This is a genomic window from Duganella dendranthematis, assembly GCF_012849375.1.
Lineage (GTDB): Bacteria > Pseudomonadota > Gammaproteobacteria > Burkholderiales > Burkholderiaceae_D > Rugamonas > Rugamonas dendranthematis.
The window spans coordinates 1,421,673-1,651,468 of record NZ_CP051684.1 but is presented as its reverse complement, the minus strand read 5'-3'; the positions used below and the strand labels follow the sequence as shown (position 1 = coordinate 1,651,468).

Here is a 229,796-nt window from a genome sequence, read left to right as displayed (position 1 = left end):
CATGATCGTGGTGATCATGGTCGTGGTCATGGTGGTCGTGGTCGTGGTGCTTGCTCATGCTTCGGTTCCGGTGGCAGGTTCGGCGATATGTTCCAGCATATCGTTGAGTACGCCGCTGATATGGGCATCGGCGGCGGAGTAGAAAACTTGCTTGCCCTGACGCTCGGACTTGACGATGCGGGCGGCGCGCAGCAAGCGCAGATGGTGGCTCACGAGCGAGCTGCTCAATTCCAGTGTAGACGCGATCTCGGAGACCGCAATCGGCGCCGGCATGCAGGCCAGCACGATGCGCAGCCGGGTCGGATCGCCCAGCAAATGGAACAGATCGGCCAGTTGCGCGATCTGCGGATCGCAGGTGGAATAGTCGTGTTGACAGCTCATGATTGCTAACATGTGAATAGGTGTTCACATGTTAGCACAAAACTTGCTGATCGATTGATGTGGATCGGATGAGATAGTTAGAAAGCGGATCAAAATCCAGCTTTCTGCCGGGGCTGACATGAACAACGACGCCAACACCAAAAAGCCATATGCCGCGCTGTCGCCTGGCAACAGGGAAGTGTTGACCGATTTGTTTGCCAGCGGCAGCCTGATAAACGAACCGCAGCTGTATGCATTCAAAGTGTATGTCCGCCTGAATGCCATGAAGCAGACCCGTTTTCAGAACGTCTCGTTCCGGCATAGTATTTTTGAATCGGCCTATTTCAACCGCTGCTTTTTCAACTCCTGCGACTTTACCGGTTGCCGCTTTGTCAGCTGTAATTTCCATCAGTCGGCATTCTCGGGATGCGTCTTCGACTATGCGACCTTTGAGCGTTGCCAGATTGACGATGACATTCTGGATAGCGAGGCGCCCAGCCAGGACAACTTGAAAATGCGGTTTGCCCGCACGCTCCGAATGAATTTCCAGCAGATTGGCGATGCCAAGGCCGTCAACAAAGCCATTTTGCTGGAACTAGATGCGACCGCAAACTATCTAAGAAAGTCGTGGCTATCAAGTGAGAGCTACTATCGTGAAAAATATGCGGGCTGGAAGAAGCTCCGGCAATTCATTCGGTGGGCAGAATTCAGGATGCTCGATGCTATCTGGGGCAATGGCGAAAGTACTCTCAAGTTGCTGCGCACGCTGATGGTGGTGCATGTGCTGATTGCCATCTATGACACAGCGCAATTTCGCGATCCCTGGAGCTTGAGAGATTACCTGGATAGTTTGGTCAGCTCGCCGGGCATATTTTTTGGCATCACCACGCCGGAATATTTCCCGGTGTGGGTATGTTCGGCCATCGCTGCGCTGAGGTTGATCGGCTTTGCGTTTCTGACCGCGATTCTGGTAAAACGATTTGGACGGCGTTAAGCATGATGCACATCTACGCGTTTGGTTCCGTCTGCAGGGGCGAAGTGGACAATGGCTCGGATGTCGATTTGCTGGCTTGTGTCGACGAGGCGGCGCCTGAGCTGGATCACCGCAAGTATTCCATTTACCGCTATCCACGATTGCGCGCGCTGTGGGCAGAAGGCAATCCGTTTGCGTGGCACCTTCATCTGGAGGCACGTTTGATTTTCAGCGGAGATGGCAGTGACTTCCTGCGCGAAATAGGGGCGCCCCAGCCATATGTTGCGGTGGAAAGTGACTACGCCAAGTTTCAAGACCTGTTTATGCAGTCGTGGGACGAGCTGGAGCGGGGAGCGAATAGCGCAACGTTTCATTTGTCCTGCATGTTTCTAGCGTTGAGAAACTTTGCGACCTGTCATTCGCTGGCGCAAGGTCAGCCGATTTTCTCGCGCCGTTCGCCATTGCTGGTGGTGCCGCGGTTGCCGATGAGCGCGGAAGTTTTTTCAACGCTGACGCGCGCCAGATTGCTATCCACGCGTGGGCATGGCGATCGGCTGACGGTTGAGGATATTCGCGCCGTGCTGAAGGCGGCTGCAGTGGTGCCACCATGGATGAACACTTTACGGAGCCTGCATGAACGAATTTAACAATAGAATCGACGCCCAGCGCCGCATACTCAGCCTAGTCAACAGCCGGCCATGGCGTGAGGAACTGTACGGTTTGTCGGTCGCGGCCATTGAGCGCTGGATACACGCCAATGGTCTCGACCCACGCAGCGCGCTGACCGCAACCATTTATGCCTCGGCCGATAAGCTTTTCTTTCTGGCAAACAAAAGTCAGGAGCAGATAACCGAGGAATACCGCCTGCTGGCCAGTGAAGTACGGCGACTCGGCGACTCTCTCGCGGCGCTGTTGCAGTCTAGCTATCCAGTCTGACGCTGGTTCAGCGGACGAATCAAGCGTGGCCCGCCGCACGCAATTTACTTCTGTAGATCGGCAGGGAGTTGCGCGCGCAGTTTGGGATCGAGGTTTTGCAGGGCTTTTTCCAGTTTGTCGGCGCGCTGCAGGGCTTGCTCCTGTTCGGCGCTGAGTGCTGGCGCTGGCTTACGGAAAGCGGCCTGGCCGCCCAATACTACCAGTGCGCTGATCAGGGCGATGCCGGCTGCGGCCGCCAGCAGCCGCAGTTCACGCGGCGTAATGGCCGGCGAATGGGTGGCGATCGGCCGCACCGGACCGGCGGACGGCGTCGGCACATAGCCGGGCGGATGGCCGGCGCCGTGCGATCCATGGGCCGGCGCGTCGTGCGTGGCCTCGTGCGAAGCGCGGTGGCTGCCGTGCGCGACGGCGTTGGCGCCACCCGCCAGCCGCGCCTGCTGCGCCAGTTCTTGCGAGGCGGCGTCGATGCGTGCCACGTGGCGCTCCACGGTCTCTTCCAGCACCGCTTCGTTCAGCGCCACCAGCGCGAACACCGGGTCGTCAAGGTCTATCTTGACGCCGGTCTTTTCAAATACCAGACTGCGCAGCTTTTGCTGGTCCATGCTTACCACTGCACTTTGTCGAGTTGCTCGAACAGGTCGCGGAACACCACCTTGATGCGCTGCTTTTCCATGACGTTGAATTTGTCGCTCTCACGCACTTCGGCCATGGTCATGCGCGCCGTATTCATTTTCTTCAGATCGGCGCCGAAGGTGTCGGCGTTGCGCGCCGTCAGCACCACGCGGCCGACTACGCGCGACGAGTTGTCGGCGTAAGTCTGCGATTCGACGAACTGTTTGCCGGACGCCGATTGCAGCAGGCCGAAGTGTTCATTTTCCCACAGCACCAGGGGCACGTTGGTGGCCTTGGCAGTGGAGACGAAACCGGTGGCAGTGTCATGCAGCGTGTCGCCGCCGCCGACGATGGTGTGGATGTAGACCTTGCGGCCTGATTCCTGCAGCAGCGAGAAGCAGTCGTTCTCGATCAGATAGCCCATCAGCGGCGAGAAAGTGTTGGCGCCGTTGTCGATGACGCAGTTGCCGTCCTGTTCCAGCAGGTCGATCATCAGCGCGTCGAAGCGCTTGGGGTCGATGGTGCGGCTGTCGGTCATCACCGGCACATGCTTGACGTTCATTGCCTTGTAGCGCGAGAAGGTCGGATTCTCCTGGTCGGTGTCGTAGCAGCGCAGCGGCTGCTGGCCTTCGGCCACGTCCTTGCTGGCGACCCATTGGGCGAGAATGGTCGACACCAGCGTCTTGCCGATGCCGCCTTTACCCTGGAGAATGAAATGTACCGTGTTTTGCATTACTACTCCCGAAACGCTTTTTGAATGCGTCGAGAGTAATTGTTTTGTGGTCTAAAGGCAACCTAGTTGATGAAGCGGAGCAGCCCTTGTAACGCGTGAATCACGGTCTGCTCGCGCACCGCGCGGCGGTCGCCGGCAAATACCAGCCGTTCTGTGTGAACCGTGTCGGCGTTGGCCCAGCCGAAGCACACGGTACCGACCGGCTTGCCCGGCACGGCGCCGGTCGGGCCGGCGATGCCGGTGGTCGAGACCGCGATATGCGCATTGCTGGAGCCGAGCGCGCCGCTGGCCATGGCGGCCGCGACTTCTTCCGACACGCTGCCCATCTGCGCGATCAGCGCCGCCGAGACGTCCAGCATTTCGGTCTTGGAGGCGTTGGAATAGGTGATGAAGCCGCAGTCGAACCAGCCGGTGGAGCCGGCGATTTCGGTGACGGCCTGGGCGACGCCGCCGCCGGTGCACGACTCGGCGGTGGCCAGGATCAGCCCTTTGTCTTGGAGTGCTTTGCCGACTTGGGCGGCAAGATCGAGGATGGTATCGCTATTGCTCATGGCTTGTCCTTCTCGGATACGGGGCTACGGGGGCTTGCTGTCACTGTACCATGCAGCTTGCCATCGTCGCAATCCTGCAAAAATTCATGCAGTTGTGCGCCACTCTCTGCTGAGACTGGTAAGCTTATTGAAGAGTAAGTATCGAGCGGAGGCTCAATGATCAGCCAGACCGACATCCATCACGCCCGTATCCTGATTGTGGACGATCAGCCGGTCAACATTGAACTGCTGGAATACCTGCTCACTTCCACCGGCTACAAGGACGTCCGCGCCACTACCGACCCGCGCGTGGTGGCCGCCTGGCACGCCGAACACCATTTCGACCTGATCATCCTCGACCTGCAAATGCCCGGCATGAGCGGCTTCGACGTGATGGACGCGCTCAAGCCGCTGGAACCGGACGGCTGGCTGCCGGTGCTGGTGGTCACCGCCCAGCCCGACCACAAGCTGCGGGCCTTCGAGACCGGCGCGCGCGATTTCATCAGCAAGCCTTTCGATCCGATAGAAACCTTGACGCGCATCCGCAACATGCTGGAGATGCGCCTGCTGCACAACCGCGAACGCAACTACGCGGCCCGGCTGGAACAGACGGTGCGCGAGCGGACCGCCGAATTGCAGCGCTTCCGCAGCGCCATGGACGCCACCGCCGACGCCATCTTCCTGCTGGACGCCGCCAACGCCGACCTGCTGGACGTCAACGAAGGCGCCTGCCGCATGCTCGGCTATCCGCGCGGCGAGATGCTGGGGCCGACCGCCAGCCGGCTCGGCCTCGGTTCGCCGGCCGCCCTGCGCGCGCAGGCCGAACGGCTGGCCGACTACGCCGCCGCCATCGGCCCGGCCCGCTCGCCGGAACTGAACGAACTGGAACTGATGCGGCGCGACCTGATCGCCGTGCCGGTCGAACTGTACTGGCAGCTGCTGCAGCGCCCCGGCCAGCCGGCCGTGATGCTGGGCGTGGCGCGCGATATCAGCGAACGCCGCCAGGCGGAAGAACTGCTGCAGCACATGGCCCACTACGACAGCCTGACGGGCCTGCCCAACCGCACGCTGTTCTTCAAGATCGTGGCCGACGCCATCAGCGTGGCGCAGGACAAGTCGCGCCGCATCATCGTGCTGATGATCGGACTGGACCGCTTCAAGAACATCAACGATTCGCTCGGCACGGCCGGCGGCGACGACCTGCTGCGCCAGTTCAGCAACCGGCTGGTGCAGACTGCGCGCATCCGCGACACCGTCGGCCGTGTCGGCGGCGACGAGTTCGCGCTGATCCTGACCATGACCCGCGACCAGCAGGACGCGGTGCACGCCGCCAACGAAGTGCGCGAAGCGCTGCGCCAGCCGTTTGAGCTGGACGGCCACCAGGCGATTTTGAGCGCCAGCATCGGCATCTCGGTCTATCCGGAGGACGCCACCGATCCGGAAACCCTGGTCAAGTACGCCGACACGGCGATGGAACGCGCCAAGCAGGCCGGCCGCGACGGCTACCGCTTCTTCACCGCCGGCATGAACGTGCAAGTGCTGGCGCGGCTGGACATGGAACTGGCGCTGCGCCGCGCGCTCGACAACCACGAGCTGCGGCTGCATTTCCAGCCCAAGGTCAACCTGCACACCGGCGGCTTTGCCGGCGTCGAATCGCTGCTGCGCTGGCAGCGGCCCGGCTTCGGCCTGGTCTATCCGGCCGAGTTCGTGCCGGTGCTGGAAGACACCGGCCTGGTGGTGCGGGTCGGCGCCTGGATCATCGACGCCGCCTGCCGCCAGATCGCCGCCTGGCTGGCCGATGGCACCGGGCCGGTGCGGGTGGCGGTCAACGTCGCCAGCCGCCAGTTTGTCGAAGGCGACCTGGCGCAGCTGGTGCGCGACGCGCTGCTGCGCCACGGCACACCGCCGGAACTGCTGGAACTGGAGCTGACCGAAACCTCGCTGATGTCCAACGCCGAGCGCACCATCACCGTACTGAAGAGCCTGAAGGCGCTGGGCATCAAGGTGGCCATCGACGACTTCGGCACCGGCTATTCGTCGCTGGCGTATTTGCAGCGCTTCCCGATCGACAAGCTGAAAATCGACATCGCCTTCGTGCGCGACATCACCACCAATCCCAACGATGCGGCGATCGCGCTGGCCATCATCAGCATGGCGCACAGCCTCAAGCTGCAAGTGGTGGCGGAGGGCGTGGAGACCCGGGCCCAGCTGGAATATCTGCGGCGCGGCCGCTGCGATGAAATCCAGGGCTATTTCTACAGCAAGCCGCTGCCGCCGGACGAGCTGAGCCTGCTGGTGCAGTCAGGCCACAGCTTGCCGCCGCCGGCCGGCGACGCCAGCCAGCCGGCGCAGACCTTGCTGATCGTTGACGATGATGTGAATGTATTGGCGTCGCTGCACCGGCTGTTCCGCCGCGACGGCTACCAGATCCTGACGGCGGCCTCGCCGACCGAGGCGTTTGAATTGCTGGCGCTGCATGCGGTGCAGGTGATTGTCTGCGACCAGCGCATGCCGGCCATGAGCGGCACCGAGTTTCTCAGCAAGGTCAAGGAAATGTATCCGGAAACCATACGCATCATCCTGTCCGGCTACACCGGGCTGGAGGCGGTGCTGGATGCGATCAACCGCGGCGCCATCTACCGCTTCTACACCAAGCCGTGGGACGACACCCAGCTGCGCGACAACATCCGCCTGGCGTTCCATCATTACTGGCTGATGCATGGCAGCGGCAAGCTGGCCGGTCAGCCGGGCGAGGATGCCACCTCGCTGCAGGCGCTTCAGGACGTAAAGTGATCGAAGCTGCTGAGCTGTAAATCCAGCGGCGCGCCGTTGGCGTCCACCAGCCGCAAGCCGCTGTGCGCATCGATGCTGCCGACGCGCGTGACCGCCGTCGCCACGCTGCCGGCTGCCGCGATAATGGCGGCGCGGGCGGCCACCGGCGCGGTAAAGCACAACTCGTAATCGTCGCCGCCGGCGGCCGTGTAAGCGCGGCGCAGCGCGACGTCCTGCGTCGACAGGATATCGCCGGCCGGCAGTGCATCCACATTCAGCGTGGCGCCCACTTGCGACAGCTTGAGGATGTGGCCGAGGTCGCCAATCAGGCCGTCTGAAATATCGATGGCGGCATGGGCCAGGCCTTGCTCGGCCAGCAGCACGCCCAGTTCCACGCGCGGCACCGGCGTATGCATGCGCACGGCGGCGGCGCGCTGGCTGGCGGCGTCCAGCGGCTGTTTCAGTTCCAGCCGGTAGCCGGCCAGCGCCAGGCGGGCGTCGCCCAGCGTGCCGGAAATCCAGATGTCGTCGCCCGGCTGGGCCGCGCTACGGCGCAATGCCTGGCCCGGCGCCAGTTCGCCCAACACGGTGATGCAGATATTCAGCGGCCCCTTGGTGGTGTCGCCGCCGATCAGTTCGATATTGAAAGCGTCGGCCAGCGCAAACAGGCCTTGCGAAAAGCCTTGCAGCCAGGCGCGCTCAGCCGACGGCAGCGCCAGCGCCAGCGTAAAGCCGACCGGCCGCGCGCCCATCGCCGCCAGGTCGGACAGGTTGACCGCCAGCGCCTTGTGACCCAGCCGCAGCGGATCTTCGCCGGCGAAGAAGTGGCGGCCCTCGACCAGCATGTCGGACGAAATGGCGGTCTGCATGCCGGGCGTGGGCGCGAGCAGCGCGCAATCGTCGCCGATGCCCAGCACGGCGCGTGCGGCATGGTGGGGGCGCTGGAAGTATTCTTTAATGAGGTCGAATTCGGAGAGCATGCGACATTGTATCGCTTGCCGTCAGGTTTCCAGCCGGCGGATCAGGGTTTCCATGCCCAGCGTCGGCAGCGATTCGTCAGACAGGAACAGCCAGTCATGGTTGGCCAGCCGCACCGCCACGCCGTTGACGTGGAAGCGGCTCAGCAGGTTGGGCGTGAAGAATAGCTGCGGCCCGGCCTCGTACGAGGCGCCGGCCAGCACGATGTACAGCTTGCTGGCGCCGGCCTCGATGGTGGTGGCGTCCAGGCTCAACTGGTCCAGCTTGCCTTGTCCGGTATGCACCAGGCCGCCCTGCGAACGGCTGTAGACGAAGGCCAGTTGCTGGCTGCTTTCTTGCCAGTGCAACAGCTGTTGCCAGGCTGCGCCTTGCGGCGAAGCGCCGGCCGGCTCGGGAAGATGCTTGGACACAATCAAGGCGGACATGGAATTCTCCTGATGGACGGCTGATGCCTCCAGCTTAGCCGAAACGGCCCGGCTTGCGCAGCGCGCCGCTTCGCATGGTGAAATATTGATAATTTCAATCATATTTCTTTATTTGATAGTCACGGCCAATTAGTTCGGAAAATTGATTATGTTGCGCTCATTCAGGGGGAATATGCTCAAAAATTCGGCTAACCCCCGCCGGGTCATAAAAAATGCTGATAACGTTTATTGCTGTTGGTGAAAATACCTAGTTAAACGCCAGAGGCGCTCTGCTAAAATCATAGGCCTTCGATCGCACAATATGGGAAGGCAGTAAAGCACATGGATTCGTCACCTGAGAAAAAAGAAGCAATTCGTCAACAGCTGCGCGTTGCCGCGCTGGAATACCACGAATTTCCCACCGCAGGCAAAATCAGCGTTACGCCAACCAAACAATTGACCAATCAGCGCGACCTGGCACTGGCCTACTCGCCAGGGGTGGCGGCGCCGTGCGAAGAGATCGTCATCGATCCGGCCAATGCCTATAAATATACGGCGCGCGGCAACCTGGTCGCGGTCATCACCAACGGCACCGCCGTGCTGGGCCTGGGTAACATCGGCCCGCTGGCCGCCAAGCCGGTGATGGAAGGCAAGGGCGTACTGTTCAAGAAATTCGCCGGCATCGACGTCTTCGACATCGAAATCAACGAGCAAGACCCGGACAAGCTGGTCGACATCATCGCCTCGCTGGAACCGACCTTCGGCGGCGTCAATCTGGAAGACATCAAGGCCCCGGAGTGCTTCACCATCGAGCGCAAGCTGCGCGAGCGCATGCAGATCCCGGTGTTCCACGACGACCAGCACGGCACCGCCATCATCGTTGGCGCCGCCATCCTGAACGGCATCTCGCTGGTCGGCAAAGACATCAAAAAATGTAAGCTGGTGGTGTCCGGCGCCGGCGCGGCCGCGCTGGCCTGCCTGGACCTGATCGTCGACCTCGGCTTCCCGCTGGAAAACATCTACGTGACCGACCTTGCCGGCGTGGTCTACAAGGGCCGTGCCGAACTGATGGACCCGGACAAGGAACGCTTCGCCCGCGAAACCGACGCCCGCACCCTGGCCGATGTGATTCCGGATGCCGACATCTTCCTCGGCGTCTCCGCCGGCGGCGTACTGAAGCAGGACATGGTCAAGGCCATGGCGCCGAACCCGCTGATCCTGGCGCTGGCCAACCCGAATCCGGAAATCCTGCCGGAAGACGTCAAGGCCGTGCGCGGCGACGCCATCATCGCCACCGGCCGTTCGGACTACCCGAACCAGGTCAACAACGTGCTGTGCTTCCCGTACATCTTCCGTGGCGCGCTCGATTGCGGCGCCACCACCATCACCCGCGAAATGGAAATCGCCGTGGTGCACGCGATCGCCGAGCTGGCCCACGCCGAGCAGTCGGACATCGTCGCCACCACCTACGGCTTCACCAACCTGTCGTTCGGCCCGGAATACCTGATCCCGATGCCGTTCGATCCGCGCCTGCTGACCAAGATCGCCCCGGCCGTGGCCAAGGCTGCTGAGGATTCCGGCGTTGCCACCCGTCCGATCAAGGACCTGCAAGCCTACGAAGAAAGCCTGCAACAATTTGTCTACCGCTCGGGCACCTTCATGAAACCGCTGTTCCAGGTCGCCAAGAAGGCTGACATGGACATCAAGCGCATCGTCTACGCCGAAGGCGAAGAAGAGCGCGTGCTACGCGCGGTGCAAGTGGTGGTCGATGAAAAGCTGGCGCGTCCTATCCTGGTCGGCCGTCCGGCCGTGCTGGATGCGCGCATCGCCAAGTTCGGCCTGCGCCTGAAGCAGGGCGTCGACTTCGACGTCATCAACCCGGACCACGACGAGCGTTATCGCGATTACTGGCAGGCTTACTACGAGCTGACCGCCCGCAAAGGCGTGACGCAAGAGTACGCCAAGCTGGAAATGCGCCGCCGCCACAGCCTGATTGGCGCCATGATGATCAAGAAGGGCGACGCCGACGGCATGATCTGCGGCACCTTCGGCACCACCCAGCTGCACCTGCACTACATCGACCAGGTGCTGGGCCGCCGCGAAGGCGCCTGCGTGTACGCCGCCATGAACGTGCTGGTGCTGCCGCAGCGCCAGCTGGTGATGGTCGACACCCACGTCAACGAGAATCCGGACGCCAACGAACTGGCGGCGATCACGGTGCTGGCGGCGGAAGAGATGCGCCGCTTCGGCCTGTCGCCGCGCGCCGCGCTGCTGTCGCATTCCAACTTTGGTTCGTCGGACAGTCCGTCGGCGGTCAAGATGCGCGCCGCGCTGGAATTGATCAAGCAGCGCGATCCGTCGCTGGAAGTGGACGGCGAAATGCACGGCGACACCGCGCTGGACTCGAAACTGCGCAACGCCATCATGCCGGGTTCGACCCTGACCGGCGACGCCAACCTGCTGGTGATGCCGAATATCGAATCGGCCAACATCGCCTACAACCTGGTGAAAACCTCGTCCGGCAACGGCATCGCGGTCGGTCCGATCCTGCTCGGTTGCGCCAAGCCGGTGCACATCCTGACGCCGTCGGCCACCGTGCGCCGCATCGTCAACATGACCGCGCTGTGCGTGGTCGATGCGGTGGCGCAACGCAAAGCGTAAGCCGCCGAAGCGCCTGACCGGTCGTCCGCCACAGTGGGGGGCGACCGTTTTTTTTTGTCTTCGTAACCAGATGTAAGTGATGTAAAACGGGCATCGTCGTTCTAAAGTGCGCAGGTACGCTCTGTTACAATATTGGGGTACTTATATTACTCACGATGGATTGGCATTTATCATGCAGAACACTAAAAAAGCCCTGATCACCGGCATTACCGGCCAGGACGGCGCTTACTTGGCCGAACTGCTGCTGGAAAAGGGCTATGAGGTTACTGGCACTTATCGCCGCACCAGCTCGGTCAACTTTTGGCGCATCGACGAATTGGGCATCCAATCGCATCCCAACTTGACGCTGGTGGAATTCGATCTGACCGACCTCAGCGCCAGTATTCGCCTGATGCAAACCGTGCAGCCGGACGAGGTCTACAATCTGGCGGCGCAAAGCTTTGTCGGCGTGTCGTTCGACCAGCCGCTGACCACTGCCGAGATCACCGGCGTCGGCCCGGTCAACTTGCTGGAAGCCATTCGTATCGTCAATCCGAAGATCCGCTTTTATCAGGCGTCGACCTCGGAAATGTTCGGCAAGGTGCAAGCCGTGCCGCAGAAGGAAGATACCCCGTTCTACCCACGCAGCCCGTACGGCGTGGCCAAGCTGTATGCGCACTGGATGACGGTCAACTACCGCGAGTCGTATGGCATCTTCGGTGCGTCGGGCATCCTGTTCAACCACGAATCGCCGCTGCGCGGCCGTGAGTTCGTCACCCGCAAGATCACCGATTCGGTCGCCAAGATCCATCTGGGCCTGCTGGACGTGCTGGAACTGGGCAATATGGACGCCAAGCGCGACTGGGGCTTCGCCAAGGAATACGTGGAAGGCATGTGGCGCATCCTGCAAGCCGACCAGCCGGACACCTATGTGCTGGCGACTAACCGTACCGAAACCGTGCGCGACTTCGTCACCATGGCGTTCAAGGCGGTCGACGTGGCGCTGGAGTGGAGTGGTTCGGCGGATAACGAAATCGCCACCTGCAAGAAATCCGGTAAGGTGCTGGTGCGCGTCAATCCGAAGTTCTACCGTCCTGCGGAAGTGGAACTGCTGATCGGCGATCCCGCCAAGGCCACCAAGGAGCTGGGCTGGAAACCGTCGACCACGCTGGAGCAGCTGTGCCAGATGATGGTGGAAGCTGACCTGCGCCGCAACAAAGCGGGCTTCTCGTTCTAAGTATCACATTAAGGAGTTCCCATGGCGGTTGAAGACGCGGGCAAGCGTGCCCTGATCACCGGCTTGTCCGGCTTCACCGGCCAGTATGTCGCGCAAGAGTTGCGCGCGGCCGGTTACCAGGTGTTTGGCACCGTCTCGCCCGGCCAGACGGCAGGCGAGCGGGAATTCGCGGTCGACCTGCTGGACCGCACCGGCCTGGCCGCCGTCATCCGCGAAGTACAGCCGGATGTGGTGGCGCACCTGGCCGCCATCGCCTTTGTCGGCCATGGTGACGTCGACCAGATCTACCGCGTCAACGTGGTCGGCACCCGTAACCTGCTGGATGCGCTGGCGGCGGCGGAGAAAAAACCGTCGGCCGTGCTGCTGGCGTCCAGCGCCAATATCTACGGCAATACCGACGTCGGCGTGATCGGCGAAGACGTACCGGCGGCGCCGGCCAACGACTACGCCGTCAGCAAGCTGTCGATGGAGTATGTGGTACGCCTGTGGCAGGACAAGCTGCCGCTGATCGTGGTGCGTCCGTTTAACTACACCGGCGTCGGCCAGCATGAGAACTTTCTGCTGCCGAAAATCGTCTCGCACTTCCGCCGCAAGGCGAGCGACATTGAGCTGGGTAACCTGCACGTGTGGCGCGATTTTTCCGACGTGCGGATGGTCGCCGCCAGCTATCGCAAGCTGCTGGCCGCACCGGCTGCGATCGGCCAGACTTTCAACATCTGTTCCGGTCACGGCTACTCGCTGGGCGAAGCGCTGGACATGATGGGCGAGATCGCCGGCTACAAAATCAATGTGCATGTCAATCCGGCCTTCGTGCGCGCCAATGAAGTGGTGCGCCTGGTCGGCGACAACCGCCGCCTGACCGCCGCCATCGGTCCGCTGGACATCGTGCCGCTGGGCGAGACGCTGCGCTGGATGTATTCTGCATGACAGTTGTTTCAAGCTTGCGTGTCGGACTATCTGCAACTACCACCGAGCCAGTGCTGACCGGCGGCCGCATGGACGGCATCGGCGTCTACACCAAGGCGCTGATGGAGCATCTGCCGCAAGCCGGCGTCGATGTGCAGCCGCTGTCCTTTGCACCGCCCGGCGATGCCGGCCGCCTGGCCCATAGCCGCGCCTTGCCGCTGTCGTTTCCGCTGGCGGTGCTGGGTGATTTCATCCTGCCGTCGTCGGTGCATCTGAGTACCCACACCGCGTTGGGTAAAAGCGCTGCGCCGCTAGACCTGTTCCATGCCACCGACTACCGCATCGTGCGCATGGACTGCCCGGTGGTGGCGACGCTGCATGACGCGGTACCGGTCTCGCATCCGGAGTGGGTGCGTCCCAGGCTGCGCAAGCTGAAGAACTGGCTGCAGATCAAGGCCGCGCAAAAAGCGCAGCATGTGATCGCGGTTTCGCATTTTTCGGTGCGCGAGCTGGTGGAATACTTCGGCGTCAATGAAAACAATATCAGCGTGGTGCACCACGGCGTGCGCGCCGAGTGGCACGAGCGCCCCAGCGCCGAAGACCGCGACGCCACGCTGGCGCAGTACCAGCTGCGCGCCGGCTACTTCCTGTTCGTCGGCACGCTACAGCCGCGCAAGAACGTCGAGCGCCTGCTGGCCGCCTATCTGACGCTGCCGCCGGTGCTGCGTTCCGCGCGCCAACTGGTGATCGTCGGCAGCCAGGGCTGGCGCAGCGAAGAACTGGTCAGGCAGATCAAGGCCGCGCAGCAGAATGGCGAGAACGTGGTCTGGCTCGACAAGCTGACCGACAACCGCCAGCTGCACCACCTGTATGGCGGCGCCGGCGCCTTCATCTTCCCGTCGCTGCACGAGGGCTTTGGCCTGCCGTTGCTGGAGGCGTTTGCCAGCGGCGTGGCGGTGGCCTGCGCCAACGCCACCTCGTTGCCGGAAGTGGCGGCAGGCGCCGCACTAGAATTCGATCCTTTGTCGGTGGGCGAGATTGCCGCCGCCATGACTACCCTGGCGCGCGACGACGCTGTCCGCGCCCGCTGTATCGCCGCCGGCGAACGCCGCGCTTTGGAGCTCACCTGGGAAGAAGCGGCACGCCGCACCGCCGCCGTTTATCATCAAGTCTTATCCCGCTGAATACCATGCGCGTCCTCCATTTCTACAAGACCTATTATCCCGACAGCTGGGGTGGCGTTGAGCAAGTGATACGCCAGCTATGCGTCGGCACCGGCCACCTCGGCCTCACCAACGAAGTGTTGACGCTGAGCCGAGGCGGTCCCGCCGAAATCGAATTCGAAGGCCACACCGTGCACCGCGTGCCGCTGGACTTCGAGATCGCCTCGACCGGCTTTTCGTTTGCCGCCATCCGCAAGCTGGCGCGCCTGGCGCGCAAGGCGGACGTGATCCACTATCATTTCCCGTGGCCGTTCATGGACCTGGCGCACTTCCTGGCCCGCATCGACAAGCCGAGCGTGGTGACCTACCATTCGGACATCGTGCGCCAGAAGCACCTGCTGCGCGTGTATGGCCCACTCAAGCGGCGCTTCCTGCATAACGTCAGCGCGGTGGTGGCGACCTCGCCCAACTACCTGGCCTCGTCGCCGGTGCTGAAGCGGTTCGCCCACAAGACCACCACCATTCCGTTCGGCCTGGATAAATCGACCTATCCGCCGGCGTCGGAAGAACGCAAGGCTCGCTGGCGCGCGCAGTGCGGCGAGCGCTTCTTCCTGTTCGTCGGCGTGCTGCGCTATTACAAAGGCCTGCACATCCTGCTCGATGCGCTGGTCAATGTCGATTACCCGGTGGTGATCGTTGGCGCCGGCCCGATCGAGCAGGAACTAAAGGCCCACGCGCTGCGCCTCGGCCTGACCCACGTGCAGTTTATCGGCGCGGTGGATGAGGAGGACAAGGTGGCGCTGCTGGAATTGAGCTACGCCATGGTGTTCCCGTCGCACCTGCGTTCGGAAGCGTTCGGCATCTCGCTGCTGGAAGGGGCGATGTTCGGCAAGCCGATGATCTCCAGCGAAATCGGCACCGGCACCACCTACATCAATATCGACAACGACACCGGCCTGGTGGTGCCGCCGGACGATCCTGCCGCGCTGGGCGTGGCCATGCGTACGCTGTGGGATAACCCGGAACGCGCCGCCGAGATGGGCCGCCGCGCCGAAGCCCGCTACTGGGAACTGTTCACCGCCGAGAAGATGGCGCAGAGCTACCATGCGCTTTACCGTGAGCTGGTGGCGCGGCCAAGGTAAAATACGCGTCTACCCATGATTTTCGGAGACTCGCGTGCGCTGCCTGGTAATTGAAGACGAAGCCGAAACCTCCAACTATATCTGCAAGGGCCTGCGCGAGGCCGGCTATGTGGTGACCGCCGCCGGCAATGGCCCGGATGGACTGGACTATGCCACCAGCGAGGAATGGGACATCATCATCCTCGACCGCATGCTGCCCGGCCGTATCGACGGCCTGTCCATTGTCGACAAGCTGCGCGCGCTGGGCAAGCAGACCCCGGTCATCATCGTCAGCGCGCTGACCACCATCGACGCGCGCGTGACCGGCTTGCGCGGCGGCGCCGATGACTACCTGTCCAAACCGTTTGCCTTCTCCGAACTGCTGGCGCGCGTGGAAGCGCTGCTGCGCCGCAGCGCCCCCGGCGCCGACAGCACGCAGCTGCAGGTGGCCGATCTGCGGCTGGACCTGCGCACGCTGCGCGTCACGCGCGGCGCCAAGGTCATTACCCTGCAGCCGCGCGAATACCGCCTGCTGGAATACCTGATGCGTAACGAGAACCAGGTGGTGACCCGCACCATGCTGCTGGAATCGGTGTGGGACTATCACTTCGACCCGCAGACCAATGTGATCGACGTGCAGATATCGCGCCTGCGCGCCAAGGTGGACAAGGACTTCCCGGTGATGCTGATCCACACCTTGCGCGGCGTTGGTTATCGCATGGGCGTGATGCCGCCGGAAGAGCCGGAGCCGCCGGTTGTCTAGGTTTTCCAATCCGCTGCGCACCTCGATCGTCGCCAAGCTGGTGCTGGGCTACGGCCTGCTGGGCATCGCCTCGATCGTCGCCGTGTCGGCGGTATTTTACAGCGGCACCATCGGCGTCATCGACCAGAACATCGACGGCAAGATCAGGGCGCAGACCGAGCGCCTGTTGGACAAGCTGGGGGACGGCAGCCGCGCGGCGCTGAAGGCGGAAGTACATCGCCTGCTGACCGACGGCGTCGATAACGACCGCGAGATTTTCGAACTGCTGGACGAAGACGGCATGGCGATTGCCGGCAACCTGGGCTCCTGGCCCAGCGTGGCCGACGCCCCGGACCTGGTCACCGCCACCGTGCTGCGCTACGGCCGCAGCGCGCCGGCGCGCCTGTACCTGCGGCCTTTGGTGCAGGGCGGGGTGCTGATCGTCGGCCGGGATTTGAGCGAAGAAGAAGCGGTGCGCGAAGTGATCTGGCGCGCGCTGCTGGCCGGCGCCTGCGTCTCGCTGATGCTGACCATCGCCGGCGCCATGCTGTTCCGCCGCACTATCGAGGCGCGTCTGGGCGAGATCCGCCGCACCGCCGCGCAGATCGAGGCGGGCGATCTGAGTCAGCGCATTCCGGTTACCGGCAACGACGAATTCGCGCTGCTCAACCGCGACATCAACCGCATGCTGGACCGCATCGAGCTGCTGATGGAAGGCATCCGCAACGTCTCCAACGCCATCGCCCACGACCTGCGCACGCCGCTGAGCCGCATCAGGGGACGGCTGGACGACGCCTTGCGCCACGAGCCGACGGTGCCGCGCCTGTCCAGCGCCGCGCATGATGCCATTGACGACATCGACGACCTGATACGACTATTCGAGCGCCTGCTGCAGATCGCCGAAGCGGAATCCGGCATGCGCGCGCGCCTGTTCGAGCGGCTGGACCTGGGCCGGGTGGTGGCCGACATCGGCGAGATGTACGAAGCCACCGCCGAAGACAGCGGCATCACGCTGACCGTCGATGCGCCGGCCTCGCTGTACGTCGACGGCGACCGCAACCTGCTGGCCAGTGCCGTCGCCAGCCTGCTGGACAACGCCATCAAGTACGCCGGCCGTGGCGCGGTGATTCACGTGCGCGCCGGCCTGTATCAGGGTGAAGCGTCGATGTCGGTGCACGACAATGGCCCCGGCATTCCGGACGCGGAGCGCGGCAAGGTCACGCAGCGCTTTTACCGCGTCGACAAGAGCCGCCACCTGCCGGGCAATGGCCTGGGCCTGTCGATCGTCAGCGCCACCGCCAAGGCGCACGCCGGTACGCTGGTGCTGGAAGACGGCGGGCCCGGACTGGTGGCGCGCATCGTGCTGCCGCTAGCGGTAAATTAACTAACTATCCGATTCGTAATGTGACGGATGTGTAATGCCCCCGCAAGCTTGTGGAAAGCTGCACGGCTCTATGATGAGCTGTTCTTTTTCGGTCTTCCACATCATGCACGACTTAAGCGATATCGCCGCCTGGCTCCAGAACCATCCCATCTACCACGACTCGTCGGTGCATAGCACGCTGCCCGATCCCACCTTCGTCACCGAAGGCGAAACCGTGGTGTCCTTCAGCACCAACAACTACCTGGCGCTGGCCAACCACCCGCGGCTGGTGCAGGCGGCCAGAGATGGGCTGGACCGCTATGGCGTCGGCAATTGCGAGTCGCGCCTGCTGGGCGGCGACCTGGAAGTCTACCGTGAGCTGGAACGCCGCCTCGGCGCCTTGAAGCACAAGAGCGATGCGGTGCTGTTCGTCACCGGCTACATGACCAATATCGGCGTGCTGTCATCGATCGTCAAGGCGGCCACGCTGGCGCGCCTGCATGGCTTCCGCGCCAGGAAGCGCCACAAGTACGCCTACTATTCGGACGAGTTCAATCACATCTCGATCCGCGAAGGTATCCAGATGTCCGGCGCGCTGCGCTACAACTACCGCCATTGCGACATGAACCACCTGGAGTCGCTGCTGCAAGCCGGCGCCGCCGAAGGCACCACGCCGATCATCGTCAGCGACGGCGTGTTCAGCATGGAAGGCACGATCGCGCCGCTGCCGGATCTGGTGGCGCTGGCCGAACGTTTTGGCGCGCTGCTGTATGTCGATGACGCGCACGCCACCGGCATCCTCGGCGCCAATGGCGGCGGCACCTCGGAGCACTTCAACTGCTACAGCACCAACATCATGCAGATGGGAACACTGAGCAAGGCGCTCGGCTCGATCGGCGGTTTCGTTGCGGTGGAAAAGGAAGTGGGCGATGTGATCCGCCTGACCAGCTCCGCCTACGGCTTCACCTGCCCGCCGCCGCCGGACCAGGCAGCGGCGCTGCTGGCGGCACTGGATATTCTGGAAGAGGAACCGCAACGCCGCCAGCGCCTGTGGGACAACCAGCGCTACTTCATCGAGCAGATGGCGCCGTTGGGCTACACGATTATCTCGACCGCCACGCCGATCCTGCCGGTGCTGATCGGCGATGCAGAAACCTGCCAGCGCTATGCGATGGAACTGCGCGCCGAAGGCGTGCATGTGGATTCGATCCAGTTCCCGGCGGCGCCGGTCGGCCAGGCACGCCTGCGCTTCATGATGAACGCCGGCCACACCCGCGCGCAGATCGATCACGCGGTCAGCGTGATGGCGCGCCTGGCGGGACGCAGCGAACGCCTGGTGGCCTAGTTAATGCTCTGCCCAGCGCTCTTTGACTTCAAGGAGCGCGGGCATCTGTTTAATGAAGATGTCCACCAGACGTCCTTCAAAATGCTTGTCGCGCTGCGCCAGCATATGTTCGACGGCCTTATCCACCGGCCACGCTTCCTTATAGGGGCGAGCTGACGTCAGCGCGTCGAACACGTCGGCCACTGCCACAATGCGGCCGACCAGCGGAATTTCTTCACCTTTCAAGCCATTCGGATAACCGCTGCCGTCCCACTTTTCATGGTGGGTGACGGCGACGTCGTAGGCCATGGCCAGCATGCCGTGCGGATGGCGGCCGATGATGTCGCCGCCGATGCTGGCATGCGACTGCATCACTTTCCATTCTTCCGCATCGAGCGCGCCGGGCTTGCGCAGGATGTTGTCCGGGATACCGATCTTGCCGACATCGTGCATCGGCGCCGCGTGCAGCAGGTCTTCCGCTTCCGCTTCGGTCATGCCGATCGCCAGGCCGAGGATCCTGGAGTAGTGGCTCATGCGGATCACGTGCAGGCCGGTTTCGTTGTCCTTGAACTCCGCCGCCAGGCCAAGGCGCTGGACAATTTCCAGGCGGGTCTTCTTCAATTCATCCACACCCACCAGCGACAGGTGGTTGCGCACGCGCGCCCGCACAATCGGTGGGCTGACCGGCTTGGTGATGTAGTCGACAGCGCCGGCTTCGAAGCCGATTACTTCATCGTCGGTGTCGCTCAGCGCGGTGACGAAGATCACCGGGATGTTGGCGGTGACCGGATTGGCTTTCAGATGGCGGCAGGTTTCATAGCCTGTCATCCCCGGCATCATCACGTCCAGCAGAATGAGTTGCGGTTGTTCGGAGCGCGCCAGTTCCAGCGCGCGCGGGCCGTCCTTGGCGAACAGCAGGCGATAGTGGTCTTGCAGGATGTGGCGCAGCAGTTGCAGGTTGCTGGCCTCATCGTCGACCACAAGGATTTGCGGCTGGTTGGCTTGGTGGGTGGTGATCATGGGGTCTCCTTGGACAGGCTGGCCTGTAATGCTTGCAGTGCGGCGTAGGCCTGCGGGAAGTCGAAATCGTTCAATGCGTCCAGCACCGCGTTCAGTTGCTGGACCAGGTGCTGCGGCGAGCCGGTGAGGGCGGCTTGCAATGCGCTCAGGGCGGCGTCGTTCAGCGCGCCGCGTTGCAGCGATGGCAGCAGGGCGGCGGATTTCTGGCGCGCGATGGACAGGTCGAAGATGGCAGCCGGCGGCGGCGCTTCCAGGCGCGCGCCGCGCGGCGGCGCCAGCGCGTGGATGGAGCTCAGGGCGGCGTCCAGCTGGCCGGCCAGCGTGCGCTGCGCCTGCGCCAGTTCGGTCTTCAGCGCGAGCGAGATGCCGCGTACCGCCTGGTCCTGAACGTCGCTGGCGCGCCTGCGTGGCGTTGCCTCAGCGCCGGAATTGGCAGTAACGCCATCACCCCCGCCATCGCCACTACCGTCGCGCAGCGGCGATCCGCACAGCTTCTCGATTTGCGCCAGCGTGGCGGCTAATTGTTCCAGTCCGATGTTGGCGGCCACGCCGCGCACCTTGTGGCTCCAGGCCTGTGCTTCGGCCAGGCGCGCCTCGCTGCCGTCGGCCAGCAGCTTGGCCAGCGTGGCGGCGGCGGTGCTGTAATCGGCCACAAAGCGGTGCAACGCCTGATGGTAGGCCGCTTCCTCGTCGCCCCAGCGTTGCAGGCCGGCTTTCTGATTCAGCACGCGCTGGCGCGGCGCTTCGGCCGGCGGCGGCGCCGATGCCAGCGCCGGCAGGTCAAGCACCCTCGCGATCTCGTGCGACAGTGCGTGCCAGTCCACCGGCTTGGAGGCAAAACCATCCATGCCCGACGTGGCCGCAGCCTCGCGGTGCGCAGCCAGCACGCTGGCCGTCATCGCCACAATCGGCAGACGCGGGTCGCCGGTTCGCTGTTCGCGCGCGCGGATGGTGCGGGTGGCCGCCAGGCCGTCCATCAGCGGCATTTGCATATCCATTAGCACCACATCGTAATGATATTCGGCCGACATCCGCACGGCCTGCGTGCCGTCCTGCGCGCGCTCCAGCGTGTGACCGCGCTTGGCCAGCAGCAGCGACAGCAGCTCCAGGTTCTGCGGCACGTCGTCCGCCGCCAGGATGTGCAGCGGTGGCAGCGGATAGTCGAACCGTTCGCTGCTCTGCGTCTGGCCGTTGCGCGCCGGCTCCAGCGGCAGCAGCACATGGAAGGTCGTGCCGACGCCCGGCGTGCTCTCGGCCCAGATCTTGCCGCCCATGAGTCCCACCAGCTGACGGCTGATGGTGGTGCCAAGACCGGTGCCGCCGAAGCGCCGCGTCATCGAGGCATCCGCCTGCGTGAAAGGATCGAAGATGGCGTTGATGCGTTCCGGCGCGATGCCGATGCCGGTATCTTCCACAGCGATATGCAACTGGCCTTGCTGCACGGTGGCGCGCAGGCATACCTTGCCGACCGACGTGAACTTGATGGCGTTGTCCAGCAGGTTGCCGAGGATCTGGCGCATGCGCAGTTCGTCGCCGTGCAGCCATGCCGGCAGCGCCGCGTCGTAGGCGATGTCGATCACCAGCCCTTTGCTGCGAGCGTTGCTGCCGAAGGTGGAAGCCAGTTCGTCGATCAGGCCAAGCAGGCTGTAATCGTCCGGTTCCAGTTCCACCGCGCCTTTATCCAGCTTGGCGGTATCCAGAATCTCGTTCAGCAGGCGTAGCAGCGAACGGCCTTCCTTGCGCACCGTGTCCAGGTGGCGGCGCTGATCGGTGTCCAGCTCCGTATCCAGCAGTACGTCGGTGAAGCCGAGGATGGCGTTCATCGGCGTACGGATCTCGTGGCTCATGTTGGCGACAAAGCTGGCGCGCGCGGCGGCGGCTTTTTCCGCCGTCTCCTTGGCCTGGCGCAGCTCCTGTTCCATCTCACGCCGTTCGCTGATGTCGAGGATCACACCGTCGATCCAGCGCAGTTCCGGATTGCTTTCATCCGCCGTGACCGCGCCGTGCTCCCACATGAAGCGCCGGCTGCCGTCGGCGTGGATCAGACACCACTCGACCTGGTAGGCCGCCAGCTGGGCGACGCTGCGCGAAATCTCGGCTGCCACGCGTTCGCGATCTTCCTCGCAAATCAGCGAGCCGAGGGTGCGGATGCGCTGCGCGCCGACGAAATCGCTGGCGGGGTAGCCAGCCAGCCGCTCGATGCCGTCGCTGACGAAGATCGGCGGCGCGTCGAACGCCATGCTGCTGCGGAACGAGATGCCGGGGATATTGCCGATCAGCGAGCGGAATTGCTGTTCGCTGTCGCGCAGCGCCTGCATGATGGCGCGCCGTTCGCTGATGTCGGTAATGAACAGCACAAACAGGTCGCGCTTGGCCAGTTGGGCGTGGCCAAGCGCGCGCCGGATTGGCAAGCTGCTGCCGTCCTTGCGCAATGCGATCACCTCGCTGCCCTTGCCTGGAACGGTGGCGTCCTCGGTGCGCAGGTAGTTGAGCAGGCCGTCGCGTTCCGACCGTTCTACGTCGGCCATCAGCAGGCGGATATTGCGGCCGATGATTTCGTCACGGCTCCAGCCGAAGATGCGTTCGGCCGAGGCGTTGAATTCCTGTATCACGCCGGCGCGGTCGACGGTGATCACGCCGTCCACGGTGGTCGTCAGCAGTGCGCGCATCCAGGCTTCGCTCTCGGCCTGCTGGCGGTACATCTCGCGGTAGCGCAACATGCCGTTGGCGGCCAGCGCGAAGACGGTGACGGCCACTGTGATCAGCGCCAGCGCCAGCGCCACGAAAGTGGAGTTCTGCTGCGGCGTGGCGTCAATCGGCAACTGGCCGACGAAGCGCGCCGCCGCCATGCCGGTGTAGTGCATGCCGGCGATGGCGCAGCCCATCACCGCCGCGCTGATGGCGCCGAGCACCGCGCGCGGCAGGCGGCGCAGCGTGCGCAGGCCAAAGCGTATCCACAGCGCCAGCGTGGCCAGCACCACCGCCACCACGATCGACAGACCGAACATGAACGGATCGTAGCGCAGCTGCAGCGCCATTTGCATCGCCGCCATGCCGGTGTAGTGCATGGCGCCGATGCCGGCGCCGACCAGCACTCCGCCGGTGACGAGGGAGACGGCAGTCAGGCGCCGCATGCTGATAATGGACAGCGCCACCCACGACGCCGCAAGGCTGGGCAGCACCGACAGCAAGGTCAGCGTGTGGTTGTAATCGACGTCGGTGCACAGGTTAAAGGCCAGCATGCCGATGAAGTGCATCGACCAGACGCCGCAGCCCAGCGCCAGGCTGCCGGTGCCCAGCATGGCGGCGCGCAGGCCGCGGGTGCTGGCCAGGCGCGCTTGCGCGGCGACTTGCAATCCCATCCAGGATGAGAAGATGGCAACCACGATTGAGAGAATTACCAGCAGCGGCGAATAGGTGCCGTAGTGGAGCAGGGACGGATTGTCCGGCGGTGTAAAGAATTCCAGCATGATGAGGCAAACCATATCACAGAAAAAACCGCCCATATGCAGTTGTTGCTTTAAAGATAAATATGTTTAATACTTGTCGAGCTGATCCGCATATCGTCGGATCCCAACCTGGGACACACTGAAGACAATGGCTTTCCTGACCAAGAAGAAGATCGTGCTGGCCGTGGGCCTGCTGGTAATCGGCGGCGGCGCGGCCGCATATTTTTCCAAAAACAAGGCGCCTGTGGTGGAGCCGCCACGCTTCCGCACGGCGGCGGCCGACACCGGCAACATCACGCAGACGGTGACCGCCACCGGCACCATCAACCCGGTGGCGCTGATCAATATCGGTTCGCAGGTCTCCGGCACGGTGAGCGAGTTGAAGGCCGACTTTAACGACCACGTGACCAAGGGCCAGGTGCTGCTCAAGCTCGACCCGACCATCTTCAACGCGCAGATCCGCCAGGCCGATGCGCAACTGGCGTCGGCGCGCGCCTCGCTCAAGCTGGCGCAGGCCACGCACCAGCGCAACCAGTCCTTGCTGGCGCAGAATTACATCTCGCCGCTGGCGCTGGACCAGTCCAAGCGCGAAGTCGATGTGGCGCAGGCGAATATCCAGCTGGCGCAGGCGCAGCTGGCGCGGGTGCAGGCGGACCTGGACAACTCGGTGATCCGTTCACCGATCGATGGCGTGATCATCAAGCGCACCATCGACCTGGGGCAGACCGTGGCGGCGTCGTTCACCACGCCGCAGCTGTTCCAGATCGCCCGCGATCTGACCAAGATGCAGATCGATACCAGCGTCTCGGAAGCGGACGTCGGCTCGCTGAAGGAAGGGCAGGAAGCGCGCTTCGTGGTGGACGCTTATCCGGACAAGGAATTCAACGCCCGCATGCGCCAGTTCCGCCTGGCCGCCAATGTGCTCAACAACGTGGTGACGTATAACGTGGTGCTGGATGTCGACAACAAGGACGAGCTGCTCAAGCCGGGCATGACGGCGCAGGTGCGTCTGCTGGTGGGAAACCGCCAGAACGTGCTGCGCGTGCCGACCGCCGCGCTGCGCTTCCGTCTCAGCGACGAGGAAATCGAGAAGCAGAAAAAACTGGCGGAAGCAGCCGCCGGCAAGTCCGCCTCGGCCTCCGCTTCCGCCAACGCGGTTGCCGCTACCGAAGCGCCGCAGGAAGACGACGCCTCGTTCCGCACCAAGGCCGACCTGGCGCGCACCTTCCGCATCTATACGCTGGACGCCAGGAACCAGCCGAAGGCACAGGACGTGAATATCGGCCTGTCCAACTTCCGCTACACCGAAGTGGTGAGCGGCGATTTGAAGAAGGGCGACAAGGTCATCACCCGCGCCATCGGCAACGACAAGGAAGGTGGCATGTGAGTGGGCCGGCCAATGAACTCCTGATCGACATCCGCCAGGTCACCAAGAGCTACTTCTCCGGCAGCGTGGAAACCCAGGTCTTGCACGGCATCGACCTGGCTGTGCCGCGCGGCGACTTCCTCGCGGTGATGGGGCAGTCCGGCTCCGGCAAGTCGACGCTGATGAATATCTTCGGCTGCCTGGACCAGGCCACCGGCGGCAGCTACTTCCTCGACGGCGTCGACACGCTGACGCTGTCGCGCAACCAGCTGGCCACCATCCGCAACCGCACCATCGGCTTCGTGTTCCAGAGCTTTAACCTGATCAAGCGCATGAGCGTGGCGGAGAACGTGGCGCTGCCGCTGATCTACGCCGGCGTGTCGCGCTCGAAGGCGCACGCCAAGGCCTTGCTGGAGCTGGATCGCGTGGGACTGGCCGGCATGGCCAAGCGCACGCCGAACCAGTTGTCCGGCGGCCAGCAGCAGCGGGTGGCGATTGCGCGCGCGCTGGTGGGCGATCCGCCGCTGATCCTGGCCGACGAACCGACCGGCAACCTGGATACGCAAACCAGCGTGGAGATCATGCGCTCGTTCCAGCAGCTGAACGATGAACGCGGCATCACCATCCTGCTGGTGACGCACGAACCGGACATCGCCGCCTACAGCAAGCGCCTGATGCGCCTCAAGGACGGCCGCGTGCTGTACGACGGCCCGTCCGCCGAGGGCCTGCGCCAGATGCTGCAGAGTCACGAAAACTTAACCGTATAAACAATATGAACCTTTTACAGATCGTGGTAGAGGCGTTTCGCTCGATGCTGGCGAACCGTCTGCGCACGCTGTTGACCATGCTGGGCATCATCATCGGCATCACCTCGGTGGTGCTGCTGCTGGCAGTGGGTGACAGCATGAAGCGCTTCATCGCCAAGGAGCTGGAACAGCTGGGCACCAATATGCTGTTCATCTCTCCCGGCGGCGACCGCGCGCAGCAGCAGCGCATGCGCAGTGGCGCGCAGCCGGCGATGACCATTGCAGACGCCGCCGCGTTGAATGAGCTGCCATCCTTGGCTGGCGCCGCGCCGGTGCTGCAAGGCGGCTTTAATCTCTCGGTGGGCAACGAGAACGCGTCGAAGACGGTGCACGGCGTGACGCCGGCCATGTTCAAGATCCGTGGCTGGAAGGTCGACAAGGGCAGCGCCTTCAGCGACGCCGACGTGCGCGCCGCCTCGCGCATGGTGGTCATCGGCCGCAAGATCGCCGACCAGTTCTTTTACAAGCAGGACCCGCTGGGCAAATACATCCGCATCGAAAATGTCTCGTTCCAGGTGGTGGGGGTGCTGTACGGCGAGGGCAAGCAGGTGGACGGCGGCGACTTGAGCGAATACGTGATCGTGCCGATTACCGCGGCTTCGGCCAACCTGATCAAGACCGCCTTCCCCGGCAATGTGCACTACGTGGTGGCGCAGGGCAAATCCGGCGGCAACCTGCAGGATGCGATCATGGACATCGGCGAAACGCTGCGCGACCGCCACCACATCAAGATCGACCAGCCGGATGACTTCCGCATCGATAACCTGGCGTCGTTCGCCGAGACGGCGCAGAAGATCAGCGCCGGCCTGGCGGCCTTGCTTGGGCTGATCGGCGCCATCTCGCTGATCGTCGGCGGCATCGGCATCATGAACATCATGCTGGTGTCGGTGACCGAGCGCACCCGCGAGATCGGCATCCGCATGGCGATCGGCGCCAAGCCGCGCGACGTGCTGCTGCAATTCCTGACTGAGGCGGTGGTGATCTGCTTGGTGGGCGGCATCTTCGGCATCATGCTGGCCACGCTGGCGGCGACCGGCATCACCGCCACCGGCAAATTTGATGTGTTCATCACCTTGCAGGCGGTGGTGGTGGCGTGCGGCTTTTCCAGTCTGGTTGGCGTGTTCTTCGGCTTCTACCCGGCGCGCCGGGCGTCCAAGCTGCTGCCGGTGGACTGCCTGCGCTACGAGTAATCAGTAGTCGAACTTCTTGCTGGCGGTGTTGGTGTTTTTGCCGGTGGCTTTGAAGTAGATGGTGTGCTCTGCGCGTTCCTTGCGGACGGCCTCGTGGCGTTCGCGGTTGGCGCGGCGGCGTTCTTCGATGCGGGCGTTGTGCTCGTCGATGCGGCGCTGGGTTTTCTGGCCTTGCTTGCTATTGTGGAGCAGGCCGAATTTCTGCCGCATGGCCGCAGCCCACAGCAGGAACACCAGCACCAGCGACAGCAGGTAGGCCGATTGCCACAGGCCGTAGTTCTGGCTGATGAAGGGGAAGATCGGCGCGGCTTGTTCCAGCCAGCCCTGGCCGAGAATGCCCAGCCCGGCCGCCAGTACGCCCAGACAGAACGTCTTGACGATCATCCAGCGGCTGGCTTTGATCCGTGACTCCCAGAAGGATTGCGGATCGTCGGTCAGTTGGTCGAGGTAGGGAGTGTGGTCGTGTTGCGTAGTCATAGCGACAATTGTTTAGGGCGCCAGTATTTGCGGTGGCGATTATCTCATATTTTCCACGTGGAAACTGTAATGGTATTGATTCAAGTCTAGTTCTGGCCTCGCGGCATGCCCAAAGAGAGTGTTGGCGATGCGCATTGCACCGCATACTCCCTCCCACACTGATGGAGGCCGAGCCATGCGCTGTAACCTTGCCGGAATATGCTTGATCATGATCGTTGCCGGTTCCGCTGCGGGGCAGGATAGTCCGCCGCCCGTGACCAGCAACCTGATCTACGACGCTAATGGCGTGTCCAACCTGAGTGGCGGGGTGCGCCGGGGCAGCGCGTATCAGGGCATGCTGCGCTGGCAGACCAGCGTCGATGGCGAACACGTGCTGGGCTGGCCGGACAGCAGCGCCTTTTTCAATGTGATGGCAACGCACCAGGCCGGACCGTCCATCCTGACCGGGGACACGCAAGGCGTCAGCAATATGGCGGCGCCGCCGGGCGTGCGGCTGGAAGAAGCCTGGATCCAGAAAAACTTCCTCGGTGACCGGCTGTCGGTACTGGCCGGACGCTATGATTTGAACAGCGAGTTTTACCACCTCAATACCGCATCGCTGTTCTTCAACAGTTCGTTTGGCATCGGCGCCGAGTTTGCCCAGAGCGGGCAGGGCGGGCCGTCGATTTTTCCTGCCACCGCCGTCGGCACGCGCATCGCGGTCAAGCCGGCGCCCGACGTTGTCCTGCGCGCCGCCATCCTGGACGGCGTGCCGGTGGATCGCAGCGGCGGCGGCAGTGCGGCCTTCCGTGGCGGCGATGGCTTGTTGCTGGTCTACGAAATGGCTTGGCTGAGCCGCCCGGAACCCGCCGCATCGGCACAAGATCACCACCTGCGCATTGGCCGCAATGCCGGTCTGGCGCCGGATCAGGGCAAGCTGGCTGTCGGCGGCTGGTATTACACCGCGCAGTTTGCCGAGCTGAATGCGTTCGATGCATCTGGCCAGCCGCGCCGGCAACGCGGTTCCAGCGGCGCCTATCTGGTGGCGGAACGCAGCCTGTATCAATCCAGCGCGCAGTCGCAGAAGGTGGTGTCCGGCTTCGTGCAGCTGGGGGCGGCGGATAGCCGCGTCAATCGCTTCGACGGTTACTTCGGCGCAGGTCTCACCGTGACCGGCCTGGTGCCTGGCCGCGCCAGCGATGAACTGGGGCTGGCCGTGGCGATTGCGCGCAATGGTAGCGCTTATCTGCGCAGCCAGCAGAGCGCCGGCGTGGTCAGCCAGCGCGCCGAGTCGACGGTCGAGCTGACATACCTGAGCCAGGTCAGTTCGCGCTTGTCTTTGCAGCCCAGCTTGCAGTACGTGATGCATCCCTACACGGTGACCGGCGTCGGCAACGCGCTGACCCTGCAACTGCGCGCCGAGGTGGCGTTCTAGGTGGACGTGGCGCTTGTGTTTGCGTAGCATGGACGCATGATGAAACGTTTAATCTCCACGGTTTTGCTGGCGCTGTCCATCGGCGCCGCTGTTGCTGCTCCTGCCGCGCCGGTGCTATCGTTTGTTGGCGATGGTTGGGCTAACAATTCGGTCAACGCGGTGGTGTTTCGCAAGAATTCGTTGGTGACGCAGGGTGATACGCAGTACGTCGCCTACTATGATGCGCAGCGCTATCTGGTGCTGGGCAAGCGCGCGCTGGGCGCCACGCAGTGGACCGTGCGGCGCAGCGCCTGGCAAGGCAATGCGGCCGATGCGCATAACGCCATCAGCATCATGGTGGATGGCGCCGGCTATCTGCATGTGTCGTGGGACCATCACAATAATGCGCTGCGCTATGCGCGCGGCGTGGCGCCGGGATCGCTGGAGCTGGGACCGAAGCAGAGCATGGTGGGCGTCGATGAAGCGGAGGTGTCGTATCCCGAGTTCTATCGTCTGCCCAATGGCAACCTGCTGTTCTTCTACCGGCTGGGCGGTTCGGGGCGCGGCGATTTGATCATCAATCGCTACGACGTCGCCACGCAGCGCTGGACTCGCTTGCACACCAACCTGATTACCGGCGAGGGCAAGCGCAACGCGTATTGGCAGGCCTTCCTCGATCATCTTGGCACGCTGCATGTGTCGTGGGTATGGCGCGAGTCGCCGGATGTGGCCAGCAACCACGACATGGCGTATGCGCGTTCGCGCGATGGCGGCGTGACGTGGGAGCGCTCCGACGGCACGCCGTACGCGCTGCCGATCAGCGCCGCCAGCGCCGAATACGCCCTGCGTATTCCGCAGAACAGCGAGTTGATTAACCAGACTTCGATGGCGGCCGATCAGGATGGCCAACCCTACATCGCCAGCTACTGGCGCGATGCCGGTTCCAGCGTGCCGCAGTATCACGTGATCTTCAATACCGGCACGGCGTGGCAGGCGCGGTCGCTGGATTTCCGCAAGACGCCGTTTTCGCTGGGCGGGCAGGGCACCAAGCGGATTCCGATCGCGCGGCCTCAGATCATGGTCGGCAAGGCCGGTGCGCTGCTGGTGTTTCGCGATGAGGAGCGGGGCAGCAAGGTTTCCGTGGCCAGCACCGCCGACGTGTTGCGCGGGGCGTGGCAGGTGCAGGATCTGACCATGTTTTCAGTCGGCGCCTGGGAGCCGAGCTACGACACCGAACTGTGGCGCCGCAACGGCACCCTCAGCCTGTTCGTGCAAAACGTCCAGCAGGTCGATGGCGAAGGCCAGGCCAGCGTGCCGCCGCAGCCGGTGCAAGTTTTGGACTGGCAGCAGTAGCACTCCGGCTCGGCGTGTCTATCTCGCCACACTGTCATTTTAATCCGGTTTTACCGTCCGCCCCTCTGTACGCGCCGTGCCGGCGATGACTTCTTGGTACGAAATGGTAGCGTATAACATTTCAAATGTTATTTTTGTTGACAGCGACTTTTCTTAGCTTTTACACTCAAATGATCGCGCAACCATTTTGATGTAGTGTTGTGAGGTTTATAACAATAACCACGGTAAGTTACCGAAGGAGACTGTAAAATGTTAGTGAAACACCAAAAAGTCCGGCATTCCGGCCGGCAGATGGCGTTCGGCCTGACCGTTATGGCAGGTTTGATTGCGCAATCATATGCCCAGGAAGTCACCCCGGCCGCCGCGCCGGCCGCCAAGGACGACGCGCCAATGACCGTGGTGCAGGTCAACGGCTACCGCAACTCGCTGCTGTCGTCGGCGAAAGACAAGAAGGAAGCGGTCGGCTTCCAGGACTCGATCAATGCCGAGGACTTCGGTAAATTCCCGGACAAAAACATCGCCGAATCGCTGAGCCGCATTCCCGGCGTCGGCGTTTCGCGCGACATCACCGGCGAAGGCTCGACCATCCAGATTCGCGGCCTCGGCTCCAGCTTCACCAAAATCCTGCTGAACGGCGCGCCGATCGCCGTGGCCTCGTCCGGCCCGATCGACGGCGCCAACACCAACCGCGAGGTCGACCTCGACCTGCTGCCGACCGACCTGTTCACCAAGCTGACCGTCAGCAAGAGCCCGACCGCCGAGATGATCGAAGGCGGCGCCGCCGGCGTGGTCAACCTGCGCAGCGCGCGGCCGTTCGACAAGGAAGGCCGCACCATTTCCGCCAGCATCACCGCCACCAAGCAGCAAATCGCCGACAAGACCGGCGGCCGCGGTGCCTTCCTGGCCAGCCAGACCTTCGGCGACTGGGGCATCCTGGGCGGCGTGACGCTGTCGCGTCAGCAGATCCACACCACCGGCTGGGAAACCGTCGGCTACACCAACGCCAACCTGTCGGCCGCGCAGAATCCGGCCGCCAACCGCAACAACACCGGCGGCGGCAACTTCACCATTCCCGCCACGGTGCCGGTCGGCGCCGGCAACGGCCTGGTGACCGGCCAGGTGATCGACCAGGCCTGGTTGCTGGCGCACAATCCGGGCCTGTCCATCCAGCAGATCGACAACGCCATCCTGCCGCGCCTGGGCCGCACCATGGATTACTTCGGCACCAAGGACAAAGGCTCGGCGATCTTCGCCGCCGAATACCGTCCGACCGAGAACCTGCACTTCTACCTGGACACCATGTACAGCAAGCGCGACGACAAGATGACGCGCATGGACTACGACTGGTCGGTCCGTAACGGCGGCATGATCCCGCTGAACATGACGGTCGACAAGAGCGATTGCAGCGACGGCTGTACCGTCACCGGCGGCACCTTCGCCAACACCCAGAACTTCTTCGAGCACGGCTACCGCCGCGACCAGGTCAGCCTGCTGGGCCTGAATCCGGGCATGGAATGGAAACTCACGCCGAGCCTGAAACTGGACGCGCAGGTCAATTACACCCGCAGTAACTTCAGCCACGAAGCGCCGACGGTCTACCTGATCACCGCGCCGAACAGCGGCAACACGGTGACCTACAACAATAACAATGGCGGCATCCCGTCGGTGGTCGCCAGCACCGACCTGAACAATCCGAACAGCTATGTGTGGAACACCGGCCGCGTCAACATTCAGAACGAGTTCCGCAAGACCGAAACCAAGGGCTTCCATAGCGACCTGACCTGGGGCGACGACAAGTTCAACATTAAAGGCGGCATCGCCTACGACGATATCACCCGCCGCATCAGCGCCACCGACAACTCGGCGGCCTGGCAGGCGGCAGTGTGCGGCAACAATCCTAACGTGTTCCTGCAAGGCCCGAACGGCGCGCCAACCTGCGACGGCGCCTCGACGCCGGGCGCCAGCGCCGCCGGCTTGTATCCAGGCTACGGCACCGGCTACACCGCAGGCGCCACCACGCCGCTGACCTACGGCGGTTCGCTGATTCCACAAAGCGCGCTGGCCAGCTACATCATCCCTGGTCCGTACGGCCGTCCAATCATCGACTGGGGCCGCTTCGCGCAAGCGTCGAACTACCAGCAGTACTACAACACCGCACCGGCCAGCGGCGCGTCGTCAACCGGCGCCAGCTCGGGGTTCATCGGCGAGAAAACCACGGGCCTGTACTTTGAAGCCAACGGCAAGTTCGACCTCGCCGGTTTCCCGGCCCGCTACAACGGCGGCCTGCGTTATGTGCGCACCAAGCAGTCGGTCGGTTCGCTGAACTCGATCACCGATCCGCGCAACGCCAGCCTGACGCTCAACGGCAGCAAGTATCCCAACATCGACCAGTGGGTCTACCAGGATACGACCTACAACAACACGCTGCCATCGGGCACGCTGGCGGTCAACCTGCGCAGCGACGTGATCGCCCGCGCCGCGCTGTCGCGCAGCATGACCCGCGCCGATCCGAACGCACTGCGTCCGGGCGTGAACTTCTCGTCGGTGTCGGCGGACGTCGGCACCATCGGCAATCCAGCGCTGAAGCCTTACCTGTCGGATAACATCGACCTGGGCATCGACTGGTACACCGGCCGCGAAGGTTACGTCAGCCTGACCGTGTTCCAGAAGAAGGTGGACGGCTTCACCATCAACCAGAACATCACGCTGCCATTCAGCGCGCTGGCCGCCTACGGCATCAACTACAACACGCTGATTCCGAACCAGCAGCAGGCGATCGATTCGCGCGGCGGTCCAAATGTGGCCACGGTGGTGATGACGCAGGCCCGCAACGCGTCGGGTGAACTGAAGATCCGTGGCCTGGAGCTGGGCTGGGTGCAACCGCTCGACAAGATCCTGCCGATTCGCGGCTTCGGCATCAACGAGACGGCCACCTTCATCACCCAGCGCGGTGATGGCGAAGGTGGCGCCGGCTTCGTGGCGCTGGGCGTACCTAACCGTACCAACAACTTCTCGGTGTACTACGACAATCACGGCTACACGGCGCGCCTGTCGCACACCTTCTCGAAGGGCAGCCAGACCGCCAGCGCGAACCAGAACGGCATCACCAATGCCGCGCTGTTCTCCGACAACTACAAGCAGCTGGACTTCTCGTCGAGCGTCGACCTGGGTGAGGTGTTCGACAAAGAAAACTGGCCGACGCTGAGCTTCGACATCGTCAACCTGAACAACGACTCGCGTCGCGGCTACTTCCAGTTCAGTAACGCCAACTTTACGCAGTACTCGCCAGGCCGTACTTACTCGCTGGGCCTGCGCGCCAAGTTTTAATCGTCTGGGCCCTTGGTTCTCCAGCGGGGCCCTTTTTGCCCGCCCCTTCGGGGGCGGTTTTTTTTAAGGAATGTCATGGCTGTCTCGACACGCCGATTGCGTGCTACCTGTCTGGTGCTGGCCGCGCTGCTGGGCAATGCCCTGGCTTCGGCGAATGCCGCCACGCCGCCGCATCTGCGCAAGCAGGGCAGCGCCACGCAGCTGATCGTCGACGATCAACCGTTTTTGCTGCTGGGCGGCGAACTGCATAATTCGTCCGCCTCCAGCCTGGAATACCTGAATACCTTGTGGCCGACGCTGAAGGCGGCCGAACTGAATACGGTGCTGGCCCCGGTCGAGTGGGATCAGATCGAGCCGGTCGAAGGGCGCTTTGATTTCACGGTGCTGGACGGCGTGCTGAAACAGGCGCGCGCGCACAACACGCGACTGGTGCTGCTGTGGTTTGGCGCGTGGAAGAATTCCATGTCGACCTATGCGCCGGCGTGGGTGAAGACCGATACGCAGCGCTTCCCGCGTGCGCGCACCCGCGCCGGCGTGGCGCAGGAGATCCTGACGCCGTTTGCACCGGCCACGCTGGCCGCCGATACGGCCGCCTTCCGCGCGCTGCTGGCGCATCTGAAGCAGACCGACACCCAGCACACCGTGCTGATGATCCAGGTCGAGAATGAAATCGGCATGCTGCCGGAAGTGCGCGACTACAGCGCTGCCGCCAATGCCGCATGGCGCGCGCCGGTGCCGGCCGCGCTCACCGCCTATCTGGCCGCGCACATGGACAGCTTGCAGCCGGCGCTGAAGGCCGCGTGGGAAACGCGCGGCGCGCGCGCCAGCGGCGCCTGGGCCGAGGTCTTCGGCGACACCATCGAAACAGAAGAGATCTTCCAGGCCTGGCACTACGCGCAGTTTGTCGAGGCGCTGACGGCGGCCGGCAAGGCGGTCTATCCGCTGCCGATGTATGTGAACGTGGCGCTGAACCGGCCGGGCAAGCGTCCAGGCGAATATCCAAGCGCCGGCCCGCTGCCGCATCTGTTTGACGTGTGGAAGCCGGGGGCGCCATCGGTGGACGTCATCGCCATCGACACCTACTTCCCCAACTTTATCCACTGGGCCAGGCAGTTCAAGCGCCCGGACAATCCGCTGTTTATCCCGGAAGCCAATCACGCCGAGCGGCCCGATGCCGGCGCCGACGCCTTTTACGCTATCGGCGAGCATGACGCCTTTGGCTTCTCGCCGTTCGCCATCGACGATATCAAGGACGGCAAGTCCTCGCTGCCGCAAGCTTATCGCGTGCTGAAGCAGCTGGCGCCGACCATCAATCGCTATCAGGGCAGCGGCAAGGTGCGCGGCTTCAAGGCGCCTGTATCGTTTGACGGTGACGTGGACGTCGCCCCGCAGCAGGTGCACATGGGCGGCTACACCTTGCAGGTCAGCTTTAACGCGCCGTGGGAAAAGCTGACGCCGGCCGAAGTGCAGACGCGCGGCGGCCTGGTGATCCAGACCGGCGATGATGAATTTATCGTGGCAGGCAAAGGCCTGACCATCGTTTTCGGCAGCGCGGACGGCGCGCAGGTCGGCATTGAACAAGCCATCGAAGGCCTCGATTCTCAAGGCCGCTGGATGAACGGCGACGAGACGCACCAAGGCCGCCACATCGGCTTATCGGGCGATGCGTTTACCATACAGCGCGTAAAGCTGTACCGCTATCGCTGAACTGAACCTATTTGGAGTAGAAATCATGAGCAATTCCACCAGCCCAGTCATCACCGCGATGCAGGTCATCCCCGTGGCGGGCTACGACAGCATGCTGCTCAACCTGTGCGGCGCGCACGCACCTTACTTCACGCGCAACCTGGTGCTGCTGACCGATAGCGCCGGCCATACCGGCATTGGCGAAGTGCCCGGCGGCGCCGGCATCCTGGCGGCCCTGGAACGTTCGGTACCGCTGGTGGTGGGTACGCAGATCGGCCGCTACAACCGCACGCTGAACGCGATCCGCGCCGCTATCGGCGGCCATCATCAGGTAACGTCGGACGCCGAAGCCGAGGTGCTGAAGCAGCCGCACGAAATCAATCTGCGCCTGGACAATGTGGTGACGGCGGTGGAAGCGGCGCTGCTCGATTTGCTCGGGCAGCACTTGGGCGTGCCGGTGTGCGAGTTGCTCGGCTCCGGCCAGCAGCGCGACAGCGTGCCAATGCTGGCCTACCTGTTCTACATCGGCGACCGTGGCCGCACCGACCTGCCTTACCTGAGCGGCGAGGGCGCCAGTGGCTGGTACGCGCGTCGCCATCAGGAGGCGATGACGCCGGCGCAGATCGTCGAACTGGCCGAGGCCACGGTGGACAAATACGGCTTCAAGGATTTCAAGCTGAAGGGCGGTGTGATGCGCGGCGCCGAAGAAATGGAAGCCGTCACCGCGATCAAAAAGCGCTTTCCCGATGCGCGCGTGACGCTGGACCCTAACGGCGCCTGGTCGCTGAAGGAAGCGATTGATCTGTGCAAGGGGCAGGGCCACATCCTGGCCTATGCGGAAGATCCGTGCGGACCGGAGAACGGTTATTCGGGCCGCGAGATCATGGCTGAATTCCGCCGCGCCACCGGCATCCCGACCGCTACCAATATGGTGGCTACCGACTGGCGCCAGATGGCGCACTCGCATCTGCTGGGTGCCGTCGATATTCCGCTGGCCGATCCGCACTTCTGGACCATGCAGGGATCGGTGCGTCTGGCGCAACTGTGCGAACAGTGGGGACTGACGTGGGGCTCGCACTCCAACAACCACTTCGACGTGTCGCTGGCGATGTTCACCCACGCTGCTGCTGCGGCGCCGGGCAACATCACGGCGATTGACACGCACTGGATCTGGCAGGAAGGTCAGGAGCGGCTGACGCGTGAGCCGCTGCAAATCGTCGGCGGCGCAGTGCAGGTGCCGCAAAAGCCGGGCCTGGGCATCGAGCCGGACCTGGACCGCATCCAGGCCGCGCATGAGTTGTACAAAAAGGTCGCCACCACTGCCCGCGACGACGCCATGGCGATGCGCTACCTGGTGCCTGGCTTTACCTACTCGCCCAATCGTCCGAGCATGGGCTGAGGCCTTTGCATCACAGGCGGTCGGGCAGCGTCTCGACCAGCCAGTCGATGAACACGCGCAGGCGGTGCGGCACATGGCGGTTCTGCGGATAGACCACGTGGAACGGGTAGGGCGCTGGCCGCCACGGCTTGAGGATCTCCACCAGCGTGCCATCCGCCAGCGCCGGCCGCGCTGCATAGGCGAAGGTCTGGATAATGCCCAGTCCCGCCATCCCTGCCGCCATGTGGCCATTGCTCTCGTTGACGCCGACCCGGTGCTCGACCTTGATCTCGCTCTTTTCGCCTTCGCGCAGAAAACGGAACGGCATCGCCCGGCCGCTCTGCGCCAGCACATAGGCCACCAGCCGGTGGCCGTTCTTCAGCTCATCGGGATAGGCCGGCACGCCGTATTGCTTGAGGTATTCCGGCGTGGCGCAGGTGACCATCGCCGCCTGTCCTACAGGCCGCGCCACCAGCGATGAATTATCGAGCGCGCCGCCGCGGATCACGCAGTCGACGTTATCGCTGACCATGTCCACCGAGCGGTCCGACACGCCCAGGTCGACGCGGATGTCCGGATAGCGCGCCATGAAATCCGGAAGCGCCGGTATCAGCACGTCGGACGCGGTCGAACCGCCCACGTCCACCCGCAAATGCCCGCGCGGCTTGCTGCGGGCGACGTTGAACGAGGTGTCGACATCTTCCAGATTGCGCAGGATGAGATTCGTCTTTTCATAGTACAGCTGACCCTCCGGCGTGACTGTCACGCGGCGCGTGGTCCGCTGCAGCAGCCGCACGGCCAGATGCGCTTCCAGCTCCTGTACCAGCTTGCTCAGGGTAGCGTTGGGCATGTCCAGCGAATCCGCCGCCTTGGTAAAACTGCCTGCCTCCACCACGCGCGCAAACGCGCGTATCGCCAATAGCTGGTTCATTGATTATTCCCGTCCATGGATAGTCATTTTAATTTTACACGGTTTATCTATGAATGGGACAGCGTTAAAGTTCATCCATCGCAACTTACTTAACGGAGCAAATCATGAACAAGCAACTCAACGGCAAAATCGCACTGGTCACCGGCGGCACCACCGGCATCGGCTTGGCCACCGCGCAGGAACTGGCGGCACAAGGCGCGCGCGTCTTCATCACCGGCCGTCGCCAGGCTGAACTGGATGCCGCCGTCGCCGCCATCGGCACCGCCGCGACCGGCATCCGCGCCGATGCCTCGTCGCTGACCGACCTGGATGGCGTGTACGCCCAGATCGCCAAGAGCGCCGGCAAACTGGACATTCTGTTCGCCAACGCCGGCGGCGGCGACATGATGCCGCTGGGCGCCATCACCGAAGAACACTTCGACCGCATCTTCGGCACCAATGTGCGCGGCGTGCTGTTCACCGTGCAGAAAGCGCTGCCGCTGCTGGTGGACGGGGGTTCGGTGATCCTGACCGGCTCGACCACGTCGATCCAGGGCACGGCCGCCTTCAGCGTCTACAGCGCCAGCAAGGCCGCAGTGCGCAACCTGGCCCGCTCGTGGGTGATGGACTTGAAGGAACGCCGCATCCGCGTCAACGTCGTCAGCCCTGGTCCGATCCGCACCCCTGGCTTGGGTGGCCTGGTGCCGGATGAAGCGCGTCAAGGCCTGTTCGACTTCCTGGCGTCGCAAGTGCCGCTGGCACGTCTGGGCGAGCCGGAAGAAATCGGCAAGGCGGTGGCTTTCCTGGCCTCCGATGCGGCCAGCTTCGTCAACGGCATCGAGCTGTTTGTCGACGGCGGCATGGCGCAGGTGTAAGCATGAAAAAGCTCATCGCTATCGGGGCCATGCTGATCGCATCGCTGGCCCAGGCACAGGATCAGGCCACGGACGAGGTGGCGGTTGCACAGCAGGCCATCAACCGCCACTTCGACATCTGGAACGATCGCAACGCCGCACATTGGGACGCCAAGCTGCCGCAGGTTTATACCGCGGACGTGCTGGTGGCGGACTACGGCGGCCTGGCCACCGGCTACGCGGACATTCGCCGCCTGCTGCAACGGGTGCAGGCCGACCATCCCGGCTTCGTCTTCACGCCGGCGCCGGTGGCCTGGAACCATGGCTTAGGACGGGTTACCTGGGGCTACGGGCCGAAGGATAATCCCAACCAGGTCCACGGTGAAGACATCTTCACCATCAAGGACGGCAAGCTTGCGAGCCTGCGCGTTTTCATCGACAAACAATAAAGGAAGCGCATCATGAAAATCTTAGCTGCGGTATTTGCCGCCATCGTATTGAACCTGGGCGGCGCCGCGCAGGCGGCCGGCATCAAATCGGCGGGTATCGACCATGTCGGCATCAACGTGCCGGATCTGAAACAGGCCGAGGCATTTTTGGCCACTACCTTTGGCTGCGAGGCGGTGACGCATATCGGACCGTTCCCGATGACGCCGCGCGCCGAGAGCCTGACGCTGGCGATGGTCCGCTGCGGCACCGGCGCCAACATCGAGCTGTTTGAGTACAAGAACCCGGCCGGCGCCAGCGTCATGCCGAAGAGCGAAGACATCGGCGCCTCGCACATCGCCTTTTACACCGATGACGTGAAAGCGGGCGTGGCGTATTTGAAGGCGCAAGGCATTACCGTGCTCGGCGAACCGATGACCATGACCAGTGGCGACACGGAAGGCGAAACCTGGGTGCACTTCCTGTCGCCATGGGGCTCGGAGATGGAACTAGTAGGCTACCCGAACGGCAAAGGCTACGAGAAGAAATCCAGGATCAAGCTGTGGAATCCTAAGCATCCAGCCAACTAATGCGATGGCCCGGTTCTCACCGGGCCATTTTTTTATTGTTGCTGATTACGTTTGGCGATTTCATTACCGGCGTAACCGCCGCCGATCGCGCCGGCGATGGTCGCCAGCTTGCGGCCATTGCCGCTGCCTACTTGATTACCCAGCAGGCCACCAACCACCGCACCGATACCCATGCCAACCACGCTGTTCTGCGCTACCGGGGCAGGCGCTGGCGCTTGTGCCACCTGCTGCGGTGCATAGGTATGATGAACAATGGTTTTGTGTTCCACCACGCGACGTGGCTCAGGTGCGGGAGCGATGGCTTGCACTGGCGCCGCAACTGGAGCAGGAGCGACTGCGGCGATGGGAACCGGCGCATCGTTCGGCGCATTCGTCGCATGCGAGTTTGGCAACAGGCCGGCGATAGACGCGGCGCCGACCAGGCTAACCAGGGCTACCGAGCCGGCAGCGAAAGCCATCATCGGATGAATGCGGGTGCGTGCGGTATGTTCCATTTTTTCTCTCCTGAGGATCGCCATTCGTGGCGCTTGTCCGTATAACGAAGCGCGGGCGATCGCGGCTGACCTCAAAAGTGTTTCCAGCGTAAGCAGATGTTACTACCGACGCCTACATGGTCAGCACGATCTTGCCGACATTGAGCCCATCCTCCATGCGCTGCTGCGCCACCCCGGCTTGCGCCAGCGGATAGACGCTATCGATCACCGGCGTCAAACCATCCTTTACGAAGTTCGCCAGCCAGCGCTCCTTGAAGCGGCGCGACATGCCATGTTTGACCTCTTGCGTGCGCGACTTCATCACCGTGCCGATGATTTGCAGATGGCGATACAGCAGGCGGTCCAGCGGAATCCTGGCGTTCTCGATGCCGCCCATGATGCCGATCTGGACCAGCCGCCCGCCAAACGCCAGCGAATTGACGTTACGCTCAAAATAAGGCGCACCGATAAAGTCAAGGATCAGGTCAACGCCACGCTGCTCGGTCAGCCGCTCCACCACCTCGGCGAAGTCTTCGTTCACATAATCGATAGCATGATCGGCGCCGAGGCGGCGCACCAGTTCATGCGCGCTGGCCTGCGCGGTGGCGAACACCGTCGCGCCGGTGGCATGCGCCAGCTGCACCGCCGCGCCGCCCACGCCGCCAGAGCCGGCATGAATCAGCACCTTCTCGCCAGGTTGCAGCTTGCCGAGATGGATCAGCGCCTCATGCGCGGTGACGAATACCTCGGTAATAGCAGCAGCGTGCACATAGTCCAGGCCATCGGGGATCGGCATCGCCATGCGGTAGTCGATGCGCGCCACTTCGGCATAGGCGCCGCCGCCGACAATGCCCATCACGCGGTCGCCTACCGCATAGCCTTCCACATGCTCGCCCACGGCGATGACGTCGCCGGCGATTTCCAGGCCCATGATGGTGGAGTCGCCAAAGTCCGGCCAGCCGTAGCCGCCGCGCCGGTGCGTCAGGTCGGCGCGATTGACGCCAGCGGCGCGGGTGCGCACCAGCAGGTCGTTGGGACGCAGCACCGGCTCGGATGCTTCGCCGATGTGCAGGACGTCGGCGGCGCCGAATTTGTCAAAGATAATGGCTTGCATGGTTGCCCCTGTGCTTCCCGAGTAATCAATGGGAGCAGGGTAAGTCAAACCTCGGCTGCTGATAAGGCGTCCAACCTCGTCAACGGCTGTGCAGGAATTGCATAGGTGGATGGTGCGACTGCTTGTTGCGCTTCAATATGTGGCCAAAGAGCCTTGGTTAGAGTGAAAGATCTTTCACTACCTTAGCAAGGAGGCTCAAAGTGCCGTATATCTATACGAAAGCCGATGAACTGGAGGGGACCGAGCTTGTTGGAACGCATCAATGCGTGGCGCTTATCCAGCACTAGGCGAAAACGCCTGTATCGTCCGCCTGGCGACAAGGAGAACATGCCGTTGACGCTACCGCGCTCTTGACCGAGGTGTCATCCCGGTTCATTCCGTGCCGAGGTAAAACGAAAAACGGAGCTTACATGCGAGCAAGCGATAACGCCGATGCGTTTTACGTTATCGAGTGATGGGAGTTCCTATGCTCACCAAAACATGGGCGTATCCAGCATCGTTTGTCTTACTCGCCGTATCAATCATGCTCAAAGCTGCGCCACTGCAATCGCTGGAGTGTCCCGAACTGATTCCGAGCGCGTCTGTGGAGGTGATCGATGTGCCGGGCGACTGGCTGCCATATGTTGCATCACCGTTGTATCTGCATGCGGCTGCACCGATGTATGGACCGCCTGAACTGAAGGGGGATCTAACGGACTTCAAGGAGGCGCGCACGGCGAACGAGTGGTCATACACCTATGCGCTGGATGGCGCATTCCCGGAAGGGAAGTGGTTGCAATGCGCATATGGAGAGCGCAATCAGGTAACCTTGTCTCGTCGCCTGCCAGATGAAACTCAAGAGTGCAAGTTTACTTACCGAAAAGGCGCCAAAGCTGGCCAGCATGGGATAAAGATTCAGTGCAAATAATGCTAGATCCCAAAAACGCCGCACCGTTCGAAAGACATGCAGCTTTTGATTTTGTGGTGGCCGATTCCATCCTGGGAAGGTGAAGACATGCTGCTACTGGTTGGCTCCACTTGGCGGGCGTGCCGCATTGTTTGACGCAGGTGTCGGTCAGAGTCATCGCTGCCTGCGTTTGTGACGGGATACGGATGTAGCCGAGCAAAGCTACCGCAAAAAATACCGTCAAAATCAAAGTGTGTGCGATTTGGTGGGGAGACGAACTGGAGTAATAAAAAACCCGCCGTCATAGGAGAAGGGCGGGTTTTGATCTTAAATGCTGCGCTTGCTTACCAACTGTTGGTGCCCGGGCCGGAATGTAATATAGACCTGAAACTCGCATTAAATCTCGTTTTTTCTTGCTTCTCTCGTGAAAGTACCAACAAAAATACCAACAATTGAATTTGTTGCTTATAGTTGACGTTTTCCTAATCCAGCTTTAGCCTAGTACCCTTCGTTAAACTGCACAAGGATGGCTATGTACGGAGCATTGCTTGGAGATCTTATCGGATCGCCGTGGGAATTCAACCGGATCAAGCATGAACGCTTCGACATATTCTCTCCGCTGTGCGCCTACACGGATGATTCGATCATGACCGTGGCAGTGGCTGATGCTCTGTTGCACAACACTGCCCCCGCCTCGTCCATGCGAGCGTGGGCGCAGCGATTCAAGCCTCAGCGCGGCGGCTACGGCGCCATATTCTGGGTCTGGTTAAACAATCCCGATGATGAGCCATACGGCAGCGCCGGCAATGGCGGCGCGATGCGCGTTTCAGCTGCGGCTATGTTGGGTAAGACTTTGGACGATGCGCTGGAAAAGGCTACCTTGGCCACCTCCTGTACTCACGATCACCATCTCGGATTGAATGCGGCCCTGGCAACCACGCAGGCAATCTGGATGGCAAAGAATAAGGCGTCGCAGGGTCAGATAAAAACGGCACTGGAAGAGACCTATCGTTACGACTTATCCCGGCCCTATGAGATAGTCCAGCGCGCCTGTTTTCACTCTGAGCTGGCTATTCCATCGGTGCCGGAGGCAATTACGTGCGCGTTGCAGTCAACTTCGTTCGAGGACTGCATGCGTAAAGTCGTTGCGCTGGGCGGCGACTCGGATACGCAAGCTGCTATCGCTGGCCCTATCGCTGAAATGCTTTGGGGTATTCCTGACGTATTCATGCAAGAACTGCGCACTCGCATTCCAACAGAAATGCTCGCCGTCATTGATGGTCTTTATATCCGAGAGTGAAGGCATTCTAGCCTTCCCTCATTTCTTTAATCTCCAATCATACACCCAATGCGCCCAATCGCTCCAAACGAAGAATGCATTTCAGCCGCTGAGATAGTCGCGAGATTCGCAGCTCAAACTGGTATCGAGTTGCATGCGACAAATGCGGGGAACGCTGCGAAGTCGCTTGGTCTGGACTATATCGAGGTTGAGGTAGATCGACCTGCCGGCGCGACTTGGTTTAAGAACGAACGTCGTTATTCCGTCATCGATTTACACCTCATTTTTGACAAACTGCAACAGCTCGCAAACGACCGCGCACGATATCGCAGCTAGCACCAACTAGCTTTAATCATGAGTAGCCCTGATGCCCTGTAATTGCTTCGTAGATTCGATTAACCGTGCGCTGTTCTTTGGTGAGCTAAATAGGTAGATGGTCTCAAGCATTCCGTGATAATCAGCAGCCCTAATCAGAACAACGTCTTCCCCGTTTGGGGCGGTGATCGTAATTGGGGCGTGACTTTGGCAGAGTTCGTCCAGCAGTGCATCCAGCTCAGCGCTCGCTTGCGCATAAGGCACTTTACGCATCTTCATTTTTTGACCTCCAAACATGGCTACTGACGATAGATTCAAGCAGGCTGTTGTCGCAACCTTAGCTAAGCGTGCGGCCAACAGGTGTTCCAACCCCAGCTGCAACGCTATCACAAGCGGGCCCGCTGATGACCCTAAAAGCTCTGTAAACGTCGGCGAGGCAGCACATATTTACGGTGCGAATCCAGGCTCCGCTCGCTTCTCCAAAGATATGTCCGCGACGGAGCGCAGTGCTATTACAAACGCCATATGGCTGTGCGCCACATGCCATAAACTTGTGGACGACGACCCTTTGAAATATCCTGCCGGCCTTCTTTTCGAATGGCAGAGCGAACACGAACGGGTTATCTCGGGGCAAGTCGGGAAGGCTGGAGCGGAGTCGCGGAGACGGTATGAGAAGCGCCATCTGGAAGAGCTTGGTCATCTGAGCTATCTAGCAGAACGGATAATCATCGAAAAGGGGCCATTTTGGGAGTACAGTCTGACCGCCGAGGTGCTACGCGTCGAATTAAGCCCAATTCTCCGGCGCTGGAATGCCCTCAAAAAAGGTCTTTATCTTAAACCTGCTAGCAGGATGAATAGAGCTGACTTCATGCTCTGGATGGTTAGTAAAACAGATGAAGCGCGTATGATTTGTAAGGCATTTGCAGAACTAGCGACCACCGAGTTTTCTCGCAGCTGGGGCGAGCCCGGAGTCGCCGGCAGTGAAGTAGAAATCATAGCGGCTTGCCGGCTTTTCAGCGAGATGTGCCAAAGCGCTCTCATGTGGGAGGAGTCCGTGAGATTTATTGTTGTGGAAGAAGTTCTTCGGGAAATCCCGCCCTTAATGGTCGGAGCTACCGGGGCTATGATTGAGGAAGCAGCAAAGATTCCACTTTTCCTCTCTGAAACTGTGGCTGGCAATCCCACTTCAGGCAACTACTTGCTCTCAATCAAGCTCACGCTTCCGGATGGTTGGTCCGACACCATCGTAGAAGCATTGGAGCGCGCGAGAATAGCAATTGAAAACGGAAATTGAATAATTTAGGCTGGCTTTACGATTGCTAAGATGCTTGCCCGCGACACTTCATACATTCGGGCTAGCGCGCTGACGCTCTCGCCGGCGAAGTATTTTGCTGTAATGTTGGCACGTTGTTCGGCGGTGGTCTTAGCAGGGCGGCCAAGAGTCTTACCCTCGTTCTTTGCGCGAGTCAGGCCGGCTTGCGTGCGCTCCACCAGTAAATCCCGCTCCATCTCGGCTACAGCAGCCAGCATCATTAGCATCATCTTACCGGCGGGTGAGGTGAGGTCAAGGGTACCTAGCTGGAGCACGATGACGGCAATCTTGCGGCTCGCTAGCAGCTTGACTGTGGCGCCGACGTCCTGCGCATCACGCCCCAGGCGGTCGAGTTTTGCCACCACCAGCGTTTCCCCATTCCGAATCTGACCGAGCAGCGCAGCGAACTGTGGGCGTTGCGTGGCGCTAGTCTTGCCGCTGATGGTGTCCGCAAACCAAAAATCGACTGAATGACCGGCCGCCTCGATTTCGATGCGCTGATTATCGGCGCTTTGCTCGGTAGTGCTGACGCGGCCATATGCAAAGGTTGCCATGTGATTCCCCAGTTTGAGTGTTAGAAAACACTGTTAGAATATTCCTGTGCGTTATAAATTGCAAGGGGTATTTTTCTAACAGTGATACTCTTTGCTTTTCACAGGTGTTGGAAATCGGTCGTTTAACTACGTCTGCTCACTAGCTTGATCCACAACCAAGGCCATGCCGCGCGAACTACGGGCGTATTGTTTGTCCAAGGAAAAAATGCTATCTTGGCATCATCATCCCTTCATCAACAGGTCCGTTGTGCACATTATATTAAAGAATCACGTCGCTTCTATGGCAGCGGAGTATGAATACAGCGGCATAGCCGAGTCCAAGCTTTTCGAATTTTTCTGTAATTATTGCGTTTTTTCTCGCCATTTCTTAGGGCGCTTTGATCCGCAGAGCGTTACTACTCTTGAGGACGATGCGTCCATTGACGGCATCGCAATTATTGTTGATGGCGACCTTATAGCAACCGTCGAGGAGGCAGACGCAGTCTTCGCCACACACAAGACTAATCTACTTGTAGATATTGTGATAACACAAGTGAAGAGTGGTGAACAGTTTAAAAAAGAGGAGATAGCGAACTTCAAACTTGGGTTGGATGAGTTTTTTTCTCTTGATCCTTCGCTTCCAATGGGCGACTTTAATAAAAGTCAGATTGCAATAATGCAAATTATATTCTCCAACTTGAAAAAGGTGAGGAATAGGCAGCCGAACGCATACATTTACTATTGCACCTCTGGAACATACAAGGCTGAAAAAGAAATCCGTGGCGTATTTGAGGCAATAAAAAAATCAGTGCATGCGACGGATTATTTTCACTCCACTACAGTGACGCCCGTAGGAAGAACAGAATTACTAAAATATTTTGCAGAACTTTCCGAAAAGAACGAAGCAAAGCTGCAACTTATAGATTACTTTGGCATGCCAAAGATGCCAGGGATACCGCAATCGTACGTAGGCATAGTCAATGCAAAAGAATTTGTTTCTCAACTAATCTCTGACGAGGACGGAAATTTAAAACAATCTGTCTTTGAAGAAAACGTTCGTTCCTTTTTGGGCCTAGATAATGAAGTAAATTCTGAGATACAGCGCACCTTGGAGAGTGCAGAAAAACGTAAGTTATTCTCAGTTCTGAATAATGGGATAACAATTGTTGCACCTTCGTTGACGCTTGCCGCAAATACCAAGGTAATAGATTTAACCAACTATCAGATAATTAATGGTTGTCAAACCAGCAGCACTCTTCATGCAAACATAGTAAATTTGACGGAAGATGTCAATGTGGTAATAAAATTTATTGAATCAACCACTGATGATTCAGCTGTAGACATTATATCCGCCACTAATAGCCAGTCGGATATCTCCAAAGAAGCCTTTTTTGGCCTAAAAAACAAGGCAAAGCATGTGCGTAGGTTCTTTGACGCCCAGAATGGTATGGTATCGCCGGAGAACTTTATTCATTTCGAGCGACGTCTCAGCGAGTTCAGAGGTGCGCAAATTCAAGCGACTCGTATCTTCGACGTGCGTGAGGTGGCAAGGTGCTACGCTGCGATGTTTCTGAATCAACCTCATAATTCTGCGCGTTATGTTCATACGATTTTTGCAGCAAGTGGTGATAGCCTATTTAAAGAGGACGACCATGAAGGGTACTATTACGCGGCGTGCTTAGCATTGTATAAATATCAAACGCTGATTAATGGGCGGAAAAACAATGCCCACAATTATTTAAAGATGCGCTGGCATATCATTCAGTTATTTAAGTGGTTCGTACACGAAAAGATGGACGTCCCTCTTGCTGGCGCAAACAAAGCTACGGCTTACGCCACGCGGCTCGTTGAAGTCCTTAACTCAGAAGACAAGTTGTATGTGGCAGTGTTTGCTAAATGTCAGGAAGCGATTGATAAAATTGGCATGCCAACGGATGACGCACTAAAGCGGGCAAAATTTACCGCTGACCTCACTGCTGCGGCTGCACAGCTTGTATAGGCTAAGACTATTAATAAGATAGCCGTATGAGGGCTTCTTTCTCAAAAAATTGCCTAATGGAAACGATCCAACCAAGATCGGATTGAGGAATATTTGGTTGCACTTTGCGAGGTCGATCTCGCGCCACTCAGCACTCCGCAGCTCGCCCGGCCGCACAAAGAAGAGCGGGGACAGTTTTAATGCGGCGGTAGCGTATGGATGGCCGGCGTAGCCGTGGATTGCGCGCAGGAGCTTCGCCACCTCATGTGGCTCGATGATCGCTGCGAAGTGATTTTGCGGGATTGCTGCCAGCGCGCCCCGCAGGTCGGCCGTGACGTCGCGCTCTGCCATTCCTGCTGCGACTGCATAACGGAAGACTTGGCCGCACAGTTGCTTTACCCGGTGCGCAGACTCGATTGCGCCCCTAGCCTCCAGCCTTTGCACAGCGAGCAGAACGTCGCGTGGCTTGATCTGGGCAATGGGCATGCTGCCGATATATGGCATTACGTTCCTGTTGAGCCAGCCCCGTACTTTTTCCTGCGTGGTTTCAGCGCGTTGTGCCTTGGTCTTCTCCAGCCATTCGTTGGCGATGGCGGTGAAAGTTTGGCGCTCCAGAAGAAGGCTTTCTTGCCGTTTCTCTCGTTTGGCGGCAGAAGGATCAATGCCGTCCGCCAGCAATGCCCGTGCCTCTTGCCTGCGTTGCCGCGCCTTGGCCAAGCTCACCTCTGGGTAGGTGCCGAATGCGGTGGTTTTGCGGGTGCCGTTGAAGCGGTAGTCGAAGCGCCAGTATTTACCTGCTGGTTTGACCAGCAGGTACATACCTTCACCGTCCCTGTATTTTTGAATACCGGAGCCGGTGGCTTTTACTTGACGAACGAATGTATCGGTCAATGCCATAAATCTCATCCTTATCTGTTGTTGTTCTCCAGAGCGAGATGCGGTACCAACCGAAGTGGCGGTACTTTTACTGAAGCCACGCGCGGTACCGCCGTAGGTACCGCCAACGTGAGGCGATGGGATGAGATTTGATGAGACGCCAAAACATAACAAAAAACCCGCTCTGCCTTGAAGACATGCGGGTTTTGAGATGTTTTGCGACGAGTTGATTCATGTTCTTGGTGCCCCGGGCCGGAATCGAACCGGCACGCCTTGCGGCGGCGGATTTTGAGTCCGCTGCGTCTACCAATTCCACCACCGAGGCAGGTGTGTAGCAATGCGACCCGCATTATCACCGATTTGCATCCCTGCCGCAAGCCTGCACCATAATTTTTATATTTCAATAAGTTTTCCGTCATCCGAAGCGGGTATCATCGCGCCTACCGCCAGACTTTGCCGGTCCCGCCGGCGCCGAGACGCATGAAAAATAATAAGATTCGCGAAATAATCCTGGGCAAGCCGCTCGATCCGCTGAAGAGCGAGACCCGCCACTCCATGGCGCTGGTGGCTTTCTTGGCCTGGGTCGGCCTCGGCGCGGATGGCTTGTCGTCCTCGGCCTACGGTCCCGAGGAAACCTTCCGCGCGCTGGGCGGGCATACGCATCTCGGCCTGTACATGGCGATTGCCACGGCGGTGACGGTATTCGTCATCGCGCTGGCCTACAACCAGGTGATCGAGCTGTTCCCGACCGGTGGCGGCGGCTACCGTGTCGCCACCAAGCTGGTGGGGCCGTACATGGGCCTGATCTCCGGCTGCGCGCTGATCCTCGATTATGTGCTGACGATTGCGATCTCCATCGCGTCCGGCGTGGATGCGCTGGCGTCGTTCCTGCCGCTGGGCTTCCAGCCGTACAAGCTGTGGGCCGAGGTGTTTTTCATCGGGCTGCTGATTGTGATGAATCTGCGCGGCCTGAAAGAGGCGATCCAGATTCTGCTGCCGATCTTCCTCGGCTTTGTGGTCACCCACCTGGTGCTGATCGTGTACGGGATTTTTGCGCACGCCTCGCATTTGCCGGAGCTGATCCCGAGCACGATGGCGGAGACCACCGATCTGGCCAGTCATATCGGCTGGGCCGGCGTGGCGGGCATGCTGTTGCTGGCGTATTCGCAGGGCGGCGGCACCTACACCGGGCTGGAGGCGGTGTCCAACAACGTCAATCTGCTGGCCGAGCCGCGCGTGCGCACCGGCAAGGTGACGATGATTTACATGGCCCTGTCGCTGGCGTTCACGGCGGGTGGGATCATCCTGCTGTATCTGCTGTGGGGCGCGCAGCCGGTGCCGGGCGAGACGCTGAATGCGTCGACCTTCAAGACCATTATTGCCAGCATGGGCTTGGGCGGCGAGGTGGTCAATCAGATGCTGCTGGTGATTGTGCTGGCGTTCGAGGCCGGCCTGTTGTTTGTGGCGGCCAATACTGGTTTTCTCGGCGGACCGTCGGTGCTGTCGAATATGGCGGCCGATTCGTGGGTGCCGCACAAGTTTCGCTATCTGTCGACGCGGCTGGTGACGCAGAACGGCATCCTGGTGATGGGTGTGGCGGCGCTGGCGATTTTGTGGGGCACCGGCGGCAGCGTGACCTTGCTGGTGGTGCTGTATTCGATTTCGGTGTTCCTGACGTTTGCGATTTCGCTGTTCGGGCTGGTGCTGTACTGGTCGCGCAATCGCAACAAGGGCACGCACTGGAAGCGGCGCTGGCTGCTGTCGGCGCTGGGCTTTGTGATTTGCGCGGGGATTCTGGCGATATTGCTGGTGGAGCGCTTTGCCGAGGGCGGCTGGGCCACGGCGCTGATCATCGCGGCAATTGCGGCGTTGTGCATTTATATCCGCAACCATTATCGTCAGACCAAGCAGGCGATTCATTCGGTGGATGAGGTGTTTGCGTCGCAGCCGTTCGGGCCGAATACCGGGCCAGTCGAGCCAAATCCGGATGAGCAGACGGCCGTGTTCATCGTGGGGAATTCACGCGGCGGCGGTTTGCATGCGTTGCTGTGGGTGCTGCGGATGTTCCCGAATCACTTCAAGAATTTTTTGTTCGTCAATGCGCGCACGGTGGATTACCAGGCGTATGGTGGCGAGGGCGCGCTGGAGCAGATGCGCGCCGAGGCCGAGCAGACGCTGGAGTTCTTTGTCGACTTTTGCCATAGCCATGGCATGGCGGCGTCGTCGTACCTGGGCTTTGGCACGGATGCTGTGGATGAGGTGACGCGCATGTGCGAGGAGATCAGCCAGGAGTTTCCGCATTCGATCTTCTTTACCAGCAAGCTGATCTTCGCTTCCGATAATTGGTTCACGCGATTGTTGCATAACCAGGCGGCGCTGGCGGCCCAGCGCCGGTTGCATCTGGAGGGTTTGCAGATGGTGATTTTGCCGATGAAGGTATGAGGTAGATCAATCGGGACCTGGCTGGCAGGGGCGGATAATGGACGCCTTATGCACGGAGGCTGCCATGGAACTGGTCGCACGGGTGGAGGCGCTGGAGGAAGAAGTTGATGAGCTGAAAAGGCTCGTCAAGGATAAGCATGACGGCTTGATCGATAGTCATAGTGAGCAGCTGCGGGATCTGCGCAAGGACGTGGCGATACTGATCGTCAAGGTCGCCGTCCTGGAAGAGCGCGTGAATGCCCTCACAGCCAGGGTGGAAGCCCTGGAGAAGCGGGTAGAGGCGCTGGAGCGAGGTGTCGAAGCCCTTGAGCGGCGCATTGAAGCGCTGGAGAAAAAAGTCGAGAAAATGGATGTGCGGGTACGGCGCGTCGAGGTTTTGCAGTGGGTTATCCTTGCTCTGCTCGCGCCGCAAGCGCTATCGTTTAACTTGCGCCTGTTCACTCCGTGACGTCGGCCCCTGGCGCCGATTCAGTTTCAGCTGCAAATACGTTTGCAGGCGGCGCGCTCCTTGTTGCAGGGTTCGCTGCAGAATGTGGTGGCCGTTCAGCATACAAGTTCCTCCTGAGCCGTTGCACGTTGCTGCTGTTGTTCCAGCAGCGCGAAGATGGCGTCTTTCGACAGCACGTATTGGTCCATCAGGATGCCTTTCAGTTCGGTGATCTGGTCGCGGTAGTCGGCGATGGCGGTCAGGGTGTAGCTGTAGAGTTCGTCGGCTTTGGCTTCCACCTGGCCGAGGTCGGCCTCGTGGTCTTTGAACTGGCTGTGGTCGATCTTCGAGCGCGAGTACATCGACAGTTTGTTGACCATCAGGTCCAGCATCGAGGTAGCTTTTTCGATGTCGTTCTGGCTGCCGACGGAGATGCCGCGCGCGCCGTAGAACAGTTCTTCCGCCGCCACGCCACCGTACAGCTGGATCACGTCGCGTTCCAGTTCTTCCAGCGTGCGCAGCGCCACGTCATCCGACGCCGACAGCACGTAACCCAGCGCCCCCAGCTTGGACACCGACTCGGTGGAAATCTTCAGCAGCGGCGAGCGTTCCTTCACTTCGGCCAGCGTCAGCCCCTGGCGCAGCCACGGGTCGATCTGCATGAAGAAGTGGCCCAGCTCGTGCAGCGCGACGCGCTCGCGCTGGCGGGTTTTCTCGGCGGTGGTGGCGCGGTCGGTCAGGCCGATGGTGGCGCGTTCAAACGCCCGAAACATCAGGTCGGTGTTGATGATGCACTTCTCCTGGATCGCCAGCATGCTGGCGCGTTCGACCACGGTTTGCAGCACCGCCGGACTGAGGTTGGCGGTGATCTCGGCAACGTGGTCCAGGTTCAAGTCTTCCCAGTCGACGCAGCCGTTGGCCTTGCGCGCCAGGAAGGAGCGCAGCAGTTCGCGCCGCTCGGTTTTGTTCGGCAGGCGGAAGTTGATTTTGACCGAGAAGCGGCGCAGCATCGCTTCGTCCATGCTGGTCGAGGCGTCGTCGAAGTTGGAGGCCACCACCCAGATCACGCCTTCGCCCTTGTCGCTGCGGACGCCGTCGAGCAGGCCCAGCAGGGTGTTGGCGGTGTCGTCTTCCCATTTCTTTTCGCCGCGGCCGCGCGGCATGAACAAGCCCTGGGCTTCGTCGAGGAAGATGATGCACTTGCCGCGCGCGCAGGCTTTGCGGTGCAGCGCGTGCAGCGCCTTGGAGCCGCCGCCGATGTAGCCCGATTCCAGCGCCGAGGCCGAGGCCTGGATCAGCGGAATGTCGAGCTTCTTGGCCAGGTAGCCGGCCAGCTTGGTCTTGCCGGTGCCCGCCGGCCCGGTCAGCATGACGTTGAACGGCTTGTCGATGTCGTGCTCTTTGTACTGGGCGCGGTTGCGGATCATGTCTTCCAGGTGCAGCACTTCCTGTTTGATGTCTTCCATGCCGATCAGGTCGTCCATGCTGCCGCCCAGCTGGTCCGGCGTCAGCACGGTGGCGCTGACGCCCATGCCCGGCAGGCCATTTTTCAGCAGGAACAGCGCCAGCACCACCAGCACGATGTCCAGCAGGTGGCGCATGACGAAGGCGCCGGCGCGCGCCAACAGGCTGACGTCGTCGTCCTGCATCACCGCCTTGTGCGAGGCCAGGTAGTCGTCACGGGCGATGGCGTAGGGCAGGTTGTTGCGCAGCAGGACTTCGCGCTCCAGGCTCAGGTGGGTGGTGCCCGGCACCTTGACCACATACAGCTTGTTGTCGTTTTTCAGCTTGAACACATAGCGCGGCGCGTCCGACTGCGGCGCGGCGATCAGCAGATATTCCAGCTGCGCGCGCTTGGCCGGCAACGCCGTGATCTGGGCGATATCCTGCGTGCGCAGGATCGGGCTGGGATCCTGCGGCACTTCGGCGCGCAGGCCGATCAGCAGGGCCAGCGACAGGGTCAGCACCAGCAAGGCGGCACGGACAGTGGTTTTACGGAGCGCGGTTTGAAGTTTGTAAAGAGTGAACATAATGCACCATCGGGAGCATGATGCCGGGGCTGAGCGCGAGGGTGGGGCGCAGCAGCCAGGGCCGCCGTGACCGGTGCGCGGACTGGAGGCGCAACCGGAAGGTATCGAAATTTTCGCTGCCGTGCGGCAACTCATTCAATGCGCCACTATAGCCCGGCTGGCGCGGTTTGTATCACATCCCCGCAGAAAAAAGCCGCAACACACAACAGTAGCGGCCTGGGCGCCGTTTATCCCCGGCTTTTGGCATCTGGGGCCCGCGCTTTTACCGCTCGTCGCATTCGGCGGATATTTGCTTACGGCTTTGATAATCTGCTCCTGTCCGCCGCTGAATAACAAACCCCAGCGGTGACTCCCGCAGTTCATTTCACTTACCGGAGCTCACCATGAAAACCATCCTGCTTGGCGTTGTTGCCGCACTTGCCCTGTCCTCCCTGCCTGCCGCTTACGCCGACGACACCACCGTCAGTGTGTCCGCCGCGCGTGCTCAGCAATACCAGATGCAGCCTGACGAATTCAGCGCATTCCGCAACACCTATGTGCTGCAAAACGGTCAACGTATTGCCTTCGACAACCGCCTGACCAAGTTGTACGTCTCGCTGGACAAAGGCCGTCCGTTGCGCATTTACGCCACCTCGCCCACCAGCTTTGTGACCGAGAACGGCGCCCGTTTCGACTTCCATGAGGAAGGTGAGGAACTGGCGATCAGCGACTTCCAGAAGTTGCCGCTGGCGCGCAACGCCCCGGCCAACGGCCTGATGATGGCACGCCGCTAAGCTACTGTTGCCAGTGCTCGTACTTGCGGTCGATGCGCGCCAGCGTGCCATCGCGGCGCAGTTCCGCCAGCGCGGCATTCAGTTGCTCGACCTGCTGGTCCGGCACCGAAAGATTGCACGCCAGGTAGACCTGCACGCGATGGAACACCATCAGCGGCACCACCTTGCCGGACCAGTCGTACGGGCCGGGCATGGAGGCGCCGTTGCGAATCGCCACCGCCCATAAGTCAATGCGGTTGAGCAGCAGCTTCTGCGGGTTGACCAGGTCACTGCTGACGGCGTCGACGTTGAAGCCGCGGCTGCGCAGATACTCGTCGCGCGCATCGCCGATCGCGGTGCCGATGCGCAGCTTGCGCGCGTCGTCGATGGTGTTGAGCGTAAAGGGATGGTCGGCGCGGCCCCAGAGTTGCCATTCGGCCTCGTCGGTAGGACCTATCCATTTGAACAGCGCTTCGCGCTCCGGCGTGCGCGAGGTCGAATAGACGCAGGTCTGCTGCTGCGTCTGCGCCATCATGAAGGCGCGCTTCCACGGCAGTTGCTCGATGCGGTATTCGGTGCCGGTGCGCGCCATCAGCGCGCGGATCTTGTCGGTGGCGCGACCGACAATGGCACCGCTCGCATCGCGCATGCTGGAGGGCGGTGAATGTTCCGTGGTGATGTGCAGCGGGGCCGCAGCCCCGGGCAGTGAAGTCGCCAGCAGAAATAATGTCAGGAAAATAAATCGCATGGGCTGGCCGCTTTCTACCAAAAAGCATAGCAGCAATGCTATCCCAGCGACAACACGCGTTTGTATCAGTCGGCGCGACGGTACAGGCGGAAACGTTCCTCGCGGTCGGCCGGACGGCGGCCTTCCCATAGCAGCACCCAGTGCTTGCCGCGGAACTGCGCCTGGATTTCACGGTCGTCGCGGATCTTGATGCTATCTTGCAACAGCAGCAGGTTGCAGCGGCCGCCTTCGACACCGGCAAACGGCAGCTCGGCGTAATACGCGAACGACGCGCGCTGAGCTGCGCCGACGTTGGTGTCGATGCAGCGCGTGTCCGCCGGCAGCTTGTTGGCGATCTGGCGGGCGACGCCGGCGTAGCTCTTGCCGTAATTGAAATCCGGTAGGAACAGCGTCATCATCAGAATCCAGATCAGGATCAGGCCGCCGGACGACAGCACCACGGCGCGCCACAGCACCGCCGGCTGGCGCGAGATGCGCCAGTACACCAGCACAAACCAGCCCAGCGTGGCGGCCAGCGCGACGAAGAAGGCGATCCAGCCCAGTTCGGGCGTAAAGCCCGGCACCAGCTTGAGCACGTTGCGGGCGGCTTTTTCCGGCCAGCCGGTCAGCTTGGCGAACCAGAAGATCCAGATCACCGCCGCGCACAGCGTCAGCGCCATCACCGAGAACCAGTCGATGGCGTTGATGGCGCCGCGCTTGACCGTCAGCAGGCCGAACGCGGCCATGATGGCCAGCGGCGGCAGCAGCACCAGCAGCTGGCCTTGCTCAGGTTGCGGGTGGCATAGGGTCAGCAGCACGCCCATGACCACGAAGGCCAGCGGCACCACGATGTGCAGCACGCCGCGCTGGCGCCGCCAGGCCCACACCGCCCAGGCGGCGAACGGCCAGGCCGGCCAGAAGAACCAGACGCCGACGCGGAAGAAGAATTTGACCGAGGCCCAGCTTGGCCAGTCCAGTTGCAGCCAGTTCCACGCCATCCAGGCGTTCAGCGGCTGCTGGTGATATGGCGCCAGCAGTTGCGCCGGCAGCAGCCATACGGCGGCCACCGCGCCGCCGACAGCGATCATGGCGCCGAGGTCGCGCATGGCGCGCATGGCCGGCTGGGCCAGGAACCGGGTGCAAGCGAACAGGGCCAGCATCAGGCACACCGGCGTCAGCCAGCCGCGCGCCAAGGTCAGCAGGCCGATCGCCAGGCCGCTGAGGGCGGCGTTGCGCAGCGACGGCTTTTCCACGTAACGCACGGTGCGGTACAGCAGCAGCGCGGTCAGCGACACTTGCAGCGCTTCCGGCGTGGTTTCGTGGCTGTGCAGCAGCAGGCCGAGGCAGCCGAGGTAGATCAGTACGGCGGCGTCGGCCAGCGTGCGGCCAAAGTCGTCCGGTTCGGGCTGGCCGCCGAAGGCCAGCCGCAGCGGCTGCGCATCCTGGCGCCGGCCGAGGTGGAAGGTGGCGTACCACAGCGACAGCACGCCGACCAGGAAGGCGCCGATGGTGCCCACGCGGGCCGCCAGCACATCGCCCAGCAGCCAGCCGAACAGCTTCATGCCCAGCGCGCCCAGCCAGAATGCCAGCGGCCCTTCATCCGGCCACGACAGGCCGGCGATATTCGGCCACAGCCAGTCCTGCCAGGTGCCGTGCAACATGGTCCACATGATGCCGAAACTGGCGGCGTCGTCGTTCTTCCACGGGTCGCGGCCGATCAGGCCAGGCAGGATGTACAACAGGCCCAGGGCGAACAGCGCCCAGCGCGGCAAGGCCAAAGTAGCGGCAGCGGGAAGACGGACTGGCTTCATCGATCAGTGAGTTTTTAAGAGTAGAACCGGAGTATGAGGGCAATAAACAAAAAAAGCAGCCAGAGGCTGCTTTTTTTCTCGGAGCGGCAAGAATGCCGGCTGCGATTAACCAGCTGCGACAGCGGTTTTCGAACCGACGGTACCGAACTTCTGGCGGAATTTCTCAACGCGGCCAGCGGTGTCGACGATTTTGTGCTTGCCGGTGTAGAACGGGTGCGATTCAGCCGAAACCTCGATCTTCACCAGTGGGTATTCTTTACCGTTGAATTCGATTTTCTCGCGGGTGCCGATAGTCGAACGGGTAACGAATTTGAAGTCGCACGACAGATCGTGGAAAACGACTTCGCGGTATTCTGGGTGACCTTCTGCTTTCATTTGGAGCCTCAATAGTTAGGTAGCCAAACAGCACTTCGTCGGTCGATACCACTTCGTGACCCGATTGCCGCTCACTTGCCAGGTTAAAAAATAATGCGATCGGCGATTATACGCCCGCAAACGCAAACAGGCAACCGAGGTTGCCTGTTTGTTAATGCGCGCCCGCCGCGACGGCGGAGCAGGGGTTTCGTGCGGCACCGCCGCGCGCCTGCGGAGCGGCTTGGCCCTGCAGGGCCAAGCTCCCCAGAGGCATGCGGCTTTAGCCGCCCCGCCTCATCATGTCGAAGAACTCGGTGTTGTTCTTCGTGGCGCGCATCTTGTCGAGGATGAACTCCATCGCTTCGATCTCGTCCATCGAGTACAGCAGCTTGCGCAGAATCCAGATCTTCTGCAGCTGGTCCGGCTTGATCAGCAACTCTTCGCGGCGGGTGCCCGATTTGTTCAGGTTGATCGACGGGTAGACGCGTTTCTCGGCCAGGCGGCGCTCCAGGTGCACCTCCATATTGCCGGTACCCTTGAATTCCTCGTAGATCACGTCATCCATGCGCGAACCGGTTTCGATCAGCGCGGTGGCGATGATGGTCAGCGAACCGCCTTCTTCGATGTTACGGGCGGCGCCGAAGAAGCGTTTCGGACGTTGCAGCGCGTTGGCGTCGACACCACCGGTCAGCACCTTGCCGGAAGCCGGGATCACGGTGTTGTAGGCGCGTGCCAGGCGGGTGATCGAGTCCAGCAGGATGACCACGTCTTTTTTCATTTCGACCAGGCGCTTGGCTTTTTCCAGCACCATCTCGGCGACCTGCACGTGGCGGGTGGCCGGTTCGTCGAAGGTCGAGGCGACCACTTCGCCGCGCACCGAACGCTGCATCTCGGTCACTTCCTCTGGACGTTCGTCGATCAGCAGCACGATCAAGGTGACGTCCGGGTGGTTCGAGGTGATCGCGTGGGCGATGTGTTGCAGCATGACCGATTTACCGGACTTCGGCGACGCCACCAGCAGGCCGCGCTGGCCTTTGCCGATCGGCGCGATCAGGTCGATGATGCGGCCGGTGATGTTTTCCGTGCCGTTGATGTCGCGTTCCAGACGCAGCGGCTCGTTCGGGTGCAGCGGCGTCAGATTCTCAAACAATATGCGGTGTTTCGACGCTTCCGGCGATTCGCCGTTGACCTTGTCGACCTTGACCAGCGCGAAATAACGCTCGCCGTCTTTCGGGGTGCGCACTTCGCCTTCGATCGAGTCGCCGGTGTGCAGGTTGAAGCGGCGGATCTGCGATGGCGAGATGTAGATGTCGTCGGTGGAGGCCATGTAGCTGGCGTCCGGCGAACGCAGGAAGCCGAAGCCGTCCGGCAGCACTTCCAGGGCGCCGTCGCCGAAGATCTGCTCGCCCGATTTGGCGCGTTTTTTCAGGATGGCGAACATCAACTCTTGCTTGCGCAGACGCGCCGCATTGTCGATATCCAGTCCGATGGCCATTTCCAACAACGCCGAAACGTGTAAGGCCTTTAGTTCAGATAGATGCATATTGTTGAGTATCCCGTGACGGGAAAGTAAAGGTAGGGGAGGGGACTACGTGGGTGTCTCGTATTATTCAGCGGCCGCCGCGGGCGCGGCGCCGCTGGTACAACGTCACGATATCTTACTTAGATATTGCTGTCGATGAAAGAGGTCAGTTGACCTTTTGCCATTGCGCCAACTTTTTGCGCAGCGGCGACGCCGTTCTTGAACAGGATCAGGGTCGGGATGCCGCGCACGCCGAACTTGGTCGGGATCTGCTGGTTCGAGTCGACGTCCATCTTGGTGATCTGGATCTTGCCTTCGTATTCCTTGGCAACTTCTTCCAGGATCGGGGCGATGCTCTTGCATGGACCGCACCATTCAGCCCAGAAGTCGACCAGCACAGGACGGTCGGACTTCAGCACGTCGGCTTCAAAGGAGGCATCGGTAATGTGTTTGATATTTTCGCTCATAGTTTCCTCAATCGAGGTAGATGTAAGTAATAACGCCTGGGGACGGGCCTCAAACGCTGCCATAGGCAGCACATGGGTGCCATTCGCGCGATTTCAATGTCTCGGAGGGGATAGCAACAAGGTCGGCAGGCAGGGATGGCGTAAATAATAACCCATTTTTCAGAAATGTGCGGTGGTTTGTCAAAACCCGCCAAATTCTGCTCAATTATCGTCGGCGAAGGTGGTGTTGGTCATGATCTGTTCGGTGATCTGTTCCAGCAGCGGCCACAGTTTTTGCAGCAGCGCCTGGGCCTGCTGCTGGTTGTCGGCGTCGCTGCCGTCGGCCGGCAACTGCTCCAGCTCCAGCAGCAGCTCGCCCATGCCGAGCGCGCCGACGGTGCGCGCCGGCGATTTCAGCTTGTGGCCGAGGTCGCGCAGCGCGCCCAGGTCGCCGCGCCGCAGCGCCGCCTCCATCTGGTTCAGGCCATCCTGGGTGTTTTGCAGGAACTTGAAGGCGAACTTGCGCACCTTGTGCGGATGGTAACCCAGCAGCTTGGCCAGGATCGACAGATCGATCACCGCCGGGTCGCCGCCCAGCGTGGGGGTGAAGGCCGGCCGCTGCGGCCGCGCCGGCGCCGGCGCGGTCTCGCGCACGCGGTCGTCGCCGCGCTCCGGCAGCCAGTTGGCGATGGTCTGGTACATCAGCGCCGGCTGGATCGGCTTGGAGATGAAATCATCCATGCCGGCTTCGATGCAGCGCACCCGGTCTTCGCTGGTGGCGGTGGCGGTCATGGCCAGCACCCGCATGTCGGCCAGGCGCGGGTCGGCGCGGATGCGGCGGGTCGCTTCCAGGCCGTCCATCAGCGGCATCTGCACGTCCATCAGCACGCAGTCGAAGGCGGTCTGGCGCAGCAGCTCCAGCGCCTCCATGCCGTTGGCGGCCAGGCATACCGAGGAGCCGACTTCCTCCAGCATCTCCAGCGCGATCTGCTGGTTGAAGGTGTTGTCCTCGACCAGCAGGATGCGGGCGTTCTTCAGCGCCGACATCACCGCCGCGCTGCGCGACGACGCCAGCAGCTCGGCGGCGGCGTCTTTGACGCGGTCGATCAGCTCCGGCACCGAGGCGCTGGAAATGCCGAGGCGCGCGGTGAACCAGAAGGTACTGCCCTGTCCGGGACGGCTGTGCACGCCGACCTCGCCGCCCATCAGCTGCGCCAGCTGTTTGCAGATCGACAGACCAAGGCCGGTGCCGCCGTATTCGCGGGTGGTGGAGGTGTCGGCCTGCTGGAACGACTGGAACAGTTTGTCGATTTCCGCTTCCGACAGGCCGATGCCGCAGTCGCTCACTTCAAAGCGCAGCAGGCAGCCGTGGACGTCGCCGACCACCTGCCGCACGCGCACTTCGATGCGGCCTTTTTCGCTGAACTTGATGGCGTTGTTGGCGTAGTTGATCAGCACCTGGCCCAGCCGCAGCGGGTCGCCGCGCAGCACCTTGGGCAGGGTCGGATCGAGGTCGTACACCAATTCCAGTTCGCGGCTGGCGGCCTTCGGCGCCACCACCGTGTTGAGCGTCTGGATCACGTGGTCGAGCGCAAAGTCGACCTGCTCGATTTCCAGCTTGCCGGCTTCTATCTTGGAGATGTCGAGGATGTCGTCGATGATGCCCAGCAGGTGTTCGCCGGCGAAGCGGATCTTTTCCAGGTAGTCGCGCTGGCGCGGATCGAGTTCCGTCTTCAGCGCCAGGTAGGCCATGCCGATCACGCCATTCATCGGGGTGCGGATCTCGTGGCTCATATTGGCCAGGAACTGACCCTTGGTCTGGCTGGCCTCCTCGGCCACCATGCGCGCCTGATCCAGTTCGCGGGTGCGCATCGCCACCCGCTCTTCCAGGTGTTCGTTCAGTTCGCGCAGCGCGTCCTCGCCGCGCTTGCGGTCGGTGATCTCGGTCAGGCTGGCCACCACCAGCTGCACCGCACCGCTGTCGTCCGGGATCGGCTCGACGTTGACCGATAGCCAGCAACGGCTGCCGTCCGGCTGCGCCAGTCCCATCACCACGTCGCGCACCGGCATGCCGAGCGTCAGCGCCAGCTGCACCGGATGGCTGCTGGCGTCGAACGGCGTGCCGTCCTCGCGCACGCCGGCCCACAGGCCGCCGGGACTGAGTTCCGCAGTGTGCGCCAGCAGCCGCGCGGCGGCGGCGTTGCGCTCGATGATGGCGCCGCTGCCATCGATCATCGCCAGGCCATTGGTGACGGCGTTGAAGATCGACGCCAGCCGCTGGCTGGAATCGTGCAGCGCGTCTTCCGCCTGGCGGCGCGCGGTGATATCGGTCAGCATCGCTAGCGTGCCGGCGTAGTGGCCGGCGCCGGGGCCCGATTCGGCGTTCATCACGGTGGTCGACAGCAGGCACCAGACGATGCTGCCGTCGCGTCGCTGGAAGCAGACGTCGCCCTGGCTGGCCTGGCCGGACAGGCGGCGCTGCAAGTGCTGCTTGAGCAGGGCGCGGCCGCTGTCGTCCATGAAGTCGGTCATGGCGCGGCCCATCATCTGCTCGATGTCATAGTCCAGCATCTGCGCCAGCGTCGGATTGACGAAGGTGGTGCGGTCGTCGGCATTGGTCATCCAGATGCCTTCGGCGGCGGTCTGCACGATCTGGCGATAGCGTTCGGAGCTGGCCTGCAAGGCTTCTTCGGCGCGCTGGCGCTGGGTCATGTCGCGCAGCGCCACGATCACCAGCGGCCGGCCGGCCAGCGTCACCGGCGTCAGATGCACCATGGCCGGGAAGCTGCTGCCATCGGCGCGCATGGCGCACAGCACGCGGCCGGGCAGGTTGGCGCGCACGAACAGTTCGCGCACGCGGCCATTGGTGCGCATGGCTTCCGGCGCCAATTGCTCGATCGAGCGGCCGGCCATGTTGCCCTCGTAGCCGAAGCTTTGTGCGCAGGCCGGATTGGCGTGATGGACCGTGCCGCTGTGGTCGGCCACCAGCAGCGCGCCCGGCGTGGCGTCGACCACCGCCCACATGCGTTTTTCCTCAGCCTGCGCGCGTTCGCCAATATCGGCCATGGTGCCGGCCGCGCGCAGCGGCAGGCCGTTGGCGTCGCGCTGCAAAATCATGCCGCGCGCCAGCACCCATTTCCAGTCGCCGTTTTTGGTGCGCAGCCGGTGCTCGCTGCGAATCTGGCCGGTGGCCTCGTTGGTGCTGGCCAGGTGCAGCTGGATGCCGTATTCGATGCGCGGCCGGTCGTCCGGGTGCACATAGTCCAGCCATTCCTCTACCGTTGGATGGAATTCCTCCGGGCTGTAGCCCAGCATTTGGCAGTAGCGCGGCGACAGCGCCAGCGTGCCGCTGTCGAGCCGCCACTCCCAGCTGCCTTCGCCCGAACCTTCCAGCGCCAGGCTGGCCAGGCGTTCGGCGCTGCCCAGCTGCGCGCGCGCGGTGCGTAGTGCGCGGCCTTGCACGCGCAGGCGCCAGGCAAACGCGAAGGAGGTGAGCAGCAGCACCGCGCCGATCAAGGCGCCGCCGTAGCGCAGCAGCGGATTGGCGTCCGGCGGCTGGTACAGGAAACCGTCCAGATTGAAATTGGCCGGCAACATGCCTTGCGCGATATAGGCCTGGGCCAGGCTGCGCCAGCGTTCCGGGTTGCTGTAACCGAGTTCGATCAGCGGTTGCTCCAGCAGCCGGGCGATGCCCTGCGCTTCAAACATCAGGTGTTCGCGGCTGTGGCGCTGCGGGTAGCGGGCCCGTATCAGGTCGGCGATTTCGCCCGGATGGCGCATCGCGTAGACCCAGCCGCGCAGCGTCGCTTCGCGCAGCGCCTGCGCGCGCGCCGGGTGTTCGCGCAATTCGCTCTCGGTGGTGTACAGCACGTCGCCGTAGAAATCCAGCCCGACGCTGCGCGGCGACAGCAGTTCGTAGCGCAGATTGAGGCGGTTCAGCACATACGGGGCCTCGGTCTGGTACACCGACATGGCGTCCACCCGGCCCTCGGCCAGATCATCGAAGTTGTAGCTGTGCGGGATCTGGAACAGCGATTCCATGCGCACGCCGGATTTTTTCAGCAAAACGGTCAGCTCTTCATTGTTCGGCGCGAGCATCAGGCGGGTGCCGGGCCAGACGCGCGGCTTGCCGTCGGCCTCCAGGCGCCGCAGCAGGGCGGCGCCGGAATGCTGGAACACCGACGCCAGCACCACCACCGGCTGGCCGATGCCGCGCGCCAGCAGCAGCGTGGTGTTGCCGACGCCGTACTGGGCGTGGCCTTGCATCACTGTTTGTAAAGGATCGGCGCCGGGACGTGCTTCCAGCAGCGTGACATCGAGACCGGCGTCGCGGTAATAGCCCTGGTCCTGGGCCGCGTAATAGCCGGCGAACTGGAACTGGTGCAGCCATTTGAGCTGGATCGTGACTTTTTCGGCCGCCGCCGCCGGCAACAGCACAAGGGCGAACGCGCATGCCGCCACGCAGTGCGACAGACGTTGCCGGCGGGACTGGCGCAAGCGCGGACGGCTGTGAAACAAGTGATCCCCTTCGATGGACTGGAGCGTGCTGAACCCAGGAAACTATAGCATCGAAGGCTTTGTCGTAGACATCGGCGTGGCAAGAACGCGAATGCGTCGCCGGCGCACCGGAAAAGCCGCTTAATTTAACATTTTCGGCTCATTTTCGTGACAATCGGTGAGAAAGCGCGCCACCCAGCGCATTGCGGCTTGCTAGCCACGGCTTCTACTGGTTGAAGGCGCCGGCGAACTGGTAGCGGTGGCCGGGGTGCCACATGGTCACCAGCGAGGCGGTCAGGCCGCCGGAGCGGGTCTGGCGGCGCAGCACCAGGCACGGCTGGCGAGTGTCGATGGCCAGCATGTCGGCGATGTCGCGCGGCGCCGCCAGCGCCTCGATGCTGTAGGTGGCCCCTTGCAGCGGCGCCGCCTGCATCAGGTATTCGTTGGGCGTGATGTGGGCGAAGTCCTGTTCCATGTAATACGGTGCGCACTGCGGATTGACCCAGCGGTCCTCGACCTGGATCGGCACGCCGTTTTCAAAGTGGACGATCACCGAATGGAACAGCGGATGGCCGGGCGCCAGCTCGAACTGCTTGGCCATCAGGTCGCTGGCGCGCACGCGCTCCAGCTGTTGCAGGCTGCTGCGATGGGCGTGGCCGCGCGCGCGCACTTCGTCGGCGATGGATTTGATTTCCAGCAGCGTGGCCTGGTATTTTTGCTGGGCGACGTAGGTGCCGGAGCCCTGGCGGCGCGTCAGCACCTGCTCGGCGGTCAGTTCGCGCACGGCGCGGTTGACGGTCATGCGCGACACCCCGAACTGCTTGACCAGCGCCTGCTCGGACGGAATCACATCGCCTTCCTTCCACGTGCCGGCGGCGATTTCGGCCAGCAGGTAGTCCTTGATGCGCTGGAAAATGGGCGTGCTGTCTTGCGTAACTTGGTCGTCCAAACGGCTGTCTCCTCGTGAGTAGTCATTCTAGCATCGCCTGCTTGTACAATTCAAAAGCAAGAGGCGGAGTGCACGGCGATGCGGCGCTGGCTAGCATGGCATCATTCCACCTGTGACGGAGTCTAAGATGAGCAAGTATGAGAGTGATACGCGGCGCTGGAGCGCGGTACAGCAGCGCGACGCCGATGCCGACGGCGTGTTCTGGTATTCGGTGCGCAGCACCGGGGTGTACTGCCGGCCATCGTGCGGCGCGCGGCCGGCCTTGCGCAAGAACGTAGCCTTCCACGACAGCCGCGAGGCGGCCGAGCAGGCCGGCTTTCGTCCATGCCTGCGCTGCAAGCCGGACCAGCCGCCGCTGGCCGAACGGCAGGCGGCGCTGGTGGCGCAGGCCTGCCGCCTGATCGACGAGGCGGAGGAGGCGCCGGATCTGGACAGTCTGGCAGTGGCGGTGGGCGTCAGCCGCTTTTACTTCCACCGCATGTTCAAGGCGGTGACCGGGATTACGCCCAAGGCATATGCCAACGCGGCACGGGCGCGGCGGATGCAGGCAGGGCTGGCCGGGCAGGCATCGGTGACCGAAGCGATGTATGCGGCCGGCTTTAATTCCAGCGGCCGGTTTTATGCGCAGTCGCCGGCGGTGCTGGGCATGACGCCGAGCGCCTTTCGCGCCGGCGGCGTGGGCGAGCAGATTCGCTTTGCCATCGCCGAGTGTTCGCTGGGGCCGATCCTGGTGGCCAGTACAGTGCAGGGGATTTGCGCGATCCTGATCGATGACGATCCGGATTTCCTGGTGCGGGATTTGCAGGACCGCTTTCCCAAGGCGGAGCTGATCGGCGCCGAGCCTGAGTATGAGCAGGTGGTGTCGCGCGTGGTGGGCATGGTCGAGCAGCCGTCGGTGGGGCTGGACTTGCCGCTGGATGTGCGGGGCACGGCGTTCCAGCAGCGCGTGTGGCAGGTGCTGCGGGCGATACCGTCCGGACGGCGGGTGACGTATGCAGAGTTGGCGCAGCTGGCCGGGGTGCCGCGTGGTGCGCGGGCGGTGGCGTCGGCCTGCGCGGCGAATGCGATTGCAGTGGCGATACCGTGCCATCGCGTGGTGCGCAATGATGGCTCGATCTCCGGCTACCGCTGGGGCGTGGACCGCAAGGCGGCGTTGTTGAACCGGGAGGCTGGCAGTGAGTAACAGCGAACTAGATTTCGGCGATCCGGCCGCAGAGCGCAAGCCCCGCACCGTGCCACCGCTGGCGCCAGCGCCACGCGCCGCGCACACGCCCGCAGAGCAGACGGCGGGGCAGCCGGCAGGTCGGCAAGTCGACGGCCAGTCGGCAGCGGATGCCGAACAGGCCGCGCAAACTACGCAAACGGCGCGGCGGGCGGTGGGGGCGGCGGCGGGGATTGCGGTGCATATCGCAGGCCTCGACTGGCAAGCGATTGCCGACGAGCTGAATGCGCACGGCTACGCCATCCTTCCCGGGCTGCTGACCGCCGATGAATGCGCGGCGGTGGCAGCGCAGTACGCGCAACCGCAGTTGTTCCGCAGCCGCGTGGTGATGTCGCAGCACGGTTTCGGCAGCGGCGAGTACCAGTACTTCCGCTATCCACTGCCGTCGCTGATCGCCGCGCTGCGCAATGCCCTGTATGGCCCGCTGGCGCAGATCGCCAACCGCTGGCACGAGCTGATGGCGCTGCCCGACCGCTTCCCGGCCGAGCACACCGAGTTCCTGGCGCGCTGCCACGCCGCCGGCCAGCAGCGGCCGACGCCACTGCTGTTGCAGTACACGGCCGGCGATTACAACTGCCTGCACCAGGACCTGTATGGCGACCACGTCTTCCCGTTGCAAGCCGCTGTGCTGCTGAGCGAGCCGGGAACCGATTTCGACGGCGGCGAATTCGTGCTGACCGAACAACGTCCGCGCATGCAGTCGCGGGTGGAAGTAGTACCGCTGAAGCGCGGCGACATGGTAATCTTCGCCGTCAACCACCGTCCCGTGCAGGGCACGCGTGGCATCTACCGCGTCAACCTGCGGCATGGCGTCAGCCGGCTGCGGGCCGGAGCCCGCCACACGCTGGGCATCATCTTCCACGACGCGCATTAACCAAGGAATATCAGTGGCAAGGCAAAAAGAGTTCGACCGCGTCGACACATTGAACAAGGCACTGGAAGTGTTCTGGCAAAAAGGCTATGCCGCCACCTCCACCAGCGACCTGCTGGAGGCCATGCAGATCGGCCGCCAAAGCCTGTACGACACCTTCGGCGACAAACGCACGCTGTACCTGGAAGCGCTAGCGCGCTACAACGAAGACAGCGTCACCGAGCTGCTGCGCCACCTGAAAGGCGACACGCCGCTGGCCGCCATCGACAATATGCTGCAAGCCTTCGCTTCGCGTCCCAAGCGCGACAACGCCAAGGGCTGTATGGGCGTCAACGCCATTTCCGAATTCGGCACCAGCGACGAGGAAGTCAACGCCTTGCGTGACGCCAGCGGCAAGCGCCTGCACCGCGCCGTCGAAGCCCAGCTGCGCGAAGCCGCAAGCAGCGGCGAGATCCCGGCCGATACCGACACCACCCAGGCTACCGCCTTCGTCGCCGCCACGCTGTCCGGCATGAAGATCAGCGCCAAGGCCGGCGCCAGCATCGCCACCCTGCGCGCCATCGCCAGCTTTGCCGTGCAGGGACTGCGCAGCTAGTTATACCGGCTGCACGCTCTTCTGCGTTTGATATAAACGGGAGTAGATGCCGTTCTGCGCCAACAGCGCATCGTGCGTGCCCGATTCGGCGATGCGGCCGCGATCCAGCACCACGATGCGGTCGGCGTTTTCAATCGTCGACAGGCGGTGGGCGATGACCACCGTGGTGCGGCCCTTCATCAACACTTCCAATGCCTGTTGCACCAGACGTTCGGATTCCGTGTCCAGCGCGCTGGTGGCTTCGTCCAGAATCAGAATCGGCGCATTCTTGTACAGCGCGCGGGCGATCGCGAGACGCTGGCGCTGGCCGCCGGACAGGCGCAAGCCATTCTCGCCCACTGGCGTTTGGTAACCTCCTGGCTGGCGGACGATGAATTCATGCGCATGCGCGGCGCGCGCCGCCGCTTCGACCCGTTCCATTGACGGCTCCGGGTCGCCATACGCGATGTTGGCCGCCAGCGTGTCGTTGAACAGCACCACGTCCTGCGACACCAGCGCGATCTGCTGGCGCAGCGAGGCGATGGTGTAGTCGCGCAGGTCCAATCCGTCCAGCTGGATGCTGCCGCCGCTGACATCGTAAAAGCGCGGCAGCAGGGCGGCCAGCGTGGTCTTGCCGCTGCCCGAGCTGCCGACCAGCGCTACGGTTTCGCCGGCGGCGATCTCCAGCGACACATGGTCCAGTGCCGGACGCGCATCCGGATCGAGCGGCAGGCCATCCGCGCCGCGATAGTGGAAGCTGACCTCCCGCAGCGACAGCCGCCCTTCGGCGCGGGCGAGGGTTTGCTTGCCGGTGTCGGCCTCCGACTCCAGGTCGATCAGGCCGAACACCGAGTCCGCCGCGGCCAGGCCGCGCTGCATCGGCTCATTAATCTTGGTCAGGTTCTTGATCGGCGACTGCATCGCCATCAACGCGGTCAGGAAGGCGACGAAGCCGCCGGCCGACAGCGCGCCGGCCTGGGCGCGGATCAGCGCGAAATAAATCACCGACGACAGGGTAATGCCGATCAGCAGCATGATCAGGCCGGAGTTAAAGGCCGAGGTGGCGGCGTGCTTGACCGCCAGCTGGCGGTTCAGTTTGACCACCCTGGCAAAGCGGTCTTGCTCATACTGCTGGCCGCCGAAAATCTTCACCACGCGCTGGCCGCTGATGCTCTCGTCGAGCACATTGGTCAGCTCGCCCATCGCGGACTGGGCGCTGTTGCTGAGCGCGCGCATGCGGCGGCCGGCGAAAATCACCACCGTCGCCACCAGCGGCAGCAGGCCGAGGCAAAACAGCGCCAGCTGCCAGTCCACCACGAACAGGGTGATCAGGTAGCCGGTGGTGGCCACCGAATCGCGCACCGCGACGTTGACCACGGTCAGGCCGGCCTGCGCCACCTGGGCGGCGTCGAAGGCCACCCGCGACAGCGTGGTGCCGGTCGACGACTGGTCGAAATAGCCGTTCGGCAGCCGCATGATGCGGGCGAACATGGTCTCGCGCAGATTGGCCTGGACCCGGCTGTTGAGCCAGGCCGCGCCGTATTCGCCGGCAAAGCTGGACACCATGCGCAGCAGGGCCAGCGCGAAGATCACGGCCGGAATGGTCCACAGCGCGGCCCGGGACGGATCGCGCGGCAGCAAATCGCCCAGCGCGTGCTTCATGGCCGCCATCATGCCGGTGGACGGGGTCTTGATCATGCCCAGCGAATTGGCCGGGGTCAGCGCGTCGACCACATTTTGCAGCTGGCCCAGCAGCAGTACGTCGGTGGCCGCCGCCACCGCGACCGCCAGCAGCGTAACGAGCATGATTCCGCCATAGGGCAGGAATTCCTTGATGAGACGGAGATAGAGTTGGCGGCTGGACACTGGCTAGTCACGCTAATAAACACGGGAAGCCCGCATTGTACCCGTCCGGCCACTCGGCCAGCCCAGTTCTGCACGCTTCGGTTGACCAAAACGCAAACTTCGCTACACTCTGAATCTTGCTGCTGAATGGAGAACCCGATGCGCCCCACCTTTTTAACCGCCGCCTTGCTGGCTGCATTTGCCATGCCGGCCCACGCCGACACCATCATCGACCGCGCCAACGGCTACACGCTGAACGCGGCCGGCCAGTTGCAGCGGTTTACCTCGCTGGCGTTCGATGACCTGGGCCGCATCATCGCGGTGGGCAGCGAGCAGGAGACGGCGGCGGCGCTGCCGCGCGCGGAGCACATCGACGTCCAGGGCAAGACCCTGCTGCCAGGGCTGATCGACGCCCATGGCCACGTGTTCGAGCTGGGCGAGATCGCTTCCGGCGTCGAGCTGTATAGCCCGGCCTCGCTCAACGGCGCGGTCAAGGCGGTGGCCGATTTCGCCCGTGCGCACCCGAAAAACGCCTGGATCATCGGTTTCGGCTGGAACCAGGAGATCTGGAAGCTGGGCCGTTTCCCCACCGCCGCCGAGCTGGATGTGGTGGTCAGGGACCGTCCGGTGCTGCTGCACCGGGTCGACGGCCACGCCATCTGGGTCAATACCAAGGCGCTGGAAATGGCCGGCGTGACGCGCGAGACGCCCGATCCGGCCGGCGGCAAGATCGAGCGCGACGTCAGCGGCAAGCCGACCGGCGTGCTGGTCGATGCGGCCATGGAGCTGGTCAACAAGGTGGTGCCGCTGCCAACCCCGGCCGAAGCGCGCGCCACGCTGGATGTGGCGCTGGCGTCGCTGGCCAAGGTCGGCCTGACCAGCGTGCACGACGCCGGCATCAAGGTGGTGCAGGACGATATCTACCGCGACTACGCCGACCACGGCAAACTGACCACCCGCGTCTACGCCATGATCGGCGACACCACCGGCGATTTCGACGAGCTGTCCAAGGATGGCCCGCTGACGTCCTACGCCAACGACGTGTATGCGCTGGCGGCGGTCAAGCTGTATTCGGACGGCGCGCTGGGCAGCCGTGGCGCGGCGCTGCTGGCGCCATACTCGGATATGCCATCCACCAAGGGCTTGCTGTTCTACCCGGATGCCGAAATGCGCGCCAAGATGAACAAGGCGATGAAGGCCGGCTACCAGGTCAACATCCACGCCATCGGTGACGCCGGCAACCACCAGATCCTGGACGCGTACGCGCAGCTGATCCCGCAGTACAAGAACGTCGAGCTGCGCCACCGCATCGAGCACGCGCAGGTGGTGACGCCGGAGGATATCCCGCGCTTTAAGCAGCTGGGCATTATTCCGTCGATGCAGCCGACCCACGCCACCTCGGACCAGAACATGGCCGAACAGCGCGTCGGCCACGAGCGCATCAAGGGCGCCTATGCGTGGCGCACCTTCCTCGACCAGGGCTCGAAGATCGCCTGCGGTTCGGACTTCCCGATCGAGTCGCCGAATCCGTTCGAGGGCTTGCACGCGGCGGTAACGCGGCAGAACAACGCCAACGTGCCGGTGGGCGGCTGGTACAAGAACCAGGCGATGACGCTGACCGAAGCGTTCCGCTGCTTCACGCTGGATGCCGCCTGGGCCGCGCATCAGGAAAACGTCATCGGTTCGCTGGAGAAGGGCAAGTGGGCCGACTTTATCCTGATCGACCGCGACATCTTCAAGGCGCCGCCGGAGCAGCTGGGCAAAACCCAGGTGCTGCAAACCTGGATGGGCGGCAAAAAGATCTACAGCCGCAAATAAGCAAAAAAGGGAATCCGGTTGGATTCCCTTTTTTTGTTGGCGCGGTTGTCTGCATTATGATTTGCGCCGCCGTGCCAGCATGGCGAGTATGCCCATACCGCCGACCAGCATGGCGTAGGTTTCCGGTTCCGGCACTGGCGCCATCTGCACGGCGAAGTTGCCGCCGTAGCTGCCGCCGGTGCTGGTGCCGTTGACGGTCAGCGATAGCGGGCCGGAGACCATGGTGGACGTCAGCAAGGCCAGGCTGAAGCTGTTGCCACCGCCGCTGATGGAGTTGACGTACAGCGGATTGCCGTTGAGGTTGGCAGAGGTGAACAGGATGTTGCCCAAGCCGTTGCCGGAGAAGCTGGCGTTGACCAGCAGCGTCCACGCGGAGGAACCGGGCGTAGCCGGCGGCGAGAACGTGAAGGTGTCCGAGAATGGGCTGCCGGTCGGCGTATTGCCGATGTGGGCCGACCAGATATTGCCGGTGGTATTCGTCAGCGTGACCGGGATGACCGTGGCCATCGCTGCCGATGATGCCGCCAGCATGATTGCCAGCGTCAATGCGCGCAGATGCAGTTTTTTATTATTCATGTCTATTCCCCTCTACTTGTTAGAGACCCAGAGACCCATGCCGCAACTCGACAATAGGAGCCTTGCAGGCCAAGGTCACGCTGGATTTATTCATCGGTAGAAGGTGAGGAATAGCAATTCTTAATGCAGGGGCAAAAACTTTATTTGTTGTTTGCTCGGAAAATTACGGATTGCAACTACGTTGTATTTTCGCAAATTTAATTTCATAAAAGGAAATAAAAAAGCGGTTGACTTGGTTGTATAGACAACTTATGCTGCGTAGTATTCCATTCACCGCCGCAGGAGACCCCATGAGCACGCCATTCGACAGCGATCCCCGTTTTGACGCCAGCCGCGACATCCGCGCGCCGCGCGGCCCGGAACGCACCTGCAAGAACTGGGGCGCGGAAGCGGCCTACCGCATGATCCAGAATAATCTGGACAAGGAAGTGGCCGAGAATCCGAAGCACCTGGTGGTCTACGGCGGCATCGGCCGCGCTGCCCGTAACTGGGAATGCTACGACCAGATCCTGGCGTCGCTGCGCGCGCTGGAAGACAACCAGACCTTGCTGATTCAGTCCGGCAAGCCGGTCGGCGTGTTCCAGACCCACGAAGACGCGCCGCGCGTATTGATCGCCAATTCCAACCTGGTGCCGAAGTGGGCCAACTGGGAGCACTTCAATGAACTGGACCGCAAGGGCCTGTTCATGTACGGCCAGATGACGGCCGGTTCGTGGATCTACATCGGCACGCAGGGCATCGTGCAAGGCACTTTCGAGACCTTTGCGGAAGCGGGACGCCAGCACTTCGGCGGCGACCTGAAAGGCCGCTGGGTGCTGACCGCAGGGCTGGGCGGCATGGGCGGCGCGCAACCGCTGGCCGCCACCATGGCCGGTGCGGTGTCGCTGACCGTCGAGTGCCAGCAGAGCAGCATCGACTTCCGTCTGCGCACCCGCTATCTGGACAAGCAGGCGGCGTCGATCGACGAGGCGCTGGAAATGATCAAGCAGCACAAGGCGGCCGGCGATGCGATTTCCATCGGCCTGCTGGGTAACGCGGCCGACGTGCTGCCGGAGCTGGTGCGCCGCGCCAAGGCAGGTGGGCTGGTGCCGGATATGGTGACCGACCAGACTTCGGCGCATGACCTGATCAACGGCTACCTGCCGCAGGGCTGGAACGTGGCCGACTGGAAGGCGGCGCAGCAGGACGTGCCGCGTCACGCGGAACTGAAAGCCGCCGCCACCGCATCGTGCGCGGTGCATGTGCAGGCGATGCTGGACTTCCAGGCGCTGGGCGCCAAGGTGGTCGACTACGGCAACAACATCCGCCAGGTGGCGTTTGACCACGGCGTGCAGAACGCCTTCGATTTCCCGGGCTTTGTGCCGGCCTATATCCGCCCGCAGTTCTGCGAAGGCCGCGGCCCGTTCCGCTGGGTGGCGCTGTCGGGCGATCCGGAAGATATCTACAAGACCGACGCCAAGATCAAGGAACTGTTCCCGCACCACGCGCAGGTGCACCGCTGGCTGGACATGGCGCGCGAGCGCATCGCCTTCCAGGGCCTGCCGGCGCGCATCTGCTGGCTGGGACTGGGCGAACGTCACATCGCCGGCCTGGCCTTCAATGAGATGGTGCGCAATGGCGAACTGAAAGCGCCGGTGGTGATTGGCCGCGACCACCTGGACACCGGCTCGGTCGCCAGCCCGAATCGCGAGACCGAGGCGATGAAGGACGGCACCGACGCCGTCTCCGACTGGCCGCTGCTGAACGCGTTGCTGAACACCGCCGGCGGCGCGACCTGGGTGTCGCTGCATCATGGCGGCGGTGTCGGCATGGGATACTCTCAGCATTCCGGCGTGGTGATCGTGGCCGATGGCACCGACGCCGCCGCCAAGCGCCTGGCGCGGGTGCTGGTCAACGACAGCGGCTCGGGCGTGATGCGTCACGCCGATGCCGGCTATGAAACCGCCGTTGCCTGCGCCAAGCGCAATGGCCTGAACTTACCAATGATTAAATGAGCTTGAATATGAATCTGATCCTGAAACCTGGCGCGATGACGCTGTCCGAACTGCGCGGCGTGTGGAGCGCCGCCGCGCCGCTGTCGCTTGCAGCCGAAGCCTATCCGGTGATCGAAGCCGCCGCCGCCGCCGTGCAGGCGATTGTCGCCAAGGGCGACGCCGCCTACGGCATCAACACCGGTTTCGGCCTGCTGGCCAAGACCCGCATCCCGGACGAAAAGCTGGAGCAGCTGCAGCGCAACCTGATCCTGTCGCACTCGGTCGGTACGGGTGAGCTGATGTCGGACGCCGTCTGCCGTCTGATCCTGCTGATGAAAATCGGCAGCCTGGCGCGCGGCTACTCGGGCGTGCGTCCGCTGATCGTCGACACACTGATCAAGTTGTACAACGCCGGCATCATGCCTGCCATTCCGGCCAAGGGCTCGGTCGGCGCTTCGGGCGACCTGGCGCCGCTGTCGCACATGACGCTGGCGATGCTGGGCGTGGGCCAAGTGCGCGTCAACGGCGTGCTGACCGACGCACTGGACGCGCTCAAGGCCGCCGGTATCGCGCCGGTGGTGCTGGCCGCGAAAGAAGGCCTGGCGCTGATCAACGGCACCCAGGTCTCGACCGCGCTGGCGCTGCATGGCCTGTTCATGGCCGAGCGTCTGCTGGAAGCGGGCATGGTGTCCGGCGCGCTGTCGCTGGATGCGGCCAAGGGTTCCGATTCGCCGTTCGACGCGCGCGTGCACGAAGTGCGCGGCCAGCCGGGCCAGATCGCGGCCGCATCGATTTACCGTCAACTGGTATCCGACAGCGCGATCCGCGCCTCGCACCTGGTAGGCGACGAGCGCGTGCAAGATCCTTACTGCCTGCGCTGCCAGCCGCAAGTCATGGGCGCCTGTTGGGACATCATCAACAACGCTGCGCGCACGCTGCTGATCGAAGCCAATGCGGTGACCGACAATCCGCTGCTGTTCAAGGATGGGGAACTGTCGGTGGTGGTCTCGGGCGGTAACTTCCACGCCGAGCCGGTGGCGTTTGCCGCCGATACGCTGGCGCTGGCGATCGCGGAAATCGGCTCGATTTCGGAACGCCGCGTGTCGCTGCTGATCGACGCCACCTTGTCCGGTCTGCCGCCGTTCCTGGTGCGCGATCCGGGCGTGAACTCGGGCTTCATGATCGCCCACGTGACCGCTGCGGCGCTGGCCTCGGAGAACAAGTCGCTGGCGCATCCGGGCAGCGTGGACACCATTCCAACCTCGGCCAACCAGGAAGACCATGTCAGCATGGCGACTTACGCGGCGCGCCGTCTGGACGATATGGCGCAGAATACGGCGGTCATCATCGGCATCGAGCTGCTGGCGGCGGCGCAGGGGATCGACTTCCATCGTCCGCTGACCACCTCGCCGCATCTGGAGCACGTGCATGCACAGCTGCGCCAGAAGGTGTCGTTCTACGAGGAAGACCGCTTCTTCGCACCGGACATCGAGGCGGCCAAGGGCATGGTGATGCGCGGCGAGTTGAGCGCGTCTTGCAAGGAGTTGTTCACGACGCTGCATCCGTAAGGAGAAACGGCATGGATTATCAGTTCAAAGCAGGCAGCATTCCCTTGCTGGTGTCCATGCCGCACGTGGGCACCGACATTCCCGACGAAGTGCTGGCGGCGATGACGCCGGCCGCCGTCGACAAGCAGGACACCGATTGGCATCTGGTGCGCCTGTATGAGTTTTTGGACGAGATGGGCGCTTCGACGCTGTCGGCGCGCTGGTCGCGCTATGCGATCGACTTGAATCGTCCGCCGGAAAATACCAATCTCTATCCGGGCCAGGACACCACGGGCCTGTGCCCGGTCGATACCTTTCACCGCGAGCCGCTGTACCTTGAAGGCCGCGCGCCGGATCAGGCGGAAGTGCAGCGCCGTCTGCAGGCGTACTGGAAGCCGTATCACGATCAACTGCGCGCGGAGCTGGATCGCCTGCTGGCGCTGCACGGCCGCGTGGTGCTGTGGGATGCGCATTCGATTGCGTCGCATGTGCCGCGCTTCTTTGAAGGCAAGCTGCCGGACCTGAACTTCGGTACCGCCGACGACAAGAGCTGCGCGCTGGGCCTGAGCAACGCCATCGTGTCGCGCGCGCTGATGCAGGACCGTTACAGCATCGCCGTCAACGGCCGCTTCAAGGGCGGGCATATCACGCGCTTCTATGGCCGGCCGGATGCCAATGTGCACGCGATCCAGCTGGAGATGTGCCAGTCCACGTATATGAATGAAGAGGCGCCGTATGGTTATCGCGCTGACCTGGCCGCGCAGGTGCAGCCGCCATTGCGGGCGATGATGCAGGCCGCCGTCGATTGGATACGCGCATGAGCAGACTGTTTGCGCGCCACGCGCTGCTGCCAGATGGCTGGGCCAAGGATGTGCTGATCGAGTGGGATGCCGGCGGCGCGATTGTCGCCGTGATGCCTGACGCTGCGGGCGCATCGGCTGCGGGTACGGAGTCCGTGGAGTACGCGCTGCCGGGCATGATCAACCTGCATTCGCACAGCTTCCAGCGCGCGCTGGGCGGCCGCACCGAAAAGGCCGGTGACAGCAAAGACAGCTTCTGGACCTGGCGCGATCTGATGTACCGCTTCGCACGCAACATCACGCCTGAGCATATCGAAAGCATCGCCGCGCAGCTGTTCAGCGAATGCCTGCGTCACGGCTACACGTCGCTGTGCGAATTCCATTACGTGCAGCGGGCGCCGGACGGCGCCATGTATGCGCGGCCGGCGGAGACGGCGGAGCGCGTCATCGCCGCCGCACGTTTGACGGGAATCGGCGTGACCATGCTGCCGGTGTTGTATAGTTATTCCGGTTTTGGCGAATTGGCGCTGAAACCGGAACAGCAGCGTTTCAAGACCGACGCGCAGGATGTGTTGCGCATCGTGGAGGCGCTGGAACCGCAGCGCGACGCGCAGGTGGAAGTCGGCGTGGCGCCGCATTCGCTGCGCGCGGCGTCGGTGATGCAGATCGGCGAGGTGCTGGCGACGCTGCCGGCGGCACGCCCGGTGCACATTCATATCGCCGAGCAGCAGGGCGAAGTGCAGCAGTCGCTGAGCTGGAGCGGGCGCCGTCCGGTGCAGTGGCTGCTGGAGAATGCGGCGGTGGACCAGCGCTGGTGCCTGATCCACGCGACGCACCTGAGCGAAGATGAAGTCAGCGGCATCGCCCACAGCGGCGCGGTGGCGGGCTTGTGTCCGACCACGGAAGCGAATCTCGGCGACGGCTTGTTCCCGCTGGAGAGCTTTGTGGCGCAGGGCGGCCGCTTTGGTATCGGCAGCGACAGCCATGTGTCGCAAAGCGCGGTGGAAGAATTGCGCTGGCTGGAGTACGGTCAGCGCTTGCAGCACCAGCGCCGCAATATCGCGGTGTCGGCGACGGAACGCAATGTCGGCGACTTCCTGTGGCAGCGCGCCTTGCAGGGCGGCGCGCAGGCGGCGGGACGGCCTGTCGGCGCGCTGGCGCCGGGCCATCGTGCGGACATCGTGGTGCTCGACGACGCGCATCCGAATATGTTTGGGTTGACGCTGAACGAAGTGCTCGGCAGCTTTGTCTTCAGTGGCAACGACAATCTGGTCAAGGACGTCATGGTCGGCGGCCAGTGGGTAGTGCGCAATCAGCAGCATGTGGCGCAGCAGGCGATCGCTGCGCGCTTCAAGCAGACCTTGGCCGAACTGAGGGAGTTCCGATGACCCAGCTGATCCAGTATGCAAGCCTGCGCTCCGCACCGTGGAAAAACGGCGGCGGCAGCACCACGGAAATCGCCGTCTCGCCCGCCGGCGCCACGCTCGACAATTTCGACTGGCGCGTGAGCCTGGCCACGATTGCGCAGGATGGCCCATTCTCTTCCTTCCCCGGCATCGACCGTTCGCTGGCGCTGGTCCAAGGCGACGGCGTGCTGCTGGACTTCGGCGACGAGCGCTTTGTGCTCAGCCCCGCCGAACCGCTGATCGAATTCGCCGGCGAGGATGCGGTGCACGCCACCGTCACCGGTCTACAGACCACCGATTTCAACGTGATGACGCGGCGCGGCCAGTGCCGCCATCGGCTGGAACTGCTGACGGTGCGCGGCAAACAAACACTCAAGCGCCGCAGCGCCACCACGCTGCTGTTCCTGGCCGACGGCGAGAGCCTGAGCCTGGGCAGTGCGCGCGAGCGCATCGCCATGGTCCGCTACGACACGCTGGTGATGGCGGATGGTGAAGAGGATTGGACGCTGGAGGCGCAACAGGCCACCGTGCTGGTGGTCGACATTATCCGCAATTAAGAAAGCAAAAAGCATGTGGGACGTGTTGTTTACGAACGTGCATCTGGCTACGATGGCCGATGACGAGGGCTATGGTGAAATCCGCGATGCCGCCATCGCCGTCAAGGATGGCCGCATCGCATGGCTGGGGCCACAGGCCGATATGCCGCAAGGGGCACAGGCGGTCATGGTCCACGATGGCGGGGGAAGCTGGCTGACTCCCGGGCTGATCGACTGCCATACCCACATTGTCCATGCCGGCAACCGCAGCGATGAATTCGAGGCGCGCTTGAACGGCGCCACCTATGAAGACATTGCCCGTGCGGGTGGCGGCATCATGTCCACCGTGCGCGCCACGCGCGCGGCTTCGGAAGATGAGCTGCTGCGTCAAAGCCTGCCGCGCGTGCGCAGCCTGCTGGCGGAAGGCGTGACCACCATCGAGATCAAATCCGGCTACGGCCTGACGCTGGAGTCGGAAGCGAAGATGCTGCATGCCGCGCGCCGCATCGGCCGTGAACTGCCGGTGCGCGTAGCCACCACCTTCCTCGGCGCGCATGCTCTGCCGCCGGAGTTTGTCGGCCGCGCCGACGATTACGTCGATGAAGTCATCCAGATGATCGCGCCGCTGGCGGCCGAAGGGCTGGTCGATGCGGTGGATGCGTTCTGTGAGCGCATCGGCTTTTCGCATGAACAGACGGAGCGTGTGTTTCAGGCCGCACGCGCACAAGGCTTGCCGGTCAAGCTGCACGCGGAACAGTTATCCGACCAGCGCGGCGCCGAACTGACGGCGCGCTACAACGGTCTGTCTGCCGATCACCTGGAGCATCTGAGCGCTGCCGGCGTGGCAGCGATGGCGTCTGCCGGCACGGTGGCGGTGCTGCTGCCCGGCGCTTACTACTTCCTGCGCGACACCACGCCGCCGCCGGTCGCTGCGATGCGCGAAGCGGGGTTTCGATGGCGGTGGCCACCGACTGCAATCCCGGCACCTCGCCGATGACGTCCCTGCTGCTGGCGATGAATATGGCCTGCACCTTGTGGCGTTTGACGCCGCAGGAAGCGCTGGCCGGCGTGACGCGCCATGCGGCGCGCGCGCTCGGTCTTGAGCAGGATATCGGCACGCTGGCAGTGGGCAAGCGCGCCGACTTTGCGCTGTGGCGCATCGCGCGTCCGGCCGACCTTTCGTATGCGATTGGCCTCAATCCGTGCCGTGGTGTCGCCAACGCAGGCATTTTGCGCTCTCCGGCCGTGTAAAAATCTGTTTGCTTCCTTATGCTTTCGGTTACATTATCCGAATGTTATCCAAGGAAGCCTTATGTTCGTATTGAATTCCGTGCGCGTCGCCGTGCTGGCGGCGCTGAGTGTCCAGGCGCTGGCACAGGAGCCGGCGCCGCCAACCCCGCCTGTTCCCCACGCGCCGGAAGTGCCGGTGGTGGCCACCACGCCGCTGCAACCGGGTGCCGCGCCAGCGCCGGCGATTGTGCTGCCGACTGCCGCGCCGCGTCCGTTCGTCGACGTGGTGCGCGGCGCGCAGCATCTGCCGGGCTTCCTGGGCTTGTACCAGAAAGAGGAGAAGGTCTGGATCGAACTGCGGCCGGACCAGTTTGACCGTCCGCTGTTCATGTCGGTGAATCTGCCGAACGGGATCGGCGAACGTGGCATCTACGGCAGCCAGATGGGCACGAGTCAGGTTGTGATCTTCCACCGCGTTGGCAACCTGGTGCAGATGATCGCCAAGAACACCGAGTACAGCGCCAAGGGCGGCACGCCGCAGGCGCTGGCGGTGCAGCAGGCGTTCTCGGACAGCCTGCTGGCGGTGGCGCCGGTGGCCAGCGGACCGAATGTGCTGTCGAAGTCCGTGCTGGTGGAGGCCAACGCGCTGCTGTTCGGCGATATCCCTGCCATGTCCACGCGGCTGGAGACGGCGTTCCGCATGCCGTATGCGATGGACCCGCGCAACAGCAGCTTCCTCACCTTACGTTCCGACGAGGCGATGACCGGCTTGCAGGTCAACGCCCACTTCTTCGTGCCGCGCATTGCGGCGCGTCCGGCGGTGGTGCCGACAGTGCCATTGGCGCTGCTGTCGTTGCCCACGCCGCCGTCCACGCTGCCGGACCCGCGCAGCATGTTCCTCGGCTTCTACTACAGCTTCATGCCGTTGCCGGCGCAGGCCATGCATGGACGGCCGGCGGATGACCGTATCGGCCACTTCGTCAGCACCAGCCAGGATTATTCGGACGACGTGACGCCGACCACCGCCGTGCATCTGGTGGACCGCTGGCGCCTGGAGAAGCAGGACCCGGCAGCGGCGCTGTCGGAACCGAAGCAGCCTATTGTCTACTGGATCGACGCCAACGTGCCGGAGAAGTACCGCGAGTCGGTGCGGCAGGGCGTGCTGGCCTGGAACGAGGCGTTTGAACGCATCGGCTTCAAGAACGCCATCTTGGTCAAGCAGCAGAGCGACAAGGATAAATTCGACACCATGGATGCGCGTCATGCGTCGATCCGCTGGTTCGTCGGCAGCGATGTGGGCTTTGCCATTGGCCCGAGCCAGGTCGATCCGCGCAGCGGCGAGATTCTGGATGCGGACATCGGCATGTCCGACGTGTTTGCGCGTGGTGCGCGGCGCATGGTCGGCGAGGACAGCTTCGACCTGTCGCCGCCGCCGACCGGCGAGGACCGCTGCGATTACATGGCCGAATCCGCGCAGGAAATGGGCTTCGCCCTGGACGTGCTGGAGTCGCGCGGCACCATGGACATGGGCAGTCCGCAGTCGGATGCGGTAGCGCAGGCCTACGTCAAGTCGGTGATCATGCACGAGGTGGGCCATACGCTGGGACTGCGGCACAACTTCCGCTCGTCGACCATCTACACGCTGAAGCAGTTGCAAGACCCGAGTTCACCAAAAAGAACGGCATGGCCGGTTCGGTGATGGATTACACGCCGTTCAACCTGTCGCTGAAAGACGAGAAGCAGGGCGAGTACGTGACGTCTGCGCTTGGCCCCTACGATTACTGGGCCATCGAGTACGCGTATAAACCGATCGAGCCGGCGCAGGAGAAGGACGAACTGGCGAAGATCGCGGCGCGCTCGAATGAACCGCTGCTGGCCTTCGGTACCGACCAGGATGCGGGCGGCTTCAATATGGACCCGGACGTGAACGTGTTCGATCTGGGTAGCGATCCGCTGGCGTACTTCCAGCGCCGCCTGACGATCTCGCGCGAATTGTGGGACCGCGTGCAGAACCGCACGCTCAAGCCGGGCGAGAGCTACGAGGTGCTACGCCGCAGTTTCGATTATGGCTTCCAGCAGTTTGCGCGCACGCTGCCGGTGGTGGTCAAGTATGTGGGCGGCGTGACGTATCTGCGCGACCACGCCGGCACGGGCCGGGCGACCTTTACGCCGGTGCCGCTGCCGCGCCAGCGCGAGGCTTTGCTGATGCTGACCAATAGCTTGTTCAAGGTGGACAGCTTCAAGTTTTCGCCGGACATGATCAGCCGTCTCGGCTCGGATCATTTCAGCACGCGCGGCCGGCCGGATGTGTCGGTGGGTGGACGCGTGCTGTCGTTGCAGGCGTCGGCGCTGGATCAGTTGATGTCCGATGCGGTGGCGATACGCCTGATCGATTCGCAGGAGAAGGTGGCGAACCGCAAGCTGGCATTGGGCTTGCCCGAGCTGTATGTGACGGTGCAGGATTCGGTGTGGAGTGAGCTCAAGTCCGGCAAGGACATTAATGCCATGCGGCGCAATCTGCAACGCGAGCATCTGAAGCGGCTGGTGGCCTCGCTGTTGCGCGTGTCGGCCGGCATGCCGGCGGATGTGCGCAGCCTGCAGCGCGAGAATGCGCTGCGCTTGCAGCGTGATCTGCATAGCGCGATGGCGCGGCCGGTGAGTATCGAGGCCAAGGCGCATCTGTCGGAAAGCTATGAGACGCTGGGGCAGGCGTTGAAGGCATCCATGCTGCGCGCGGGCGCCTGATGATGACGGCGCGACGATGGCTGGCCGCTCTGGCGCTGCTGTGCGCCGGGCCGGCGGCGGTGGCTGCGGGCGATACGCTGCATATTGGCTCCAAGCGCTTTACCGAGTCCTATATTTTGGGCGAGGTGCTGAAACAGACGGCGGCGCCGCATGCGAAGGTCGAGCATCTGCAAGGCCTGGGCAATACTGCGATTGTGCTGGCGGCGTTGCAGGCGGGGCGAATCGATGTCTATCCCGAGTATGTGGGCACGCTGGATCTGGAGATTCTCAAGCACGCCAAGCCGGCGTCGATGGAGCAGATCCGCAAGGAGCTGGCGGTGATGGGCCTTGGCGTGGCGGTGCCGCTGGGCTTCAACAATACCTATGCGCTGGCGATGCGCGGCGACGCGGAGGCGCCGCACAAGTTGAGCGAGCTGGCGGGGCGCGATCAGTTGCGCTTTGGGCTGTCGCACGAATTCATCGGCCGCGCCGATGGCTGGCAGGGACTGGCGGCGCGCTACGGGCTGACGCAGCGGCCGGAGGGGCTGGACCATGGCATCGCATTTGAGGCGCTGCGGCACGAGCAGGTCGATGTGATCGATATTTATTCGACCGAGGCGCGTATTAGTCAGTACGGCCTGCGTGTGCTGCAGGACGATCGCGCTTACTTCCCGCGCTACGATGCGGTGTTGCTGTACCGGCTCGATGCGGCCAGGCGTTTTCCGGCGGCGTGGAAGGCGATCAGCCAGCTGGAAAGGCGGATCAGCGAGAAGGATATGATTGCGATGAATGCGGCGGCGGAAATCGATGGCGAGAGCTTCGACCGCGTGGCGCATGACTGGCTGGCGGCGCATCCGCTGAACGGCCCTGCGTCTGCGGCCGCTGCGGCGGGCGCGCGGGCCGGCGCCGCTGCTCCCGGCATGACTACGTCCACGCCATCCGTGCGCGCCAGCTTGCTGGCCAAAATCTTCGACCAGAACCTGGCGCGCATGACGCAGCAGCATTTGACGCTGGTGCTGCTGTCCGTCGCGCTGGCGTGCGTAATCGGCATTCCGCTGGGCGTGCTGGCGGCGTCGCTGCCGCGCCTGCGGCAAGTGGTGCTGGGACTGGCCGGCGTGTTACAGACTATCCCGTCGCTGGCCTTGCTGGCGTTGTTGATTCCGCTGCTAGGCATGATCGGCACGGTGCCGGCGCTGGTGGCGCTGGTGGTGTATGCGCTGCTGCCCATCGTGCGCAACACCTGCACCGGCCTGTTGCAAGTGTCGCCCGGCTTGAAGCTGGCGGCGCAGGCATTGGGACTGCGGCCGATGCAGCGGCTGGTGCATGTCGATTTGCCATTGGCGCTGCCGGTGATCCTGGCCGGCGTGAAGACGGCGGCGGTGCTGAGCGTGGGCACGGCTACCATCGCGGCCTTCATCGGCGCCGGCGGTTATGGGGAGCGCATCACCATCGGCCTGGCGTTGAATGACAACGATATGTTGCTGGCAGGAGCTATCCCTGCGGCAATGTTGGCATTGCTGACACAGGGCATTTTCGAGCTGCTGGAGCGGGCCGTAACGAACAGGCATCGCTTTTCTGTAAAGCCGGTGTAAGCGTCTTTAAGCGGCCGTAATGATTTGTAAGGGCTGCGGCGGATGCGGGAGCCGAGGGCTATAGTGAATCCGTTGATTCAATCTCCCTCCCACTGACAACGGGTTGCCCCATCCAGCGCCAGCCGCTGGGTGGGATTTTTTTTTATGCCTGCGCCGACAGCTGCGCCAGCGCGTCGCCGGTAACGCGGCAGATGCGCCAGTCCGGCATGACGGTCGCGCCCATGCCTTCGTAGAACTTGATGGCGTTGGCGTTCCAGTCCAGCACCGACCACTCGAAGCGGCCGCAGTCGCGTTCCACCGCCAGTTGCGCCAGCGCCACCAGCATCTGCTTGCCGTAGCCCTTGCCGCGCTGCGATTGCTGCACGTACAAGTCTTCCAGGTACAGGCCCTTCTTGCACAGGAAGGTGGAGAAGTTGTGGAAGAACAGCGCGAAGGTCACCACCTCGCCGCCGTTGGTCTCGCCGACCAGCGCTTCGCACACCGGCTTGTCGCAGAACAGGCTGTCGTGCAGCATGGCTTCGTTGGCGACCACCATGTGTTCCAGCTTTTCAAACACGGCCAGCTCGAAAATCATGCTGAAGATGGCGGGGACGTCGGCCGGCGTAGCCGGGCGGATGTTCAGTTCGGAAGTGCTCATCAGGTTTGGCGGTAGTAGAAGAATGAGGTTGCAGTGCCCAGACCACGCTGGACAGGCAGAGTACCATGCCGATCCACTCCATGGCCCCGGGCGGTAATGTTCGAGCTGGATCGACAACAACACGGAAATTACCGGCGTGACGACGCCGATATAGACTGCCTTGTCGGAGCCGATGCGGTGGATCAGCGTGAAGTAGGCGGCAAACGCGATGACCGAGCCCAGCAGGGACAGCCACAGCAGGCCGCCCCAGTATTTCGCCGTGGTCGGCAGGCTGAAGTGCTGGCCGCTGGCGATCACCCATAGCGCCACCAGCGTCGTGCCCCACAGCATGGACCACGCCATGGTCAGCAGCACATTGTCGGATTGCTGGCGCACCTTGATCACCACCACGTTGCCGACCGAGCTGGCCAGCGTGGCGGTGGTGGCCAGGATCAGCCCCAGCAGGAAGTGGCCGCTGCCGCCGTTGCGGATCTCGCCCCAGGCGTCGCCGATCGAGTGGAAGAACAGCAAGGTCACGCCGCAGATGGCGACCCCGCCGGCGGCCCAGGTGCGCCAGGCCAGCGGGCTGCCGAACACCAGCCGGTTGAGAATCGGGTTCCAGAACACCATCAGCGCAAACAGCACCGCCACCAGGCCGGACACCAGATACTGCTCGGAGGTGTAGGTGCAGATGTAGCTGAGGGCGAACGTGGCGGCGCCTTGCAGCATCATCCAGCGCTGCGCACGCCAGGGCAGCAGCAGGCGGTCGCCGCGCACCGCGCACCAGGCAAACAGCACGGCCGAGGCCAGCGCAAAACGGTAGACCACGGAAACGGCCGGCGCCACTTCGCCCAGTTGCAGCGTGATGGCGAAGAAGGTGGAGCCCCAGATCAAACAGGCGGTGATGAATAACAGTGGAGAGGACATCGAACGAGTATAGCTGGCCGAGGTATATCTTGCCTAGCGGCTAGCATTTTGTTGCGACGCAACAGATGGCGGCCGAAGTTGTATCTGGAGTGTAAATTCAGCGGTGCTGGTGAAAAGACCAAGTATAGTGAAATAACACTTCACCATATTGCCAACCGGAGGGCGCCATGAGTACCGCGCTGCAAATCAAGGTCGTCACCCTGTTGGGCTACGTGGCCCTGAGCACGGCATTGGTGCTGATGCTGGCCGACGACGAGATGCAGGGCGCGGCCACGGCCATGTTCTACGCCCTGCTGCGCTAATTAATAGGCGAGGTGCAGACGGCGGTACAGGAAGCTCAGCACGAACAGTGGGCCGATCAACAGGAAGCGCAGATCGTCGAAGAAGGAGGGCTTCTTGCCCTCGATCTTGTGGCCGATGAACTGGCCGATCCACGCCAGCACGAAAATCGCAATCGACAGCGGCAGGATGGTTTGCTGCGGCAGCGCCGCCAGGACGGCCAGCATCAGCGCCGCCATCAGCAGCATACCCACCGCGAACGGCTTCGACAGCCGGAAGTAATAGCCCATCGACGCCACCGCCACCGCTAGCGCCACCAGCGGATGCAGCGACCATAGCAATCCCAGCAGCGTGAACACAATCACGGGCACGCAGACGAAGTGGATCAGCTCGTTGGTGTGGTTGAGGTGGCTTTCGCTGTACTTGGCCAGCAGCGTATCGATGGTGCGGTGTTGCGGCATGGTTGTCTCCTGTTGTGTTGGCGCGGTCTGTGCCGCCTGCAAATTCTACACCCGAACGTGGCGCTGTCGGGCATCCGCTACAATGGGACATGACTGTGGCTGCTTCCCCTTCTTCCTCCGCTCTGACCGGCCTGGCGCCGGTGATCGATGCGCAGACTCGCATCTTGATACTCGGTAGTTTTCCCGGCGCGGCGTCGCTGGCGGTGCAGCAATACTATGCCCATCCGCGCAACTTGCTGTGGCCGATACTGTCGGCGCTGACCGGTGAGCTGCTGGCTGATTTACCGTATGCAGAGCGCTTGCCGCGCCTGCTGGCGCACGGCTTCGGCCTGTGGGATGTGCTGGGTGCGTGCGAGCGCGAGGGGAGTCTGGACTCCGCCATCCGCAAACCCGCCGCCAACGACTTCGCCCGCCTGCGCGAATTGTGCCCGCTGCTGCACACGGTCGGCTTCAACGGTCAGACCTCCGGCAAGTTTGCACCCCAGTTCGCCGCTGAAGGCTACCGCACGCTGGTGCTGCCTTCCACCTCGCCCGCTCACGCCTCGCTCACATTGGCACAAAAGCTGGAGCGCTGGAAACTGCTGCTTGAATAAAAAACGCCGCCGCAGCGTACGGCTGTCGGCGGCGTCGAGCGGGGCGCGCGAATTTATGGGCCGACCGGCAGGAAGGTGACGACGCCGTCGTCGGTGATGCCGACCAGAATCCAGCCGTCGCCCGAGGCCGCCAATTGGCGCGGCAGCAGGGCTTTGCCGGCGGTATTGAGCTTGTATTGCTGGATCAGGCGGGCGCCGGTGCTGTCGTACAGGTAGACGTCGTTGGTGTTGCCGCGCGCGGCGCCGGCGCAGACGATACGGCCGTCCAGCAACACGGTGACGTTGTTGGGGACGGCGTCGCCGATCGGCATATAGCCGAGGATGCCGAGATTGGCGCCATCCATGATGGTGCACGATTTTGGCGTGCTGGCGGCGTAAATCACGCGCGAGCCGTCGGCGCTGACCCACAGGTCCTGGCCCAGCGTGCCCGGGCTGCTGTGGCTGGCGCTGGCCAGCTTGGCGGCAAACAGCGTGCCGCCGGACAGCGCGGCGTAGTCGACGCTGGTGGTGGTGTGCTGGATCGTGGCGGCGCCTTCGGTTTGCTGCACCACGCGCTTGCCGTCGGCGCTGGCTTCGACGGTGCCGCTGCTCAGCGACAGGTTGGCCAGGCGGGTATTGCTGGCGGTCAGGTACAGTTGTCCGTCGCTGAGTACCAGCATGCCGACGCCGTTCGGGCGGATCAGCTTGAGGCGGGTGGCGGCGCTGCCGGCCACCGCCAGCGGCAGCTGGCCGCTGATGGCGCGCGTGGCCAGGCTGACGGTCGTGATGCGGCTGTTGTCGATGTCGACCACGTACAGCGCGTCACCGTTGGGGCTGACCGCCATGTCGCCCAGGTGGGCCGAGAAGCCGGTGATGCTGGCTTCCTTGAGGCCGGTATAGATGTTGTAGACGTCGATGTAGGCGCCGCCGTTGTGCACGTAAGCGTACGGCCGCAGCGGGTCGGTGGCGACGGTGGTGTAGGGCAGCGCGGCGCTGGTGGCTGCAGCCGGGGCGGCCGTGCCCTTCCACAGCGCCACGCGGATCACCTCCGGCGCCACCACGTCCGGATCGGACGGCGTCAGCGTGATGGTGGCGGCGGCGACGGTGTCGGTCAGCTGCTGACTGGCGTCGGCGGTCAGCGTCAACTGGTTGCCGCTGACGCCGGCCACCAGCCACGACTGGTCGCTGGTGGCGCTCATGCCGGCAAAGCTGTTGAAGTTGTCGTTGACCGTGATGGTGCGGGTCATGCGGCTCCAGGTCGGGGTGCTGACCAGCGCCACGGCGGTTTCCGCCGGCAGCAGCTTGTGCAGGTCCTTGTTGAGGACGAACAGTACCGAGGTCTTGACGGTGTCGCCGTTGACCTGGGCGACGGCGTTGACGAGGCCAGTGTTGGCGCCGATCGGCGCGTTAGCGGCGATGCCCTTGAAGTTGGTGCTAGCGCCGGCGGCGTTGACGGTGCCGCCGGTGGTGGTGGCGCTGGCCCACAGCGGCACGTTGCTGAATGTCCACGGCCAGCTGTTGGTGCTGGTGTTGAGCGTCAGCTTGAGCGGCTGCGCCACCTGGCTGGTGCTGAAGTCGCGGCCGTAGGCGCCGCCCAGCGTCATGGTGCTGACCGAGGCCTGCAGCGTGGCCGGGGTCAGGTTGAGCGTGACCGGCAGCGTGCGCTCGGCCAGGCCGGTCGGCTTGATGGTGATGGCGCCGGGGTAGCTGCCGCTGGCCAGCGTGCCAACGGTGGCGTCGACCGCCAGAATGGTGGTGGCTGGCGTGGTGCCGGCGGTCGGCGACACGTTCAGCCACGCGCTGTTGCTGGTGGCGCTCCAGGTGGTGGTGATCTTGTTGTCGGTGTCCAGGCTGACGATCTGGCTTGGGATCGGCGCGCCGTTGATGGCGTTGAAGGTCACGCTGTTGCTGCCCAGGACCAGGCCGGGCGGCAGCACGGTCAGCGTCGCCGGCAGCGTGATGGTGTTGTCGCCGCTGGTGACGCTGAGGTTGGCGCTATAGGTGCCAGCCGCCAGCCCGGTGGCGTCGTAGCTGACGCTCAGGCTGCCGTTGCCGGCGCCGCTGGTGGCGCTCAGCTTGAGCCAGGCGGCGCCGCTGCTGGCGCTCCAGTTACCGCTGGTGGTGATGGCGACCGCCGTGCCGGCCGGCGCCGGGTCGCCGCTCTTGACGCTGGCGGTCAGCGGCATGGCCGGCACGGCGCTGAAGTTGGCGCTGCCGGCCGGCAGCACGGTGATGTCATACGGCAGCGCGACCGGCGAACCGGGGAACTGGCTGGCGCAGCCGCTGTCGCGGCAAAGGCGCACGCTGAAGCTGCCCTTGTAGTTGCCGGCGGCCAGCGTCGGCGCGGTTTGCAGCACGGCGTGGTATTGGGTGCTGCTGTCCTGCACCAGCTGGACATTCGGCAGCAGAATGCCGGCGCTGTCGACCACCAGCGCGGTGACATTGGTGGCGTTGCTGAAGTCGCTCGGGCGGGTGACGCTGGCGATGACGCTGGCAGTCAGCGTCAGGCCGGCCGGGACGTTGCCGGTGACGGTGGCCGGGGTGAAGGTGAGGGCGGGACTGGCGGCCGGCGCGGTGGTGCCGCCGCCGTTACCGCCGCTACTGCCGCCGCCACCGCCCCCGCAGCCGGCCAGCAGCGCGGCAATCAGAAAGGGGGCGGCGTGGCTGGGCCTGAATCTCAGCATGACAAAATCCTTGTGGTAGATGCAGCGCGAAGCAGCTTCAAGTAACTTGAGAGCGCTTAATTTACTTGCAATTGTTGCGCGACCGCAACTTAGTGTCAAGTAAATGGCTACTGCGTGGCCACTGAAGCCTGCCCAGCATACCACCATCATGCTTTTTTGAATGTCATTCCGATAAGTTGTGTCCGGCTATTTGGCCCGCAATTGGGCGGCGTAGGCGCGCAGATGGTCGAGCTTGGCCGAATAGACATCGTGGTCGCCGCGGGTGGTGCTGTTTTCCATGGCCAGCGCCATGTGGCGGTCGGCCGCGCGCAGATTGCCCAGCTGGTAGTTGGCCACCGCCAGCCAGAAGTGCAGCTCGTGGTAATCCGGCACCCGGTCCAGCTCACGCTCGAACAGCGTGCGGGCACGGGCGTAGTCGCCCAGCTTCATGGCTTCCTGGCCCTGCACGAAGAAGTAGAACGGCGGATAGGGTTCGAGCCGCGCCAGCCGCGCGCGCAGTACGGCGGCCTCATCCAGCTTGTTGGCGCTTTCCAGCGTCTGCGCCAGGTTGGACAGGTAGATGGTGTTGTCCGGCAACTGGCTTTGCGCGTAGCGCAGCGCCGCTTCCGCCTGCGGCTGATCGCCGTGGTGCTGGTAGATCACGCCCAGCGTGTTGTAGGCGTTGATGAACAAGGGATCGGCCTCGGCCGCCTGGCGCGCTGCCCAGTAGGCGTCGTCGACCTGGCCGGCCGACAGCAGTTCGGCGGCGCGGTTGTTGAGGTACATGGCCAGCACGGTTTTCTCGGTCAGCGGCCTGGCGTTCTCGCGCGCCTGCGGCGGGATCGGGATGAAGTCGACAGTCAGCGAATTGGCGACGTCGACGGCAGTCAGCAGGTAGGGATTCTGCCCGGCCAGCGGCCGTCCCAGCGACAGGTTGACGTGGTTGCTGGCGAAGTACAGGCTGCCAGCGCGGCTCCATACTTCGTCGATCTGCACCTGCTGGAAAATCACCGGCATCTTTAGCTCACGCGCCAGCGCGGCGGTCATGATGGCCAGCGACAGGCAGTTACCGGAGCGGGCGGCAAAGGTTTCGGACGCGGTGCGGGTCAGGGCGGCGTCGTATTCCAGCTGCAGCTTGTCGCGCCGGTACAGGGCGTCGAACAGCATGCGGCGGACGTCGCGGCCGGGGCCGGGCGTGCCGAGCTCATGTTTGACGTAGTCGCGCATCTCCGGGGTCAGGGCGAACACGCTGGCGGTGTCGATCGGTGCGGTGGGCGGCTGGAACAGCTGGTCGTGGAACAGTTGCTGCGCCGGCGCCACGCGCGGTGTTTGGCTGGCGCAGCCGCTGAGGAATGCGGCGCTGCACAGGATCAGAATGCGGGCCCATGGTGTCATGACGTGTCTCCCTTTGCTGCGGAGCACAAGCCGGCGCCGCACCAGGCAGCGGAATCTGCGTTCCGCGTGCAGGAAAGTATCCTCGGCTACACCAGGACTGTCAAACTGGAAATTGCTTTCAGGCCAGCGGATCTTCCGAGACCGAAATATCGGTAATGCCCAGGCTGGCCAGGGCGTCGCCCAGGTCTTCCAGCGCCAGTTCCAGTTCGGCGGCCGGGTCGAGCGGCTTGTCGGCGCTGGCCAGTACGCTGCCGCCGTGCGACAGCTGCACCCGCAGCGCCGGCTCGTCGTCATCGTCGGTGGGGGCGATTATGGCTTGCAGCGTTGCGGGATCGTGGCCTTCCAGCGCCTGGTTCAAGGCCGACAGCAGGCTCAGCATGTCGTATTCCGACTGGCCCTGGGCGCGGGCGCCGAAGAACAGGTCCTGGTACAGGAAGTTCAGCGTCAACGCCGGATCGGCGCCGCGCGCGCGGCCCAGGCAGCGCGCCACCAGCGGCGCAAACTGCTCGGTCCATTTCTGATAGGTTTCGGCGCGCTTGGCGAAGTAGGCGTCGGACGCTTTTTCGCTGGCCGGCACTTTATAGAAGGCGTCGTCGGCGCGCTTGAGCGAGAAGCCCAGCAGGAAGCGCAGTTCGATCGCCGTGTCGTCGCTGCTGAAGCTGGTCGGCGACCAGCCGGCCGCCATGCTGCGTTCCAGCGCCGGCGCGGCGGCGATTTTCTTGTCGGTCAGCGACTGCGCTGCTTCGCGCACCATGGCGTGCAGCAGGCCATAGTTGATGCGTTCGATTTCGTCCAGGTCGTAGGCATGGCTGACCAGCACCACCTTGGCTTTCGGGCTTTCCAGGCCGGCGTCGGTGAAGCTGTTGAGCAGCGCCTCGTAAGCGTCGGCGTCCTGGAAGTCGGCGGCCGGATCAAGGCCGCCCTGGCTGTGCACGAACACCGGAATGGCGAAGGCATCGATTTCCAGTTCGGGCGCACCTTCGCGCCGCACGATCAGGTTGGCGGCGCCTTCTTCGACGGCGTTGCGCAGGTAGCGGTAAGCGTCGGTGGATTCTTCGCGCGCCAGTTCGATGGCGCCGTACAGCACTTCGTTCTTGCCTTGCGCCAGCAGGCGGCGCAGCAGGCGCTGGAATTCGATGTGCTTCTGCGCCAGCTCGTCGCGGGTGGCGGCGGCGACGATGTCGGCGCCGGCCGATTCATCGGCCAGGTCGAGCGCCAGCGCGCACAGTTCGTTGGTTTGCTGTTCGTCTTTGACTTCCGGCGAGTTGGCGGATTTGCGCGGTACGGGGCGCTTATTCTTAGGCATGCGTGTTTTGACTTCTGTTAGCGTTCGGTGTGGAAGGTTTCGTTCAGCTCATCGAGCAGATCTTCGGTTTCATCCTCGGTCAGGCCGAGGTGGCGGCAGGCGCTGTCGCCGCCCTTTTCCCACTCGTACGAGGTGCTGTGGTTATGCAGGCGCTGGATGCCTTTTTCGGCCAGCAGCGACAGCGCCACCAGCGAGCGGATGGCGTCGTCGGTGGCGGCGTCGTCCAGCACGCGGTAATCGTGGTGGTGCAGGATGGCCCAGGAGACATCCGGCGACAGGCCCCAGTTGCGCGCCAGCAGGCAGCCGATGGCGGCATGGTTGGTGCTGTAGCGCTCGTCCTCGATGGCGGTGAACACGCCGTGCGGGTCGTTGCAGGCGCGCTCGTAGGTGTCGGTGTAGTCGGCGAAGCGGTTCATCAGCAGCGGCACGCCGATGTCGCAGAACAGGCCGAAGGTGTGGGCGATGTCGGGCGGCGCCACGCGCAGCTTGCGCGAAGTGAACACCAGCGCCTGGGCGCGGCGCGCCGAGATTTCCCAGAATTCGCTGAGGTTGGCGTCGTTGCCGTCGATGGCCTGGCGCGCCAGCAGCCCGGTCAGCAGCGCCGCGCACTGGTTAATGCCGAGGAAGTTGATCGCCTGCTCGACCGACTTGGCCTTGCGCGCGGCGCCGAAGAACGGCGAGTTGGCCAGTTTCAGCAGCGCGCCGGACATGCCGACGTCGTTGGCGATGATGCGGGCGATCTGGCGCGGCGACGGATCGGGCGCGGCCAGTTCACGCTGCAGGTCGACGAGCAGGCTCGGCCGGGGCGGAATCCGGATGGAGCGCATCAGCGCGTCTTCCACCGCGTTTTCTGTTGGCAAGGCTGGGGCAGCAACTGTCGTCATTGGGGTCTTCAGGGCAAAAGGCAATCTTACCCTCGATTATCGCCGCAAGCGGGGGGCGATTGCGCGAATTTGCGATGAAATTCTGACTAATGGGCCGTATTTTGTCGTGGATTAGCTGGATTTGATAATGATTTGTCACCAATTGTGTGGGCGAACAGTTCAGATTGGTGTTTACAATAGACGCATGATAACCAATCTGGCAGGCATAGATTTCGACGCGCCGTCGCATGTGGTGGCGCCCCAGCTGATCGGCGTGACGCTGCTGTTTAACGGCGTCGGCGGCCGCATTGTGGAGACCGAGGCGTACGATCGCGAAGAGCCGGCCTCGCATTGCTACGGCGGCGAGACGCCGCGCAATTTCGCCATGTTCGGGCCGCCGGGGCGCAGCTATGTATACCAGTCGCACGGCATCCACTGGTGTCTGAATTTTGTCTGCCGCGAGCCCGGGCACGGCGCCGGGGTGCTGCTGCGGGCGCTGGAGCCGTTGGACGAGGCCGAAGGGCTGGCGCTGATGCGCGCGCGGCGCAAGCTCGATGATGTGCGCTTGCTGTGCTCGGGCCGGGACGCCTGTGTCAGGCGCAGGGCGTGTCGCGCGCGCATAACAACCTGCCGCTGGACGCGCCGCCGTTCCTGCTGCTGCCGCGCGACCGCGAGGTCGAGGTGCTAGCCGGCCCGCGCATCGGCATTTCCAAAGCGGTGGACTTGCCGTGGCGCTTCGTCGAAGCCGATTCGCGGTTTTTGAGCAAGCCCCTGCGGCGCGTTTGAGTTGTTCTCTAATTTGAACACCGACACCGCCTGCGACAGATGGCCGGCCTGGTCCTGCAGGCTGGCGGCAGCGGCGGCGGCTTGTTCCACCAGCGCGGCGTTCTGCTGCGTCACATCATCCATCTGACCGACCGCCTGATTGACTTCGGCGATGCCCTGCGCCTGTTCGGCGCTGGCGGCGCTGATGCGGGCGATGATGTCGTTGACCTGCTGCACGGCGGCGACGATGCCGCCCATCCGTTCGCCGGCCTGCTGCACCGAGGCGCTGCCGCTGTCGATGGTGGCCACCGAGGCGGCGATCAGCGTCTTGATTTCCTTGGCGGCGGCGGCCGAGCGCTGCGCCAGCGTGCGCACTTCGGCGGCGACGACGGCAAAGCCTCGTCCCTGCTCGCCGGCGCGCGCCGCTTCGACGGCGGCGTTAAGCGCCAGGATATTGGTCTGGAACGAGATGCCGTCGATGACGGCGATGATGTCGACGATCTGGCGCGAGCTGGCGCGGATGGAGGCCATGGTGTGTACGGCGTCTTCCATCGCGGCGCCGCCGTGCTGCGCCAGGTCGCTGGCGCCGGCCGCCAGCTGGCAGGCCTGGCGCGCATTGGCGGCGTTGGCCTGCACGGCTTGTGTCAGGCTGTTCATGGCGCTGGCGGTTTGTTCCAGCGAGCTGGCTTGCATTTCGGTGCGGGTCGACAGGTCCAGGTTGCCGGTGGCGATTTCGCGCGCGGCGGTGTCGATCGAGCGCACCGCGCCGAGAATGGTGGTGAGGGTTTGCGTCAGGTTGGCCATGGTCTGGTCCAGCATGCGCGCGGTGTCGGCGATTTCGTCGCGGCCCTGGGGGCTGCGGCCCGCGGCGAGGCGGCCGGCGGCCAGCGCGATCACCACGTCGGCGATGGCGCGGATGTCGCGCAGCATGGCGCCACGCACCGCCATCGTCACGCCGATCGATAGCGCAATCGACAGCAGGACCATGATGGCCATGGTGGCGTTGAGCGTGCGGAAGTCGGCCTTGGCCTGCGTGTGGGCGGCTTCGCTGAGCTGTTTTTCCAGCGCCGAGAGCTGCGCCAGCTGATCGTTCAGCAGCAGGAATTGTTTTTCGGCGATGGCCATCGAGTTGGTGGCGATGCTCTGGTCCATCTGCGCCATGTCCATCGTTTCCAGCACGGCCTTGCGGTAGGCCGCCAACGCTTGCAGCGATTGGGCGGCGATCTTGCGTTCGGCGTCGCCGGTGGCGTCGGCGTCGAGCTGGCGCAGCAGCGCGTCGATGGCGGTGTGGCGCGCCTTGATATCGCGCGACAGCGCGTCCAGCCGCGCCTGGGCGAAGCTGCCGTTGACCCACGCCAGCAACTGGTAGATATGGGCGTGGGCGTAGCGCGCTTCGCCGGAGACGTCGGCGGCGGTCTTGAGGCGGGCGGCGCGCACCTGCACCAGGTTTTCCAGCGAGGCGTTCTGGCGCACCATGCCGACATAGGCCGCGCCGGCGGTGGTGATCAGCAGTACCAGCACCAGCATCGGTGCCAGCAGCAGTTTGGGTCCGATACGCAGTTTGTTCAGCATGGTGTTCTCCCTTCAACCCCGCCGGCGATGGGGTCTGACCCCGTTCGGGGTCAGACCCCGGTGTGCCCGGGGTAACGGTGCTATTTCTTGTAAATGCCCGCTTCCAGCACGACGTCGCCGACGCGCAGGATGTAGGTGGTCTTGGGCTCGATCTTGCCGGTGGTGGGGTTTTTGTATTGGTAGTCCACCCAGCCGTGGCCTTTTTTGGCGGCCAGGTCGATGATCTCGCGGCGGTACTTCTTGCCGCTGGCGTCGGGGATGTCGGTCAGGTCCTTGCCGACAATGGACGGGTTGACCGGGTGCGCCAGCACGATGCCGGTCTTGATGTCGCGCACGTCGACATACAGCGAGCCTTGCAGGTAGTCGGGGTCCTTGGCGGCGATCTTTTTGAGGAAGGCGTCCTGGCCGTTGGCCTTGATGAAGGCCGCGCCTTTTTCCGCCATGGCGATGGCGTCTTTTTCGGTTGGCTCTGCGGCCTGCGCGGACAGCGCCAGGCCCGCCAGCACAATACTGATGAAGGGTTTCATGAGCAATCTCCAGTCGGGTGGTTGACGCCATCAACTGTAACCGTCAGGAAATTTAAAGAATTGCGATGCCGCAAGACTGAGTAGTGGCGCGCGGCCTAGCATGGTGCTTCCGACCCTCAACACAGGACTTCGTGATGGATACGCCCAAATTCAAACCGTTTATTCGCCAGACCATTTCGCACGCGCGGCAGTGGGAGTGGATACCGCCCGATTTGCAGGAGGCGGTGCAGGTGGTGTCGCATGTGCTGCCGTTTCGCACCAACGAGTATGTGCTCGATCATCTGATCGACTGGAACAATATTCCCGACGATCCAATTTACCGCTTGACCTTTCCGCACCGGGACATGCTGGCGCCGGACGACTACGCGCGGCTGAAGGAGCTGGTGCTGGGTAAGGCCGATCAGCCGGCGCTGGTGGAGCTGGTGCGGCGCATCCGGCTGCGCATGAATCCCCATCCGGCCGGACAGATGACGCACAACGTACCGCGCGTGAACGATGCGCCGCTCAAAGGTTTGCAGCACAAGTACGGGTGGTGGTCGTATGCGTCGCTTCTAATGCTATCATGCTGACTATGACAAAAGCTTACTCTTACTCCCGTTTTTCCAGTGACGCGCAGAGGCACGGTACTTCGATTGACCGTCAGCAGACGCTTGCGCGTAAGTGGTGTGCCGATAACAACGTCGAACTGTCCAACGACGTGTTCGCTGACGAGGCTGTATCCGGCTTCCACGGTGACAATCTAGCTTCCGGTGCGCTTTCACGGTTCATTTCCCACGTAGAGCGGGGCGACATCGAGCGCGGTAGTTACCTGATCCTTGAGAACCTTGACCGGCTCACCCGCATGAATGCGTGGGATGCTTCAGGCTTGCTGCAACGCTTGGTAAAACATCTTGGCATCGTGGTAGTGACGCTGCGACCGCATGAAATGCGCTTTGACCACAACAGTTCTGCGCTGGACTTGCTACAAGCCATCCTGCACATGGATAACGCACACAGGGAGAGCGCACGAAAGAGCGACCTTGGCAAGCTGGAATGGGCAAAACGTTTTGCAGCAGCGCGTGAATCGGGAAAGGACATCGGCAAGCGTGTTAGCAACTGGCTGACGCTGGGCGAAGACGGCAAGTACCACCTGAACGAGAATGCTGATGCGGTCCGGCGCATCTTTGAACTGTGTATTGAGGGGTATGGCAGTACCGCTATCTCCCAGAGGATTAACGCTGAAGGCTACCGGACGTTCAACAGGGGCGCACGGTGGGGAACCTCGGCTGTCCTGACGGTCCTGACGAACCGGGCGGCTATAGGCGAACTGACGCCCAAGGATGGCGGTGAGCCGATCCCGAACTACTTCCCGCCTGTGATCGATGAAGACACGTTTAACGCTGCGCAGGCCAGCGTCAACGCCCGGAAGGTGGGTAAGGTGACGAAGCAGACCGCAGAAGTGAACGTGTGGTCTAAGCTGGTGTTCTGCGGCGTCTGCGGTAGCGCTATGCACATAATCCAGCGCTCGAAGTTCCGTTACCTGATGTGCGCCAACCGTCGTTACGGCGAGTGCAAAGGCTCCCGTAACGTGCGACTGGACGAGAGCGAAGACATTCTGATGGCCGCACTGTTGGAACTGGACGCAATGGGACTGGTCAAGCCTGACCCGGACAAGCTGGCGCGTGAACTGGCTGTGGCAGATGGACGCCTGATGGCAGAGAAGGGTAAGCTTGTTGTCTGGGCTGAGAAGCTAGGCCAGCACCCGGAATCCGACACGTTCCAGCGCTTTGTGCTTCAGAGTGAAGGCCGAATTAGGGAGTTGCAGCAGGAAGTCGGCCGTCTGACGGCTGAGTTAGCCGGTGGTGATCGGCTGGACTGGTCCCAGTTCAAAGCGAAGCTTGATCTCACCGACAAGGTGACGCGCAAGCGTACAAACGCCTACCTGCAACGACTAGGCGTCAAGGTTGACATCGCTGACGGCTACCTGTTGACCCAGCACGGCGAAGCCAAGGCCATGCTAGTGGTGGACAAGAACAAGATCGGCGCATTGAGACTGGGAGGGGACGAAGGGGAGGTAGGAGTCATTTCTGATGTCGAGACGGCGAACGCTTTAGCTGCGAACGTCAAGCACCTTCTACAGCGACCGGGTGGTGGCTTTGTCTACAGGGGATCGCTGACAGTACCGAACGGCAGAGGGACCAGACGCACCAAGTTCCAGTCTCCAGTCGAAGCACAGACAGCCTGACCCCGCCATACCGCTACAGGGTTACCCAGCCCTGTACGCTTCTCGCAGCACCTTCCCAGCATTAAAAACCGCTTCCGAGTTTCCCGAAGCGAGATCTGAACATGAAGGAAAAATTTCCTGCATCTCTTAAACTTGTTTCCCCAGTTTCGGGGAATCAAATTCACAGCAGCCAAATTTTCCGCCGCTGTGTTCTTGCCAGAATTGGCGGTAACCAAACGCCGACTAACCATCAACACTTGCTCGCAATCATCAAAGGCTCAGGAAGGCACCTTGCAGCCCCGTAGCGACGACTTCTCGACCCACTGGCTACCCTCGTATGCCTTTGGCACGAAAATCGCTTACAGAGCCTCTAAATCGTTCTTAATGGGAAGGGGTGTTGGTTGGCAGGAATGCCGGGGATGGTGGAGCGTGGGAGCGGTAGCGACCTGCGCCGGGATAGCGCTTGAGTAGTACGACTATTGTAGCTACTAATGTTGTGTTGCTTAGTTATAACTAACCGACAACCAAACAACTAACTACACATACAACCAAAAAGAAATAACTAAGTTCTTATACAACTACACTCTACTACTCTCTTAAATAACTAAGAGTTATACCTTATGTAGTACAACTTATAAATAAGTTATATAACATAAGTATACCCTACACTCGCTGCGCTCGTTCCGGGTTGGAGTTTACCATGAGCAACCCTACTTTGTCAAGTAAGATAGCTCCTAACGGAATTGGGAGGGTAGCACACTAACTTATCCTGTGCAAGACCTTGGACGGTGCCATTCGGAGTAGTCCAGCTTCGCTTGCTCAATAAGTAAGCAGTTGACGTGCGAGGTGACGACTTTCGCGGGTCGGCGTCAACACTGGTATTGCTTAACAAGCATGCCTGCTTACCAACTGTCGCCAAACTCAATTTTTCAGAAGTAACATTGTCTATTTTATCACTAAGACACAGCCAGAACCGCATTCCCTCGTCATGGGTACACAGTTTGATCGGTTTGACTGCCCCCGAAAAGTAAGAGTTTTAGGTGCGATCCAGATGGGATCAAATAGCACTTGACAGAATCGTGAAAGCATGATCCTTACTTGACAAAACCGCTTCCTAGTGCAATAATAGCGGTACCTGTCGGATGAAGTACGAAGTCATCCGATACGACCTGAAGCCCCCCCCCAGAACAAATCCGATCAATCCTGCACCATAGGAGCTACAGCTATGTCTACGCTACATGCACCGCCCGTATTTGGCGGAAAACTTAACAACGACCGCTACTACGAAGCGGTTGCAAGCACCATCAAGGCGCTACGCCCAGCCTCATCGCTGCGCGCTATCGCTAATCACCTGACCACAGCCGGTTATCTGACTCCCACGGGGTTGCCTTGGAACCGTCGCCGGGTATCAGACTTCATTCGCAACACAACCGTTTAACGCTATAAGGAAACATAAATGACCGTATCAACAAAACCTTCCACAGTTACCATTAACGAACACAGCAGCATTGCCTTCCCTCAGGCCGCAGCCCTGATCCGTCAGGGTTACGTGTTCACAGGCGAACCGCCTACCACCTACTTAAACGGCCAAGCATCGATCAATCTCACACTTGGCGCACCCGATCAGCATGCCGTTAATGCTGCGGAAGCAACCATCAAGCTGTACACCGATCTGGCCGAGGCAGCAAGCCAGCGGGACGCCGCGAAGGCAGCACTTCACACCGCTGAAGCCATCGAGCGCCAAAATCGCAAGGCTGCGTTTGATGTGCAGATTGCAGACCAAGAGAAGGTCATTCGCAAGCTCAAAGAACAACAAAAGAAAATTTAAGCTCCGCTTCTACCGCCTTCGGGCACTCCTGGGCGTCCTGCCCACTGCATCACCAATCAACCACCTGCCGCAGCCGCTCCCGTCAATCCGGCTGGATTGTCACGTCTGCGTGCAGGCCAAACATAAAGGAATCGAAGATGAAATTAGACCTTGGCGCGCAAGGTGCGCCTGAGCAATACCACCGACCAACAACCCGCCCCGCCTACCTTGATTCAGGGGTCGTGCTTGCGAAGCGGAAGATTTACATGAAAGCCAGTTCATGGGAGGCCGTACAGCGTCTGTGCAACTCCTACGACACCAGCGTAAGCAAGGTAATTGAAAACCTCGTACTCGACGCTGACTTCTTCCACGCTTCGCAACCGGACTGAACATGAAGAACATCACCAAAACAGTAATCGCTCGTGCCGACGCAACCATTGCAGCCTACCGGGCAACGATGGCGAAGGCCACGCCACAAGTAGCACCGAAAGCCGCAGCGCCAGTAGACAAGCAAGCGCAGGCGCAGGCCAGCTATGGTGCAATCGTAAGCAAACACCTGCCCAAGTACGTGAGCAAGGGAGTGTCGAATGTTTAAGAAGTACGCCCCAATCCACCCACCACAACCGCAGCACCGCGAGATTCAAGGCGACACAGGCCCACTTGAGCGAGGCATCATCATGCTATCGCCTGCCACTTGGAGCGCTCTGAACGGGCTTAGCAAGGCCAAGCGTCGCACCGGCAGCGACATCATCGCCTCACTCATCCACTCGGCCGACAAGGCGCAGGGAGGCGGACAGTAATGGCAGCAACGAACAAACGAGTACGCAAGGTAAAGCGCGCATCAAAGTGCATGTTGTGCGATGAAACTACTGACCTGCACCTGCACCACGTCAAACCTCGCTCATTGGGCGGGAGCGATGACCCTGACAATCTGGTTACGCTCTGCCAGCGCCATCACGAGGTAGCGCACAGCTTGGACGACGAAACCAACCACGCCACCCTTATCAAAATCGGGCTTGAGAAAGCCAAGGAGCGAGGCTCAGTGTTCGGCAATCGTACCAACCTGAAAGAAGCGCAAGCCAAGGGAGCAGCAGCCGTCAAGGCCATTGCCGCAGCCCGCACTAAACGCTTCCGTCCGGTGATCGAGCGACTGCGACAAGCGGGTATGACTTTCAGTGAGATTGCCGACCAATTCAACACCCTTGGCGTACCCACAGCACTACGTGGCTTGTGGCATGCACAGACAGTCCACTCACTCGCTCACCGCCCAGTGTAGCTCAACAGCAACACGCATGCACTCATCAACACACAAGATGGTACCCACTACATCTAGTTAAATTTGTACTCTAGACCACTGCATATGCCAACAGAGACCTTACTTACATACTTACCTACTTAAGTCAAGATTTATTTTGATGGTGGTGTTGCTTTACGCAATCTTGTCATTTAGAATGACTTCATCGATGCAGCAACACCGCAGTATCGACGCTTGCCAGTCCTGTAGCTCCCCGCTTCATCCTGCCTGCTTCTGCCAGCTTCCCGGCACCGCTGTACCCATCCCACGCCCCGTACACAACTGAACCTTGCGCAGTCCACTGTGGGCCTAAGCACGTCGGTACGGGCGCTTTCAACCCAACTAGGAGAATCAAACATGAGTAAACACCTCACCCCTGCTATCGCCACTATCTTCGCCAATCTGGGCTTTACCTCTGTTGACCCAGCAACCGTAATGACGGACTTTGGCTGCGAAGACCCGTTCCCCGAAGATGACACCCCGGCGATTTTCTTTCACGCTGGTATTGACGCCTATGCTGCTTATGCCCCAGAAATCGTTGACGGCATGTATGACGGTCAACTGCAAGAACTGGGGGCCATTGCTGTTGTCGATTTCGACTCAGCACATGAGTTCATGTTGTACCCCGACGTTCCGCTGGAAGTGATTGAAGTGAAAGACCTCGCTGACTTCGTGGCACAACGGGCTTTCAACCCAGCATACTTCGACCTTCGCATTGCGAAGCGTTGCGTAGCACAAACCAAGCAGGAATTGAGCGACTTGGAAGGCGACGAGCGCCCCACCCGCGAACAGTTCCGTAAGGCTCGTAGGGTGTGGAAGGAAGCCGTCAAGCACTTGCGCAACCTCGTTGTGCCAGCCTACCAGCCGGTAGCGACGATCTAACCCAGTAGCACCCAGCAAGGCCGGAACTGACCCTCACAGGTTGGTCCCGGCCTTTGTCGTTTCTACGGCCAGCGTATCGTATGCACGATCTGCACTGTCAGCAGCACGACTATCAGGATAGGCCGCACTTGTTCAGCCAGCTTGGACAGTTCATCCAGACTCATGATTCCTCCTTGTCTACGTCACCGGGTTGATGACAGGCCGACTGTATGACCGACCTGCCCAGTGCAGCAATAGCGCAGGCCCGACCCACGTAGCACCTACCATCGCAGTGAACCTGAGCGCTTGCCTTTCCTGCCAGTCTGTGCAGAGCAGAGCGCTGTCCAACAAGGCATACTTTCCACGCACTACCTCTATCGCCCTGCAAACCCGCATATCACCGTGTCCAACAAGTATGCAACGAGGTGTTTCTTGACACATTCCATGAAGCTCTATAGACTTCTCATACACATTCACACACGGAGCATGTATGAGCAAGGGTCAGACGGTAGGTTATGTACGGGTTAGCTCGGTAGGTCAGAACACAGTGCGCCAGTTGGACGGTGTGACGCTGGACAAGGTGTTCACGGACAAGTGCAGCGGCGGTGACACCAACCGTCCTGCCCTGCAAGCGATGCTGTCGCACGTACGCGAGGGTGATACCGTCGTGGTGCATGAGATTAGCCGACTGGCCCGCAACACTGCCGATCTGCTGGCACTGGTGCAACAGTTGACCGACAAGGGCGTTACCATCAAGTTCAGCAAGGAACAACTTACCTTCACTGGCGACAAAGAGAACCCTATGAACAAGATGCTACTGACCATGCTGGGCGCTGTGTCTGCCTTTGAACTGGCGATGATCAACGAACGTCGCGTAGAAGGTCAGGCCAAGGCCAGAGCAGCAGGCAAGCACATGGGGCGCACTGCCAAGCTGGATAAGGCCACGCAAGAGAAGGTACGCAAGGAAGCAGCGATGTCCGGCGTGAACAAGGCCAAGCTGGCAAAGGACAACGGCATCAGTCGCGCTACTCTGTACGCCATTCTCAAGGCAGCGTAGGGACGCGATAGGAGGCCCGCTACGGGCCTTCGGGTTACGTGGGCAGTGCAATACTGCTGACCAGCGCCAGCAAGCGCCGACAGATATTTCCCCGACCGGCACAGCGCTGTTATCCAGCCCCATCGGCCTGCTCAGCCAACCCACTAGTCTCCCGACTTTTCCGCCCCTTCGATTCCTGGCCCTCTATCGAGTCCGAGTTCTGAAATTTTTTTGTAGGTTTTTCAGGCTACGCTATCTCAACGTGGTCTTGGACGCAGTGATCTTAACATCACCAAGTTCATAACTTCTCAAAAACTCAAGGAGGTTCGCTGCGTCTTTCTCTTTGCAGCAAGGGCCGGTAACAATTTCCCAAAGCGACTGCTTCTGATATTTGAATTCAAAATAGGGAGTAAGTCCATAACGCCCATTCCTCCATTCACGTTTATCTAATACGCCTTTGACGGTGATGTTGGAGTTTACCGAATCGTAATTAACGACTGGTACATAAATCAATCGGTGCTCATTCTCAGCTTTGAAGTAATCACTCTTCAAAACTTGCGACACAATATGAACCAATCTAACGAAGTCTTCCCACATTTGACCGTGAGAGGGCCGCTGCATTTCACTTTCAGTCACTTTGGCTATCTGCTTAGCCCATTCCCTCGCCTTATCTTTCGATGCGTACACAACCGGGGCCAGTACCAAGCTACCGCGCTCTGCGCTTAGCGCCGCGCCGCTGAATACAGTCTTGTCCTCGATCTTTACTTGGTATGCAGGCCGCAAGGATTGCTCATGAAGCATATCGGGGTTAAATCCCAGCGCGAAGCCTTGTCCTCTATCGCCGTAAGACTGCCACTGATATAAGTCATCCTTTTCAGTAGAGAAACACGCCGCGTAAAACTGATAAGTTTCAATATGTTTATGAAGGTCGTCGATAATCTGTTGATCCACGCCTAGTCTTTCTAGTTCCGTATTTATCTCCGTTAGAAGATCATCCCTGAAAAACTTAATCTCGGCCGTATCATTCATAGCGCCTAACGAAGAAAGCCAAATTTTTTGGTTCTTGACGATGTTTAAAAGAGCGTTGGCATCGCAATAATGATAAATCAGTGGCATTGGAATCTTTCAAGGCAATGTTGATACGGCTAGTGTAAGCCGGTGGAAGATATGTGTCGATCTGGAAATAAACTATCCTCCTCAGCATCCCGGCACTGCGCATCGTGGCAAACGACTCTGATGTGCAAACCATGTCCTCGCTGGACATCGTTGACTACATCAACCACATCTCTAAGCCGGGAGAATCAATCCTGCGCCGCGATCACTTAATGGTTAAAGTACCTACCGTACTGGGCGAAAAAGCGGCTCCCGAATTTTTGCGAACGGCTTTTTACACCGTGAACGGTGCAAAACGTGAGCAGAAGATTTACAACTTCCCGCGTAAGCAGGCTATCCGCATGGCGATGTCGTAGAGCTATGATCTGCAAGCCGCTATGCCGGATGCGTCGGAGACTTTACTCCGCCTTTATCGCCTCACTACGTGACTGCCAAGTAGCCAACAAGAACATCGCGGTGGCCCCAGCCATGTTCACCGCCAACTCAGCATGCCGGGGTGCTGGCTTTACTGCTGCCTTCCCCTTGCCGTGAGAATCTCCCAACCGATTGCGCAACGCCCCTAGCCCCTCTACGACCGCAGTACAGCCACCAAGTATTTGCTTGAACACCGACTCGCTGTGCTGCGATGGCGCTATGTTTAAGCGTTCAGCGGTTTGCCGGTACAGCTTATTCATGTCCGGCGAATCCTCGTAGGACGTGCCGCTGGCGTCAAGGATGTGCTTGCAGACTGATTCCAACAGCGTCCGGGCCATCGTAATGGCACCTTCCGGGTCAGTTGATCGACGCTCTAGTGCCTTGTGCCAAGCAGTTTGTATATGGTCAGCGTCAAACTTCTTGATCGCGGACGTAACAGCCGAGTCAGACGGCGCTGCACCAACACCTTCCAGCGCGTCAAGCATTGGGCGGAACGAATCCCACAGAAACTGACGACGTTCCGCATACGTCGGGAACTTATGTTTGATGAATTGCCAGAATTGACCAGCATCACGACAGGTCTTCACAAACGACGGAACCTGTGGCGCAAGCGACGGCTGCGACATCACTAACTGGCGCAACTTAATGTAGTCACCTCCCTCGGCACCGCCACCAGTGGCGATTGCCACAGTCAGGTTTTGAAACATCTCGACCTGTTCGATCAACGTCAACATGAACTCCCCCGCTCTATCAATGCCGTAACCACGGCGCGCAGGTCATTGTAAAGCAGTCAACCAAAGCCGTAGACGAAGTCCTGCCTCAGTCCGGTACATCGTGCAAGATATCGGTATCGGTGCTGTTTCAGTCATCCTTGGTCTCTTGGCGGTCGCATCTCGACGTGTTCCACATACCACTCTTGGATGACCGTCGCGTACCCCAGCCCATGCGGCAGTTTCGTCTTCTGGTAGCCTCGCCATAGCTCGTCGCACGGACCTTTGCCGACGCACACAGCATCCCATAAGGTAGGCAGAGCCTTGCCTGTCTCGTTCGTTACGTTGACGCTGTGGGAGGGATGGTGGACGTGCATGACCGCAGGCCGGTGGTATGCACTGCTGCGGATGCTGCTATCTGGATGGACCCAGCTACCCCGCCAGAGATGGCGGAACAGCTTGCCCGGACCAGCAGCTTCGGCCCAGAGTGGTTCGACTGGTACAAAGTTAGCAAGGCCGTGGGGCCAGTGTCCAACGAGGGCCAGGAACTGGCCCAGCCGATACCGGGTTAACGCGATGACCATATTTGCCAGCAGCGCTGGTTCGGCAATCAAGCAAATAGTCCGCACACTACATCTTCACCATGCGCTGAAAGGTAGCTGGCCGTAATTGTGATGGATCGAAGCCGATTTCTGAAAGGCCGGGGATATCACTCATCAGAGCGGAGCGTGGCACTTCGGTCGCAGATGATTCAATCACTACTCCATGAGCGATTTGCTCCACCGCTTCACGTATTCCCCAGCGCCGGGATTTGACCATGCAATCCGTGTGAGCGTCATAGACCTCGAAACGGAAGATAGTAACGTGCGTCATTTTGGAATCCCCTACCCTAGCTATAGAAGGCCAATGTCCTTATGCCATGATAGCACTTCGAGCAACAATCGTGTCCTGCCGGCTTACGTGGCCTTCGTCATTGCAAAGGCCAGCACCGCTTGCTTGTCATCCTCAGTAAGCCGGTGATACGCCGTGAGCAGCGCTGCTTCGTCATCATCAAAAGCAAAAAAGTACGCTACAGGCAGGTCCAGAACCTTACCGATACGCTCTAGCAACTCGACCGATGGAACCCGCACACCACGCTCATAGCGGTTCATACGGGTGCTGGCGCTTTCGACCTCTAGCCCAGCCTGAAGTCCAAGCTGCTCCTGCGACAAGCCGGTTCCAAGCCGCGCAGCTTTCAGTCGCTTGCCGATCACTGACATCCGTATCTTCCAAGGTTCAAAGACAACGATGTTGCGGATTTCCACTTGCGCTTACACTACCGTATCGGTAGTATTGCCATTTCATTACCACTTGGAAATTGCAATGACATTCCTGAAACACGCCACGGCCGCAGTTCTGGCATCCCTACCGCTTCTTTGCAACGCTGGATTGCTGGACGATGCAAGAGAAAAGATTCGACAGGACCGCGAAGCGCAGGCCATCGCATCATTGGGCAACAACTACGTGCAGGAGATAAAGAAGTACAAAGCGAACCCTAACCGGGTCGGCTCCACGTGTTACCTTGAAGCCAGCGCAAACTGGACGATGTGGACCGGCATACCCAAGGCCGAATTTGCCGCATGTGATGAACAGGTCAAGCAGGAGATTCGCGGCATCCGCGATGGCGAAGAGAACGAGGCTGCAATAGCCAAGGCGGAACGCGCTGAACGTCGCAAAGGTATGTCGGAAGTGGCTGCAAAGCTGGATGAAATGGAGGAACGACAGCAGGACCGGGAACGTTTGCTGGACCGTCGAGACGCTGCACGTCAGGCAGAAGCAGAAGAGGACGCACGGCACAAGGCCAATCAAGACGTATTGGATGCGCAGATCGCTCGTGCGAAGCGGGAGCGCTGCTACTGGAGTGGCAAGGACTGCGCGAAATGAAGCGCCGCCGATCACTCGTGATAGCATGAATCATCTCCGCTACCACCATCGGCTATGTCCAACTCCACTTCACTGGGCGAGTTCATCAGGCACAATCCGTACTGCATCTTCTGCGGCGGTACGGAACCGACAACTACTAAAGAGCATTGCCCGCCAAAGGCTCTATTCCAGAACCGGCAATGGCCGGAAGGATACGAGTTCCCTGCTTGCATCAAGTGCAACAACGGAACGTCTAATTATGACCGGATGCTTGCAATGTTAGCGAGAACAGACTTTTCGGGAGATGCGGGCAACCGTGACGGAAAGTTTCCAAGCCTAGTCGCTGGCGTACACGCTCAAGATGCTATGCAGATTCGATCAATGTTCCCGTCAGTGCGGGAGGCTCGTACGTACAATCGAAGACTTGGCATCACGCCAAAGCATGGACAAACCCACCAACAAGCGTCACCGCTCAAAATCACATCGGAGATGCAGACGGCTGTTGCGGTGTTCTCACGCAAGCTTGCCAAAGCCCTCTATTTCCGTGAGGTGGGAACGATTTTCCCTTCGCACGGTGGCTTAGGATTGCGCTGGTTTACGAACGCAGACCTGCTGGAGAAGGGTCATTACGAAGTCTTTGAAATGCTAGAAGGACTTCCTGGCCATGCACCAACCCTAAAGCGCGGAGGCAAGGAACTTAATGACCAATTCAGCTATAAGATGACGGTCTGCGCAGACGTCGATATGTTTGTCCTTCAGGCTTCGTTTGGAAGCGCATTCGGATTGGTCATCTTCGGTTCAGGTGAGAGTGGACGGTTGGAGGGCATCATGATGAAGTTGGCAGCTAAGCACAACGGATTTCCTTTCACCCTCCTGTAGTAGCAACCGCTTCAAACCCTGCCAAAGCGGCTACAGTCGCTCCAAGCGCTGTTACCACCTACCACCCGGTGAAAGACGCTGTAGAGGCTCCTACGCCTGTCCTGAACACCGTGCAAGACATCGGTATCCAGTCCGGTGCTGTGGTGGACGGTAAGACCATCGAAACGGTAGACGCACGACGCCTGCATGGCTTCTTAGGTAGCGCCAAAGCATTTACTACGTGGATGCTGGAACGGATCGAAAAGTACGGCTTCGTAGATGGTGTCGATTTTACAACAACTACCAATCTTCCTAATCGGGAAGTTAGCTCCGGGGGCCGTCAACGTACCGACTACCACGTATCGCTGGACATGGCTAAGGAACTGGCGATGGTGGAGCGCACCGACAAAGGCCGGGAAGCACGGAAGTATTTCATCGAGTGCGAGAAGAAGCTGCATGAAGTCGCGCCGGGGGGGAGACGAATCAGACGATGGTTGACGACGATCAAGTTGCTCCCGCGATTGTTGAACTATGCTGTGTTAGTAACCTTAGGAGCCTCCATGCCAACATCAGCTATCCAGCTAGACACTGCGTACACCTACTCACTTGCTGCCACTGCCGCTTTAAGGCAGTTATTGGAAACGACTCACGGAAGCGAGTTCGCCGACGCCTTCATTAAAGAGCATCAGAACGCAATAGGAAGGGCTGTACAACTCACCCTGTGCGGAAGGGATGATGCGGCGGTCAGGCAACGCATCGCGCTACTGAAGCGGTCCTATCACACATAGGAGGCGACATGGCAAGCGAATCATCGACACTCGGCAAGAAGGCAGCGATCTACGTCCGCATGTCCACTCACCCGCAGGACCACTCTATCGAACACCAATGTGAACGCCTGTACTCTTACGCAAAGGACCGTGGCATCGAGATTGTGAAAATGTACGCCGATGCCGGTAAGAGCGGACTACGCATCAATAATCGGGATGGCTTGCGGGAGTTAATAACTGACGTACAGGCGCGTACGGCAGACTTCAATGCGGTACTGGTGTATGACGTAAGCCGATGGGGCCGATTCCAAGACGTGGACGAAGGTGCACACTATGAATTTGTCTGCCGGGATGCCGGTATTCAGGTGCTGTACTGCGCGGAACCCTTTGAGAACGATGGCTCAGCTTTGGCGTCAATGGTAAAGAGCATGAAGCGCACTATGGCAGCTGAGTACAGCAGGGAACTGTCCGCCAAGGTGTTTGAAGCCCAGCGGAGGTTCGCTGCACAGGGCTACAAGATGGGTGGTAGCGCTGGTTTTGGCTTGCGTAGGATGTGCTTTGATCGGGACGGCAAGGAGAGACGGACATTATCTGCCGGTGAGAGAAAGGGAGCGATCACTGACAGAGTGCGATTCTGCTGGGGACCACCGGACGAGGTGTCCATAGTACGTCACATTTACTCGTGGTTCATTGACGAACATCTCACCGACACAGAAATAGCAAGGCTCCTCAATCAAAGAAAGGTTGTATCCGGCACTGGACGTGCTTGGACACCATGGCTCGTCAAGAGCATTTTGACGAATGAGAAGTACGCTGGCCGAATCATCTTCAACCGTGGCTCGGCAAAGCTCACCGGCCTACGAGAACCCAATCCAGTTGCGGACTGGATTTGTATAAGCGATTCTTTACCGGCAATCGTCTCTCCAGCGCAGTTTGACTTGGCACAACGCGAGCGGTCGAGCCGTTCAGCGCCCATGGATCGAGAAAGTGTCCTAGCGATGCTTCGTGATATACATGACCATCATGGCAAGGTAACAGTCGCTCTTATCGATGCCACACCGGGGCTACCCAGTCCCAAGCGCATCGGTGAGACCTTTGGTACGCTTGCTGAAGCCTACGCACTTGCGGGAGTGGCTGATGCTGAGAAGCTACAACACGCGAAGACTAAGCGATCAATCCAGAAGATGCGCGAGGCGACTTTCGCGGCATGTAAGCTGCTCATTGAGCGCTCCGGCATTACCCTCCGAGATTGTGATGACAGATGGTGCATCTGTATTGGAGAAAAAATCGTGGTGAAGCTCGTGGTTGCGCGTGCGCGATACGACCTGAAAGGTAGGGTACGGTGGAGAATCCCGATCCATACAGCACCAATCCCAGACTTTGTGGTGTGTGTACGCATGGACGGCGCGAACGCTGGGGTACTGGACTACTACCTTATCCCAGTTCAGGAGTTCACCGAGGGGCACATCATACTGAGGGCGGAGCATCCACAAGACAGGTCAAATTATCGCTACTCGTCGCTTGCAGCCATTTTCGGTGCAGAGGGCTGACCTCCTGACTGCCACTTAACTGGCAATCTGCCGCAGGTGCAGCAAAGAAGAGACTCTTTCACTCACCTCTTGTACAAGGAGACGGTGTTGTTTTTCCCCAGTTCGGGGCAGACCTGTCACGCCTACTGCACCTTCTGTTTCCGCTGGCCGCAGTTCGTCGGCATGGACGATATGAAGTTCGATGCAAAGGAGTCGCACGAGCTGGCGGCCTACCTGCGCATGCACCCGGAGGTGACCGATGTGCTGATCACCGGCGGCGATCCGCTGATCATGAATACGCGCTCGCTGGAGGCGTACATTGAACCGCTGCTGGCGCCTGAGCTGGCGCATATTCAGAACATCCGCATCGGTACCAAGTCGGTGGCATATTGGCCGCAGCGCTTTGTGTCGGATCGCGATGCGGATGATCTTCTGCGCCTGTTCGAGCGAGTGGTCAAGGCTGGAAAAAATATGGCGATCATGGGGCATTACAACCATGCGGTGGAACTGCGGCAGGAGATTGCGCAGCAGGCGGTCAAGCGCATCGTCGGCACCGGCGCGACCTTGCGCATGCAGGGGCCGCTGATCCGGCATATCAATGAAGACCCGGCGTCGTGGGCGGAGTTGTGGCAGACCGGCGTGCGGCTGGGGGCGATTCCGTACTATATGTTCGTGGAGCGCGATACCGGGCCTCGCGAGTATTTCCAGTTGCCGCTGGCGCGTGCGCATGCGATTTTTCAGGCGGCGTATCAGATGGTGTCCGGTTTGTCGCGTACGGTGCGCGGGCCGTCGATGAGTGCTTTTCCGGGCAAGGTGGTGATCGACGGGATTGCGACCATCGGCGGCGAGAAGGTGTTTGCGTTGCAGTTCCTGCAGGCGCGCAATGCGGACTGGGTGCGCAAGCCGTTTTATGCGAAGTTCGATCCGCAGGCGACGTGGATGGATGAGCTGAAACCGGCGTTTGGCAAGGAGAAGTTTTTCTTTGAGGAGGAGGGCGGTAGCCGCAGCGAGTATGGCGCCGACCCGCCGGGATCGCGCAAGGTGATTCCGCTGCTGTCGGCGCGTGCGGATAGCAGCGCGCCGGCCGCCGGCTGCGATTCGCATAGCGCGGCGTAGGCAGCCCGGCGGCGATGATGCGCGATCCGATCCCGCCTTCCGCCTCTTCCGCCGCCCCGCCCGCCGCGTCGGCGCCGGAGCGGAACTTGGCATCGCCGCTGTCCGGGCGCGCGGTGTTCGTGCTGGTGTTTTTGCCGTTCGCGCTGGGGCACTTTTTATCCAGTTTGATGCGCACGGTGAATGCGACGCTGGCGCCGCAGCTGGTGGCGGCGCTGGCGCTGACGCCAGGCCAGCTTGGCCTGCTGACCAGCGCCTTCTTCCTGGCCTTCGCGCTGGCGCAGCTGCCGGTCGGGATGGCGCTGGACCGCTGGGGACCGGCCAAGGTACAGTTGCCGATGCTGTTGCTGGCCGGCGTTGGCGCGCTGGCGTTTGCCGGCGGCCAGACCTTCGGCCAACTGCTGGTGGCGCGCGCTGTCATCGGTCTGGGACTGGGCGGCTGCTTCATGTCGGCGGTGAAGGCGATCTCCAGCTGGATCGCGCCGGCGCGCTTGCCGTCGGTGCAGGGCTATCTGATCGCCGTCGGCGGCCTCGGTGCGGCTGCGGCCACGCTGCCGGTGCGGCTGGCGCTGCAGTATATGGACTGGCGCGGCCTGTTCCTGTGGCTGGCGGCGGCGGCGGCCATCATCGGGCTGCTGATCCGCGCGCTGTCGCCGCCGCAGCCGTCGGCCGCCAGCAAGGCCGGGCTGCGCGAGGCGATGCGCGCGGTGTACCGCCATCCGGCGTTCCGTGAGGTGGCGAGCCTGGTGCTGATTCCCCACACGGTGTTCTTCGGCATCCAGGGCTTGTGGATCAGCCGCTGGCTGAGCGACGTGGCGCGCTATCCGGACGATGCGGTAACCTATCTGCTGTATCTGGGCATGGCGGCGGTGATCTTCGGCGCCATTGCGGTCGGCATGATTACCGAGTGGACCGGGCGGCGCGGCATTGCGCCGATTACGGTGGCGGCGGCCGGCGTGGCGCTGTTTGTCGGCGTGCAGCTGGCGTTTGTGTGTAACTGGCGGCCTAGCTATCAATTGCTATCGGTACTGTTTACGCTGGTCGGCACGGTGACCGGCATCGAGTACACCATCGTCGCGCAAAGCCTGCCGGGGGCGTTGACCGGGCGCGCGGCCACCTGTCTGAACCTGCTGATTTTCATCGGCGCGTTTGCGGTGCAGGCGGGCTTTGGCCTGGTGGTGGGCTGCTGGCGGCCGGATTTGCTTGGCCATTATCCGGCGCCCGCCTATCAGGTGGCGTTTGGCGCGCTGGTGTTGATGCAGCTGCCGGGCTTGATCTGGTTTGTGCGGCGGCGCAGGCGCAATCCGGTAAAATTGAACTCCTGTCCGACTATCTCCTGATCGCGCGATGACCCAAGCTCAAACCGTTTTTGCCTCCCTGCCGCAGACCTGGCGCGTATGGATCATGGAAAACCTGGAGCGCGCCTGCAGTCCGCTGGACATGGCCAACAGCATGGCGCGGTCCGGCCAGTACAGCATGACCGACGCGCGCGCAGCGATTGACGATGCGGTGCGCATCCGCGCCGGCGGTGGCGTCAGCGGCACGGTGACGGCGGCAGAGACGGCACCGGTGGCCAGTGCGTTTTCGTCGCCGCGCGAGATGCCGTTCATTGATCTCACCAGCAACCGCATCGCCGCGCCGGACCGCGAGATCGATGTGCTGTTTGTGCTGAAAAAGCCGCAGGTGATCCTGCTGGGGAATGTGCTCAGCGACGAGGAGTGCGACGCCATCGTCGCCCATTGCGGCAGCCGCTATACCCGCTCGACGGTGACCGCGGAAGCTGACGGCGCCAGTGTGGTGCACGAGGGCCGCACCAGCGAGATGGCCTTCATCCAGCGCGGCGAGGCCGAGGTGGCCGAGCGCATCGACCGCCGGCTGGCCGCCATCGCGCACTGGACGCCGGAATGCAGTGAGCCGTTCCAGCTGCAAAAATACGACAAGATGCAGGAGTACCGCCCGCATTACGACTGGCTCGATCCGGACAGCGCCGGCCATCGCTCGCATCTGGCGCGCGGCGGCCAGCGGCTGGCCACCTTTGTGCTGTACCTATCCGATGTGGCGCAGGGCGGTGGCACGGTCTTCCCTTCGCTGGGGCTGGAGGTCTTTCCTAAGAAGGGTAATGCGCTGTGGTTCCTCAACACCGACAGCAATCACCAGCCTGACGCGCAGACGCTGCACGGCGGTGCGCCGGTGGTCAAAGGTACCAAGATCATCGCCAACAAATGGCTGAGGCAAGAGCGCTACGGTTAAACGGCGCCGAATGGTCTACAATTCGTCGCAACTGTTTAACCAAGGATTAGTATGCGACTCGTACGTTACGGCCGTCCAGGCAAAGAAAAACCAGGCTTGATCGATGATGAAGGCAAGCTGCGCGACCTGTCCGGCGTGATCGGCGATGTCGACGCGGCGGCGCTGGCGCCGAAATCGCTGCGCAAGCTGGAGAAGATTGCGCAGTCGTCGCTGCCGCTGGTGCGCGGCAATCCGCGCTTCGGCGTGCCGGTGGCGCGTGTCAGCAAGTTCATTTGCATCGGCCTCAATTATTCCGACCACGCGGCGGAAGCCGGCATGGCGGCGCCGAAGGAGCCGATCGTGTTCCTGAAGGCGATTTCCGCGCTGAGCGGCCCGGATGATGCGGTGATGATGCCGCAGGGCGCGAAGAAGATGGACTGGGAAGTGGAACTGGGGATCGTCATCGGCAGCCGCGCGCAGTATGTCAGCGAGGCCGATGCGCACAAGTACGTGGCAGGCTACACGGTGGTCAACGATGTGTCGGAGCGCGCGTACCAGCTGGAACGCGGCGGCCAGTGGACCAAGGGTAAAAGCTTCGATACCTTCGGCCCGGTCGGTCCGTGGCTGGTGACGGCGGAAGATATCTACGATGTGCAGGATCTGGATTTGTACCTGGACGTCAACGGCAAGCGCATGCAGACCGGGAATACCTCGACCATGATTTTCTCGGTGGCGCAGATTGTCAGCTACCTGTCGAAGTTGATGACGCTGGAGCCGGGCGACGTGATCGCGACCGGCACGCCGCCGGGTGTGGGCATGGGGCGCAAGCCGCAGCGCTTCCTGAAGAAAGGCGACGTCATGCGCCTGGGGATCGCCGGCCTCGGTGAGCAGCAGCAGGAAGTGGTCGCCTGGTCCGCCAAGCGCTAGACCCGCACGGCGAGCCGCCGCGGGGGCTGACCCCATGCGGGGTCAGACCCCTGTGAAGGTGGCGGGGTTCAGCGTTGCATGCAGGGTGTCGGCCAGTCGGCTGGTGATTTCCGCCAGCTCCGCCTCGGTGGCGATGAAGGGTGGCGCAAGCAGGATATGGTCGCCGTGGCGGCCGTCGATGGTGCCGCCCATCGGGTAGATCATCAGGCCGCGCGCCATCGCTTCGTCCTTGATCACCGCATGCAGGCGCCGGGCCGGATCGAACGGCGCCTTGCTGTCGCGGTCCGCCACCAGTTCCAGTCCAATCAATAGTCCGCGCCCGCGGATGTCGCCCACATGCGGGTGATTGCCGAACGCCTCGCGCAGCATGCGCCGCAGCGCCGCGCCGCGCACCGTGACGGCACCCAGCAAGCAATCCCGTTGTATCACTTTCTGCACCGCCAGCGCGGCGGCGGCGGCCACCGGGTGCCCCATGTAGGTGTGCCCGTGCAGGAAGGCGCCGCTGCCGTCGCGCAGGCGCTGGACGATGGGCGCGCGCGCCAGCACCGCGCCGATCGGCTGGTAGCCGGCGCCCAGGCCTTTGCCCAGCACCACCAGGTCGGGCAGCACACCTTCCTGTTCAAACGCGTACAGCGTGCCGCTGCGGCCCATGCCGCACATGACTTCATCGAGTATCAACAGCAGCCCGTACTGGTCGCACAGCCGGCGCACACCACGGAAGTATCCCGGCGTGGGCGGCACGGCGCCGGCGGTGGCGCCGACCACGGTTTCGGCGACGAAGCCGATCACCTTATCGGCGCCGGCGGCCAGGATGGCGTCTTCCAGTTCCTGCAGCAGGGCCGCGGTGTAGTCGTCGGTGCTCTGGCCATCGGCGCGGCCGCGGTATTCGTAGCAGGGCGAGATGCGCGGGACCTCGATCAGCAGTGGCGCGAAGGGCTGGCGGCGCCATGCGTTGCCGCCCACCGCCAGCGCGCCCAGCGTGTTGCCGTGGTAGCTCTGGCGGCGGGCGATGAAGGTGGTGCGCTGCGGCTGGCCGGCTTCCAGCCAGTACTGGCGCGCCAGTTTGAGCGCGGTCTCCATGGCTTCCGAGCCGCCCGACACCAGGTAGACCTGATCGAGGTCGCCGGGGGCGTCGGCGGCCAGCCGCGCGGCCAGTTGTTCGGCGGCGTCGCAGGTGAAGAAGGCAGTGTGGGCGTAGGCGTTACGGTCGATCTGGGCGTGCATGGCGGCCAGCACGTCGGGATGGGCATGGCCCAGCGAGGAGACGGCGGCGCCGCCGCTGGCGTCGAGGTAGGTGCGGCCGTCACGGTCGGTGATGGTGATGCCGGTGGCATGCGCGGCGACCGGCGGCACGCGGCGCGGGTTGCGGTGGATGATGTGGCTCATGGCGTCCTTTCGTGGTGGGGTGCAGACTGCCGACGATAGCCGGGTTTTGCCGGACGCTTTTTGATGTATGCCATGATGAGGTCTTTGAGGGAGGCAGCATGGAGGATCGCAGTGTGGATCGGCTGGGACCGATCGCGTTTGCCGACATGAGCGCGGCGCAGCAGGTGGCGGCGCAGGCGGTGATCGACGGGCCGCGCGGGGCGCTATATGGGCCGTTCGTGCCCTTGATCCGCTCGCCCGAGCTGATGGCGGCGGCGCAGAAAATGGGCGAGTATCTGCGCTACCGCAGCGCGATCGGCACGCGGTTGACGGAGCTGGCGATCCTGGTGACGGCGCGGCAGTGGAGCCAGCCGGTGGAGTGGGCGATCCATGCGCCGATCGCGCGCGATTACGGCATCGGCGAGGCGGTGATCGCGGCGATCGCGGCGCGTGAGCAGCCGCAGGGGCTATTGGCCGACGAGGCGCTGGTGTACGCGTTTTGCATGCAGCTGCAGCGGCAGCAGCGGGTCGATGACGCCACCTACGCGGCGGCGCTGGCGGCGTTCGGCGAGCAGGGCGTGGTGGACCTGATGGGCATCAACGGTTACTACACGTTTCTGGCGATGGTGATGAATGCGGCGCAGACGGCCGCGCCGCCGTCCGCTGTGCCGCTGCTGCCGGAGTAAGCGTCGGCGCCGTTGTTTACGTTAGTGAGCGCACGGAGCGGGCGGGCCGGCGGCGCATAATCGGCAGACCATTCCAGGAGGAGCCGTTATGCCCGATCCACTTGACGTCCGCCCCGCCGCGGGCCCGTCCGACGACGCGCAGGAGGCCGGGCCGGCGCCCGCGCTGTCGCGGCGCGGCTTTATCCAGAGCGCGCTGGCCGGCGCCGCGCTGAACGCCGCCCCGCGCACGGTCGGCGCTGCGGCCAAGCCGGCAGTACCGGCTGCGGCTGCCCCGGCGCCGGTGCCGGCCGCGCCGCCGCAGCCGGTGCGGCTCAACATCAACGGCAAGGATTACCAGCTGGCGCTGGAGCCGCGCGTGACGCTGCTCGACGCGCTGCGCGAGACCATCGGCCTGACCGGCACCAAGAAGGGCTGCGACCGTGGCCAGTGCGGCGCCTGCACGGTGATGCTGGACGGGCGGCGCGTCAATTCCTGCCTGACGCTGGCCGTCATGGCGGAAGACCGCAAGATCGTCACGGTCGAAGGGCTGGGCGCGGGCAACGACGCGCTGTCGCCATTGCAGGCGGCCTTCATCGCGCATGACGCCTTCCAGTGCGGCTACTGTACCCCCGGTCAGCTGTGTTCCGCCACCGCGCTGCTCGGCGAGCTGCGCGCCGGCGCCGCCAGTGCGGTCACGCCCGACGTGCGCGGCCGACCGGCGCTGACCGATGACGAAATCCGTGAGCGCATGAGCGGCAATATCTGCCGCTGCGGCGCTTATCCCAACATCGTGCGGGCGATCCGCATCGTGGCCGCCGGCCAGGCCTGAGGGGGACTCACATGCAATCGATTTTTGTCGACCGCGCCACCGATGTGGCGCATGCGCTGCGGCTGGCGCAGCAACCGGGCGCGCGCTTCATAGGCGGCGGCACCAATTTGCTGGACCTGATGAAGGGTGATGTCGAGCAGCCGGCGCGGCTGGTCGATATCACGCGCATGGGGCTGGACCGCATCGAGACGCTGCCGGGCGGCGGCCTGCGGGTCGGCGCGCTGGTGCGCAACAGCGATCTGGCCGACCATGACCTGGTCCGGCAGCTTTATCCAATGCTGGCGCAGGCGCTGCTGGCCGGCGCCTCGGCGCAGTTGCGCAATATGGCGACCACCGGCGGCAATCTGCTGCAGCGCACGCGCTGCCCATACTTCACCGATGTCGCCTTTGAGCATTGCAACAAGCGCGTGCCCGGTTCCGGCTGCGCGGCGCAGCGCGGCGTCAACCGCATGCACGCGGTGCTGGGCGCCAGCGACGCCTGCATCGCCGTCCATCCGTCCGATATGTGCGTGGCGCTGGCGGCGCTGGAGGCGACCGTGGTGGTGGCCTCGGCCAGCGGCGAGCGGCGCGTGGCGATGGCGGATTTCCACCGGCTGCCGGGCGCGGCGCCGCAGTTCGACACTACGCTGGCGCCGACTGAACTGATAACGGCGGTGGAGCTGCCGCCGTCCGCGTATGGCGCGCACTCGCATTACCTGAAACTGCGCGACCGCGCCAGTTATGCGTTCGCGCTGGTGTCGGTGGCGGCGGGACTGGAGATGGATGGGGCGACGGTGCGTTCGGCGCGGCTGGCGCTGGGCGGGGTGGCGCACAAGCCGTGGCGGGTGGCGGCTGCCGAAGCGGTGCTGGCCGGGCAGCCGGTCAGCGCGGAGCGCAGCCGGCAGGCGGCGCAGCTGCTGCTGGCCGGCGCGCGCGGCTTCGACGGCAACCGCTTCAAGATCGAACTGGCGCAGCGCGCGGTGGTGCGCGCCATCAGCCGGGCGGCAGCTGGCACGGCGCAAGCCGGCGGCAATGGAACACTGACGGGAGAGCGGGCATGAGCGAGGCAAAGCAGGACGCGGTGGTGGGGCGCGGCATGGACCGTGTCGACGGCCGGCTGAAGGTGACCGGCATGGCGCCGTTCACCGCCGAGCACAAATTGCCACGGCTGGCGCAGGCGGTGATGGTGCAGAGTACGATCCCGAAGGGGAAGATCGCCGCCATCGACACGGCGGCGGCGGCCGGCATGCCGGGTGTGCGGCTGGTGCTGACGCACCGCAATGCGCTGCGGCTGCCCAAGCCGAAACCGCCCGATGCCAAGGACCAGCCGCCGCCGGTCAAATTGAACCTGCTGCAGGACGATGTGGTCAATTACAACGGCCAGCCGATCGCGGTGGTGGTGGCCGATACGCTGGAACAGGCGCAGGCGGCGGCGCGGCGCGTCAAGGTGCGCTATGCGCCGGCCACCGGCGCGCAGGCGGCGCTGCTGGACTTCCGGCAGGCGGCGCGCCATCCGCACCGGCCGAAGGATCAGCCGGACCGGCCCAACGACAGCAACCGCGGCAACGTCGCCGCCGGACTCAAAGGTGCGGCGGCGACGGTGGATGCGGTGTACACCACGCCGCTGGAGAACCACAATCCGATGGAGCCGCACGCCACCATCGCGGCATGGGATGGCGACAGCCTGACCTTGTACGATTCGACGCAGAACGTGTCCGGCGTGAAGAAGAGCGCGGCGCGCACCTTCGGCATCGCGCCGGCGCAGGTGCGGGTGATCTGCCCGTTCGTCGGCGGCGGTTTTGGCAGCAAGGGGACGGCGTGGTCGCACGTGATGCTGGCGGCGCTGGCGGCGCGCCAGGCCGGCTGTCCGGTCAAGCTGGCGCTGGAGCGCACCCAGATGTTCGCGCCGGTCGGCGCGCGGCCGATGACGGAACAGCATGTGCAACTGGGCGCAGCGGCGGACGGCGCGCTGGCGGCGGTGCGGCATGCGTCGCTGTCGAGCAGCGCGGTGCAGGATGAATTCGTCGAGCCGTGCACGCTGCTGACGCGCATGCTGTATCAGGCGGCGCACGCGCAGACGTCGCAGCGGCTGGCGGTGCTGAACCTCGGGGTGCCGACCTATATGCGGGCACCGGGCGAGTCGAGCGGCAGCTTCGCGCTGGAGTCGGCGCTCGATGAGCTGGCCTACTCGCTGAAAATGGACCCGCTGGCGCTGCGGTTGCGCAATTACGCCGAGAGCGATCCGGACAAGCATCTGCCGTGGTCCGGCAAGGCGCTGCGCGAATGCTATCGCGATGCGGCGGCGCGCTTCGGCTGGTCGCGCCGCAACCCGGAGGCGCGTTCGATGCGCGCCGGCGAGCAACTGGTCGGCTGGGGCATGGCGACGGCCACCTATCCGGCCAACCGGCAGCCGGCCAAGGCCTCGGCCACGCTGCTAGCGGACGGCACGGCGGTGGTGCGCAGCGGCACGCACGATCTGGGCACCGGCACCTACACGGTGATGAGCCAGGTGGCGGCCGACGCGCTCGGACTGGCGGTGGACAAGGTGCGGTTCGAACTGGGCGACACCACGCTGCCGGAAGCGCCGGTGTCGGGCGGCTCGATGAGCGTGGCCAGCGTGGGGCCGGCAGTGCAGGCCGCATGCATGGCGGTGCGCGCCAAGGCGATCGCGCTGGCGGTGGCCGACCGCGATTCGCCGCTATATGGGGCCGATCCGGCGGCGGTGACGGTGACGCAGGGCTGGCTGGCGCAGGGGGACGGCAAGCGCGATGTGGTGGCGGCGGTGATCGCGCGTCACGGCGGCCAGCCGTTGCAGGCCGACAGCCAGTCGGCGCCGGGCGACGAGAAGAAGCAGTATTCGATGCATTCGTTCGGCGCGGTGTTCGTCGAGGTGCTTGTGGACCCGGAGCTGGGAACGATCCGCGTGCCGCGCGTGGTGGGCGCCTATCACGTCGGCACGGTGCTGAACGCCAAGACCGCCCACAGCCAGCTGATCGGCGGGGTGGTGTGGGGCTTGGGCATGGGGCTGATGGAGGCGTCCGAGCTGGATCCGCCGAGCGGCCGGGTGGTCAACGCCAACCTGGCTGATTATCATGTGCCGGTCAACGCCGATATCGGCGAGATCGATGTCAGCGTGGTCGATGTGCCGGACCTGACCTTCAATCCGCTGGGCGCGCGCGGTATCGGCGAGATCGGCATCGTGGGGGTGGCGGCGGCGCTGGCCAACGCCGTGTATCACGCCACCGGCAGGCGCGTGCGCAAGCTGCCGGTGCGGCTGGACGACCTGATATAGGCGATGCCGGTTACAGCACGCGCTTCAACCAGGCGCTGATGTCGTCCACTTCCTGCTGGCACAGCGAGTGCTGCATCGCGTATTCGTGCCATTCGACGTTGTAGCCCCAGTCGACCAGCAGGTCGCGCGAGGCGGTGGCGCGGGCGATCGGGATCACCGGGTCCATGCGGCCGTGCACCAGGAAGATCGGCGTGGCCTTGCTTTCCGGCGTGTGCTCGGCGGCGGCTTTGGGCGCGATCGGCACGTAGCCGGACAGGCACAGCAGGCCGGCCAGCTGGGTTTTCTGGCGCAGGCCGGTTTGCAACGTCATCGCGCAGCCTTGCGAGAAGCCGGCCAGGATGATGCGCTCGTTGGGGATGCCGCGCGCGTTTTCACGCGCCATCAGCGCTTCGACCTTGACTTGCGAGGCGCGCAGGCCGGCTTCGTCTTCCTGGCGGCCGAGGTCGGTCGCGATGATGTCATACCAGGCGCGCATGACGTAGCCGCCGTTGACCGTCACCGGCATGGTGTCGGCATTCGGGAAGATGAAGCGGATGGCCGGCAGGCCGGCCAGGTCGAGTTCCTGCAGCAGCGGCACGAAGTCGTTGGCGTCGGCGCCCAGGCCGTGCATCCAGATGACGGCGACGGTCGGGTTGGGGCCGGTTTCTTTTTCGATGGTGTGCAGCAGTTGGCTCATGCTTGTCCTTGGGCGGGGCGAATGGCGGATTTGGGACGGAAGGCCTTGCACACGGCCGGGTCGGTTTCCATGTAGGGGCCGCCGATCAGGTCGATGCAGTAGGGCACGGCGGCGAAGATGCCGCCCACCAGCGTGGCGCCGTCGGCGTCTTTGAGGCCGCCCAGCGTTTCGGCGATGGCTTTCGGCTGGCCCGGCAGGTTCAGGATCAGCGCGGCGTGATCGGCGCTTTCGCGGATGACGGCGGTCTGGCGCGACAAAATCGCGGTCGGCACGAAATGCAGGCTGATCTGGCGCATCTGTTCGCCGAAACCGGGCATTTCCTTGGTGCCGACGGCCTTGGTGGCCTCGGGCGTGACGTCGCGGCGTGACGGGCCGGTGCCGCCGGTGGTCAAAATCAGGTGGCAGCGCACGGTGTCGGCCAGTTCGGTCAGCGTGGCTTCGATCTGCGGCTGCTCGTCGGCGATCAGGCGCGTTTCGACGCGGAACGGCGTGGTCAGCGCGCGCGCCAGCCAGTCCTGCAGCGCCGGCAGGCCCTGGTCCTGGTAGACGCCGCCGCTGGCGCGGTCGGAGATCGACACCAGGCCGATCACCAGCGGCGTATCGGCAGCGGCGGCGGCAGCCGCAGCGGTGCCGGTGGTGCCAGTGGCAGCGGTTGCGGTATTACTCGTCATCGGCTTCGTGACCGTCTGCGTCGCCTTCGGCGTCGTCACCATCCTTGGCGGCCTTGCGCTTGGCGGCGTCCAGCTGTTTGAGGATCTGGAAGATTTCGCGGTAGGCTTTCGGCGGCTTGTTCTCGGCCTGCTCTTTGCGGGCGTTGCGGATCAGCGTGCGCAGGTGCTGCACGTCCAGTTCCGGGTGGTCCGACAGCAGCGACGTCAGGGCGTTGTCGTCGGTCAGCAACTTGTCGCGGCGGCGTTCCAGCGCGTGCATGGCCGAGGTTTCGGCCTTGGAGGCGCCTTTCCAGCCGTCGATGGCGGCCTGGATCAGGCCGATCTCGGTCTCATCCAGCGTGCGCATCTTTTTGCCGACAAACTGCATCTGGCGGCGGCGGCCTTCGTGGTTGGTGATGGTCTGGCACATCAGGATGGCTTCCAGCACGTCTTCCGGCATCGGCACGCGTTTGACGCGGTCGCGCGGGGCTTCGACCAGGGTTTCGCCCATCTTTTGCAGGGCGTTGGACTGGCGCTTGGCCTCGGATTTGGAGGGGCGTTCGTATTCTTCTTCGAATTCCGTCGAGCTGAAGCCGACCGCGCCGCGATTTGGATTTACCATAATATCAACTTTCGTGCGGACGCGTGGCCGCGCCCTTAAACTGTAAACGGCTGCTATGATAACTGTTTTAGCGGCCACCCGAAGAAAACAGCCCATGAGCGATACCCATTTTACCCACACCCAGGACCAGTTGAAGCAGCTCGCACGCGATGTGCTGGGCTATGCCAAAGCGCAGGGCGGCACCGATTGCGCCGTCGAAATCAGCGAAGGCAGCGGCCTGTCGGTGTCGGTGCGCAAGAGCCAGATCGAGACGATCGAGCAGAATAAAGACAAGGGCATGGGCGTGACCGTGTTTATCGGCCAGCGCCGCGGCAATGCGTCGACCTCCGATTTTTCGCCGGCCGCGCTGAAAGCCACCGTGGAAGCAGCGTACAACATCGCCCGCTTTACTGCCGACGACGATTGCGCCGGGCTGGCCGATGACGACCAGCTGGAAATGCAGCCGCGCGATCTGCAGTTGTTCTATCCGTGGGAGATCGCGACCGCCGACGCGGTGGCGCTGGCGCAGCGCGCCGAGGCGGCGGCGTTTGCCGTCGATCCGCGCATCACCAATTCGGAAGGCGCCGGCGTGCATGTGCAGCAGTCGCATTTTGTGGCGGCCAATTCGCGCGGCTTCATCGGCGGCTATCCGTTCTCGCGCCACACGCTGTCGGTGGCGCCGATCGCCGGCAAGGGCAAGCATATGCAGCGCGACGACTGGTATTCGTCGGTGCGCGATGCGTCCAAGATGTCGACGCCGGAGGCGATTGGCCGTTATGCGGCCGAGCGCGCGCTGGCGCGGCTGAACGCGCGCACCATCGATACGCGCACTTGCCCGGTGCTGTTCGAGGCGCCGCTGGCGGCCGGCCTGCTGGGGGCGTTTGTGCAAGCGACCTCGGGTGGAGCGCTGTATCGCAAGTCGACCTTCCTGCTCGATTCGCTGGGCAAGCAGGTGCTGCCGAAGCATGTGCAGATTCATGAGGATCCGCATGTGATCGGCGCGGTCGGTTCGGCGCCGTTTGATGAAGAGGGCGTGCGCACCGTCAAGCGCGATGTGGTGAAGGATGGCGTGGTGCAGGGGTATTTCCTGTCGACCTATTCGGCGCGCAAGCTGGGCATGAAGACCACTGGCAATGCCGGCGGTTCGCATAATCTTTCGCTGACGTCGTCGCTGACCAAGCCTGGGGATGATTTTGCTGGCATGTTGCGCAAGATGGGCACCGGCTTGCTGGTGACTGAGCTGATGGGCTCGGGCACCAATTATGTGACCGGCGATTATTCGCGGGGCGCGGCCGGTTACTGGGTCGAGAATGGCGTGATCCAGTATCCGGTCGAGGAGATCACCATCGCCGGCAATATGAAGGATATGCTGGCGCAAATCGTTGCGGTGGGTAACGATGTGCTGGTGCGCGGCACCAAGCAGACCGGCTCGATCCTGATCGAGAATATGGTGGTGGCCGGCGGTTAATCGGTACTGCGGCGGGCGCGGCGCCGGCGGTTGATGCCGGGGCGCCGTGGCTGGTCGCCGGCGGCAGCGCGCCAGGCGCTGGCCTGCGTCCACGGTTCGGTGTAGTTGCGGCGGACGTAGATGTCGCGCCAGGCGTTGCGCACGCTGCCGCAAACTTCTGTGGCCCACGCGCTCGGCGTGGTGATTTTTCCTTCGGCCATCAGCAGGTCGCCTTCTACTTGGGCGAAGTGGCATAGCCTGCGGTGCGTGATGCGCAGGCGGGTGCCGTGCGGCAGAAATAAATCCTTCCATTGGTAACCGCGATCAGTCGGCTGGCCGTATTCACGCGCCATCCATTCCTTCAGCGCGATCAGCGTGATTTCTTCCCGTGAGCGCAGGTCTTCGCGTTTGCGCATCTGGTAATAAAGCTCCGTATATACATGGTGGGTTTGGTCCATGGTGGGTGCCTATTTTCGCCTATTTCTGCCTGCGGATTGCCTGAATTTGTAACTGTTAGACCGGGCGGCTCAGAGGGAAGTTCCGTGAAGTGCGCTGAAAAAATAGGCATTCGACAGGCGAAAATAGGCAGAAATAGGCACCGGGTGGAGAGGACAAACCCTATGTATATACTCAGATACATAGCTTGCTGATTGGCTGGCCGCAGGCGATGAGACGGCCGACGTCCGGGTTGCTCAGGTACTCCAGATGGGCGGTATCGGGGCGCTCTAGCAGGCCCAGCCATGTGGGCGCGTTGGAGACGATGATGTTATAGACCGTGATGCCATCCTGCGCATACTTCTCGTCCTCCAGCGTGTACGACAGCAAATCATTCGGATCGGTAAAGGCCACCAGCGTCAGGTGGCGATCGATTGCGCGGCGCTGGCCGGCCTGCCGCTTGCGCAACAACAATTGCAGACTATCGGGCGGCGCCACAGCCGCAACGCCGGCCTCGGTCAAAGGCTGATCGGCCAGCGACAGCAGCGGAATCTGATTGGCCGCCATCACCAGAAAGCGCATGCGGTCCACCGCCTGTTGCGCCACCCGCGCCGCGGTCGAACCAGCCGGCTCCTCCGTCATGCGCAACAGCGTGTCGAACAAAATCTTGCTGCCCATGCTGTGCGCGATCACCACCAGCGGCACATCGGCCCGCGCCGTCGACAACACCTGCAAGACCGCCTCGCGCATGCGCTGCTGGATGTTATCGCGCGCCACGCCCTGGTAAATCAGTGCATCGGGCAGGCAATCGTCGATCAGGCCATCCTTGAAGCGCGCATTGAGCCGGGCGCGGGTGTACGGATAGGGCGGCGCGCCTGCGCATAGCGACGATTTGCCGCTCTGGTCGTAGCACAACTGTCGCTTGAGGTCATTGGTCAATGGCGACCAGATCAGGGCATCAAAGCGCAGCCGGCCGGCGGGCGTGGACACCGTCGACGGCACGATCTCGACGGTGGCGGTGGCGGTGGCCGTGGTAGCGGCCGCGCGGCGCGCGCCGGGGGCGGTGGTGGCGTCGGCCAGCGCGCGCGCCAGTTGCGGCACCACCTCGCCGGCCCAGTTGGCGTCATGCGTGCAAATGCCGTGCACCAACAGCACATCGGCCTCGCGACCGTCGGCCTGCGCGGCCAGATCGATCAAACCAGGAAAGGTTGCCGGCGGCACCAGCGGAGGACGATAGGGCGTGCTGCAGGCTGGCAGCAGCAAGGTCAGCAGCAGGGGCAGCAAAGGCGCCGCGCGGCGCAAGCAGGAAAGGCGTGACATGATGGACCTCCGAACACGGCGCGCAGATGCGCCGTTTGAGGTCCAGTGTATTTTTCCCTGCGCCGTCCGCTTTGTGACGCCGCAGGGAACATGGGCTTACTGCGCCTGGGCCAGCAGCGATTGCAGCACAGGCTGCAGGATGGACTTGCCCAGTTCGGCGCTGCGGGCGCCGTTCCAGCCGGTCTCGGCGTCCGGATCGTTGGTGTTGTCCTTGAACGGCATCTCCAGCGTCAGCGACAGGCAGCCGAACGCGTGGGTGATGTGCGGCGAACCCATGGTCAGCGTCTCCGGCGTGTACGGCGTTTCGCCGTAGCCGAACTCATCCTGGAAGTCCGGGCTGGCGATCAGGAAGTTGTCGATGAAGTATTGCTGCGCTTCGGCCTGATCGGCGGTGAAGGTCGGCAACGACTCGCTGCCGGCCACGAACACGTATGGCAGACCTTCGTCGCCATGGATGTCCAGGCACAGGTCGACGCCGACTTCGTGCATCTTCTGCTTGACCAGGAACACTTCCGGACTGCGCTCCATGGTCGGGTTCAGCCATTCGCGGTTGAGGTTGGCGCCGGCGGCGTTGGTGCGCAGGTTACCGCGCACCGAGCCGTCCGGGTTCATGTTCGGCACCACGTAGAACACGGCTTCCTTCAGGCACTGGCGGCCGAACGGATTGGCCGGGTCCAGCAGCGCTTCGACAAAGCCTTCGACAAACCACTCGGCCATGGTCTCGCCCGGGTGCTGGCGGGCGATGACCCAGACCTTTTGCTCCGCTTCCGGATCGCCGATGACCAGCATATTCAGGTCGCGGCCGTCGATGGTGTTGCCGAGGTCCACCAGCTTGACCAGCGGCGACAGCTGGGCGTTGTCCAGCAGCGACAAGTGACGTTCCCACGAGTACGGTTCGAAATAGGCGTAGTAGACGCTGTCGTATTCCGGCGTGTGATTGATGGTCATGGTCTGGCCATCGTAGCTGGTCGGCACGCGGAACCAGCTGTCGCGGTCGTAGCTGGCCACGGCCTGGTAGTCTTTCCAGCCGTCCGGATAGGCGGCGCCGCCGGCGTTCAGGAAGTTCATGCGCAATGGCGTACCCTGCGCGCCCTGCACGCGGTAGTAGAACCACTGCACGATGTCGGCGTGGGAATCCTTGCGGATGTTCAGGTCGATGGCGGCCGGATCGTCGGCGCGGACCACTTCGATGGCGCCGGCGTCGAACTGCTGGCTGATTTTGATAGGCATGGCAGGAATCCTGGTGAATTCGATGAAAAGAGTCGCTCACGCTTGTGGCGCGGAGCCGACATGATACAGGCTTGCGCCGCGCCGCGCCCGGATTTCGGCCTGCCGCTGCGGGGTTCGCCTCAGGCCAGCCCGCCGAAGCGGTCGAAGAAGGCGGCTTCGGCGCGCGGGGCGGCGGCGTCTTCGCGGCGCAGCGCGCTGTCGACATGCTGCTCGGCGGCGACGTAGACCAGCTGGTAGATCTGCCGCGCCAGCTCGTAGGCCAGCGCGCCCGGCCACGGCGTCGGCAGCAGCTCGACCGGCAGTTGCGGATCGTGCAGCTGGACCCGGCGGTAAGCGTGGATCAGCAGCGTGCGCACCACGAACGCTTTTTCCGGCGTCAGCGGCTGGTCGCAGCCGTCGTCCTGCGGCGGCACGCCGGCCGCCAGGTCGGCGCTGGCGCGCAGCGCCGCCAGCAGCGGCTCGAACTGGGCGATGAACTTGCTGTAGCCGGCCGCCACCGCCGCCACGTCCCAGCCGTCGGCCACCAGATCGCTGAGCGGACGGGCGCTGACCTGGCGCATGGCCTTGCCCTGCACCACGAACAGCTTGCCGGCCACGCCCAGCCGCTTGAGCAACTCGTCGAGCGCCGGGCCGTCGGCGGCCGGATGGCCCATGATGCCGGGCGCGATCACGCTATAGCCTTCCCACAGCAATTCCTTGCGCACCGCCGCCCGCTCGGCCGCGTTGAGCGCGCCGTCGCCGTTCAGCACCAGGGTCCAGCTGCCGTCCCAGTGCACATTGGGCGGCGCGTAGATGCGGCGGTAGGCGTGCACGAAGCGCGCCATGGCATCGGGCGTGATGGCGTAGGAGGCGCGGCGACCGTCGCGCTGGGCGCCCAGCCAGCCTTCCTGCGCCAGCCGGAACACCGAGGTGCGCAGCAGGCGGTCGTTGACGCCGAACGGCGCCAGCAGGTCGATCAGGCTGCCGAGCCAGACCATGCCGCCGTGCGGCACGATGGCGTCGCCGAAAATCGTCACCACCAGCGACTTCGAACGCGGCGGGTCGGTGGCGAGAAATCCGGCGATCCAGTCGTTGCAATTCATAAGCGGCTTACTATTCTGACCATAGAACCCGTAGTTTACTTGGCCGCGCGCCCAAAATTAACGCGACGCATTAAAATAATGTGACACAAAAAAACTGTAGCTAAATCAAAATACGTATCGTATTATGTGGTCAAACAGGAGACAGCCATGTACGCACAACTGGTAGAAACCGGCCTCAAGCAAGTTCGCACGGCGGCCGACATGAGCGCCGACGAGCAGGCCTTCCAGGCCCGCATCGACGACGGCGTCAAGATCGAGGCCAAGGACTGGATGCCGGACGCTTACCGCAAGACGCTGATCCGGCAGATTTCCCAGCACGCACACTCGGAAATCGTCGGCCAGCTGCCCGAGGGCAACTGGGTGACGCGGGCGCCGACCTTGAAGCGCAAGGCGATCCTGCTGGCCAAGATCCAGGACGAAGCCGGCCACGGCCTGTACCTGTACAGCGCCGCCGAAACGCTGGGCGTGTCGCGCGACGAACTGCTGGCCGCGCTCCACAGCGGCAAGGCCAAATACTCCAGCATCTTCAACTACCCGACCCTGAGCTGGGCCGACATGGGTGCCATCGGCTGGCTGGTGGACGGCTCGGCCATCATCAACCAGATTCCGCTGTGCCGCTGCTCGTACGGGCCGTACGCGCGCGCCATGATCCGCGTCTGCAAGGAAGAATCGTTCCACGCCCGTCAGGGCTACGACATCATGCTGGCGCTGTGCCGCGGCACGCCGGAGCAGAAAGCCATGGCGCAGGACGCGCTGAACCGCTGGTGGTGGCCGTCGCTGATGATGTTCGGGCCGTCGGACGCCGAATCGGTCAACAGCGCGCAGTCGGCGCAATGGCGCATCAAGCTGTTCTCCAACGACGAACTGCGCCAGCGCATGGTCGATCAGACCGTGCCGCAGGCGGAATTCCTTGGCCTGACGGTGCCCGATCCCGAGTTGAAGTTCAATGCCGCCACCGGCCACTACGAATTCGGCGCCATCGACTGGAGCGAATTCCATAACGTCCTGAAGGGCAACGGCCCGTGCAACCGCGAACGCCTGCAAACCCGCGTCAAGGCGTGGGACGACGGCGAATGGTTCCGCGACGCGCTGGTGGCCCACGCCGACAAACAACGCGCCGCCGCATAAGGAGACAAGCATGAGCAAAGAATGGCCACTGTGGGAAGTATTCATCCGCAGCCAGCACGGGCTGGCGCACAAACACGTCGGCAGCCTGCACGCGCCGGACGCCGCAATGGCGGTCAACAACGCGCGCGACGTCTACACCCGCCGCAATGAAGGCGTCAGCATCTGGGTGGTGCGCGCCGCCGACATCGTCGCCAGCAGCCCGGCCGACAAGGGCGCGCTGTTCGAGCCGTCCAACAGCAAGGTGTACCGCCACCCGACCTTCTTCCCGATGCCGGAAGAAGTCAGGAACCTGTAAGGCGCCGCCATGGACAACAAGGTGAATTATCTGCTGCGCCTCGGCGACAATGCGCTGATCCTCAGCCAGCAGCTGTCGCAATGGTGCGGCAAAGGGCCGGCGCTGGAGGAAGACATGGCGCTGACCAACGTCGCGCTGGACCTGCTGGGCCAGACGCGCCTGTGGTACGAGTACGCCGCCGAACTGGAAGGCGCCGGCCGCGACGAAGACAAGCTGGCCTACCTGCGCGACGCTCACGACTTCAAGAACTGCCTGCTGCTGGAGCAGCCGAACGGCAATTACGCCGACACCTTGGTGCGGCAGTTCTACTTCGACACCTGGCACTACTTCGTGATCGAAGGCTTGACGCGCAGCAGCGACGCCCGCATCGCCGCCATCGCCGAGAAATCGCTGAAGGAAGTGACCTACCACCTGCGCCGCAGCGGCGATTTGATCGTGCGGCTGGGCGACGGCACGGAGATCAGCCACGCGCGCACACAGGCGGCGGCCGATGCGCTGTGGATGTACAGCGGCGAAGTGTTCGCCTACGACGCGGTGGACGAGGCCATGGTCGCCGCCGGCGTGGCGCCGGCCGCCGATGAACTGCGCGCGCAATGGCTGGCGCACGTGGCCGAGATTTTTGCCGAAGCCACGCTGGTGATGCCACCGGCTGACGCCTGGATGCAGAAGGGCGGCAAGCAAGGCCGCCACAGCGAGCACCTGGGCTTCATCCTGGCCGAGATGCAGTTCCTGCAGCGCGCCTATCCCGGCGCCGAGTGGTAAGCGCGCGCCAGCCATGAAAGCCGCCGCCACCGCCATTGCCGCAGCCGCGCCGGCCGTCCGCAGCGCCGCCAATGCCGCCCGTCGCACCGCCGCCGGTGGCCCCGAGGCCGCCGAGTCCACCGCCGCCGTCGCCTCGGCCAAAGCCGGGGCCCATGCTGAGCAAATCTGGACGTGGCTCGGCGAAGTGCCCGATCCCGAAATCCCGGTCATCAGCATCGTCGACCTGGGCATAGTGCGCGACGTGCGCGTGTCCGCCGATGGCGCGTGCGACGTCACCATCACGCCCACCTACTCCGGCTGCCCGGCCATGCAAGTCATCGCCGACGCCATCACCGACGCGCTGCACGCGCACGGCGTGGCGCAAGTCCGCCTGCACAATCAAATCTCGCCCGCCTGGACCACCGACTGGATGAGCGACGCCGGCAAAGCCGCGCTAAAAGGCTACGGCATCGCCCCGCCGGCGCAGCAGGTGATCGACATCAGCGGCCTGCGGGCGGGGAGCCGGAGCGCGGCCGGGCGCAGCGCCGCCGCTGCCGCCGTCGCCGTCGCCCGCCGCGCCGTGGCCGCACCAATCGTCGCCTGCCCGCACTGTGGCTCGCAGCACACCGAGATCACCAGCCAGTTCGGCTCCACGCCTTGCAAGGCGCTGTACAAATGCCTGGACTGCCGCGAACCGTTCGATTACTTCAAGTGCCACTGACCGCCATGAGCAAATTCCACCCGCTGACCATCGCCCATGTGCGCAACGAAACGCGCGACACCATCGCCGTCACCTTCGCCGTGCCCGCCGAACTGGCGTCCAGCTTCCAGTACCAGCAAGGCCAGCACCTTACCCTGCGCGCGCAGATCGGCGACGAAGACGTGCGCCGCTCCTACTCGATCTGTTCCGCCGTGCAGGATGGCGCGCTGCGCGTGGCCATCAAGCGCACGCAGGGCGGCCTGTTCTCCAGCTGGGCCAACGACACGCTGCAAGTGGGCCACACCATCGACGTCATGCCGCCGTCGGGTCACTTCAATGTGGCGCTGGACGCCGCCAACAAAAAGCACTACCTGGCGTTCGCCGCCGGCAGCGGCATCACGCCGATCCTGTCGATCATCAAGACCACGCTGGCCACCGAGCCGGAAAGCCAGTTCACGCTCTTCTACGGCAATCGCGCCTCGTCGTCGGTGATCTTCAAGGACGAACTGTCGGACCTGAAGGACACCTACCTCGAACGCCTGAAAATCGCCTACGTCATGAGCCGCGAGCAGCAGGACATCGACTTGTTCAACGGCCGCATCACCAAGGAAAAAGCCGCGCAATTCCTCAAATACTGGGTGCGCGCGGAAGACATCGACGTCGCCTTCATCTGCGGCCCGGAAGACATGATGCACGGCGTCTCCGAAGCGCTGCAGGAAGCCGGCATGCCGAAATCGCAGATCAAGATCGAACTGTTCGCCGCCAGCATCCCGAAACACGCGCACCAGCCACGTGCCGCGAGCGCCGCCGCCGCGCACCAGCACACCGAAGTCACCGTCATCATGGACGGCAACGCCGCCAGCTTCACCATGGAGCAGGACAAGGAATCGCTGCTGGACGCCGGCCTGCGCGCGGGTCTCGACATGCGCTACTCGTGCAAGGGCGGCGTGTGCTCGACCTGCCGCTGCAAAGTCATCGAAGGCAAAGTCGATATGGACGTCAACTACGCGCTGGAAGACTACGAAATCGCGCGCGGCTATGTCCTCAGCTGCCAGAGCTTCCCCACCACCGCCAAAGTCGTCATCGATTTCGACCAGGCCGAATAAAAACGGAGACACCATGGACTACCAGAACATCCTGTTCGACATCAGCGACGGCATCGCCACGCTGACGCTCAACCGCCCGGATAAACTGAACAGCTTCACGCAAGCCATGCACGACGAAGTGCGCCACGCGCTGAAGCGCACCGCTGCCGCAGCCGCCGACGGCAGTGTGCGCGTGCTGGTGCTGACCGGCGCGGGGCGCGGCTTCTGCGCCGGCCAGGACTTGTCCGACCGCGCGGTGGGACCAAGCGCCGCCGGCGCACGTCCGGTTGATCTGGGCGACTCGGTGGAAAAAAACTACGCGCCGCTGGTGCAGGCGCTGCGCGCGCTGCCGCTGCCGGTGATTGGCGCCATCAACGGCGTCGCCGCCGGCGCCGGCGCCAACATCGCGCTGGCCTGCGACATCGTGCTGGCCACGCAGTCCGCCTCGTTCGTCGAAGTCTTCTGCAAACTGGGACTGATCCCCGACACCGGCGGCACCTACTTCCTGCCACGCCTGGTGGGCAGCGCGCGCGCCATGGGCATGGCCATGCTGGGCGAAAAACTGACCGCCGACAGGGCCGAAGCCTGGGGCCTGATCTGGAAAGCTATTCCGGACGACGCCTTCGCCGCCGAAGTGCAGGCGATGGCGCGCCACTTCGCCAGCGCGCCGACCAAGGGACTGGCCTTCACCAAGCAGGCCTTGTATGCCAGCGCGCAAAACAGCCTGCAACAGCAGCTGGCGCTGGAGTGCAACATGATGAGCGAGCTGGGTCGCAGCGACGACTACCGCGAAGGCGTGGCCGCCTTCATGGAAAAGCGCGCGCCACAATTCAAGGGGCGCTGAGATGGCGGCCCTGCATACTGAACGCGCGGTCGCCGTCATCGGCAGCGGCGCCATGGGCGCCGGCATCGCCCAGGTGGCGGCGGTGGCCGGCTACACGGTACACCTGTACGACACGCGTCCCGAGGCGGTGGCCAAGGCCATCTCCGACATCGCCGCCGCGCTGAACAAACTGGTCGCCAAGGAGCGCATGAGCGCCATCGACTGCGCTGCGGCCATCGCGCGCGTGCGCGCCGCCGTCACGCTGGACGCGGTGGCCGGCGCCGGCCTGGTGGTGGAAGCCATTGTCGAAAACCTCGACGCCAAGCGCGCCTTGTTCGCGCAACTGGAAGCCATTGTCGGCGACGACTGCATCCTGGCCACCAATACCTCCTCCATATCCGTCACGGCGATTGCAGCGGGACTGCGCTTGCCAGGGCGGCTGGTGGGCATGCACTTCTTTAATCCGGTGCCGCTGATGGCGTTGTGCGAAGTGGTCAGCGGCCTGGCGACCGACGCCGGCGTGGCGCAGACCGTGTACGACACCGCTGCCGCCTGGGGCAAGAACCCGGTGCACGCCAAATCGACGCCGGGCTTCATCGTCAACCGCGTGGCGCGGCCGTTCTACGCCGAGGGCTGGCGGCTGCTCAACGAGCAGGCCGCCGATGCAGCTACCATCGACGCCGTGCTGCGCGAGGCCGGCGGCTTCCGCATGGGGCCTTTCGAGTTGATGGATCTGATCGGCCATGACGTCAACTTCTCGGTGACGCAATCGGTGTTCAACGCCTACTTCGGCGATCCGCGCTTTACGCCGTCGGTGCTGCAACAGGAGATGGTCAACGCCGGCTTCCTCGGCCGCAAAACCGGACGTGGCTTCTACCGCTATGGCGATGATGCAGTCGCGCCGCGAGCACAGGCCGAAGCGCCGCAGCCAAAGCCCGAGTATGTCAGCTACACCATCGAACAGGGAAGCGCGGCGCACGCGGTGGGCCGCGCCGTGGTCGATGCGCTGGCAGCCCGCCTGCGCGCGGCCGGCATCGACATCACGCACCGCAAGACCCCGGAGACGATTCGTCCCGCCGGGGCGCATGACGACGCGCCGGCATTCCACTGTAACGGCGCCGCCATCTATCTGACCGACGGCCGCAGCGCCACCCAGCGGGCCAGCGACAATCACCATCCCGATACCGTGCTGTTCGACCTCGCACTGGACTACGGCAGCGCCAAGCGCATCGCCATCACCTGCGCCGACCAGTGTTCGCCTGCCGCTTACCACGCCGTGGCCGGGCTGCTGCAGGCTGCCGGCTTCACCGTCACGCGGCTGGACGACGTGCCCGGCATGGCCGTCATGCGCACCGTCGCCATGCTGGCCAACGAAGCGGCGGACGCCGTCAACCAGGGCGTATGCAGCGCCGCCGCCGCCGACATCGCGATGCAGAAAGGCGTCAACTACCCGCGCGGCCCGCTGGCCTGGGCCGACGCCATCGGCATTGAGCACATCGTGCGCGTGCTGGCCAATTTGGCCACCAGCTACGGCGAGGACCGTTACCGCGTCTCGCCGCTGCTGCGCCGCAAGCAGGTGAGCGGAGGGCGCTTCCATGAATAAGCCGATCGATCCGCAAGCGCTGGCCGAAGCGGTTGGCGCGGCGATGTATGCGCGCGATCCCGCTTCGCAATCGCTCGGTATGACGCTTGACGCCATCGCCCCCGGCTATGCGCGCATGTCGATGCCGGTGCGGGCCGACATGCTGAACGGCCACGCCACCTGCCACGGCGGCTTTATCTTCACGCTGGCCGACAGCGCCTTCGCCTTTGCCTGCAACAGCCATAACCACGTCACCGTGGGCGCCGGCTGCAGCATCGACTACCTGTCGCCGGGCCGCGAAGGCGACGTCCTCACCGCCAGCGCCACCGAACAGACGCTGGCCGGCAAGAGCGGGATCTACGACGTCAACGTCAGCAACCAGGACGGCCGCACCATCGCCCTGTTCCGCGGCAAATCGCACCGCATCAGCGGCGAAGTCATATAACGAGGAGACACCGATGGTCCAACGTATTCCCGAACCATCCGACCTGGAGCCGATCGAACGCGCCAGTCGTGACGAGCTGCAGGCCTTGCAGCTGCAGCGCATGCAATGGTCGTTGAAGCACGCCTACGACAACGTGCCACATTACCGCGCCGCCTTCGACGCCGCCGGCGTCCACCCGGACCAACTGCGTACGCTGGCCGACATCGCCAAATTCCCGTTCACCACCAAGAAGGACTTGCGCGACAACTATCCCTTCGGCCTGTTCGCCGTGCCGCAGGATCGCGTGGTGCGTGTGCACGCATCGAGCGGCACCACCGGCAAGCCGACCGTGGTCGGCTACACGCAGAACGACATCGACACCTGGGCCAACATGGTGGCGCGCTCGATCCGCGCAGCCGGCGGCCGGCGTGGCGACATGGTGCACATCTCCTACGGCTATGGCCTGTTCACCGGCGGCCTGGGTGCACACTATGGCGCCGAGCGTCTCGGCTGCACGGTGATTCCGATGTCCGGCGGCCAGACCGAAAAGCAGGTGCAGCTGATCCAGGACTTCAAGCCAGCCATCATCATGGTGACGCCGTCCTATATGCTGAACATCATCGAGGAATTCCAGCGCCAGGGACTCGATCCGGCGGCCAGTTCGCTCAAGGTCGGCATCTTCGGCGCCGAGCCGTGGACCGACGCCATGCGCGCCGAAATCCAGCAGCGCGCCGGCATCGACGCGGTGGACATTTACGGCCTGTCGGAAGTGATGGGCCCCGGCGTCGCCAGCGAATGCATCGAGAGCAAGGACGGCCCGGTGATCTGGGAAGACCACTTCTACCCGGAGATCATCGATCCAGAAACCGGCGACGTGCTGCCGGACGGCGAGGAGGGCGAACTGGTATTCACCTCGCTCAGCAAAGAAGCGCTGCCCATCATCCGCTACCGCACGCGCGACCTTACGCGGCTGCTGCCGCCGACGTCGCGCGCCATGCGCCGCATCGGCAAGATCACCGGCCGTTCGGACGACATGCTGATTATCCGTGGCGTCAATGTCTTCCCGACGCAGATCGAAGAACTGATCTGCAAGATGCCGAAACTGTCGCCGCAATACCAGCTGGTGGTGACGCGCGACGGCCACCTCGACAAGCTGGAAGTGCTGGCAGAACTGCGTGCCGACACGGTTCCCGGCGACGTCGAAGCGCTGGCGAACGAACTGCAGCAGCGCATCAAGACCAACGTCGGCGTCAGCACCAAGGTCCGGCTGCTGCCGCCCAACGGCATCGAACGCACGCTGACCGGCAAGGCGCGCCGCGTGGTCGACCAGCGTCCGAAACATTAAAGGAGACACCGTGAACCAAGCCTATATTTGTGACGCCATCCGCACCCCCTTCGGCCGCTACGGCGGTGCGCTGGCCGGCGTGCGTACCGACGACCTGGCGGCACTGCCGATCGCCGCGCTGGTCGCCCGCAATCCCGGCGTCGACTGGTCGCGCGTGGACGACGTCTACTACGGCTGCGCCAACCAGGCGGGCGAAGATAACCGCAACGTCGCCCGCATGGCGGCGCTGCTGGCCGGCTTGCCGGTGGAAGTCCCGGGCAGCACCATCAACCGCCTGTGCGGCTCGTCGCTGGACGCAGTGGGCATGGCGGCGCGTGCCATCAAGTCCGGGGAGGCGCAACTGGTGATCGCCGGTGGTGTGGAGAGCATGACGCGCGCGCCTTTCGTCATGGGGAAGGCCGATAGCGCGTTCTCGCGCGCGGCCAAGATCGAGGACACCACCATTGGCTGGCGTTTCGTCAATCCGCTGATGAAGGCGGCGCATGGCATCGACTCGATGCCGGAGACGGCGGAAAACGTGGCGCAGGAATTCGGCATCAGCCGCTGCGACCAGGATGCGTTCGCGCTGCGCAGCCAGCAGCGCTGGGCCGCCGCCAACGCCGCCGGCGTGTTCAGCGACGAGATCGTGCCGGTCACGCTGCCGCAGAAGCGCGGCGATCCAAAGATCGTCGACACCGACGAGCATCCGCGTCCAGAGACCACGCTGGAAATGCTGGGCAAGCTGAAAGGCGTAGTACGGCCGGACGGTACGGTCACCGCCGGCAATGCGTCCGGCGTCAACGACGGTGCTTGCGCCATTCTGCTGGCTTCCGCTGCGGCGGCCGAGCAGTATGGCCTGCGCAAGCGCGCGCGCGTGCTGGGCATGGCCACCGCCGGCCTGGCGCCGCGCATCATGGGCTTTGGACCGTCGCCGGCGTCGAAGAAAGTGCTGGCGCAACTGGGCCTGACCATCGCCGACATGGACGTCATCGAATTAAACGAGGCGTTTGCCGCGCAAGGGCTGGCGGTCACGCGCGACCTGGGCCTGGCCGACGACGCGCCGCACGTCAATCCGAACGGCGGCGCCATCGCCATCGGCCATCCGCTGGGCGCATCCGGCGCGCGCCTAGTGCTGGCGGCGCTGCATCAGCTGGAACGCACCGGTGGCCGTTATGCGCTGTGTACGATGTGCATCGGCGTCGGGCAGGGCATCGCTGTCGTCATCGAGCGGGTGTGAGCATGGTCAAGGTCTACGAAATCAATGGCGTGACGCCGGTGGTCGATCCCACCGCCTACGTGCATCCCAGTGCGGTGCTGATCGGCGATGTGATCGTCGGGCCGCGCTGCTATATCGGCCCGCTGGCCGCGCTGCGCGGCGACTTTGGCCGGTTGATACTGGAGGAGGGCGCCAACTTGCAGGACACCTGCGTCATGCACGGCTTCCCCGGCTGCGACACGGTGGTGGAGCGCGATGGCCATATCGGCCACGGCGCCGTGCTGCACGGCTGCCGCATCGGCCGCAACGCGCTGGTCGGCATGAACAGCGTCATCATGGATAACGCCGTGGTGGGTGCGGACAGCATCGTCGCCGCCATGAGCTTCGTCCGCGCCGGCATGGAAATCCCGCCGCGCAGTCTGGCGATGGGATCGCCGGCCAAGGTCGCGCGTGAATTGCGCGACGACGAAATCGCGTGGAAGTCCGGCGGGACGGCGCAATACCAGGAACTGGCGATACGCTCGATGCAGACCATGCGCGAGACCGAAGCGCTGACCGCGCCGGAGCCGGACCGCAAGCGCATCGACTGGGACAGCAGCCTGCCGCTACACCTGCACAAGAACGCGGGCGCCTGAGCCGCGCCGCCACAACGAACATCACGGAGACCAACATGGCATCAACCCTGCAAAGCCTTATCGCCGGCCGCTGGATCGGCAGCGAAGCCGCCGCGCCGCTGCACAGCGCCCTGACCAATGCCGTCATCTACCACACGCACGCCGACAAGATCGACTTCGACGAAGCCGTCACCTATGCCCGCAAGACCGGCGTGCCGGCCCTGATGCAGCTGAACTTCCAGCGGCGCGCCGCGCGCCTGAAGGCGCTGGCGCTGTATCTGCTGGAACGCAAGGAAGAGCTGTACGCCATCTCGCACCAGACCGGCGCCACCCGCGCCGACAGCTGGGTCGACATCGAAGGCGGCACCGGCACGCTGTTCGCCTACGCCAGCATGGGCAGCCGCGAGCTGCCTTCGTCCAACGTGCTGCACGAAGGTCCGGCCATGGCGCTGAGTAAAAACGGCGGCTTCGCCGGCACCCACATCCTGGTGCCGCGCGGCGGCCTGGCGGTGCACATCAACGCCTTCAACTTCCCGATCTGGGGCCTGCTGGAGAAATTCGCGCCGAGCTTTTTGGCCGCCATGCCGTGCATCGGCAAACCGGCCAGCGCCACCAGCTACCTGACCGAAGCACTGGTGCGCATGATGCACGAATCCGGACTACTGCCGCACGGCGCGCTGCAACTGGTGATCGGTAGCACCGGCGACCTGCTGGATCGCCTGAATGGCGCCGATGTCGTGACCTTCACCGGCTCGGCCGACACCGCCGCCAGGCTGCGCGTGAACCGCAACCTGATTGCCAACTCGGTGCCTTTCACCGCCGAAGCGGATTCGCTGAACTGCGCCATCCTGGCGCCGGACGTCACGCCGGACGACGTCGAGTTCGACCTGTTCGTCAAGGAAGTGGCGCGCGAGATGACCGGTAAGGCGGGCCAGAAATGCACCGCGATCCGCCGCATCATCGTGCCGGAGCAGATGGTGGACGCCGTCGGTACGCGCCTGCGCGAACGGCTGGCGAAAATCAGCGTTGGCGATCCGTCGGTGGAAGGCGTGCGCATGGGGGCGCTGGCTTCACGCGACCAGCAGCGCGACGTCGCCGAACGGGTCGAACTGCTCGCGCGCGGCAACGAAGTGCTGTTCAGCGCCCGCGACGGCTTCAAGCCAGTGGGCGAGGGCGTGGCGGAAGGCGCATTCTTCGCGCCGACGCTGCTGCTGTGCCGCGACGGCCATCGCAACGACGCGGTGCACGATGTCGAGGCGTTTGGCCCGGTCAGCACCATCATCAGCTACAACGGCATCGACGAAGCGCTGGCGCTGGCCGCGCGCGGCAAGGGATCGCTGGTGTCCACGCTGGTGACCAAAGAGCCGGCCATCGCCGCCTACGCGGTGCCGATGGCGGCCGCCTCGCACGGCCGCGTGCTGGTGCTGGACCGCGAAGCGTCGGTGGAGTCCACCGGCCACGGTTCGCCGCTGCCGCAGCTGAAGCACGGCGGTCCGGGACGCGCCGGCGGCGGCGAGGAACTGGGCGGCATCCGCGCGGTGCGCCATTTCCTGCAACGGGCTGCGGTGCAGGGATCGCCGACCATGCTGGCCGCCGTCACCGGCGAATACGTGCGCGGCGCGGCGGTGCAGGAGCATGATGTGCACCCGTTCCGCAAATACTTTGAAGACCTGGCCACCGGCGACTCGCTGCTGACGCATCGCCGCACGGTCAGCGAGGCGGACATCGTCAACTTCGGCGGCGTCTCCGGCGATTACTTCTACATGCACTTCGACGAAGTGGCGGCCAAGGACACGCAATTCGGCCAGCGCATCGCCCACGGCTACTTTGTGCTGTCGGCGGCGGCAGGCTTGTTCGTGTCACCGGCGCCTGGTCCGGTGCTGGCCAACTATGGGCTGGACAACCTGCGCTTCGTGGCGCCGGTGGCGATAGGCGACACCATCCGCGCACGCCTCACCTGCAAGCGCAAGGTGGACCGCAACCGCACCGACGACAAGGGCATCGGTCAGGGTGTGGTGGCGTGGGACGTGCAGGTCACCAACCAGCGCGACGAACTGGTGGCCAGCTACGACATCCTGACGCTGGTGATGAAGCGCGCTTAACGGAAGCACGCATAATGAAGCCTGCGGTGGCGCGCGGGCGCGGGCGCGACGTGGCGTCGGCGTGGACGCCGCCACGCTTTGATTTTTTTGCAAAATTGGCGCATGATAAAGGCATGAGATCCTCCTTCATCAAGCAATCAATCGGCGTCAACCCTCTGCTCACTGCGCGTGACTGGTTGATTTTCGGCGGCATTTTTGGCGCCATCATGCTGTTGTGGATAGTGGTGGCGCCGGGCATCTCGTCCGCCGCGGCGCGCGGTGCGCTATTCGGCGCGATCGGCGGCGGTCTGCCGTCGCTGCTCGGATGCCTGCCGGTGCGCGGCAGTGTGCCGGCGGAACGCAGCGTTAGCTTCTTGGGCCGCATCGAGCAGGCCGGGTTCAAGCCGGCTGGCGAAACCGCCGAGGGCCGCATTTTCAACTACAAAGGCCCACGTTGGATGCGCTGGGACTCCAACCGCATCGTGATCCGCACCGCCGCCGACGGCGCGCTGCACGTCACCGCCCCGTATTACTTCTACTTCCGCCTGAAGCGCTTGCAGTCATAGTCACTGCAGGCCGAACGGATCGTCGATGCTGCGCGCCGGTTCGGTGAACCACTTCGGACCCTGCTCGGTCATGTAGAAGTGGTCTTCGTGGCGTACGCCGAATTCGCCGGGGATGCAGATCATCGGTTCGTTCGAGAAGCACATGCCGACGTCCAGCGGCGTTTTGTCGCCACCCACCAGGTAGGGCCACTCGTGGATATCGAGGCCGATGCCATGGCCGGTGCGGTGCGGCAGGCCTGGCAGCTTGTAGCCGGGACCGAAGCCGTCGGCTTCCAGTGAACGGCGCGCGGCGGCGTCGACTTCCTCGCATGGTACGCCGAGTTGCGCGGCGGCGAAGGCGGCGGCTTGGGCTTTCTTCTCGCTGTTCCATACCGAGCGCTGACGTTCGCTGATCGGGCCATACACGTAGGTGCGGGTGATGTCGGAAATGTAGTTGTGCAGTTTGCAGCCGGTGTCGATCAGCACCGTGTCGCCGGCCTTCAGCGTCTGCACGTAGCTGACGCCGTGCGGGTAGGCGGTGGCTTCGCCGAACAGCACGATGACGAAGTAGGAACCGGCCGAGGCGCCGACCTTGCGGTGCGCGCGGTCGATGAAGTCTTCCACTTCCTTGGTGGTGATCCCTTCGTGCAGCATGCTGGCGGTGGCGATGTGCACCGCCATGGTCATGTCCTTGGCGCGCTGCATCAGCGCGATTTCGGCGGCCGATTTGCGGGTGCGGCAGTGCGCGGTGACGCTGCGTGCGTTCTCCAGCGCGTAGCCCTCTGCCAAAGGACGGATGCCGTCGTAGATGAAGAAGGCGGCGCTTTCGCAAATGCCGACACGCGGCGGCTGTGCAGAATTCGGCGCGATGCCCATGCGTTTCAGCACAGCGACGAACAGCGCGTACGGGCTCTCGTGCTCTTCCCAGCAATTGACGGCGCCTTCGACCAGCATGAAGTCCTTCAGCGTGCTCTCTTCAAACGCGGGCGCGATATATTCAACGGCGCCTTGCGCCGGCAGGATCGCGCCGACCATGCGTTCGCTGGCGTACCACTTGGTGCCGGTGAAGTAGGTGAGGTTGGCGCCGGCGTTGATGTAGATGGCGGCGATGCCCTGCGCCTGCATATAGGCTTGTGCGCGCGCGATGCGCTGCAGGTGTTCGTCCTTGCCGATGGGGACCGCGCCGGCGGTCATGTCCGATAAGGAGGCCAGCGCCTGGTCGATGGTCTTTCCGCCAATAGTCATTTTTATATCCTGATGTGGTGTGCAAACAAGCCGAAGATGATAGCAGGTCATTTGGCCGTCACACACGAATGTTATGTTGCCCGCTCGTTTGTTTTACACTTCGGGATCATACAAAATGTCGCCTAAAAAATTGCTCATTCCTTCCGCTATCGCCATCATGCTGGCTGTCGTTGCCTGTGGCGGCGACAACGAACCAGTGAACACCACGCCGCCATTGCCGGCCGGCCGCTGGATCGCCGGTGACCTGCATACGCACACCACACAGTCGGCCGACGCGGACGTCAGCCAGACGCTGGACAAGGTGCTGTCCAAGGGTTTCACCAGCTATGGCCTGGACTGGATGGCGGTGACCAATCACCTGCGCGTGTCGACCCGCGACGACCAGGGCGCGACGCTGGCGGCGCAGATTCCGATGTCGCTCGGCGTGGAGCGTTACGAAACGCCGCGCATCCAGGAATTGCAGGCCGGCGGCACCTATGCCGACAAGCTGATTTTCTCCGGCGTTGAGTGGGACATGCCGACCCACGATCACATTGGCGTGGCGCTGATGGATGGCGGCGCCAAGGGCCTGAAGGAATTCGAATATCTGTTCACCACGCGCGATGCGGCGATGTTCGATGCGGCCGATGTGGCGGCGTGGAAGGCCAAGTACGGCGAGACGCGCTACAACAAGACCGCCGCCGATGCGCTGCAAGCCTTCACCTGGCTCAAGACGAATTATCCGGACACCAGCTATGCGGTGATCAATCACCCTTCGCGTAACAAGGGCAGCTACACCATTGCCGACTTCCGCGCCTTTAACGACGCCGCGCCAAACATCATGTTCGCCATCGAAGGCATGGTCGGCAACCAGATGGAGCCTGACCGTGGTGGCTACACCGCCGCCTACACCGATGACAATGCGCTGTTGCGTGTCTACGGCGGTGTCGATTACGTGGTGGCCAAGCTGGGCGGACCGTGGGATGCGCTGCTGGGAGAGGGCCGCCATATCTGGAACCTGACCGATTCGGACACCCACTTTAAGATCGTCGGTGGTAACAGCAGCGGTTACTTCCCGGGCGAGTATGCGAAGAACTATGTGTTCAACAGCGGCACCGGCAAGCCGGCGGCCAAGGATCTGCTGGCCGGTCTGCGCTCGGGCAAGATGTTCTCGGTCTACGGCGATTTGATCAATGCGCTGGACTTCAACCTGTCCACCAAAGATGACCGCAAGGAGATGGGCGGCGAGTTGAAGGTAGCCGGCGGCGACAAGGTCACCATCACGATCCGCTTCAAGACGCCGGCCAAGAATAACTACGAGAAGCCGGTCGATAGCGGCACGGCGGCCAACCTCAAACCGGTGGTCGATCACGTCGATCTGATCGTCGGCGATGTCGGCGCCAAGGCGACGCCGGGCAGCGCTGCCTACAGTGTGGCGACCAATGCCAGCACGCGCGTGGTCAAACGCTTCACGGCGGCAGACTGGAAGGTGGATGCGGATGGCTACTACAGCGTGACGTATGAAACCATGGCGTCGAAGAATCAGTACTTCCGTCTGCGCGGCACCAATCTGGGTGTGGATGTGGCGGGGCTGACGGCCAACGGCGAACCGCTGGCCGATCAGCGCACCGGCACTACCGACAATACGCAGCGCTTCAACGATATCAACGACCGCAATTACCGCAGCCTGTGGTTCTATTCGAACCCGGTGTTCGTTACGCTGCGCTGAGTTATCTGGTGAGCAGGCTGACTTTGTCGAGTACGAAGGAGGTCTGTTTGCTGCGGTCTTCGCGCATGGCGAACGACAGCGTTACGGTCTGGCCTTTGTACGGCAGCAGGTCGAAGCTGCGGAGCTGGTAGCCGGCAGCCGGCGTCAGGTTGGTGTAGGTGACCAGCGTGGCCGCCGCGCCACTGCCGCCGGCCGGGACTACCGTGACCGTCATGCTGTCGTAGACGGTGCTTTTGGTTTCGGCGGTATCGATGTGCAGCGCGAAGCTCAGTTGCGCACTGCTGGCGGTGGCGGGAATCTGCACTTGCTGCGTCAGCGTTTCGGTGCTGCGCCGGCCGTTGCCGCCCAGCCAGGCGTAGCGCGTGCCTTCATACGGCGCCTGGGCGCTGTTGGCGGTGATGACGCCGATGCTGCCGCTCCAGCCGGTGGCGCCGCTTTCAAAGCCGCCGTTGCGGACCTGCTCGATGGCGTCGCCGCCACCACTTCCACCGCCACCGCCACCGCCTTCCTCATCGACATCCGCGCCGACGTTGATAGCGGCGTACGCGCGCTGCACGGCGATGGCTTCTTTCGAGCTGGCGCCGTACAGTTCCTGCGCCGCCTGCAGCACCTTGTTGCGCGCGTCGGCGTAGTTGGTGGATGACGTGAACTTGGTGGTCAGCGCCTTGAACCAGATGCGATAGGCCTTGTCGTTGCCGATGCCGGTCATGGCGGCCGGCGCGCGCGTCAGGAAGGCGCTGTAGTAGTCGCTGGCTGGATCGGCCTTGGAGCCTTGCGACAGGAAGTAGAACATGCGGTTATTCGGGCCGCTGGAATAGTGCACGTCGAGGTTCTTCAGCGAGGTGCTCCAGGCGTCCGGGCTGCTGCCGTCCTTGTGCGGCTTGTACATCCAGCGCAGCGGCTCGCCGCTCTTGCTGATTTCCGTGCCCATCATCCAGTCGTTGCCGCCGGCGGGAACCACGGCGCCGCTGCCGCCGGCGCGGGCGTAGGCTTCCACCATTTCGCCGCCGATGTCGGAGTTCGATTCATTCAGGCCGCCCGATTCGCCCGAGTAGATCAGGTCTGCGGTGGCGGCGGTGACGCCGTGCGACATTTCGTGGCCGATGACGTCGATCGCGCCCAGGCTGGTGAAGCTGTTGCCATCGCCGATGTACATGCAGTGGCAGCTGTCGTCGTAGAAGGCGTTGTCGTAGGCGGTGCCGACGTGGGCGGCGATGTAGGTGGCGGTGTTGTTGCCGTCCAGCGACTGCCAACCGAGCACGTTGCGGTTGGTGTCGTAGGTGTTCATCAGGCCCCACAGGGCGTTGACGGCGGCGGTCTGGCCGTTGGCGTCGGTGGTGCTGCCGCCGCTGTATTGCTTGCCGTCGCCCCAGGTGTTGCTGCTGTTGGTGTAGATGCTGCCGGGGTTGGGATTGTTGGGCGAGCTGTGGTTGGCGTTGGTGATGGCCATGCCGCCGAACTGGCCGCCGGTGCCGCGCGCGCTGTCGAGCATCTGGAAGCCGCCTGCGGTGGCCGAGGTGCTGATCGGCACCACGCCGTTGTATTGGCTGTTACCGCTGCCGATCACGGTTTGCAGCGCCGGCCACTGGGTGATGATGGCGCCGCTGAGAGCATCGACCACCACATCGTAGTAAATCACTTTGCCGTTCAACGCCATGCGCAACTGCACCAGGTAGGCCAGCGCGTAGCGGTCCACCACTTCCTGCACGTCCAGCGCGTTGAGCTGCTCTTCCGGCTTGTTGGCGGCGCTGGCCGCGCGCACGGTTTTCATCACCGGGTAGATCAGCAGTTCGGCGCTGGGCGGCCAGCGGTGGGTGCCGCCCGGGGCGATCGCCTGCACCGCCACGCGGATGGCGTCGTCGGCGCTGATGGCGGGCGTGAGATCGGCCGGCGATGGCAATGCGGGCGGCAGCGGCATGCCGGGTGTGGTGGCTTGCGGCGCCAAGCCGGGACGGCGGTCGGCCACCGAGACGCTGACGATGTCGCCGGCGGCGTTGGTCACCACCACCGATTCGGAGCCCAGCACGCGCAGGCCTTTGTAGGTGTGCTGGGCGCGGGTTATTTTCTGGCCGACGACGCCGGGATGCTGGCTGCTGATGCGGAAGCTGTAGTCGTTGGTCAGGCCCTGGTGTCCATCGAGCGCGGTCAGGCGCGCCACCAGGTTGGCGTTTTCCTGCGGGGTGGCGATGGTGACCGGGGCCGACATCAGTTGGACGGCGTCGGCGGCGCCGGGCGCCAGCGCGGCAAGCGTGAGGGCCAGGCAGGCGGCGATCAGGGACGTGTGCGGTTTCATGTCATCCTCCTTGGGTAGATGACTTCACGCTAGATCGGCGGCGGGGACAGGGTACTGTGCCAGATCAACAAGCTGGCAGATCGGCGCCGCGCGGGCGGCGGCGCCGGGAGGGAATTACTTCAGTTGCTCACGCACGCGGGCGATGGCTTTGCGCACCTGGTTCGGGGCGGTGCCGCCGACGTGGTCGCGCGCGGCCACCGAACCTTCCAGTGTCAGCACAGCGAAGACGTCGTCGTCGATCAGCAGCGAGAAGGCGCGCAGCTGTTCCAGCGTCATCTCCGACAGGTCGATTTTCAGGTCGTCGCAGGCGCGTACGGCGTGGGCCACGGCTTCGTGGGCGTCGCGGAACGGCAGGCCTTTCTTGACCAGGTAGTCGGCCAGGTCGGTGGCGGTGGCGTAGCCTTGCAGCGCGGCGGCGCGCATATTGTCCGGCTTGACCGAGATGCCGCCGGCCATGTCGGCGAAGATGCGCAGCGTGTCGACCAGCGTGTCGACGGTGTCGAACAGCGGTTCCTTGTCTTCCTGGTTGTCCTTGTTGTAGGCCAGCGGCTGGCCTTTCATCAGGGTCAACAGGCCCATCAGGTGGCCGAACACGCGACCGGTCTTGCCGCGCGCCAGTTCCGGCACGTCCGGGTTTTTCTTTTGCGGCATGATCGACGAGCCGGTGCAGAAACGGTCGGCGATGTCGATGAAGCCGACGCGTGGGCTCATCCAGATGATCAGTTCTTCCGACATGCGCGACACGTGCATCATGATCAGCGAGGCGGCGGCGGTGAATTCGATGGCGAAGTCACGGTCGGAAACGGCGTCCAGCGAGTTGTGGCAGACGTCGTCGAAGCCGAGCGTCCTGGCCACGCGTTCGCGGTCGATCGGGAAGGTGGTGCCGGCCAGCGCGGCGGCGCCCAGCGGCAGGCGGTTGACGCGCTTGCGGGCGTCGGCCATGCGCTCGGCGTCGCGGCCGAACATTTCGACGTAGGCCAGCATGTGGTGGCCGAAGGTGATCGGCTGCGCCACCTGCATGTGGGTGAAGCCGGGCAGGATGGTGTCGGCGTTCTTTTCGGCCAGGTCGGTCAGGGCGCTGCGCAGCGCGTGCAGCAGTTGCAGCACGTCGTCGATGGCGGCGCGCACGTACAGGCGGATGTCGGTCGCTACCTGGTCGTTGCGCGAACGGCCGGTGTGCAGGCGCTTGCCGGCGTCGCCCACCAGTTCGGTCAGGCGTTTTTCGATGTTCAGGTGGACGTCTTCCAGGTCGAGCAGCCATTCAAAGCTGCCAGCCTCGATTTCGGCGCTGATCTGGGCCATGCCGCGCTCGATTTCGGCGCGGTCGGCGGCCGAGATGATGCCTTGCGCGGCCAGCATTTCGGCGTGCGCCAGCGAGCCCTGGATGTCGGCCTTGGCCAGGCGCTTGTCGAAGAACACCGAGGCGGTGTAGCGTTTGACGAGATCGGAAACCGGTTCGCTGAAGCGGGCCGACCAGGCTTCGGCTTTTTTGGAGAATTGTGCAGTCATAGTCTAAAAGTTGGTATGCGCTGAGGATCAATGGAGATTATAAACCGCAAGCTGCTCTAAAATACGTCAACATTATTTTAATGACCACGGAAAACATGACTGCACTGCACATCAGCACCGACAAAGCCGCCCTGGACGTGGCGATGATCCACCAGTTCTTGAGCGAGCGCTCGACCTGGGCGATCGGTATTCCGTTGGCCACCGTGCAGCGGGCAATCGACAATTCGCTGTGTTTTGGCGCGTATCTGGACGGCCGGCAGGTGGGTTTTGCGCGCGTGACCACCGACCGCGCCACCTTCGCTTATCTGGCCGATGTGTTTGTCGTGGAGGCGGAGCGCGGCAAGGGCGTCAGCAAGGCGCTGGTGGCAGCGGTGATGGCGCATCCCGAGCTGCAAGGACTGCGCCGCTTCATGCTGGCCACCAGCGATGCGCACTCGCTGTACGCCCGCCACGGCTTCACGCCGCCGTCCCGCCCGGGGGCGCTGATGGAGCGCTATTTCCCGGATGTTTACGTGAATTGATAATGGCGGGCAGGACGGATGCGTCTGCGATCCAGCGTGCGTAATCGTCACGCGTCATGCCGAGGAATTCGTGCAACGCCTGATGGCCAGGATTTTCGTGCCATTGGTCGATGAAATCATCGATATCTTCGGGCGCGGCTTCGCGCGACAGGCATTTTTCGATAAAGTTAGACATCGATCTTCCTTCCTGCGATTGCGTCCTTGATAAATTGGCCTGTGATTGCGTCGATTGCGCCAAGGTGGCGGCCGCGTTTGTTGAATACCTCAACTTCTCCGTGAGTCCAGTCCCACGTATAGAGTTTAGTCCTGTCTTTGGACATCCAGCGCTTTTCGCCGTTCCGCGCGCCGATATATATGCATTGGTCGAGATAGGATGGTTTTGGAATAGGTACCGGCGCCATGTTCGTCCCCTGTGGAAGGGATCAATTTAGCAGTCACGCCTGTTTGATTCTTGAGTCGGATCAGGCATCACGCGTGCCTGCGCCAGCCGGATATCGCGGAGGGCATATACATAGGGTTTGTCCTCTACGGGGGATGCCTGAAATTGTCTGAAATCGCCTGACGAATGCCTGAAATTTCTGTCGCTTTTCAAGCGAGCTGCCTATGAGAGCTGACGCCTGCCTGTTACAAATGCAGGCATTTCTCAGGCCATTTCAGACAATTTCAGGCAACCACCCGAGAGTAAGTCCCCTATGTATATACCCGGAACTTTATTGCCAATTCCTTACTGCCAGTTCATCAGGCACGGCGGCACCAGCAGCGCCAGCGCCAGAACCGCGTAGATCAGTTGCAGCGGGATCATCCACTTGGCCCAGGTAATCCACGGGATGCGCGCCAACGCCAGCACGCCGACCGTGATGCCGGAAGTCGGGATCATCGGCGTGGTGAATTCGCCGAACTGGAACGCCAGAATCGCGGTCTGGCGCGTCACGCCCACCAGATCGGCCAGCGGCGCCATGATCGGCATGGTCAGCGCCGCCTGGCCGCTGCCGGAGTGGATGAAGAAATTGATCACGGTCTGGATGCCGAACATCTTCCACGCCGCAAACACCGGATGCGCCGACTGCACCAGCGGCATCAGCGCATGCAGCATGGTGTCGATGATGTGCGCCTCGCGCGCCAGCACCAGCGTGCCGCGCGCCAGCGCGATCACCAGCGCCGTGCCGACCAGATCGCGCGCGCCCTGCATGAAGCCTTCGACGATCTGGGTCGAATCGAGCCGTCCAACCAGACCAATCACGATGGCCATGCTGAGGAACAGCGCGGCGATTTCGTCGATATACCAGTCGAAGTGCACCACGCCGAACACCATCACCGCCAGCGAAGCGGCAAAGATCCACAGCACCGCCTTGTGGCGCGCGGTCATGCCGTGGAATTCGCCGATACCGCCGACCGGCAAGTCCTTGCGCTTCTCCAGGTCCAGCGCATAGGTCGGGCTGAGCGTCGGGTCGCGCTTGACGCGCGCGGCGTACCACATCATGAAGGCGACCGTGACGGCGGTGGCGATCACCCACACGATCAGCCGATAGCCCCAGCCGGAAAACACCTGCACGCCGGCGATGCCCTGGGCGATGCCGACGTTGAACGGATTCAAAAACGCCGCCGAAAAACCGACCTGCGAGCCGAGGAAGGGAATCGACACGCCGGTCACCGTGTCATAGCCCAGCGCCAGCGCCAGCGGCACGAAAATCAGGATAAACGGGATCGCCTCTTCATTCATGCCAAACGTGGCGCCGCCGATCGAGAACAGCGTGATGAACACCGGGATCAGCGCGCGCTGAATGAATTTTGAACTGGCGTGCGCGCGCGCCAGCGACTTGATCATCGAGTCGATCGCCTCGGTTTTCTGCAGCACAGCAAACGCGCCGCCGACGATCAGCACGAAGCCGATGATCTGCGCCGCTTCGACAAAGCCCTTGATCGGCGCCTTCATCAGCGCCGTCAGTCCCTGCGGCGCGCTGGCGATGTAATGGAAGCTGTCCGGATTGATCAGCTGCTTGCCGTTGACCAGGTGCGTATCGTATTTGCCGCCGGGGACTAGCCAGGTCGCCGCCGCAATCAGCGCCAGGATGATGAACAGCAGGACGAAGGTGTGGGGGAGTTTGAATTTTTTAGAGGCGTTGGTAGTCATATTCATGCGCTCAGCAGGTCGCCATCACGGTAGGCCTTGGCGCCGGCCACTTTGCCGACGTTCATGCCGCGTATCACATGGCGATGCGCGCTGCGCGCAAAGAACACGCCGTCGACCGCCGCCCGCAACACGGTGGTGTCGCCGCTGACCGGGTCGATCAGGTCGGCGATGGCGTCGCCGGCCGCCACGCGCGCGCCGAGTTCGCGCGTGTAGACCAGTATCCCGGCATGCGGCGCATACAGCGGCTCGACGCCTTCCAGCGGCGTCGCCTCGCACAGCGGCGCCGGCAGCATGGCCGCCGCGGCCTGGGCCACCACGTCGTCGGCGCGCAGCACGCCTTGCAGCGTCAGAAATTGCAGCAGGCCGGCGGCGTCCTTGTTGGCCAGTTCGTAGCTCACTTCCTGCTCGCCGCGCAGTTCGACGGTGGTCGACAGGCAGGCGGCCGGAATTGGAAACTGATGCTGGAAATGGCGGTCCAGATCCCACCACAGGCGGCTGCAGGCTTCGTCGAACGGCTCGCCGCCGGCCTCGTAGGCCAGCAGGGTCGCATGCGAACCGAGGATGGCCGAGAGCGGCGCGATGGCCTCGGCCAGCGGCGTGCCGGCGTAGATGTGCAGCACCGCCTCGTTGTCGCAGTGCAGGTCGAGCACGATGTCGGCGTCGATCGCCAGCGACATCAGGGTTTTCTTCAGCGTCTCGGCGTCGGTCTTCGGCTGCCAGGCGGCGATCGAGGCGCGCGCGTGCTCGCGGATCAGCGCCACGTTGGCGCCGGCGTCGGCACCCAGTTTGCCCGCCAGCGATGTTTTCAGGTCGTCGGCCACGTGCTTGTACGCGCGGTTGAAGTTGACGCCGGTGGTCAGGTCGAAGCGGCCGAAGGCGGCGCCGTGGATCGCCTGCGCCAGCCCGATCGGGTTGGCGGCCGGCACCAGGATGACTTCGCCGCTGATCTGGCCGGCCGCTTCCAGCGCTGCCAGTTCCTTGCGCAGCACCTGCGCCACCAGCATGCCCGGCACCTCGTCGGCGTGCAGCGAGCCCTGGATATAGACTTTTTTGCCACTGCCCGGCGTGCCGAAATGGAAACTGGTCAGCTCATACGCGGTGCTCGCGTACGGCGCGGAAAGGGGATGTTTGTGTGCGTGCATGGCGGGTCACCGAAATCGTCTAAGCATTGAGTATGTAGCACTATTTTCACAAAGTAAATCGCGCACGGCGAAAGGTGCCCGGCTTTCTTGAGTTTTCGGCCACAACTGCGTACAGTTAGTTTAAATGAATTATTTATATATCTAAAAGCCGGGAGAGAATATGAATCACATGCATCGCACGCGCGCCTTGGTCATGACGCGGGCAGTCCGGCTGGCCATCGGCCTGGGCGCCGTCGCCGGCATCCTCGGCCAGCCAGCCAGTGCGCAAGACACGGCGGCGCCATTGCCGCCGCCGCTGGCGCGGGTCGAGATCACCGGTTCGGCCATCAAGCGCATCGAATCGGAAACCGCGCTGCCGGTGCAGGTGATCACGCGCGAGGAAATCGACAAGGTTGGCGTCACCACCGCCTCGGAAATCCTGGCGCGGCTGTCGGCCAACGTCGGTTCGCTGACCGACGGCGCCAGCATCTCGGACGGCAAGGACCAGCGCGGCTTCAACAGCGCCAACCTGCGCGGCATCGGCACCTCGTCGACGCTGGTGCTGCTGAACGGCCGCCGCATGGCCAACTTCGCCTCGCCCGGCGACGACACCGGCGTCGACCTCAACAACATCCCGGCCGCCGCCATCCAGCGCGTCGAAGTGCTGCTGGACGGTGCCTCGGCGCTGTACGGCACCGACGCCATCGGCGGCGTGATCAACTTCATCACGCGCAAGGACTTCCAGGGCGTCGAGCTGAACGCCTACGGCCTGAAGACCAAAGAGGGCGGCGCCGGCAAGCGCACCGCCACCCTGACCGCCGGTATCGGCGACGTCGCCAAGGACGGCTTTAACGTGTTCGCCGTGGCCGACTTCCAGCGCACCGATGCGCTGTCGACTTCGCAGCGTGACTTCATCAACGACCTGCATATCGCCGAACGCCTGCCGCACCTGCTGTCCGGCTACACTTCGCCGGCCAACATCCGCCTGACCGGCGCCCAGCGCGACTACCTGAACGACCAGGGCTTCACCATCAACGGCAAGCCGCTGACCAACCGCACGATCAACCCGTCGGTGCCGACCTGCAACGGCCCGGCCAATCTGTACCTGCCGACCGGCACCGGCGGCGTCGACGCCTGCACCTACAACTACATGGGCGACACCGAGCTGTATCCGAAATCGGAGAAGGCCAACTTCCTGTCGCGCGGTGTGCTGCAGATCAATCCGGAAAACCAGCTGTACGCCGAGGTGGCGCTGAGCCGCTCGAAAACCTATTACGCCGCCTCGTCGGCGCGTGTGACCGGCTACATCGACTACCGCAAGGTGCCGGCGCTGGCCAAGTACGACCTGCTGTCGGACGAGGCCTCGGCCGACGACGACGTGCCGGGCGAAGTGCAGCTGAATATGCGGCTGTTCGAGGCCGGCCGCCGCACCTCGGAGCTGACCAGCGAGAGCCAGCGCTATGTGGTCGGCTGGACCGGCAGCCGCAACGGCTGGGACTATGACGTCGGCCTGAACCACAGCGTCAACGTCATCAAGGACCGCGACACGCACGGCTACTTGCTGTACGACAAACTGATGCAAGGCATCTCGGACGGCCTGATCAACCCGTTCGGCCCGTCCAGCCCGGAAGGCATCGCGCTGCTTAACAGCATCCAGGTCAATGACGAGGTGCGCCACGCGCGCGGCACCATGGACTCGGTCGACTTTAAAGTGTCGCATGCGGTCGGCACCTTGGCCGGCGGCGACGCCGCGCTGGCCGTCGGCGGCGAGCTTCGCCGCGAGAAAACCACCTTCAACCCGTCCGCGCTCCTGATGAGCGATAACATCAACAACGACTTCGCGCCGGAAGGCGGCGACGCCACCGCTTACGCCCGCAATATCCAGGCCGTCTACGGCGAACTGCTGCTGCCGCTGACCAAGCAGTGGGAGGCGCAGGTCTCGGCCCGCTACGACCACTACCAGGTGGTCGGCGGCGCCGCCAGCCCGAAAGTCGGGGTCAGCTACATGCCGACCAACACCATGCTGTTCCGCGCCTCGGCCGGGCGCGGCTTCCGGGCGCCGTCGATGACGGAACTGTACCGCCCGATGCAGGTCGGCAGCACCGCCACCCTGCCGGACCCGGTCTACTGCGCCACCGTCGACAACAACTACGCCGACTGCGCCGACGCCTGGGAAGTGCACCGCTACTCGAACGCCAACCTGAAGCCGGAGAAGAGCCGCCAGTTCTCGCTGGGCATGGTGCTGCAGCCGTCCAAGCAGGTGATGCTGTCGCTGGACTACTGGAACATCAAGCGCACCGACCTGATCGCCGAGATCGGCGACGACGTGATCCTGGCCAACCAGAACAAGTACGGCAACCTGATCCACCGCGACGAGGACGGTTACATCGAGTACATCGACCAGTTCAAGGAAAACCGCGGCGCCCAGAAGGCCGCCGGCCTCGATCTGACCATCGATTTCAAAGGCGTGCAGACCTGGGCCGGCCGTTTCGGCGGCCGCCTGAGCGGCACCTATGTCACCAAGTCCGAGCTGCAATACGCCAAGGGCGACGCCTTCGTCAGCAACCTGGGCCGCTTTGTCACCGACGGCGTGGTGCAGCGCTGGCGCCATACCATCACCTTCGACTGGGACAAAGGCCCGTGGGCGGCGACGCTGTCGAACACCTTCTCCAGCGGCTATGAAGACCAGAACTCGGCGATCAATATCGACGACGGCACGGTGGTGGCGGCCAACCGCGTGAAATCGTATTCATTGTGGGATCTGACCGGCTCCTGGCAGGCCAGCAAGGCCATCAAGGTGCGCGCCGGCGTGCAGAATCTGGCCGACACGGCGCCGCCGTACTCCAACCAGGCGTATTACTTTATTTCAGGCTACGACCCGACGTATACCGATGTGCGCGGCCGCCGCTTCTTTGCTAGTGTAAATTACGCCTTCAAGTAATGCGTTTTTAAGCAATAGCTTGGTATCATCTGCGGTAACTACGGCGCCCGGCGATAGCCCGGCGCCGGTTTTCATCGGAAGGGCAACATGAAATTAACGGGTTTTACGCGCCGCGGGCTGAGCAGGCTGTGCCTGCTATGGCTGCTGGTGCTGACCGGCGCCGCCGCGCAGGCGGCTGCGACGACGCCGGTTCCCAAGGTGCAGGTGCCGGGCAAGAGCAGCAAACCGGCCAAGGCCGTACCACCACCGAAACCGGTGCTGACGCCGCCGGCCGGCAATCTGGTCATCATCGGCGGCGGCTTGCGGGCCGAAAACGCCGAGGTGTGGCAGCGCATCGTCATGCTGGCGGGCGGCAAGGGCGCGCGCATCGGCGTGTTCGGCTCGGCCTCGATCAACCCGGAAAGCGCGGCCCAGGCCACCGTCAACAAGCTCAATCAGTACGGCGCCCAGGCGTTTGCGATTCCGCTCGGCGTCACCTGGCCCAATAGCGACTACCGCAAGGCGGCCGAGGATCCGGAAGTGGTGGCGGCCATCCATTCGGCCACCGGGATTTACTTCACCGGCGGCGACCAGGCCCGCATCACGCGCGCGCTGGTGCGCACCGACGGCAGCCACACGGCGGCGCTGGACGCGGTATGGGACGTCTACCGCGATGGCGGCGTGCTGGCCGGCTCCAGCGCCGGCGCCGCCATCATGAGCACCACCATGTTCTACGACGCCAAGTCGACCCTGGACATGCTCAAGCAGGGCGTCAACGAGGGCCACGAGATCGCCTCCGGCCTCGGCTTCATCGGCGAGGACGTGTTTGTCGACCAGCATTTGCTGGTGCGCGGCCGCTTTGCGCGCATGATTCCGGTGATGCTGAAGAAGGGTTACCAGATCGGCTTGGGCATCGACGAAAACACCGCGATGGTGGTCAACGCCAAGCGCGATGTGGAGATTATCGGTTACAGCGGCGCGCTGCTGCTGGACCTGTCGGCGGCGATTACCGACCGTGGCATCAAGGGGTTTAATATATCTAACGCCACCATCAGTTACCTTGATCGCGGCGACAAGTTCAACCTGGTCACGCGCGAGTTTACGCCGTCGCCGGACAAGGCCGACAACAAGCTCGACCCGAATCAGCCGGACACCCGCGAGCCGGTCTACACCAACGATATCCTCGGCAACAATGCGGTGCTGGACTTGATGGTGAATCTGATCGACAACGCCCAGCAGGACGCCATCGGCATCGCCTTCGGCAACCCGCGCGACTTCAATCCGGAGCTGGGCTTCGAGTTCCGCTTCTCCAAGACGATTAACAGCGTCGGCTACAGCTCGACCGAAGTGGAGGCGTATTCGGTACTGAAACTGCGCATGGACATCCGGCCGATCCAGCTGCAGCAGCCGCTGTACCGCTACCGCTAGCGTAGCCGACCCCGGACGAAAGGGTCTGACCCCGTACGGGGTCAGACCCTGGCCGTGGCGCAGTGCGGGTTGCGTCGGTGCCGCGCGCCGTGGTCAACCATTTTTATGGGAGTGCATATGCGCATGGCGATCAAGTTCCTGGTGCACGCGGCCTTGCTGCTGGCCTTGCCGTTCAGCGTGATGGCGGCCGATGGCCCCAAAGGCTCGCTGGTCATCATCGGCGGCGGCCTGCGGGCCGATAACGACGCCGTCTGGCAGCGCATCGTCCAGCTGGCCGGTGGGCAGGGAGCGCGCATTGCCGTCTTCGCCTCGGCGGCGGCCGACCCGGCGCCGGTGGCGGCCGCCATCGTCGATTCCCTCAACCGCTACGGCGCCGACGCTTTCCAGATCCCGCTGGCGGTCAAGCTGGCCGATAGCGATTTCCGCAAGGCGGCCGACGATCCGCTGCTGGCCGACGCCGTGCGCGGCGCCGGCGGCGTGTTCTTCTCCGGCGGCGACCAGGCCCGCATCACCCAGGCGCTGGTGCGCGCCGACGGCAGCCGCAGCGCGGTGCTGGAGGCGGTGTGGGACGTGTACCGTAAAGGCGGCGTGGTGGCCGGCAACAGCGCCGGCGCGGCGGTGATGAGCAGCACCATGTTCTACGCGCCCAAGACCGTGTTCGCCACGCTGCGCGGCGGTGTCACCGACGGCCAGGAAATTGCCCCCGGCCTCGGCTTCATCGGCGACGATGTGTTTGTCGACCAGCACTTCCTGGTGCGCGGCCGCTTCGCCCGCATGATTCCGGCCATGCTGAAGAAGGGCTACAAGTTCGGCCTCGGCATCGACGAGAACACCGCCATGGTGGTCGATCCGCAGCGGCGCGTGGAGATCGTCGGCAGCAAGGGCGCGCTGCTGGTCGACCTGTCGCGCGCCAGCACCGATCCGGCCCGTGCCGGCTTCAATGTCTCGAACGCGGTGATCAGCTACCTGGATCAGGGCGACCTGTATGACCTCAACACGCACGCGTTCACGCCGTCGGCCGCCAAGGCCGGCGGGCGCATCGCGCCGCACAAGGACCTGGCGGCCGATCCGGTGTTTTCGCCCGACATCCTGGGGCGCAACGCGCTGGTGCAGCTGATGGAAAGCCTGATGAACAACCGCCGCAGCGAGGCGATCGGCATCGCCACCAGCGGCCCCGGATCGACGCTGCCGGAACTGGGCTTTCAGTTCACGCTGAGCAAGACGCGCGACAGCGTCGGCTACGCTTCGGCGGCGCCGGCCAGCTATTCCATCCTCAACATGCGCCTCGACATCCGCCCGCTCGACATCGGCCAGTCGCTGCGCGCACAATAGCCGCCCGCCGCCCGCCGCCCGCCGCCCGCCGGACTCGCCGCAGCGCCGGCCCCGGTTTACAATGACGCTCACGTTTTCAACTGACCGTCAGGACCTCCATGCTCCGCAATCTCCTCTCCCTGCTGGCGCTGTGCGCCTCGGCCTCCGCGCTGGCCGCGCAACCGGCCACCATGCGCGTCGACTACCTCCACAGCGGCAACGCGCTCGACGAGCACTACGCGCTGGAGCGGGTGGTGGTCGAGCCGCTGCCGTGGCCCGGCAACCTGCGCCAGACCATCGACACCACTAACCGCGGTAACAACATGGTTGAAGTGGTCGATGCCAAGACCGGCAAGCTGCTGTACTCGCGCGGTTTCAGCACGGTATTCGCCGAATGGCGCAGCACCGAGGAAGCGGCCAGTATCAACCGCGGCTTCGAGGAGTCGGTGCGTTTCCCGCGTCCCGAGCAGCCGGTGCGCGTGCGCATCCTCAAGCGCGACGAGCGCAACCTGTTCTCGGTGGTGTGGACCGCCGACGTCAACCCGGACGCGCAGGACGTGATCCGCAAGCAGCCGCCGGCGCCGGTCAAGCCGATCGGCATCCGCGTCAATGGCCCGTCGGAAGACAAGGTCGACCTGCTGATCGTCGGCGACGGCTACACCCAGGCCGAGATGAAGAAGTTCGAGGCGGCCGCCCGCCGCCTGGCCGACCACCTGTTCCAGGTGTCGCCGTTCAAGGAGCGCGCCAAGGACTTCAACGTCTGGGCCATCGCGCTGCCGACCGAGGAATCGGGCGTGTCGCGGCCATCGACCGGCGTCCATCATGCGTCGAAGCTGGGCGCGCGCTACGACATCTTCGGCAGCGAACGTTACGTGCTGACCACCGACAACCGCGCATTGCGCGAACTGGCGCAGTACGCGCCGTATGAGTTCATTGAAATCCTGGTCAACAACGAAACCTACGGCGGCGGCGGCATCTTCGGCCAGTTCAGCACGGCGGCGGCCGACAACGACTGGGCCAACTACCTGTTCGTGCACGAATTCGGCCACCACTTCGCCGGCCTGGCCGACGAGTACTACACCTCGCCGGTCGCCTACGCCACCGGTGGCGAACGCCGCGAACCGTGGGAACCGAACGCCACCGCGCTGCACGATCCGGCCAATCTGAAATGGAAGAAGTTCGTGAAGGAGGGCACGCCGCTGCCGACGCCGTGGCCGAAAGAAGCTTACGAGACCGCGTCGCGCGCCTACCAGAAGGAACGCGCCGCGCTGCGCGCAGACAACCGTCCGGAGTCGGAGATGAGCGCGCTGTTCCGCCGCGATCTGCAGCAGAGCAATGAACTGTTCTCGCGCGATCCGCACCGCCACACGGTCGGCGCGTTCGAGGGCGCCAACTACGAGGCCACCGGTTATTACCGGCCTGAAATGCAGTGCATCATGTTCGACCGCAGCGACACCTTCTGCTCGGTGTGTGCGGACGCGATCGGCACCATCATCGATCTGTATTCCCGGCCGGAAAAATAAACCGGGGGTTTAGTACGCTAGCGTACAGTGTGCGGAGCGGGCGAGGCTTAAGCTGTATCTCACTTACTCAAACAACACCGAAAGGGATCACATCATGAACAAAATTATCGCTACCCTGATCGCCGGCCTGTTCGCTACCGCCGCTTTTGCTCAAACCTCGGACGTTGCTAAGGCACAAGCCGATGCCAACAAAGACGTCGCCAAGGCGCAGCAGAAAGAAGCCAAGGTCGATGCCAAGGCTGACCACAAAGCCAACAAAGCCATCGCCAAAGCTGATAAGGTGCATGAAGAGCAGCAAGCCAAAGTAGGCGTGGAACAAGCCAAAGCCAACGAAAAAGTGGCCAAGGCTGATCCAGAAGACAAAGCTAAAGCAGTTGCCAAAGGCGACAAAGCCGTAGCCAAAGCCGAAGAAAAAGCCGAGAAAAAATCGGTGAAAGCTGACGCCAAAGCGATCAAGGCTTCGGTTGACGCCACCGAAGACAAAGCCCTGGCCGCGAACAAAACCGCCGCCACCAAAGCCAAGGCCGACGCTGAAGTCAAAGAAGCCGCTGCCAAGCACTAAGCACTAACCCGCACGGCGTAAAAAAGGGTCTGACCCCCATGCGGGGTCAGACCCTTTGTCTTATGAATGCGCCGCAGCGCGCTGAGCACCGTAAAGGGTACGACCCCTGCGGGGTCGGACCCTGGTGTGCCGCCGTGCGGGTTAGACGATCGGCACCAGGCCGCTCGGCTTGATCTTGGTCGCCAGTTCCTTGCCTTTGCGCGCGCGCTTGCCGAAGTGGACCGCCAGCGCCGACGCCGACAGCCGTTCTTCCTGCGCCTTGCCGCCGCGGCCGATGCCGTGCACGGTCACGCCTTTCTGGCTGATCGGCTTGGCCGCCAGCAGGGCTTCCTTGTCGCCCAGCTCCATCAGGATCACGCCGCGGCCGCCGTTGGTCAGCACTTTCATTTCATCCATGCCGAATACCAGCACCCGCGCGCCCGACGACAGGGTCGCCACGGCGCTGGCCGTGTCCGGAATCACGGTCGGCGGCAGCGGGACGTCGCCGTCGTCCAGTGTGATGAACGATTTGCCGCTCTTGTTGCGGCTGACCAGGTCGGCCGCCTTGCTCTCGAAGCCGAAACCGGCGCTGCTGGCCAGCAGCAGGCGGGTGGCGCCGGCGCCGGCGAAGTAGTGCAACAGCCGTGAACCGGACGCCAGGTCGATCAGCGTGGTGACCGGCACGCCGTCGCCGCGCGCGTTCGGCAAGGCCGCTACCGGCACCGAATACACTTTGCCGTTGCTGCCGAATGCCAGCAGGTGGTCCACCGTGCGGCATTCGAACGCGCCATACAGCGCGTCGCCCGCCTTGAAGGTGAATTGCGCGGCGTCGTGGCCGATGCCGCTGCGGGCGCGGATCCAGCCTTTTTCCGAAATGATGACGGTCACCGGCTCGTCCACCACCTTCTGCTCGACCACGGCTTTCTGCGCTTCTTCGATCAGCGTGCGGCGGGCGTCGCCGAAGGTCTTGGCGTCGTTGTCGATTTCCTTGATGATGGCGCGCTTCATCGACGACGGGTTGTCCAGCAGGTCTTGCAGTTGCTGGCGGTCCTTGCGCAGTTCGGCCAGTTCCTGTTCGATCTTGATCGCTTCCAGGCGCGCCAGCTGGCGCAGGCGGATTTCCAGGATGTCTTCGGCCTGGATCTCGCTCAGGTTGAAGCGCGCCATCAGCGCCGCCTTCGGTTCGTCCGAGTTGCGGATGATGTGGATCACTTCATCGATGTTGAGCAGGATGGTCTGGCGGCCTTCCAGGATGTGGATCCGCGCGTCGACTTTACCCAGCTTGTACTGCGTGCGGCGGGTCACGGTGGCGAAGCGGAAGGTGATCCATTCGCTGAGGATTTCGCCCAGGCCTTTCTGGCGCGGCCGGCCGTCGCCGCCGATCATCACCAGGTTGATCGAGGCCGACGATTCGAGCGAGGTGTGCGCCAGCATCATCAGCATGAATTCGGTCTGGTCCTGGTTTTTCGATTTCGGTTCGAATACGAGACGGACCGGCGCCGCGCGGCCCGATTCGTCGCGGATGGTGTCGAGCGAATTCAAAATCAGCGATTTCAGCGCCAGCTGTTCCGGCGACAGCGCTTTCTTGCCCAGCTTGATCTTCGGGTTGGTCAGTTCTTCGATTTCTTCCAGCACTTTTTGCGACGAGGTGCCCGGCGGCAGTTCGGTCACCACCGCCTGCCATTGGCCGCGCGCCAGTTCTTCGATCTTCCAGCGGGCCCGCACTTTCATCGAGCCGCGGCCGCTGGCGTACATGTCGGCGATCTGCTGCGGCGGGGTGATGATCTGGCCGCCGCCGGGGAAGTCCGGGCCCGGCATCAGCGCCATCAGCTCGCTGTGGGTGATCTTCGGGTTGCGGATCATGGCGACCGCGGCGGTCGCCACCTCGCCCAGGTTGTGCGACGGGATCTCGGTGGCCAGGCCGACCGCGATGCCGGAGGCGCCGTTCAGCAGCACCATCGGCAGCCGCGCCGGCAGCAGGCACGGTTCTTCGGTCGAGCCGTCGTAGTTGGCCTGGAAGTCGACCGTGCCCTGGTTGATTTCGTCCAGCAGCACTTTGGCGATCGGCGTCAGGCGCGCTTCGGTGTAGCGCATCGCCGCCGCGCCGTCGCCGTCGCGCGAGCCGAAGTTGCCCTGGCCGTCGATCAGCGGGTAGCGCAGCGAGAAGTCCTGCGCCATGCGCACCATGGCGTCGTACACGGATTGGTCGCCGTGCGGGTGCAGCTTGCCCAGCACATCGCCCACCACGGTGGCCGATTTGCGCGGTTTGGCGCTGCTGTTCAGGCCCATTTCGTTCATCGCGTACAGGATGCGGCGCTGCACCGGCTTCTGGCCGTCGCACACGTCCGGCAGCGCGCGGCCCTTGACCACCGAGATCGCGTAGTCGAGGTAGGCGCGCTCGGCGAAGGTCGACAGCGTCAGGGCGTCGCCGCCGTCACCGCCGCCGGCGCCGCCGAACATGCCGTCGTCGCCGCCGCCGCCGCCGCCGTTGCCGCCGCCGTTGCCACCACCGTTGCCATCATCCTTGCCATCGCCACCGTCATCGGCGGGCAGCGGCTGGCCGTGGGCGTGCGCTTCGGCGGCGGCGTGGGCTGCCGCCTGCGCGGCCGGCTGCACCGGGTGGTCCGAGACGCCCGGTTCGGCGGCGTTGGGGGCGCTGGCCGGCGCCGGCGCGCCCTGGTCGGTGGTTTGCTCGGCGTCGTCGTCCTGCGGCGCCGGTTCGTCAAAGAGGTTTGCTTGAGTCATGGTGTGCTTGTATTAAATGTCTGCGTCGGCTTCGTTGCCGTGTTCTTCGATCCAGGCGCGGCGCGCGGCCGCTTCGCCTTTGCCCATCAGCATGTTGAAGCGGGCGGCCGATTCGTGCAGGCCAAAGCCGCCCAGCGCCACCGGCAGCAGGCGGCGGGTGTCCGGGTTCATGGTGGTTTCCCACAGCTGTTCGGCGTTCATCTCGCCCAGGCCCTTGAAGCGCGAGATCGACCACGCGCCTTCCTTCAGGCCGTCCTTGCGCAGCTTGTCTTCGATGGCGGTCAGCTCGCCGGCGTCCAGCGCGTACAGCTTCTGGATCGGCTTTTTGCCGCGCGCCGGCGCGTCGACCCGGTACAGCGGCGGCCGCGCGATGCAAATATTGCCGTTGGCGATCAGGCCGGGGAAGTGGCGGAAGAACAGCGTCAGCAGCAGCACCTGGATGTGCGAGCCGTCGACGTCCGCATCGGACAGGATGCAGATCTTGCCGTAGCGCAGGCCGGACAGGTCGGGCTTGTCCAGCGGCGTGTGCGGGTCGACGCCGATCGCCACCGAGATGTCGTGGATTTCGTTGTTGGCGAACAGCCGGTCCTTGTCGGTTTCCCACGAGTTCAGCACCTTGCCGCGCAGCGGCAAAATCGCCTGGAATTCCTTGTCGCGGCCCATCTTGGCCGAGCCGCCGGCCGAGTCGCCCTCGACCAGGAACAGTTCGGTGCGCTCGACGTCGGTCGATTCGCAGTCGGTCAGTTTGCCCGGCAGCACAGCCACGCCGGAGGATTTTTTCTTTTCCACTTTCTGCGCCGAGCGCAGTCGCGACTGCGCCTGCTTGATGACCAGTTCGGCCAGCTTCTTGCCGTAGTCGACATGGTGGTTCAGCCACAGTTCCAGCGCCGGCTTCGAGTAGGTCGACACCAGCCGCACCGCGTCGCGCGAGTTCAGGCGTTCCTTGATCTGGCCCTGGAATTGCGGGTCCAGCACCTTGGCCGACAGCACGAACGAGGCCCGCGCGAACACGTCTTCCGGCAGCAGCTTGACGCCTTTCGGCAGCAGCGAGTGCATTTCGACGAAGTTTTTGACGGCGCCGTACAGGCCGTCGCGCAGCCCCGATTCGTGGGTGCCGCCGTTCGGCGTCGGGATCAGGTTGACGTAGGATTCACGGACGATGGCGCCTTGCTCGGTCCACGCCACCACCCACGACGCGCCTTCGCCCTCGGCGAAGCCTTCGGCGTCCGGGCCGGCGAACTGTTCGCCCTCGAACAGCGGGATCAAGGTCTCGCCGTCGGTCGACTGCGCCAGTGCTTCGGTCAGGTAGCCGCGCAGGCCGTCGTTGTATTGCCAGGTCTGCGATTCGCCGGTCTTGCCGTTGGCCAGCGTGACCGACACGCCCGGCAGCAGCACGGCTTTCGAGCGCAGCAGGCGTTGCAGCTCGGTGGTGGAGATCGCCGCCGAATCAAAATACTTGGCGTCCGGCCACACCGTGACCTTGGTGCCGGATTTCTTGCCGTCGCGCGGCGCCACCACCGAGCTCAGTGGTTCGGTGACGTCGCCGTTTTCGAACACCAGGTGGTGCAGGCCGGTGCCGTTCGGCTCCTTGCGCCACACCGTGATTTCCAGCCGCTTGGACAGCGCGTTGGTGACCGATACGCCGACCCCGTGCAGGCCGCCGGAAAACGCGTAGGCGCCGCCGCTGCCCTTGTCGAACTTGCCGCCGGCGTGCAGCCGGGTAAACACGATTTCCACCGTCGGCACCCCTTCTTCCGGGTGCAGGCCGACCGGGATGCCGCGGCCGTCGTCTTCGACCGTGACGCTGCCGTCGGCATTTTGCGTGACGATGATGTTATGGCAATTGCCGCCCAGCGCTTCGTCGGCGGCGTTGTCGATCACTTCCTGGATGATGTGCAGCGGGTTCTCGGTGCGGGTGTACATGCCCGGGCGTTGCTTGACGGGTTCCAGCCCCTTCAGGACCCGGATGGAGGATTCGCTATAGTCGGAAACAGGTTTTTTGGTGGCCATACGTGAGCAGCTTGTGTTTTTGATACTGGGTTTATGTACAGGTGCGGCGATTAATGCGTATTCTATCCTCAACCGCGTTTGATCGCGGGCAAAAATTGCGCACTGCGCAATTTATACACGATGTTTACAGCCCAGGCCCGCCTTTTTAGACCGTTTTTACGACGCCGTCGCTAAGCTGACAGGTATCGAAACGCTCACCCGGAGGTTAGTCATGCACGCCTTTTTCCACACCCAAGCCGCCCAGCGCCGCGCCAAACCGCCCCGCAGCACGCCCCGCGCGACGCCAGCGGCGGCGCCGCGCGGCTGCCTGATGCAGCTGACCGTGGATGCCGCCGCCGTGACCGACCTGCGGGCGCTGGTGATGCGCACCTGCGGCGCTGGCATGGAATTCATGCGGGTCGAGGCGTGCGACCACGGCGCCCGCGTCAAGGTCTGGCTGTGCCTGTCGCGGGCGCTGGCCGGACAGGTGATGGAAGCCGTGATGCGGGCCTTGCCGGGCGCCGAATTCGGCCGCATGACGGCCTTGGCGCAGCGGGCCGCCGCATGATCATCGCCGTCGCCAACCCCAGCGGCGGCGCCGGCAAGACCATCGTCGCCAACAACCTGGCGCTACTGCGGGCGCGCGCCGGCCGCCGCGTGCTGCTGGTCGACACCGACCCGCGCGCCGCCGCCTGCGCCTGGTGCGGCGAACTGGCGGCGGCCGGCGTGCGGCCCAGAGTGACCGCGCGCGCCATCTGCGGCCGCACGCTGGTAGGCGAGCTGGAACTGCTGCGCACCCGCTACAACGATATCGTCATCGACACCGAGGGCCGCGACACGGCCGCCAGCCGCGCCGCGCTGATCGCCGCGCGGCTGGCGATTGTGCCGATCGACGTGCCGGTGACGCCGCAGCAGGTCGATCTGGCCAGCCAGTACAAGCTGATCGCCCGCCTGAATGCTGCGCGCATGTTCAATCCGGGCCTGCGCGTGCTGTTTGTCCTGGTTGGCGGCGACGTCCCGCCCAGCGACGAGGAGCGCGCTGCGGCGCGCGCCTACGCGTCGCGGGTGATGTCGGCGACGCTGGCCAGCACCGTTATTCGCGGCGCCGCCCCGGCCGATATGGACGGGCTGTACCGCGAAGTTTTCCACCACTGATAGAAAGTAGAGCATGAAAAAATTAGCACTCGCCGCAGCCGTTGCTGCTTTGTTGACCACCGGCGCACGCGCCGAAGACGCGGCCGCCACGCCGGCCGCCGTGCCGGACAACGCGGTCAGCTTCAACGTGGCGGCGATCAGCGATTACCGCTATCGCGGCATTTCGCAGACGCGCTTGCAGCCGGCCTTGCAGGGCGGCGCCGATTATGTGAACAACCCGACCGGCCTGTACGCCGGCGCCTGGGCCTCGACCATCACCTGGATCAAGGACGCGGGCGGCGACGGCAGCGTCGAGCTGGACCTGTATGCGGGCAAGCGCGGCCAGGTGACGGCCGATGTGGCGTATGACGTCGGCGTGCTGACTTATGTGTACGCTTCCAATAGCCTGCCGGTCAGCGCCAATACCACCGAGATCTATGGCCAGCTGGGTTATGGCCCGGCTTACGTGAAGTACTCGCATGCGGTGACCAATCTGTTCGGCTTTGCCGACAGCAAGAACAGCGGCTATCTGGACATCGGCGCCAACATCGACGCCGGCGATGGCTGGACCGTCAACCTGCACGGCGGCCGCCAGAATGTCCGTCATAACGATGCCGCGTCCTACACCGACTGGAAGCTGGGCCTGACCAAGGACTTCGGCGCGGTGACCGGCGCGCTGGCGGTGATCGGCACCAACGCCCAGGAGTCGGCCTACACCTCAGCCGCCAACGGCAAATTCCTCGGCAAGACTGCACTGCAGCTGACCTTCAGCAAGGTGTTCTAAGCCTGCGGGGAGGGCGCCGCGCCGCAATGGCGGCGGCGCTTGCCTGGCCTTCGGCGCTGAACCGGCTTCGCTGCTCTTGCGCGGCTTTGGGCGGTAGACGCATGGGAAATTGCAGGGTAGCCATGGTGGGTTCCCCTGAAAAGCGTTTTTACTAAAAGCCTCTAAACAGTACTACACAGTGCTAAATCACTCTAAAGCTTACTAAAGTTAGAGCGCCTGCAAGATTTGGTTCCCTCAACCACTTCCTTAGAACGAAATATCACTGTCTAGTATTAAATAGTACGATTTAGACCGTTTTAGTAAAACGCGAAAAATAGATACCCACCCCCTGTATCCTCCCGCCTCAGAGCGGGCAGGATCTTGGCATCAAGGCGCCGATGTGGTGGTAGCTGCCGTGCTGCGGGAAAATCTCGCGGTACAGGTGGCGTACCTCGGGTGCGCACAGCTTGCGGTCTTCCTTGTAGGCTTGCAGTTCCAGTTCGCTGTGGCGCGAGTGGTAGGTGTCGTGGCCGTCTTCAAGCACCAGCGTGTCAGCCAGACGCGCGTGCGGTAGCTGGGCGACGAACACCAGCACGCAGCCGGCCTGGTGCGCGGTCAGCGGACGGCGGCCGTGCGCCACCGTCACCAGCACCCGCGCCGACGGGTTCACGCTCTGCATGACCTTCAGGCGCGCCAGCAGTTCGGCGCAGCCGTCGCGCTCCAGCGCTTCGGGACGCAGCAGGGCGAGGATCACGCCGGCGCGGGCCAGCGCCGTGTCCTGGCTGCGCAGCGAGGCGTCGATCACCAGATCGTCGAACAGTTGGGCATCGTAGGGGCGCGGATTGGGCGAGACCAGCAGCACGCGCTTGCCGGCCGCCACGCGCAGCATGGCCAAGTCTTCGGCCAGATCGGCCACGGCGCTGTCGCCGTCTTCACCAGTCAGGGCGACGATCATACGGCCTCCATCATTTTGGCGACCGGTGTGGCCTTGCCCGGCCGGTACAGCGGCAGCGCATCGAGATTTTCCAGCGCGGCGGCCAATTGTTGGCGGCAGTTGTCGGTGGCCGGCACCATCGGCAGGCGCAGCTCGTCGCGCAACAGACCCTGCATTGCCAACGCCGCCTTCAGCGGCGCCGGATTCGGCTCCGAGAACAGCAGCCGCATCATCGGCAGCAGCGCGGCCGCCAGTGCGCGCGCTTCGGCCAGCCGCTGTGCGCGCACCAGATCGAACAGCTGTACATACAAATCGGTGCGAATGTGTGCCGACGCCGAAATCGCCCCATGCGCGCCGCCGCACAGCGCGGCAAACAGCAGCACATCGTCGCCGCACAGCACCGACAACGGCGTCTGCTGCACCAGATCGGTCATCTGCTGCAAGCTGCCGCCGGCCTCCTTGATCGCGGCAAACTGCGGCCGCTGCGCCAGCCGCTGCGCCGTGGCCAGTTCCAGCGTCACGCCGGTGCGCGCCGGCACGTTGTACAGCACGATCGGCCGCGCGGTGGCGTCGGCGATGGTCTCGAAGTGACGCACCAGACCCTCTTGCGATGGCCGCACATAGGCTGGTGTCGACACCAGATAGCCGGCCAGATCCTCGTCGTCGAATTGCAGCACGCGGCTGGCGGCGGCAAACGTGTCGCTGCCGCCGATGCCCATCAATACCGGGCAGCGCTTGTGCGCCACCTCCAGCACCGCCGCCAGCGCCGCGCTTTGCTCGGCCAGGTCCAGCTGCGGCGCCTCGCCGGTGGTGCCGCACACCACCAGCCCGTGGGCGCCAGCGTCGATCACCCGCTCGGCCAGCCGTTGCAGCTGCGCCAGGTCGATCTCGCCGTGGCGCATGGGGGTGGCCAGCGGCACCCAGATGCCGTGTAAACAATTCATGATAGTCCAAGGTGGTTGCGATGGAACCAGCGTAGCCAAGCCCCCGTAAAAATGGTCTAAAGAGTCGCCATCCCGGCGTAAAGAAACCATAAATTTTTACGCTTTGTTTACACCCCGCCGGCAAGTCTTTACAAAATCTTTAGACCCTTCTGGCTAAGCTTCAAGCTATCAAAACAAGACCTGTGAGGGTGTGATGGACATAGTATTTATCGGCGCGATTGCGCTGTTCTACCTGCTGACGGTGGCCATGGCCGCCGGCTGCGCCAAACTGGGAGGCCAGCCATGAACACGTTCTACCTGATCGGCGCGATTGCTTCCGCCGGCCTGCTGGTCTACCTGGTGGTGGCCCTGCTGAAAGCGGAGGATCTGTGATGAGCATGCAATCGATAATCCTGCTGATCGTGTTCCTGGCGGTGCTGCTGGCGCTGGCCTGGCCGCTCGGCATCGTGCTGGCGCGGGTCGGCGACGGCAACGCCGCCGGCACCAGCCCGCTGCGCGGCTTCGGCTGGCTGGCCAAAATTGAAAACCTGATCTACCGCGTGGCCGGGGTCGACCCGAAAGAGGGGCAGAGCTGGAAAACCTACGCGCTGTCGCTGCTGGCGTTCAGCGTGCTCGGCACCCTGGCCACCTACGCGCTGCAACGGCTGCAAATCTGGCTGCCGCTCAACCCGCAGGCGATGGCCAACGTCTCGCCCGATTCGGCCTTCGACACCGCCGTCAGTTTTGTTGCCAACACCAACTGGCAGGGCTACAGCGGTGAACAGACCATGAGCTACCTGACCCAGATGCTGGTGCTGGCCGGCCAGAACTTCTTCTCGGCCGCCACCGGCATCGCCGTCGCCTACGCCCTGATTCGCGGCTTCGCGTCGCGCTCGGCCAAATCGATCGGCAACTTCTGGGTCGACCTGGTGCGCTCGACCCTGTACATTCTGCTGCCGCTGTCGCTGATCCTGGCCGTGGTGCTGATGGCGCAAGGCGTGATCCAGAACTTCGCGCCGTACAAGGAAGTGCAGCTGCTCGACCCGGTCACCTACAGCCAGCCGAAAACCGGCGCCGACGGCCAGCCCGTGCTCGACGCCAAGGGTCAGCCGGTCACCGAAACCCTGACCGCCACCACCCAGACCATCGCCATGGGCCCCGTCGCGTCGCAGGAAGCCATCAAGATGCTGGGCACCAACGGCGGGGGCTTCTTCAACGCCAACTCGGCCCACCCGTATGAAAACCCTACCGCGCTGAGCAACTTCCTGCAAATGCTGGCGATCTTCATCATCCCGGCCGGCCTGTGCTTCGCCTTCGGCCGCCTGGTCGGCGACCGCCGCCAGGGCTGGGCCGTGCTGGGCGCCATGACGCTGCTGTTCGTGGTCTGCACCTGCGTGGTGATGAGCGCCGAGCAGAGCGCCCATCCGGCATTGCAGGCGCTCAACGTCGACCAGAGCATGGGCTATATGGAAGGCAAGGAAACCCGCTTCGGCATCTCCGCCTCAACCCTGTTCGCGGCGGTCACCACGGCCGCTTCGTGCGGCGCCGTCAACGCCATGCATGACTCGTTTACGCCGCTTGGCGGCATGATCCCGATGCTGCTGATCCAGTTCGGCGAAGTGATCTTCGGCGGCGTCGGCACCGGCCTGTACGGCATGCTGGTGTTCGCCATCATGGCGGTGTTCATCGCCGGCCTGATGATCGGCCGCACGCCGGAATACCTCGGCAAGAAAATCCAGGCCTATGAAATGAAAATGACCTCGATCGCCATCCTGGTGACGCCGACGCTGGTGCTGGCCGGCACCGCGATTGCCGTCATGTGCGACGCCGGCAAGGCCGGCATCGCCAACCCCGGCGCGCACGGCTTCTCGGAAATCCTGTACGCGTTCAGCTCGGCCGCCAACAACAACGGCTCGGCGTTTGCCGGCCTGTCGGCCAACACGCCGTTCTACAACAGCATGCTGGCGATCGCCATGTGGTTCGGCCGCTTCGCCATGATCGTGCCGATCCTGGCCATCGCCGGCTCGCTGGCCGGCAAGCAGCGCCTCGACGCCAACGCCGGCACCATGCCGACCCACGGCGGCATGTTCGTCGGCCTGCTGTGCGGCGTGGTGGTGCTGGTCGGGGTGCTGAACTATGTGCCGGCGCTGGCGCTGGGCCCGATCGTCGAGCACCTGCAGCTGTTTGCCCAATAAGGAATCACCATGTCTACTACAACGCAAAAAGACGCCACCCTGTTTACCAACCCACCGGCCCGCAAGCTGAATATGTTCGACTCGCAGCTGCTGGTGCCGGCCATCGCCGATTCGTTCCGCAAGCTGCACCCGCGCACCCAGTTGCGCAGCCCGGTGATGTTCGTGGTCTATGTCGGCAGCCTGATCACCACCGCGCTGGCGGTGCAGGCCGCGCTGGGCCAGGGCGAAGCGCCGTTCGGTTTCATCGCCGCCACCGCCGTCTGGCTGTGGTTCACGGTGCTGTTCGCCAACTTCGCCGAGGCGCTGGCCGAAGGCCGCAGCAAGGCGCAGGCGGCGTCGCTGCGCAGCCTGAAACAGACCGTCACCGCCAAGAAGCTGGCCACGCCAAAGCACGGCACCACCTGGCTGCCGCAACCGGCGCTGGACCTGCGCAAGGGCCACTACATCCTGGTCGAGGCCGGCGACGTGATCCCGATCGACGGCGAGGTGATCGAAGGCGTGGCCTCGGTCGATGAAAGCGCCATCACCGGCGAATCGGCGCCGGTGATCCGCGAATCAGGCGGCGACTTCTCGTCCGTCACGGGCGGCACCCGGGTGCTGTCAGACTGGCTGGTGGTCAAGGTCACCGCCAATCCGGGCGAGACCTTCCTCGACCGCATGATCTCGATGGTGGAAGGCGCCAAGCGCCAGAAGACGCCGAACGAAATCGCGCTGACCATCCTGCTGGTGGCCTTGACCATCGTGTTCCTGATCGTCACCGTGACCTTGCTGCCGTTCTCGCTGTTCTCGGTGGCCGCCGCCGGCAGTGGCGCGCCGGTGTCGATCACGGTGCTGATCGCGCTGCTGGTATGCCTGATCCCGACCACCATCGGCGGCCTGCTGAGCGCCATCGGCGTGGCCGGCATGAGCCGCATGATGCAAGCCAATGTGATCGCCACCTCGGGCCGCGCGGTGGAAGCGGCCGGCGACGTCGATGTGCTGCTGCTCGACAAAACCGGCACCATCACGCTGGGTAACCGCCAGGCCTCGGCCTTCATGCCGGCGCCGGGCGTGACCGAACAACAGCTGGCCGACGTCGCCCAGCTGGCGTCGCTGGCCGACGAAACGCCGGAAGGGCGCAGCATCGTGGTGCTGGCCAAGCAGAAGTTCAACATCCGCGAACGCGAAATGGCGACCCTGAACGCGACCTTCGTGCCGTTCACCGCGCAGACCCGCATGTCCGGCATCGACATCGGCCCGCGCGCGATCCGCAAGGGCGCGGCCGATACCGTGCGCCAGTACGTCGAAGCGCTGGGCCAGAAGTATCCGGGCGAAGTGGCGCGCAGCGTTGACGACATCTCGCGCCGCGGCAGCACGCCGCTGGTGGTGGTCGACGGCGAGCGCGTGATGGGCGTGGTCGAACTGAAGGACATCGTCAAGGGCGGCATCAAGGAGCGCTTTGCCGAACTGCGCCGCATGGGCATCAAGACTGTGATGATCACCGGCGACAACAAGTTGACCGCCGCCGCGATCGCCGCCGAAGCGGGCGTTGACGACTTCCTGGCCGAAGCCACGCCCGAAGACAAGCTCAAGCTGATCCGCAGCTACCAGGCCGAAGGCCGGCTGGTGGCCATGACCGGCGACGGCACCAACGACGCCCCGGCGCTGGCCCAGGCCGACGTCGCGGTGGCGATGAACTCCGGCACCCAGGCGGCCAAGGAAGCCGGCAACATGGTCGATCTCGATTCGAACCCGACCAAGCTGCTGGAAATCGTCGAAATCGGCAAGCAGATGCTGATGACGCGCGGCTCGCTGACCACGTTCTCGATCTCCAACGACATCGCCAAATACTTCGCCATCATCCCGGCGGCGTTCGTCGGCACCTACCCGCAGCTGAAGGCGCTCGACATCATGCACCTGGCCAGCCCGGCCTCGGCCATCATGTCGGCGGTGATTTTTAATGCGCTGATCATCATGGTCTTGATCCCGCTGGCGCTGAAGGGCGTGCCATACCGGGCCATCGGCGCCGTGGCGCTGCTGCGCCGCAACCTGCTGCTGTACGGCGTCGGCGGCATCATCCTGCCGTTCATCGGCATCAAGGTCATCGACCTGGTGCTGACCGCCCTCAACCTCGTCTAACCCGTCAAGTCGCCCACTGGGCGACGTGGCTTCCCGCGCAGGCGGGACCCGTATTCAGCATGGATTCCCGCCTGCGCGGGAATGACGCTACATAGGAGTTTTACCATGACATCGCCACTTCGTCCCGCCCTCACCATCTTCGTCGCGCTGACCCTGGTCTGCGGCGTCATCTATCCGCTGGCCGTGACCGGCATCGGCCAGGCCGCGTTTGCCGACCAGGCCAACGGCAGCCTGGTGACCGTCAACGGCAAAACCGTCGGCTCGTCGCTGATCGGCCAGGCCTTCACCTCGCCGCAATACTTCTGGAGCCGGCCGTCGGCCACCGCGCCGATGCCGAACAACGCGGCCGGCTCGGGCGGCGCCAACCAGGGGCCGACCAACCCGGCCCTGATCGACGCCGTCAAAGGCCGCATCGACGCGCTGCACGCGGCCGACGCCGCCGTTGGCATCAGCAACACGGCCGCGATCCCGGTCGACCTGGTGACCGCCTCGGCCAGCGGTCTCGATCCCGAGATCAGCCTGGCCGCCGCCCGCTACCAGGCCGGCCGCATCGCCGCCGCGCGCCGCATCAGCAGCGAGCAGGTGCTGGCGCTGATCGCCCGCGAACAGCAGCGCCAGTGGTTCGGCTTCTTCGGCGAAGCGCGCGTCAACGTGCTGGCGCTGAACCTTGCGCTGGACCAGGCGGCGGCCACCAGCCACGTCCCGGCGCGCGGCTAAGCCAAGAGGTACAATCCGCGCATGGCCATGTTCCCCACCGACTCCATACGACCCGATCCCGATGCGCTGCTGGCGCAGGTGCAGGCGCAGGAGCGCCGCGCCGCGCGCGGCAGGCTGCGCATCTACTTCGGCGCCTCGGCCGGCGTCGGCAAGACCTACGCCATGCTGGCGGCCGCCCGCAAACTGCAGGCCGACGGCCAGCCGGTGCTGGTCGGCGTGGTGGAAACCCACGGCCGCGCCGACACTGCCGCCATGCTGGCCGGGCTGCCGCTGCTGCCGCCGCGCCAGGTGGCCTACCGCGGCAAGCAGCTCGCCGAATTCGACCTCGACGGCGCCCTGGCCGCGCAGCCGCCGCTGATCCTGATGGACGAACTGGCGCACAGCAACGCGCCCGGCTCACGCCATCCAAAGCGCTGGCAAGACATCGAAGAACTGCTGGACGCTGGCATCGACGTGCTCACCACCGTCAACGTCCAGCACCTGGAAAGCCTGAACGACGTGGTCGGCGGCATCACCGGCGTGCGGGTCGGCGAAACCGTGCCGGACACCGTGTTCGACCAGGCCGACGAAGTGGTGCTGGTCGATGTGCCGGCCGACGAACTGCTGGCGCGCCTGCAAAGCGGCAAGGTCTACCAGGCCGCCCAGGCCGAGCGCGCCTCCAAGAACTTCTTCCGCAAGGGCAACCTGATCGCGCTGCGCGAACTGGCCTTGCGGCGCACCGCCGACCGCATCGAAGACGACGTGCGCGCCTACCGCGTGGAAAAATCGATCGCCGACATCTGGAAGACCGGCGCCGCGCTGCTAGCCTGCGTCGGCCCCGGTCCGGGCGGCGAACACACGGTGCGCAGCACGGCGCGGCTGGCCGGCCAGCTGGGCACCGGCTGGCACGCCGTGTACGTCGAAACGCCGGCCCTGCAACGGCTGCCGGCGGCGCAGCGCGAACAGATCCTGAAGACGCTGAAGCTGGCCGAAGACCTGGGCGCGACCACCGCCGTGCTGTCCGGCGCCGATCTGGCGGCGGCCGCGCTCGACTACGCGCGCAGTCACAACCTGTCCAAGCTGGTGCTGGGAAGGATGCAGCGAAGCTGGCCGTGGCCGTGGCGCACGGCGCCGCTGAAGCGGCTGGCGCAACTGGCGCCCGACCTCGACCTGATCGAAATCGGCGTCCCGCGCAACCAGCCGGCGCCGGCGCGCAGCAGCCATGCCGACGCCGACCCGTACGATGCGCCGGGCGGCTGGGGCGGTGACGCCGGCGGCGGCTGGGGCGGCAACGTCGGCAGCGCCAGCGGCGGCAACGCAGCTAGCGCCGACAGCGCCAACGGCGGAACGGCCGGCGCCGCCATGAACGGCGGCGCGGCAGCCAGTGATGGCGCTGTCGGGGCAGCGGGCGGGATGACTGGCAACGCGGCCGGACAGGGCGACGACGCTGCCGCCGGCGCGCTCCAGCGCCGGCGCGTCATCGGCTATGGCGTGGCGGCGGCGGCCAGCGTCGCCACCGCGCTGATCACCACACCGCTGCTGGCCTGGCTGGACCTGGCCAACATCGCCATGCTGTTCCTGCTTGTGGTGGTGCTGGTGGCAGTGCGCTTCGGGCGCGGACCGTCGGTGCTGGCGACTTGCGTCAGCGTAGCCTGCTTCGACTTCTTCTTCGTGCCGCCGCGCTTCACGCTGGCCGTGACCGACTTTCAATACCTGATCACCTTCATCGTCATGCTGGCGGTGGGCCTGATCACCGGCCACCTGACTGCCGACCTGCGCTTCCAGGCGCGCGTCGCGGCGCAGCGCGAACGGCGGGCGCGGGCGCTGTACGAATTCGCCCGCGAACTGTCCGGCGCCCTGCAAACCGAACAAATCTACGACACCACCCGGCGCGTGATCCAGCAAGCATTCCGCGCGCGCGCCACGCTGCTGTTGCCGGACGACGCCGGCCGGCTGCAACTACCGCCGCCGGAGCACGCCAACCCGGCGGCCCTGCCGGACGCCGGCGCCGGCAGCAGTCACCGCCATGGCCACAGCGGCGCCCACCTGTCGGTGCTCGACACCGGCATCGCCCAATGGGCCTATGACCGCGCCGAACCGGCCGGCCTCGGCACCGACACCTTGCCGGCCAGCCGCATCTTCTACCTGCCGCTGGTGGCGCCGATGCGTACCCGCGGCGTGCTGGCGATCGAACCGCAGCAGCGACGCTGGATGCTGATTCCCGAGCAGCGGCAACAGCTGGACACCTTCGCCGCGCTGGCCGCCATCGCGCTGGAGCGGGTGCACTACATCGAAGTGGCCCAGGGCGCGCTGGTCAGCATGGAAACCGAGCGGCTGCGCAACTCGCTGCTGGCGGCGCTGTCGCACGACCTGCGCACGCCCTTGACCTCACTGGTCGGCCTGTCGGAAGCGCTGACCGGCTCACGCCCGGCGCTGAGCGACGCCCAGCAGGACACCGCGCGCGCGCTGCACGACGAAGCGCTGCGCATGAGCACCATGGTGGCCAACCTGCTGGACATGGCACGCATCCAGAGCGGCGAAGTGCACTTCAACCTGCAATGGCAACCGCTGGAAGAAGTGGTCGGCAGCGCGCTGCGCGCCGCCGGCAGCGCCCTTAAAGGGCACCAGGTCAGCACCAGGCTGGCGCCCGCGCTGCCGCTGCTGCGCTATGACGCCGTGCTGATCGAACGGGTGCTGGTCAACCTGCTGGAAAACGCCGCCAAATACACGCCGCCCGGCGCCCATATCGAAATCGCCGCCGCGCTGCACGGCGCCTGGCTCGACGTCACCGTGCACGACGACGGCCCCGGCCTGCCGGCCGGCCGCGAAGAAGCGCTGTTTGAAAAATTCACCCGTGGCGAACGCGAATCGGCCAAGCCGGGCGTCGGCCTCGGGCTGGCGATCTGCCGCGCCATCGTCGAAGCGCACGGCGGCCGCATTAGCGCCGGCCGTGGCGCGCTGGGCGGCGCCGCCTTTACCTTTACCCTGCCACTCGGCACACCACCGGCCATGCCGGACGAGGAAGTCCATGACTGACACCGCACCGACCGCCTTGCTGGTCGAAGACGAACCGCAAATCCGCCGCTTCGTGCGCGCCGCGCTGGAAGAGGAGGGCTGGCAGGTTTTCGAAGCGGGCGGCCTGCAACGCGGCCTGATCGACGCCGGCACCCGCAAACCGGACCTGATCGTGCTCGATCTCGGCCTGCCGGATGGCGACGGCATCGACTTCGTCACCGACCTGCGCAAATGGTCGAGCGTGCCGGTGATCGTGCTGTCGGCGCGCGTCAACGAAGCCGACAAGATCCGCGCGCTGGACGCCGGCGCCGACGACTACCTGAGCAAACCGTTCGGCGTCGGCGAACTGCTGGCGCGGGTGCGCGCCACCCTGCGGCGGCAGCGCCAGCCGGCCGCCGATCAGAGCGGGCTGGTGCAGTTTGGCGACGTCGCGGTGGATTTGCAGAACCGGCGCGTGACGCGCGGCGGCGCCCACGTGCACCTGACGCCGACCGAATACCGGCTGCTGGCGGTGCTGGTGGCCAACGCCGGCCGCGTGATGACCAACCCGCAACTGCTGCGCGCCGTGTGGGGGCCGTCGCAGTCGGAGAACGGCCATTATTTGCGGATCTACATGGGCCACCTGCGCCACAAGCTGGAAGCCGACCCCACCCAGCCGCGCTACCTGCTGACGGAAACGGCGGTCGGCTACCGCCTGCAGCTGCCGTAGGCGCTAGTCGCGCACCATGATGTCATAGCCCTTGTCGCTGGTGAGCTGCTGAAAGTTACGCCGCACCAGCATCTGCATCATCTGCGAGTCGGACTTGGTGGCGATCACCAGGCGCCGCTGCTGGTAGCGCAGGCAGAAGAAATTCACCATCGCCGACCCCAGGCCGGTGTTGCGGAAGGGCGGCGCCACCGCCAGCGCATGCAGTTCGCGCTCCGGTCCCTTGTTGCCGTCCACGCCCAGCACCATCATATAGGCGGCCACTTGGCCATTGCGTTCGGACACCCAGAACTCGATCGGCACCACGGTCTGGCCGCCATTCCAGACGTCGCGCAACGCGGCGCCATCGATGATGCCCTGGCTGAAGGTGGTGGTCAGCGCGGCCTGGCGTACCGCGTCCATCACATTCTGGTCGAAGGCGCCGTCTTCGCCGCCGGCATTGGTCAGCGCGATGATGGCCGGCACATCGGCCAGCACCGCGCGGCGGATGGTGGCCTCCAGCCGGCGCTGACGCCGTTCGCGGCGCGCCTGGTGCTGGAAATGGCGGGCGTGGCGCGCGGTGCGCTCGAACAGCTGGCGGCCCTGCCAGGCCAGCAGCGCCGCCAGCCCGTAGCCGGCCGCGCTTTGCAGCAGATCGTAGACCAGCATCAGGGCGCCGTCGTGATGGCGGTTCAGGTAGAAATCGGCGACGCGGGCGGCGCTGGCGGCCAGCACGGCCAGCACAGTGGCGGCGCGCCCCAGCCGCCACGCCACCAGCACCACCGACAGCGTATAAAACAGCCCGAAGGAGATGGTCGGGCCGCTGCCCAGATCGAGCAGGAAAAACCCGGCCAGCAGCAAGGTGGCCGCCGCAGCGATGCTGCGCGGGCTGGCGGCGCGCAGGCGCGCGCTCAGACGACGAAAAGAAAGCAGTATGGACATAGCCCGTCAGGCTAAGAGCTGCACGCTTGTGCTACAACTTAAGATTTGTAGCAATTTGTTTCACGGATTTCAATATATTTAACATAGTTTCTTTTTGTTAAATACTTATTTGCTGAGCGTGCGCATTGCCTGCTCCAGGCCGTTCATGGTCAGCGGGAACATGCGGTTGTTCATCAGCTGGCGGATGATGTCGATCGACTGGCGGTACTGCCAGATGGTGTCCGGTTCCGGATTGAGCCAGACGAATTTCGGGAACGCTGCCGTGAAGCGCGCCAGCCAGGCGCTGCCGGCTTCCTCGTTGTTGTACTCGACCGAGCCGCCCGGCTGCAGGATCTCGTACGGACTCATGGTGGCGTCGCCGACGAAGATCAGCTTGGTGTCGGGCGGGTATTTGCGCAGGATGTCCCAGGTCGGGAAGCGCTCCGAATGGCGGCGCCGGTTGTTCTTCCACACATAGTCGTAGACGCAGTTGTGGAAGTAGAAGAACTCCATGTTCTTGAACTCCGACTTGGCGGCCGAAAACAGTTCCTCGGTGCGCTCGATATGGTCGTCCATGGTGCCGCCGACGTCGAACAGCATCAGCACCTTGATATTGTTCTTGCGCTCCGGCTGCATCTTGATATCGAGGTAGCCGGCGTTGCTGGCGGTGGCGCGGATGGTGGCGTCCAGCGCCAGTTCCTCGGCCGCGCCCTGGCGCGCAAACTTGCGCAGCCGGCGCAGCGCCACCTTGATGTTGCGGGTGCCGATCTCGCGCTCGCCGTCGTAATCCTGGTAGCTGCGCGCCTCCCACACCTTGACTGCGGTGCGGTTGCCGCCCTTGCCGCCGATGCGCACGCCCTCGGGATTGGTGCCGCCATGGCCGAACGGCGAAGTGCCGCCGGTGCCGATCCACTTGTTGCCCCCCTCGTGGCGCGCCTTCTGCTCGTCCAGCAGCTCCTTCAGGCGGTCCATCAGTTTGTCGTAGCCGAATTTCTCCAGCGCGGCGATCTGCTCCGGTGTCAGCTCGCGCTTCATGCGCTGTACCAGCCAGTCCAGCGGCACATTGCCCTGCTGGTCGAAGGTCGCGCTGATGCCCTTGAAATACAGGCCAAAGGCGCGGTCGAACTTGTCGAAGTGGGCCTCGTCCTTGACCAGCGTCAGGCGCGCCAGGTAGTAGAAATCGTCCAGCGAGTTGCTGATCACGCGCTGTTGCATGGCTTCCAGCAGCGTCAAAAACTCCTTGATCGTGACCGGGATCTTGGCGTCTTTCAGCGTGAAGAAGAAATCGATCAGCATCTCAGCGCACTCCGTGGCGCGCCAGCTTGTCGCGCAGATGGGCCTTGATCTCCGGCCACTCGCCGGCCGCGATGCTGTACATCACGGTGTCGCGCACGGTGCCGTCGCGGCGCAGCGCGTGGTGGCGCAGCACGCCGTCCTTCCTGGCGCCGAGGCGCTCGATGGCCGCTTGCGAGGCGTGGTTGAAATTGTCGGTGCGCAGCCCCACCAGCGCCGCGCCTAAGGTCTCGAAGGCGTGCGTCATCAGCAGCAGCTTGCAGGTGGTGTTGACGTGGGTGCGCTGCCAGCGCGTGGCGTACCAAGTGTAGCCGATTTCGGTGCGGCCGATGGCCGGCACGATGTCGTGGTAGCTGGTGGTGCCGATCAAGGCGCCGCTGGCGCTGTCGATCACGGCAAACGCCAGCCGGGTGGGGCGCTGCTCGATGGCCTTGAAAATATACGCGTCGACCTCGTGCGGTTCCGGCACCGAAGTGACGCGCAGATTCCACAGCTGGCCGTCGCTGGCGGCCGCGCGCAGGCCGTCGGCGTGGTGCGCGGCCAGCGGCTCCAGCCGCACGCCGTGCAGCTCCAGCGTGACCGGCAGCGGCGTGTCGAACGTCGTGCTCAGCGGCGTGTTCATCGACGAGTTCATCGACGAGTTCATCGATTATGGCGCGCCATGGCGATCAGGCGTTCGAACAGGTGGATGTCCTGCTCGTTCTTCAGCAGCGCGCCGTGCAGCGGCGGCACGATGGCCTTCTGGTCCTGGCTGCGCAGCGCCGCCGGCGGGATGTCTTCCGCCATCAGCAGCTTGAGCCAGTCGAGAAATTCCGAGGTGGACGGCTTCTTCTTCAGGCCCTGGACGTCGCGCACCTCGTAAAAGGTCTGCAGCGCCTGCGCCAGCAGCTCCTGCTTCAGGTGCGGGTAGTGCACCTGGACGATCTGCGCCATCGTATCGCGGTCGGGGAACTTGATGTAGTGGAAGAAACAGCGGCGCAGGAAGGCGTCCGGCAGCTCCTTCTCGTTGTTGGAGGTGATGATCACCAGCGGCCGGTGCACCGCCTGCACCATTTCGCGGGTCTCGTAGACATAGAACTCCATGCGGTCCAGCTCGCGCAACAAATCGTTGGGGAACTCGATATCGGCCTTGTCGATCTCATCGATCAGCAGCACCACCGGTTCCGGCGCGGTAAACGCCTGCCACAGCACGCCCTTGACGATGTAGTTGTGGATGTCGCGCACCCGCTCGTCGCCCAGCTGCGAATCGCGCAGGCGCGAGACGGCGTCGTACTCGTACAGGCCCTGCTGCGCCTTGGTGGTGGACTTGATGTGCCATTGCAGCAAGGGGCGGTCGAGCGCGGCGGCGACCTCCTCGGCCAGCATGGTCTTGCCGGTGCCCGGCTCGCCCTTGATCAGCAGCGGGCGCTGCAGGGTGAGGGCGGCGTTGACGGCCAGTTTCAGGTCGGCGGTGGCGACGTATTGGGCGGAACCTTCAAAGCGAGCGGCGGTCATGCGGATATCCCGGTGGAGAAAAGATAAAACAGTATAGAAGGAAACGCTAGAGTGGGGGCTCGGTCCGCACGGCAGCGCGTGTTGTTTCTAAAAAATACTTGGGTTAGAATCCTTGAGCATATAGAACAAAAGTCAATACACTTGACCCGTGGTAGAAGTATCCGAGATCGCAGTACCGCGCTTGTCCGATTACTTACTTAGAGACACCATGAAAAAACTCACCGCACTCCTCGTGCTCGCAGCGATCACCCAAGTCGCCCACGTCGCCGTCGCCGCGGAGGTTGTGGGCAACGTCCAGAACGCCAAAGCCAAGATCGAAATGTGCATTGGCTGCCATGGCATTCCCGGCTACAAGGCCACCTTCCCCGAAGTGTTTCCGGTCCCGATGATCGGCGGCCAGTCGGCCAAGTACATCGAGAACGCGCTGCAGGATTATAAAAAAGGGGCGCGCAAGCACCCGTCGATGCGCGGCATCGCCGCCAGCCTGAGCGACCAGGACATCGCCGATGTGGCGGCATTCTATGCGGCGCAGACCCGCACGGCGGACCCGAAATGAGGAGTGCATTCATGAAAAACACCATCGCCGCGGTCGCCTGCGCCCTGATCGCCGCCGGCGCCCACGCGGCCGGCAACATCGACGCCGGCAAGGCGCTGACCGAGAAATACGCCTGCTTTAGCTGCCACGGCAAGGACTTCAATACGCCGATCGACCCCAGCTATCCGAAACTGGCCGGCCAGCACCGCGACTACCTGGTGCACGCGCTGAAAGCCTACCAGCGCGGCGACAGCGCCAACGGCCGCAGCAACGCCATCATGACCGGCCAGGTCAAGCCGTTGAGCAACCAGGACATCCAGGACCTGGCGGCTTACCTGCACAGCCTGCCGGGCACCCTGGCCACCCACCGCTAAACTTCGAACTTCGGAACCCGGGTTTACAGGCGGCGCTGGATGGCTTCGAGGTAGGCGGCGGCGTCCGGCGGGGTGCCGCTGCGCTGGGCGTTCCAGATCATCTCGCCCAGGCATTCCATGATTTCGTGCTGCGCCGCGTGGGCGTCGTCCAGCTTCAGCGTCAGCGCTGTCGCCAGCGCGCGGATGCCGGGCGGCTGGTCGATCGAGATCTGCTCGTCAATCGACAAGTGCATCGACAGATGCAGGAAGGGATTGGCCTGGGCGCCTTCGACCTGGTAGTTGCGCGTCAGCGCCGTTTCGACGTCGGCCAGCACGTCGTGGTATTCGGGATGGTGGCGGATCCAGTCGGCCGCCATGGTCTCGATCGGGCTCAGGATGGCGTTGGCCTGCTGCTTGCGGTAGGCTTCGCAGAAGAAGCGGCGCACATCGTCGGATGAAGGATTGAACATAGGCCGCCATTGTACGGAAAAAAAGCGGGACAGTCAGACTGTCCCGCTTTTTTGGCATCATGCGCTGTTGGTGTCGCCTTCCGGCTTGTCGTCGCAGCCGCAGTCGCCGACCGCCGTTTCCAGCGCCGGCTTGGCGTCGTTGGCCCCGCCGGCGCCTTGGGGAGCGCGCGGCGCGTGCGGCTGGCGCAGGTAGCGCGAGCCGTGGTGGCGGCGATCATGGCCGTTGGCCGGCCAGCTCAGGAAGCGCGACAATTCCTGCAAGGCACGCTGGTAGACCTCGCGCTTGAACTCGATCACCACGTCCAGCGGCACCCAGTAATCGTGCCAGCGCCAGGCGTCGAACTCCGGGTGGTCGGTCAGGCGCAGATTGACGTCGTTGTCGCGCGCACACATCCGCAACAGGAACCAGATCTGCTTCTGGCCCCGGTAGTGGCCGCGGATTTCCCGCTTGATGAAATGGTCCGGCACCTCATAGCGCAGCCAGTCGCGGGTGCGACCGACGATCTTGACGTGCTCGGCCCGCAGACCGATTTCCTCTTCCAGCTCGCGGTACATCGCCTGCTCCGGCGTTTCACCGTATTTGATGCCCCCTTGCGGAAACTGCCATGAGTGCTCACGCACCCGCTTGCCCCACCACACCTCGTTCTGGGCGTTCAGCAGGATGATGCCGACGTTGGGCCGGAACCCTTCACGATCGAGCATATTGCACCTCAAACTTTCTGCGACCGTGCTCCCTGTCTTATATTTTTGCCCACAAAACGGCACGCCGGCGCGGTTTTCGGGGTACGAAAACGGCCGGAGGGCCCTGATTTGAACGCATTTGTATAAAGTATGGGTGCATCAGCCAGCTAATCCTTTAAAATTAGGTTGATTATAACTCTCTCTTTTTAAAAAGAATTCACCGTATGCGCGCGTCACGTTTTTTTATTTCCACGCTTAAAGAAGCTCCGTCCGATGCCGAAGTCGTCAGCCATCAGTTAATGATGCGCGCCGGCATGATCAAACGCCTCGGTTCCGGTATCTACACCTACATGCCGATCGGCCTCAAAATCATCCGCAAGGTGGAAGCCATCGTGCGTGAAGAAATGAACCAATCGGGCGGCATCGAGCTGCTGATGCCCCTGATCCAGCCGGCCGAGCTGTGGCAGGAAACCGGCCGCTGGGACAAGATGGGCGCCGAACTGCTGCGCATCAAGGACCGTCACGGCCGCGAATTCGCCTTCCAGCCGACCGCCGAGGAAGTGATCACCGATGTGGTGCGTTCGGAAATCAAATCGTACCGTCAACTTCCGTTGAATTTTTACCACATCCAGACCAAATTCCGCGACGAACGCCGTCCACGCTTCGGCCTGATGCGCGGCCGCGAGTTCACCATGAAGGATGCGTACTCGTTCGACCGCGATCTGGCCGGCATGCAGGCTTCGTACAAGATCATGTATGACGCCTACACCCGTATTTTCAACCGCTTTGGTTTGAAGTTCCGTGCGGTAGCAGCCGATAACGGCGCGATCGGTGGCAGCGGGTCGCACGAATTCCACGTCATCGCCAGCACCGGCGAAGATGCGCTGGTGTACTGCCCGACCTCGGACTACGCCGCCAATATGGAAGCGGCCGAAGCCTTGCCGGTCAACGCCACCCGTCCGGCCGCAGCGCAGCCGCTGAGCAAGGTCGAAACGCCCAACGCCACCAAGTGCGAACTGGTGGCCGAGCAGCTCAAGCTGCCGCTGGCGCAGACCGTCAAGACACTGGCGCTGACCGTCGAGACCGAAACCGACGGCAAACTGGCTAAACAGTATTTCATGTTGTTGTTGCGTGGCGACCACGAACTGAACGAGGTCAAGGTCGGCAAAGTGCCGGGTCTGGCCGCGCACCGCTTCTCGACCGAAGCCGAGATCCTGGAAGTCTACGGCTGCGTGCCGGGCTACCTGGGCCCGATCGGCACCAAGGCGCCGGTCACCGTGGTGGCCGACCGCACGGTCGCCAACATGGCCGACTTCGTCTGCGGCGCGAACGACGCCGGCTACCACTACACCGGCGCCAACTGGGGCCGCGACTGCGCCGAGCCGGACCTGGTGCTGGACCTGCGCAACGTGGTCGAAGGCGACGCCTCGCCGGACGGCCAGGGCGTGCTGGCGATCGAGCGCGGCATCGAAGTGGGGCACGTGTTCCAGCTGGGCACGGCGTACTCGGAAGCCATGAAAGCCACTTTCCTGGACGAGAACGGCAAACCGGCGCCGCTGCAGATGGGCTGCTACGGCATCGGCGTGACGCGCATCCTGGGCGCCGCCATCGAACAGAACTTCGACGACAAGGGCATCATCTGGCCGGCCTCGCTGGCGCCGTTCGAGTTGGTGCTGTGCCCGATGGGCATGGACCGCAGCGAAGCGGTCAAGCAAGCGGCCGAGCAGCTGTATGCCGACGCCGTTGCTGCCGGCATCGATGTCATCATTGACGACCGTGGCCAGCGTCCGGGCCAGATGTTTGCCGACTGGGAGCTGATCGGCGTGCCGCACCGCGTGGTGATCGGCGACCGCGGCCTGAAGGAAGGCAACCTGGAATACCAGGGCCGCCGCGACACCGAAGCGACCGCCGTGCCGGTGGCCGAGGTGGTGGCCTTCATCAAAGGCAAAATGGCGCAGTGATGTACCGCAGCTGTCATTCCCGCGCAGGCGGGAATCCATGCGGCGTCATTGCAGCCGCGCGGCATGGGCGCCCGCGTGCGCGGGCGCGACGGTGGTTGCTGGCGCTGGTTCTGGCTTGCGCGGCGCCGCTGACGCTGGCCGGCAACCAGAAGGAAGAAGCGCTGGCCGACTCGGTGCGGCTGGCGCTGTCGAACGCCATCAAGGACGCCACGCCGCCGACCCCGAGTTTCCGCAACCCGTCGGACGAGGCGCGCTACCGCAACTGGCTGGACACCATGTCCTACCGCCTCAAGCGTAAGCTGGCGGACGAGCAGACCCGCACCGAATTCCTCGCCACCGTCTGGTATGAAGCGCGCCGCGCCGGGCTCGATCCGGGCATGGTGCTGGGCCTGATCCAAGTGGAGTCGGCCTACCGCAAGTACGCGGTGTCGATCGTCGGCGCGCGCGGTTACATGCAGGTGATGCCGTTCTGGACCAACGTGATCGGCGACCGCAACCGCAGCGCCTTGTTCAATATGCAGACCAATCTGCGCTACGGCTGCTCGATCCTGCGCATGTACCTCGATATGGAAGCCGGCAACGTCTACCTGGCGCTGGGCCGCTACAACGGCAGCCGCGGCAAGCCGGAATACCCGAACGCGGTGCTGGCCGCGTGGAATAACTGGAAATAAAAAAAATGCCGCTATCGCCTGCGCGATAACGGCATCCGGGCGCGGCAGCGGCCGCGGCGTCGATTATTTCAGGTGATCGGAAATGAGCTTGGTCATTTCGAACATGGAAACCTGGGCTTTGCCGCCGAAAACGGCTTTCAGCTTGTCGTCCGCATTGATGTTGCGACGGTTGGCCGGGTCTTGCAGATCGAGTTTCTTGATGTAATCCCACACTTTTTTGGTCACTTCGGTGCGCGGCAGAGGCTCGGCGCCGACGATCGCGGCCAGCGATGCGGATGGGGTCAACGCTTTCATGAAGGCGGCGTTTGGCTTGCGTGCTGCCGGTGCTGCTTTTTTCACTGCTGGCTTCGCTGCTGCTTTGCTTACTGCGCCCGACTTTTCAGTCGAGCCCACTGCTTTCTTTGCGGCCGGTTTGGCCGCAGGCTTCTTAGCGGGTGCTGCTGGGGTTTTTTTGGCTGTTGCCATATTCGAGCCTCCTTAACGAACACATGGAAAATTGCGCAATTGATCGCACCGGCTAATATTGGTGGGGATTTAACCTGCACGCAAGTGTTTTTCGCGTTTTTTCCCGGAAACACCACGTAAACACGGGGCGTACGCCCGGTTTACGTGGGGCAGCGCGCTTTCGGCGCGGCTGTGTCGCCCTTAAGGGAGGGCTTAGCGCATGCCCGGCATCATGCCCTTCATCGAGCGCATCATCTTCATCATGCCGCCGCCGGACAGTTTTTTCATCATGGTCTGCATCTGTTCGAACTGGTTCAGCATGCGGTTGACCTCTTGCACCTGCACCCCGGCGCCGGCCGCGATGCGGCGTTTGCGGGTGGCCTTGATCAGTTCCGGCTTGGCGCGTTCGGCCTTGGTCATCGAATCGATGATGCCGACCATGCGCCGCACCTGCTTGTCAGCCTGGTCCATGTTGGCGTTGCCGGCGGCCTGCTGGAACTGCGCCGGCAGCTTGTCGACCAGGCTGGCCATGCCGCCCATTTTCTTCATCTGGCCCAGCTGCGCCTTGAAGTCGTTCATGTCAAATTTGCCACCCGACTTGACCTTGGCGGCCAGGTCGGCGGCGGCCTTGGCGTCGACGCCCTTGCGCGCTTCTTCCACCAGCGCCAGGATGTCGCCCATGCCCAGCACGCGGTTGGCCATGCGGGTCGGATCGAAGGCTTCCAGGCCGTCCAGCTTTTCCGAGACGCCGGCAAACTTGATCGGCTTGCCGGTGATGTGGCGCACCGATAGCGCGGCGCCGCCGCGCGAGTCGCCGTCCAGCTTGGTCAGCACGATGCCGGTCAGCGGCAGCGCGTCGTTGAAGGCCTTAGCGGTGTTGATGGCGTCCTGGCCCAGCATGGCGTCGACCACGAACAGGGTTTCGATCGGCTTGACCGCGCTGTGCACGGCGGCGATCTCTTTCATCATCTCTTCATCGATACCCAGGCGGCCGGCGGTGTCGATGATCAGCACGTCGTGGTAGTGCTTCTTGGCCCAGTCCAGCGCCGCCAGCGCGATGTCGACCGGCTTGTCCTGCGCGGTGGATGGGAAGAAGTCGGCGCCCACCTGCGCGGTCACCGATTGCAGCTGGGCGATTGCGGCCGGACGGTAGACGTCGGCCGAGACGGTCAGCACTTTCTTTTTCTTTTCTTCTTTTAAATACTTGGCCAGCTTGCCGACGGTGGTGGTTTTACCGACCCCTTGCAGACCGGCCATCAGGATGATGGCGGGCGGCTGCTGGGCAAAGCTCAGCTGGGACGCTTCCGGGCCGAGGTCGGCACCCATCAGGGTGGCCAGCTCGCGCTGCACCACGCCGACCAGGGCCTGGCCCGGCGACAGCGAGGACAGCACTTCCTCGCCGAGGGCTTTTTCCTTGACGCGGGCGATGAAGTCGCGCACCGCCGGCAGGGCGACGTCGGCCTCCAGCAGCGCCATGCGCACTTCGCGCAGCATCTCGGCGGTGTTGGTTTCGGTCAGGCGGGCCTCGCCGCGCATGGTCTTGACGACCTTGGCGAGGCGTTGTGTCAGATTGTCTAGCATAGTGTTGAACCTGTTGGCAGAAAAGGGTGTCCGGCGCATAGCCGGACTGAGTCTGCCATTTTACCGCATGGCAGCCGCTGCGCGGCGGCTGGAGGCATGGACGGAGTTACAAAAAGAGCATCTCAACCATGCACCTAGTGGGTCACCACCAGTTGCACTACCGCTTCGTTGGAGAAATTGTAGCCGGTGCTGACCAGTAGCACGTAGGTGGCGGGACCGGTGCGCACCAGGCTGTAGGGCCGCAGCTCGGTCATGTTGCTGGTCACGCCCGGCAGCGTGTGAACATCGGCGACCACGCTGTCGACGCCGGCCGGGGTGGTGCGGATGATGGTGCCGGCGGTGCTGTCGACACGGTAGGTGTTGCCGTTAAGGTCGGCGTTGACCGAGGCCGGCAGCGTGCTGACGGTGGTGACGTCGGCCGCCGGGTTGATTTTGCGCAGCACCGTATTGTCCTTGTCGGCGACGTACAGGTTTTCGTCGCTATCGAGGCCGATAACGGTGGGCGTCAGGAAGCGCGCGGCGGCGCCGTTGCCGTCCTTGAGGTCGGCCGTATGGCTGCCGGCCGCGCCAGCCACCAGCGTCAGTACGCCCTGCGGCGAGATTTTGTATACCGCGCGGCTGTCGTTGCTGGCGTTGCCGGCGCTGGTGCTGAAGAAGTAGGTGGCGGTGTACAGGTTGCCGGCGCGGTCGGCTGCCAGGCCGGAAGGCAGGTAAATCTTTTGCAGGTTGCCGGCGCTGTCGCTGGCGCCGAACCAGCTGTTGTCCTCGCACGATGCCAGCGTGCTGACGCTGCCGGCCGCGCTGATTTTGCGTAGCGTCATGCCTTGCAGGTGCGACGGGAAGCGGCAGGCGCCGGCCACGTACAGATTGCCGGCCGGATCGGTTGTGACGGCCAGCGAATCGCGGAAGCGTGCCATGGCGACCGGGCCGTCGGTGACCGGATCGAGCGCTGCACTGTTCAGGCGGCCGCTGACGATGCTTAGGCCGGGCGCGCCCGGATCGGCAAATACGGTCAGCGTCAGCGATTTGGTAACACCGCCGGCGCTGGCGTTGACCGTCACATTGGTATTGGCCGCCACCGTGGCTGGCGGCGTGTAAGTGACGCTGGCGCCGCTGCTGGCCGACAGCGTGCCGACGCTGCCGGCGGCCAGGGTCCAGGTGACGGCGCTGCTGTCGCTGACGCTGGCGCTTAGCGGCAAGGCCTTGCCGCCGGCCAGCGTCTGGCTGGCGCTGGCGGACAGCGTGACGGTTGGTGCGACCGGGGCGCCCGGCGTGCCGGCGCTACCGCTGCCTCCGCCGCAGCCGCTCAACATCAGGACGGTAGCCAGCAGCGTGGCGGGCAGGATCGAATGTGTCTTCATCGCGCTATCAATTTCATTAAATGATGATATTGGCATTGGATCACAAAAAAGCAACATTGCGATCAAATTCACCGACAGGATTGTGTAACAAAGGATGTCGCTTGGTATGATCGGAACACAATAAAGCAGTGGCCGCCGGCCTGACAACAAGGAGAGAGATAGCATGCAACTGACATCGTTCGTGAAACTCGTCGCTACAGCGGCCATCGTGATGGCGGGCAGCGCGCAGGCGCAGGAAGTGGTCCGGCTGGGCAACCTCAAGTTTGCCCACTACGGCGCCGTCTCCTATATCAAGGAAATCGCCCCCAAGTGCGGCATCAAGGTCGAGGAGCGGGTGTTTGCCAAGGGCCTCGACGTGATGCAGGCGATTATCGCCGGCGAGCTCGATGTCGGCACCACCGCCTCCGAGGCGGCGATCTCGGGCCGCGCCGGCGGCGCGCCGATTTACGTGGTGGCCGGCTTTGCCAAGGGCGGCGCGCAACTGGTCAGCCGAGCCGACCTCAAGCTCAAAACCGTCAAGGATCTCAAGGGGAAGAAAGTCGGCGTCACGCGCGGCGGCATCCAGGAAGTGCTGCTGCTGGCCGAGTTGCAGCAAAACGGCCTGAGCGTTTCCGACCAGCCGGGCAAGGACGTGCAGCTGGTGTTCCTGGCCTACGCCGACTTGAACCAGGCGCTGCTGGGCAAGCAGATCGACGCCATGATGCAGTCCGAGCCGCAGTCGTCGCAGGCCATCAACAAGGGCTTCGGCAGCGAGATCATCAAGCCCTACGACACGCCGATCGGCGAGCCGATCCGCACCATGGTGATGACCGAGAAGTTCTATAAAGAGAAGCGGCCGCTGGCCGAAAAGTTCATGAACTGCTTCGTGCAGGCCACCAAGACCTTCATCGACAACAAGGCGGTGGCCGAGAAGTATGTACGCGAAGTAGTGTTCAAGGGCCAGATCACCAAGGACGACTTCGACGACGCCATCGGCAATTCGCCGTACAGCTACGACATCACGCCCGAGCACATCCAGACTACCACCGACGTCATGGTCAAGACCGGCGTCGGCCGCATGAGCAAGCCGCCGGTGGCCAAGGACTGGGTCAAGACCGACTTGCTGGAAGCGGCCAAGAAGTCGCTGGGCGTTAAATAATGCCAGCCGCTGCGTCGTCGTGGCGACAGCTCGCCATCGGCCTGGTGCTGCCGGCGGTGGTGGTGGCCTTGTGGCAGACGGTGGCGGTGATGGGCTGGGTCAATCCGCAGGTGCTGCCGTCGCCGCTGGCGGTGGCGGAGAAGTGGATCGCCTACCTGCTGCCGCTGCAGCCGTATGATCCGGCCGCCGGCGGCTGGCTGCACTGGGCCGTGTCCGGCGAGCTGATCACCGATTCCATCAGCAGCCTGTACCGGGTGGTGGTGGGTTTCCTGATCGGCGGCGGACTGGCGCTGCCGCTCGGCCTGGCGATGGGCATGAGCAACCGCGTCTACGACTGGTTCAACGTGCTGGTGCAGATGGTGCGGCCGATTCCGCCGATCGCCTATATCCCGCTGTCGATGCTGTGGTTCGGGCTGGGCAATCCGCCGGCGGTGTTCCTGATCGCGCTGGGGGCATTCTTCCCGGTGCTGATGAATACCATCGCCGGCGTGCGCCAGGTCGACGGTATTTATATCCGCGCCGCCCGCAACCTGGGCGCGTCCGGCTTCACCATGTTTACCCGGGTGATCTTGCCGGCCGCCGTGCCCTACATCCTGTCCGGCGTGCGGATCGGCATCGGCACCGCCTTCATCGTGGTGATCGTGGCCGAGATGGTGGCGGTGAATAACGGCCTCGGCTTCCGCATCCTGGAGGCGCGCGAATACTTCTGGTCCGACAAAATCATCGCCGGCATGATCACCATCGGCCTGATCGGCCTGGCGATCGACGTCGCCATGAACAAGCTGAACAACCATCTGCTGCGCTGGCACCGCGGCCTGGAGAACTGATGAACGCGCACATCGTGGTTTCGCAAGTCAACAAGGTGTTCCAGACCGCCGAACGCGAGGTGGTGGCGCTCAAGGACATCAACCTGGAGATTCCGCAGGGCCAGTTCGTCTGCCTGCTGGGGCCGTCCGGCTGCGGCAAGTCGACCTTGCTGAACGCGGTGGCCGGCTTTGCACCGCCGTCGTCCGGCAGCATCACCGCCGATGGCAAGCTGGTCACCGCGCCGGGTCCCGAGCGCGGCATGGTGTTTCAGGAATACGCGCTGTTTCCGTGGATGACGGTGGCCGACAACGTCGCCTTCGGCTTGCAGATCAAGGGCCAGCCCAGGGAGCAGATCGACGCCACGGTCGACAAGCTGCTGACCATGCTATCGCTGCAGGATTTCCGCAACCGCTATCCGAAAGACCTGTCCGGCGGCATGCGGCAGCGGGTGGCGATCGCCCGCGTGCTGGCGCTCGATTCGCCGATCATGCTGATGGACGAACCGTTCGGCGCGCTCGATGCGCTGACCCGGCGCAACCTGCAGGACGAGCTGCTGCGCATCTGGGCCGAGCTGAAAAAGACCATCATCTTCGTCACCCACTCGATCGAGGAGGCGATTTACCTGGCCGACCGCATCGTGGTGATGACCTACCGCCCCGGCACCGTCAAGCGCGACCTGCTGGTGGAGCTGCCGCGCCTGCGCGACCCGGCCGCCGCCGAATTCAATGCGCTGAAACGCGAGCTGGGCCAGCTGGTGATGGAAGAACAGCAACGCCATCACCGCGACGAGCTGCGCATGGCCGCCGTGGACTGAGGCGATAGTGTAAACTGCGGGGATGCAGATCTATTCCTTTATCGCAGCCATTGCGCTGTACATCCTGTGCGCCGCGCTGCCATCGCGCCGTGGCGGTCTGATTTCAGCCGTTACCCTGGCCGCCTGGCTGCTGCACGGGGTCGGCCTGTGGGCCGACATTGCCGGCGGCGGCGAGCTGCGCTTCGGCTTTGCCGCCATGCTGTCGTCGGCGCTGTGGGTGTCGGTGGCCGCGTATTGGGTGGAAAACCGCAATTTCAGCCTGGACGGCATGCGCCGGCTGGTGATGCCGTTCGCCGCCGGCGCCGCCGCGCTGCAGCTGGTCTTCCCCGGCAACCTGGTGCCGCTGGAGGGCAAGTCGCCGCTGTTCGGCTGGCATATCGCCATCGCCACCATGGCTTACAGCACCTTGACCATCGCCGCCTTCCACGCCGTGCTGATGGCGTTGCAGGAGTCGCGCCTGCATGCGCGCAGCGACAAGAAGTCCTTCCTGTCCGGCGCACTGGACCAGCTGCCGGCGCTGCTGACCATGGAAAAACTGTTGTTCCGCATGATCGGCTTCGGCTTTACTTTGCTGAGCCTGACAGTGTTGTCTGGTATCGTGTTCTCGGAGCAGTTGTTCGGCCAGGCGCTGAAGTGGGATCACAAGTCGGTGTTTACAATGCTGTCATGGGTGCTGTTCGCGGCGCTGCTGGCTGGCCGCCGGTTCCGCGGCTGGCGCGGCAAGACCGCGCTGAGCTTCACGCTGGCCGGGTTTGCGACGTTGTTGCTGGCGTATGTCGGCAGCCGTTTTGTGTTTGAGGTAGTTTTGCATAAGGGTTGGGCATGAGCCGTATTATTTTTTGGCTGGGACTGGTTTTCCTGGTGATTTTCGCGGTCCGCTCGAAGATCCGCGCGGCGCAGAAGCGCCATCAGCAGCAGTTCCGCCAGCCACCGCCGCAGGCGGCGCAGCCGCAACCGCAGCCAACCTACAAGGCGCGCGCCGCCACCCAGGCCGCCAACGACGCCGAAGTGATGCTGCAATGCGCGCATTGCGGTGTGTTCTATCCTGCCTCGGAAACGGTGCAGGCCAATGGCCGCGACTATTGCAGCGCGGCCCATGCCGCACTGCCGTCCGCCTGACGCTCCCAGCATCCCATGTTCGCGCGCCTGCAAGCCCTGACGGCCGACTCGCGCGCAACCTTCTGGCGCTCGCTGCAGACGCTCAACGCCACCCGCGTGGTGATCGCGCTGGTGCTGCTGGTGTATCTGAGTTTCGACAGCCGCGGCCTGCACGCGGTCGACCAGTATTTTTACCTGAAAATCTGCCTGGCTTATCTTGGGCTGTCGATCGGTTTCGCGCTGTCGGCGGTGTATGTGCAGCGCCGCTTTTCGGTGCAGCTGCTGTCGCAGATCGCCTGCGATCTGGGCATCATTTCGGTCCTGTACCTGGCCGGCGGCGGCATGCGCAGCGGGTTGGCGATCCTGTACCTGTTCCCACTGGCCGGACTGGCCATCCTGGCGCCGCTGGTGATCGCATTGTTCTGCGCTTCGCTGGTGACCTTGTTCCTGCTGGGCGACAGCACCTGGCAAATCTTCCTGACCGATAGCGACCGCGATGTGATGCAGGCCGGCCTGTACGGCGCCGCCTTCCTGTCGGCGGTGCTGGTGGTGAACCGCATGGCGGCCAAGCTGATCGGCCAGGAGGAGCTGGCCAGCCGGCGCGGCGTCGAGATCAATGTGCAGCAGGCCGTCAACCGGCTGGTGATGGCGAATATCGGCGACGGCATTCTGGTGGTCGATGCGCACGGCCAGGTATTTGCCGGCAATCCGGCCGCGCAGCAGATGCTGGGGCTGGTTGGGCCGGAGCTGACATTCAAGCTGTCGGCCGCCGCCTCACTGGCGCCGCTGACACAAGCGTACGAGGCGTGGCGCGCCGACGCCACCCGGTCGACCGCCTTCGTCACCATCAAACCGTTCAACGACGCCGCGCTGGAAGGTCTGACCGCCGCCTGGAGCGCGCGCCGCGACCTGGCCGCGCATCTGAAAGTGCGCTTCGCCGCCGCCGACACAGACGGTCTGGGGGCCGAACGCAGCGTGATCTTTTTGCAGGACGTGACCGGCATCGAGAACCAGGCGCAGCAGCTCAAGCTGGCGTCGATGGGGCGGCTGACCGCCAGCATCGCGCACGAGGTGCGCAATCCGCTGTCGGCGATCGGCCACGCGACCTCGCTGCTGGGCGAGGACTTGAGCGACCCGGTACATCAGCGCCTGCTGAAGATCGTCGGCGACAATGTGGCGCGCGTCAACCGCATGGTGGAGGACATCCTGCAACTGTCGCGCAAGGTGCAGCCGCACAGTGAGCCGCTGGCGCTGGATGGCTTTCTGGCCGAGCTGCGGAGCGAATTCATCGAGACCCACAACCTGGCGCCGGACATCCTCGGCCTGACGGCGGCGGCGGACACGCAGGTACGCTTCGATGCGCTGCACCTGCGCGAGGTGGTGCTCAACCTGCTCAACAATGCGGTGCGCTACGCCAGCGGCGGTCCGGCGTCGATCCGTTTGAACGTGGTGCGCGACAGCGCGCAGCGGCTGGAACTGCATGTGCAGGACGACGGCCCCGGCATTTCGCCGGAAGTGCGCGCGCACTTGTTCGAGCCGTTTTACACCACCTCCAGCAAGGGCACCGGACTGGGGCTGTATCTGGCGCGGGAATTGTGCTTGAATAACGAGGCGCGGCTGGACTATGAGTATCGTTTCGATAACAACACCGGCGCCGATGGCAGCCCGTCGTTGAGCGGGCGGTTTGTAATCACCTTCGCCTGGCCTGGGCAGAAGCAAGGAAAGGCTGTCTGATGAGTGCTCATACGCCACGTTCGCCGCGTGTTCTGGTTGTCGATGACGAGGCCGATCTGCGCGAATTGCTGGAACTGACCTTGCTGAAAATGGGGCTGGACGTCGACAGCGCCGCCACCCTGGGCGAAGCGCGCGCGCTGCTGGCCGGCACAGAATACCAGCTGGTGCTGACCGATATGCGCTTGCCGGACGGCCTCGGGCTGGAGCTGGTGCGCGAGATCGCCGCGGCCTGCAAGAACACGCCGGTGGCGGTGGTGACGGCGTTCGGCAGCGCCGACAACGCGGTGGTGGCGCTGAAAGCCGGCGCCTTCGATTACATCTCCAAGCCGGTGGCGCTGGACCAGTTGCGGCTGATGGTGCAGTCGGCGCTGCGGCTGAACGCCGAACCGGCGGCAGGGCAGGCGCCGGCCGCAGCGCCGACCGCCAGCCGTTTGCGCGGCGAGTCGGCGGTGATCCAGGCGCTGCGCGCGCAGATCGCCCGGCTGGCGCGCTCGATGGCGCCGATCGCCATCAACGGCGAATCCGGCAGCGGCAAGGAACTGGCGGCGCGCGAAATCCACGCGCAAAGTTCGCGGGCGGCGCAGCCGTTCATCGCCGTCAACTGCGGCGCGATTCCGGAAGCGCTGATGGAGGCCGAGTTTTTCGGCTACCGCAAAGGTGCTTTCACCGGCGCGGCCGACGAGCGCGAAGGCTTCTTCCAGGCCGCCAACGGCGGCACCTTGATGCTGGACGAAGTGGCCGACTTGCCGCTGGCGATGCAGGTCAAGCTGCTGCGCGCCATCCAGGAGCGGCGCGTGCGCAAGATCGGCGCCACCGCCGAGGAGCCGGTCGATGTGCGTATTATTAGTGCGACCCACAAAAACCTGGCGCAGTGCGTGGAGCAGGGCAGCTTCCGCCAGGATCTGTTTTACCGTCTGAACGTGATCGAGCTGAGTCTGCCGCCGCTGCGCGAACGGCTGGACGACCTCGCCGTGCTGACCGACGCAATCCTCGCCCGGCTCGGCACGTTTGAGAATAAAGTGGTGCTGGGGCAGGGCGTGCTGGCGGCGTTGCGCGGCTATTCCTTTCCCGGCAATGTGCGCGAACTGGAAAATATCCTGGAGCGGGCGCTGGCCTTTGCCGACGATGGCGTGATCGAAGTCGGCGACCTGTCGCTGAAAGGCGCGCGCATGGCTGAGGCGGCGCTGCCGCTGCCCGTGCCGAGCGCACCCACTGCGGCCGACGTGGCCATCGCGCCCGGCGCGCCGGTCGTCACGCCGCCGTTGCCGGACGCGCTGCCGGCCAACCTGCCCGACTACCTGATCCAGGTCGAGCGCGACATCATCCTGCGGGCGCTGGCGCAGACCCAGTTTAACCGCACCCAGGCGGCGCAACTGCTGGGCATCAGCTTCCGCCAGCTGCGCTACCAAATGCAGAAGCTGAATATCCAGGAGCCGGAGGCGTGAGCGGTTTCGACGGCTGGCTGCCGCAAGCCACGCGTTACGACAGTCCCAACTTCGACGCCCGCCCGGGCCCGCTGCCGGCCGATATCACGCTGCTGGTGGTGCACAATATCTCGCTGCCGGGCGGCCAGTTCGGCGGCCCGCACGTGTCTGACCTGCTGACCGGCCGGATGGACTATAATGCTGACCCCTCGTTCGCCGACCTGCGCGGATTGAAGGTCTCCAGCCACTTTTTTATCCGCCGCGATGGCCGCGTCATGCAGTATGTTTCTGCTAACGACCGCGCCTGGCACGCGGGCCGCTCCTGTTTTCGCGGCCGCGAAAAATGCAATGACTTTTCAATCGGCGTGGAGCTGGAAGGCAGCGACTTCGTGGCCTTTGAAGCGGCGCAGTATGCGGCGCTGGCCGACCTGACGGTGGCGCTGCGGCGACACTATCCGTTGACGGATATACAAGGCCACGAACACATCGCACCGGGCCGAAAAACCGATCCCGGGCCATTATTTGATTGGGAATGTTATCAAAATCTGCTTAAGAAAGAAGCAATGTTAGTAGCTGCTAGCGCTGAACTTGGCTTGCTGATAGGGCTTCCTTAAAGTCAAGAGCAAAATTGCTGGAAACATCAAAATTTCTCACTTGCCGTGCTCCGGTGTGACCACTACAATCAGTGGATAGGTTCTGACCTGTCACTAGATCTAGTGGTTCGCAAGACACTGAATCTTAAACTAGTGGCAAGTATGCCTGGTCGGTTTAACACGGTTTTTTTACACTACACACGCGGCGCAGCACTGACTGCACGTTGTTATCGGGGAGCTTAAATGCAATCTACTCAAGACATCACCATCAACCCAGCGCTGGTACCAGCCGCCGCTGCGAGTACCGCCAGCAGCCCAGCCGTCGCTGCCAGCGCGCTTGGTGATTACCGCATCATCCGCCGTAACGGCGCGGTCGTCGCGTTTGAACCGTCGAAAATTGCAGTGGCCGTGACCAAGGCCTTCCTGGCCGTCAACGGTGGCCAGGGCGCCGCCTCGGCCCGTATCCGCGAACTGGTGGAAGAGCTGACCAGCAACGTGGTCGCCGCCCTGGTGCGCCGCCAGCCATCCGGCGGCACCTTCCACATCGAAGACGTGCAAGACCAGGTGGAACTGGCGCTGATGCGCTCGGGTGAACACGACGTCGCCCGTGCTTACGTGCTGTACCGCGCCAAGCATATGGAAGAGCGCCGCGCCGCCAAGGAAGCCCAGGGCGCCGCCGCCACCGTCAACGCACCGCAAATCAGCGTGCTGGAAAACGGCGAGCGCAAGCCGCTGGAACTGTCGCGCGTGACCGGCCTGATCAACGCTGCCTGCATCGGCCTGGAAAAACACGTGGACGCCGACGCCATCGTCGCGGAAACCCTGAAAAACCTGTACGACGGCGTGCCGGTCGAAGAGCTGCACAAATCCGCCATCCTGGCTGCCCGCGCGCTGATGGAAAAGGATCCGGCTTACTCGCAAGTGACCGCCCGCATCCTGCTGCACACCATTCGTAAAGAAGTGTTCGGCAAGGAAGTGGCGCAAGCCAACGCCGCCGCCGAGTACGTGACCTACTTCCCGCAATACATCGCCAAAGGTATCGCCGCCGAACTGCTGGACACCAAACTGGGCGAGTTCGACCTGGCGCGCCTGTCGAAAGCCCTGGTGGCCGACCGCGACCTGCAATTCGGCTACATCGGCCTGCAGACCCTGTACGACCGCTACTTCCTGCACATCCGCGACACCCGCATCGAAATGCCGCAGGCGTTCTACATGCGCGTCGCCATGGGCCTGGCCCTGAACGAAACCGACCGCGAAGCGCGCGCTATCGAGTTCTACAACCTGCTGTCGACCTTCGACTTCATGTCGTCGACCCCGACCCTGTTCAACTCGGGCACGCTGCGTTCGCAGCTGTCGTCGTGCTACCTGACCACCGTCTCGGACGACCTGGAAGGCATCTACGACGCGATTAAAGAAAACGCGCTGCTGGCGAAATTCGCCGGCGGTCTGGGCAACGACTGGACGCCAGTGCGCGCGCTGGGCGCCCACATCAAGGGCACCAACGGCAAATCGCAAGGCGTGGTGCCGTTCCTGAAAGTGGTCAACGACACCGCCGTGGCGGTCAACCAGGGCGGCAAGCGCAAGGGCGCCGTGTGCGCCTACCTGGAAACCTGGCACATGGACATCGAAGAGTTCCTGGACCTGCGTAAAAACACCGGCGACGACCGCCGCCGCACCCACGACATGAACACCGCCAACTGGATTCCAGACATGTTCATGAAGCGCGTGATGGAAAAAGGCGAGTGGACCCTGTTCTCGCCATCCGACACCCCGGACCTGCACGACCTGGTCGGCAAGGCCTTCGAGAAAGCCTACCTGGGCTACGAAGCCAAGGCCGCCGCCGGCGAAATCCGCGTGTTCAAGAAAATCCAGGCGCTGGACCTGTGGCGCAAGATGCTGTCGATGCTGTTTGAAACCGGCCACCCATGGATCACCTTCAAGGACCCATGCAACATCCGTTCGCCGCAGTCGCACGTGGGCATGGTCCACAGCTCGAACCTGTGCACCGAGATCACGCTGAACACCGGTCCGGACGAAATCGCCGTCTGCAACCTGGGCTCGGTCAACCTGCCGGCGCACATGAAAGAAGGCAAGCTGGACCACGTCAAGCTGCAGAAAACCATCCGCACCGCGATGCGCATGCTCGACAACGTCATCGATATCAACTACTACGCCGTCGAAAAAGCACGTAACGCCAATATGCGTCACCGTCCGGTCGGCCTGGGCGTGATGGGCTTCCAGGACTGCCTGCACATGATGCGCGTGCCGTTCTCGTCGATGGAATCGGTGCAGTTCGCCGACACCTCGATGGAAGCCGTCTGCTACTACGCCTACCTGGCGTCGACCGAACTGGCGGAAGAACGCGGCCACTACGCGTCGTACAAAGGTTCGCTGTGGGACCGCGGCATCCTGCCACAGGACTCGATCAAGCTGCTGGCCGAAGAGCGCGGCGGCTACCTGGAGCAGGATCTGTCGTCGGCGATGGACTGGACCCCGGTGCGCGAGCGCATCGCCAAGTTCGGCATGCGTAACTCGAACTGCGTGGCGATCGCGCCGACCGCAACCATTTCGAACATCATCGGCGTGTCGGCTTGCATCGAACCGACCTTCCAGAACCTGTACGTGAAGTCCAACCTGTCGGGCGAGTTCACCGAAATCAACGCTTACCTGGTGCGTGACCTGAAGGCGCGTGACCTGTGGGACGAAGTGATGATCGCCGACCTGAAATACTTCGACGGCTCGCTGGCCAAGATCGACCGCATCCCGAACGACCTGCGCGACATCTACGCCACCGCCTTCGAAGTGTCGCCAAGCTGGCTGGTGGAAGCTGCTTCCCGTCGTCAGAAGTGGATTGATCAGGCCCAATCGCTGAACATCTACATGGCTGGCGCTTCGGGCAAGAAACTGGACGAGACCTACAAGCTGGCCTGGCTGCGTGGCCTGAAAACCACCTACTACCTGCGCACCACCTCGGCCACCCACACCGAGAAGTCGACCTCCAAGACCGGCGCGCTGAACGCGGTGGCAGTGGATGGCGGCATGTCGGCCAGCGCCAAAGCTGCCGCGCCGGCGCCAGTCGCTCCGGTTGCAGCCGCCGCCGTGACGGCCGAAGCCGATGGCGAAGCCTGCTACCTGCGTCCAGGCGACGACGGTTTCGAGGAATGCGAAGCCTGCCAATAAGTTAGAGTGCGCCGCCCGCTGATGCGTGGCGGCGCTGAACCACATATATATAGAGGAATCAAATATGTCGCTGTCCTGGGACGAAGAGGCCGCACCGGCCAAACAAGCCATCAATCAAGCCGCGCTGGAAAGCGAAGGCACGGCTGAGCAAGTCGCGCTGCGCGTCAACGCCGACGACAAGCGCATCATCAACGGCAAAACCGACGTTAATCAGCTGGTGCCGTTCAAGTACAAATGGGCCTGGGACAAATACCTGGCCGGCTGCGCCAACCACTGGATGCCGCAGGAAGTCAACATGCAGCGCGACATCGAGCTGTGGAAGAACCCGAACGGCCTGACCGACGACGAGCGTCGCCTGGTCAAGCGCAACCTGGGCTTCTTCGTCACCGCCGACTCGCTGGCCGCCAACAACATCGTGCTGGGCACCTATCGCCACATCACCGCGCCGGAGTGCCGTCAGTACCTGCTGCGCCAGGCGTTCGAGGAAGCGATCCACACCCACGCCTACCAGTACATCGTCGAATCGCTGGGCCTGGACGAGCAGGAGATCTTCAACGCCTACAACGAAGTCAAATCGATCCGTGACAAGGACGAGTTCCTGATCCCGTTCATCGATACGCTGACCGACCCGGCCTTCACCACCGGCACTGTGGAAAACGACCAGAAGCTGCTGAAATCGCTGATCGTGTTCGCCTGCCTGATGGAAGGCCTGTTCTTCTACGTCGGCTTCACCCAGATTCTGGCGCTGGGTCGCCAGAACAAGATGATGGGCGCCGCCGAGCAGTACCAGTACATCCTGCGCGACGAATCGATGCACTGCAACTTCGGCATCGACCTGATCAACACCATCAAGATGGAAAATCCGCTGCTGTGGACGCCTGCCTTCAAGGAAGAGATCAAGCAGCTGTTCCTGCAGGCGGTGGACCTGGAGTACGCGTACGCCGAAGACACCATGCCACGCGGCGTGCTGGGCCTGAACGCCACCATGTTCAAAGGCTACCTGCGCTTCATCGCCAACCGCCGCGCCACGCAGATCGGTCTGGAAACGCTGTTCGACCAGGAAGAAAATCCATTCCCATGGATGAGCGAGATGATCGACCTGAAGAAAGAGCGTAACTTCTTCGAGACCCGCGTCATCGAATACCAGACCGGCGGCGCGCTGAACTGGGATTAATCTCCAGCCGCACCCTCCTCAAAGCCCCGCATTGCGGGGCTTTTTCATTTAGGCAGATCACTACCGGTCTGGATTTTCCAGGCCGGGCTGAGCTGGAGCGACAGCGGCTAACGCACCAGGCGATCAATGTACTCTTTTAGCGCAGGGCTTCGTTCGTCGTGGGTGAGGGCGGCGAGGTAGCCGTCGGGGCGAAGCAGGGTAATATCGCCGGGGGCGAAACCGTATGCGGTGCGCAGATGGTTCTCGTGGTCGCGCAGTTCGGCGTGCCGGCCGACGGTGATGACGCGCAGTCCTCGACGCGGTGGGATCGCCGGTGCGCCGTCCGGCTCATAGCGCAGCATTATCCAATCTCCCGATTTCAATAGCGAAAACAAACGCACTGGCTGGCCGCCGGCGCCGATGCATGGTGCGTCCGGTGCGCGGTAGCCGGCGCGCAGCGGTGCATCGTCGTTGCGTTCGTCGAGCGACAGGGATGAATCTGGATAGCCCAGGTCCAGTTGCTGCTGTTCGCGTCCGCGCCGCAGATCGCCGCGCAGGCGGGCGGCGTCGAGCAGCTGCGTCGACATGCCTAGCATCTCGGCGGCGATCGCGCGACGCTCCGCTTCATACGTGTCGAGCAGCGCATCGTCGGCGCCGTGCAGCACCGCCGCCAGTTTCCAGCCGAGGTTCCACGCATCCTGTACGCTGGTGTTGAGACCCTGGCCGCCGGTCGGCGGATGCACGTGCGCCGCGTCGCCGGCGAGCAGCACGCGGCCGACTCGGTAGCGCTCTGCTAGCCGCGCGCTCATCGCGTAGTCGGAGCGCCAATGCACCGTATGCACTTCGATATCCGAACGGCCGGTGCGCTCGGCGATGACGGCGGCGAGGCCGGCGTCCGACAGATCGAAGGCGCCATCGAGCGGGATCGGCATCTGCAATTGGAACAACTCGGTGCCCTGCAAAGGACAGAGGCTGATCTGTCGCGCACCACTTCCCCAGCGATGCCACACGTCGCGCGTCAGACCGCTGAGCGACAGGTCGGCCACCACCGCGCGCGCATTCAGCGACTCGCCGGGGAAGTCGATGTCCAGGGTTTTGCGCACGACGCTGCGGCCACCATCGGCGCCGATCAGGTAGCGCGCCTGCACCACGATCTCGCCGGTTGCCGACGTCACGCGCGCCGTGACTGCGCAGTCACTCTGCTCGAAGCCGGCCAGCGTGTGACCGTAGCGCGGCGCATGGCCCAGCTCCGCCAGCCGCGCGCGCAGTATGCCTTCGGTCAGATGCTGGGGCAGCATCAGCGGCTGGCCGTAAGGTTCGGCCGGCGTGGCGGCGTTGGCGGCGATGCTGGCTTCGTCGCGGTAGCCGCCGTCGGCGGCGTAGTGGCGCTGGGCGGGATAGTAGCCGCCGGCGGCGATCATGCGGTCGGCGACGTCGAGCGCTTCGAAGATTTCCAGCGTGCGTGGCTGGATGCCTTTGCCGCGCGAACCGGCGAACGGCGCCTCCGCCTGGTCGATCAGCATGAAGGGAATGTGGCGGCGCGCGAGGTCGATCGCGAGTGTCAGGCCGGCGGCGCCGGCGCCGCAAATCAGAACATCAGTATCCATGGGGTGCTCCTAGATATGTGTATTTTGCACATATTATGCCGACCTGAAAATCGTGTCAATAATTATGTGTACAATGCACATATGAATAAAGATATCCGCGAAATGCATGACGCGCTGCTCGACATCATCGGCTTCATGAGCCGCCCCGAGCCCGACGTCACCCTGATGTCCGAGATGGCCATGCCGCTTGAACGCGCGCTGCTTCCTCTGCTGGTGCGCATCGACCGCCGCGGTCCGATCGGCGTGGTGGAACTGGCCGATGTGGTGGGGCGCGACTACACCACCGTCAGTCGCCAGGTGGCGCGGCTCGACGAACTGGGTCTGGTGGTGCGCCGCGCCGGCACGCGCGACAAGCGGGTGCGCGAGGCGGAGGTGACGCAAGCGGGGCGCGAGATGGCCGACGCCATCGACCGCATGCGCGAGGAACTGGTCGGCGAGTTGATGGCCGATTGGACCAACGCCGAGCGCCGCGACCTGGCGCGCCTGCTCAAACGGATGGCTTCCGACATGAACGAATGGATGGTCCGCCGTAAGTCGGAGGACGCCGGCTAGGCGTCGCCGCATTTCAAACGCCGCCTGTCGCGGCTTGCCTTAACGCCGATTTACATCGTCATGCGCGCGCGCTTCGACGCGTGATCGGCGTTCGATCACCTCCTCTAAAACGCAGGCGCGATGCGGCGCACCGCTGTATTCCGCTTGCTATTCGCCTTACTCTGTCTCATAATCGCGACGAATTAAAAACAGCGAGTGGTTGCGTCGCGCACGCGATGCGCAAGCGCTCTCGGATTCGGAAGCGGGTGACGCGATTGTCCAGCCAAAAACGGTGGCGTCGAAGAAGCCCAGGCGGTATAAGGCTTACTTTGAAGTGCGATTTTTCCGGCGCGATGCGCGCGGCACTTCCCGAACCTGATTGAGCGCGCGTGAAGAGTGCGCGGTGACGCAAACGAGTACGTTGAAGCGGCATGTGAATGTGAGATGGCGAGCGCAAGTCGATAAAAAGCGCGCGAATATCTAACGTGCCGGTTGCGTAACGATGAGGTTTTCGTGTACTTTACGAAATTGAAAATACGTGTTTAAAAGTGCGTTGAAATTTGAGAAGTACGCACCACGTAGTGAGAACCGAGCAGTGAAGACCGAACACGGGATATAGATTCACACCATATGCACAAGACCACGTCGTCGTTTTTGTTCAACCGTCTTGCCTGATCTGATTCAGGCCGGGCGGTTTTTTGTTTGAAAACGAAAACCGCGACGTGGCTGCGACGCAGGTTCCTGGAGCTGAGTACACGCCCGGACCACCGCAAAACGTCGCGACAAGATTTGTGTCCGCACGCTGTTCCAGCTATGGAGAGCGGGTGGATCGATGGCTGAAGCGCTGCACTTGTGAGGAGATGCAGCAGTTCAGCTAGTGCCGAATTCATTAGCGCAAACCACGTTGGTTTGCGCCGATGAATAATTCGCCTGGCCCAATTCCGGGTCGGACGGGTTTAAATCTTGTAATGAATTTTTTCCCATCCCCGATGAAGGAGAACTAAACATGGCTACCGCCGCAAAGAAACCAGCAGCTAAGAAAGCTGCCGCACCAGCAAAAAAAACCGCCGCCGCTAAAGCAGCAGCTCCTGCAAAAAAACCAGTTGCCGCTGCCAAGCCAGCCGCCAAAGCTGCCGCTAAGCCAGCAGTGAAAAAAGCTGCCGCTAAACCAGCAGTGAAGAAAGCCGCAGCGAAACCAGCCGCCAAGCCAGCAGCCAAGACCACCGCTAAACCAGCAGTGAAAAAAGCCGCCGCCAAGCCAGTCGCTAAAAAAGCCGTCGCTAAAGCAGCAGCCAAGCCAGCAGCGAAAAAAGTCGCCGCCAAGCCAGCAGCGAAAAAAACCGTCGCTAAAGCAGCCGCTAAACCAGCAGCTAAAAAAGTCGCCGCCAAGCCAGCAGCTAAAAAAGTAGCTGCTAAACCAGCAGCGAAAAAGACCGTGGCCAAAGCAGCCGCCAAGCCAGCCGCTAAAAAAGTCGCCGCTAAACCAGCTGCGAAAAAAGTCGCTGCCAAACCAGCTGCCAAAGTCGCTGCCAAAACCACCGCCAAGCCAGCAGCTAAAAAAGCCGCTGCCAAGCCAGCTGCTAAAGTCGCTGCCAAAAAACCAGCAGTAAAAGCAGCAGCCAAACCGGCTGCAAAGGTCGCGGCTAAGCCAGCAGCAAAAAAGCCAGTTAAAGCAGCTGCAAAAGTAGCTGCCAAACCAGCCGCCAAAGCTGCTGCCAAACCAGCCGCCAAGCCAGCTGTCAAGAAAGCTGCTAAACCAGCCGCCAAGCCAGCAGCCGCTCCGGCCGCAGCACCAGCAGCCGCTCCAGCAGCAGCTGCTCCAGCCGCCAAGCCAGAAGTGAAAAAAGCTGCGCCGAAAAAAGCTGCTCCAAAAAAGGAAGCCGCTAAACCAGCCGCCGCTCCTGCTCCAGCTGCCGCTCCGGCCGCTGCTGCTCCAGCTGCGAAAACCGTTCTGGCGCCGGCCGCTGCATGGCCGTTCCCAACCAGCACGCGTCCGTCCTAAGCTCACCGCTTAGACGCCTGCTAAGGCAAATGGCCGCTGTGTGAGACAATCACACAGCGGCTTTTTTATTGGAGGGGTTCCGTGCTGATTAGTATTCTCAAGTTGATTGTCGACGCCATCGCTGTGCTGCTGGGCGGCGCCTTGCTGCTGCGTTTCTGGATGCAGGCGATCCGCGTGCGGCCACCGTCGTCGGTGGCGCAGTTCACCTTCCAATTGTCGGACTGGCTGGTGCGGCCGCTGCGGCGCATCGTGCCGGGCGTGGGCGGCTATGACTGGGCCAGTTTGATTGGCGCCTTTGTGATCGTGCTGGCGGCGACGTCGGTGATGTTCCTGGCAGGCTGGCCGGCGCAGTCGGTGTTATTGGCGGCGGTGCAGCGCTTCCTGGAGTGGATACTGTACGGTTTCATGGCGCTGCTGGTGATCGAGGCGATCTTCAGCTGGGTCAATCCGCATGCGCCGCTGGCGCCGTTCGTGCGCGCACTGAATGAACCGCTGCTGCGGCCTATCCGTCGCGTGGTGCCGCTGGTGGGGAATCTGGATCTGTCGCTGCTGGTGGCGATCATCCTGCTGCAGATCGCGCAGCTGTTGTTGGGGGTGGCGTTTAGCGGGCATTGACAGCGCTTACGCCAACGTCAAAAGCAAAAAAGCAGGCGAGCGGCCTGCTTTTTTTTACCCCGGAAAGGCGGGGTCTGACCCCCCAATGGGGTCAGACCCCAGGCTGTTCACGGTGCGGATTAGAAACGGTAGCCGAAGGCGGCTTCAAACTTGTCGGCGATTTCCGCCGCGGTGAAGTGGTGGTTCTGCGCGCCGCGGTGGGCGATCTTGATCGCGCCCAGCAGGCTGGCCAGGCGGCCGGTGGTCTCCCAGCTCCAACCATTGGTGATGCCGAACAGCAGACCGGCGCGATAGGCGTCGCCGCAACCGGTTGGATCCAGCGCTTCCGCCACCGGCACGGCCGGGATGTCGATGCGCTGGCCCTTGGTGTAAATCTCCGAACCCTGCTCGCCACGCGTGATGATCAGCGCTTCCACGCGGCTGGCGATGTCCGCCTGCGTCAGGCCGGTGCGCTCGGTCAGCAGCTCGATTTCGTAATCGTTGGTGGTGACGTAGGTGGCTTTGTCGATGAATTCAATCAGCTCTTCGCCATTGAACATCGGCAGCTGCTGGCCCGGATCGAAGATGAATGGGATCTGCAGGTCGGCCAGGTCGGCGGCGTGCTTTTTCATGCCCAGGTGACCGTCCGGCGAGATGATGGCGATGCGCGCCGGGCCGGCCTTGGCGATCTCGTTCTCGTGCGCGTACGACATGGCCCCGGGTGGAAGGCGTTGATCTGGTTGTTGTCCTGGTCGGCGGTGACAAAGCACTGGGCGTTGTAGGCGTCTTCCTTGATCAGGATATTGTCGGTGGCCAGACCCAGTTTGCGGAAGCGTGCCATGTAGGCAGCGTTGTCCTGACCCATGACGCCAACGATGCGCGGCGAGCCGCCCAGCAGCTGCAAATTGTAGGCGATGTTCGGCGCGCAGCCGCCGAATTCCGTGCGCATGGTCGGCGCCAGGAACGACACGTTCACCTTGTGCAGCTGGTCCGGCAGCAGGATGCTGTCGAAGCGGTTCGGGAAGCTCAGGATGGTGTCGATGGCGATCGAGCCGCAAATCAGGGAGGTCTGGGTCATGATAGGTCTTTAAGGGTAGAAAACGGCGATGTGATAGCCGGATGCTTTCAGATCGTGCAGTTCAAAGTAGAGTTTAACGGCTTGTTCGGTATGTGGGGCAAATCCCTTGTCCAGCGCGACGTCGGCATTCAGGTAGTCGCGCGGCGTGAACACGCGGCGCAGGATGCGTTTGTCGTTGGCGTCGTCCAGCGTCAGTTCGATCGATGGCCAGGCCTGCGCGGTGGCGCTCTGATTGCGCAGCAGGGTGGCGAAGGAGAACGCGGTCTCGCTCAGCGTTTGCAGTTCGCCCTGCTCGATGGTGAGGTCGTCGATTTGCGTCGGCAGTTCGATCTTGCAGCCGAGCGCCGTGCAGGCGGCCGTCAGCGCTGGTTTGAGCGGCGGCATGGCGGCGGCCAGCGTGTTGCGGAAGGTGGTGATGGCCTGGCCAAACAGGGCGGCCACCAGCAGCAGGGAGCCGAGGCTCATGGCGATGGTGGTGGCTTTGCCGTACTTGCGGCGCAGGCGGTCGCGTTTGACGAAGCCCGGTTCGTCCGGCTCGGCGTGGTCTTCGTGGGACGGCGATTCTTCGGCGCTGGCGGCGTGCAGGTAGGCGTGTGCGCTGGCGCTTTGCGCTTGCGACATGCCGGCGCTCGACAGCTGGATCAGGGCTTCTTCGTCGACTTCTTCCAGTTCGTCGTCGCGCAAGGAGCGAACGGCGGGTGGCGTTGGCGCCGGCGCAGTTGGCGCATCGTCGCTGTCGTCGGTGGCGCGGCTGTCTTCGGCTTCGGCGGCGAAGACGGCATCGGCGGCTGCGGCGAAGGCGGCGCTGAGGCCGGGGCCGGCGCCGGCTTGCAGCTCTTCCAGCGGCGGCTCGTCCCAGGTCGGTTCGCGGCGGCCGCCGGGCAGGCTGTCGTGATCGGCGGAGATGGGCAGGCCGTCGGCGTCGTGCTGGACGTCGCCCAGCGATTGTTCCATGACGGCCAGTTCGGCTTCCAGCGCGGCTTCGAGTTCGGCGTCGCTCAGGGTGTCGGCGCTGATGACGTCGCCCAGCAGCGGTTGCGGCGCCAGTTCGGGATCGATGCTGGCTTCCAGGTCCGGCTCGGATTCCATGTCCAGATCGAGGTCGAACAGGGCGTCGCGCTCGGCTGGCAGCGAGGCTGGTTCGGCTGGCAGCGGGAAGGGCGTTGGCGTGTTTTCATCCAGCGCGGGCTCAGGCTCCGGCTCCGGCTCGGCTTCAGGCTCTGGCTCAGCTTCGGCCAGCTCTGGCGTATCGTCTGGTTCTACCGGCTCGACAGTATCGAGCTCCAGCAGCGGTTCGGCTTCCTCGGCGGCCAGCACTTCGGCGGCGCGCGTGTCGAGCGCGGCCATTTTCTGGTCGAAGGGAGTCGCTTCTGGAACCGGGGGAAGGGGGAGCGGCGTCGGCGGTTCCAGCAGGGCCGCGTTGCCATCAAAGACTTCATTACAGGCGCCACAGCGCACTATGCCACCACGTAATTTCAACTGGTCATGAGCGACCCGAAATACCGTGTTGCAGTGGGGGCATTTAGTGGCGAGCGCCATTGATGCTGCGCTTATTGTTCCGAACGTGCAGGCGGAACGGTATCGCTGCCCAGGCGGCCATGCAGCGCCACCCAGCCTTCTTGCTCGGCCCACACGCCCAGCTTGATGAATGGCGCGTACGCAGCCGCCACTTCTTCCGCCTGGCGCGCCAGCACGCCCGACAGGATCAGCGAACCGCCGTCGGCCACGCGGCCGGACAGCATCGGCGCCATCAGCTTCAGCGGGCTGGACAGGATGTTGGCGACCACGATGTCGAAACGCTGGGTCGCGTGCTGCGACTCGGCGAAGCTATCCGGCAGGAAGAATTCGATCTCGCAATGGTTGCGGACAGCATTGTCGGCCGCCGACTCGATCGCTTGCGGATCGATGTCCACGCCCACCACTTCGCCGGCGCCAACCTTCTTGGCCACCATGGCCAGGATGCCGGAACCGCAGCCGTAGTCCAGCACGGCCTTGCCCGGGGCCGGATTGGCCTCCAGCCACTCCATGCACAGACGGGTGGTCGGATGGCTGCCGGTGCCGAACGCCAGGCCTGGATCGAGTTCCAGGATCAGCGCGTCCGGATTCGGCGCTTCGTGCCACGACGGCACCACCCAGATGTTCTTGCCGATCGGAATAGGCGCGAACTGCGATTGGGTCAGACGCACCCAGTCCTGCTCCTCCACCTTGCGGGTGGTGAACTTCGGCAGGGTGGTCAGGCCGATCTGGCCGGCGGCGGCGGCCACGATCACGGCCTGGTCGTCATCTTCGTCGGTCAGGGCGACCACGCGGCTGTGATCCCACGCCGCTTCGGTCGGCTCCATGCCCGGCTCGCCGAACAGCGGCTTTTCCGCGTCGGTGCCTTCGTCCGCGTCTTCCACGGAAACCGACAGGGCGCCCACGTCCATCAGCGCCTCGGACAGGGCTTCAGCGTGGTCACGCGCGATTTCGATGACGATTTCAGTCCAGCTCATGTTTATTGCGCTTTCAAACTCAGTTTGTGCAGATCCGGCATATCCGCCAGTTTCTGTTCAAGGTAATGGATGTTGGTGCCGCCTTCGATGAAACGGGCGTCGACCATCAGCTCGCGGTGCAGCGGGATGTTGGTCGAGATGCCTTCGACAACCATCTCCGACAGCGCGATCTGCATGCGGCGGATGGCCTGCTCGCGGGTGGCGCCGTAGGTGATGACTTTGCCGATCATCGAATCGTAGTGCGGTGGCACATAATAGCCTGCGTACGAGTGGGAGTCGACGCGCACGCCCGGACCGCCCGGCACGTGCCAGGAAGTGATACGGCCTGGCGACGGCGTAAATTTAAATGGGTCTTCCGCGTTGATGCGGCACTCGATGGCGTGGCCGGACAGCATCACGTCGCGCTGGCGGAAGCGCAGCTTCTCGCCGCAGGCGATGCGGATCTGTTCCTGCACGATGTCGATGCCGGTGATCATTTCGGTGACCGGGTGTTCGACCTGCACGCGGGTGTTCATCTCGATGAAGTAGAACTCGCCGTTCTCATATAGGAACTCGAAGGTGCCGGCGCCGCGGTAGCCGATCTTGCGGCAGGCTTCAGCGCAGCGTTCGCCGACTTTTTCGATCAGCTTGCGTGGAATGCCGGGCGCCGGCGCTTCCTCGATGACCTTCTGGTGGCGGCGCTGCATCGAGCAGTCGCGTTCGCCCAGCCAGACGGCGTTTTTGTGTTCGTCGGCGAGGATCTGGATTTCCACGTGACGCGGATTTTCCAGGTACTTCTCCATGTAGACTTCCGGATTGCCGAAGGCGGTACCGGCTTCGGTCTTGGTCATCTGCACTGCGTTGATCAGCGCCGCTTCGGTATGCACTACGCGCATGCCGCGACCGCCACCACCACCGGCGGCCTTGATGATGACCGGGTAGCCGACCTTGCGGGCGATCTGCACGATGGCTTTCGGATCGTCCGGCAGTGCGCCTTCCGAGCCCGGCACGCACGGCACGCCGGCCTTGATCATGGTCTGCTTGGCGGTGACCTTGTCACCCATGGTGCGGATCGATTCCGAACGCGGGCCGATGAAGACGAAGCCCGATTTTTCCACGCGCTCGGCGAAGTCGGCGTTTTCCGACAGGAAGCCGTAGCCCGGGTGAATCGCTTCGGCGTCGGTCACTTCTGCGGCGCTGATGATGGCCGGCATGTTCAGATAGCTCAGCGACGATGGCGCCGGACCGATACAGACCGATTCATCGGCCAACTTCACGTATTTGGCGTCTTTGTCCGCTTCCGAGTGGACCACGACCGTCTTGATGCCCAGTTCGCGGCAAGCGCGCTGGATACGGAGGGCAATTTCGCCGCGGTTGGCAATGAGGATTTTTTCAAACATGATAGGTTCGCTATGTCTGTGAGCGCCGATTGGCTGCGTCAGGTGAGGAGGGATTGCGGACCAAGCAGGCGCGCCCGTCGCCGATGGGGAGGGCGCAGGCCTGTCTTAGCCGATCACAAACAGCGGTTGGCCGTACTCGACCGGCTGGCCGTTTTCGACGAGGATCTGGGTGATGGTGCCGGACTTGTCGGCATCGATTTCGTTCAGCAGCTTCATCGCTTCGATGATGCACAGGGTCTCGCCTTCCTTGACCGACTGGCCCACTTCCACGAATGCTGCCGCGCCGGGCGCAGACGAGCGGTAGAAGGTGCCGACCATCGGCGATTTGACGATGTGACCGGTTGGCTCGGCGGCCGCAGCTGGGGCTGGGGCGGCGGCTGCGGCGGCTGGCGCGGCGGACGGTGCGGCGCTGTATTGCGGGATGGCTTGCGGCTGCATCATGACCATCTGATTTTGCGGCAGCGCCGACGATTTGACGATGCGAACTTTGCTTTCGCCTTCGGTCACTTCGAGTTCGGCGATGTCCGATTCTGCGACCAAATCAATCAAGGTCTTCAGCTTGCGTAGATCCATGTAACCCCCAGAGGAATGTCTTTTAATATGAGTGAGCGGCGCCGTCTTGTGAACGTCACCGCGCTAAAAATGCGCGCAGATCGCGTAGGTTATCGCTTTTTAAGGACGAAGTCGATGGCAAACCGATATCCTTCGATACCCAGTCCGCAGATCGTCCCTACGGCGATCGCGCTCAGGAACGAATGGTGGCGAAACGACTCGCGCTGGTAAATATTCGAAATATGCACTTCCACAAACGGAATGGCTACCCCTGCCAGAGCGTCGCGCAAGGCCACGCTGGTGTGAGTCAGGCCGCCCGGATTGATGACGATGGCGTCCACGCCTTCGGTTCTGGCGGCATGGATGCGGTCGATCAGTGCGCCTTCGTGGTTGCTTTGGAAACAAGACAAGCTCGCGCCCGCTGCCTGGGCCTGGGCCTGGGCGGCGTGTTCGATGTCGGCCAATGTGCTAGCGCCGTAGACCTCGGGCTCCCGTGTCCCCAGCAAATTCAGGTTGGGGCCGTTGAGCAGTAGGAGGTTTTTTGCCATGATTCCTGAGCCTTCTCCGCGAAAGATCCGCATTTTGACGCCAACTACGGACATTTGGCAAGAGAAAAAAACTTGTGAAACTACTTATAGAGTTGCTAAATCTTTGCGCAGCTCGTCAAATTTGAGTTTGCCCAGGTAAGTCTTCTTGACCTGGCCATCGGCGCCGATCAGAACCGTGTAGGGCAGGCCGCCACCGCTGTTACCGAATTGGCGCGACAGCTCGGTGCCGCTCATGCCCGCCACCAGCACCGGATAGGTGATTTTATATTTGTCGCTAAATTCCGCGATATTTGACGGTGAATCAATGCCGATGCCGATAACTTGCAGCTTCTTGCCTTCTTCTCCGGCGGCCAGCGCCGACAGCTCCGGCATCTCCTGCACGCACGGACCGCACCACGGGGCCCAGAAATTGACCAGCATAGCCTTGCCTTTATATTGGGCCAGCGGGGTGGCGACACCCTTGGCGTCCGGCAGCGTTTGCTGATACAGGGCGGCTACCGGCGTGGTCACGCCGGCCGGGGCGGTGGCCGTGACCGGGGATTGTTCTTTGTGCAGGCCCAGGTAAGCGCCGGCGGCGGCAAAGACGACGGCGACAGCTATATAAACAGGCAGGTTCTTTTTGCTCATGGTGATGGTGGGTGAGTGCTGTTAACTAATAGGGCGCGCACGGCGGCAATGTCGGCGCGGGCCAGTTTGCCGTCGCCGCGGGTTTTGACGGCGCCGCGCAAATCGTCCAGCTCATATAAAGCAGCGTGCACGCCTTCCTTGTGCCACATGAAGCTGACGGTTTCGACCATGCCGTAACGCGGCCCCTTGAAGTGCGGCGTTTCCGAGATGTCGATTTGCAAATTCCGGTTCAGCAGGAAGATCTCGACTTCCTTGGCGCTGTCGGCAAACAGCTGCAAATGGATATCGTCGTGTGGACCGGCGGTGCCATTTAATACGGAGCCGCTCAGATATGGATGGAATTTTTGCAAGCCTTCCATGATGTCGACCGCCAGCGTGCGCAGCCGGAACAAACGGGCCGGCTGGGTATCGGCATGGAACAGCGATTGGTACAGCCGCACCTCGGCCTCGATCTGCGCATTGTCCGGCAACAGATTCAGCGGCGGTTGCGTGTCGCCCAGGATCTGCCGCGCAGCTTTGCGCTTGGCCGTGTTGTAGTCGGCGCCATCCTCGGCGATCAGACGCGCGGCAGCCGCCGCGATCTCGGCACGCAGAAGCTGGAGTTCTTCATTCACATTGGCAGTCATGGACGAGATAATACTCTGAACCGGGAAAAGCGCGTCGGCTCAGGTAAAATCGCGTATTCAGTTAGCGCGTCATTCCCGCTCGAGCGGGCATGACGGAGATCCACACGTCGTCTTCATTACTATGCACATTCATATCCTTGGTATTTGCGGCACCTTCATGGGCGGCCTGGCGGTCCTGGCGAAAGAAGCGGGCCACCGCGTTACCGGCTGCGACGCCAACGTCTACCCACCCATGAGCACCCAGCTGGAAGCCCAGGGCATCGAACTGATCACCGGCTACGGCCCGGAACAGATCGCGCTGAAGCCGGACCTGTACGTGATCGGCAACGTCGTCACGCGCGGCAATCCGCTGATCGAGGAAATCATGAATCGCGGCCTGCCGTATGTTTCCGGCCCGCAGTGGATCGGCGACCATATATTAAGAGACAAATGGGTGCTGGCCGTGGCCGGGACGCACGGCAAGACCACCACCACCGCCATGCTGACCTGGATTTTGGAAGACGCCGGCTACGCGCCGGGCTTCCTGGTCGGCGGCGTGCCGAAGAACTTCGGTGTCTCGGCGCGCATGCAAGGCGATAAGGATTCGATCTTCTTCGTCATCGAGGCGGACGAGTACGACACCGCCTTCTTCGATAAGCGCAGCAAGTTCGTGCACTACCACGCCAAGACCGCCATCCTGAACAACCTTGAATACGATCACGCCGATATCTTCCCCGATCTGCACGCGATCGAAACCCAATTCCACCATCTGGTGCGCACCGTGCCGGGCATCGGCCGGGTCATTTTCAACGCCGACGAAGCACCGCTGCAGCGCGTACTCAAGCGCGGCTGCTGGAGCGAGCAGGAAAGCTTCGGCCGCAGCAACGGCGCCGATTGGGCGCTGAACGAATACGATGACGGCACGTTCGAGGTTATTTTCAAAGGCGAAGTGCAGGGCCGGGTCGAGTGGTCGCTGACCGGCAAGCATAACCGCGCCAACGCGCTGGCCGCCATTGCCGCCGCCCGCCATGTCGGCGTGCCGATCGCGCAGGCCGCCAAATCGCTGGCCACGTTCGAGAACGTCAAGCGCCGCATGGAAGTGCGCGGCGTGGTGAATAACATCACCGTCTACGACGACTTTGCCCACCACCCCACCGCCATCGCCACCACCGTCGGCGGCCTGCGCCAGAAGATCGGCAAGGCCGCCCGCATCCTGGCGGTGCTGGAGCCGCGCTCCAACACCATGAAGCTGGGCACGATGAAAGACGCGCTGCCGGGCAGCCTGACCGACGCCGACCTGGTGTTCGGTTTCGGCAGCGAACAGGCGCTGGGCTGGAACCTGGGCCAGGCGCTGGCGCCGATCGGCCAGACCGCCAGTGCTTACGAAGACATCGACGCGCTGGTGGCTGCCGTGGCCAAGGCCGCGCAGCCGGGCGACCAGATCATTGTAATGAGCAACGGCGGCTTCGGCGGTGTGCACGACAAAATCCTGAAAGCGCTGGCGCAATGATTCTGTACCTGCATGGTTTTCGCTCCTCGCCGCAGTCGATGAAGGCGCGCGTGGTGGGCGAGCGCATGGCGGCGCTGGGGCTGGCCGACCAGGTCGTGTCGCCGCAGCTGCCGGCCTCGCCCAAGCTGGCGATGAAACTGGCGCTGTCTTTAATAGAGGGCGTGCCGGCCGAGCAACTGAGCATTATCGGCTCGTCCCTGGGCGGCTACTACGCCACCTGGCTGGCCGAGCGCGTTGGCTGCCGCGCGGTGCTGCTGAACCCGGCTATCGTGCCGCGTGTGAACCTGGACCAGCACGTCGGCGTGACCACCCAATTCCATTCCGACGAGCCGTTTGAATTCAAGCGCGAATACATCGACGAACTGCACGCGCTGGAAGTGCCGAAGATCAGCAAGCCGGAACGCTATTTCCTGATCGCCGCCACCGGCGACGAAGTGCTGGACTACCGCGACATGGTGGCCCACTATCAAGGCGCGCGCCAGCATGTTATTCAAGGCAGCGATCACGCCATCTCCGAATTTCCGCAGTACGTCGATGAAATACTGGCCTTCTGCGGCATTGAGGCGCGGGCTTGAGCGCGCCGCCAAGAAGCGCCTCGCTGCGGCAGGCGCAGTGGCAGCCACACGTGCTGGCCTTGAATGCCCCGTCCGCCTACGTGCCATGGCTGACCGAGGGCGGCTCGCTGACCGCGCGCCTGAAAGCACACAGTCACAATTTCCGCGTACAGTGCTTGCATCAGCGCGTGGCGCGCTGCCTGAGCGACGAGGCGGTGGCGATCGGCATGCATCGGCCCGGCCGAGTGTGGGAGAGGGAAGTACTGCTGAGATGTGATAATACGCCTGCGGTGTTCGGCCACACGGTGGTGCCGATGTCGGCCACGGCCAGCGACTGGCCGCTGTTTAGTACGCTGGGCGAGCGCTCGCTGGGCACCACGCTGTTTGGCGATCCGCTGGTCGAGCGCGGCGTATTGGAATTTGCAAGATTGCGAGAAGGGCATCCTTTGGCGCAGCGCGCACGGACGGCATTGATTGCCAACGGCGTCGCGGCCCCGGATGCCCACATATTATATGCACGGCGCTGTCTGTATCGGCGCCGTCAAGGTACGCTGCTGGTAACGGAAGTTTTCCTGCCGTCGGTGCTGGAACTGATTAAAACGAACGACAATAAACGATGAATGTATTTTTTGAAGAATCCGGCGATTTCAAAGTCGGCAGCGTAATGACCCAGGCCGGCGAGGCGTACCAGGTCGAAATGGCCAGTGGCAAGCGCACCAAGGTCAAGGCCAAGGACGTGCTGCTGCAATTTGAAAAGCCGTCGCCCGCCGACCTGATGGAGCAAGCCAAGGCCATCGCCGCCGACATCGACCTGGAGTTCCTGTGGGAAGTCGCCGGCGAGGAAGAATTCGGCTTTGCCGAGCTGGGCGCCGAATACTTCGGTCACGCGCCGCAGCCGGCCGAAGCTGCCGGGCTGATCCTGAGCCTGCATTCGTCGCCGGTCTACTTCTATAAAAAAGGCCGTGGCCGCTACAAGGCCGCGCCCGAGCAATCGCTGCGCGCCGCGCTGGCCGGCATCGAGAAGAAGAAACAGCAGGCGCTGGTGCAGGCCGCCTATGTCGAAGAGCTGAAAGCCAACACGCTGCCGGAAGCGATGCAGAACATCGTGCTGCAACTGTTGTTCAAGCCGGACAAGAATTCGATCGAATACAAGGCGCTGGACGCCGCCTGCACCGAACTGCACACCACGCCGCAGCGGCTGATGCTGGCGGTGGGCGGCGTGGCCTCGGCCAAGGCGCTGCACATGGCCAAGTTCCTGTTCGAGAACTTCCCGAAAGGCGCCGGCTTCCCGGACGTGCCGGTGCCGGTTGCGCCGGGCAATCTGCCGGTGGCCGACGTGCAGGCGTTCTCCATCGATGACGTCACCACCACCGAGATTGACGACGCCTTCTCGGTGACCAAACTGGCCGACGGCAACGTCAAGATCGGTATCCACATTGCCGCGCCGGGCCTGGGCATCAAGCCGGACGACGCGGTGGACAAGCTGGCCCGTGGCCGCATGTCGACCGTCTACATGCCGGGCGATAAGATCACCATGCTGCCGGACAGCATCGTTGAAGCGTTCACGCTGGCCGAGGGCAAGACCTGCCCGGCGCTGTCGCTGTACGCCACCCTGAATCCGGCCGACTGGTCGGTGCTGGCCACCGAAACCCGCGCCGAGCTGGTGCCGATTGCGAACAATCTGCGCCACAACGACCTGGACGACCTGGTCAACGAAGAAACCTTGGCTAGCGGAGAGGGCGACTATCCGCACAAGGAATCGCTGGGCCTGATCTGGCAGTGGGCGCAAGTGCTGGAAGCGGCGCGCATGGTCAAGCGCGAAGGCTTTGGCCTCAAGCCGGAACAGAACAACCGCGTCGATTACAACTTCTATGTCGAGGACGACGTGGTCAGCGTCACCCGCCGCAAGCGCGGCGCGCCGCTGGACAAGATCGTCGCCGAACTGATGATCTTCGCCAACAGCACCTGGGGCAAGCTGATGCATGACAATGGCGTGCCGGGCATTTACCGCAGCCAGGGCCGTGGCGTCGGCGGCTGGAACGCCAAGATGCAGGTGCGCATGCTGACCCACGCCGCGCCGCACGAAGGCCTGGGCGTGGACCAATATGCGTGGAGCACCTCGCCGCTGCGCCGGTATACCGACCTGGTCAACCAGTGGCAGATCCTGGCCTGCGCCGAGAAGGGCGTGATGGCGCCGCTGGTGGCGCACTTCAAGCACAAGGATGCGGAGCTGTTCGCCATCGTGTCGCAGTTTGACGCGGCGTACGGCGCCTATGCGGATCACCAGGCCAATATGGAGCGCTACTGGTGCTTGCGCTGGCTGGGCCAGGAGAATGCGCGTCAGGTGGAGGCGGTGGTGCTGAAGGACGAAGTGCTGCGCCTGAGCGATATTCCGCTGATCATCCGCCTGCCGGGCATGCCGTCGGTGGCGCGCGGTGCGCAGGTCAAGCTGGATATCCTGCGCTGGGACGAGGTCGACCTGACCATCGAAGCGCGTCTGCTGGAAATTCCGACCGATGTGGCCGCTACCGATGTCGACTTCGAGGACGACGAGGTGGACGACGCGCCGTCCGGCGATGCCGAAGTAGCGGACCAGACCGCTGCCGAGGAAAACACGGCCGAGGTCACTGCGGCGCCGGTCACCGACACGCCGGCGCCATAAATGTTCAATCCGCGCCCGGCGATCCGCGTCGTGCCCTTGCCCGACAAGGAACACCTGGTCATCGTCGACGACTTGCTGCTGGAACCGCACAAGATGGTCGAACTGGCCAGGCAGTCGCGCGCGGACTTTTCCGATGCCGACCATAATTATTTTCCCGGCCCGGAGCTGAACCTGCCGCCGGCGCTGGCGCAGGCTTTCGATCAGTTCATTATCGGCCATGTGCGCAAGCCGCTGGGCGCGCGCCGCACCAGCATGCTGGCCACGCGGCTGGCGCTGGCCACGCTGCAGCCGCCGCAACTGCAGAACCTGCAGCGGGTGTGTCACCGCGACACCGTGCCGCAGCCCGGCATGGAGGGAACCGGCGCCATGGTGCTGTATCTGTTTCACGACATCCGGCTGGGCGGCACTGGCTTCTTCCGACAGACCTGTTCCGACGCCGCCTTTACCGACATGGTGCTGCGTTCGCGCGGCATGGAGCGCGACGCCTTCACCGCGCTGACCGGCGCCGGTCCCGGCTACGCCGTGGCGAGCGACCGCTATTTCGAGAAGGTCTATACGGCGCAGCCGGCATGGAACCGGGCCATCTTCTATCCGGGCACGGTGCTGCACAGCGCCGATATCCATTCTCCCGAGCTGCTGGTGGACGATGTGCAGACCGGCCGGCTGACGGTCAACGCCTTCTTCAACCTGCGCCGCAACGCCGCCGGCGCATGAAAGCCCAGGCCGTTCGGACCGGCTCGCCAAATCGAGTAAAATCAGCGGGTAAAATCAGCGTTCCGCCTTGTTCCGACGTCTATTGAAGCCTGCCCGCGTGAAGTCTTTTAAAGAAAATCGCTTGCTGTACCTCGCCATCGGCCTGTCGCTGGTGGCGCACGCCGTGTTGCTGGCCGTGCGGTTCATCGCGCCGTTGCCGGCGCCGGCATTGGCCGCCGATCCCGGGCTGGAAGTCATCCTCGTCAACGCCAAGCACAACAAGGCGCCGCTGAAGGCCGACGCCGTCGCCCAGGCCGATCTGGAAGGCGGTGGCGCGGCCAACCAGGGCCGCTCCAAGTCGCCGATGCCGGACATGCGCAAGACCGAAATGGGCGACAGCGTCAAAGCCAACAAGCGCCGCATCGCCGAGCTGGAAGAGCGCCAGAAACAGCTGATGACCCAGGTGCGCTCGCCGTCGCCAGTCACCGCGCCGCCGGTCACCGAACAACTCAAGCCGGACCCGACGCCCACCGGCGCCGACCTGCTGGAATCGAGCAAGGCCATCGCCCGCCGCGTGGCGGAAATCAGCGAGACCATCGAGGACCAGAACAAACGGCCGAACCGCACGCAGATCACGCCGAGCACGCGTGGCGTCGGTTACGCGATTTATTACAAGACCATGCAGAAGCGCATCGAGGACATCGGCACGCTGAACTTCCCGAACGTGAACGGGCGCAAACTGTATGGCCAGCTGACGCTGTCGATCCCGGTATTCCAGGACGGCACCATCTATGAGAAAGAGGGCGGCATCAAGGTCGAGCGCAGTTCCGGCAATGCGGCGCTGGACGAGGCGGCCATGCGCATCGTGCGCCGCTCGGCGCCGTTCGGCAAATTTCCGCCCAATATGCTGTCCAGAGACAAGGATGATTTGTGGGTGATCATCACCACCTTCAAATTCACCCGCGAAGAGAAATTACAAGCCGACCTGAGCGGCGGAGGAAGATAAGAACATGGACCGCTACTGCGTCTTCGGCAACCCGATCGCCCACAGTAAATCGCCGGAAATTCACGCCGCCTACGCGGCGCAGACCGGCCACGACATCCAATACGAACGCCGTCTGGCGCCGCTGGACGGCTTTGCCGATGCGGTGCGCGCCTTTATTGCCGAAGGCGGCAAGGGCGCCAACGTGACGGTGCCGTTCAAACTGGAAGCGGTCAAGCTGGCGCAGGCGCTGACCATCCGCGCGCGCGCGGCCGGCGCGGTCAACACGCTGGTGTTCAGCGACGAAGGCATCATCGGCGACAACACCGATGGCGCCGGGCTGGTGGCGGACATTGTCAACAACGCCGGCGTGCGCATCACCGGCAAGCGCGTGCTGCTGCTCGGCGCGGGTGGCGCGGTGCGCGGCGTGGTACTGCCGATCCTGGAGCATCGTCCCGCCAAATTGGTGATCGCCAACCGCACCGTGGCCAAGGCCGAAGAACTGGTCGAACAGTTTGCCGCGCTGGGTGGCGAGGGCGTGGTGTCGGCATGCGGTTTTGCCGATATCGACGGCGCGTACGACATCATCATCAACGGCACGGCGGCCAGCCTGAGCGCGGAAGTGCCGCCCGTGTCGCCGTCGGTCTTTGCGCCGGGATGTTTGGCTTTGGACATGATGTACGGAGCCTCGCCCACTGTATTTTTGCAGTTCGCAGCCCGGCATGGCGCACAGTTGCGCGATGGTCTGGGCATGCTGGTCGAGCAGGCTGCCGAAGCCTTCCACCTGTGGCGCGGCGTGCAGCCGGCCACGGCAGATGTATTGCAGAAGCTGCGTGACCAGCTATGAGTAAATCGTCCGGTAAATGGCGCTGGGTGAAGTGGCTGTTCATCGTCCCGATCCTGCTGTTCGTGGCGGTGCAGCTGTACTTCCTGCTGCAGATCTGGTGGTGGGTTGGCCACAATCCGGGCATGACCAGCTTTATGCGCGAGCAGCAGTCGGCGCTGCGCGAGAAGAATCCCAACGCCAACATCCAGCAGCAGTGGGTGCCGTACAACCGCATCTCCAACAACCTCAAGCGCGCCATCATCGCCTCCGAGGACGCCAACTTCTCCGACCATGACGGCGTCGACTGGGACGCGCTGCAAAAGGCCTACGAGAAGAACAACAAGAAGCACAAGGTGGTTTCGGGCGGCTCGACCATTACCCAGCAGCTGGCCAAGAACCTGTTCCTGTCCGGTTCGCGCAGCTACGTGCGCAAGGGCCAGGAGCTGATCATCACCTTCATGCTGGAAACGCTGATGGACAAGGAGCGCATTTTCGAGATCTACCTGAACGTGGTGGAGTTCGGCAACGGCACCTTTGGCGCCGAGGCGGCGGCGCGGCATTACTACGGCGTCAGCGCGGCCAACCTGAGCGCGCCGCAGGCGGCCAAACTGGCGGTGCTGCTGCCTAATCCGCGCTATTTCGACAAACACCGCGACTCCAATTACCTGGCGCGCCGCACCGGCGTGATTTTGCGCCGCATGGGCTCAGCGGACCTACCTTAAACCAGGCTTTGCGGGTACACTTGCGCTGTTTCCAAAGGCGCGTTTATCCATGATTAATGTTTTCGTTCTCCAGAATGGCCGGCTCAACCAGGTGCCCATCGACAGTCGCGCCGACCTGGAACAGGTCGAGCCGGTCTGGGTGGACCTGACCGACCCGACGGATGACGAACGCGCCTGGGTCCGCACCATCTACGGCGTGATCTTGCCGGGTGAGGACGAGGTCAAGGACATCGAAGCGTCGGCCCGTTATTACGAAGCGGAAAACGGCGACCTGCACCTGCGCACCGACTTCCTGCTGGAAGAAGAGGACGGCCCGTCGCGCATCGTGACGGTGGCGTTTATCCTGGCGCGCAAGATTCTGTTCTCGGTGCATACCGACGATTTGCCAGTGTTCCGCCTGGTGCGCATGCGCGCCCGTTCGCGTCCGGGGTCGATCGCCGACTACATGGACGTGCTGCTGGACCTGTACGCCACCGACGCCGAATATTCGGCCGATGCGCTGGAAGGTATCTACCAGCAGCTGGAAGAGGTTAGCGGCCGCGTGCTGCAGGAAACCTTCACCGACCAGGACGCGGCCGCCGCGCTGAACGCCATCGCCCACGAGGAAGACTTGAACGGCCGCATCCGCCGCAACATGATGGACACGCGACGCGCGGTCAGCTTCCTGATGCGCGGCCGGCTGCTCAATTCCGAGCAGTTTGAAGAAGCGCGCCAGATTTTGCGCGACATCGAATCGCTGGACGGCCACACCTCCTTCCTGTTCGACAAGATCAACTTCCTGATGGACGCCACGGTCGGTTTCATCAACATTAACCAGAACAAGATCATCAAGATCTTCTCGGTGGCCAGCGTGGCCTTCCTGCCGCCGACCCTGATCGCCTCGATCTACGGCATGAACTTCAAATGGCTGCCGGAACTGGAGTGGCAGCTCGGCTACCCGTTCGCCATCGTCCTGATGGTGACCAGCGCGATTGCACCGTTCCTGTACTTCCGCCATCGCGGCTGGTTGAAATAACTTAACTTTCAAGATCGTAATATAGTTGCCGGATTAATCTATTAGAATGGCGGGCGGCGCATTGCGCTCCCTCCTTCCTTTGCTCCTCGCGGCCCCTTCAGCCGCCCAGAGAAAGTAATAATATGAACAAGAAACGGCAATTTTTCCCCCGCCAGGTGGTGGAAGCCGGCGGTAATCGCTGGGACTGGGCGCTGCTGCCTATCGTATTGGCGGTCTTCGTGCTGATGGCTTATGGTAGCCAGCAGATGGCGCGTCCGTATGAACTCGGCCAGGCCTTGCCGATGTCGCTCGACCCGATCAATCTGCCGTACTACGTGCTGCGCACCACGCTGCGCATGTTCATCGCGCTCGGCGCGTCGGTGATTTTCAGCTGCGTGTTTGCCGCGCTGACCACCAAGTACCGCACCGCTGAAAAAATCATGGTGCCGATGCTCGACATCCTGCAATCGATTCCGATTCTGGGCTTCCTGTCGATTACCGTCACGGCCTTCATCGCGCTATTTCCCGGCAACCTGCTGGGCGTGGAATGCGCCGCCGTGTTTGCGATCTTCACGTCGCAGGCGTGGAATATGGCTTTCTCGGCCTACCAGGGCTTTCGCACCGTGCCGGCCGAATTGTCAGAAGCGGCGCAGGTGTTCCAGCTGTCGGGCTGGCAGCGCTTCTGGCGCCTGGAACTGCCGTATGCCATGCCTGGCCTGCTGTGGAATATGATGATGTCGATGTCCGGCGGCTGGTTCTTCGTGGTGGCGTCGGAAGCGATCGTGGTCTCCAACCAGACCATCAAGCTGCCCGGCATGGGTTCCTATATCGCGCTGGCGATCGAGCAAAGTAATCTGGGCGCGATCGGCTGGGCCATCTTCGCCATGCTGATCGCGGTGCTGGCGTATGACCAGCTGTTCTTCCGCCCATTGCTGGCGTGGGCCGACAAATTCCGTTTCGAGGAAACCGGCGGCGATACCGCGCAGTCCTCGTGGCTGCTCACCTGGCTGCGCCGCACCGAACGCACGCAGCAACTGGTGGAATGGTTTGGCCACCAGCTGTCGCGCTCCATCGCCGTGTTCCGCCTGTCGCACGACGGCACCTCGATCCGCGCGCGCAAGGATAAACCGTCGCTGGTGCCGCAGCGCGTGTGGGATGCGGTGATCGCGGCGGTGGTGTTTTACGCGCTATGGAGCCTGGTGCACTTCATTCGCACCGAAGTCGGTTGGGGGGAAGTGGGGCATGTGCTGATGCTGGGCGTGTACACCATGATCCGCGTGGTGGTGCTGCTGGCGCTGGCGGCCATCGTCTGGGTGCCGGTAGGGATCTGGATCGGCATGAATCCGCGTTGGGCATCGCGCACGCAGGCGGTGGCGCAGTTTCTGGCGGCGTTTCCGGCCAACCTGGTGTTCCCGGTGGCGGTAATTATCATCGTGCGCTATCACCTCAATCCAGACATCTGGCTGTCGCCGCTGATGATCCTCGGTACCCAGTGGTACCTGCTATTTAACGTGATCGCCGGCGCGTCGACCATTCCGACCGAATTGCGTCACGCCGCCAAGAACTTCGGTTTGACCGGCTGGCTGAAATGGCGCCGCTACCTGTTGCCGGCCATCTTCCCCAGCTTTGTGACGGGGGCGATTACCGCGTCGGGCGGCTCGTGGAATGCCGCCATCGTCTCGGAGCTGGTGAGCTGGGGTCCGACCACCTTGAAGGCGCACGGCATCGGCAGCTACATCGCCGAGATGACCGCCACCGGCGACTTCCCGCGCATCGCGCTGGGCATCGGCATCATGTGTATTTTCGTGATGGGCTTTAACCACTTCGTGTGGCGCCGTTTGTACACCCTGGCCGAAAGCCGGCTGCATTTCTAGGAACAGAATCATGAGCACTCCTATCGTTGAACTGAAAGCCGTCGGCAAACACTTCCGCGGCGCCGACGGCTCCGCGCGCTCGGTGCTGGAAGGTGTTGAATTTACGCTGCGCGAAGGCGAAATCGTTGCACTGCTGGGCCAATCCGGTTCCGGCAAATCGACCATGCTGCGCATCATGGCGGGCCTGATCCAGGCCGACGAGGGCCAGGTACTGTATCGCGGCATGCCCTTGTACGGCACGGCGCGCGGCATCCGCATGGTGTTCCAGTCGTTTGCACTATTCCCATGGTTGACGGTGCAGAAGAATGTGGAACTGGGCCTGGAAGCGCAGGGCATGCCGCCGGAAGAACGTGCGCGCCGCGCCGAGAAGGTGATCGACCTGATTGGTCTGTCCGGCTTTGAAGGCGCGTTGCCGCGCGAGCTGTCGGGCGGCATGCGCCAGCGGGTCGGCATCGCCCGCGCGCTGGTGATGGAGCCGGAAGTGCTGCTGATGGACGAGGCGTTTTCGGCGCTGGACGTGCTGACCGGCGAGCGCCTGCGCGAAGAGATTCTGGAGTTGTGGCAGTCGGGCCAGATTCCGACCAAGGCGATTCTGGTGGTGTCGCACAATATCGAGGAAGCCGTGATGATGGCCGACCGGGTGCTGATCTTCGCCAGCGATCCGGGACGTATTCGCGCCGAGCTGCCGATCTCCTTGCCGCAGCCACGCAAGGCGGAAAGCGCCGAGGTGCGCCATCTGATCGACAAGGTGTATGAATTGATGACGGCCAGCGCCGGGCGTCGCGGCGGTGGTGGTAGTGGCTTGATCAGCGAGCGGGAAGTCAAGCTGCAACTGGGCGACCGTCTGCCGCAGGCCGGCATCGCGCACATGGAAGGGATACTGGAGTCGCTGGCCGAAGAGCCGTTCCACGGCCGCGCCGATTTGCCGAAGATCGCCGAAGAGACCGAGCTGACTGACGCGGAATTGCTGGAAGTGCTGAATGCCTTGATTCTGCTGGGCTTCACTTACCTGACCAATGGCGACATCCTGATGACAGAGCTGGGCGGACGTTATGTGGCGGCGAACAACACCGAGCGCCAGGAGATATTCGGCAAGCAGTTGCTGGAGCATGTGCCGCTGATCGCCTACATCTGCCACGGCCTGCAACAGGATAAATCGGGCGACCTGCCGGAAGACCTGTTCCTCAAGCTGCTGCGCTTTACGCTGAGCGAAGAAGAAGCCGAACGCGCGCTGCGGGTGGCAATCGAGTGGGGCCGTTACGGCGATCTGTTCGAGTACAACTTCAACACCGGCGTGATTCAGCGTCCGGAAGAAGATGATCCTGCTGCCGACTGAGTCCTGAAGACTTGCGTCAGTGATGTCGCATCCAGCACGGCATCGCTCCAGGCGGTGAGTTGCGCCAGACTGGCTTTCGCAAGTTTCTTCTGGGTTGTTTTCGACACAGGGCCGAAGCGCCGCGTGAGCTGCCGCTCCAATATGGCGGCGGCGCCTTTCTGCATGCCTTCGTCGATAAACATTTCTTCCAGCGGAGTGATCCATTTCATCGGGTCTGTCATTTTGCGCTCCTTTTTCAACTGGGCCGCAGCTTGCCAAAAGTGTTTCTGCTGAGTTTCAGGCAACGCCATCATCCAGTTAATCACTTTGAACAAGATGATTATGCGCGCTTTGCTCCAGCGGTGTTGGTACAGTAGCTTGGTCAGATGCCACTTGGCGGCATACAGCTGATCCGGGTCGTGATGCGCCTGCTGCGTGCGCAGATGGGCCAGCGTCACCAGGGCAAACGGATTTTGCGAGGACTCCAGATCCTCACGGGACGCATAGTCCAGCAGCTTGGCGGTAGCGAAAGAAATCCCCATTTTGGTGCCCAGCAGCTGGTTGTGGAAGGCATTGGGCCGCCAGTCGGGATCGTCATCTGCCAGCAACACCAGGCTGGCAACCGGCTGCTTGTATTGCTGAAAAATCCTGTAGTTGTAATCGAGCACACGCCGGGCCAGCGATGTATCGCGCTGCGTCTGAATCTCAACGTGAACCAGCACCCATTGCACGCGGCCGTCGCGCAGCGATAATTCCACCAGCTTGTCAGCCACCATGGCGTCGGGAGCATCGCCCAACATGATCCCAGCCAGCTCCTTATCGCGGAAGCGCGGGCGTTTTGACCAGTCTATTTGAACGCAGAGCTCGCCAAAAAAGAAAACCATGAAAGCCCGAAAAGCATGGGTGAGGGCAGCTTTCCAAGGCAGGTCGTAGCGGGCGGGAGGCGTGGTGGCGGGCATGCAGCCAGTCTACGACCAAGCTGCTGGTGCCCGCATTGAGGTACTACAAGTGAATTACAGCGTGGCGAACACGCGGCGGGCGGCGGCGATGGTCTCGTCGATCACGTCGTCGCTGTGCTGCGCCGAGACGAAGCCCGCTTCAAACGCCGCCGGCGCGAAGTACACGCCTTCGTCCAGCATCTTGTGGAAGAAGACGTTGAAGCGCTCGCGGTTACCGGCCATCATTTCGGCGTAGTTGTTCGGCGGCGTCTCGCTGAAATACAGGCCGAACATGCCGCCCACCGCATCGGCGCAGAACGGAATGCCGGCTTCCTTCGCCGCCGCCGTCAGGCCATCGGCCAGACGCTTGGCGGTGGCGCCCAATTTGTCGTAGAAGCCTGGCTGCTGGATCAGCTTGAGCGTGGTCATGCCCGCCGCCACCGCCACCGGATTGCCCGACAGCGTGCCGGCCTGGTACACGGCGCCAACCGGCGACATATTGCTCATCAATTTCGCGCTGCCGCCAAACGCCGCGACCGGCAAACCGCCGCCGATCACTTTGCCCAACGCCGTCAGATCCGGCTCGATGCCGTACAGTTCCTGCGCGCCGCCCAGCGCCACGCGGAAGCCGCACATCACTTCATCGAAGATCAGCAGCGCGCCATGTTTTGTGCACAGCGCGCGCAGCGCTTGCAGGAAGGCTTCCGACGCCTTGATAAGGTTCATATTGCCGGCCACTGGTTCGACGATCACGCAGGCGATTTCGTCGCCGAAGTTGGCGAACGCCTCTTCGATCTGCGTCACGTCGTTATAGTCCAGCACCAGCGTGTGCTTGACGAAGTCCTCCGGCACGCCGGCCGACGTCGGATTGCCGAAGGTGAGCAGGCCGCTGCCCGCTTTCACCAACAGCGAATCGGCGTGGCCGTGGTAGCAGCCTTCGAACTTGACGATCTTGTCGCGGCCCGTGGCGCCGCGCGCCAGGCGCAGCGCGCTCATGGTCGCTTCGGTGCCCGACGACACCAGACGCACCTGCTCCAGCGACGGCACCAGGCGCACCAGTTCCTCCGCCATTTCCACTTCGCCTTCGGTCGGCGCGCCGAACGACAGGCCGCGCGTGGCCGCTTCCTGCACCGCTTTCACCACCTCCGGATGCGCGTGGCCGACGATCGCCGGGCCCCACGAGCCGATGTAGTCGATATAACGCTTGCCGTCCGCGTCCCAGAAGTACGGGCCTTCGGCGCGGGTGATGAAGCGCGGCGTGCCGCCCACCGAACGGAAGGCGCGCACCGGCGAGTTGACGCCGCCCGGCGTGGTTTTCTGGGCGCGCTCGAACAGCTGGTCGTTCTTGGAAATCGTGGTCATGATGGCATCTTTCTCTACTACTGCATGTCCGCTGCGGACTGTAAATGGAAAAAACGGTTCGGCACGAACTTGCCCATGCCGTAGCGCTGCGCATGCGCCAGCGCGCCGACAGTGTACTCCTGCGCCGCCGCCACTGCTTCCGGCACGTCGGCGCCGCGCGCCATGAAGGCCGTCAGCGCGGCCGACAGCGTGCCGCCGGCGCCGATGAATGGCCCGGTCAGGTGCTGCCAGGCGTCGTGACTGATGACGCCATCGGCGCCGAACAGGGTATTGGCCAGCGTGTTTGGGCCGCCGTTTTCGCCCGGCGCGCCGGACGGGGTGCCGGTCACCAGCACGAATTCGCAGCCCAGGGCCAGCAGGTGCTCGACGTCCGATTCCAGCGTGTCTTCAACCATGACGGCGTCGGCGTCGGCGTCGGAATCAGCATCCGCATCGGCGCCGGATGCGGCGGCTTCGCCAGACTCGCCGGGTTCACCGACATCGCCGGACTCGCGCCAGGTTTCGGCCAGCCGGCCCAGTTCCACCTGCGACAGCATCAGCAGCGTGGCCTGCGGCACCAGCAACTGGCGGATCGCGGTCAGCAGCTCTTCGGCGTCGTCGTCGGGCAGCGCCGGCAGGCGGGAACTGAAGGGATCGAGGATCAGCGGCGCGTCCGGGTAGTCGGACAGGATCTCGGCGATCGCCGCCACCTGTTCCAGGTTGGTGATGGCGCCGACCTTGAAGGCGGCCATGGTCATGTCCTCCAGCAGCACGCGGGCCTGGTCGGCCACCCAATCGGGGTCGATGTCCTGCAGGTCTTCGACGCGGGCGCTGTCGCCGATCAGCAACGCGGTGGTCACCGCCAGTCCGGTGCAGGAGAGGGCGGAGAAAGCTGCCAGGTCGGCCTGGACACCCATGGCGCCGGCCGGATCGGCGGCGCCAAAGCTGAGAATAAGGGGAGAAGTTTGGTTTTGCACGGCGGGTAGATTAAGATACCTAATTCAGCATTTTACTTGAGGGTGGCAAAAAGTGAGTAGCAACGAAACAACGCAGGAATTCCAGACCTGGATGTGTCTCATCTGCGGCTGGATCTACGACGAAGCCGCCGGCCTGCCGGACGAAGGTATCGCCCCCGGCACCCGCTGGGCCGACGTGCCGATGAACTGGAGCTGCCCGGAATGCGGCGCCCGCAAGGACGATTTCGAGATGGTCGCCATCTGAATCCCGGGCAGCGTCGCCCTATGCTATGGTGTAGTCTCATCTTAGCGAATCTATTATGACCTCTACGCCCCTGAAAATCATGGTGATCGACGATAGCAGCACGATTCGTCGCTCCGCCGAGATCTTCCTGAGCCAGGCCGGCTACCAGGTGGTGCTGGCCGAAGACGGCTTCGACGCGCTGGCCAAGATCAACGACCATCACCCGGCGCTGGTGTTCTGCGACATCCTGATGCCACGGCTGGACGGCTACCAGACCTGCGCGCTGATTAAAAAAAGTGCGAAATTCCATGCCACGCCGGTGCTGATGCTGTCCTCCAAGGACGGCCTGTTCGACCGCGCGCGCGGCGCCATGGTCGGCGCGGTGGCCTATCTGACCAAACCTTTTACCAAGGACAGCCTGCTGACCGCCGTGCGCGAGCACACCGGCGGCGCTGTCGCTACACCAGAATAAGAAAGCCGCAGGGGGAAATATGGCCATACAACGTATTTTGATCGTCGACGATTCGCCCACGGAGCGTTACTACCTGAGCGATATCCTCTCCAAAAAGGGATACACCGTGACGGTGGCCGAAAGCGGCGAGGAAGCACTGGTCAAGATCAAGGCCGACAAGCCGGAACTGATTCTGATGGACGTGGTGATGCCGGGCGCGAACGGCTTCCAAGTCACGCGCTCGATCGCCCGCGATCCGGAGCTGAAGGATGTGCCGATCATTATCTGCTCCAGCAAGAGCCAGGAGACGGACCGCATCTGGGCATTGCGCCAGGGCGCGCGCGACTACCTGGTCAAGCCGGTCGATCCGGCCGAGCTGCTGGACAAGATCGCGGCGCTGAGCTGAGATGGACAGCCAGGCTCCGACCGAACGCCGCAGCCGCTTGCGCCAGTACCAGGTGCAGCTGCTGGAGCGCATGCAGGCCGCCAAGAGCGGCGCGGCGGTCGGCGGACGTGAGCTGGGCGTGCTGCTGGGCGGGCGTCCGTGCCTGCTGGACCTGACGCAGATCAGCGAGATCGTGCCGCTGCAAGCCGCCACGCCGGTGCCGCTGACGCAGGAGTGGTATCTGGGCCTGACCAATATTCGCGGCCACCTGACCGGCGTGATCGACCTGGCGCGCTATCAGGGCCTGGCCGCCGGCGACAGCGCGCCGTCCGAGCGTCGCCTGATTACCTTCGCGCCGGGCCTGGGCTTCAACTGCGCCTTGCAGGTGGAGCGCGTGCTGGGCCTGCGCAAGCTGGCCGAGATGACGCAGCAGGACGACAGCTCGCAGTTTCTCGACAGCGACGGCCAGCAGTGGACCCGCATCGATCTGGCGCTGCTGGTGCAGGAACCGCGTTTTGCACATGTAGGACTGATCTAGCAGGCAAACCCTAATCCGGAGAGGTGTATGGCTTTCAAGTTGGGCTTTTTGTCGCGCGGTAGCCGGAACGCCGCAGAGGATACAGCAGCACATTCAGAGTTTGGCGATTCGCAGTTTCTGCATACCGCCGGCACACCTGCGCCGGCCGCACCCAATACGTCCACCGCGGCGGCGGATGACGGCGACGCGCCGCTGCGCCTGCGCGATGCGCTGGGACGCCGCCGCACCTCCGCTATGCCGATCGAAGCCGCCCCCGACGTCAAGCTGCCGCTGATCGGCCACCTGCCGGCGCAGCGCCAACTGAGCATCCTGTCGACCGCGCTGGCGATCTGCCTCGGCGCGAGCGCCGTGTTCGTGGCGCTCAACACCATCCACAACGCCAACCGCTCGGCGCAAACCCAGGTCGCCAGCGATGCGCTGATGCACTCGCAGCGCATCGGCAAGGCTGCGCCGAATGCGGTGCAGGGCAGCGCGGAAGGCTTCCGCCAGCTGGAAGAAAGCCGCAAGGAACTCACCAACGACATCAACCTGATGACGCGCGGCGGCACATACCAGGGCCGCACCATCGGCGAGCCGCCGTCCGACATCGCCATTGTGGTGGCGGCCGCGCGCAAGCAATGGAACGCCACCGACCTCGCCGCCGGCACCATCCTGATGCTGAAGGCGGACCTCAGCGGCATGGACAAGACGCTGCAAAAACTGAACGATATGTCGCCCGACCTGCTGGTGCGCACCGAGGACATCATCGCGCTCAAATTGCAGCGCGGCGGCTCTGCGCGCGAGATCGCTGCACTGGGCAAGCTGACCATGCTGACCCAGCGCATGAGCCGCAGCGCCAGCGAATTCCTCACTGCCGGCGGCATCAGCTCCGAGACCGCCTTCCAGCTGGGACGCGACACCACGGTGTTCCGCAACACCGTCGATGGCTTCCTCAGCGGTAGCGCGCCGCTTGGACTGGCCGCCGTGCGCGAGCCGGACCTGCGCGCCAAGTTCACCGGCTTGCAGACGGATTTCGAGGAGTACCAGAAGCTGGTGGCGGCGGTGCTCAACAAGCTGGATAAATTCAGCGCCGCGCGCGCAGCCGAACAGCTGATCTTCAACGACAACGAAGCGCTGCGCCAGCGCTTGAGCGTGGTGCAGCAGGTGTACCGCGAGAGCCAGGATTCGCTCGGTCTGACCTTCTGGCTGATGGTGGTCGGCGGCATGCTGACGCTGGTCAGCGCCGCCGCCATCGGCCGCGTGCTGCTGATGGATTCGCACAACCGCACGCGCGGCGCGGAACGCCGCCGTCAGGAAGCCGACGCCATGCGCCAGCAGTCGCAGCGCCAGGAAGAAGAGGCCAAGGCCATGAACGACCAGAATCAGGCGGCCATTCTGCGCCTGATGAACGAGTTGCAGGAAGTGGCGGACGGCGACTTGACGGTGCAGGCCACGGTGTCCGAGGACATCACCGGCGCCATCGCCGATTCGGTCAACTACACGGTGGAAGAGCTGCGCGGCCTGGTGGGCCGGGTGACGGCGACGGCCGAGCAGGTGACCAAGGCATCGACCCACGCGCAGAGCATCTCCAGCGATTTGCTGGCGGCGTCGCAGCAGCAGTCGCGCGAGATCCAGGATGCGTCGTCGACGGTGGTGAAGATGGCCAACGAGATTACCGACGTGTCGCGTTCCGCCAGCGAGTCGGCCGATGTGGCGCGGCAGTCGGTGGCGGCGGCGCAGCAGGGATCGACAGCGGTGGAAAACGCCATCAAGGGCATGCACGAGATCCGCGAACAGATTCAGGATACGTCCAAGCGCATCAAGCGGCTGGGCGAATCGTCGCAGGAGATTGGCGAGATCACCGAGCTGATTTCCGACATTACCGAACAGACCAACGTGCTGGCGCTGAACGCCGCCATCCAGGCCGCATCGGCCGGCGAGGCGGGACGTGGCTTCTCGGTGGTGGCGGAGGAAGTGCAGCGGCTGGCGGAACGTTCGGCCGGCGCGGCCAAGCAGATCGGCGCGCTGGTGCGGACGATTCAGACCGACACCCACGACGCGGTGGCGGCGATGGAAAAGTCGACCCAGGGCGTGGTGGAAGGCGCGCGCCTGTCCGATGCGGCCGGCGCGGCGCTGCACGATATCTCGCAGGTGTCCAACCGCCTGGCGGAGCTGATCTCCGGGATTTCGCAGGCCACCGGCCAGCAGGCGACATCGGCGTCCGGCGTGGCGCACAATATCCAGCATATTCTGACGGTGACGCAGCAGACGCAGGACGGCACCCAGCAAACCGCGCAATCCATTCACAAGTTATCGGTGCTGGCGCAGGAGCTGAAGAACTCCGTGGCGCGCTTCCGCATCGCTTAAGG

Annotated in this window: 203 protein-coding genes, 1 tRNA gene and 7 pseudogenes (1 of these 211 only partly in view); 131 read left to right on the top strand and 80 right to left on the bottom strand. The window is 63.2% G+C overall.

Annotation, left to right across the window (positions count from 1 at the left end):
- Positions 1-58 carry the beginning of a cation diffusion facilitator family transporter gene (locus HH213_RS07640; protein ID WP_169111846.1) on the bottom strand. Its footprint begins 974 nt before the window's first position, so only the first 58 of its 1,032 coding nucleotides appear in the window; the start codon lies at positions 56-58; its stop codon lies beyond the left edge, outside the window.
- A complete protein-coding gene (locus tag HH213_RS07635; RefSeq protein WP_110845328.1) occupies positions 55-381 on the bottom strand; it encodes an ArsR/SmtB family transcription factor in 327 nt (108 codons plus the stop codon). Before HH213_RS07635 ends, HH213_RS07640 begins: the two co-directional genes overlap by 4 nt.
- 118 nt (positions 382-499) lie before the next feature.
- On the opposite strand from HH213_RS07635, the gene HH213_RS07630 reads away from it, so the two are divergent.
- From HH213_RS07630 to HH213_RS07620, 3 genes are read left to right on the top strand one after another with little or no spacing between them, the layout of a single operon-like run.
- Entirely contained in the window at positions 500-1,354 is an 855-nt protein-coding gene (locus HH213_RS07630) for a pentapeptide repeat-containing protein (RefSeq protein WP_169111844.1), read from the top strand.
- Positions 1,355-1,356: 2 nt separating this feature from the next.
- A complete protein-coding gene (locus HH213_RS07625; RefSeq protein WP_169111842.1) occupies positions 1,357-1,980 on the top strand; it encodes a nucleotidyltransferase domain-containing protein in 624 nt (207 codons plus the stop codon).
- Positions 1,967-2,269, top strand: a complete 303-nt coding sequence (locus HH213_RS07620) for a hypothetical protein (protein ID WP_110845325.1) — start codon at positions 1,967-1,969, stop codon at positions 2,267-2,269. The genes HH213_RS07625 and HH213_RS07620 overlap by 14 nt, the downstream gene beginning before the upstream one ends.
- Before the next feature lie 44 nt (positions 2,270-2,313).
- Here HH213_RS07620 and HH213_RS07615 read toward each other — a convergent pair whose 3' ends face one another.
- The 3 genes from HH213_RS07615 to HH213_RS07605 form a co-directional block, all read right to left on the bottom strand.
- The gene (locus tag HH213_RS07615) at positions 2,314-2,871 is read right to left on the bottom strand and encodes a hypothetical protein (RefSeq protein ID WP_169111840.1); all 558 of its coding nucleotides are present in this window, start codon (positions 2,869-2,871) and stop codon (positions 2,314-2,316) included.
- Positions 2,872-2,873: 2 nt separating this feature from the next.
- Positions 2,874-3,614 carry a P-loop NTPase family protein gene (locus HH213_RS07610; protein WP_110845323.1) on the bottom strand — a complete coding sequence of 247 codons (741 nt, stop codon included), beginning with the start codon at positions 3,612-3,614 and terminating at the stop codon, positions 2,874-2,876.
- Positions 3,615-3,676: 62 nt separating this feature from the next.
- Positions 3,677-4,165 carry a CinA family protein gene (locus tag HH213_RS07605; RefSeq protein ID WP_169111837.1) on the bottom strand — a complete coding sequence of 163 codons (489 nt, stop codon included), beginning with the start codon at positions 4,163-4,165 and terminating at the stop codon, positions 3,677-3,679.
- A gap of 156 nt (positions 4,166-4,321) precedes the next feature.
- On the opposite strand from HH213_RS07605, the gene HH213_RS07600 reads away from it, so the two are divergent.
- Entirely contained in the window at positions 4,322-6,937 is a 2,616-nt protein-coding gene (locus HH213_RS07600) for an EAL domain-containing protein (protein ID WP_169111835.1), read from the top strand.
- Here HH213_RS07600 and thiL read toward each other — a convergent pair.
- Positions 6,922-7,896 carry a thiamine-phosphate kinase gene (gene thiL, locus HH213_RS07595; RefSeq protein ID WP_169111833.1) on the bottom strand — a complete coding sequence of 325 codons (975 nt, stop codon included), beginning with the start codon at positions 7,894-7,896 and terminating at the stop codon, positions 6,922-6,924. The two genes, HH213_RS07600 and thiL, sit on opposite strands and share 16 nt — an antisense overlap.
- Before the next feature lie 21 nt (positions 7,897-7,917).
- Entirely contained in the window at positions 7,918-8,319 is a 402-nt protein-coding gene (locus tag HH213_RS07590) for a hypothetical protein (protein WP_169111831.1), read from the bottom strand.
- A gap of 321 nt (positions 8,320-8,640) precedes the next feature.
- Here HH213_RS07590 and HH213_RS07585 point away from each other — a divergent pair, with 321 nt between their 5' ends.
- The 8 genes from HH213_RS07585 (at position 8,641) to HH213_RS07550 (ending at position 18,815) form a co-directional block, all read left to right on the top strand.
- Positions 8,641-10,959 carry an NADP-dependent malic enzyme gene (locus HH213_RS07585; protein ID WP_169111829.1) on the top strand — a complete coding sequence of 773 codons (2,319 nt, stop codon included), beginning with the start codon at positions 8,641-8,643 and terminating at the stop codon, positions 10,957-10,959.
- Positions 10,960-11,131: 172 nt separating this feature from the next.
- Entirely contained in the window at positions 11,132-12,175 is a 1,044-nt protein-coding gene (gene gmd / locus HH213_RS07580; protein WP_169111827.1) for a GDP-mannose 4,6-dehydratase, read from the top strand.
- A gap of 21 nt (positions 12,176-12,196) precedes the next feature.
- Positions 12,197-13,102, top strand: coding sequence for a GDP-mannose 4,6-dehydratase (locus HH213_RS07575; protein WP_169111825.1), 906 nt, complete (start codon positions 12,197-12,199; stop codon positions 13,100-13,102).
- On the top strand, positions 13,099-14,265 hold the full coding sequence (locus tag HH213_RS07570; RefSeq protein ID WP_169111823.1) for a glycosyltransferase family 4 protein: 1,167 nt from the start codon (positions 13,099-13,101) through the stop codon (positions 14,263-14,265). The genes HH213_RS07575 and HH213_RS07570 overlap by 4 nt, the downstream gene beginning before the upstream one ends.
- A gap of 5 nt (positions 14,266-14,270) precedes the next feature.
- Positions 14,271-15,386 carry a glycosyltransferase family 4 protein gene (locus tag HH213_RS07565; RefSeq protein ID WP_169111821.1) on the top strand — a complete coding sequence of 372 codons (1,116 nt, stop codon included), beginning with the start codon at positions 14,271-14,273 and terminating at the stop codon, positions 15,384-15,386.
- 34 nt (positions 15,387-15,420) lie between these two features.
- Entirely contained in the window at positions 15,421-16,128 is a 708-nt protein-coding gene (locus HH213_RS07560; protein WP_110845313.1) for a winged helix-turn-helix domain-containing protein, read from the top strand.
- Positions 16,121-17,491, top strand: a complete 1,371-nt coding sequence (locus tag HH213_RS07555; RefSeq protein WP_229263350.1) for a sensor histidine kinase — start codon at positions 16,121-16,123, stop codon at positions 17,489-17,491. Before HH213_RS07560 ends, HH213_RS07555 begins: the two co-directional genes overlap by 8 nt.
- Before the next feature lie 103 nt (positions 17,492-17,594).
- Positions 17,595-18,815: an aminotransferase class I/II-fold pyridoxal phosphate-dependent enzyme gene (locus HH213_RS07550; RefSeq protein ID WP_169111819.1), complete on the top strand. Its 1,221-nt coding sequence runs from the start codon at positions 17,595-17,597 to the stop codon at positions 18,813-18,815.
- Here the strand turns inward: HH213_RS07550 and HH213_RS07545 are convergent, their stop codons facing one another.
- Together HH213_RS07545 and HH213_RS07540 are read right to left on the bottom strand one after the other, a co-directional pair.
- Positions 18,816-19,814 (bottom strand): response regulator, encoded by a 999-nt coding sequence (locus tag HH213_RS07545; RefSeq protein ID WP_169111817.1) that lies wholly within the window; start codon positions 19,812-19,814, stop codon positions 18,816-18,818.
- Positions 19,811-23,284: an MHYT domain-containing protein gene (locus HH213_RS07540; RefSeq protein WP_229263349.1), complete on the bottom strand. Its 3,474-nt coding sequence runs from the start codon at positions 23,282-23,284 to the stop codon at positions 19,811-19,813. Before HH213_RS07540 ends, HH213_RS07545 begins: the two co-directional genes overlap by 4 nt.
- A 127-nt stretch (positions 23,285-23,411) precedes the next feature.
- Here HH213_RS07540 and HH213_RS07535 point away from each other — a divergent pair, with 127 nt between their 5' ends.
- Genes HH213_RS07535 through HH213_RS07525 form a run of 3 tightly spaced genes read left to right on the top strand, consistent with a single transcriptional unit; the run spans position 23,412 to position 26,625 of the window.
- A complete protein-coding gene (locus HH213_RS07535; RefSeq protein ID WP_110845311.1) occupies positions 23,412-24,650 on the top strand; it encodes an efflux RND transporter periplasmic adaptor subunit in 1,239 nt (412 codons plus the stop codon).
- Positions 24,647-25,396 (top strand): ABC transporter ATP-binding protein, encoded by a 750-nt coding sequence (locus HH213_RS07530; protein WP_110845310.1) that lies wholly within the window; start codon positions 24,647-24,649, stop codon positions 25,394-25,396. Before HH213_RS07535 ends, HH213_RS07530 begins: the two co-directional genes overlap by 4 nt.
- A 5-nt stretch (positions 25,397-25,401) precedes the next feature.
- Positions 25,402-26,625, top strand: a complete 1,224-nt coding sequence (locus HH213_RS07525; protein WP_229263348.1) for an ABC transporter permease — start codon at positions 25,402-25,404, stop codon at positions 26,623-26,625.
- On the opposite strand, the gene HH213_RS07520 is transcribed toward HH213_RS07525, so the two are convergent.
- A complete protein-coding gene (locus HH213_RS07520; RefSeq protein ID WP_174864397.1) occupies positions 26,626-27,102 on the bottom strand; it encodes a hypothetical protein in 477 nt (158 codons plus the stop codon).
- Positions 27,103-27,310: 208 nt separating this feature from the next.
- On the opposite strand from HH213_RS07520, the gene HH213_RS07515 reads away from it, so the two are divergent.
- The 5 genes from HH213_RS07515 to HH213_RS07495 all read left to right on the top strand — a co-directional run bounded on the left by HH213_RS07515 (position 27,311) and on the right by HH213_RS07495 (position 36,260).
- Entirely contained in the window at positions 27,311-28,516 is a 1,206-nt protein-coding gene (locus tag HH213_RS07515; protein ID WP_229263448.1) for a carbohydrate porin, read from the top strand.
- 36 nt (positions 28,517-28,552) lie between these two features.
- Complete coding sequence (locus HH213_RS07510; protein WP_217363498.1) at positions 28,553-29,848, top strand: BNR repeat-containing protein; 1,296 nt, start codon at positions 28,553-28,555, stop codon at positions 29,846-29,848.
- Between the two features lie 249 nt (positions 29,849-30,097).
- Complete coding sequence (locus tag HH213_RS07505) at positions 30,098-33,175, top strand: TonB-dependent receptor (protein ID WP_169111811.1); 3,078 nt, start codon at positions 30,098-30,100, stop codon at positions 33,173-33,175.
- Between the two features lie 75 nt (positions 33,176-33,250).
- Positions 33,251-34,882 carry a GH35 family beta-galactosidase gene (locus tag HH213_RS07500; protein ID WP_169111809.1) on the top strand — a complete coding sequence of 544 codons (1,632 nt, stop codon included), beginning with the start codon at positions 33,251-33,253 and terminating at the stop codon, positions 34,880-34,882.
- Between the two features lie 25 nt (positions 34,883-34,907).
- Entirely contained in the window at positions 34,908-36,260 is a 1,353-nt protein-coding gene (locus tag HH213_RS07495) for an enolase C-terminal domain-like protein (protein WP_110845304.1), read from the top strand.
- Between the two features lie 10 nt (positions 36,261-36,270).
- Here HH213_RS07495 and HH213_RS07490 read toward each other — a convergent pair whose 3' ends face one another.
- A complete protein-coding gene (locus tag HH213_RS07490) occupies positions 36,271-37,170 on the bottom strand; it encodes a LysR family transcriptional regulator (protein ID WP_110845303.1) in 900 nt (299 codons plus the stop codon).
- Between the two features lie 104 nt (positions 37,171-37,274).
- Here HH213_RS07490 and HH213_RS07485 point away from each other — a divergent pair, with 104 nt between their 5' ends.
- From HH213_RS07485 to HH213_RS07475, 3 genes are read left to right on the top strand one after another with little or no spacing between them, the layout of a single operon-like run.
- Positions 37,275-38,024: an SDR family NAD(P)-dependent oxidoreductase gene (locus HH213_RS07485; protein WP_169111807.1), complete on the top strand. Its 750-nt coding sequence runs from the start codon at positions 37,275-37,277 to the stop codon at positions 38,022-38,024.
- Between the two features lie 2 nt (positions 38,025-38,026).
- The gene (locus HH213_RS07480; RefSeq protein ID WP_169111805.1) at positions 38,027-38,452 is read left to right on the top strand and encodes a nuclear transport factor 2 family protein; all 426 of its coding nucleotides are present in this window, start codon (positions 38,027-38,029) and stop codon (positions 38,450-38,452) included.
- Between the two features lie 12 nt (positions 38,453-38,464).
- Positions 38,465-39,019 carry a VOC family protein gene (locus tag HH213_RS07475; RefSeq protein ID WP_169111803.1) on the top strand — a complete coding sequence of 185 codons (555 nt, stop codon included), beginning with the start codon at positions 38,465-38,467 and terminating at the stop codon, positions 39,017-39,019.
- A gap of 32 nt (positions 39,020-39,051) precedes the next feature.
- On the opposite strand, the gene HH213_RS07470 is transcribed toward HH213_RS07475, so the two are convergent.
- Both HH213_RS07470 and HH213_RS07465 read right to left on the bottom strand, forming a co-directional pair.
- A complete protein-coding gene (locus HH213_RS07470; protein WP_110845300.1) occupies positions 39,052-39,513 on the bottom strand; it encodes a glycine zipper 2TM domain-containing protein in 462 nt (153 codons plus the stop codon).
- Between the two features lie 112 nt (positions 39,514-39,625).
- Positions 39,626-40,606: an NAD(P)H-quinone oxidoreductase gene (locus HH213_RS07465; RefSeq protein ID WP_169111801.1), complete on the bottom strand. Its 981-nt coding sequence runs from the start codon at positions 40,604-40,606 to the stop codon at positions 39,626-39,628.
- 359 nt (positions 40,607-40,965) lie between these two features.
- Here HH213_RS07465 and HH213_RS30655 point away from each other — a divergent pair, with 359 nt between their 5' ends.
- The 3 genes from HH213_RS30655 (at position 40,966) to HH213_RS07450 (ending at position 42,792) form a co-directional block, all read left to right on the top strand.
- Positions 40,966-41,061, top strand: a complete 96-nt coding sequence (locus tag HH213_RS30655; protein ID WP_371875710.1) for a BPSL0067 family protein — start codon at positions 40,966-40,968, stop codon at positions 41,059-41,061.
- Positions 41,062-41,072: 11 nt separating this feature from the next.
- A complete protein-coding gene (locus tag HH213_RS07455; protein ID WP_169111797.1) occupies positions 41,073-41,513 on the top strand; it encodes an STY0301 family protein in 441 nt (146 codons plus the stop codon).
- 511 nt (positions 41,514-42,024) lie between these two features.
- Positions 42,025-42,792, top strand: a complete 768-nt coding sequence (locus HH213_RS07450; RefSeq protein WP_169111795.1) for an ADP-ribosylglycohydrolase family protein — start codon at positions 42,025-42,027, stop codon at positions 42,790-42,792.
- A gap of 327 nt (positions 42,793-43,119) precedes the next feature.
- Here HH213_RS07450 and HH213_RS07445 read toward each other — a convergent pair whose 3' ends face one another.
- Positions 43,120-43,365, bottom strand: coding sequence for a type II toxin-antitoxin system Phd/YefM family antitoxin (locus HH213_RS07445; protein WP_169111793.1), 246 nt, complete (start codon positions 43,363-43,365; stop codon positions 43,120-43,122).
- Positions 43,366-43,381: 16 nt separating this feature from the next.
- Between HH213_RS07445 and HH213_RS07440 the strand changes: the two genes are divergently transcribed.
- The gene (locus tag HH213_RS07440; protein ID WP_169111791.1) at positions 43,382-44,380 is read left to right on the top strand and encodes an HNH endonuclease; all 999 of its coding nucleotides are present in this window, start codon (positions 43,382-43,384) and stop codon (positions 44,378-44,380) included.
- Positions 44,381-44,385: 5 nt separating this feature from the next.
- Here the strand turns inward: HH213_RS07440 and HH213_RS07435 are convergent, their stop codons facing one another.
- Positions 44,386-44,952: a recombinase family protein gene (locus HH213_RS07435; RefSeq protein WP_169111789.1), complete on the bottom strand. Its 567-nt coding sequence runs from the start codon at positions 44,950-44,952 to the stop codon at positions 44,386-44,388.
- Between the two features lie 163 nt (positions 44,953-45,115).
- Here HH213_RS07435 and HH213_RS07430 point away from each other — a divergent pair, with 163 nt between their 5' ends.
- Positions 45,116-46,930: an AIPR family protein gene (locus tag HH213_RS07430; protein WP_217363497.1), complete on the top strand. Its 1,815-nt coding sequence runs from the start codon at positions 45,116-45,118 to the stop codon at positions 46,928-46,930.
- On the opposite strand, the gene HH213_RS07425 is transcribed toward HH213_RS07430, so the two are convergent.
- Entirely contained in the window at positions 46,874-47,806 is a 933-nt protein-coding gene (locus tag HH213_RS07425) for a tyrosine-type recombinase/integrase (protein ID WP_169111787.1), read from the bottom strand. The genes HH213_RS07430 and HH213_RS07425 overlap by 57 nt on opposite strands.
- A 219-nt stretch (positions 47,807-48,025) precedes the next feature.
- A tRNA-Leu gene (locus tag HH213_RS07420) sits at positions 48,026-48,110 on the bottom strand.
- Positions 48,111-48,265: 155 nt separating this feature from the next.
- Between HH213_RS07420 and HH213_RS07415 the strand changes: the two genes are divergently transcribed.
- Positions 48,266-50,227: an amino acid permease gene (locus tag HH213_RS07415; RefSeq protein ID WP_169111785.1), complete on the top strand. Its 1,962-nt coding sequence runs from the start codon at positions 48,266-48,268 to the stop codon at positions 50,225-50,227.
- 64 nt (positions 50,228-50,291) lie between these two features.
- Positions 50,292-50,675 (top strand): hypothetical protein, encoded by a 384-nt coding sequence (locus HH213_RS07410; RefSeq protein WP_169111783.1) that lies wholly within the window; start codon positions 50,292-50,294, stop codon positions 50,673-50,675.
- A gap of 95 nt (positions 50,676-50,770) precedes the next feature.
- On the opposite strand, the gene HH213_RS07405 is transcribed toward HH213_RS07410, so the two are convergent.
- Positions 50,771-52,684 (bottom strand): AAA family ATPase, encoded by a 1,914-nt coding sequence (locus HH213_RS07405; protein WP_110845295.1) that lies wholly within the window; start codon positions 52,682-52,684, stop codon positions 50,771-50,773.
- Between the two features lie 383 nt (positions 52,685-53,067).
- On the opposite strand from HH213_RS07405, the gene HH213_RS07400 reads away from it, so the two are divergent.
- Positions 53,068-53,457: a gel scht gene (locus HH213_RS07400; protein WP_110845294.1), complete on the top strand. Its 390-nt coding sequence runs from the start codon at positions 53,068-53,070 to the stop codon at positions 53,455-53,457.
- Position 53,458: 1 nt separating this feature from the next.
- Here HH213_RS07400 and HH213_RS07395 read toward each other — a convergent pair whose 3' ends face one another.
- The 7 genes from HH213_RS07395 to hutC all read right to left on the bottom strand — a co-directional run bounded on the left by HH213_RS07395 (position 53,459) and on the right by hutC (position 63,742).
- Positions 53,459-54,184 carry a substrate-binding periplasmic protein gene (locus HH213_RS07395; RefSeq protein ID WP_169111781.1) on the bottom strand — a complete coding sequence of 242 codons (726 nt, stop codon included), beginning with the start codon at positions 54,182-54,184 and terminating at the stop codon, positions 53,459-53,461.
- Between the two features lie 65 nt (positions 54,185-54,249).
- Positions 54,250-55,974, bottom strand: a complete 1,725-nt coding sequence (locus HH213_RS07390) for an ArnT family glycosyltransferase (protein WP_110845292.1) — start codon at positions 55,972-55,974, stop codon at positions 54,250-54,252.
- Positions 55,975-56,079: 105 nt separating this feature from the next.
- Positions 56,080-56,349: a type B 50S ribosomal protein L31 gene (locus tag HH213_RS07385; protein WP_110845291.1), complete on the bottom strand. Its 270-nt coding sequence runs from the start codon at positions 56,347-56,349 to the stop codon at positions 56,080-56,082.
- A gap of 259 nt (positions 56,350-56,608) precedes the next feature.
- Positions 56,609-57,871 carry a transcription termination factor Rho gene (rho, locus tag HH213_RS07380; RefSeq protein ID WP_110845290.1) on the bottom strand — a complete coding sequence of 421 codons (1,263 nt, stop codon included), beginning with the start codon at positions 57,869-57,871 and terminating at the stop codon, positions 56,609-56,611.
- A gap of 119 nt (positions 57,872-57,990) precedes the next feature.
- Positions 57,991-58,317 (bottom strand): thioredoxin TrxA, encoded by a 327-nt coding sequence (gene trxA / locus HH213_RS07375; RefSeq protein ID WP_110845289.1) that lies wholly within the window; start codon positions 58,315-58,317, stop codon positions 57,991-57,993.
- A gap of 201 nt (positions 58,318-58,518) precedes the next feature.
- Positions 58,519-62,814 (bottom strand): PAS domain S-box protein, encoded by a 4,296-nt coding sequence (locus tag HH213_RS07370; protein ID WP_169111779.1) that lies wholly within the window; start codon positions 62,812-62,814, stop codon positions 58,519-58,521.
- A 205-nt stretch (positions 62,815-63,019) separates the two neighbouring features.
- Entirely contained in the window at positions 63,020-63,742 is a 723-nt protein-coding gene (gene hutC, locus HH213_RS07365; RefSeq protein ID WP_169111777.1) for a histidine utilization transcriptional repressor HutC, read from the bottom strand.
- A 127-nt stretch (positions 63,743-63,869) separates the two neighbouring features.
- Between hutC and ada the strand changes: the two genes are divergently transcribed.
- The 3 genes from ada (at position 63,870) to HH213_RS07350 (ending at position 66,430) form a co-directional block, all read left to right on the top strand.
- Complete coding sequence (gene ada, locus HH213_RS07360; protein WP_110845286.1) at positions 63,870-64,925, top strand: bifunctional DNA-binding transcriptional regulator/O6-methylguanine-DNA methyltransferase Ada; 1,056 nt, start codon at positions 63,870-63,872, stop codon at positions 64,923-64,925.
- Between the two features lie 193 nt (positions 64,926-65,118).
- Positions 65,119-65,838: a 2OG-Fe(II) oxygenase gene (locus HH213_RS07355; RefSeq protein ID WP_169115026.1), complete on the top strand. Its 720-nt coding sequence runs from the start codon at positions 65,119-65,121 to the stop codon at positions 65,836-65,838.
- A gap of 13 nt (positions 65,839-65,851) precedes the next feature.
- Positions 65,852-66,430 carry a TetR/AcrR family transcriptional regulator gene (locus HH213_RS07350; RefSeq protein WP_110845285.1) on the top strand — a complete coding sequence of 193 codons (579 nt, stop codon included), beginning with the start codon at positions 65,852-65,854 and terminating at the stop codon, positions 66,428-66,430.
- On the opposite strand, the gene msbA is transcribed toward HH213_RS07350, so the two are convergent.
- Positions 66,431-68,215, bottom strand: a complete 1,785-nt coding sequence (msbA, locus tag HH213_RS07345) for a lipid A export permease/ATP-binding protein MsbA (protein WP_229263347.1) — start codon at positions 68,213-68,215, stop codon at positions 66,431-66,433.
- 198 nt (positions 68,216-68,413) lie between these two features.
- Between msbA and HH213_RS07340 the strand changes: the two genes are divergently transcribed.
- Positions 68,414-70,072 carry an amidohydrolase gene (locus HH213_RS07340; protein ID WP_169111773.1) on the top strand — a complete coding sequence of 553 codons (1,659 nt, stop codon included), beginning with the start codon at positions 68,414-68,416 and terminating at the stop codon, positions 70,070-70,072.
- Positions 70,073-70,126: 54 nt separating this feature from the next.
- Here the strand turns inward: HH213_RS07340 and HH213_RS07335 are convergent, their stop codons facing one another.
- Positions 70,127-70,648, bottom strand: coding sequence for an FxDxF family PEP-CTERM protein (locus HH213_RS07335; RefSeq protein ID WP_110845282.1), 522 nt, complete (start codon positions 70,646-70,648; stop codon positions 70,127-70,129).
- A gap of 290 nt (positions 70,649-70,938) precedes the next feature.
- Between HH213_RS07335 and hutU the strand changes: the two genes are divergently transcribed.
- From hutU to HH213_RS07295, 8 genes and pseudogenes are all read left to right on the top strand, one after another.
- Positions 70,939-72,642, top strand: a complete 1,704-nt coding sequence (gene hutU / locus HH213_RS07330) for a urocanate hydratase (RefSeq protein WP_169111772.1) — start codon at positions 70,939-70,941, stop codon at positions 72,640-72,642.
- A gap of 8 nt (positions 72,643-72,650) precedes the next feature.
- Positions 72,651-74,189, top strand: coding sequence for a histidine ammonia-lyase (hutH, locus tag HH213_RS07325; protein ID WP_229263346.1), 1,539 nt, complete (start codon positions 72,651-72,653; stop codon positions 74,187-74,189).
- Between the two features lie 11 nt (positions 74,190-74,200).
- Positions 74,201-74,989: an N-formylglutamate deformylase gene (gene hutG, locus HH213_RS07320; RefSeq protein WP_169111769.1), complete on the top strand. Its 789-nt coding sequence runs from the start codon at positions 74,201-74,203 to the stop codon at positions 74,987-74,989.
- A complete protein-coding gene (locus HH213_RS07315) occupies positions 74,986-76,356 on the top strand; it encodes a formimidoylglutamate deiminase (RefSeq protein ID WP_169111767.1) in 1,371 nt (456 codons plus the stop codon). The genes hutG and HH213_RS07315 overlap by 4 nt, the downstream gene beginning before the upstream one ends.
- The gene (locus HH213_RS07310; protein ID WP_169111765.1) at positions 76,353-76,931 is read left to right on the top strand and encodes a HutD/Ves family protein; all 579 of its coding nucleotides are present in this window, start codon (positions 76,353-76,355) and stop codon (positions 76,929-76,931) included. Before HH213_RS07315 ends, HH213_RS07310 begins: the two co-directional genes overlap by 4 nt.
- 13 nt (positions 76,932-76,944) lie before the next feature.
- Positions 76,945-78,161, top strand: a pseudogene (gene hutI / locus HH213_RS07305) (imidazolonepropionase).
- A pseudogene (locus tag HH213_RS30650) lies at positions 78,094-80,885 on the top strand (zinc-dependent metalloprotease). Before hutI ends, HH213_RS30650 begins: the two co-directional pseudogenes overlap by 68 nt.
- Before the next feature lie 2 nt (positions 80,886-80,887).
- Positions 80,888-82,456 carry a glycine betaine ABC transporter substrate-binding protein gene (locus HH213_RS07295; RefSeq protein WP_169115025.1) on the top strand — a complete coding sequence of 523 codons (1,569 nt, stop codon included), beginning with the start codon at positions 80,888-80,890 and terminating at the stop codon, positions 82,454-82,456.
- Positions 82,457-82,598: 142 nt separating this feature from the next.
- Here the strand turns inward: HH213_RS07295 and HH213_RS07290 are convergent, their stop codons facing one another.
- Positions 82,599-83,093 (bottom strand): GNAT family N-acetyltransferase, encoded by a 495-nt coding sequence (locus HH213_RS07290; RefSeq protein WP_110845274.1) that lies wholly within the window; start codon positions 83,091-83,093, stop codon positions 82,599-82,601.
- Positions 83,005-83,999: pseudogene (locus HH213_RS07285) on the bottom strand (DMT family transporter). Before HH213_RS07285 ends, HH213_RS07290 begins: the two are co-directional and overlap by 89 nt.
- A gap of 167 nt (positions 84,000-84,166) precedes the next feature.
- Between HH213_RS07285 and HH213_RS30445 the strand changes: the two are divergent.
- Positions 84,167-84,301, top strand: coding sequence for a hypothetical protein (locus tag HH213_RS30445; protein WP_255458289.1), 135 nt, complete (start codon positions 84,167-84,169; stop codon positions 84,299-84,301).
- On the opposite strand, the gene HH213_RS07280 is transcribed toward HH213_RS30445, so the two are convergent.
- A complete protein-coding gene (locus HH213_RS07280) occupies positions 84,302-84,739 on the bottom strand; it encodes an Mpo1 family 2-hydroxy fatty acid dioxygenase (protein WP_110845272.1) in 438 nt (145 codons plus the stop codon).
- Between the two features lie 89 nt (positions 84,740-84,828).
- Here HH213_RS07280 and HH213_RS07275 point away from each other — a divergent pair, with 89 nt between their 5' ends.
- The gene (locus HH213_RS07275; RefSeq protein ID WP_169111763.1) at positions 84,829-85,332 is read left to right on the top strand and encodes a DNA-deoxyinosine glycosylase; all 504 of its coding nucleotides are present in this window, start codon (positions 84,829-84,831) and stop codon (positions 85,330-85,332) included.
- A gap of 53 nt (positions 85,333-85,385) precedes the next feature.
- On the opposite strand, the gene HH213_RS07270 is transcribed toward HH213_RS07275, so the two are convergent.
- From HH213_RS07270 to HH213_RS07255, 4 genes are all read right to left on the bottom strand, one after another.
- Entirely contained in the window at positions 85,386-87,995 is a 2,610-nt protein-coding gene (locus HH213_RS07270; RefSeq protein WP_169111761.1) for a BACON domain-containing protein, read from the bottom strand.
- A 186-nt stretch (positions 87,996-88,181) separates the two neighbouring features.
- Positions 88,182-89,369, bottom strand: coding sequence for a tetratricopeptide repeat protein (locus tag HH213_RS07265; RefSeq protein WP_169111759.1), 1,188 nt, complete (start codon positions 89,367-89,369; stop codon positions 88,182-88,184).
- 118 nt (positions 89,370-89,487) lie between these two features.
- A complete protein-coding gene (locus HH213_RS07260; RefSeq protein WP_169111757.1) occupies positions 89,488-90,675 on the bottom strand; it encodes a DUF2863 family protein in 1,188 nt (395 codons plus the stop codon).
- A 17-nt stretch (positions 90,676-90,692) separates the two neighbouring features.
- A complete protein-coding gene (locus tag HH213_RS07255) occupies positions 90,693-91,559 on the bottom strand; it encodes an HDOD domain-containing protein (RefSeq protein ID WP_169111755.1) in 867 nt (288 codons plus the stop codon).
- Positions 91,560-91,743: 184 nt separating this feature from the next.
- On the opposite strand from HH213_RS07255, the pseudogene HH213_RS07250 reads away from it, so the two are divergent.
- Positions 91,744-92,324: pseudogene (locus HH213_RS07250) on the top strand (DNA-3-methyladenine glycosylase).
- On the opposite strand, the gene HH213_RS07245 reads toward HH213_RS07250, so the two are convergent.
- On the bottom strand, positions 92,223-93,875 hold the full coding sequence (locus HH213_RS07245; RefSeq protein WP_169111753.1) for a methyl-accepting chemotaxis protein: 1,653 nt from the start codon (positions 93,873-93,875) through the stop codon (positions 92,223-92,225). The pseudogene HH213_RS07250 and the gene HH213_RS07245 overlap by 102 nt on opposite strands.
- An 80-nt stretch (positions 93,876-93,955) precedes the next feature.
- A complete protein-coding gene (locus tag HH213_RS07240; RefSeq protein ID WP_110845264.1) occupies positions 93,956-94,402 on the bottom strand; it encodes a cache domain-containing protein in 447 nt (148 codons plus the stop codon).
- Between the two features lie 134 nt (positions 94,403-94,536).
- Between HH213_RS07240 and HH213_RS07235 the strand changes: the two are divergent.
- The 8 genes and pseudogenes from HH213_RS07235 to HH213_RS07200 all read left to right on the top strand — a co-directional run.
- Positions 94,537-94,929, top strand: a pseudogene (locus tag HH213_RS07235) (lysine 2,3-aminomutase); the annotation flags it as partial.
- 35 nt (positions 94,930-94,964) lie between these two features.
- Positions 94,965-96,626 carry a recombinase family protein gene (locus HH213_RS07230; RefSeq protein ID WP_169111751.1) on the top strand — a complete coding sequence of 554 codons (1,662 nt, stop codon included), beginning with the start codon at positions 94,965-94,967 and terminating at the stop codon, positions 96,624-96,626.
- Positions 96,627-98,061: 1,435 nt separating this feature from the next.
- Complete coding sequence (locus tag HH213_RS07225; RefSeq protein ID WP_169111749.1) at positions 98,062-98,433, top strand: hypothetical protein; 372 nt, start codon at positions 98,062-98,064, stop codon at positions 98,431-98,433.
- Between the two features lie 137 nt (positions 98,434-98,570).
- Complete coding sequence (locus HH213_RS07220) at positions 98,571-98,801, top strand: hypothetical protein (RefSeq protein ID WP_169111748.1); 231 nt, start codon at positions 98,571-98,573, stop codon at positions 98,799-98,801.
- A 2-nt stretch (positions 98,802-98,803) separates the two neighbouring features.
- Positions 98,804-99,007: a hypothetical protein gene (locus tag HH213_RS07215; protein ID WP_169111746.1), complete on the top strand. Its 204-nt coding sequence runs from the start codon at positions 98,804-98,806 to the stop codon at positions 99,005-99,007.
- Positions 99,008-99,211: 204 nt separating this feature from the next.
- Positions 99,212-99,688, top strand: a complete 477-nt coding sequence (locus tag HH213_RS07210; protein WP_169111744.1) for an HNH endonuclease — start codon at positions 99,212-99,214, stop codon at positions 99,686-99,688.
- Between the two features lie 375 nt (positions 99,689-100,063).
- Positions 100,064-100,588, top strand: a complete 525-nt coding sequence (locus HH213_RS07205; RefSeq protein WP_169111742.1) for a hypothetical protein — start codon at positions 100,064-100,066, stop codon at positions 100,586-100,588.
- Positions 100,589-101,114: 526 nt separating this feature from the next.
- Positions 101,115-101,624: a recombinase family protein gene (locus HH213_RS07200; protein WP_443093325.1), complete on the top strand. Its 510-nt coding sequence runs from the start codon at positions 101,115-101,117 to the stop codon at positions 101,622-101,624.
- Positions 101,625-101,855: 231 nt separating this feature from the next.
- On the opposite strand, the gene HH213_RS07195 is transcribed toward HH213_RS07200, so the two are convergent.
- On the bottom strand, positions 101,856-102,719 hold the full coding sequence (locus HH213_RS07195; RefSeq protein ID WP_169111738.1) for a DUF2971 domain-containing protein: 864 nt from the start codon (positions 102,717-102,719) through the stop codon (positions 101,856-101,858).
- A gap of 131 nt (positions 102,720-102,850) precedes the next feature.
- Between HH213_RS07195 and HH213_RS07190 the strand changes: the two genes are divergently transcribed.
- Positions 102,851-103,072 (top strand): hypothetical protein, encoded by a 222-nt coding sequence (locus tag HH213_RS07190; protein WP_169111736.1) that lies wholly within the window; start codon positions 102,851-102,853, stop codon positions 103,070-103,072.
- Positions 103,073-103,114: 42 nt separating this feature from the next.
- Here HH213_RS07190 and HH213_RS07185 read toward each other — a convergent pair whose 3' ends face one another.
- Entirely contained in the window at positions 103,115-103,864 is a 750-nt protein-coding gene (locus HH213_RS07185) for an abortive infection family protein (RefSeq protein ID WP_169111734.1), read from the bottom strand.
- Positions 103,865-104,202: 338 nt separating this feature from the next.
- Between HH213_RS07185 and HH213_RS07180 the strand changes: the two genes are divergently transcribed.
- Positions 104,203-104,412: an SOS response-associated peptidase family protein gene (locus HH213_RS07180; RefSeq protein WP_169115023.1), complete on the top strand. Its 210-nt coding sequence runs from the start codon at positions 104,203-104,205 to the stop codon at positions 104,410-104,412.
- 58 nt (positions 104,413-104,470) lie between these two features.
- Here the strand turns inward: HH213_RS07180 and HH213_RS07175 are convergent, their stop codons facing one another.
- Both HH213_RS07175 and HH213_RS07170 read right to left on the bottom strand, forming a co-directional pair.
- Positions 104,471-104,713 (bottom strand): hypothetical protein, encoded by a 243-nt coding sequence (locus tag HH213_RS07175; protein ID WP_169111732.1) that lies wholly within the window; start codon positions 104,711-104,713, stop codon positions 104,471-104,473.
- 83 nt (positions 104,714-104,796) lie between these two features.
- Complete coding sequence (locus HH213_RS07170; RefSeq protein WP_229263343.1) at positions 104,797-105,144, bottom strand: helix-turn-helix domain-containing protein; 348 nt, start codon at positions 105,142-105,144, stop codon at positions 104,797-104,799.
- A gap of 58 nt (positions 105,145-105,202) precedes the next feature.
- Between HH213_RS07170 and HH213_RS07165 the strand changes: the two genes are divergently transcribed.
- The 8 genes and pseudogenes from HH213_RS07165 to HH213_RS07130 all read left to right on the top strand — a co-directional run bounded on the left by HH213_RS07165 (position 105,203) and on the right by HH213_RS07130 (position 113,165).
- Positions 105,203-105,763 carry a hypothetical protein gene (locus HH213_RS07165; RefSeq protein WP_169111730.1) on the top strand — a complete coding sequence of 187 codons (561 nt, stop codon included), beginning with the start codon at positions 105,203-105,205 and terminating at the stop codon, positions 105,761-105,763.
- Between the two features lie 54 nt (positions 105,764-105,817).
- Entirely contained in the window at positions 105,818-106,621 is an 804-nt protein-coding gene (locus tag HH213_RS07160) for a hypothetical protein (protein WP_169111728.1), read from the top strand.
- Between the two features lie 110 nt (positions 106,622-106,731).
- Positions 106,732-107,388: an antA/AntB antirepressor family protein gene (locus tag HH213_RS07155; RefSeq protein WP_169111726.1), complete on the top strand. Its 657-nt coding sequence runs from the start codon at positions 106,732-106,734 to the stop codon at positions 107,386-107,388.
- A gap of 8 nt (positions 107,389-107,396) precedes the next feature.
- Positions 107,397-108,917 (top strand): recombinase family protein, encoded by a 1,521-nt coding sequence (locus tag HH213_RS07150; protein ID WP_169111724.1) that lies wholly within the window; start codon positions 107,397-107,399, stop codon positions 108,915-108,917.
- 69 nt (positions 108,918-108,986) lie between these two features.
- Positions 108,987-110,012: pseudogene (locus tag HH213_RS07145) on the top strand (KamA family radical SAM protein); the annotation flags it as partial.
- Between the two features lie 98 nt (positions 110,013-110,110).
- Complete coding sequence (locus HH213_RS07140) at positions 110,111-111,349, top strand: MFS transporter (protein WP_371875709.1); 1,239 nt, start codon at positions 110,111-110,113, stop codon at positions 111,347-111,349.
- Positions 111,350-111,356: 7 nt separating this feature from the next.
- A complete protein-coding gene (locus tag HH213_RS07135) occupies positions 111,357-112,259 on the top strand; it encodes a 2OG-Fe(II) oxygenase (RefSeq protein WP_229263341.1) in 903 nt (300 codons plus the stop codon).
- A 51-nt stretch (positions 112,260-112,310) separates the two neighbouring features.
- The gene (locus HH213_RS07130; protein WP_110845252.1) at positions 112,311-113,165 is read left to right on the top strand and encodes a fumarylacetoacetate hydrolase family protein; all 855 of its coding nucleotides are present in this window, start codon (positions 112,311-112,313) and stop codon (positions 113,163-113,165) included.
- Positions 113,166-113,207: 42 nt separating this feature from the next.
- Here the strand turns inward: HH213_RS07130 and HH213_RS07125 are convergent, their stop codons facing one another.
- Positions 113,208-114,551, bottom strand: coding sequence for an aspartate aminotransferase family protein (locus HH213_RS07125; protein WP_169111722.1), 1,344 nt, complete (start codon positions 114,549-114,551; stop codon positions 113,208-113,210).
- A 98-nt stretch (positions 114,552-114,649) separates the two neighbouring features.
- Between HH213_RS07125 and HH213_RS07120 the strand changes: the two genes are divergently transcribed.
- From HH213_RS07120 to HH213_RS07105, 4 genes are all read left to right on the top strand, one after another.
- Positions 114,650-115,216: a carboxymuconolactone decarboxylase family protein gene (locus HH213_RS07120; protein WP_169111720.1), complete on the top strand. Its 567-nt coding sequence runs from the start codon at positions 114,650-114,652 to the stop codon at positions 115,214-115,216.
- Between the two features lie 88 nt (positions 115,217-115,304).
- Positions 115,305-116,024, top strand: coding sequence for a (2Fe-2S)-binding protein (locus tag HH213_RS07115; RefSeq protein WP_169111718.1), 720 nt, complete (start codon positions 115,305-115,307; stop codon positions 116,022-116,024).
- An 11-nt stretch (positions 116,025-116,035) separates the two neighbouring features.
- A complete protein-coding gene (locus HH213_RS07110; RefSeq protein WP_169111716.1) occupies positions 116,036-117,064 on the top strand; it encodes an FAD binding domain-containing protein in 1,029 nt (342 codons plus the stop codon).
- On the top strand, positions 117,061-119,295 hold the full coding sequence (locus tag HH213_RS07105; protein WP_169111714.1) for a xanthine dehydrogenase family protein molybdopterin-binding subunit: 2,235 nt from the start codon (positions 117,061-117,063) through the stop codon (positions 119,293-119,295). The genes HH213_RS07110 and HH213_RS07105 overlap by 4 nt, the downstream gene beginning before the upstream one ends.
- A 10-nt stretch (positions 119,296-119,305) precedes the next feature.
- On the opposite strand, the gene HH213_RS07100 is transcribed toward HH213_RS07105, so the two are convergent.
- From HH213_RS07100 to yjgA, 3 genes are all read right to left on the bottom strand, one after another.
- Positions 119,306-119,971 (bottom strand): alpha/beta hydrolase, encoded by a 666-nt coding sequence (locus HH213_RS07100; protein WP_169111712.1) that lies wholly within the window; start codon positions 119,969-119,971, stop codon positions 119,306-119,308.
- The gene (mog, locus tag HH213_RS07095) at positions 119,968-120,564 is read right to left on the bottom strand and encodes a molybdopterin adenylyltransferase (protein ID WP_110845670.1); all 597 of its coding nucleotides are present in this window, start codon (positions 120,562-120,564) and stop codon (positions 119,968-119,970) included. Before mog ends, HH213_RS07100 begins: the two co-directional genes overlap by 4 nt.
- 67 nt (positions 120,565-120,631) lie before the next feature.
- The gene (gene yjgA / locus HH213_RS07090; RefSeq protein ID WP_110845245.1) at positions 120,632-121,243 is read right to left on the bottom strand and encodes a ribosome biogenesis factor YjgA; all 612 of its coding nucleotides are present in this window, start codon (positions 121,241-121,243) and stop codon (positions 120,632-120,634) included.
- Positions 121,244-121,337: 94 nt separating this feature from the next.
- Here yjgA and pmbA point away from each other — a divergent pair, with 94 nt between their 5' ends.
- Positions 121,338-122,690 carry a metalloprotease PmbA gene (pmbA, locus tag HH213_RS07085; RefSeq protein WP_110845244.1) on the top strand — a complete coding sequence of 451 codons (1,353 nt, stop codon included), beginning with the start codon at positions 121,338-121,340 and terminating at the stop codon, positions 122,688-122,690.
- Here the strand turns inward: pmbA and HH213_RS07080 are convergent.
- The 4 genes from HH213_RS07080 to paaX all read right to left on the bottom strand — a co-directional run bounded on the left by HH213_RS07080 (position 122,687) and on the right by paaX (position 126,736).
- Positions 122,687-123,127 carry a hypothetical protein gene (locus HH213_RS07080; protein ID WP_169111710.1) on the bottom strand — a complete coding sequence of 147 codons (441 nt, stop codon included), beginning with the start codon at positions 123,125-123,127 and terminating at the stop codon, positions 122,687-122,689. The two genes, pmbA and HH213_RS07080, sit on opposite strands and share 4 nt — an antisense overlap.
- 172 nt (positions 123,128-123,299) lie before the next feature.
- Positions 123,300-124,424, bottom strand: coding sequence for a hypothetical protein (locus tag HH213_RS07075; protein WP_169111708.1), 1,125 nt, complete (start codon positions 124,422-124,424; stop codon positions 123,300-123,302).
- A 96-nt stretch (positions 124,425-124,520) separates the two neighbouring features.
- A complete protein-coding gene (locus HH213_RS07070; RefSeq protein ID WP_169111706.1) occupies positions 124,521-125,654 on the bottom strand; it encodes a M14 family metallopeptidase in 1,134 nt (377 codons plus the stop codon).
- A gap of 119 nt (positions 125,655-125,773) precedes the next feature.
- Entirely contained in the window at positions 125,774-126,736 is a 963-nt protein-coding gene (paaX, locus tag HH213_RS07065; RefSeq protein ID WP_169111704.1) for a phenylacetic acid degradation operon negative regulatory protein PaaX, read from the bottom strand.
- A gap of 147 nt (positions 126,737-126,883) precedes the next feature.
- Between paaX and paaA the strand changes: the two genes are divergently transcribed.
- The 13 genes from paaA (at position 126,884) to HH213_RS07000 (ending at position 139,315) form a co-directional block, all read left to right on the top strand.
- On the top strand, positions 126,884-127,864 hold the full coding sequence (gene paaA, locus HH213_RS07060; RefSeq protein WP_169111702.1) for a 1,2-phenylacetyl-CoA epoxidase subunit PaaA: 981 nt from the start codon (positions 126,884-126,886) through the stop codon (positions 127,862-127,864).
- A gap of 10 nt (positions 127,865-127,874) precedes the next feature.
- On the top strand, positions 127,875-128,159 hold the full coding sequence (gene paaB / locus HH213_RS07055) for a 1,2-phenylacetyl-CoA epoxidase subunit PaaB (protein WP_169111700.1): 285 nt from the start codon (positions 127,875-127,877) through the stop codon (positions 128,157-128,159).
- Between the two features lie 9 nt (positions 128,160-128,168).
- A complete protein-coding gene (gene paaC, locus HH213_RS07050) occupies positions 128,169-128,921 on the top strand; it encodes a 1,2-phenylacetyl-CoA epoxidase subunit PaaC (protein WP_169111698.1) in 753 nt (250 codons plus the stop codon).
- 13 nt (positions 128,922-128,934) lie between these two features.
- Positions 128,935-129,621 (top strand): 1,2-phenylacetyl-CoA epoxidase subunit PaaD, encoded by a 687-nt coding sequence (gene paaD, locus HH213_RS07045; protein WP_169111696.1) that lies wholly within the window; start codon positions 128,935-128,937, stop codon positions 129,619-129,621.
- A 5-nt stretch (positions 129,622-129,626) separates the two neighbouring features.
- Positions 129,627-130,706: a 1,2-phenylacetyl-CoA epoxidase subunit PaaE gene (gene paaE, locus HH213_RS07040; protein WP_169111694.1), complete on the top strand. Its 1,080-nt coding sequence runs from the start codon at positions 129,627-129,629 to the stop codon at positions 130,704-130,706.
- A gap of 13 nt (positions 130,707-130,719) precedes the next feature.
- Positions 130,720-131,529, top strand: coding sequence for a 2-(1,2-epoxy-1,2-dihydrophenyl)acetyl-CoA isomerase PaaG (paaG, locus tag HH213_RS07035; protein WP_169111692.1), 810 nt, complete (start codon positions 130,720-130,722; stop codon positions 131,527-131,529).
- Between the two features lies 1 nt (position 131,530).
- Positions 131,531-133,111 (top strand): 3-hydroxyacyl-CoA dehydrogenase PaaH, encoded by a 1,581-nt coding sequence (paaH, locus tag HH213_RS07030; RefSeq protein ID WP_169111690.1) that lies wholly within the window; start codon positions 131,531-131,533, stop codon positions 133,109-133,111.
- The gene (gene paaI / locus HH213_RS07025; RefSeq protein WP_169111688.1) at positions 133,104-133,535 is read left to right on the top strand and encodes a hydroxyphenylacetyl-CoA thioesterase PaaI; all 432 of its coding nucleotides are present in this window, start codon (positions 133,104-133,106) and stop codon (positions 133,533-133,535) included. The genes paaH and paaI overlap by 8 nt, the downstream gene beginning before the upstream one ends.
- A gap of 13 nt (positions 133,536-133,548) precedes the next feature.
- A complete protein-coding gene (gene paaK, locus HH213_RS07020) occupies positions 133,549-134,859 on the top strand; it encodes a phenylacetate--CoA ligase PaaK (RefSeq protein ID WP_169111686.1) in 1,311 nt (436 codons plus the stop codon).
- 10 nt (positions 134,860-134,869) lie between these two features.
- Positions 134,870-136,075 (top strand): 3-oxoadipyl-CoA thiolase, encoded by a 1,206-nt coding sequence (gene pcaF, locus HH213_RS07015; protein ID WP_169111684.1) that lies wholly within the window; start codon positions 134,870-134,872, stop codon positions 136,073-136,075.
- Between the two features lie 2 nt (positions 136,076-136,077).
- Entirely contained in the window at positions 136,078-136,689 is a 612-nt protein-coding gene (locus tag HH213_RS07010; protein ID WP_110845229.1) for a phenylacetic acid degradation protein PaaY, read from the top strand.
- 35 nt (positions 136,690-136,724) lie between these two features.
- Positions 136,725-138,770, top strand: coding sequence for a phenylacetic acid degradation bifunctional protein PaaZ (paaZ, locus tag HH213_RS07005; RefSeq protein ID WP_169111682.1), 2,046 nt, complete (start codon positions 136,725-136,727; stop codon positions 138,768-138,770).
- Between the two features lie 113 nt (positions 138,771-138,883).
- Positions 138,884-139,315: a hypothetical protein gene (locus tag HH213_RS07000; protein ID WP_110845669.1), complete on the top strand. Its 432-nt coding sequence runs from the start codon at positions 138,884-138,886 to the stop codon at positions 139,313-139,315.
- Here HH213_RS07000 and HH213_RS06995 read toward each other — a convergent pair whose 3' ends face one another.
- Positions 139,316-140,539 carry a M24 family metallopeptidase gene (locus HH213_RS06995; RefSeq protein ID WP_174864396.1) on the bottom strand — a complete coding sequence of 408 codons (1,224 nt, stop codon included), beginning with the start codon at positions 140,537-140,539 and terminating at the stop codon, positions 139,316-139,318.
- A gap of 115 nt (positions 140,540-140,654) precedes the next feature.
- On the opposite strand from HH213_RS06995, the gene HH213_RS06990 reads away from it, so the two are divergent.
- Positions 140,655-142,247 (top strand): CehA/McbA family metallohydrolase domain-containing protein, encoded by a 1,593-nt coding sequence (locus HH213_RS06990; RefSeq protein WP_169111680.1) that lies wholly within the window; start codon positions 140,655-140,657, stop codon positions 142,245-142,247.
- A gap of 1 nt (position 142,248) precedes the next feature.
- On the opposite strand, the gene HH213_RS06985 is transcribed toward HH213_RS06990, so the two are convergent.
- Both HH213_RS06985 and argH read right to left on the bottom strand, forming a co-directional pair.
- Complete coding sequence (locus HH213_RS06985; RefSeq protein ID WP_169111679.1) at positions 142,249-144,540, bottom strand: M4 family metallopeptidase; 2,292 nt, start codon at positions 144,538-144,540, stop codon at positions 142,249-142,251.
- A gap of 114 nt (positions 144,541-144,654) precedes the next feature.
- The gene (gene argH, locus HH213_RS06980) at positions 144,655-146,049 is read right to left on the bottom strand and encodes an argininosuccinate lyase (protein WP_169111677.1); all 1,395 of its coding nucleotides are present in this window, start codon (positions 146,047-146,049) and stop codon (positions 144,655-144,657) included.
- Between the two features lie 80 nt (positions 146,050-146,129).
- Here argH and HH213_RS06975 point away from each other — a divergent pair, with 80 nt between their 5' ends.
- Entirely contained in the window at positions 146,130-146,570 is a 441-nt protein-coding gene (locus HH213_RS06975) for a GNAT family N-acetyltransferase (protein ID WP_217363495.1), read from the top strand.
- A 167-nt stretch (positions 146,571-146,737) separates the two neighbouring features.
- On the opposite strand, the gene HH213_RS30645 is transcribed toward HH213_RS06975, so the two are convergent.
- The 3 genes from HH213_RS30645 to HH213_RS06960 all read right to left on the bottom strand — a co-directional run bounded on the left by HH213_RS30645 (position 146,738) and on the right by HH213_RS06960 (position 149,843).
- On the bottom strand, positions 146,738-146,890 hold the full coding sequence (locus HH213_RS30645; RefSeq protein ID WP_371875708.1) for a colicin E3/pyocin S6 family cytotoxin: 153 nt from the start codon (positions 146,888-146,890) through the stop codon (positions 146,738-146,740).
- Positions 146,891-147,294: 404 nt separating this feature from the next.
- On the bottom strand, positions 147,295-148,707 hold the full coding sequence (locus HH213_RS06965) for a YfcC family protein (RefSeq protein ID WP_229263340.1): 1,413 nt from the start codon (positions 148,705-148,707) through the stop codon (positions 147,295-147,297).
- A complete protein-coding gene (locus tag HH213_RS06960; RefSeq protein ID WP_169111672.1) occupies positions 148,704-149,843 on the bottom strand; it encodes a succinylglutamate desuccinylase/aspartoacylase family protein in 1,140 nt (379 codons plus the stop codon). Before HH213_RS06960 ends, HH213_RS06965 begins: the two co-directional genes overlap by 4 nt.
- Positions 149,844-150,003: 160 nt before the next feature.
- Here HH213_RS06960 and HH213_RS06955 point away from each other — a divergent pair, with 160 nt between their 5' ends.
- From HH213_RS06955 to HH213_RS06935, 5 genes are all read left to right on the top strand, one after another.
- Positions 150,004-152,763: a TonB-dependent receptor gene (locus tag HH213_RS06955; RefSeq protein ID WP_229263339.1), complete on the top strand. Its 2,760-nt coding sequence runs from the start codon at positions 150,004-150,006 to the stop codon at positions 152,761-152,763.
- Between the two features lie 87 nt (positions 152,764-152,850).
- Entirely contained in the window at positions 152,851-154,170 is a 1,320-nt protein-coding gene (locus HH213_RS06950; RefSeq protein WP_169111670.1) for a cyanophycinase, read from the top strand.
- Between the two features lie 117 nt (positions 154,171-154,287).
- A complete protein-coding gene (locus HH213_RS06945; protein WP_110845219.1) occupies positions 154,288-155,502 on the top strand; it encodes a cyanophycinase in 1,215 nt (404 codons plus the stop codon).
- Positions 155,503-155,600: 98 nt separating this feature from the next.
- The gene (locus HH213_RS06940) at positions 155,601-157,004 is read left to right on the top strand and encodes an IgA Peptidase M64 (protein WP_169111668.1); all 1,404 of its coding nucleotides are present in this window, start codon (positions 155,601-155,603) and stop codon (positions 157,002-157,004) included.
- Positions 157,005-157,098: 94 nt separating this feature from the next.
- Positions 157,099-157,566, top strand: a complete 468-nt coding sequence (locus HH213_RS06935; RefSeq protein WP_110845217.1) for a hypothetical protein — start codon at positions 157,099-157,101, stop codon at positions 157,564-157,566.
- A gap of 141 nt (positions 157,567-157,707) precedes the next feature.
- Here HH213_RS06935 and parC read toward each other — a convergent pair whose 3' ends face one another.
- Both parC and HH213_RS06925 read right to left on the bottom strand, forming a co-directional pair.
- A complete protein-coding gene (gene parC, locus HH213_RS06930) occupies positions 157,708-160,005 on the bottom strand; it encodes a DNA topoisomerase IV subunit A (protein WP_169115010.1) in 2,298 nt (765 codons plus the stop codon).
- A gap of 297 nt (positions 160,006-160,302) precedes the next feature.
- On the bottom strand, positions 160,303-162,300 hold the full coding sequence (locus HH213_RS06925) for a DNA topoisomerase IV subunit B (RefSeq protein WP_110845216.1): 1,998 nt from the start codon (positions 162,298-162,300) through the stop codon (positions 160,303-160,305).
- A 211-nt stretch (positions 162,301-162,511) separates the two neighbouring features.
- Between HH213_RS06925 and HH213_RS06920 the strand changes: the two genes are divergently transcribed.
- The 3 genes from HH213_RS06920 to HH213_RS06910 are packed head-to-tail and all read left to right on the top strand — an operon-like array spanning position 162,512 to position 164,197.
- Positions 162,512-162,847 carry a hypothetical protein gene (locus HH213_RS06920; protein ID WP_169111666.1) on the top strand — a complete coding sequence of 112 codons (336 nt, stop codon included), beginning with the start codon at positions 162,512-162,514 and terminating at the stop codon, positions 162,845-162,847.
- Positions 162,844-163,434 carry an AAA family ATPase gene (locus tag HH213_RS06915; protein WP_169111664.1) on the top strand — a complete coding sequence of 197 codons (591 nt, stop codon included), beginning with the start codon at positions 162,844-162,846 and terminating at the stop codon, positions 163,432-163,434. The genes HH213_RS06920 and HH213_RS06915 overlap by 4 nt, the downstream gene beginning before the upstream one ends.
- 13 nt (positions 163,435-163,447) lie before the next feature.
- Positions 163,448-164,197 (top strand): TorF family putative porin, encoded by a 750-nt coding sequence (locus tag HH213_RS06910; RefSeq protein WP_169111662.1) that lies wholly within the window; start codon positions 163,448-163,450, stop codon positions 164,195-164,197.
- Between the two features lie 343 nt (positions 164,198-164,540).
- Here HH213_RS06910 and HH213_RS06905 read toward each other — a convergent pair whose 3' ends face one another.
- Positions 164,541-165,131 carry a hypothetical protein gene (locus tag HH213_RS06905; protein ID WP_169111660.1) on the bottom strand — a complete coding sequence of 197 codons (591 nt, stop codon included), beginning with the start codon at positions 165,129-165,131 and terminating at the stop codon, positions 164,541-164,543.
- Positions 165,128-166,054 carry a 4-hydroxy-tetrahydrodipicolinate synthase gene (dapA, locus tag HH213_RS06900; protein ID WP_229263338.1) on the bottom strand — a complete coding sequence of 309 codons (927 nt, stop codon included), beginning with the start codon at positions 166,052-166,054 and terminating at the stop codon, positions 165,128-165,130. Before dapA ends, HH213_RS06905 begins: the two co-directional genes overlap by 4 nt.
- 193 nt (positions 166,055-166,247) lie before the next feature.
- Here dapA and HH213_RS29845 point away from each other — a divergent pair, with 193 nt between their 5' ends.
- The 7 genes from HH213_RS29845 (at position 166,248) to kdpE (ending at position 174,766) form a co-directional block, all read left to right on the top strand.
- Positions 166,248-166,340, top strand: coding sequence for a potassium ABC transporter ATPase (locus HH213_RS29845; protein ID WP_199240416.1), 93 nt, complete (start codon positions 166,248-166,250; stop codon positions 166,338-166,340).
- Positions 166,337-166,426 (top strand): K(+)-transporting ATPase subunit F, encoded by a 90-nt coding sequence (kdpF, locus tag HH213_RS06895; protein ID WP_110845211.1) that lies wholly within the window; start codon positions 166,337-166,339, stop codon positions 166,424-166,426. The genes HH213_RS29845 and kdpF overlap by 4 nt, the downstream gene beginning before the upstream one ends.
- Positions 166,426-168,228, top strand: coding sequence for a potassium-transporting ATPase subunit KdpA (gene kdpA, locus HH213_RS06890; protein ID WP_169111658.1), 1,803 nt, complete (start codon positions 166,426-166,428; stop codon positions 168,226-168,228). Before kdpF ends, kdpA begins: the two co-directional genes overlap by 1 nt.
- A 9-nt stretch (positions 168,229-168,237) precedes the next feature.
- Entirely contained in the window at positions 168,238-170,346 is a 2,109-nt protein-coding gene (gene kdpB, locus HH213_RS06885) for a potassium-transporting ATPase subunit KdpB (RefSeq protein ID WP_110845209.1), read from the top strand.
- Between the two features lie 105 nt (positions 170,347-170,451).
- Positions 170,452-171,063, top strand: coding sequence for a potassium-transporting ATPase subunit KdpC (gene kdpC / locus HH213_RS06880; protein WP_169111656.1), 612 nt, complete (start codon positions 170,452-170,454; stop codon positions 171,061-171,063).
- A gap of 27 nt (positions 171,064-171,090) precedes the next feature.
- A complete protein-coding gene (locus HH213_RS06875) occupies positions 171,091-174,078 on the top strand; it encodes a DUF4118 domain-containing protein (RefSeq protein ID WP_169115008.1) in 2,988 nt (995 codons plus the stop codon).
- Positions 174,071-174,766: a two-component system response regulator KdpE gene (gene kdpE / locus HH213_RS06870; protein ID WP_110845207.1), complete on the top strand. Its 696-nt coding sequence runs from the start codon at positions 174,071-174,073 to the stop codon at positions 174,764-174,766. The genes HH213_RS06875 and kdpE overlap by 8 nt, the downstream gene beginning before the upstream one ends.
- Before the next feature lie 3 nt (positions 174,767-174,769).
- On the opposite strand, the gene HH213_RS06865 is transcribed toward kdpE, so the two are convergent.
- The 4 genes from HH213_RS06865 to HH213_RS06850 form a co-directional block, all read right to left on the bottom strand.
- Positions 174,770-175,684 carry a GNAT family N-acetyltransferase gene (locus tag HH213_RS06865; protein WP_169111654.1) on the bottom strand — a complete coding sequence of 305 codons (915 nt, stop codon included), beginning with the start codon at positions 175,682-175,684 and terminating at the stop codon, positions 174,770-174,772.
- A 105-nt stretch (positions 175,685-175,789) separates the two neighbouring features.
- The gene (locus HH213_RS06860; RefSeq protein WP_169111652.1) at positions 175,790-176,959 is read right to left on the bottom strand and encodes a vWA domain-containing protein; all 1,170 of its coding nucleotides are present in this window, start codon (positions 176,957-176,959) and stop codon (positions 175,790-175,792) included.
- A gap of 1 nt (position 176,960) precedes the next feature.
- Positions 176,961-177,578 carry a GNAT family N-acetyltransferase gene (locus HH213_RS06855; protein ID WP_169115006.1) on the bottom strand — a complete coding sequence of 206 codons (618 nt, stop codon included), beginning with the start codon at positions 177,576-177,578 and terminating at the stop codon, positions 176,961-176,963.
- A 20-nt stretch (positions 177,579-177,598) separates the two neighbouring features.
- A complete protein-coding gene (locus tag HH213_RS06850) occupies positions 177,599-178,450 on the bottom strand; it encodes an AAA family ATPase (RefSeq protein WP_169111650.1) in 852 nt (283 codons plus the stop codon).
- A gap of 208 nt (positions 178,451-178,658) precedes the next feature.
- On the opposite strand from HH213_RS06850, the gene HH213_RS06845 reads away from it, so the two are divergent.
- Both HH213_RS06845 and HH213_RS06840 read left to right on the top strand, forming a co-directional pair.
- Complete coding sequence (locus tag HH213_RS06845) at positions 178,659-179,006, top strand: c-type cytochrome (RefSeq protein ID WP_110845203.1); 348 nt, start codon at positions 178,659-178,661, stop codon at positions 179,004-179,006.
- Positions 179,007-179,017: 11 nt separating this feature from the next.
- Complete coding sequence (locus tag HH213_RS06840; RefSeq protein ID WP_169111648.1) at positions 179,018-179,359, top strand: c-type cytochrome; 342 nt, start codon at positions 179,018-179,020, stop codon at positions 179,357-179,359.
- A 23-nt stretch (positions 179,360-179,382) separates the two neighbouring features.
- Here HH213_RS06840 and HH213_RS06835 read toward each other — a convergent pair whose 3' ends face one another.
- Both HH213_RS06835 and HH213_RS06830 read right to left on the bottom strand, forming a co-directional pair.
- Entirely contained in the window at positions 179,383-179,808 is a 426-nt protein-coding gene (locus HH213_RS06835) for a DUF1841 family protein (protein ID WP_169111647.1), read from the bottom strand.
- A 57-nt stretch (positions 179,809-179,865) separates the two neighbouring features.
- Positions 179,866-180,510 (bottom strand): RNA pyrophosphohydrolase, encoded by a 645-nt coding sequence (locus HH213_RS06830; protein ID WP_229263337.1) that lies wholly within the window; start codon positions 180,508-180,510, stop codon positions 179,866-179,868.
- Between the two features lie 203 nt (positions 180,511-180,713).
- Between HH213_RS06830 and HH213_RS06825 the strand changes: the two genes are divergently transcribed.
- Together HH213_RS06825 and HH213_RS06820 are read left to right on the top strand one after the other, a co-directional pair.
- Positions 180,714-182,450 (top strand): proline--tRNA ligase, encoded by a 1,737-nt coding sequence (locus HH213_RS06825; protein WP_169111645.1) that lies wholly within the window; start codon positions 180,714-180,716, stop codon positions 182,448-182,450.
- Positions 182,451-182,545: 95 nt separating this feature from the next.
- The gene (locus tag HH213_RS06820; RefSeq protein ID WP_229263336.1) at positions 182,546-183,121 is read left to right on the top strand and encodes a lytic transglycosylase domain-containing protein; all 576 of its coding nucleotides are present in this window, start codon (positions 182,546-182,548) and stop codon (positions 183,119-183,121) included.
- Between the two features lie 63 nt (positions 183,122-183,184).
- Here the strand turns inward: HH213_RS06820 and HH213_RS06815 are convergent, their stop codons facing one another.
- From HH213_RS06815 to HH213_RS06805, 3 genes are all read right to left on the bottom strand, one after another.
- Complete coding sequence (locus HH213_RS06815; protein ID WP_169111641.1) at positions 183,185-183,586, bottom strand: SWIB/MDM2 domain-containing protein; 402 nt, start codon at positions 183,584-183,586, stop codon at positions 183,185-183,187.
- A gap of 192 nt (positions 183,587-183,778) precedes the next feature.
- The gene (gene ffh, locus HH213_RS06810) at positions 183,779-185,146 is read right to left on the bottom strand and encodes a signal recognition particle protein (RefSeq protein WP_110845662.1); all 1,368 of its coding nucleotides are present in this window, start codon (positions 185,144-185,146) and stop codon (positions 183,779-183,781) included.
- A gap of 134 nt (positions 185,147-185,280) precedes the next feature.
- On the bottom strand, positions 185,281-186,507 hold the full coding sequence (locus HH213_RS06805) for an NHL repeat-containing protein (RefSeq protein ID WP_169111639.1): 1,227 nt from the start codon (positions 186,505-186,507) through the stop codon (positions 185,281-185,283).
- Positions 186,508-186,670: 163 nt separating this feature from the next.
- Between HH213_RS06805 and HH213_RS06800 the strand changes: the two genes are divergently transcribed.
- From HH213_RS06800 to HH213_RS06755, 10 genes are all read left to right on the top strand, one after another.
- A complete protein-coding gene (locus HH213_RS06800) occupies positions 186,671-187,645 on the top strand; it encodes an ABC transporter substrate-binding protein (RefSeq protein ID WP_169111637.1) in 975 nt (324 codons plus the stop codon).
- A complete protein-coding gene (locus tag HH213_RS06795; RefSeq protein ID WP_169111635.1) occupies positions 187,645-188,472 on the top strand; it encodes an ABC transporter permease in 828 nt (275 codons plus the stop codon). The genes HH213_RS06800 and HH213_RS06795 overlap by 1 nt, the downstream gene beginning before the upstream one ends.
- The gene (locus HH213_RS06790) at positions 188,472-189,266 is read left to right on the top strand and encodes an ABC transporter ATP-binding protein (protein WP_174864395.1); all 795 of its coding nucleotides are present in this window, start codon (positions 188,472-188,474) and stop codon (positions 189,264-189,266) included. Before HH213_RS06795 ends, HH213_RS06790 begins: the two co-directional genes overlap by 1 nt.
- A 22-nt stretch (positions 189,267-189,288) precedes the next feature.
- Positions 189,289-190,092 (top strand): cytochrome C assembly family protein, encoded by an 804-nt coding sequence (locus HH213_RS06785; RefSeq protein WP_161049814.1) that lies wholly within the window; start codon positions 189,289-189,291, stop codon positions 190,090-190,092.
- Positions 190,089-190,385: a PP0621 family protein gene (locus HH213_RS06780; protein WP_110845193.1), complete on the top strand. Its 297-nt coding sequence runs from the start codon at positions 190,089-190,091 to the stop codon at positions 190,383-190,385. The genes HH213_RS06785 and HH213_RS06780 overlap by 4 nt, the downstream gene beginning before the upstream one ends.
- A gap of 15 nt (positions 190,386-190,400) precedes the next feature.
- Positions 190,401-192,098 carry a sensor histidine kinase gene (locus HH213_RS06775; RefSeq protein WP_169111633.1) on the top strand — a complete coding sequence of 566 codons (1,698 nt, stop codon included), beginning with the start codon at positions 190,401-190,403 and terminating at the stop codon, positions 192,096-192,098.
- A complete protein-coding gene (locus tag HH213_RS06770) occupies positions 192,098-193,543 on the top strand; it encodes a sigma-54-dependent transcriptional regulator (protein WP_169111631.1) in 1,446 nt (481 codons plus the stop codon). Before HH213_RS06775 ends, HH213_RS06770 begins: the two co-directional genes overlap by 1 nt.
- A complete protein-coding gene (ampD, locus tag HH213_RS06765; protein WP_169111628.1) occupies positions 193,540-194,136 on the top strand; it encodes a 1,6-anhydro-N-acetylmuramyl-L-alanine amidase AmpD in 597 nt (198 codons plus the stop codon). Before HH213_RS06770 ends, ampD begins: the two co-directional genes overlap by 4 nt.
- Positions 194,137-194,358: 222 nt before the next feature.
- Positions 194,359-197,295, top strand: a complete 2,937-nt coding sequence (locus HH213_RS06760) for a ribonucleoside-diphosphate reductase subunit alpha (RefSeq protein WP_110845189.1) — start codon at positions 194,359-194,361, stop codon at positions 197,293-197,295.
- Positions 197,296-197,359: 64 nt separating this feature from the next.
- Positions 197,360-198,469 carry a ribonucleotide-diphosphate reductase subunit beta gene (locus tag HH213_RS06755; protein ID WP_110845188.1) on the top strand — a complete coding sequence of 370 codons (1,110 nt, stop codon included), beginning with the start codon at positions 197,360-197,362 and terminating at the stop codon, positions 198,467-198,469.
- 107 nt (positions 198,470-198,576) lie between these two features.
- On the opposite strand, the gene HH213_RS06750 is transcribed toward HH213_RS06755, so the two are convergent.
- A complete protein-coding gene (locus tag HH213_RS06750) occupies positions 198,577-200,055 on the bottom strand; it encodes an FAD-dependent oxidoreductase (RefSeq protein WP_169111626.1) in 1,479 nt (492 codons plus the stop codon).
- A gap of 81 nt (positions 200,056-200,136) precedes the next feature.
- On the opposite strand from HH213_RS06750, the gene HH213_RS06745 reads away from it, so the two are divergent.
- Positions 200,137-200,607 carry a MarR family winged helix-turn-helix transcriptional regulator gene (locus HH213_RS06745; protein ID WP_229263335.1) on the top strand — a complete coding sequence of 157 codons (471 nt, stop codon included), beginning with the start codon at positions 200,137-200,139 and terminating at the stop codon, positions 200,605-200,607.
- Between the two features lie 849 nt (positions 200,608-201,456).
- On the opposite strand, the gene HH213_RS29840 is transcribed toward HH213_RS06745, so the two are convergent.
- The gene (locus HH213_RS29840; RefSeq protein ID WP_199240415.1) at positions 201,457-202,329 is read right to left on the bottom strand and encodes a hypothetical protein; all 873 of its coding nucleotides are present in this window, start codon (positions 202,327-202,329) and stop codon (positions 201,457-201,459) included.
- A 340-nt stretch (positions 202,330-202,669) separates the two neighbouring features.
- Here HH213_RS29840 and HH213_RS06735 point away from each other — a divergent pair, with 340 nt between their 5' ends.
- Positions 202,670-203,203 carry a YggT family protein gene (locus HH213_RS06735; protein WP_229263334.1) on the top strand — a complete coding sequence of 178 codons (534 nt, stop codon included), beginning with the start codon at positions 202,670-202,672 and terminating at the stop codon, positions 203,201-203,203.
- A gap of 119 nt (positions 203,204-203,322) precedes the next feature.
- Here HH213_RS06735 and HH213_RS06730 read toward each other — a convergent pair.
- The 8 genes and pseudogenes from HH213_RS06730 to HH213_RS06695 all read right to left on the bottom strand — a co-directional run bounded on the left by HH213_RS06730 (position 203,323) and on the right by HH213_RS06695 (position 210,484).
- Positions 203,323-204,260 (bottom strand): annotated as a pseudogene (locus HH213_RS06730) (carbohydrate kinase family protein).
- Between the two features lie 9 nt (positions 204,261-204,269).
- Positions 204,270-205,799 (bottom strand): DUF3426 domain-containing protein, encoded by a 1,530-nt coding sequence (locus tag HH213_RS06725; RefSeq protein ID WP_169111622.1) that lies wholly within the window; start codon positions 205,797-205,799, stop codon positions 204,270-204,272.
- 11 nt (positions 205,800-205,810) lie between these two features.
- Entirely contained in the window at positions 205,811-206,752 is a 942-nt protein-coding gene (prmA, locus tag HH213_RS06720) for a 50S ribosomal protein L11 methyltransferase (RefSeq protein ID WP_169111620.1), read from the bottom strand.
- 2 nt (positions 206,753-206,754) lie between these two features.
- A complete protein-coding gene (accC, locus tag HH213_RS06715; RefSeq protein ID WP_110845181.1) occupies positions 206,755-208,131 on the bottom strand; it encodes an acetyl-CoA carboxylase biotin carboxylase subunit in 1,377 nt (458 codons plus the stop codon).
- A gap of 105 nt (positions 208,132-208,236) precedes the next feature.
- On the bottom strand, positions 208,237-208,704 hold the full coding sequence (gene accB, locus HH213_RS06710) for an acetyl-CoA carboxylase biotin carboxyl carrier protein (RefSeq protein ID WP_110845180.1): 468 nt from the start codon (positions 208,702-208,704) through the stop codon (positions 208,237-208,239).
- Between the two features lie 89 nt (positions 208,705-208,793).
- On the bottom strand, positions 208,794-209,231 hold the full coding sequence (aroQ, locus tag HH213_RS06705) for a type II 3-dehydroquinate dehydratase (protein ID WP_161055953.1): 438 nt from the start codon (positions 209,229-209,231) through the stop codon (positions 208,794-208,796).
- 84 nt (positions 209,232-209,315) lie between these two features.
- Entirely contained in the window at positions 209,316-209,858 is a 543-nt protein-coding gene (locus tag HH213_RS06700) for a TlpA family protein disulfide reductase (protein ID WP_169111618.1), read from the bottom strand.
- Positions 209,855-210,484 (bottom strand): hypothetical protein, encoded by a 630-nt coding sequence (locus HH213_RS06695; RefSeq protein WP_110845178.1) that lies wholly within the window; start codon positions 210,482-210,484, stop codon positions 209,855-209,857. The genes HH213_RS06700 and HH213_RS06695 overlap by 4 nt, the downstream gene beginning before the upstream one ends.
- Positions 210,485-210,641: 157 nt before the next feature.
- On the opposite strand from HH213_RS06695, the gene mpl reads away from it, so the two are divergent.
- The 11 genes from mpl (at position 210,642) to HH213_RS06640 (ending at position 222,616) form a co-directional block, all read left to right on the top strand.
- Complete coding sequence (gene mpl, locus HH213_RS06690; RefSeq protein WP_229263446.1) at positions 210,642-211,973, top strand: UDP-N-acetylmuramate:L-alanyl-gamma-D-glutamyl-meso-diaminopimelate ligase; 1,332 nt, start codon at positions 210,642-210,644, stop codon at positions 211,971-211,973.
- Entirely contained in the window at positions 211,970-212,548 is a 579-nt protein-coding gene (locus HH213_RS06685; protein WP_169111614.1) for a YqiA/YcfP family alpha/beta fold hydrolase, read from the top strand. Before mpl ends, HH213_RS06685 begins: the two co-directional genes overlap by 4 nt.
- Entirely contained in the window at positions 212,545-213,147 is a 603-nt protein-coding gene (locus tag HH213_RS06680; protein ID WP_169111612.1) for a chorismate--pyruvate lyase family protein, read from the top strand. The genes HH213_RS06685 and HH213_RS06680 overlap by 4 nt, the downstream gene beginning before the upstream one ends.
- Positions 213,144-215,189: a ribonuclease catalytic domain-containing protein gene (locus HH213_RS06675; RefSeq protein WP_110845173.1), complete on the top strand. Its 2,046-nt coding sequence runs from the start codon at positions 213,144-213,146 to the stop codon at positions 215,187-215,189. Before HH213_RS06680 ends, HH213_RS06675 begins: the two co-directional genes overlap by 4 nt.
- The gene (locus HH213_RS06670; RefSeq protein ID WP_169111610.1) at positions 215,190-215,903 is read left to right on the top strand and encodes a DUF6445 family protein; all 714 of its coding nucleotides are present in this window, start codon (positions 215,190-215,192) and stop codon (positions 215,901-215,903) included. It abuts the gene before it with no gap.
- Positions 215,904-216,000: 97 nt separating this feature from the next.
- Positions 216,001-216,888, top strand: a complete 888-nt coding sequence (locus HH213_RS06665) for a TonB family protein (RefSeq protein WP_110845659.1) — start codon at positions 216,001-216,003, stop codon at positions 216,886-216,888.
- A gap of 4 nt (positions 216,889-216,892) precedes the next feature.
- Entirely contained in the window at positions 216,893-217,711 is an 819-nt protein-coding gene (aroE, locus tag HH213_RS06660; protein ID WP_169111608.1) for a shikimate dehydrogenase, read from the top strand.
- The gene (mtgA, locus tag HH213_RS06655; protein WP_169111606.1) at positions 217,708-218,412 is read left to right on the top strand and encodes a monofunctional biosynthetic peptidoglycan transglycosylase; all 705 of its coding nucleotides are present in this window, start codon (positions 217,708-217,710) and stop codon (positions 218,410-218,412) included. Before aroE ends, mtgA begins: the two co-directional genes overlap by 4 nt.
- Positions 218,413-218,461: 49 nt before the next feature.
- Positions 218,462-219,427, top strand: a complete 966-nt coding sequence (gene corA / locus HH213_RS06650; protein ID WP_110845169.1) for a magnesium/cobalt transporter CorA — start codon at positions 218,462-218,464, stop codon at positions 219,425-219,427.
- 122 nt (positions 219,428-219,549) lie between these two features.
- Complete coding sequence (locus HH213_RS06645) at positions 219,550-221,280, top strand: ABC transporter permease (RefSeq protein WP_110845168.1); 1,731 nt, start codon at positions 219,550-219,552, stop codon at positions 221,278-221,280.
- Positions 221,281-221,290: 10 nt separating this feature from the next.
- The gene (locus tag HH213_RS06640; RefSeq protein WP_169111604.1) at positions 221,291-222,616 is read left to right on the top strand and encodes an ABC transporter ATP-binding protein; all 1,326 of its coding nucleotides are present in this window, start codon (positions 221,291-221,293) and stop codon (positions 222,614-222,616) included.
- Here the strand turns inward: HH213_RS06640 and HH213_RS06635 are convergent.
- The 3 genes from HH213_RS06635 to thiD are packed head-to-tail and all read right to left on the bottom strand — an operon-like array spanning position 222,580 to position 225,851.
- Positions 222,580-223,554 (bottom strand): DUF4351 domain-containing protein, encoded by a 975-nt coding sequence (locus tag HH213_RS06635; RefSeq protein ID WP_169111594.1) that lies wholly within the window; start codon positions 223,552-223,554, stop codon positions 222,580-222,582. The two genes, HH213_RS06640 and HH213_RS06635, sit on opposite strands and share 37 nt — an antisense overlap.
- Before the next feature lie 54 nt (positions 223,555-223,608).
- On the bottom strand, positions 223,609-224,895 hold the full coding sequence (gene hemL / locus HH213_RS06630) for a glutamate-1-semialdehyde 2,1-aminomutase (protein ID WP_169111592.1): 1,287 nt from the start codon (positions 224,893-224,895) through the stop codon (positions 223,609-223,611).
- 17 nt (positions 224,896-224,912) lie between these two features.
- Entirely contained in the window at positions 224,913-225,851 is a 939-nt protein-coding gene (gene thiD, locus HH213_RS06625; RefSeq protein ID WP_169111590.1) for a bifunctional hydroxymethylpyrimidine kinase/phosphomethylpyrimidine kinase, read from the bottom strand.
- Positions 225,852-225,942: 91 nt separating this feature from the next.
- On the opposite strand from thiD, the gene HH213_RS06620 reads away from it, so the two are divergent.
- From HH213_RS06620 to HH213_RS06600, 5 genes are read left to right on the top strand one after another with little or no spacing between them, the layout of a single operon-like run.
- Positions 225,943-226,095: a rubredoxin gene (locus HH213_RS06620; RefSeq protein ID WP_110845658.1), complete on the top strand. Its 153-nt coding sequence runs from the start codon at positions 225,943-225,945 to the stop codon at positions 226,093-226,095.
- Between the two features lie 55 nt (positions 226,096-226,150).
- Positions 226,151-226,546, top strand: coding sequence for a response regulator (locus HH213_RS06615; protein ID WP_110845163.1), 396 nt, complete (start codon positions 226,151-226,153; stop codon positions 226,544-226,546).
- Positions 226,547-226,565: 19 nt separating this feature from the next.
- Positions 226,566-226,931: a response regulator gene (locus HH213_RS06610; RefSeq protein WP_110845162.1), complete on the top strand. Its 366-nt coding sequence runs from the start codon at positions 226,566-226,568 to the stop codon at positions 226,929-226,931.
- A 1-nt stretch (position 226,932) separates the two neighbouring features.
- On the top strand, positions 226,933-227,448 hold the full coding sequence (locus HH213_RS06605) for a chemotaxis protein CheW (protein ID WP_110845161.1): 516 nt from the start codon (positions 226,933-226,935) through the stop codon (positions 227,446-227,448).
- 27 nt (positions 227,449-227,475) lie between these two features.
- The gene (locus HH213_RS06600) at positions 227,476-229,794 is read left to right on the top strand and encodes a methyl-accepting chemotaxis protein (RefSeq protein WP_169111588.1); all 2,319 of its coding nucleotides are present in this window, start codon (positions 227,476-227,478) and stop codon (positions 229,792-229,794) included.
- The last annotated feature ends 2 nt before the right edge of the window (positions 229,795-229,796 follow it).

Coding starts and splice junctions, on each gene's coding strand:
- HH213_RS07280 (WP_110845272.1), bottom strand. CDS start 84,739: ATGCCGCAACACCGCACCATCGATACGCTGCTGGCCAAGTACAGCGAA.
- HH213_RS06945 (WP_110845219.1), top strand. CDS start 154,288: ATGCGCATGGCGATCAAGTTCCTGGTGCACGCGGCCTTGCTGCTGGCC.
- HH213_RS06785 (WP_161049814.1), top strand. CDS start 189,289: ATGCAGATCTATTCCTTTATCGCAGCCATTGCGCTGTACATCCTGTGC.
- hutG (WP_169111769.1), top strand. CDS start 74,201: ATGGATTATCAGTTCAAAGCAGGCAGCATTCCCTTGCTGGTGTCCATG.
- ffh (WP_110845662.1), bottom strand. CDS start 185,146: ATGCTAGACAATCTGACACAACGCCTCGCCAAGGTCGTCAAGACCATG.
- kdpA (WP_169111658.1), top strand. CDS start 166,426: ATGAGCATGCAATCGATAATCCTGCTGATCGTGTTCCTGGCGGTGCTG.
- HH213_RS06610 (WP_110845162.1), top strand. CDS start 226,566: ATGGCCATACAACGTATTTTGATCGTCGACGATTCGCCCACGGAGCGT.
- HH213_RS06850 (WP_169111650.1), bottom strand. CDS start 178,450: ATGACCGCCGCTCGCTTTGAAGGTTCCGCCCAATACGTCGCCACCGCC.
- mtgA (WP_169111606.1), top strand. CDS start 217,708: ATGAGTAAATCGTCCGGTAAATGGCGCTGGGTGAAGTGGCTGTTCATC.
- HH213_RS06935 (WP_110845217.1), top strand. CDS start 157,099: ATGAACAAAATTATCGCTACCCTGATCGCCGGCCTGTTCGCTACCGCC.
- HH213_RS06745 (WP_229263335.1), top strand. CDS start 200,137: ATGAATAAAGATATCCGCGAAATGCATGACGCGCTGCTCGACATCATC.
- parC (WP_169115010.1), bottom strand. CDS start 160,005: ATGTTCGGCGGCGCCGGCGGCGGTGACGGCGGCGACGCCCTGACGCTG.
- HH213_RS07115 (WP_169111718.1), top strand. CDS start 115,305: ATGCCCGATCCACTTGACGTCCGCCCCGCCGCGGGCCCGTCCGACGAC.
- HH213_RS06805 (WP_169111639.1), bottom strand. CDS start 186,507: ATGAAGACACATTCGATCCTGCCCGCCACGCTGCTGGCTACCGTCCTG.
- gmd (WP_169111827.1), top strand. CDS start 11,132: ATGCAGAACACTAAAAAAGCCCTGATCACCGGCATTACCGGCCAGGAC.
- HH213_RS07240 (WP_110845264.1), bottom strand. CDS start 94,402: ATGAAACCCTTCATCAGTATTGTGCTGGCGGGCCTGGCGCTGTCCGCG.
- HH213_RS07110 (WP_169111716.1), top strand. CDS start 116,036: ATGCAATCGATTTTTGTCGACCGCGCCACCGATGTGGCGCATGCGCTG.
- HH213_RS07440 (WP_169111791.1), top strand. CDS start 43,382: ATGGCTACTGACGATAGATTCAAGCAGGCTGTTGTCGCAACCTTAGCT.
- HH213_RS06635 (WP_169111594.1), bottom strand. CDS start 223,554: ATGCCCGCCACCACGCCTCCCGCCCGCTACGACCTGCCTTGGAAAGCT.
- corA (WP_110845169.1), top strand. CDS start 218,462: ATGATTAATGTTTTCGTTCTCCAGAATGGCCGGCTCAACCAGGTGCCC.
- HH213_RS06910 (WP_169111662.1), top strand. CDS start 163,448: ATGAAAAAATTAGCACTCGCCGCAGCCGTTGCTGCTTTGTTGACCACC.
- HH213_RS07635 (WP_110845328.1), bottom strand. CDS start 381: ATGAGCTGTCAACACGACTATTCCACCTGCGATCCGCAGATCGCGCAA.
- HH213_RS06645 (WP_110845168.1), top strand. CDS start 219,550: ATGAACAAGAAACGGCAATTTTTCCCCCGCCAGGTGGTGGAAGCCGGC.
- argH (WP_169111677.1), bottom strand. CDS start 146,049: ATGACTGCACAATTCTCCAAAAAAGCCGAAGCCTGGTCGGCCCGCTTC.
- HH213_RS07210 (WP_169111744.1), top strand. CDS start 99,212: ATGGCAGCAACGAACAAACGAGTACGCAAGGTAAAGCGCGCATCAAAG.
- hemL (WP_169111592.1), bottom strand. CDS start 224,895: ATGACCACGATTTCCAAGAACGACCAGCTGTTCGAGCGCGCCCAGAAA.
- HH213_RS07160 (WP_169111728.1), top strand. CDS start 105,818: ATGTCCAACTCCACTTCACTGGGCGAGTTCATCAGGCACAATCCGTAC.
- HH213_RS06725 (WP_169111622.1), bottom strand. CDS start 205,799: ATGGCGCTCGCCACTAAATGCCCCCACTGCAACACGGTATTTCGGGTC.
- HH213_RS06905 (WP_169111660.1), bottom strand. CDS start 165,131: ATGATCGTCGCCCTGACTGGTGAAGACGGCGACAGCGCCGTGGCCGAT.
- HH213_RS07585 (WP_169111829.1), top strand. CDS start 8,641: ATGGATTCGTCACCTGAGAAAAAAGAAGCAATTCGTCAACAGCTGCGC.
- paaG (WP_169111692.1), top strand. CDS start 130,720: ATGGACTACCAGAACATCCTGTTCGACATCAGCGACGGCATCGCCACG.
- paaB (WP_169111700.1), top strand. CDS start 127,875: ATGAGCAAAGAATGGCCACTGTGGGAAGTATTCATCCGCAGCCAGCAC.
- HH213_RS06615 (WP_110845163.1), top strand. CDS start 226,151: ATGACCTCTACGCCCCTGAAAATCATGGTGATCGACGATAGCAGCACG.
- HH213_RS06975 (WP_217363495.1), top strand. CDS start 146,130: ATGACCACGGAAAACATGACTGCACTGCACATCAGCACCGACAAAGCC.
- HH213_RS07545 (WP_169111817.1), bottom strand. CDS start 19,814: ATGATCACCACCCACCAAGCCAACCAGCCGCAAATCCTTGTGGTCGAC.
- HH213_RS07290 (WP_110845274.1), bottom strand. CDS start 83,093: ATGAGCACTTCCGAACTGAACATCCGCCCGGCTACGCCGGCCGACGTC.
- HH213_RS06835 (WP_169111647.1), bottom strand. CDS start 179,808: ATGTTCAATCCTTCATCCGACGATGTGCGCCGCTTCTTCTGCGAAGCC.
- HH213_RS07465 (WP_169111801.1), bottom strand. CDS start 40,606: ATGCAAGCCATTATCTTTGACAAATTCGGCGCCGCCGACGTCCTGCAC.
- HH213_RS06800 (WP_169111637.1), top strand. CDS start 186,671: ATGCAACTGACATCGTTCGTGAAACTCGTCGCTACAGCGGCCATCGTG.
- paaC (WP_169111698.1), top strand. CDS start 128,169: ATGGACAACAAGGTGAATTATCTGCTGCGCCTCGGCGACAATGCGCTG.
- kdpE (WP_110845207.1), top strand. CDS start 174,071: ATGACTGACACCGCACCGACCGCCTTGCTGGTCGAAGACGAACCGCAA.
- HH213_RS06925 (WP_110845216.1), bottom strand. CDS start 162,300: ATGGCCACCAAAAAACCTGTTTCCGACTATAGCGAATCCTCCATCCGG.
- HH213_RS07450 (WP_169111795.1), top strand. CDS start 42,025: ATGTACGGAGCATTGCTTGGAGATCTTATCGGATCGCCGTGGGAATTC.
- HH213_RS07255 (WP_169111755.1), bottom strand. CDS start 91,559: ATGACGACAGTTGCTGCCCCAGCCTTGCCAACAGAAAACGCGGTGGAA.
- HH213_RS07335 (WP_110845282.1), bottom strand. CDS start 70,648: ATGAATAATAAAAAACTGCATCTGCGCGCATTGACGCTGGCAATCATG.
- HH213_RS07260 (WP_169111757.1), bottom strand. CDS start 90,675: ATGCCTAAGAATAAGCGCCCCGTACCGCGCAAATCCGCCAACTCGCCG.
- HH213_RS06860 (WP_169111652.1), bottom strand. CDS start 176,959: ATGCTGATCGATTTCTTCTTCACGCTGAAAGACGCCAAGATCCCGGTC.
- HH213_RS07070 (WP_169111706.1), bottom strand. CDS start 125,654: ATGCCTATCAAAATCAGCCAGCAGTTCGACGCCGGCGCCATCGAAGTG.
- HH213_RS07075 (WP_169111708.1), bottom strand. CDS start 124,424: ATGTCACGCCTTTCCTGCTTGCGCCGCGCGGCGCCTTTGCTGCCCCTG.
- HH213_RS07525 (WP_229263348.1), top strand. CDS start 25,402: ATGAACCTTTTACAGATCGTGGTAGAGGCGTTTCGCTCGATGCTGGCG.
- HH213_RS07175 (WP_169111732.1), bottom strand. CDS start 104,713: ATGACGCACGTTACTATCTTCCGTTTCGAGGTCTATGACGCTCACACG.
- prmA (WP_169111620.1), bottom strand. CDS start 206,752: ATGAGCTGGACTGAAATCGTCATCGAAATCGCGCGTGACCACGCTGAA.
- HH213_RS06965 (WP_229263340.1), bottom strand. CDS start 148,707: ATGAATATGACTACCAACGCCTCTAAAAAATTCAAACTCCCCCACACC.
- HH213_RS07185 (WP_169111734.1), bottom strand. CDS start 103,864: ATGTTGACGTTGATCGAACAGGTCGAGATGTTTCAAAACCTGACTGTG.
- hutU (WP_169111772.1), top strand. CDS start 70,939: ATGAGCACGCCATTCGACAGCGATCCCCGTTTTGACGCCAGCCGCGAC.
- HH213_RS06640 (WP_169111604.1), top strand. CDS start 221,291: ATGAGCACTCCTATCGTTGAACTGAAAGCCGTCGGCAAACACTTCCGC.
- HH213_RS07180 (WP_169115023.1), top strand. CDS start 104,203: ATGGTGGACGTGCATGACCGCAGGCCGGTGGTATGCACTGCTGCGGAT.
- HH213_RS07495 (WP_110845304.1), top strand. CDS start 34,908: ATGAGCAATTCCACCAGCCCAGTCATCACCGCGATGCAGGTCATCCCC.
- HH213_RS07430 (WP_217363497.1), top strand. CDS start 45,116: ATGCCGCGCGAACTACGGGCGTATTGTTTGTCCAAGGAAAAAATGCTA.
- HH213_RS07270 (WP_169111761.1), bottom strand. CDS start 87,995: ATGCTGAGATTCAGGCCCAGCCACGCCGCCCCCTTTCTGATTGCCGCG.
- HH213_RS07480 (WP_169111805.1), top strand. CDS start 38,027: ATGAAAAAGCTCATCGCTATCGGGGCCATGCTGATCGCATCGCTGGCC.
- HH213_RS06770 (WP_169111631.1), top strand. CDS start 192,098: ATGAGTGCTCATACGCCACGTTCGCCGCGTGTTCTGGTTGTCGATGAC.
- msbA (WP_229263347.1), bottom strand. CDS start 68,215: ATGCTCGTTACGCTGCTGGCGGTCGCGGTGGCGGCGGCCACCGACGTA.
- HH213_RS07565 (WP_169111821.1), top strand. CDS start 14,271: ATGCGCGTCCTCCATTTCTACAAGACCTATTATCCCGACAGCTGGGGT.
- HH213_RS07410 (WP_169111783.1), top strand. CDS start 50,292: ATGGAACTGGTCGCACGGGTGGAGGCGCTGGAGGAAGAAGTTGATGAG.
- HH213_RS07400 (WP_110845294.1), top strand. CDS start 53,068: ATGAAAACCATCCTGCTTGGCGTTGTTGCCGCACTTGCCCTGTCCTCC.
- yjgA (WP_110845245.1), bottom strand. CDS start 121,243: ATGGTAAATCCAAATCGCGGCGCGGTCGGCTTCAGCTCGACGGAATTC.
- HH213_RS06795 (WP_169111635.1), top strand. CDS start 187,645: ATGCCAGCCGCTGCGTCGTCGTGGCGACAGCTCGCCATCGGCCTGGTG.
- HH213_RS07010 (WP_110845229.1), top strand. CDS start 136,078: ATGGTCAAGGTCTACGAAATCAATGGCGTGACGCCGGTGGTCGATCCC.
- HH213_RS06985 (WP_169111679.1), bottom strand. CDS start 144,540: ATGAAACCGCACACGTCCCTGATCGCCGCCTGCCTGGCCCTCACGCTT.
- paaX (WP_169111704.1), bottom strand. CDS start 126,736: ATGAATTGCAACGACTGGATCGCCGGATTTCTCGCCACCGACCCGCCG.
- HH213_RS06825 (WP_169111645.1), top strand. CDS start 180,714: ATGCGCGCGTCACGTTTTTTTATTTCCACGCTTAAAGAAGCTCCGTCC.
- HH213_RS07520 (WP_174864397.1), bottom strand. CDS start 27,102: ATGACTACGCAACACGACCACACTCCCTACCTCGACCAACTGACCGAC.
- HH213_RS07615 (WP_169111840.1), bottom strand. CDS start 2,871: ATGGACCAGCAAAAGCTGCGCAGTCTGGTATTTGAAAAGACCGGCGTC.
- HH213_RS07415 (WP_169111785.1), top strand. CDS start 48,266: ATGAAAAATAATAAGATTCGCGAAATAATCCTGGGCAAGCCGCTCGAT.
- HH213_RS07215 (WP_169111746.1), top strand. CDS start 98,804: ATGAAGAACATCACCAAAACAGTAATCGCTCGTGCCGACGCAACCATT.
- paaE (WP_169111694.1), top strand. CDS start 129,627: ATGAGCAAATTCCACCCGCTGACCATCGCCCATGTGCGCAACGAAACG.
- trxA (WP_110845289.1), bottom strand. CDS start 58,317: ATGAGCGAAAATATCAAACACATTACCGATGCCTCCTTTGAAGCCGAC.
- HH213_RS06750 (WP_169111626.1), bottom strand. CDS start 200,055: ATGGATACTGATGTTCTGATTTGCGGCGCCGGCGCCGCCGGCCTGACA.
- ada (WP_110845286.1), top strand. CDS start 63,870: ATGAGCAAGTATGAGAGTGATACGCGGCGCTGGAGCGCGGTACAGCAG.
- HH213_RS07395 (WP_169111781.1), bottom strand. CDS start 54,184: ATGCGATTTATTTTCCTGACATTATTTCTGCTGGCGACTTCACTGCCC.
- HH213_RS06920 (WP_169111666.1), top strand. CDS start 162,512: ATGCACGCCTTTTTCCACACCCAAGCCGCCCAGCGCCGCGCCAAACCG.
- HH213_RS06915 (WP_169111664.1), top strand. CDS start 162,844: ATGATCATCGCCGTCGCCAACCCCAGCGGCGGCGCCGGCAAGACCATC.
- HH213_RS07130 (WP_110845252.1), top strand. CDS start 112,311: ATGCGACTCGTACGTTACGGCCGTCCAGGCAAAGAAAAACCAGGCTTG.
- HH213_RS07500 (WP_169111809.1), top strand. CDS start 33,251: ATGGCTGTCTCGACACGCCGATTGCGTGCTACCTGTCTGGTGCTGGCC.
- accB (WP_110845180.1), bottom strand. CDS start 208,704: ATGGATCTACGCAAGCTGAAGACCTTGATTGATTTGGTCGCAGAATCG.
- HH213_RS06780 (WP_110845193.1), top strand. CDS start 190,089: ATGAGCCGTATTATTTTTTGGCTGGGACTGGTTTTCCTGGTGATTTTC.
- HH213_RS06845 (WP_110845203.1), top strand. CDS start 178,659: ATGAAAAAACTCACCGCACTCCTCGTGCTCGCAGCGATCACCCAAGTC.
- HH213_RS07205 (WP_169111742.1), top strand. CDS start 100,064: ATGAGTAAACACCTCACCCCTGCTATCGCCACTATCTTCGCCAATCTG.
- HH213_RS07230 (WP_169111751.1), top strand. CDS start 94,965: ATGCTGACTATGACAAAAGCTTACTCTTACTCCCGTTTTTCCAGTGAC.
- HH213_RS06855 (WP_169115006.1), bottom strand. CDS start 177,578: ATGAACACGCCGCTGAGCACGACGTTCGACACGCCGCTGCCGGTCACG.
- paaK (WP_169111686.1), top strand. CDS start 133,549: ATGGTCCAACGTATTCCCGAACCATCCGACCTGGAGCCGATCGAACGC.
- HH213_RS07600 (WP_169111835.1), top strand. CDS start 4,322: ATGATCAGCCAGACCGACATCCATCACGCCCGTATCCTGATTGTGGAC.
- HH213_RS06875 (WP_169115008.1), top strand. CDS start 171,091: ATGTTCCCCACCGACTCCATACGACCCGATCCCGATGCGCTGCTGGCG.
- HH213_RS06940 (WP_169111668.1), top strand. CDS start 155,601: ATGCTCCGCAATCTCCTCTCCCTGCTGGCGCTGTGCGCCTCGGCCTCC.
- HH213_RS06830 (WP_229263337.1), bottom strand. CDS start 180,510: ATGCTCGATCGTGAAGGGTTCCGGCCCAACGTCGGCATCATCCTGCTG.
- aroQ (WP_161055953.1), bottom strand. CDS start 209,231: ATGGCAAAAAACCTCCTACTGCTCAACGGCCCCAACCTGAATTTGCTG.
- HH213_RS07275 (WP_169111763.1), top strand. CDS start 84,829: ATGACTGTGGCTGCTTCCCCTTCTTCCTCCGCTCTGACCGGCCTGGCG.
- HH213_RS07220 (WP_169111748.1), top strand. CDS start 98,571: ATGAAATTAGACCTTGGCGCGCAAGGTGCGCCTGAGCAATACCACCGA.
- HH213_RS07435 (WP_169111789.1), bottom strand. CDS start 44,952: ATGGCAACCTTTGCATATGGCCGCGTCAGCACTACCGAGCAAAGCGCC.
- HH213_RS07120 (WP_169111720.1), top strand. CDS start 114,650: ATGGAGGATCGCAGTGTGGATCGGCTGGGACCGATCGCGTTTGCCGAC.
- dapA (WP_229263338.1), bottom strand. CDS start 166,054: ATGAATTGTTTACACGGCATCTGGGTGCCGCTGGCCACCCCCATGCGC.
- HH213_RS07610 (WP_110845323.1), bottom strand. CDS start 3,614: ATGCAAAACACGGTACATTTCATTCTCCAGGGTAAAGGCGGCATCGGC.
- HH213_RS07100 (WP_169111712.1), bottom strand. CDS start 119,971: ATGAGCCAACTGCTGCACACCATCGAAAAAGAAACCGGCCCCAACCCG.
- kdpC (WP_169111656.1), top strand. CDS start 170,452: ATGACATCGCCACTTCGTCCCGCCCTCACCATCTTCGTCGCGCTGACC.
- HH213_RS07505 (WP_169111811.1), top strand. CDS start 30,098: ATGTTAGTGAAACACCAAAAAGTCCGGCATTCCGGCCGGCAGATGGCG.
- HH213_RS06760 (WP_110845189.1), top strand. CDS start 194,359: ATGCAATCTACTCAAGACATCACCATCAACCCAGCGCTGGTACCAGCC.
- hutH (WP_229263346.1), top strand. CDS start 72,651: ATGAATCTGATCCTGAAACCTGGCGCGATGACGCTGTCCGAACTGCGC.
- HH213_RS07125 (WP_169111722.1), bottom strand. CDS start 114,551: ATGAGCCACATCATCCACCGCAACCCGCGCCGCGTGCCGCCGGTCGCC.
- HH213_RS07310 (WP_169111765.1), top strand. CDS start 76,353: ATGACCCAGCTGATCCAGTATGCAAGCCTGCGCTCCGCACCGTGGAAA.
- HH213_RS06815 (WP_169111641.1), bottom strand. CDS start 183,586: ATGGCAACAGCCAAAAAAACCCCAGCAGCACCCGCTAAGAAGCCTGCG.
- thiL (WP_169111833.1), bottom strand. CDS start 7,896: ATGCTCTCCGAATTCGACCTCATTAAAGAATACTTCCAGCGCCCCCAC.
- mpl (WP_229263446.1), top strand. CDS start 210,642: ATGGGCGGCCTGGCGGTCCTGGCGAAAGAAGCGGGCCACCGCGTTACC.
- HH213_RS06990 (WP_169111680.1), top strand. CDS start 140,655: ATGTCGCCTAAAAAATTGCTCATTCCTTCCGCTATCGCCATCATGCTG.
- HH213_RS07620 (WP_110845325.1), top strand. CDS start 1,967: ATGAACGAATTTAACAATAGAATCGACGCCCAGCGCCGCATACTCAGC.
- paaZ (WP_169111682.1), top strand. CDS start 136,725: ATGGCATCAACCCTGCAAAGCCTTATCGCCGGCCGCTGGATCGGCAGC.
- HH213_RS06670 (WP_169111610.1), top strand. CDS start 215,190: ATGTTCAATCCGCGCCCGGCGATCCGCGTCGTGCCCTTGCCCGACAAG.
- HH213_RS06775 (WP_169111633.1), top strand. CDS start 190,401: ATGTTCGCGCGCCTGCAAGCCCTGACGGCCGACTCGCGCGCAACCTTC.
- HH213_RS07165 (WP_169111730.1), top strand. CDS start 105,203: ATGACATTCCTGAAACACGCCACGGCCGCAGTTCTGGCATCCCTACCG.
- HH213_RS07535 (WP_110845311.1), top strand. CDS start 23,412: ATGGCTTTCCTGACCAAGAAGAAGATCGTGCTGGCCGTGGGCCTGCTG.
- kdpB (WP_110845209.1), top strand. CDS start 168,238: ATGTCTACTACAACGCAAAAAGACGCCACCCTGTTTACCAACCCACCG.
- HH213_RS07225 (WP_169111749.1), top strand. CDS start 98,062: ATGACCGTATCAACAAAACCTTCCACAGTTACCATTAACGAACACAGC.
- HH213_RS07105 (WP_169111714.1), top strand. CDS start 117,061: ATGAGCGAGGCAAAGCAGGACGCGGTGGTGGGGCGCGGCATGGACCGT.
- HH213_RS06790 (WP_174864395.1), top strand. CDS start 188,472: ATGAACGCGCACATCGTGGTTTCGCAAGTCAACAAGGTGTTCCAGACC.
- HH213_RS07150 (WP_169111724.1), top strand. CDS start 107,397: ATGGCAAGCGAATCATCGACACTCGGCAAGAAGGCAGCGATCTACGTC.
- HH213_RS07000 (WP_110845669.1), top strand. CDS start 138,884: ATGAGATCCTCCTTCATCAAGCAATCAATCGGCGTCAACCCTCTGCTC.
- HH213_RS07405 (WP_110845295.1), bottom strand. CDS start 52,684: ATGTTCACTCTTTACAAACTTCAAACCGCGCTCCGTAAAACCACTGTC.
- HH213_RS07475 (WP_169111803.1), top strand. CDS start 38,465: ATGAAAATCTTAGCTGCGGTATTTGCCGCCATCGTATTGAACCTGGGC.
- HH213_RS06955 (WP_229263339.1), top strand. CDS start 150,004: ATGAATCACATGCATCGCACGCGCGCCTTGGTCATGACGCGGGCAGTC.
- HH213_RS06695 (WP_110845178.1), bottom strand. CDS start 210,484: ATGACTGCCAATGTGAATGAAGAACTCCAGCTTCTGCGTGCCGAGATC.
- HH213_RS07195 (WP_169111738.1), bottom strand. CDS start 102,719: ATGCCACTGATTTATCATTATTGCGATGCCAACGCTCTTTTAAACATC.
- HH213_RS07485 (WP_169111807.1), top strand. CDS start 37,275: ATGAACAAGCAACTCAACGGCAAAATCGCACTGGTCACCGGCGGCACC.
- HH213_RS30645 (WP_371875708.1), bottom strand. CDS start 146,890: ATGTCCAAAGACAGGACTAAACTCTATACGTGGGACTGGACTCACGGA.
- HH213_RS07605 (WP_169111837.1), bottom strand. CDS start 4,165: ATGAGCAATAGCGATACCATCCTCGATCTTGCCGCCCAAGTCGGCAAA.
- HH213_RS07575 (WP_169111825.1), top strand. CDS start 12,197: ATGGCGGTTGAAGACGCGGGCAAGCGTGCCCTGATCACCGGCTTGTCC.
- HH213_RS06960 (WP_169111672.1), bottom strand. CDS start 149,843: ATGCACGCACACAAACATCCCCTTTCCGCGCCGTACGCGAGCACCGCG.
- HH213_RS07080 (WP_169111710.1), bottom strand. CDS start 123,127: ATGGACCAAACCCACCATGTATATACGGAGCTTTATTACCAGATGCGC.
- HH213_RS06605 (WP_110845161.1), top strand. CDS start 226,933: ATGGACAGCCAGGCTCCGACCGAACGCCGCAGCCGCTTGCGCCAGTAC.
- HH213_RS07340 (WP_169111773.1), top strand. CDS start 68,414: ATGCGCCCCACCTTTTTAACCGCCGCCTTGCTGGCTGCATTTGCCATG.
- HH213_RS06700 (WP_169111618.1), bottom strand. CDS start 209,858: ATGAGCAAAAAGAACCTGCCTGTTTATATAGCTGTCGCCGTCGTCTTT.
- paaI (WP_169111688.1), top strand. CDS start 133,104: ATGAATAAGCCGATCGATCCGCAAGCGCTGGCCGAAGCGGTTGGCGCG.
- accC (WP_110845181.1), bottom strand. CDS start 208,131: ATGTTTGAAAAAATCCTCATTGCCAACCGCGGCGAAATTGCCCTCCGT.
- HH213_RS07295 (WP_169115025.1), top strand. CDS start 80,888: ATGACGGCGCGACGATGGCTGGCCGCTCTGGCGCTGCTGTGCGCCGGG.
- HH213_RS07445 (WP_169111793.1), bottom strand. CDS start 43,365: ATGAAGATGCGTAAAGTGCCTTATGCGCAAGCGAGCGCTGAGCTGGAT.
- HH213_RS06620 (WP_110845658.1), top strand. CDS start 225,943: ATGTGTCTCATCTGCGGCTGGATCTACGACGAAGCCGCCGGCCTGCCG.
- HH213_RS07510 (WP_217363498.1), top strand. CDS start 28,553: ATGATGAAACGTTTAATCTCCACGGTTTTGCTGGCGCTGTCCATCGGC.
- HH213_RS06995 (WP_174864396.1), bottom strand. CDS start 140,539: ATGACTATTGGCGGAAAGACCATCGACCAGGCGCTGGCCTCCTTATCG.
- HH213_RS07515 (WP_229263448.1), top strand. CDS start 27,311: ATGATCGTTGCCGGTTCCGCTGCGGGGCAGGATAGTCCGCCGCCCGTG.
- HH213_RS07490 (WP_110845303.1), bottom strand. CDS start 37,170: ATGAACCAGCTATTGGCGATACGCGCGTTTGCGCGCGTGGTGGAGGCA.
- HH213_RS29845 (WP_199240416.1), top strand. CDS start 166,248: ATGGACATAGTATTTATCGGCGCGATTGCGCTGTTCTACCTGCTGACG.
- HH213_RS07590 (WP_169111831.1), bottom strand. CDS start 8,319: ATGTCCGCCTTGATTGTGTCCAAGCATCTTCCCGAGCCGGCCGGCGCT.
- HH213_RS07550 (WP_169111819.1), top strand. CDS start 17,595: ATGCACGACTTAAGCGATATCGCCGCCTGGCTCCAGAACCATCCCATC.
- HH213_RS06675 (WP_110845173.1), top strand. CDS start 213,144: ATGAATGTATTTTTTGAAGAATCCGGCGATTTCAAAGTCGGCAGCGTA.
- HH213_RS07625 (WP_169111842.1), top strand. CDS start 1,357: ATGATGCACATCTACGCGTTTGGTTCCGTCTGCAGGGGCGAAGTGGAC.
- rho (WP_110845290.1), bottom strand. CDS start 57,871: ATGCATCTATCTGAACTAAAGGCCTTACACGTTTCGGCGTTGTTGGAA.
- HH213_RS07630 (WP_169111844.1), top strand. CDS start 500: ATGAACAACGACGCCAACACCAAAAAGCCATATGCCGCGCTGTCGCCT.
- HH213_RS07390 (WP_110845292.1), bottom strand. CDS start 55,974: ATGAAGCCAGTCCGTCTTCCCGCTGCCGCTACTTTGGCCTTGCCGCGC.
- paaD (WP_169111696.1), top strand. CDS start 128,935: ATGAAAGCCGCCGCCACCGCCATTGCCGCAGCCGCGCCGGCCGTCCGC.
- paaH (WP_169111690.1), top strand. CDS start 131,531: ATGGCGGCCCTGCATACTGAACGCGCGGTCGCCGTCATCGGCAGCGGC.
- HH213_RS06840 (WP_169111648.1), top strand. CDS start 179,018: ATGAAAAACACCATCGCCGCGGTCGCCTGCGCCCTGATCGCCGCCGGC.
- HH213_RS07190 (WP_169111736.1), top strand. CDS start 102,851: ATGTCCTCGCTGGACATCGTTGACTACATCAACCACATCTCTAAGCCG.
- kdpF (WP_110845211.1), top strand. CDS start 166,337: ATGAACACGTTCTACCTGATCGGCGCGATTGCTTCCGCCGGCCTGCTG.
- HH213_RS06755 (WP_110845188.1), top strand. CDS start 197,360: ATGTCGCTGTCCTGGGACGAAGAGGCCGCACCGGCCAAACAAGCCATC.
- HH213_RS07570 (WP_169111823.1), top strand. CDS start 13,099: ATGACAGTTGTTTCAAGCTTGCGTGTCGGACTATCTGCAACTACCACC.
- HH213_RS07540 (WP_229263349.1), bottom strand. CDS start 23,284: ATGCTGGAATTCTTTACACCGCCGGACAATCCGTCCCTGCTCCACTAC.
- HH213_RS07385 (WP_110845291.1), bottom strand. CDS start 56,349: ATGAAAGCAGAAGGTCACCCAGAATACCGCGAAGTCGTTTTCCACGAT.
- paaA (WP_169111702.1), top strand. CDS start 126,884: ATGTACGCACAACTGGTAGAAACCGGCCTCAAGCAAGTTCGCACGGCG.
- HH213_RS07425 (WP_169111787.1), bottom strand. CDS start 47,806: ATGGCATTGACCGATACATTCGTTCGTCAAGTAAAAGCCACCGGCTCC.
- HH213_RS07245 (WP_169111753.1), bottom strand. CDS start 93,875: ATGCTGAACAAACTGCGTATCGGACCCAAACTGCTGCTGGCACCGATG.
- HH213_RS06950 (WP_169111670.1), top strand. CDS start 152,851: ATGAAATTAACGGGTTTTACGCGCCGCGGGCTGAGCAGGCTGTGCCTG.
- HH213_RS06685 (WP_169111614.1), top strand. CDS start 211,970: ATGATTCTGTACCTGCATGGTTTTCGCTCCTCGCCGCAGTCGATGAAG.
- HH213_RS07470 (WP_110845300.1), bottom strand. CDS start 39,513: ATGGAACATACCGCACGCACCCGCATTCATCCGATGATGGCTTTCGCT.
- HH213_RS06865 (WP_169111654.1), bottom strand. CDS start 175,684: ATGTCCATACTGCTTTCTTTTCGTCGTCTGAGCGCGCGCCTGCGCGCC.
- aroE (WP_169111608.1), top strand. CDS start 216,893: ATGGACCGCTACTGCGTCTTCGGCAACCCGATCGCCCACAGTAAATCG.
- HH213_RS07455 (WP_169111797.1), top strand. CDS start 41,073: ATGCTCACCAAAACATGGGCGTATCCAGCATCGTTTGTCTTACTCGCC.
- HH213_RS30445 (WP_255458289.1), top strand. CDS start 84,167: ATGAGTACCGCGCTGCAAATCAAGGTCGTCACCCTGTTGGGCTACGTG.
- pmbA (WP_110845244.1), top strand. CDS start 121,338: ATGAGCGATACCCATTTTACCCACACCCAGGACCAGTTGAAGCAGCTC.
- HH213_RS06600 (WP_169111588.1), top strand. CDS start 227,476: ATGGCTTTCAAGTTGGGCTTTTTGTCGCGCGGTAGCCGGAACGCCGCA.
- HH213_RS07265 (WP_169111759.1), bottom strand. CDS start 89,369: ATGACACCATGGGCCCGCATTCTGATCCTGTGCAGCGCCGCATTCCTC.
- HH213_RS07315 (WP_169111767.1), top strand. CDS start 74,986: ATGAGCAGACTGTTTGCGCGCCACGCGCTGCTGCCAGATGGCTGGGCC.
- HH213_RS07135 (WP_229263341.1), top strand. CDS start 111,357: ATGACCCAAGCTCAAACCGTTTTTGCCTCCCTGCCGCAGACCTGGCGC.